We start from the raw sequence: 228954 nt of genomic DNA, 5'->3' as shown, positions 1-228954 counted from the left end.
AACAACGGCGAAGTACTGTAGGCCGCGACGCCGATCAAATCGTGATCGCGATGATCGACAAACTGGGTCAGCAATCGGCGGGCCGCCGCCGCCTTCGATTCTTCGCCGCTCCCCCCGTTGAGATGCCCGACGTCGGGTGCCTTACCGGCGAACGTGTTGTCCATGCTATTGCTGCGATCCAGCAACAACACGATGTGGGCGCCGTGGCCGATGCGCTCCACCTGCTGCTCCTTGCGATACGGCCCAGCCAAACCCAACACCAGCGCCGCGATCGTCAACGCGCCGAGCAGACGGAGCAGCGCGTCCACCACATTCGAGAACGGATCGGCCGGCAGCAAGTCCAGCGCCGGATGTTCGCCGGCACGCATGCCCAAACGCCACAGCGGCAACGCGCATAGTACTAAACCGGCCAGCGGCCAGACCTGTTCGACAGCCAAATTCATCGGGCGCCCCGTTCGATATCTCGACACTGGCCGCAGAGTCGGCGTAAGCGCTCGATCGCGTCGTCGGTCGCGGCCGTCTGGTCGGCAAAGAAAAATCGGTTGGAATAGTCGAAGAACCAGCTCAACTCGGCTTGCAACGGCCGGTAATGCGGGTGGGCTCCGAAAAAATCCTCCAGTCGGTGCCCGAATAGCGGTCCGCCGTGCAAGCGATTCAACGCGCCGTGCATGACCGTCAGCGCTTCGGCCATTTGCACGGCCCGCAGGCCGCGCAATTGCCGACCGGCGCGCTTGAATAGGCTACGCCGGGGCAGTCCCGGCAAATAGCCGTATTGCCAAGCCAGCCGCAAGCCAAGCGCCAGCGCCGCCAGACCCGCGACTAGCATATTACGCAGAACATCGGCGCCCGAGATTGGCGCTGGCGGCTGATCGGGACGCAGATACTCGCCGGCTTCATCCTGTCGAGCAATCAACTCGCGTAGCGGCGCCACGGTAAATTGCCAGTCCGGGACTCGCTGTTCGAGGCTTTGCCCGTGCTGACTGAAACGCAACGGGAAACCCGGAATCGTCAGCGCCTTGACCTCCAGCGGCGCATAGAACACCTGATATTCCAAATTCACCCGGTATTCGTCGTCGCCCAACGGCTCGACTTCCGCTTGGCGCAGATGCAACCATCGGTTCATTGGTCCGGGCTTGGGCAGGCTGTCCGCGTGCAATACCACGCCGGAGCGGATCTGCACGGTGATCCGCATCGGAATCGTATCGCCGATTTGGTAGCCGAAAGGCCGCGGCGTCTCCACCCGCCATGCGCTGACCGGCCGGATCGGCGCGGCGGAGCATGCCGCCAATAATCCGGCGAACAAGCTCAATACCCCGGCACGAATCCAGTAAACGACGGCTCCCCGACGTTCGGCAAGCGCCGACACCGGCGAACAAGGCCGACCTTCTTGGCGGCATAGGTTACTCGGCCCGCGCATCATGCCGCCCGTGCTAGAAAGTACTGGTTGAATTGCTCGGCCCGATACCCTTGTTCAATAAACATCGGCTCGTGACCGAAGGCCCGGAACGCGTGCTGCAGTTGCCGACGGCGTTGCTGATAGGCGGTTTCGATACGACGTTTCAATGCCGGCCGCATCCATACGCGGCGGCGACGCCCGGTTTCCAGATCTTGCCAGACCAACAAGCCCCAGTCCGGCATGGTCAGATATTCCTGTTCGTCCCAGAGCAGCAAGGGCACCAATTCGTGACGGCCCAGACTCGCCAGCAACGCGGGCAAGCGAACCAGCGGCCAATGGCCGTCGCCGATCAAAAACACCAGGGAACGTCGAGCCGGCAGATAGGCTCGCGCCCGCCACAAGCCATCGCACCCCGGCTTTAACTTAAGTCGAGACAATGCCTCAAACCAACGTTCCACGCCGCCGAGGTCTATCGATCCGGGCGGTTGAAACACCAATGGCCTGTCGGCGGCGCCGAACCCGGCGAAGCCCACCCGATCTCCCGCGGCATGGGCGGATTCGACGATCGCCTGCAATATCTCGACGATCGTTCGGCGTTTATCGCGTCGGCCGACGAAAGTCATCGAGGCCGACAAGTCGGCCAGCACCATGACTTCGACCCGGCTATGCTCCTGATGCGCCTTAACCCGGTACTGGCCGAACGGGTCTAGCAGACTGGCGCGCAGGTCTATCCGTCGGGGGTCCGGCCTCGCGATCAGGGCTTCGTGCCGCTTGAACAATTGTCCGTTGCCGACCATCTGCCCAGGGTGCGCTCCGGGATAGACTTGAAGAGCCGGACCCGACAAGCGGTATTGGAAAGGTTCGATATTGATCGCCATGAAACTCGATGCAGCTAGCGGTGGACTTGGATCGGCATGAAGGAAGGAACGGCTCCGCCGGCAGCTATTGCGACACGATGACCTGAACCACCAAACCGGTGACCAGGCAGTAACCGGGCAGCGAATATTTCAGCGGCGCGTTGACCAGCAGTTCGACGACGCCGGAGTAACCGCGCTCATTACGGCTATAAATAGCCTCGCCGACCAGCCACAATAGGGAATCCAGAATTAACAGCGCCACAATCGTAAAAAATCCGACATCGCTGAATAAGAACGACTTGCTGGCGAGCAGCGAAATTCGCTCGTTAGTATCGACAAAATTCGCGGTCAAGATGCCGATCATCAATGCCCCTTCGTCGAAGGCCACCAAAAAAAGGTATAGGTAAAGCGGCGCATCCGCGCCGAAAACCCGGCCAATCCGGGAAAACGTAGCGCCAGATACAGCACCGGCACACTGAGGCAGAACAGCAGAACGCCAATCACCGACAACAAAATCCAGAATTTGAAACCGACCGCGTCATTCAACGCGCTGGTGTAGTAGGCCGCGTAGGGAATATCGGAATAAGCATCCAGGGCGCTGGCGATAAACGAGCTGATGATGCCGACGCCCGACCAAGTCAAATAAGTTTCCAATAAATGGCCGAGTCCGGCGTGCGGAATCATGGCGCGTAACAAAGTTTTCCAGTTCATGGGACTCAAGGTGCTGCGATGTGATTGAGGATTTCGCCGACCAAGGCCGGCAACAGCTCGTCGTGACGGTAGTCGTAGATCGGATTCAAGAACAAGCGGTGACTCATCGTCGGCGCGAACACCGCCTGGATATCCTCGGGCCACAAGCTGTCGCGCTGTTCCAGCCAAGCCCGGACCTTAGCGGCGCGGATCAGATAACTCATGCCGCGCGGACTGACACCGGCGTGCAGCAAACGCTCCATCTCGACATCGCTCAAACTAATCCCGTACGCCTTGGGATCGCCGCTGGCCTTGGCCAGATCCAGCGCGTATTTGCGTAGGGCCGGACTGGTTTGAACGCGTTGTTGAATCGCCTCGCCCAGCGCGTTCAGGTTTTGATAGCCGATGCCGGACTCCGCCATGCCGGCGATTAAGGCGTCTACATCGTGAAAGCGCGGATCGAACATCAATTCGTCCAATACCGCATCGTCGCCGGGCGCGGCGATGTTGATTTCCATCAGGAACCGGTCGCGCGCCGCCGCCGGCAACTCGAAGGTTTCTTCGCGCTCCACCCGGTTGCGATCGGCGAATACCAACATGTGCGGCATCCGGTATTCGCGGTTGAACGCGCCAACCGCGCGCTCGGCCATGACCCGCAACAGCAGCGAATGCACTTGCGGCCGAGCCCGATTGATTTCGTTGAAGAAAAACACCGATAACTGCTCGCCTTGCTTGAGCAGCGGACCGGGATCCACGCAAGGCCGGCCATCCTGGTTCAGGTAGGTGTAGTAAATCAAATCGGCGGGCATCAAATCGATGGTGCCTTCGATGCGCTGATAGCGACCGCCCAGTCCCTGCGCGACGGTACGCAGTAGCGTGGTCTTGCCGACGCCGACTTGACCTTCCAGCAGCACGTGACCGCGAGCGAATACCGCGATCAGGAGATTGCGCACCGCCGTCCGCTGGCCGACGACAATCCGGTTTATCTGGTTTTCCAGCGCCAGCGCATCGTCGCGCCGGCTAGCTAGCGTATGTTCGGTGATCATGTTTAGCTTGGCCCGTTACGGGCATTTAGGCAAAAAAACTCCGGGCGGTGCCCGGAGCCGTGAGCTTCAGTCTTATCTTGGGCCAAACGCACGGCCTACCCTTGCCGCAAGTCCAGCGGTCCAAGCCTATTCCGTTAGACTGGTCTCTAGGGTTGCCGCCTTCCCTGGCGGCGTCCTAAGGGCCTGGTGACGACGCCCGCGCGAACACCTCGGTGTTCGCCGCCTGCCTTGGTCGAAAAACCACTGGCGATCCGTTCGCGGTCGCCAAGCGGCTTTTAACCGTCTCGCTCGGGCTTATTGACCTTCGACGTCGTAGACGAACTTGCCGGTTTTGGCCAGAATTTCGCTGCGTTTGGCGTTGCGGGCCTCCATTTCCTTGATCGATTGACTTTGCTTGTTCAGTTCGTTGACATCGTGTTTCGGGTCGTATTTGCTACCGGCCACTTGCGCGGGATAACCCGGTTTCGGTTCCCAGCAGTTACCGGCTTCCTTACATTTGGTACCGTCATAGGCCTGGGCGGACGCCGCCAGAGTCAGAGCCAATGTTGCGCTGCTTAAGGTCAAAAAGTGTTTCATGTTGATCTCCTGATAAGTATTTGGAATTCCGGGCGCGCCAACGTCGCGACGTAGTCAATCCGGAGTGAAGCGACCTTATTTCAACCAGTCCGCCTTTTTCGGGTCGCCTTTGTAGATGTGGCGTATGAAAGCCATGATGTGCAACATTTCGTCCGTGCTGAATGTAACGTACTGAGGCCCCATCATGCCGTTGGCGCCGCCGAACAGCACCTCGAACAAACCCACGTCGGTGGCGTTGCGCGGATAGGTCCAATAGTCGTCGGCCAGTCCCGGCCCCAGCTTACCTTCCGCCTCGTGCCCGTGGCAGCCGGAACAACCGGTCATGTATAGGCTTTCGCCCTTCTTGATAGCCTCCGCGTCGCCGTTGTACGGGTTTTTACCGGTTTGCATGAATTGCTTGAACTTGTCGGTATTGCCGCCCTTCTTGGCAAAACTCAGATCCAGAGTTTCGCCGGTCAAGGCATGGCGCAGAGTGATGTCGGCCCGTGCCGTCGAGACGGCGGCAAACGCCAACATCGCGGCCGCGCCGCTCAAAAAGGTTTTGTATTTCATTTGTCGATGATTCCTGTTAGTTCATGGACAAGGCGGTCTCGGGTTCGTCCAGTAGCGGAATACCTTCCGCTTCCAGCAGTTCGCCGATCTCGTCTTGCTTGTCTCTTACAATTTTGTTCAATTGCTCCAACAACGCGACTTCGCCCTTACGCACGCCGATCGAGGTACTGTAATGGAAACCGACTTTTTCACCGTCGGCTCGCTTGTTGTCGTCCGGTATCACCGTCATCGTCAACGGGGTATTGGACGCTTTAACGTAACGCGCCGCGGCGGGCCCCCATAACACGGCGATTTCCGCTTTGCCGGTAGCCACTTCATTCACCAGCTTGTCGTTGTCGTACTTGACGTACTGATTGCGCTTGGATTTGAACCCGACCAGCTCTTGCTGATAGCTGAACATGTCGTTGTAACGGCCTATCGCCCTGAGCATGGTTTCCGCCGGCGTACCGGGCGCGAATGCGATGCGCTTGGCGGTTTTCAACGCCGGGCTGTCCCAGTTCCGCAGGTCCAAATGATCTTGCTCGCGGGTAATGAAGACATAGCCGGACCGGTAATACGGCAGCGTGGTCAGCAAACGCGGATCGCCGTGATCGACACCCATCACCACGTCGCACAAGCCTTTGTCGACGAAGTCGCGGATGAAGTAACGCGGATCGGTCCAAGTCACCGCTTCCAGCTTGCGACCCAGTTGCTCCGCAACGTATTGCGCCAGTTTGTTTTCGAAGCCTTCGCCGGCTTTGTTGGCGTAGGGCATTTCGTTTTCCGCCGTGCAGACTTTCAAGGCCGGTTGTTCGGCTTGGGCGCAGGCAGACCCAATACCCAGCGCCAACGCGGTAAAAATATGTATCGCTTTTTTCATGGTTTGGATTTCAGCGTAGGGTGGGCATGCAATGCCCACCGATTCGGTCGACCAAAGGTGGGCACGATGTGCCCACCCTACGATTTACAGCGAGAACACCATCACGCCGCCGCCCATTTGGGTGTAGTGCGCCAATTCCTTGAACGCACCCACCGCGCCGAGACCGGCGGTTGGGTCGGCCAGGTCGAATACCAAGCCGACGCCTGGCCAGCCGCCGACACCGTAATAAATCGCAACATATTGTTTGTTGTTGTGTTTATAGGTAATCGGGTGACCGATGACGCCGGAAGGCAGTTTGAACTTCCACAGTTCCTCGCCGGTTTTGGAATGGCGCGCCTTGATGTAGCCGTCCAAGGTGCCGTAGAACACCAAGTCGCCGGCCGTCGCGGTGGTGCCGCCCCAAACCGCGAATTTCTCCTGAACTTCCCACTCCATTTTACCGGTGACCGAGTTCATCGCCTTAACTTGTCCCAAAGTGCCTTTCGGACCCGGGTACATGTTCAAAGTCGCACCGACGAAGAACTGACCCGCGCGGTAAGGCAGCATGAACGGTTCCCAGTCCATGCAGATGTGGTTGGTACCCATGAAGAACAATTGCTTGTTCGGATCGTAGGATTCGATGCCCTGGTTGTGGTAACCCATCGCCGACGGACAGATGCCGGTGGCTTGGTGGTCCATGTGTGTCGAATATTCCGGGTCGCGGATCGGCAAGCCGGTTTGCAAATCGACTTTTTTCACCCAGTTGACGGTGTCGTCGATTTTGAAGGCATTGATCAAATCGCCATTTTCACGATCCAGGGTGTAAACCAGACCGTTCCGGTCGGGGTGAGTCAGCAATTTGCGTTTTTTGCCGTTGACCACTTGCTCGGACAAGCCCATGTAGTTGACGCCGGCATAGTCCCACTCGTCGTGCGGCGTTTTTTGGTAGCCGAACTTGGCTTCGCCGGTGTTAACGTCGCGCCCCCAGATGGTCATCGTCCATTTATTATCGCCGGGCCGCATGGTTTCGTTCCACGGCGCGGGGTTACCGGAACCGTAGTACAGCATCTCCAGGTCGCTATCGTAAGCGTACCAACCCCAGTTGGTGCCGCCGCCGATTTTCCAGGCGTCGCCTTCCCAGGTTTTTTGTCCCAAGCCAAACTGACCGTAATGCGGATTGGCGTTATTAAAGTCTCTCGCGAGTTTCAAGTCTTCGTCGGGACCGGTCGCGTAAACCCGCCACGCCTGCTTGCCATCCTTGATGTTGTAGGCCGTGGCATAACCGCGCACGCCCAACTCGGCTCCGGCGGAACCGACGATGACTTTGTCCTTGACGACGAACGGCGCCATGGTCAGAGTCGAACCCATCGCGATGTCGGAATTTTCCATTTTCCACAAAACTTCGCCGGTCTTGGCGTTCAGCGCGACGATGTGACCGTCCAACTGATTCAGAAAGATCGTAGCGGGGTAATCCTTGCCCGCCGGTGCATATGCCAGCCCGCGATTGACGACGTCGCAGCAAGCCACGGCGCGAGCGGCGGGATTTTGCTTAGGCTTGAATTGCCAAAAAATCTTGTCGGGATTGTTCAAATCCAGCGCAAACACGTTATTCGGATACGGCGTATGCACGTACATGATGCCGTCGACGACCAAGGGACCACCTTCATGACCGTTCAGTACGCCGGTCGAAAACGACCACGCAACTTTCAAATTCTTGACGTTATTGGCATTGATGTCGATCAACTCGCTGAAATGCGTGGAACTGTAGTCCTTGGTCTGCATCACCCAGTTGGTGTTTTGCTTGGACAATTGTTCAAGTTCCTTATTCGCCTGTGCCGATTGCGACACGGCCAGCGCGGCGCTCGTCAATAGAGCCGATGTCGTGACCTGCTTGGCAAATCGTGAAATTTGCATGAATCCTCCTGTGTTGTTTATGTGGGGTGCATGGCCCGACAGATCAGGTTTAAGGGAGCCTTAGGTTAAAAAGCCGATGCGCCGACGACAGTCCCCACCGAAACCGAACGGGGGTGCGCTCGACTTAGGCTTGATCCGGGAACCCGCGGCGAAACCATCGCCTTTTCACATCAGCCGTCTCGATCAAGTCGCACACGAAGACTTAAGACCGGCCGTGCCATGCTGCCGCAAATGGTAAAGAAAGCCCCCTTGCGGCGTTACGGAAGAATCCATGAAGAAACGGGGAAAATGACAAGAAAATTGTCGAGAAATATTCCCGTACAGCCACGCGACACCGCGATCAGAACAGGAAAAGCTCCCATAGTCCGAATCGACGAAAACGGGCATCATGACCACGTGCGGCATCGAAGCCGCTATGCAAACCCGGATCCGACGCACCAACGCCGCCGGCAATCCAACCCACTTTTTCCGGCTGAACTCAGTGAATCGTAAAATCAATGTCTTGCTGGTAGACGACCACGCGGTCGTCAGAACCGGTTATAAAACCTACCTAGGTCTATCTGAACGCATCGGCGAAATTTACGAGGCGGACCGTGGCGAAACCGCCTGCCAACTCTATTCCAAGCAGACGCCGGACGTGGTGGTCATGGATTTGTCGATGCCCGGATTGGGCGGCTTCGAGTCGATACGCCGCCTGTTGAGCCGACACCCGCAGTGCCGCATCCTGGTGTTCAGCATCCACAACGAACTGGTTTACGTGACCAGGGCGATCAAAGCCGGCGCGAAAGGTTACATCACTAAAAACAACGAGCCCGACACCTTGGTGACGGCGGTGTGCACGATCGCCGAGGGCGGTACCTATGTCGATCCGGATATCGCCCAGCAGCTGGCGATCAATATGGCCGTGGACCAGGATGAAGAGACCAAGATCAAGGCCTTGTCGCCGCGCGAATTCGACATTTTCTGCCTGTTGGCGAACGGCTTGACGTCGCGGGAGGCCGCCGAAAAACTCTGCCTGAGTTACAAAACCGTTTGCAACCACGCGACCGCGATCAAGGACAAACTGGGCGTAAAAAATATGGCGGAACTGACCTTGCTGGCCAGCCGGCAAGGCATCGTCAAACCGGCGTCGGACATCAATACGGCTGTCGTCTGAGGGCGGGTATCGTTAACGCCCCCTCTCCGCGCGGAAGAGGTTTCTGTTTTGATTTTTACGACAGCCTCCAGAGGCGAAGTGACCTCGCACTCGCCCCATCCTCGAATCCCAGCTAAAAACCGTCCCGACACGGACTCGGCGAACCTAGCTAGCGCCCGGCTGACTACGGCCAAAAAAACCGAAATTCACCGCGAATACTTAATATAATGTCGGGTCTTCACCTCACCAACAGGATAAAAAAATGGCTGATAATCTGATTGCACCCTCCATACTTTCCGCCGACTTCGCGCGTTTGGGCGAGGAAGTCGTCAACGTGTTGAATGCCGGCGCGGATATTGTGCATTTCGATGTGATGGACAACCATTTTGTACCGAATCTGACGATAGGCCCCTTGGTTTGCGACGCGTTGCGCAAGCACGGCGTGACCGCGCCGATCGACGTGCATTTGATGATTGAACCGGTCGATCGCATCATTCCCGACTTCGCCAAGGCCGGCGCCAGTTACATCACCTTCCACCCGGAAGCCTCGCGCCACATCGACCGCAGCCTGCAAATGATCCGCGACCACGGCTGCAAATCCGGCCTGGTCTTCAACCCGGCCACGCCGCTGTCCTTCCTCGACCACGTCCTGGACAAATGCGACATGATTTTGCTGATGTCGGTCAACCCCGGCTTCGGCGGCCAGTCTTTCCTGCCTTCCGCGCTGCCTAAATTGCGCCAGGTCAGAAAAATCATCGACGACAGCGGTTTGGACATCCGCCTGGAAATCGACGGCGGCGTCAACACCGCCAATATCCGCGAGATTAAGGAAGCGGGCGCCGACACCTTCGTCGCCGGTTCGGCGATCTTCGGCAAGCCCGATTACAAAGCCGTCATCGCTGAAATGCGCGCCGAATTGGCGAAAGCCCAGTAAACCGTCTCTCCGGCGAAAGGACCGAGCCCGCAACGCTTACCCAGTCCGATTCGCTTCAGTCTGTCGCCGGCTATATGGCCGGCGACAGCTTCTTCGCTTGGCCGGCTCCTCTGCCCGGCTCAATGCGTGCCTGGCTCTAAGTTCACACCGCGTAATTCGTGACTTTCCCAACACCACGCGAGATCGCAGTGCTATTGAAAATCCGCCAGCCATCCCCAGACTCTTGGAAACTTTATGCCGATCCGGCAGTCAGTTGCGACACCGGCCGCGGGGCCGGCTTATTTTAACGTCAGGGAGCCATTCCTATGAATCCACAAGAACGCGATCAACTTACCCAGTTTTTGAAACCCTTGAGCGAATTCAAATTGACCGCCAAGGACGCCGAAGCCGAAGCGCTGATCGCCCAGGCAGTCGCGCGACAGCCGGATGCCGCCTACCTGCTGGTCCAACGCGCGATGTTGCAAGACCAAGCCCTAAACGCCGCGAAAGCACAAATCGCCGAGCTTCAAAACCAATTACAGAACACGCCGCAACGCGGCGGATTTTTGCAAAACGACCCGTGGGCGCAACCGTCGGGCGCGGGCGTTCCGGGTGCCGGCAGCTACCAGCCCCCTAGAACGGCGGCAATGCCGTCGCAAGCGAGCGGTTTCGGCGGCGGTTCCAGTTTTCTCGGCAACATCGCCACCACGGCGGCTGGGGTCGTGGCGGGATCGTTTTTGTTTCAAGGTATCGAAAGCCTGTTGGGACACCACGGCGGCGGATCTGCCTGGGGAAATCACAACGGCGCCAACGAATTGATGCCGGAACAAACCGTCATCAACAACTATTACGGCGACGACGCAATCCAGACCGCCCAAGCGGACGATAATCGCAACGACTATTTGGTCGGCGACGATAGCGGCTATGACGCCGATGCCGTCGATGACAGCGATTCCGACTGGATTTAACCAGCACAGAGACCTTTCTTCGCGCGCCCGCCGATTCGTCGGGTGCGCCTCACCGCCCCATCACCAACAATCCGTTACCGATCGCGTCCGCAAACCGGCGCAGTCAGGTCTATTGCTGCCCCCTCCGTCACCGAAATACCCGCAACTCCGGCCATTTCCATACTTGCCGGGTACTAACTTTCGGCGACATTCGCACACCAATGTAAACGCGTTGCTCTAAACCCTCGAATCCTGCAAACGCAAAGTCTTTTAAGCCCCTTTTACGATATCACCCAAAAATTCCGCTTGACTCGAATTTGAGAATCATTATCATTTGTAACCGACAGTGTTCTCTCGTCCTGTCACGCCGCACCTGCACAACTTGAACACGTTAAACAGCGTGCGGCGTTTTTGATCATTTCCAAAGTTAGCGGAGGCATCATGTTCGACGATCAACTATCCAGCCCGGCCCACGGCCGTGAATTGACGCAGCTACACACGATGACCTGCTTGCTAATGACCCAATTCATCAACGGCCGGCATTGCCCGAAACTAGCGCACCGCATCGTCAGCCAGCTGGCGCTGCTGTTAAGCCATCCGCAATTGGACCATACCGCCGCCAGTCGCGATATGTATTTACAGCTGCACGACCACTGGCAGCGCGTGACGGGCTTATTGCTTGATCGGCGGGACGGCGGCCTGCCGCGATACCAGTAAATTCGTCGCGACCCATTCCGGAAGAAACCTATGACTGAAACCAACACCAACCCAACGGCAAAAACCGCCGGCGCCAATGCCGAGGCCTTGCGCAACCGACCGCGACTGAACAGTCGCGCGCTGTTCGGCGCCCAAACCGAGATCGTCATTGAGCACCAAGGCGAAGAATACCGACTGCGCATTACCAGCAACGGCAAACTGATTTTGACCAAATAGCGCGTTCCATCCACCTCAGCCAGCCACCCTCCGGTAGCCAGCCAATCTTTTCCACCCTTGACGGAGAGGCTGTCATGTTACCGACCCACCGCTTACGTTCGCTATCCTGCCTGGCGCCGATGCGCTTTTTGCCGGCCGAGCGTCCGTATCAATCCGCAGCCATCACCGCACGCACCGCCGAAATCAACGAAAGCGGCTTAGGTTTGGTTTTGGCAATCGGACTGCATCTGACCTGGTTCGGCTTGATGCCGAACAGTGATACCCAACCATCGCCGACGCCGCCGCGCCCCATCATGGTGGAATGGATCAATAGCGCCCAACCGGCATCGGAGCCGCCGCAAGTCCAGCCAAAACCGCCGGTCCCGACACCGGCCAAGGCGGTCGCCAAAACCAAGGCCGCCGCCAAACCGCTCAAGCAACCGCGTCTAATCGCGGCGGCCAACCATGAATCCGCCTCAAGCGTCGCGCCGGAACCCATACCGGAATTGCCGCCCGCCGAATCCGCGCCAAACCCCGCAATCACCCCTTCGGCGCCCGCGTCGACGTCCGCGCCAGCGGAAACCGCCAACGCCTCCGCGCCGTTGAGCCTACCGAACCTGAACGCCGATTATCTAAACAATCCGGCGCCTACCTACCCCCCGCTTCTCGCCAACTGGGCGAACAGGGCAAGGTTCTGATCCGGGTCCTGGTCAACGGCGGCGGCGGTGTGGACCAAGTCACGTTGCGAAAAACCAGCGGCTACGACCGCCTCGACCAAGCCGCGCTGGAAACCGTCAAACAATGGCGTTTCGTACCGGCTCGACGCGGCGAACACACCGTCTCCGCCTGGGTCGTGATACCCGTTTCATTCTCTCTGGAAGGATAAACCATGGAACTCAACCAAAGCCTCAATCACTTTCTGAGCCAAACCGACAGCGTCGGAGCCGGCCTGTTCGGCCTGCTGCTGACGATGTCGGTGGCCAGTTGGTATTTCATCGTCGTGAAAGCGTGGCGCGCGGTGCGCGTGCGGCGCCAAGCCGACGACTTTCTGCGCCGCTTCTGGAACGCGGACACCTTATCCGAGGTCGCGAGCCAGGTGCGAGGCCGCGATCCATTCAGCAACCTAACCCGGCATGCGCTGGCGGCCAGTCAGCACCACGCCCGCCACGGCCACGGTTTGCAGCAAGCCGGCTCGGCGAGCGACTTCCTGACCCGAGCGATGCGCCGCGCCATCGACGAAGAAACCGCCCAATTGGAATGGGGCCTGACCGCGCTTGCCTCGATCGCCAGCACCGCGCCTTTCGTCGGCCTGTTCGGCACGGTGTGGGGGGTTTATCGCGCGCTGGTCGGTATCGGTCAAGGCGGGCTGGCAACCTTGGACCAGATCGCCGGACCGGTCGGCGAGGCGCTGATCATGACCGGCCTGGGTTTGGCGGTCGCGATTCCGGCGGTACTGGCCTATAACGACTGCGTGCGCGGCAATCGCCTGTTGCTGTCGCGCCTGGACGGCTTCGCCCATGATCTGTTTGCCTTCCTGACCACCGGCAGCGCGCTGAATCCGGGCCAGATCCCCACTCAGCCCATCGGCGCGGAACTGGCTTACGTCGGCGGAGAACACTAATGGCTTTCGGCGGCTTCGACAAACAGGGCGCCGGCGGCCACACCGTGTCGGAAATCAACATGATCCCCTTGATCGACGTGATGCTGGTGCTGCTGGTGATTTTCATGATCACCGCGCCGATGATGACGCACGCGGTGAAAATCGACCTGCCCAAGGCCAGCAGCATTCCGCAACGGCCCGAGCAACCGCCGATCGCGCTGTCCATCGACGCGGACGGCGGGATATTCTGGAATCGAGACGCGATCGACCGCGACGAATGTCGGCGACGCCTGACGGAAATCGCCCAGTCGCCCGAACAGCCGGAACTGCATGTGCGCGCCGACCAAAACGTGCCGTACCGTTTCGTTGCCGAGACCTTGGCCGATGCCGCCAAGGCCGGCGTCACCCGAATCGGTTTCGTCTCCGAGCCGGAAAAACCTTAACCCGCGCGGCCGGACCGCGATCCGGCCAACCCGCCACCCAGCCTTCGACCGCCAGGTAGCCGAATACTCGAGGACAACGCTAGTCTCACGGAGCACGCATGCGAATTCCGATGTTATCGGTACCGCTCCCGGCGCGGAACCCGAGCACTGATGGCAAGGCTGCCGCGAACCGCCGTTTGAACAGCGCGGCGGTCGTGACTGCGACGGATGCCGACCAGGATAGGTCGGCCGACAAGGATGTCACCCTTCCGTTTGCCGCCAAGCCATCGAACGGCCCGACGACGCCATGGCGTCTCCGGCTGATAGAGAAAGTACCGATTTATTAATGCTACCTTGTCAGATTCTCGGTAGTGCTCGTCATTTCGGCAGGGATTGCCGAAATCCAGACCCCACGGACGGATCGAAGCTTGCCATCCATGGCACTGGATGTCCGCTTCCCGGCGGGCATGACGGCATTGCTTAAATCTGACAAAGTAGAATTAACCCGGCCCTTATAAACACCGTTCGCCCCGAGCCTGTCGAAGAGCACGCCAGCCTGGGCTTAGCCGAACCCAGCCCGAACGGAAATACCCGTGATAGATGGGACCGCTTTATAAATCGGATTGGCCGACCGGCCAACTCGGCGAACGACAAGGCCCAAACGGCCTGTCGACATTATTTGACCTTAAACCCCGTCAGCCCCCTAGCCAGCGTGCCAGGCAGCCAGCGATTCCGACTGCTTGCGACAACACATGGTTGACATACACGAATTTTCGACGATACCCGGCGTCCGACGCCGCTATCCGAAGCCGCTGCCCAAGCGGGATGCGCGGCATTGCCGGCTGTGCCTGATGCTGTGGCTGCTGGCCGGCCCGACACACGCCGAAGAGCCTTCCACGGACGCGGCGGAAGACCTCGAGCTACCGACAGTCACGGTCAAATCCGCCGCGGAAGTCAAAAAGACCGCCTCAGCCGGTACCCAATCGACGATAGAAGCGGCGACCATAGAGCAACGCATGGTCCGCGACATCAAGGATCTGATTCGCTACGAACCCGGCGTCAATGTCGGCAGCGATCCGCAACGTTTCGGCTCGACCGGCTTCACGATACGCGGACTAAGCGGCAACCGGGTATTGATGCAGATCGACGGCGTGCGCCTGCCGGATAGTTTCAGCATCGGCTCGTTCGCCAATTCAACCCGCAACGCGGTGGACATGGACGCGCTGAAAGCGGTCGAGATCGTACGCGGCAGCGGCCCGGCGGCCTATGGCGGCGACGCGCTGGGCGGCACCGTCAATTTCGTCACCAAGGACCCGCGAGACTATTTGAATGTATTCGGCAAAACCAGCTATACCGGCCTGAAATTGCATTACAACACCACCGATAACCAATTCAGCCAAACCGGCACCGCCGCCGGCGCGCTGGGCGGCTGGGAGGGATTGGCGGTGTTCACCCACAGCCACGGCAACGAAACCGACAACCAAGGCGGCATCGACAGCCGCGATGCGCGGCGAACCCTGCCCAGCCCGCAAGACAATCAGGGTTACAACCTGCTGGCTAAATTGCTGTACCGCTTCAACGACGACAACGTGCTGCGGATCAGCGGCGAATGGCTGAACAAAGTCTCGGAGTTCGACGCGTTGTACGGCCAGAATCTGGACATCAGCAACCGCTTCGTCAACCGGATGTTGACCGACGACGACCAATCGCGTTGGCGACTGGCACTGGACCACACGCTGAAAGCCGTGCAAACGCCGCTGTTCGACCAAGTCTTCTGGCAGTTTTACACGCAACGCTCGGCCACCCGCCAGGTCACTTTTCAGGACCGGACCTCCAATGCCAACGGCCACGTATTGGTCGAGCGCATCTTCGATTTCGATAACCAGGACTTCGGCGGCCAACTGCGACTGGACAAGCATTTCCAGTTCGCCGTCGGCGAGCACGACCTGCAATACGGCGGCCAGATCAGCAAAAACAGCGTGGCCCAGCAGCGCGACGGCACCCTGACCTGCCTTACCGGCAAACCGCGTCCGCCGCGCCAGGGCGGCGTCACCCCGGAGTGCGGCAACGGCAAGGGTACCGTCACCCATACGATACTGCCCGACGAATTTCCGGTGCGCGACTTTCCGCTCAGCACCGTTACCAAGGCCGGCGCTTACCTGCAGGACACGATAGGCCTATTCGACCGGCGCGTCGAACTGATCCCCGGCGGCCGTTGGGAATACTACCGGCTATTGCCGCAAAGCGATTACCTGTTCGAAAAAGCTTCGGCCCAAGCCGTCGCGGAAGGCGCGGCCCCCATCGTACCGACCATTAAGGACGCCGAAGCCTTTCTACCCAAATTCGGCGCGCTGCTGCATTTGAACGCCACCTTCACGCTGCACGGCCAATATAGCCACGGCTTCCGGGGTCCCAACTTCAGCGACAGCAATCTGGGCTTTACCAATGCTACCTTCGGCTACACCACGATACCCAACAGCGCCTTGACTCCGGAAACCAGCGTCGGCGCCGAAGTCGGCTTGCGCGGCCAGGGCGGCGCCGGCCAATTCGACGCGACCTTGTTCCGCAACGACTACGAGGACTTCATGTACGACGCGACCATCTGCGATCAAGGCAGCGGCTGCCAATACCTGACCTTTCAAACCGTCAACAGCCCCGATCCGATCCGCATGCAAGGCGTCGAATTCAAGAGCCAAGTATTTCTGGATTGGTTTTGGCCCGAACTGTCCGGCGCCAGCCTGCTGCTGAGTGGCTCCTACACCGAAGGTACCAATCTGCGTAGCGGCCGGAGCGATGATGTCGCGTTGCGTAAGATCAGTCCTATCAAGGGCGTGGTCGGCCTGCGTTACGATCGAGCCGCCGGCGATTGGGGCGGCGAACTGATCCTGACCCTGGTCGGCCCCAAGCAGGCGGCCACCGCGCCGGCCGACGCCAGCTATTTGACCAGCGGCTACGGCGTCGTCGATTTCAACGCCTATTACCGGATCAATCCGCACGTCAGCCTAAACCTCGGTGTGTTCAACGTCTTCGACAGCCGTTACATCGATTGGGAAGACGTGGACACCCAGGAAAGCAATCCGCACCGGAATTTGGGTCCGTTCGCCAATGCCGACATCCGCGACCGCTATTCCCGGCCCGGCCGCAACCTCGGCGTCACGCTGAAAATCGCTTACTGAAGAGAACCACGATGAATCATAGCCACCGGGCCAACGGCCCGAAAAAACAACTGGAAGCCTTGTTCGACGAACTGTTGCACCACGACGGCTTCGGCGAATTGCGCGTGGAAATGCGCCTGCTCAAGCGCGGCCAGAAGGAAGTCATCATTCATTGCGGCAAGCAATACCGCTATGTCGTGGATTTCCAGTCCCGCTACCGGCCGCCGACGGAACTCGCCGCGCCGCCGCGCGAGCGGGCTGGCCTGGACGAAACCTCATGAGTTTTTCCCATCCGCCACCGCCGATGGCGTCAGCCATCGTGGATCGCCGGCTCGGGGCCGAAGCGGCGGATCGTATATTCGGCAATACCCGCGCACCGTCTTCCTGGCGAAGAGCTGCGTTCACATTCATTCAAAGGACATTACCCATGAAACACTTGCATCAATCGACCCTGATCGCCAGCCTGCTGGCCGTTTCCGGCATCGCCAACGCCGATTACACCAACAATCCCGATCCCTACGCGGCCGGCTACGGCTTCGACACCCCGAGCGAAGCCGCTTGGGGCGGTTGGGATCGCGGCGACACCGGCACGCTCTACGCGGAATGGGACACCTTCGTCGACAGTTCCTACCCCGGCACTCGCACCGCCGCGCCGGACGTCGGCAGCGCCGGCACCAGCAATGCCAATCTGGCCTGGAACAGCGGCACCTTCGTGGCAGGCTCGGGCAATCTGTACAGCTTCAGCGTCGTCGAAAACTTCGTCGCCTCGCTGAGCGGCAGTACTTCCGGCGCCACCCGCGCGGTGCTGCAATTCGAAACCTGGGGCGTCGAAGCCAATTACTCCAGCATTCTGCTCAACGGCGAGGCGCCGACCTATACCGCGCAGACCTACTACGATCCGGCCTACGACAGCTCGTTCGGCGCGGTCGCGCTGGTGCAGTATCTGGCCTTTTGGGATCTGCCGACCGCGGCGGCCAGCTATCAATTCACGTTCGGCAGCGCCGAACCCAGCCTGAGCCTGGGCCAAGTGGCAATCGACATCGGTCCGCTGACAACCTCGGGCGGACCGATTTCCAACGTGCCGTTGCCGGCGGCGGTTTGGATGTTCGGTACCGGTCTGATGTCGCTGCTCTACGCGAACCGCCGTAACTCCCTGGCCGCTTGATGCGACCGCCGCCTTGCGCGAGCCCCCGCCGCGCAAGGCGGCCCCTTCCTCGACCTGTAGGAGAATCGCTATGCTAAACACTCAATTGACCCAAGCCACCGCGCCGGACACCTTAAAAGCCGCATGGCGCGAATTGCTAAGTTGCCGGCCGCACCTGCGGATACGCGACGCGGCCGCCACGCTGGGCGTCAGCGAAGCGGAACTGTTGGCCACGGGCTGCGGCGACAACGTCATCCGGCTGCAAACCGGCGACTGGCCGGCGCTGCTGAGCGGCGTCGCCGCACTGGGACCGGTGATGGCGCTGACCCGCAACGCCGCCGCCGTCCACGAAAAAACCGGCGAATACGCTCGGCCGCAAGTCCACGGCCGGCTGGCGATCGTCGCCGGCCGCCGCATCGACCTGTGTCTGGCGCTAAGCGACTGGTATTGCGCTTACGCGGTCAGCGAAACGTCGACCGACGGCCCGCGCCGCAGTCTGCAATTCTTCGGTGCCGACGGCGAAGCCGTCCACAAGATATATCTATTATCCCAACCCTTAAAGACCGTTCGCCCCCAGCCTGTCGAAGGACGAACGACCTCGGGCTTAGACGAACCGAGCCCGAACGGAATGCCCTCGAGCAATCGGACCGGGGTCATAAACCAAGGCGCGAATATCGAAGCCTATTGGGATTTAGTCGAGCGCTTTCGCGCCGCCGATCAGTCGGCACGGCTGGAACTGCCCGCCACCGCGCCCGGCGCGCCGTGGCTAAACCCGCAGCCGGAGTTGCCGGCCCAATGGCAGCGCTGGACCGCATTGTGGCGCCACGCCGAAACCCGGCAAGCGGCCGCGTGCCTGCCGGCCGGGCTGTTTCGGGATTTCGTCGGTCAACTGGCGCAAGCCTTGCTGCCTATCCACATCCTGACCGCCAGCCGCGCCGCGTTGCAAGTCCATGCCGGCCCGGTGCAAAACCTGCGGATTACCGGTCCCTGGTTCAACATCCTCGATCCCCAGTTCAATCTGCATTTAAACGAGACCGCCATCGATCACTTGGCGATCGCCGAACTAGCCTTCCGCCACCAACGCTTTAGCGGCCTGCTGCTGCGCGACGGCGCCGGCCGAACCGTCGCGGCGCTATGCGGCGAATTCGACGAAGACGCCGGCGAGAGTCCGCCGTGGCGCGACTTCCTGGCGGCACTACAGCGCTCGGCATCCCCAAGACCAACCCAGGTCTAGCCCGACCACTTTGTCATTTTTTCCCGGAGAACTTTTATCATGAACCACCCAAACATCGATCTCGACCAAGTCCGCGCCGCCTGTCAAGCCCTGCCGCAAAGTTTCGACTCGGTGCTGATGGCGACCGTCGGCGCCGCCGGCGAACCGGAAGCCAGTTACGCCGCCTACGTGCGCCACGACGGCGACTACTACATCTACGTCAGCGAACTATCCGCCCATACCCGAAACCTGCTCGACAACGGCAAGGTCTGTCTGCTGTTCGTCGAAGACGAAACCAAGGCCGCGCACTTGTTCGCCCGCCAGCGCGTGACCTACCACTGCGCCGCCGCCGAAATCGACCGCGATACCGCATCCTTCGAATACCTGATGAGTCTGTTCGAGGAAAAATTCGGCGCCTTCATCCGCCAATTGCGAAAAATGCAGGACTTTCATTTGTTCCGGATACGGCCGCAACGCGGCAGTTTCGTGCAAGGTTTCGCCAAGGCGTTCGCGATCGAAGGCGACGACTTGGCGCAAATCCGCCACGTCAACGACGTCGGCCACCAGACCCGCGAACCGGCCGAAGCGCCGGCATAGGCGGAGCGACTTTAGCCGCGAGCGAGGCAGCCTATCAATCCTGCCATTAAATACCGTTCGTCCTGAGCCTGTCGAAGGGCGAACTACCTCGAGCTTCGACGAGCCCAGCCCGAACGGAGCACCAGGGATAAATAGGGCCTAATGAATGAATCAAACGAAAAACCCAACATGAAACAGACTACATCCCTATTGATCCGGCCTAGTGAAGTTTTAATATCCGTTCGCCTTGAGCCTGTCGAAAGGCGGCTTGTACTTCTACCAAATCAGCACGAACGGTTCACACAGTTAAGGGCCGGATCAATAAGCCATAAACTTGCGCGAGCCGCCTGCGCGGCCCTCTTTTGGCTAACCGCCGCCGCGCCGGCCGACGCCACCGTGCCGAGCCGCATCGTCTCGGTCGGCGGCGCGTTGACCGAAATCGTCTACGCCCTAGACGGCGCCGAGCACCTGGTCGGCGTCGACAGCACCAGTCTGATCCCGGCTGCCGCCCAGGCGCTGCCGCAAGTCGGCTACATGCGCACGCTGTCGGCCGAAGGCGTGCTGTCGCTGCGCCCGGACCTGCTGCTGGCCAGCGCCCACGCCGGCCCGCCGGCGGTGCTGGAGCAATTGCGCGCGGCCGGCGTGCAAATTCAAACGCTAGCCGAGGACTATTCCGCCGCCGGCATCGCCGCCAAAATCGGCGCGATCGCCGCCTTGCTGGAACAGCCCGAACGCGGCCGGGAACTGGCCTATCAAGTGCAAGCCGACTTCGATCGACTGGCGCAATGGCGCGCGCAAAGCCGTGAACACCCCAAAGTGCTGTTTTTGATGGCGGTGGCTCACGGCGCGCCGCTGGCTTCGGGACTCGGCACCGCCGCCGACGCGGTGTTAACACTGGCCGGCGCCGCCAACGCCGCCGGCGAACTGCAAGGCAACAAACCCATCAGTACCGAAGCAATGGTCGCCGCCGCGCCGGACGTGATTTTGTTGACCGACGTCGCCGCCAACGCCATCGGCGGCCTGGAAGCGTTCTACCGGCAACCCGGCATCGCCCACACCCCAGCCGGCCGGCAACGTAAAGTCTTTATCGTCGATACCCTGGCCTTGCTCGGCTTTGGCTTACACAGCGGTCAGGCGGTGCTGGAACTGGCCAAACGGCTGCACGGCGAACCGGCAGTTGCCGCCGACGCGGGTGCCGGCCGATGACCGTCCATGCCGTGATGGCGACGGCGGGACCGCGTCTTCGGCTAAAACCGACCTTGAGCCGCGCCGGCCTGTGCTGGCTGCTGGCATTGCTGCTGGCCGTCGCCGCCTTGGCCTCGCTGGGCAGCGGCGCGGTCGCGATCTCGGCCGGCCAGGCCGCCGCCATCGTCGCCGACCGCGTCGGTATCGCCCTGCCCTGGCCGTTCGGCACCGACCAGCAAGCGGTGCTGCTGGCGATCCGCGCGCCGCGCCTGGTGTTGGGTTTGCTGGTCGGCGGCGCCTTGGCCGCATCCGGCGCGGCGATGCAGGGCTTGTTCCGCAATCCGCTGGCCGATCCGGCCTTGATCGGCGTTTCCAGCGGCGCGGCGCTGGCCGCGGTGGCGGTCATCGTGTTGCGCGACAGCCTGTTCGGCTCCGTGGCCGGCGCATTCGGCGCCTATTTATTGCCGGTCGCGGCCATCGCCGGCGGTTTTGGGGTCAGTTGGCTGGTGTACCGGCTGGCCGACAGCGGCGATCGGCTGGACGTAGCATCGCTGTTGCTGTCCGGCATCGCCATCAACGCGCTGGCCGGCTCGGCCACCGGCTTGCTGGTCTATCTGGCCGACGACGACCAGTTGCGCAGCTTGACCTTCTGGAGCCTGGGCAGCCTGAACGGCGCCGGTTGGGACGGCGTTGCCATCGGCGCGCCGTTTTTACTGGCCAATCTGCTGCTGTTGCCGTGGCTGGCCGATGCCTTGAACGCCTTGCTGCTCGGCGAAGCCGAAGCCGGCCACCTGGGCTTTCCGGTCGAACGCATCAAAACCGGCGTGGTGGCCTTGGTCGCGCTCGGCGTCGGCGCGGCGGTGGCCTTGTCCGGCGTGATCGGCTTCATCGGTCTGGTGGTGCCGCATCTATTGCGGCTGGCCCTAGGGCCGGACCACCGCTGGCTATTGCCCGCGTCGGCGCTGCTCGGCGCCTTATTGTTGATCTGCGCCGACTACCTGGCCCGCAGTTTGGCGGCGCCGGCCGAAATCCCGATCGGCATCGTCACCGGCCTGCTCGGCAGTCCGTTTTTTCTGTGGCTGCTGTTCCGGCAAAAACTGATGGGCCATTGACATGTTGCAAGCCATCGACCTGAGCCTGCGCGCCGGCGCGAAAACCTTGCTGGACGGCGTGACGCTGGAGCTGCGCCCCGGCGAAGTGCTGGCCGTGGCTGGCCCGAACGGCGCCGGCAAATCCAGCCTGTTGCGGGCCATCAGCGGCGAGCTAGCACCGTTCGCCGGCCAAGTGACGATGAACGGCCGGCCGCTGGCGGAATGGCCGCCGCAACAGGCGGCCTTGCTGCGCGGCGTGTTGCCGCAAAGCGCCGGGCTGGCATTCCGCTTCACGGCGCGCGACGTGGCCTTGATGGGCCGCAGCCCGCAACGCAAAACCCACAGCGCCGCGCGAAACCGGGCCATCGCCGAACACGCGCTGGCGATGGCCGATACCGGCCATCTGGCCGAGCGCATCTACACCACGCTGTCCGGCGGCGAGCGCCAACGGGTGCAACTGGCGCGGGTGTTGGCGCAAATCTGGGAGCCGCAAGACCCGCTGCACCGCTATTTGTTGCTGGACGAACCCACCTCGGCGCTGGACCTGGCCCACCAACACGCGGTGCTGGCCATCGCCCGCCGCTTCGCCGATGAACAACAGGCCGGCGTTCTGGCGGTCTTACACGACCTGAATCTGGCGGCGCTGTACGCCGACCGCATCGCCCTGCTGCACCAAGGCCGGCTGGCCGCCATCGGCACGCCAGCGCAAACCCTGAACAGCGAGCTGATCCGGCAAGTATTCGCTTACCCGGTCAGCATCAGCCGTCATCCGCAAAACCCGGACGCGCCGTTGGTGATTCCGCGGCGGCAAGTAGCACCAGGCGTTCAGGAGCAATGAGTGATTAACCGGGCCTTCAAATACCGTTCGCCCTGAGCCTGTCGAAGGGCACACCGCCTGGGCTTAGCCGAGCTCAGCTTAAACGGAATAACCGTGATCAATAGGACCGGAGCCACGTAGCAGGCACTCGATTACCCGGAATACCCGGTTTAACGTGTTCGGAGAAATGCGTTAACAAAAGCCGCCAAGGAAGGCGGCACCTTACAATTCAATCCTGCGGATTTATCCGGCATGGCAATGGTGTTATTGGGAGTAAAATCGAATAAACTGGCAGCGAACACTAGCCCGGCTGCAATCGGTCGATCCAGTGGTTCAATGACGCCGATCGCCACGTTACCGGTGATGCGTTTTGAATGCCGAATGGGATACAGACAGGAAAATTTCATGTTGACCCATCAGTTATTGAAAAAGTAAGGATTAGCTTGGTGATATACGGAAACTGTTTAATTGCTAGTTATGTTTAATTAAGGGAAAACATGTCTTATCAAGTAGACGAAAATGGTGTTCCAATTTTCAATAGGGAGGACATCGAAAGAAAAGCAGAGGAAGTTCTTTATTATGTCACACCAGGAACTATAGAGAAGTCATCCGTCACGCCGCTTGGTGAAATCACATCGAAATTCAAAGATGAATTCAAGGTTGCCTTTGTATTCGATGCAGACTTGGGATTCACTGCTAAAGGAAATAAAATTTTAGGAAAATTCGTTACGAAGCCCAGAGCCATATTTGTGGATAAATCTATGGAGTACAATGAACCGCGGTGGTTGTTTACGTTGGCGCACGAATTGGGACATTTGGTATTGCACCGTAAAGTCGATGTTACGCTTGGGAAAGAACAATATTCCGTATTTTCAGACACGGTGGAACAAATAAAAGCATCGTTATTAGCCCCAAGAACACCGCATCAATGGCTGGAGTGGCAGGCTAACTCCTTCGCTTCATCATTACTGATGCCCCGTGTTCGTTTTATTAAGGCGTTTCAAAATGCACTCCAAAACAACCCTGGAAGCAGGAAAAAACCGTTTATCTATCTTGACAATCAACCTGACAATATTCGCCTTCTAAAGGAAGTGAAAGCATCACTTGCCGAGATATTTCAAACATCTTCAACTTCATTGGAAATAAGGATGAAAGAACTTAACATGCTTATCGATGCACGGCCGAACAATATCAAACATGCTATTGAGTTCTTGCGTGAAGAATAAACACCCCCAGCGGGTCAATTTGACCAGCAAAAGCTACGCTCCTTTCGTCGCCACACTTTTGCCGGTAAGTTACCCTTATCGTTAGATTTTACTATGAACCATCACGTGCTATTTTTGAGAACTTTGCAAGACATTGAAGAACGGTCGAAATCCCTCGATCCTTACGCAATTCTTGGCATATCCGCTCTTCTCCGAAAGCTCTTCCTCGAAAAGCACGCGCTGGTAGATTCAGTCAACCAGCAATATCGAGAAAAACTTAAGCCCTGTAGGGTGAGCACCGGGTTTTGTGCCCACGCGGATTTGAATGGTGGGCAATTTTGCCCACCCTACCTCTATACGCTGACGGTAGGTTTGCTAACCGCACCGTTCGGGAAACGACGTACTTGCCTCCGTGCGGTTCGTTACCTCACCGCATGCTAAGACCTGCGCAAAAGCGTGCAGCCCCTCACTTTTACGTTAGGCGCCGAATGAAACACGGCCCCGCGTGGATCATCTTTGAGGAGTCCTATCAGACCCCTCAACGACTTGTCTCAATCTTATCTCCCCGAAAGACCGTGCGTGATGTTGCCGCGTACGTCGAACAGCTTTATATTGACAGATCGAGTTCTCTGAGCGAGCGACTGAAATACAAGAAGTCTCGCAAATCCGCTGCTTATAAGCCGATGATAGAAGGCTCTGTCGTACATTGTGGCCATGAGCCGCATCTGGTTGCCATTTATGCTTACCAAACTAACATAAAGAACAACACGCTCGAATTCACCTATCGAATCATTATCAAGAGAGCGGAACATTCCAAGGGCGTGGTGTTTGAAGAAAGGAGCCAGTCGATTGAAGTCCTGTAGGGTGGGCACGGTTTTTGTGCCCACGCGGTTTAATGCGTGGGCAATTTTGCCCACCCTACCTCTGTTCGCAACATCCGCTGGCGTCGATACCGGTGAGCTTGCAAACCACAACGTTCGGGAAACCGTGTACTTTATTCCTTGCGGTTCGTTACCTCACCGCACGCTACGGCCTAACCACTGAGTTACTCAAAAAATAAGTATTTAGCTTGGTGACATACGGAAAATGTTTAATGACTAGTTATGCATAAATACATGGAAAACCGAATCCCAAAGAGCGGATATATAGGAAGGTTTTCAATTCGTAATGTTCCAATTTTTATCCATTGGACATTCCCGGTCGGAGGAGTATTTTTTGCTTTCTTTCTAGGAAATCCTACTTTAATTCGAGCTTTGCCATTAGTCGCTGCTTATACAATCTTGATCATTTTCCATGAACTTGGTCATGCCATAGCAGCAAAGATGTACTCTTCTAAAGTACACTGCATTCTCGTTACAGGCGCTGGCGGATGGTGTATTGCCGAGAAACCTAAGTCATTTTCGGCCTGTTTGTTGTTTTATGCTGGAGGAGTTATTGCCCAATTATTACTGCTTTTAGCAACTACGCTTTATATTGTGACGTTTGGGAGTCCTGAATCTAAGGTTCTTGGGCCATTTGTATTTGTATTTACATTGGTGAACGCCGTTTTAATTATTATAAATCTGATCCCTGCAGGGAAAAGTGACGGTATGCGGCTTGTTGCTGCGTTTAGGGAAAGGATTAATCCATAATCAGTTAAGGGCGAGTCCTGTAGGGTGAACAGGGTGTTTATGCCCACGCGGATTTTAATGGCGGGCAATTTTGCCCACCCTAACTCTGTTCGCGATATCTATTGGCGTAGATGCCGGTAAGCTTGCTTACCGCACCGTAAGCGAAACGGCGTACTTTATTCCCTGCGGTTCGTTACCTCACCGCACGCTACGGCCTTAACCCATCCGAGCAGGTAGATCCTGTCGTTGTAAGAAGCAATGGGCAAGTAATTGGGCGAGACGGAATTTCAATTGAAGTTTCTATTGCTGAAAACTATGAACAAGCTCATTTTCCATTGAGCGAATATGAAAACTGGGCTACTTGGAATTCGCCAAAATGAAATATCTCAATCTTAGAAATGAGCTTATTTTTTATTTAAAAGGTCTAAGTGACGCCGAATATCAACGGTCTTGTTGGATAAATCATGATTACCAATGTGGTATCGAGTATGATGAATTTGATTTAGCTGTACATTTTTTGTTTGACGATACCACACTTTCTTCTGAGTCTGAGAGTTGGATCGGACTGTGCTTAAAGAATAAAGAAGAGGCTTTCAAAGTTAAGAGAGTATGTGATGCAATTGAAGTTATTTTCGAAAAGTATGGAACCCTATTGAGCGATAGAGAATACGTTGCGCTGCCCGAATGGGAAATAGTTTTAAGTGCGGCGATGGATGCTCACAAATGTTTGGTCGATTCCGTTTAACAGGCTTTTGAAGCTTGGTAAGGCACGGGTTTTGTGTCCACGCGGATTTGAACGGTGGACAATTTTGCCCTACCTCTGCTCACGACTTCCGCTGGTGCAGATACCGGGGAGCTTGCGAACCGCACGGAATCGTCTCCGTTTTCTCGAGGACCCCATCCTTAGAGCTAACCGACTCGACCACTGTCCAGTCAGGCTCGGTCGGGCAAAGCCACCTTGCCCATGCGCCTCCGCCGATAGCCGGCTAGCTTGCCGCCATCGTCGAATACCGCCCCAGACGCCCGGAGTGCGGCGCCACGGGCTACCCGGTACGCGCTGACCGCTGAATTTTCCGCGCGGTAGCGCGAGTAAACCTTACGATGGGGTGCCTAAACCGCACGGTGGACGCCGGCGATGGCGCGGTCGGCCGACTCGACCGTGCGTTCTGACGCCTGGAATGCGCGGTCCAACCAAGCGAGCGTACGGTGGACTCGATTTACCGTGCGGTGGGCTGATTTTCCGGCGCGGTGGAACCGAAATACGGCACGAATTTTCCGGCCGGCAGTAGCATGCGTTGGAATAACCGCGCCGCGATTGCCAACGATGGCCGCGAACGCGGCTTGGCCGGCAGCGCCGATACCGGAATCGGTCCGGACCTTGTAGCCTCTAGGTATATCCGCTGGCCGGTCGGCGCGGAGCTGCGACAATTGGTCTCACCCCAGTGATCCGCAAGCTGATCTACAATCTACTAAGACTTAGCTTATTCGCTAGTCTAAATCCCCTCTTCTTATCATCACTTCTCCGCTATTGACCAGCCTCCGCGCTAACGGTCAATCCCGGCGCTGTCCTTTTTTAAGGAGTCTTACCATGGCTAAATCCGATTATTTACCCCGCTCCGATGGCGAGCTGCTGCTTTGGCATGATCGTTTTAAAGACAATCTGATCGCATTAAAGGAAAAATTGGGCTTGTCCGATGACGATATTGCGGTGATCGTCAACGATAACGAGGCTTTGCACAGCAAAATTGCCGCTTCCAACATCAGCGCGGCGGCAGCTCAGCATGCCAATGCGGAGAAAACCGCGGCCTGTATTCAGTCGGGCGGTCATACCCGGATTTTGGCTAGGCGCATTAAAACGCTGAGCAACTATACCCAGGCCATCGGCAATCTGCTGGGCATCATCGGCAGCGAGTCCTCTCAGGATTTATCCGAGGCCAAACCGGTATTGAAAGCGATCGATCAAACCGGCGGGGTTGTGGAATTTAGTTTTTTGAAGGGCGGCAGCGACGGCATCAATTTGTACTGCCAGCGCGATAACGACGCGGAGTTCATGTTTCTGGCGCGGGAAACCCAGACTCACTTTATCGATAACCGCGCTCTGTTGGTACCGGGCAAGCCGGAATTGCGTCGCTATACGGCGGTGTATGTGCAAAAAGACCATGAAGTCGGCCAGTTCAGCGACGAATTGGTGGTCAATTGCGCGCCGTGACCGAAGCGATCGCGTTTGTGTGGCGCTACCCTGGCGCGGGTGAGCCGTGCATGCCGCGTCGGGGCCGGTTGGCTTAACGGGTTTGGCGGACTAATCGCCGCGCCTAAATTAAGTTTATCGGGGCTGACGACAATGACTCGTTTCGCCCCGCCGCCAATCCTAGCGAATCAACATGGAGTAAGGCCTTCACGCTCGCCGATAAGCGGATATCCGCCGCCAGGGACGGCAAACTCCCTCTCTGCGGCGCCTGGATGTCGGCTTTCGCAGCCATACCCATAACAAAAAAACCAGCGAAAAATTTTTGAAAGCCGCCGCCTCGGGTTTGGCGGCGGCGTTGGCTGAACGGCTGCTTTAGTTCAACGGCGGTATGGTCGCCGCGAAATCCCTAATCCAGCCAGTGCCGAAGCAAACAACCAGAAGGCCGCGGGTATCGGTACGGTATTGACGGTGATCGAAGCGTTTGCCGTTAACACATTGCCGTTGGACAGCGTGTCGGTGTCGGGATCGAATGCGGGATTGAACGGGCTGCGGGCGAATAAGTCGTAGGTCAGTACGATCTGGCCGTAGGTAGTCCCTTGAGCGGCATCGTCGGCAATTTTAAAGCGGCCTAATCCGGTTTGGTTGCTGTCATCGAACGATTGTCCCCAGGCCGTACTGGCGCCAAAGCCCGGCCCTACGACGAAGAAATTATCGGGTGCGCTGATAAAGTCGGTAAAGGTACCCGGCGAGCTTGAGGATTGAAATTCCGCGCCGGTCACGACCAGAAAGTTTTGGGTATTGGTCAGTAGGAAACCCCAGCCCACGGTATCGCCTCGGTAACCTGCGATTGCGCCATTGGCGGGCTCCAATTGGAATGCGGTCGAGGCCTGGGTGCTTGGCAGTATGAATAACAAGCCGGCTAACAAGAATATGCGTTTCATCATCAGAATATCTCCGAATTAACAATTAGCGGAATTGATTGGTCAAGGTTTTAGATCCGGATACTTCGCCGTCGTTACTACTAAACGGAATGCTGACTTTAAATCTGGCGACGTTAGGGCAACCGTTGAAGTTGATGCTGGCCGTACCGCTCACCTGCGCGCCGGCCGGAATATTGCCAACGCCCAATGGGAAACTGGCTGGCGTGGTCACGGTTGGAGTACAAGCCGCGCCGGCGACTTGAGTGAGATTCAATGCGTCGATTTGGGCGTTTTCCGCCGGACAACGGCTATTGTTGCCGAGCGAAATCGTCCAGATACGGGCGCTTTGCGTGCCGGACTTTTTGCTGATGTTGGCCGATAGTTCGGGTAGCTCGCCTACTTGGCAATCCACCGGATTTTCGATGAATCGGTCGGAAAAATCGGTTTTGGCGTAATCGTAGGCAACCACATTGTCGACGATGTACTTGTCATAAGAGTTGCCGTCCGATTCCGCGCTACTACCCACAATAAAACCCGCGGCGGGAATGGCCGCCGGGTTCCATGATGAGGAACTGGAACTGATCAGTTGTCCGTCGCGGTAAACTCTCAATCTATCGCTACTACCGTCTATGCCATTGACATTCCAGGCAATCGCGGCGTGGAACGGCGTGCCGATTTGCGCGACAAACTGTTTGGGTTCGTTTGGGGTCAATATTCCAGCCGAGCCTATGCCGCCGAAAATACCCTTGCCGGTAACGCCGTCGCCCCAGTAGAGAAAAAAGTATCCGTTTGTCCTGAATAGGGGTGACCAAGCAATCCGAAAACGCCGTAGTTGTAGGGCTGCGGCTGGGTGACCTTGGGGATGATCCACATCGAGATCGCGCCGCGTTGCGCGAGATTTCGCATAATTTGGCCTGGGAACTCAACCCAGTTCCAAAGGCCTTTACGAACGTAGCCGTTGCCGAATTTGCCCGGCTCGTAAGCGTAATTGCCGCCCATTAGGGCGCCATCCGGTCCTACTTCGCTATTGGTCACCTCGGCGTTACTCCCCAGTTTGTTCCATAACACCACATTACCGGTTTCGGCTATGCCGATGGTTGGGGTCGATAAACCCGGCACGATCAGCAGGCAAGCGACCGCAAGGCTTGGTTTGTGTTTGATCTTATTCATAAGAGCCTCCTTGATGGAGTAATGAAATGCGATTTGCCCAAACCCGTTGATACTGTCGGCCAGTCCGGGTGGACAGGAGAAATTTAGACTTGTTGTAAAAAACCAGGATGAAGTCAGACGCCTTTGCCGGCAACCCGCCGAAAAAAGCCAAAATGAGCGTCAAAAATTACTGCATTAAATATAGGGTAATTTAGCCCCATTGACCAGCGTTTTTATTCAGTGGCTGGAAAACCGGCTACGTGTGCTGGTTAATTGTATTTTGCCGGGTTGAAATTACGTCCTTACAGTGGCCGGGCGATAGCAAAATCAGCCGGCAACTTCATATTGCCGATCGGCTTTCAGCCGACTCCGGGCGGACATTGAATTTCGAAACGGCGGGCTTTGTGATGTTGCGGACAGCGCAAGCGGCAGGGAAGAAGGTTTCGCGGGCATTGTCGCTGTAACAGCACCTGCATTTGCTTGAAGTATTCTGGACAATAAGAAACCCGCTAAGCCAGACAGCTTGCGGGTTTTTGGACTTCGTTGCACTTGCGTGCATTAATCTGTGGTACGAGGGTCGGAACCTTAATATTCTTAAATAATTGATTTATATGTAATGATTTTTCAACACTTCAAATAAGGACACACTCAAGGACACAGCTCAATCTCCTGTCGGTTGCTTTTCGACAGAAAACAATCAAATCTCGATCGCGAAATTTGCCCTGATTTATCGCCTTCCCGATCCAGAAACCTTGATCTCTCGAATTCCTGAAATCTGCCAATTTGTGCCATTGAAATGCTTGCCATATTCAGACGCCACGCGGCTTACAGACTTTCGGTGGCGGATCGACGCAAATCCATGGAAAAAACATTTCGGCACTTAAAGCCATAAATATCAATTATTTAAGAAAAATCACCGGTTTTTTCGGTGTGCCGTTTGGCCTGTTGAAATGGCGCAAACCGTAAATGATCGGCACTTTGTGAATTTTGCAAACCGGTAAAGTTGGTCCGCTTTGGTGTCTGAATCCCGCGACTTTCCTGGCTTTCCGGCAATTTATCCCGGTTTAATCCCTTCAAAACGAAATTCGCGTGCAATTTTTTGTGCAAAAACCGCGCAGGTGAGGAGGAGTGAATTTTGGGTAGTGCGGCGGCTTTGCGAAGACTATACCGGTACCGAGCAAGCCGCCATCAGATCCAGGTCGCGAACTCAAGACGTCGACACGTTACGCCACTTGGGAAAGCCCTCGAGCTGGGTGGTTGGTGGATGAACTGGACATAGGGTTGAGCAACACCGCATCCTTCAGATGATCCGGCGCCAAGTGGGCGTAGCGCATCGTCATGCTGATGTCGGCATGGCCCAGGATTTTTTGCAGGCTCAAGACGTTGCCGCCATTCATCACGAAATGGCTGGCGAACGAATGCCGCAGAATATGGGTAGCCTGTCCGCGCGGGAATGCCAGCTCGCTACGCTTGGCCGCGCGTCGGAACCGGCCCTTCAATTCAAGGGCGTAGGCCGCATACAGTGCATCGACGCGGGACGGGCAACGTGAGGCTGAAAGAAAAAAATCGGTATTTAGCCATTAGTAGACTATCAAAATACCTTGATAAATATACAAACACCTTGATAATCTAACCCGCATGAAAAAACTGAGCTTTATCGGTTCCAGCCTGGACGACCTTAAAAACTTTCCCGCCGAAGCTCGCCGCGATGCGGGTTTTGAGCTGGATGCCGTACAGCGTGGCGTCATGCCATCCGACTTTAAGCCGTTGCTGTCCGTCGGCCCCGGCGCGTACGAGATTCGCATTCATGTGCTGGGCGAGTGGCGGGTAGTCTATGTCGCCAAGTTCGATAACGCGGTGTACGTACTGCATGCTTTTCATAAGAAAACACAAAAAACGCGGCGCGAAGATATTGAGCTGGCCGCTCGTCGTTATAAACAACTGGGGAATATCGATGGATAAAGAACCTGTAATTGAATCATGCGGCAATGTGTTTGCCGACTTGGGCTTTTCGCCGGAAGAGGCCACCTTGCTGGCAATGCGCGCCGAGTTGATGGCACGGTTGCGCGAAACCATCACTGAACGCGGCTGGACGCAAATTCAGGCCGCCGAGCATTTAGGTATTGGGCAATCGCGCGTGTCCGATCTGGTACGCGGCAAGCGCGATAAATTCAGTCTGGACATGCTGGTAACGCTGGCTACCCGAGCCGGCAGACGGGTTGAATTGACGGCGGCATAACATGCCGCATCGAGTAGCGAGAGCGGCTTGAGTTTAACCCGCTTGCTGTATGGCGCGTTCGGCGTTGGCTGTATTCAGTGATTTTTTGCTTGCGCGGCGTATAGTTTTAAACCTCGCCCATTCATCCGGAACGCTCATATGACTGTCTATTGCTCCAACTGCCAACAAAAAGCCCGCATCACGTCCCGCAACAATCTGAACGACGAAAAAACCGTCGCCGATTTGCACTGCCAGTACCTCAATGTCAAGGAATGCGGGGCGACGTTCGTCACCATGCTAGGCTTTAAGCACTACCTCAACCCGCCGGCTCAGTCCACGCTGCAATTGGCGGCCAACTTGTTGAATACTCTCACCAAGGCCGAACGCGCTGCGCTGTTGCAAGGCATGCCACCCGGCTGATCGCCAAACTGGCTTCCACTTCATTGCATTGATTTTCCGCGCGCGTTGTCTTATCGATCGCTTCGGCTGTTGATGATGGCTTTGACAATGCCCAGGATCGGAACGCCGACCAAGGCTATGGATACCGAAGGATGCGCGCCAAAATAGGCGGTGATGGATGCCGCCACAACGGCTGACAAGGCAATGACAAATCCCAGCCATTGGCCGCGTCGGTTGTCCTGGCGTATGGCCTCGAATTTAGCGAGTTCGTACTTGATGGTTTCGGCTTCTCTGGCCAGGCGAGCAGCTTGCTCGGTTTCGGCCATTTTAAGGATGCGTTCGGCGCCGTTTTCTATGGTTGCATCGAATTGTTGAAGCGCGTCGGGTGGCGGTAATGGGCCGCTTCAGCCGACCGATACTTGGGTGTCTGTGTGGAGGTTATGTGCGACGGGCTTTTTCTTGCGCGGATTTTTCACGTTGGATTGCCTTTTTGAAGTCGCCGCCGATTCTCAACCAGTCCCCACGCATATTGTCGAGATCATGTTTTTTTTCGGATATGGACAGGGGAAGCTCCGGATAACGAGCATCTGAGTAAAGCATACCGGCAGCGCTCAATCCGCTAAGCAATCCCTTAAAGGTGGATTTATTCATAATTTGCCGTTTGTCCGATAACATTCAATAGGGTTCAACGCAATTCATTCTATAACAGAACGACCGACATTCCCAATCTGGCTTTAAGCCTGGCGCGGGAACTGAATCACCTGCGCGCCGTTTTTGAGGGCGTCCAGGTAATCGGCCCAGGCCTGCATCATCCGTCGACGTTCGTCGAGATATTGCGCGCGGTTGTAGGCGGCGCGGACTTGGTCCTTGGGCATGTGGCACAGTTGCCGCTCGATCGCGTCCGGCGACCAGCCTTGTTCGTTGAGCAAGGTGGACGCGGTGGTTCTGAAACCGTGGGCGCTCATTTCGTCGCGTTCGTAGCCCAGGGTCTTTAACGCGGTACGAATGGTGCCGTCGGACATTGGCCGACCGTCGCCCCTACTGGACGGGAAGACATAGCGGCCGACACCGGTTAACGGCTTGATGGCCTCCAATATCTCAATCACTTGCGCCGATAACGGGACGATGTGCTGGGTTTCAGTTTTGGTGACGAAGTAGCGCCATTCTTTGGCGGCCATGTCGATGTCTTTCCATTCCATTTGCCGGATTTCGCCGGGGCGCTGAAATAGGTAGGGCGAAAGCCTTAAGGCGCATTGCACGATAAAGGTGCCTTGGTATTGGCCAATGTCGCGCAGCAGCTGTCCGACTTGCTTTGGCTCGGTGACGGCCGCGTTGTGTTTGACCTTTTGCGCCGGAATTTGGGCGCCGACGGCTTGGGCGGGATCGTAGCCGGTAAAGCCGTGAGCAATGGCGTAGGCAAAGGCAGCGCTGATGTTGGCGCGGACCCGATGGGCGGTTTCCAGTTGTTTTTTGATAATCAGCGGCCGGATCACCGCAAAGATGTCTGGCGACTTCACGTCGCCAATCGGTATTTGGCCGATTTCCGGAAACACGTAGAGTTCGAAGCGGCGGTTTTTCTTGTGATGCGTGAGGTCGCGCACGGTATGGGCCGTGGATTCCAACCACTGCCTGGTAATGTCTTCGAAGCTGTTGGCGATGGGCAAGCCGGCGGTCACGCGGCTTTTATTTTCTGCGGCTTGGGTTGCTTCCGCCCGCGCTTGTTTTCTGGTCTCGCTTGGATCGGTGCCATTGGCAAGGCTATTGCGTGCGTCTTCGGCTTTGCGCCTGGCGTTTTCTAAGGTGGTATCCGGATACACGCCAAATGAAAGTTTCTTCCGCTTGCCCTCGAAGGAATAGATGAACTTCCAGATCTTGGTGCCGTTTTTGCCGACCACCAGATAGAGGCCTCCACCGTCATTGATAAAGTATTCTTTATCACGCGCCTTTGCCGCCCTGTAGACCGTGTCTTTATTGAGGTGAAGCGCCATAGTGTGTCCTCGGTTGTGTCCTCGCCGAGCGCCATTATAGGTAAGGACACACTTTTGCTCGCATGCCCCTGCATTTCGTTGCACTTCTTTGCACAATAAAAAACCCGCTAAGCCAGACAGCTTGCGGGTTTTTGACTTCGTTGCACTTGCGTGCATAAATCTGTGGTACCGAGGGTCGGAATCGAACCGACACTCCCGAAGGAACCGGATTTTGAATCCGGCGCGTCTACCAGTTTCACCACCCCGGCACAGAAGCAACCATTATACTGCAATTTTATTACCGCGCAACCTCTTTTTAATTGCGAGGTTTAGAGTTTTCATTTTCGCCTCGCCCTACTTAGAGCGCGGTGCGTCCTTGTCGCATTGAAAACCCTAGCGTGTCCTTAAGCTTCCAGCATCACCGCCGCTTTAAGTTTTTTCATCGCGTTTTGTTCGAGCTGACGTATCCGCTCGGCGGAGACCTGATAGCGCTCGGCCAGCTCATGCAAGGTGGCTTTTTGTTCCACCAGCCAGCGGCTGGCGAGAATATCGCGGCTGCGCTCGTCCAGTCCCGCCATTGCGTCCAGCAATAGCTCTTCCTTACGGTGTTCCCAATCGCTGGTCTCCAACAGTAAGGCCGGATCGGCGCCCTGCTGCTCCAGATAGGCAATCGGCGCCGGCGAGTTGTCGCTATCGTCGTCGCTGGGCTCCAATCCCACGTCTCTCCCGTCCAGACGGCGTTCCATCTCGTAAACGGTTTTGACGTCGACATCCAGATTTTCGGCAATCGCCTCGGCATCGTCGCGGCTCAGGTAGCTCAGGTCTTTCTTCAGCTTCCGCAAATTGAAGAACAATTTACGTTGCGCCTTGGTGGTAGCCACCTTAACGATACGCCAGTTTTTGATCACGTATTCGTGTATTTCCGCTTTGATCCAATGCACCGCGAACGACACCAGCCGCACGCCCAAATCCGGATCGAAACGTTTGACCGCTTTCATCAAACCGATATTGCCTTCCTGAACGATGTCCGCCATCGGCAAGCCGTAACCGGCGTAACCGCGCGCAACGTGGGCGACAAAACGTAAATTGGACATAACCAGTTCCTTGGCGGCTTCCAGATCGCCGAGGTCGCGATAACGGACCGCCAACGCATATTCGTGCTCGGCGCTCAATTTGGGCATCCGGGCAATCACGCTTAAATAATTATCGAATGTCCCGACCGACAAGTTGATCGGCAAAGCCAAAGAGTTATTCATAACAGCCTAGACTCCGTTGATGGTTTATGTGTTGACAGAATTCTAGCACTCGAATACAGAGAGTGCTAATAATTTGATAAAAATCTTCTCAGTCAAAAAGTTAGCAGCATTTTCGGCGAATATTCGCCGCGTCCGGACCGGTTCGGCCACTTTGCGAGTACCGTTTAAACTCGTTAAAATGGCCAACAGTGTTCAACCCCGCGAAATTTGCGGCTTTATCCAATTTCCCGTTTCCTACTCCATGTCAGCGACCGATAGCCCCGTTTCTTCGAATTTCATCCGCCACATCATCGCCGAGGATTTGGCCGCCGCTAAAAACAACGGCAGGGTCGCCACCCGCTTCCCGCCCGAGCCCAATGGCTATCTGCATATCGGCCACGCCAAATCGATCTGCTTGAACTTTACGCTAGCCGCCGAAAACAACGGCACCTGCAATCTGCGTTTCGACGATACCAATCCGGAAAAGGAAAGCGTCGAATATATGGAATCGATCGAGCGCGACGTGGCTTGGCTGGGCTTCCAATGGGCCGGCAAATACCACGCTTCCGATTATTTCGAGACCTTGTACGACTATGCGGTGCAATTGATTATGCAAGGTCAGGCTTACGTGGACAGTTCCACGCCGGAACAAATGCGTTTGGATCGCGGCACGCTGACCGAACCCGGTAAGCCTAGCCCGGACCGCGACCGCCCTATCGAAGAAAACCTGGACCTGTTCCAACGCATGCGCGCCGGCGAGTTCGCCGACGGCCAATACGTGCTGCGTGCCAAAATCGACATGGCTTCGCCCAACATTAATATGCGCGACCCGGCGATTTACCGCATCCGCCGTGCTCATCACCACCGCACCGGCGACGCCTGGTGCATCTATCCGATGTACGACTACACCCACTGTTTGTCGGATATGCTGGAGGGCATCACCCACTCGATCTGCACGCTGGAGTTCGAAGACCACCGCCCGCTCTACGACTGGGTCTTGGACGAACTAAAAACGCCGTGCCACCCGCAGCAAATCGAGTTCGCCCGCCTGCAACTGGAATACACCATCGTCAGCAAGCGCAAACTACTGCAACTGGTCACCGAAAAACACGTCACCGGCTGGGACGACCCGCGCATGCCGACCATCTCCGGCCTGCGCCGCGCCGGCGTACCGCCGGAAGCGATCCGCGATTTCTGCGAGCGCATCGGCGTGACCAAGAAAAACTCCTGGATAGAAATGAGCTTTCTGGAGACCTGCATCCGCGACAACCTCAACGACAACGCGTTACGGGCGATGGCGGTCTTGCGGCCGTTGCGCGTCGTCATCACTAACTGGGAAGACGGCAAGAGCGAGACTTACCAAATCGCCAACCACCCGCAAAAACCGGAAATGGGCAGCCGCGAAGTGGCGTTCGGCAAAGTGATATTGATCGAACAAGACGACTTCATGGAAAACCCGCCGAAAGACTTCAAACGTCTGGTGCCCGGCGGCGAAGTGCGCTTGCGCGGTTCTTACGTGATCAAATGCGAGGAAGTCATTAAAGACGCCGCCGGCAATGTCGTCGAACTGCGTTGCAGCTACGACCCGGCCACGCTGGGCAAGAACCCGGAAGGCCGCAAGGTCAAGGGCGTGATTCACTGGGTCTCCGAGCAACACGCGCTGCCGGCGGAAATCCGCCTCTACGACCGCCTGTTCAGCCACCCTAACCCGGACACCCTGGACAACTTCCTGGACGGCATCAACCCCGACTCGCTGGAAGTCTTGACAGACGCCCGCGTCGAAGCCAGCCTCGCCAACGCCACGCCCGATACCCGCTACCAATTCGAACGCACCGGCTATTTCTGCGCCGACAGCGTCGATAGCCAACCGGGGAAATTAGTGTTTAACCGGACGGTGACGTTGAGGGATAGTTGGGGGAAGTAATTTGAATTTGGCCTATGAGTAGGTAGGGTGGAAAAGCGCAACGCCTTCCGCCATTTGACTTTTCGATCTGTGGTGCATGACGCTATCGCTTATGCACCCTACGGTCCTAGCCGAAGTGGTGCGGAATGCCACCCTAACATAACGGTCAACATGACGCTCCGCGATAAAGCCGCGCAGCGTCGGTTTCCACTACGTTACGCTCCGGTACCAATAACTTTCAGCGTCTGGCCGCCACATGACTCCTCGAATTCATCCTACCCACGCTAAAACCTCACTGAAGGCTATGCTGTCGATTCTTGCGGTTTCGGTAGTGCCCTTTGCATACTCATTTTATGCCGCATATCAGCTGAACGACGACTCGCTGGAGACAATAAGCATTGCCGTGCTAATGATGATGTGGATTTTTGTGATGCTGATCGGAGCGCTACGTATGTACGTCGCCAAGTGCCCGACTTGCAACCGATGGATGCACCGGCGCACTAAACAGCTTAGCGCGCCTGAGACCATTCACTTCACCTGCGAAAAATGCCGCATCGACTGGGATTCGACAATCGCGAAGAGCGATTAGCCCGCCACTGGTGTCCGGCACATCCGCGTATAGACCGCAACGCCGATTCGCCGATTGCAAAACCCGGCAATCCCATCAACAATAAGGAATATCTTTAGCCTAAGGATCAGGAGTGCCCCATGTCCGTACCGATGCCCAAATCGAACCACTTGACGCCGGAAGATTATCTGGAAATGGAATTGTCCAGCCCTGTCAAACACGAATATCTGGCCGGCGAGGTGTTCGCGATGACCGGCACCAGCGACAGCCATAACCTCATCGCCGGCAACCTCTACATGCTGTTTCGGGAGCACTTGCGCGGCACGCCGTGCCGAGTGTTCATGTCCGACGTCAAATTGAAGGTCGCCGCGGCGGACGCGTTTTTTACCCCGATCTGATGGTCACTTGCGAGACCGCGCCGGATAGCCATTTCCGCGAACAGCCGAAACTGGTCGTCGAAGTCCTGTCGGATTCCACCGCCAAATTCGACCGCGAGGACAAGCGCCAGCTATACCAGTCACTGGACAGCCTGCAAGAATATGTACTGGTCGCGCAAAGCTGCATGGACGTGCGCGTTTACCGGCGTACCGACGACGGTTGGGACATGAACATATACACCGACGGCGCCACAATCCCGCTAGCATCGGTTGAACTGAATATCCCCATCGACAGCATTTACGAAGCGGCTTGGGATTGACCCGCCGCTCCTGGAACCGAAATGACCCTGAACGCTGAACTAATACAACATTTGCAACAAACCACCGGCCGAACGCTGCAAAATCCGCGCATCGCCAGCGTCGGCGGCGGCGACATCAATGCCGCTTACCGCTTGCGAGCCGACGGGGTGGATTGGTTCGTCAAGCTGAACCGGGCGTCGCTGGCGGACATGTTCGCCGCCGAGGCCGCCGGATTGCGCGAACTGCGCGAATCCGACACGGTCGAGGTACCGGAGCCGATTTGCCACGGCCGTTTCGCCGACCAATCCTATCTGGTGTTGCACTTTGTCGAGCTTGGCCCGCTGCATTCGACCGCCGCCGGCCGCTTCGGCGAAGCGCTGGCGGCTTTACATCGGATACGCCAGCCCTGGTTCGGCTGGCATCGCGACAATACGATAGGCTCCACGCCGCAATTCAACCGGCGCGCCGACGACTGGGTCGAATTTTGGCGCGACCGGCGCTTGGGCGAACAATTGCGCATCGCCGCCGAGAACGGCCATGGCGGCCCGTTGCAAAGCTTGGGCGAACGCTTGCGGGAGCGCGTCGGCGAGTTTTTCAGCGATTACCGCCCCCACCCTTCGCTGTTGCACGGCGATTTATGGGGCGGCAACGCCGGCTGCGACGCGCAAGGCCAACCGCTGATGTACGATCCGGCGTGTTATTACGGCGACCGCGAAGCGGACATCGCGATGACCGAATTGTTCGGCGGTTTCAGCCGCGATTTCTACGCGGCCTACCAACGAGAATATCCGCTGGACAGCGGCTACAAAACCCGCGTCACGCTCTACAACCTGTACCACATCCTCAACCATCTGAATTTATTCGGCGGCGGCTATCAGAGCCAGGCCAAGCGTATGATGGAACAGCTCCTGGCGGAATTGGGTTAAACGCCGTCGATGTCCCGCTCCGTTCGCCGTTCCGACTCTTTTGCCCCTACCCTCAATCGCGGCTAACGCTTCACCTGCAGCTCCCCACGATGCCTAGCTGAATTCGCCGGCCTCCGCCGCGACTTGCAATAGCTTGGCGAAGGCTGCGCTATCCAAACAGTTGCCGAAAAAGTAGCCCTGCACTTCGTCGCACTCCAGTTCGCGCAAAAACGCCGCCTGTTCGGCGGTTTCGACGCCTTCGGCCAATACCGTCATCTTCAGACTTTGACCCAGGGCGAGAATGGCGCGGGTAATGGCGACGTCGTTGCTGTCTTGCGGAATGTCCATCACAAACGAGCGATCGATTTTCAGTTTGGCGACCGGCAGTCGCTTCAAGTATCCCAACGACGAATGCCCGGTACCGAAGTCGTCGATCGCCAAGGTCACGCCCAACGCGCGCAATTCTTCCAGCACGCCGACATTGGACTCCGCTTGACGCATGATATAGGTCTCGGTGATTTCCAGTTCCAGACAGCTCGCGGGCAAGCCGGTCGAGGCCAGGGTCCGGCTGACCATCGCCAGTATATTGCCGCGCTCGATTTGCACGCCGGACAAATTCACCGCGACGCGAGGCAGATTCAAGCCGGAATCCAACCAACTCTTCATTTGCCGGCAAGCCATCAGCAGCACCCATTCGCCGATCGGTACGATCAAACCGCAATCCTCGGCGATAGGAATGAATTTGTCGGGCGGGATCATGCCCAATTCGCGATGAAACCAACGCAGCAACACTTCCGCGCCGGCCAGACGGCCGTCGCCGACCCGGTATTGCGGCTGGTAATACAATGTCAGCTCGCCGCGCGCCACGGCTTCGCGCAACTCGCCTTCGAGATGCAGCCGTTCGTTGGCGCGGGCGGTGAGATGGGCTTCGTAAAACTGGAAATTGCCCCTGCCCTGTTCCTTGGCCCGGTACATCGCCAAATCGGCATGTTTGATCAGCGTGGTCGCATCGTTGCCGTCGCCGGGAAAGCGACTGATGCCTATCGAGGTGCCGATGTCCAGGCGATGGCCGGCGACGTTAAACGGCAGGGTCAGCGCGCCGAGAATTTTGGCGGCGATCCGTTCGATGTCCGGTTGGTGGCGAGTGTCTTCAAGCAGAACGATAAATTCGTCGCCGCCCAGACGGGCCACGGTATCGATTTCCCGCAAACTGTCCCTGAGACGCTGCGCCACCGCGCGCAACAGCTCGTCGCCGACCGGATGACCCAAGGTATCGTTGACGTGCTTGAAACGATCCAAATCCAGGAACAAGACCGCCAAGCCCTGGCCGTCGCGCTGCGCGCGCCGCAACGCGTGTTCGCAGCGCTCGTTCAGCAATTGGCGATTAGGCAGACCGGTCAACACGTCGTAATAGGCCAAGCGGTGAATGTGCTCGGCGTTGCGCTTTTGTTCGCTAAGATCGTAAAACACGCCGATGTAATGCAGCAAGCGGCCGTCCATCGCTCGCACCACCGAGATGCTCTGCCACAGAGGAACCACGCCGCCGTCGCGGCGGCGATCCCAAATCTCGCCTTGCCATTTGCCGTCGCGTTCCAGAGTGCGCCACAAATTCCGGTAAAAATGCGCGTCCTGATTACCGGATTTCAACAGTCTGGCTTTGTGGCCCAGCACCTCGGGCGGCGCGTAACCCAGGATTTCCGAAAACGCCCGATTCACCTTGATGATGCGGGTCTTCGCATCGGTAATCATGATGCCGTTCAAGCTGTTGTCGAACACGCTGGCCGCCAGTTCCTGCTCCGACTCGGCATCGCGCTGGGCCGTAATGTCCTGCACCGTGCCGAACGAGCGTAGCGGCCGGCCGTCGCTGTCGTAATGCGTGACGCAACGCTCGTGTACCCATTTGATTCGATCGCCGGCCAGCAACAAACGGTGATCGATCGCGAACGCGCACGGCGAGTTCAGCGACTCGGCGTAGGCCTGATCGACGGCGGCCCTGTCGTCCGGATGCACCAAGGCCAGAAACGCTTGATAGTTGGCCGGCGCCCGCGCCGCGTCCAACTCGAATATCCGGCAAACTTCCTCGGACCAAATCAAGCGGTCCGCCGCTAAATCCAGCTCCCAATGGCCCAACTGCGCGATATGTTGGGCTTCCTTCAACAGGCTTTCGCTACGCCGCAAACGGTTTTGCTGATTCTTCAACGCACTGATGTCGGTGGCGCAAATCACCGCGCCTTCTTCCTTACCCTGCGGGCTGTGCAGTAGGCTTGCTTCCATCCAATAATCGTGGAACGCGCCGCTCGAATCGGCCAGACGGTGCTCGGCCGCGTAACCGTCGGCCCGACGCAGGGTTTCGAACAACGGCGAATACACCGGCCACGGCAATTCCGGCAATTGGTCCATCAAGGTTTGCAATTCGTCGGGAAACAGCCATTCGTCCAAAACGCGACCCTCGATCGCCGCCGCTTGCTCGCCCATCGCTTCGGCACAACGCCGATTGATCTGGCTTATTCTGCCGTCCGGACCCAGCACGATCACAAGCGCGCCGGTGGTGTCCATCACCCGCTGCGTAAAATTGGTTTGGTTGAGTTGCCGTAGATTCGCCGCCCTTAGCGCGCTGCTTTGCGTCTCCAACGCCCGAATCATCGCGTCGGTTTGCTCGGCGCCCTTCACCATTTGCTGTTCCAACGCGGAATTCGCCAGCCGCAACGCGGCCAGCTCCAACCTTAGCCACTCCAATTCGGCTTGCAGGGCCTGGTCAGTCATCGCCGGCTCCAATGTAACTACGGATCAGCGCCACGGCCGGCGCCACGGCGGCCGCGACCGGCGAGGATAAACCCGGCCGAAAGGCCGACACGTCGGCGGATTCGACCGCGACGATACGGACGCGCGGCGGCGGCTCGGGCATCGCTTGCAAGGCTTGCAACAAATAGCCGACCCCGCCGCCGTGCCCGACCGGCGCGGCTTCGGCCAGCACATCGCCGGCCGTCAATTCCCGCAAGCGGCCCGGCTCGGCACCCGGCGCCAGGCTATCGACGATGATGGCCTCGCCGCAGTCCCGAAACAACATCAACGCGTTCAAACCCGAGGTGCCGGCGTCGAACGCCCGCCAACCGTCCGGCAGCGGAGTTTCGCTTAGCCGCGTATACACCGCCGCGCCGAAGCCGTCGTCGCCGTGCAGCGGATTGCCGAAACAAACGATATGCGGCATCAACGTCACCGTCACGGCAGGAAACGCCAGCGTTTGCCGGTTTCCAGCATATGCACGGTACAGACCAGGCAAGGGTCGTGAGAACGGATCACGTGGCCGATTTCAACCGGATCGTCGGGGTCGGCCACGCTCAGCCCCACCAGACTTTGCTCCCAGTGGCCGGGAAGCCCGGCGCTGTCGCGCGGCGAGGCGTTCCAGGCGGTCGGCGTGACGATCTGGTATTTTTCGATCACGCCGCCGCGTATCCGCAGCCAATGTCCCAGCGCCCCGCGCGCCGCCATGATCAGGCCGTAGCCTTCACCGTCGATTTCGGCATGCTTGGCCGGATTGGCGATATGCGGCTCGCCGAGATGTTCGGCCAATTCGTGCAAATGCCGTTCGGCCTGCGCCAATTCGTAAGCGATGCGGCGAACCCTGGCAAATTGCCGCAACCAGGCGTTGCCGCCTTCGGTCGCGTAAAGATCTGCGATTAAGGCGTCGCCGCCGATCAGCAATTCGGCCAACGGGCCGGTTTGCACGACCTTGTCGGCGTAGCGCGGCGCTTTCGCCCAGGTGTAACGATCGCTGCCGGGTTGATAATCCGGAATCGTCTCGCCCTGCCAGGGATGGCGGCCGCCCGAATACGGCCGGAACCAGGAATGGCGGACGTGCTCGCTAATCAACGCTTGGTCGAGTTCGGCAATACGCCCGGTATCGCCGTCGTAGAATCCGCCCGGCACCAATCGAGCGCTGTGCGGCGCGTCCCAACGCAGTGGATCGCACCAAGCGCCGAAACTAATCATGTGCGGCGTACCGGCCGCCATCCGCTGTAAACCCAAGTCGCGCGCGCAGCGGCTCATCAAGCCCAACGCGCTGGCGGCATGCGCCGGCCGCTCCAGCCACGCGAAATAGTTGGCGGCGCTATCCAACGCGAGCCATTCGTCCAGCGGCGCGCCGATCACGATGCGCTCGTACCATTCGCGCAGCTCGGCGAAGATCGTCCGGCAGGCCAGCAGCCGGCGGGCATCGGCCGGCGAAGTGACGCCGCCGGGCACCATATACGATGAATGCGGCCATTGCCCGCCGAAATGGGCGACGACTTCGACCACTCTTCGGGTAATCGCCAAAGTTTCCCGGTGCACGCGCCCGGAAAACGGCGCGAACTCGGCATCGGCCGCCGCGAACCACGGCCGGTCGCGGTAGCGGGCGTTGCGGAAATCCGGCGCGAAAAACAGGAAGGTTTGCCGCAAATCGTTTTGGATGCCTTCCGCGATCAGGCAAACGTTACGAATTCGGGTGGCATTGGCCGGCACCGGCACGCGCCAGGCGTGCTCCAAGGCCAGCACCGCCGCGTACAAATGCGCGGTGCCGCAAATCCCGCACACCCTGGGCGTCAGAACCAACGCGTCGCACGGACTGCGTCCGACCAGAATTTGCTCGAAACCGCGATACAGAGTGCCGACCGTACGCGCTTCCACGACAACGCCGTCTTCCAGACTCAGCGCCAGTTCCAGGTCGCCCTCGACCCGGTTCAAATTGACATTTAGCTCGACCCGCGCCATCAGACGTCCATATCCTTGCCCTCGACCCGCGCCGGCGCGGCCGCCCTAGCCAGATTCTTGTAAGCCATGTAACGCGCCCGTTCCACGCCCATCGGCAATCGCACCGGGATGTCGCCGATTTTTTCCGTGCTGAACAAATCGACTTCACGCGGAAAATCCGGCGAAGTGCAGCCGAAACACGGCACCCCGGCGCGGGTCTTGCTGTTTACGCCGTTCCACAAGTCGCTGTTGCACACCGCTTGCGTCATCGGTCCCTGGCAACCCAGATTAAAAAACAGACACGCCTTGCCGCCGAATTCGGTATCTTCGATGTCGTATTCGTGGTACTCGTTGCGGGTGCAACCTTGGTGCACGACAGTATTGAAGAAGGCGAGCGGCCGATTCAGCTCGTCCAGCGGCAAGGGCATGCCGGCCGCCAGCCAGGCCAGGGTTTGCGTCATGGTATGCGGATGGGCCGGACAGCCGGCCAGATTGACCACCGGCCAGCCGCGCCGCGAGCGCCATTCCGCCGGCAGCAAACCGCTCGGCAGGTCGCGGTCGAATTGCAAGCCGATGCAGTCGCTGGGATTCGGCGCGGCGGCATGCACGCCGCCGAACGCCGCGCAAGTCCCCATCGCCACCACGACGCCGGCGCGCTGGGCCAGCTCGCGGACAATCTCCATCCGTGCCCGCCCGCGATAACTGTCGTACAAGCCGGTGCCGCGCGGCGCGGTGACAATGCTGCCTTCGACGCAAAGTATATCCAGCGTCCGCTCTCCGGCGCCTATGGCTTCGATCAGGCGGTCGTGCTCGCGCATCGACGCGCTGGATAAGGACGGATGCCAGAGCAGCTCGACGCCGTGCGTCGCGAACAGTTGCTCGATGCTGGGCGATTGGGCACTGAGTATCGCCAGCGATTCGCCGCCGCATGCGCCGGTTTGTAACCAAAATAACGTCGCCACCACCACTCCCGAATACCGTTTGGGAGGCATTGTATTGAAATTGGCTCAGATCGGCCAATTTCGAGCAAACGGCTGATACATCGCCCGCGCGTCGCTGTCCCGCCGATACCGATTCAAGCGCCGCTCCGGCCGCGCCCGCGACTAAGCGTAATAAGACTGCTTCTAGGCGAGCATGGATTAACGCAGCCTACCCTGTCCCGCGCAAACTCGGACCAGCCGCCGGCGACCATCTTGACCGCTAGCGCCGAGTGGCGTCGTATTGCTGACCGTCGTCGGTCACCGCGCTACCGCGCGTCGGCGGCACCATCACGCTGACCGCGCCCTGACAGGACAAACCGGCGTAGCTGGCGGTAAAAGCCACCCGATAGGCCCGGCCGTTGCCGGTGAAAGCCTGGTTTTTCGGCTGCTGGCCTTGGCGCTCCGCCCGCAACTGCAGTATATCGAGCGCCAGCGGCTTTTTCGCGCTGCGCTTGGTGCGGGTGATTTTGGCGTCCGGACTGGTTTTGTCTTTCAGCGCCGGGTTTTTCAACGGTTCGTCCTGGCTTACCGCATCGATACGCAAATCGTAATTCGGTTTGGCGGTATCAATACCGGGACCGGTGATACCCTGAATCAGCACTTTTTGCATCGCGCCGTTCGGCGACCATAAGTAGGTTTTGCTGGGCCGGGCTTGCGAGCAATCCAGCAAACCGTCGTCGTTGTTGACGACCACATCAACCGTCGCTTCGGCCGAGGCCGGGCTAGCCGCATCGTCGGTCACGGTCAGTTTGAAACTCAGAGTTTCCGAGCCGCTGGCCAGCCAGGGCGCGGTGAAGCTGGCCGTAGCGCTTTGCGGGTTATGCAAGCTGACGGCGGTACCGCCGGTCTGCTCCCATTGATAACTCAAACCGTCGCCGTCGGCATCGCTGGCGCTGCCGGCCAAGGTCACCAAACCGGCTTCGGCCACCGACTGGTCGGCGCCGGCATCGACGCTGGGCGCGCGATTGCTTGGCGGCGGATTGTTATTGCCGGCGTTGACAGTGATCGTCACGGTATCCGGATCGCTTTGCAGACTACCGTCGCTGACGGTCAACCCGAACACCAGCGTGCCGGCCGTGGCCGGCGCGGTAAAACTGGGCCGTTGCGCGGTGGCGCTGGACAGCGTCACCGTCTCGCCGGATAGCTGCGTCCATTGATACGCGGCGATCGCGTCGCTGTCCGGATCGCTGCTGGCGCTGCCGTCCAGTTGCACGGTGGCGCCGGTATCGACGGCCGCATCCGCGCCGGCCTCGGCCGTCGGCGCGTGATTGACGCTGGGCACGCCGGCCGCGATCACCACGGTCGGCACCGATTCTATCGTCTCGCCGCCGGTCAGATTGGGCAGACTGCGCACCTTGACCGCCGCCAGTACCGTCGGCGCGCCGACATCTGCACCGCCGCCGCGTATCGCCGCGACCAGTTTGTCTACAGTCAAGGCATTGGGCAGGCTACCGTCGTTCTGAAACTGAATATGGCCGACTTCGCCGACCGCCAAGCGGGCACCGACACTGCTCGGCGTCTCCGAACGCGGGAAACCCAATTCGCTGGTAAAGGTAAAACCGTCCACGGTGGCCACGTCTTCCTGCGGTTCCCAACGATCGGACTGGGCGCTGTCGTCGCCGAATTGTTCGACCACGATGCCGGGCAATTCGGGCGCGGTGTAGTCGAAGGCCAGCAACAGTCCCGAGATATAGCTGGTGGCGCCGACGCCCGGCACCAGATTGGACGCGACGTTGGTCAGGCGCAAATCGACGGCCGGCAAGCCGTTCGTGTCGATCACGTCCTCGAAATGGGCGGTGGCGACGGTCTGGCCGGTACCAGCGGCCGGCGTCAGCCGGTAATTGAATACGAGGTCCAATGTGGCCGCATCGGCCGCGCCGCCAATCAATGTCGCGGCGATGCAAAGCGCCGATAATGGTTTGTTCATGGCGTCTCCGCGCAAAGCTTAAAATTTCAACCGCACGCCGACCCAGCCGCCGCACGGCGCGCCAGGTCCCAGAAAGCGCGGGTTGCTATAGTTTTGAAAGCCCGGCAACTCGTTGGCTTCCCCCAACATGCCGAAGGATTCGTAATCGGTATCGAACACGTTTTCCATGATCAGGAAGGTCGCCAGATTCGGCGTCCACTGATAATTGGCGTGCAGATTCATGACGAAATAGGGATCGGTCGAACCCAGGAAATTGCCTTCGTCGCCGCGCAGAAACTGCCCGGAATTGAACAGGCCGTCGCCGCCGACCGTCAGCGCCGTCGTGACCGGCACGGTCAAACCCAGTTTCAAACTGTGCTGCGGAATACCGGGAATCCGATCGCCTTTTTCCACCGGAATCACCGCGCTGTATTCGCCGTTGGCGCCGAAGGTTTCGATCCGGGCCGGATGGGTGGGACTGCTGACGAAGAAGTTGTTCTGGAAAGTGGCGTCAACGAAGCTGTAGCGCAAATACCAACGCCAATCTTCCCGGAATACGCCGGATAAACCCGCTTCCATGCCGACCCGGCGGGTATCGCCGACGTTCGAGAAAAACCCGACATTAGACGTCGCGCCGCCGGTGGATTGAAAAATGATGTCGTTTTTGTTGATGGTATGAAAAAACCCGACGTTCCAGCCCGTGTCCTTATCGAGCTGGCCGCGAAATCCGGCCTCGAAGCTTTCGGCGACGACCTGCTGCAAATGCGGATCGGCCAAAAAGGCGTTGGGCAGCCGGCATTCGGCGTTGGGATCGGAACAGGCCAGTTCGACGATGGTCGGCGCTCGCGCCGATTCGCTGTAACCGCCGTAAACGCCCAGTTTGTCGTTGACTTTCCAGGTCAAACCGGCTGACGGGTTGAAACGGCTGTAAGCGTGGTTGTCGTTCAATTCCGGACTGTTGCCCAAGCTGTCCAGCAAACGGATCACGGTATCGTTAAAGCGACCGCCGAAGCTCAAGGTCACGCGGTCGGTCAAGTCCAGCGCATCGTTGAAAAACGCCGACCAAGTCGTGGTCCCGCCTTTCAGGCCGGTGGCGTCGTCCGGAATGAAAATGCCGGAGCGGCTGGTACTGCGGTCTCCCAACAAACGGACGATTTCCACCTGCGAGCCATAGTTGACGACACCCCGGTTGTAACCGAAACCGGTAATCAACTGATTGTTCAAACCGAACAATTTATGCTGAAACGTGGCTTGACCGGTGGCACCGAAGCTTTTTTGCTTGCGAGTGCTGATGTTATTGATCGCGTTCAAAGGCTGGTCCGGATTGTCGTAACCGACCGGATTGCCGTTCTGGTCGCGGACTATCCATTGCGACAGGATGTCGGAACCGGCCATGCCGGCGATGTCGTCGGGACAGTCGCCCGGCTCGGCGCGTTCGCGGGAAATCCCCTGGCTGGCCAGGAAGGACCAAAAGCTATCGCCGCTGTAACCGTCGCTGCCAGGAAACAGCGGATAGGCCGGCAAGCCGTCGAGATTGCGGTCGTACAGCGCGCCGGCTTCGGAACAATCGATGTAGGCGGTATCGTCGCCGTTGAAGGATCGCGTCACCGTATCGCGGTAAAAGGCGTTACCGGCCAGTTGCACCTTATCGTTGAGCCAATGCGTGCCTTCCAACGTGAAAAATTTCATGTCGTTTTCGGTGCGGTCGGGCGAGGTAAATATCGCCGAGCGGTTGTCGCGCAACAATTCGGTGGGGACCGCGCCGTTGCCGATCAAGTCGCTGTTGCCGTACAAGGCGCTGAAATCCAGCGACGATTTGTCCGAACGCCAGCCCAGCGAACCGTAGACGTTGATGGCCTCGGACGGCGAGGAATCCCGCCAGCCGTCTTCGGCGAAGCGCCGCACATTCACGAAATAGCCCAGACTGCCGTCGTTGCCGCCGCTTTCGGCCGACACCACGTTGCGGCCCCAGGCGCCGCCGTAAGCCTCCAATTCGTGGCCCGGCGAATTGAAACCGTTCTTGGTTTGCAGCGATACCGCGCCGCCCAAGGTATTCAAGCCGAACAAGGGATTGGCGCCGCTGAACACGTTCATGCTCTTGATCATCGATTCCGGCAGCATGTCCCAGTTGACGGTATCGCCGAACGGATCGTTATAGCGCACGCCATTCACATACACGCTCATCCCCATCGGTAAACCCAGCAACGGCGACGCGGTGAAGCCCCGAAAATTCAGGTCCGGTTGCAGCGGATTGTTTTGCGCGGCATTCAACGTCACACTGCCGGTGGTACGGTTCATGAACGAGGTCAGGTCGTTGGCTTCCGAGCGGTCTAAGTCCCGGTCGGTGGCGGTTTGCACGTTGGCGGGAATTTTGTCCTTGTCCAGGCCGACGCCGTGTACCGGCGTCACGTCGACGACTTCGACCGCTTCCAGGGTATCGTGACCGGCCGTCTCGGATTCGGCGGCTTCGGCGCCGAACGCGGCGCACAGAAAGGCAAAGGCCACCGGCTTGGCGGACTGCTGTAATGGCTTCATGAACTTGATAAACATGGGGGGCTGCGACCGATAGGGCCGCAACCCGGTTGAACCGACGCGCCGACCGGGCGCGCGACTAGCTTTCAGCGCGACCGACGTTTGCCGAGCAAACCGATGCCGGCCAGCGCCGATAAAAATAACGGCAGCGCGGCGGGCAACGGGACCGGCGCCATCGCCAGCACGTTCAAACGATTCTGCGCCGGATTGCCGCCGGTGGCCGAGTTACCCCAGAAGCCGCTGCCGGCAACGCCGCGCAAGGCCGGATCGGCGTTGCCGGTGCCGCGCAATTTGATCCAGCCCAGCGCGTCCACTTGCTCCGGGTGCAAGGCGTTTTCGACGGCGTTGGCCGGATTCAGTAAATTCGCCACGCTGATGCCGGAAAAGCCGGCGCTGTTGTAAAGGTCTATCGTACTGCTGGTGCCGGCCAACAAGGTCTCGGCGCTGAAGTTGTACTCTTGTTCGAAGGCCGGATCGCCGGCCGCCGCGCCCCAACCGTCGGTGGCGCCGTCTTCCTGCCATTCGATGCCGCCGCTCAAGCCGCCGGAAGTGACCGGCGCCAGATTGACGCCACTGACATAGCTCCAATGCTGGTTATTGAATTCGTAACCGTTGTCGGTGGAGGTGCCGGGAAAATTGAGTTCGAACGAAGAGATCCACACCTTGGTACCGGCGACGCCGCTGGAAAATTGCGCCAGGTCGCCGGCGGTCAATTGCACCCGCACGCCACCGTAGCCCTCGCCGTTCAAGCCCAGATCGGCCAAATCGGTCACGGTAATGCTCGCGACGTTAGCGACGCCACTGCTGCCGTACAGATTGGTGGCGATGTAATTAAAGTTCAGGGTGGTGGTCGCTGCGGACGCGGCGGACAGGTTCAAAAGGGTTGCGCCAACCACCAGCCAGGATTTCGTTGAAAGTTTCATCGTTATTATTGTTTGAATTGAAATGGAAAAAACAGCCAAGCATTAGCGGCCGCGCCGCCTCCCGGCGGGAGCAGAGCCTGGAGTCGGCGCGGCGCTAACAACGGTTTAAGCGCGGCGGCGCCGCAACACCCCGAAGCCGGCCAAGGCCGAGGCGAATAACGGCAACGCGCCGGGGACCGGCACCGGCGCGGCGGTCGGCTCGACCGCGCCAACCACCAAGGTCGCGACCGACTCGATATTTTCGCCGCCGGTAATCGCACCCAGGCTACGGACTTTGACGGCCGCCATGATGTCCGGAATAGAAGCGTCTGCCGAGTCGCCGCGCAAGGCTTCGACCAACGAAGCGACGGTCAAGTCGCCTTGCTCGAGTCCGGTATCCCACCAAAACTGGATATGCGCGCTATCGCCGACCCGCAAACTGGCCAAGCTGGTCGAGGAAGACGGATTCGAGGTGCCTTTGGGAAAACCCAATTCGCTGGTAAAGGTAAAGCCGTCGACGGTCGCAACGTCTTCTTGCGGCTCCCAGCGGTCGGATTGGGCGTTGTCGTCATCGAATTGCTCGATAATGATGTTGGGCAATTCTTCGTCGGCAAAATCGAAAGCCAGCAACAAACCGGAGATATAGCTGGTGGAGCCAACGCCGGGTACCTGATCCGACGCGACGTTGGTCAGGGTCAAGTCGATGCCTTTAAATCCGGTGCTGGTAATGACGTCTTCGAAATGAGCCGTGGCGATCGTGGTGCCCAGCGCGCCCGCGCCCGGCGTCATGCGGTAGCTGAAATCCAGATCCAGCGTGGCCGCCGCCGCGCCTTGGCTCAAGGCCAGACCGATACCCAGAGCCAGCGAATTGACGGAACGGCTTAACGATTTTGGGAGGTAACTCATGTTGCGTCCTTTTTCCGAGATTAAGAAAGAATTTTTCTCGGCTATTCTCGGGAAGCGGCGCGAAATGGCTTAGGGAATTTTTCCCGGTATTAGACTGAATGTTTCCCGATGTTAAATTTGGTTAACGATTAACCAGTTAGCCGGCAAAAAGCCTGCTACGCGGCCGGATCGATCGCCGCCCTCATTGACGCCGATGAAAACCACGGCGTACGGATTCACGCGGAGCCTTCAAAATCGGCGCTTGCCCGAGTTTTCAAAGGTCGCTAACGAACAATAAATTGAAGCCCGGTTTGTGGGAACACTCCGGCGTGACCGATAATAGAATCCAGCTGGAAGCCGAGAAAGCCGGGTATCGTTGCCGCTCCACCCGGTCCACCTCCGTGGTTTTCCGGCGGCGTAAGCCTCGCCGATTGCTACCACACTCGCGATCGCGCCGGGCGCTTTTTAAGTCTTTCCGGCGGCGGCCGGCACTACGAGGACACAGCATGTACTACTCCAATATGTACGAATTCGGCGTACACAACACAACTGTCGGCGTCACCGGGTTTGTCACCTGCATCGGCGTCGTGTTCGTAACCAACCAACAGCTATACGCCATCCACATTCCTCAAACGCCGGCAAGATATGCCGACGCACACCGCGAATTTGGGATGTTCATCGCCCGTACCGAGGGACCTAGAATTCAGGGCGACATCCTGGTGTTCTGTAACAGTCCGCAGCGGGCGAACGTCGTCAATGAATTGCGGCCTTTAATCGGCGCCCTGAATGTCAATACCAGCACGCTCTACCGGCTGAATGGCCCCGGACTCAATAACGCGGCAAACGCCGCCGCGGTCCAGGTGGACCGGGTAGTTGCGGGCGTGGCCGGCTTTGGCGTGAGCGTGAAGTACGAAGTCAATAACAACATCGCCTGGGTTGCCGGGGGTACCGCGCCGAGCGGCCGATATGCGCCAGGCGGACTGGGTGGCGGCGTCGTCCCGAATGCACCGGTCAATTGGGTCAATGTCACCGCGCAGAATTGCCAAATATCCAACCCCTGGTGATTTTGCCCATCCCCAAGCGCCGAACTTGGGGATGCCTCGCCGGCAAGCTCCGCCCCTGCAAAGCCTGGGAACCGGTGGAATCGTCGGCACACTTGAGTCTGGCGCCAGCGGCGGTCTATATTAATAATTAATACATCGACACCTTATCGGGAGCGAGATCATGGCTGGAAATACTTCCGTCACTTTAGGCGACCACTTTGATAACTTCGTGCAGGAAAAATACAGCAAGGCCGTTCGCGCCGGTTTGCGTAAACTGGAAGAAGAGGAACTTAAGCTGCAAACATTGAGAGCCAAGCTACAAGCCGGCGAAGACAGCCTGTTGCAGGAGGATTTCGACCAAGAGCAATTTCTGGCCTCGATGCGAAAAAAACATAGCCAATGAAGCCCAGCTATCGTATTAGGCTGAACGCGACGGTCGGCATGTTCGGCGATTTGCAGGAGATTGAAGGTTTGGAAATGCGGGCGCTTGGAATAGATGATGAGTTGGAGTGAGCTATCGACCCGACGGTCGATCTGGTTCCCAAACTGCAGCTGGGGAACAAGCGGAAAATCTGACCATGAAACCGGAATGGGTTGAACTCGTCTAATGAAAGATTTTTAAGTACTGCTGATGTTTGGTATATTTCATTTAAGTATCTATTTCTTAGAAGGAAAATATGAGCCGCTTGAAATCTACGTTAACTGCATAATAATGAAAAGAAGATACCAGCAGTTTAACAACAAGCGCGTAATCAAAGAGCTAACTGTTTCCGAACGCCAACAATGCAAAGAGCTTGCGAAACAAGTGAAATACGTCGGCAATCCGGAACATAAACAAAACCCCGGCGACTTTGTACTTACACCGCCTAGCGGAGCGCGTCCGGGGAAATCTCTGTGCGATGCGGTCAATATATTTTCCAAGCGTATAGCCCAATCGTTATTGAAATTGGGCTTGCAAAAAGGACTGGTCAGCGAGCGTTATCACGGCGACTGGCCGCAAAATATCTGGTCAGTTACAGAAAAGGGCGAAGCATTGGAAGCGCAACTCGATAACAAAGAACAAGGCACTTATCACGGCTACCCTATGCCGGAATCCGACCCAATGGCAAACGAAGTGATTAAACGATGGAAGCTGTCTAATGGCTGAACTTAAATTTAACTTCGACTGGGCGGCTGCCGGACATGATGTCCCGGAACTCGCCAATACTATGGCTGAATTGGCTTTGCATGTCGGCAATGTCAACCTGACCAGAAACGACAACATTTGGGCCAAATCGGTACGCGATTCGGTTTTAGTATCTGCTTACCCTTTGGCAATGTGGCTAGCCTCGTCATGGTGGCGGCTCAATTTCGAACCTTTACCCGCCCATGGAAAACCGCCCTCTGTTGATTGGCGAATGGCACACGAAATCGGTGCCGCCAACCACGGCTTCGTATGGCCAAAAGCCGTATTTGCATCGGATAGCGAGGTCATACAAATTTGGGCCGAACCGTCCTGCGCTACGATTCAACAATCCGTCAAATACTTGAACAAGTTAGATGCCCACGCTTCTGTCAAATTGGCTGATTTTCAGCGTAGTGTAACTGGGTTTGTCGAGTCCGTTATAAGTCGCCTGGAAGCCGTCGATTGCAAGAACAGTCACTTGTATAACCTCTGGCAGTTAATTCAAGAAGAAATTGCCGATCCTCAGAGTGCCGACTACCGAAAGCTGGAAGCCGAATTAGGCTACGATCCGGACGAATGCCCTGACGCAATAATGGCGCATGCTCAAAAACTTGAGCAACGCATGGGAGCAGAAGCGCTAACCGAATTGGCGCCGGTATATGGCAGAACAGCCGGCACCGAACCTCTGAAAGCCATTGACGAGATAATCGAAGGTCCCGGACTAACCGGAAAGCCGGAAATGCCGCAGTTGGCCGAATCTGAATCCTCGACCGGGCTTCCGTGGCAACGAGCCATAGCCGCCGCAAGAAAATTGCGCCAATGTTTAAGTAACGAAGAAGCTGCCATCGACAACAAACAGCTTTACGGCTTGCTGGGCCTAACGGAAGACAACGTCGAAGGTTGGGTGCCTCTAACACGTAGTAGTGCCACTGTTGCAATACCTACAAACGGCGAGCACTTCAAGTTTGTACCACGAAAAAAACATCCTCAAGCAAAACGTTTTGAATTGGCACGCCTATTAGGCGATTTCGTTTTGACAAGCAACGCCAATCACCATTGGCTTACAAGCACCGATTTATCCACGTCGAGGCAAAAATATCAACGCGCATTCGCCGCCGAATTTCTTTGTCCGATAGATGCGCTGAAAGGTTTCTTGGACGGAGATTATTCGGAATCCGCAATTGAAGAAGCCGCTGAGCATTTCCGTGTAAGCCAAGCAACGGTCGACAGTTTGTTAAAGAATAACGGCCTTGTCTACTCCATGTTGGCCGGATATACGGACACCGCCTTACCTTATCGCTTAGGCGCTTAAATTCCGTAATGGTGGGCACGGATGTTTGTGCTCACGCAAAATATGGTTCGGAACTGGTGATAGTGTCGACTCCCAAGCCGGAGCTTGGAAATCCCAACTCTCAGAAGCGCGAGTTTCCGTTCCAACTAACTCTCCTTAGCCCATGACCCGCAGCCGCTACCGAGTCCGGCAAAATCCAAGCCCGCACTTCCTGACTGCGACGATCAACCAGTGGCTGCCGCTGTTTACTCGCCCTGCGACGGTAAATATCGTGCTGGGTTCCTGACGAACTTTACCGTACGACAGCGGGTTTCAGCTTTACGGTTACGTGATCCTGGAAAGTCACCTGCTCCTGATCGCCGCGTCGGCGGATTTGAGCCGGGACATGCAACGGTTTAATTCTTATTGGTCGGATTCTCGGTAGTGCTCGTCATTTCGGCAGGGATTGCCGAAATCCGGACTCCACGGACGGATCGAAGCTTGCCAGCCATGGCATCGGATGCCCGCTTCCCGGCGGGCATGACGGCGTTGCTTAAGGGTAAAGGCTCACCGCCAAGCAAATCATCGGTCATTTACAGCAACGCGGTTCGGCGCGGGTGCTGGAATTATTGGGATTGCCGAAGCGGCCGCGTAAGACTGCAAGCAAGCATCAGGCCCGGAACGATTGCCACGATCCGACTAGCGATCCCGGTTGTCCTGACATAACGCATCGATCCCGGCGCCATCGCCCAGCCGCCGGCCGAGGCTGTTTTTGCAGTTCGCGGACAGCGGCGAGAAATCGCAGCGCAAGTCTTCTCTGACTGAAACCGCGTCGCCTTCTCCGACCTCAATCAGCGCCAGCGGCGCGTAGTGGTGCTCGACGCCGGCCGGCCGCTTGGACAACGCGAGGCGATTGCCCTGGCCGTCGTCTTGGTGGGGCCATTCGATGTCGCCGGTGGCGGTGCGCGCCGGTATCAGCCAGTAATCGCCGCCTCGCAATTCGCCATTAATCGTGAAACGTACTTCGATGCCAGCCTCGACCGGCAGCCATTCGCCAGGCTTAATCGCCAGACCGTCGGCATCGCCCTGCTGGTCCCAGCGCCGCAACAGCGGGTGCCGGTCGGCCCGATACACCAGCGGATTGGTACCGGCCAAGGTGACGATCTTATTGACTCGATCGATCGCCGTCACCTGACATAGCGGAGAAACCGCGTTTAGCAACACGCTGTCGTCGTCCTGCAATTCCAACCAATCCTTTTCGGTTAAGGTCAACTTATCGTCGCGGCCTAGATGTTCCAGCGTTAAGGTCAAAGTTGCGGCCGCGGTATCGGCGACGAGATTGGTCACCGGAAAAGCGACCGCGGCGTTTTCCCGCGACCATTTGAAGGTCGCCGGGCTTTCGCCGCCGCCTGGGTTGTGAATCTCGATCCGATACAACTGATTTTCCTGGCCGCGATAGCGGGCGTCCGGCTGTTGGCAACAAGCATCGGTCGGCGCGTCCGCCGGTTTGACTTGCGCGGCCAGACAGGCTTGACTGACGATCAACCGACTATCCAAGGCCTCCCGCCAGTCGCGGCCATCCGACAGCTCCAAGGTTTTGACCTGCCACACCAATTGCGAGCGGCTGGCGGTATCGGCGCCGTTCAGGGCTTTTTCGCGGATGTCGTCGTCTTCCAGATAACTGATATGCCGTTCCCAAACGTCCAGATACGCCAAATAGCGGCCCGATGTTAACGGACCGGTTTTTTCGTCCAGGCGATAGTTGGGCTGGCTCAGATAGGTCAGCTGAGCCGGGTTTTCGCATAGCAGTCCATCCACGTAATAGCGGCCCGGACCGATATTGAAGTCGCCGGCCTTGGGTTTGGGCTTGGTAAAAATCTCGAAACCGAATGCCGCCGCCGGCCCGCCGTAGGGACCGATCAAATCGGCGGCCAGCGTCTGCAAATAGTGCAACAGGATCGCGCTTTGCTCGTTCCAGTCGGCATCGAGTTGCACCCGGCCTTGTTGCATCAATACCCGCAGGAATTGCTTGTCCGGGGTAAACGTCATTCTCGAAAAATCGCCTTTCATATCGTTGTCCTCAATTATGCGGCGGCTTAGCTCGCCAAAATGATGTCGGCATCGGTGCCTGCCGGCGTGTATTCCTGGAGCCGCGTCCGTAAGTTGGCCAGACGTTGCGGTTGAAACAAATCGTGAAACGCGCCCATTTCCGATTCGTCCTCGGCACCGCGCACGATTTCCGCCGCGCAATCGCAGGCCAATTGCGCATAGGCCGGCGTCCCGTAACGGCTGCAGGTGAAGTGCGGCACGACTCGCCGTTGTTCGAGCCGTTTGGCGTCGCCGCTCAACTCGGCGGTCGCCAAGTCCGGCTGGCAGTGGTAACGGCGCGGCGTCCGCGAGGTCGGCGGGGCGTAACAAAAGCGCATGCAGCCCAATTGCCGCCGGGCCACGCAGACCGTGCCCATGAAAATACTGTCCTCCGCTAAAACCAGCGCATGCACGTTGACGCAACCGAACACGGTGGTGCGAACCACGGTCGCGTTGGCATGGGCAAAGCCGGCACCCGGTGCGCCGATAGCTTCGCTTTCCGGGCCATCGCCGTCCCAGCCGGTGGCATCGACGATACTGTCGCTGATGTGCAGTGCCAACGGCTCGGCATTGACTTCGTCGTTGCCGATCTGTATCGAGCCGACGATGCTGTGTTCTATGCGTATACAAACCAGGCTGTTGATCACGGTCAGGCTGGGTTCCGCCGGCCGGCAAGGTTCGCAGGCGCAATCCAGCGACCAGCCCGGCACCAGCGTGCAATGGCGGATCACCAAACTACCCAGCGGGCCTTCGACCAGCACGCCGCGTCCGGCAATCAGCAAACCGTCCAATACAAGATGGCTGTCGGCGCCGCCGCGGATGCTAAAGCTGTCGGGCTGGTCGGTCTGCCAATCCAGCAAGCGGATGATGGGCCGGCTGGCGTCGGCGGCGCGAATCTGCAGGACGTGGCCGGGCGCCAGTTCCAGATTGATCGGCAGCACGTAGACGCCGCTGTCGGCAATCTCGACCACGGCGCGGGCCGGCTGTAGCCCGGCGGCTTGGCCGGATTGCCAGGGCAGCAGGGCTTTTTGCAACTCGTCCTGCCCACACACCCGGATCAACTGGCTGGCGTCGGCCTGGCGCAGTTCGCGCGGATATTCGCCGCCGCCCAGCGGCGCGCTGAAGCCGTAGTAATACGACACCCAAACTTTTTGGGTAACTGCTTACTCGGAAACGCCAGCCGGCCACGTTCGGTATCGATGGCCAATTGGCCCTTGGCCGGCACGAAGCGCCAATCGCTCAGATCGGCGCTGACCAGCAAATCCCTGGGCAAGGGCTGCGGCGTGTCTTTTTCGGCCAACCCGGCGCCCAGATCGCAAAGCTGCGGCCTTCGCCGTAATCGAGCGGCGCGGCGGCGGTTTGGGTATGAAACAAGCGGCAGCGGATAGGCACCGGCAACCCGGTTTCTTCGGCTATCGTATCGGCAACATCCGGTTGGGGCCGGTGATAGAGCGGACTGTCGTTGCCCAGCGCGCTAAACGTATAACAATGTGGCGCCACCTCTTCGACGCAGCACGCCGAAGTCTTGCTGACCGAGTAGGCTTGAATTCGCCAGACGAACAAGCCCACCGCCGCCGGATTGTAACGTCCCGGCGAGTGACTTGAATGGATGCGCCGCACGTCCACGCCATGGGCAATGGCGTCGAACGGACCGTTCAATAAGGCCAAGGTCGCGCCTTGCCGGACATCGACGCTACGGCCCTGCGCCAGCCGCTGGTAATTCAGATGCTGAGTGCGGCTGAGCAGCGGTAAAAACTCCACGGCGCGCGCAGGCCAGCCGGCCACGTCGGCGGCCAGACTTTCCAGCAAAGCCAGGCTGCCCTTGCGGCGCCGATAGCGCAGGGTGTTGGCGATTTCCCGGCGCGGCGTCAAGGCCCGGTTCAGCAGCCGGCCTTGCGGCGTCGCGGCATCGCCGGGCCGGCCGGCCTCGGCGACCGGCCGGTAGCCGATCAAATCGCCCAAGTACGGCACCACCCAGTCGTCGCAGGTTTCGATGAACCAGTTTTCGTAGAGTTGGGCGATGTCGGCCTCCAGCAGATCGGCCTGTTCGGTTATCACTCGCAACAACGCCCTAAGCGGTTCGCCCTGTTCGGCATCGCGAATGCGGTGTATCGCCGGCAGTAATTCGTAGAGTCTATCGAGTGTCGCGTTCATGCCAGCCTCACAATATCGGATTCAAGCTCAGGGTTTCCGGAATCTCGGTCGCCAACACCGCGATTTGCGCGGGCCGAATCGCGCCGTTTTCATATTTGGCCAGATTCACGGCCAAATGCTGGGCCGGTTGGGTTTGCGCGGCGATGGCTTGCACCGCCTCGGCGATTTCGGCGGGGGTTTGCAAACGCCGACCCGCCGCCGCGTCGGGAATTTTTCCGGCACGCCGCCGAAGGCGTCCACATCGACATACACCACCCCGGACACACCTTGCATCGCACTAATGATTTCCGACAAACAAACGCCCTGCCCTAATTCGCGACGCTCGAAACCAAAGGTTTCCAGCAAGGCGACGCGCAGGGCCGGCTCGACATTTTCCCAGCGGGAATCGGGCGCTATGCGAACCCTGGCGCTGACGACGATCAACAACAATTCCCGCACCGCCAGTTGCAGAGGCTGAAACGGATCGCCATAGTCGTGCAGCGCTTGCCGCAAGTTCAAAAACAAGTCGGAAGTCTCGTCGATGGGAATGTCTTCGGCGCCGGCCACCGTGACGTGAACGATTTGGCGGCGACCGTCGGACAACTCGACCGCGTAAGCCTTGCCGATGCCGGCGTAGGTCCGGGAAAAATCCTGGTAATCGCGTACCGACACCAACCGGTCCAACGCCGCCAGGGTCAGCGGCGCATTGATCCTGGCTTGGTCGCGGCTTTCCGGATTGGCGCCGCCAGAGGCCCGCAATGGATTGATCACATCCCGGACGCCCAACGGCCGGATCAGCAACAGGTTGATTTGCTCGGCCTTGACATTGCCATCCTTGCCGATGCCGCTACGGTAAACCGCTTGAATATTTTCGACCCCGCTCGGCAAGCGCGCACCGTGCACACCGTCGCCGAAAATCACGGAGGTTTTGCCGTCATCGTCGGTTTGCGTTACAAAAGCGCGGCCAGTCGCGCTCAGACCGTTTAAAGCCTCGGCTTCCCGCCACTGCACGCCATTGACCGACACCGCCAGCGTGCTATCTATGCCGGCCGGATTGTTGGCGGCGACGAAGGTCAACGGCGATTGCTTTAACGTAAACCGTTGCAGGGCCTGGGCGCCGTTGCCGCTGCCCAGCACTTCCTTGCGGGTCTCGCCGTGGCTGGCCTTGACCACGTTGGCGTAGATCTTCACCGTGTCGCGTTTGAAGCAATAGGCCAGCGGTTTGGCTAGCTTGACGAAACTGTGGATGCGGTCGCCGGGCAAGCTGTACTCCAGTTTATCGACGCCGCCGTCTCGGCCGGCCAAACTGTAATAGGTCTGCCGATACAAATCCTGGCACACCGAAGACAGCATCGCCAATTCGCTGAAACGCACCCCGGAAGTACCCGGCAGATCGGCGCGCTCGCCGCTGACGATGACCCAGCGACCGGCTTGCAAATCCTCGTGGTAGCGGTCCAACTCCAGCAACTCGCTATCGCCGCCGCACACCGGCGTGCTGATCGGCTCCTCGGCCAGGGCCAGGGCTTCGCTTTGAATGTGAACCGTCGTGGTACGCACCGTGGCGAACGGCTCCGGGTTGTTGCCGGTCGGTTCGCCGATCCAGGCCTTATCGCTCGGCAGACTGACGGCCAGACTTTTGCCGCTCAGCCCGTAGGCGGCCAGCGAGCGGTGTTGCAGGGTGTCCTTATCCAGGCGCACCACGATCTCGCTGCCGTTGGCTTTGGCAATGACGATCCAGCCGCCGGTGGTCAATGGATAATCGGCGTCCAGATATAGCGTGGTCGGCTGGTGGAATACCGCGCCGGTAACCGAACCGGTATTAGACGTGGTTGGCGAGTTATACGGGTTAGCTATTTGCCATTCTCGTAGCGTGTAATTACCGTTCGCGAAATCCGTCTGCCGCAACTGCGCGTTATGCCCGAACGGCGATGCCTTGCCGCGCAGCGCATACACCGTCACCGGCCCATCCAGCGTGATCCGGGTATTGGCGGTCGCGGCGGCCAGATGCGTGCGTAAGGCCGGACTGAAGCGCTTGGCGATGGCGTTGTTGGCGTCGGCCACCGCATTCAAGCCCTGGGTCGCGTAGCGAGCAGCGACATCGACCGTTAACAGTCGGGTACGAAAGCGAAGTTCGCCGCCGTTTCCGCCGGTATCCCCGCTGCCCGCGCCGCCGCCGGCACTGGGATCCAATAGCGGTTCGGCAAAGAACTGACCGGCCAAATCGCGCGTCAAGGCCGCCTGGTTGCGCGGCTGAAGCGACGGAGACTGCGTCAAGCCGGCGATGATTTGCCGGTAATCCTGCAAGCCTTCCAGGGAAATACGCAGATAACTGAGTCCGGTCACGCTAATGCCGTCCACCGACTTGACCGCATAGGCCAATTGCCTGCCGTCCCGGCTTAACACGATTTGGCGACCTTCGGCGGCGATCTGCAGCAACCAGGCGCCGCCGTCGGCCAGCGAATACAGCGTCAAGCCGTCCGTCTCTGCTTCGTCTATATCCACGCCAAAATGAAAATCGAAAAAACCCGGCTGGCCGCTGCCGTCGTCGAGCAACAAAAAGGTATATTGATCGTTCAGTACGTCTTGCCAATTTAAGACGGCGGCTATCGGCATCACGCCAATCTGCAAACGCACCAGGGTGCGGTCGTGCTCGGGTTCCGGCAACACTTCGCCGACCCGTAGCAGCGCTGGCTCGTTGCCGCCTACCTGGATCAGCAGCGGATCGTCGACGTTCAGCTTGGTACTGATGCCTTTCAGATAAACGCGCGGACCGCCGGGATCGAAGAACATCGACAGCGGCGTTTGCGGGCGGCTCAGGCGCGGTTTCAGCGTATTCCAGGCGGCGCGCGCCTCCAGGTCGTCGCTGGTTTCAAAGGTTTGCGGCAACTCGCCGGGCGCCGGCAGACTTTGTACTTTCGCGCCTTTGCCGATCAGGCTGGGACCTTCGAATTTATCGTCCAAACCGTAGGCCAAAAACACGCTGGCCGCGACGCCTGGCCGAGGCTGATAGCCGATCAGACGGGCCAGTTCCAGCACCGAGCGGCGCTCGGTGGCGGTGCGCAAATAGCCTTCGTTGGCGATGCGTTCCTGGTAAAAGCTCAACACTTCGGCGAGGCTAGCCCAGCCCTGCAGCAGCGCGATCGAAAAGTCGTCGGGCTGGCGGCTGGTGAAGGCCTGTAAGGGATAACGGCCCGCTTCGCCCGGCTCGGCCAGATTCAGCGTGGACAGCCGCGCCAGCGCCGATTCCAGAAATCCGTGGTAATCGCCGATCCGGTAACGCAAGGCCGGCAAGCCGGGCCGATTTTCGATGGCCGCAGGCACCGTGATTTCGACGCCCGCGCAACAACCGCAAGATGAGATGGTGTTCATCGTCCGCCCTCCATATTCAGCGTCAATAAGCCGCGTTCCGGAAAACCTTTATCGTTATCCAGACGGGCAATTTCCAGCGGCGCCAGCGCCAACACGCCGGTGGTGATTGCATCGTCGGCGGCTTCGAACAAGCGCCGCAATTCGCTGACTTCGACGCCGGCGACGCCGGCCACCGCTTGTGCCGCCGCGACGATGCGACTCAAATACACGCCATCGCCGAAACTCAGATTGTCCGGATGAAAAAAGCCGCGCCGGCCGTCGGCCAAAACGCGGTTGCTGAACAAGGTTTGCAGGCTCGCTTTAATCTGGCTTTGCAAAAAGCCGGGCCGAACGCAGACTTTCAAGATCAAGGCCAGCGGCACTTGCAGCGCGGCAACCACTTCCAGGTCGTGGCCGATGCGCCGGTAGCGCCGCAAATGCCGGTCGATGCGGCACAGCAAGCTTCGGCAGTCGGCTCTGGCCGCGTAGGCATCGACCACCACCAATATCCGGTAGCCGCTGCCGGTCCAGCGCAGCGTCGCGGCGGCTTTTTGTACCTCGGCGGCGAAATCGCGCATTACAATTTGCGCGTAATCGTCGCAAGTGACGGCGCGTTGCAACACTTGCCGAAACGCGTGCGGCGCCAATAAGCGCGCCTGAGCCACCGGCTCCGCCGCGATCCCGCCCTGGGCCGGCAAGGGATTGCGGGCCAATATCGTCGCGCCGCTGGGTAAGCGGTCGCGGAACACGATGCGTTTGATCGTTTCGGCACCGACCAAACCGGCCGGGCCGTTACCTGTCCGGTAGCGGGCCGCGAAACGGGTACCGGGCTTGGGCATCCGACCCTGTTGGCCGTCGCCGAAGCGCAGCCAGGCAACCGCATCGTCATCAATTTCGACAGTAAAGTGCCGGTCACCGGCGTTGCTGTTCAACAAATCGGCTTGCGCAGACCATACCTCCGGCGTATCGCAAGCGCCGAGATCGGTTTCGGTCAATGCCAGCCAAGGCAATGCCAGGCGTACATCCTGATCCGCTAAACCGCTGGCCGCGACAATTAGCGGTTGTACGCCGCACGGATCGGGCTGACGGCAGGCCGGCAGCGGCTGGACGTGGGTCAATTCGGGCTTGCTCAAACGTGGCCTGTAACGCAGCGGCAACGTCGTCGGTTCGCGCACCCCGCAATCGTCGCAATCCGGCCACTGCCAACTGCCGGGCACCACTTCCAGCGTTTCGGTCACCGTTTCGCCGTGATCGACCAGCACCACATTACCGCGCGCCACGCTGACGCCGGTCAGCGGCGAACAATCTTCGTCCTTGACCGCCGACAAACACAGTGCAAACGGCAACGCATCGGCCCGGCTCCAGCGAATATCAACGATGAAGCGCCCGGTCAACGGATCGACGCCCTCCTCGACCGCAATCAGCCGCACCGGGTGGCGGTGCTTGGGATCGGCATCGGCGCGGTTGCCGGTGTGCGGCCCCAACACTTCCTCGAAAATCAACACGTCGCAGACTTGCAAACGCAATTGCCGGCTTTCGATACCGGGGTCCAGCAAGGTCGCCGAGGTTGCGCCCTTGAGCAGACAGCATTTAGCATCGCCCCAGGTATAAAAATCGATGGCATTGTGCGCCGCGTACCAATTCAGCGTTTGCTGGGCCGGCACCAGCAAGGGCTCGTAGACCAGATAGGGTTGCGGCAAGGTTCGCGGCAAATCCTCGGCCTTGAGCAAAGCCGTGTCGTCGCCGGAATCGAACGCGGTGATAAAAAACACATCGGCGCTTTCGACGGCCAAATTTTGCGAGATCTCCAGACACACCCAGGCCCTGGCGTTGCAACCCTCATGCAAGCGGTAGTCGACTAAGCGGGCGTGGCGCCGGACCGAAATCCGCCGCCGCGCGGTGTCCAGATACGCTTCGGTGGCGACCGCATCCTGGTAATAACTGAGATGGTCGCCGACGTAAGCCAGCAATTCGACTAGCGTCACGCCCAAATCCGGGACGTGGCGTTCCCGCCAATCCGGCAGTACCAGCGCCAAGCGGTCGTAAATCAATTGCCGGAAGCTGGCGTAATCCTTGGCCAGATAATTGATTTCCGGCAATTCCGCCGCCGGCGCCGCACAATCCTGCGCCGGCTTGCAGTCGATTTCGCCGCCGCAAGCGACCTTGAAATTGAATTCCAGACTAGCGTAACGTGGATCGAAGCCGGCCATACTGCGCTCGGTAGGCCGGCCTTGTTCGTCCAAAGCCACCGCGTGCAAGCGATAGTTGGAAAAATCGCCGTAACGGTCCAGTCCCACCAGCATGTAATCGTCGCGCTCCGGGTCTTCGTCGCGAACGATTTCGACCGACACTACCCGGATGCCGGTAATCCGCTCGCCGCCGACGATGCGCAGATTCGCGGCGTCGAGGTGATCGGGGGCCTTGCGCAGAAAAAACACCGTCAAGCTCAGTTGATCGTCGCCCACTTCCAAGTAATCGAAGCCGTTCAAACTCTCGCTGGCCCGGACTAGCGCTCGGCGACTGTCCTCGCGGCACAGCAATGCCGACGCGTTCATGTCGGACTCCTGAGGAATTCCGCGCTACGGACCTCGCCGCTGCGCTTGACCCGGTATTGCACCTGTACCCGCAAGGTCGAGTCCTGACTGGTCACTTCCAGGCCTAGCACATCCAGCACGTCGCCCAGCCAGCGCTGCAAGCCGGCCTGAATCGTGAATTGCAAGGTCGCGGCCAATTCGGCGCTATTCGGCGCGAAAATCAGTTGTAGCAAGCCGCTGCCGAAATCAGGCCGGTTGACGCGTTCGCCGTTGTTGGTGAACAGAAATTGTTCGATCATGTCGCGGATATGCTCGTCGTAAGCGGTGACGGCGGTACGCCCGCGCTGGTCGAAATGCAAAGGAAAATCGACGGCTATCATGGCATCCTCACAGCGCGCTGACGCGGGTTTGGGTTAATAAAATCAAAAGCGGCGTCGCGGTCGGCGCGCATATCGCCTGACTGCTTTGCACCACCAGCGGTTGGCCGTTGGACGTAACACGGGTGGTCCCCATCAGCCATTGCCCGGTCACGCAGGGGCCGTTGGCGGCGGGCGGCGGCGGCAACGCACAGCCGGCCACGATATAGGGCGCCGTCATCAGCACGGTCGGCTGGCCGCTGACCGTGACGCGCGGGTTGGGCACGGTCGGCGTCGCCTGACCGCCGTGAGCGCACAACACCTGCGCGCCGACATGCACTAAGAAGCCGGCCATCTCAAGTCACCACCAGCGCCAGTTTGTTGATCATCACCGCCGGCCCCAGCATTTCCAGGCTGGCGCCCTTGCCGTTGCTGATGAAAATGCCCGCATCGTTGACCACAATGTAAGCGCCAGTGGTGCTGCGTAAGATCACCCCGCCGGTGGTCGGAATCGGCGGCATCACCGGCGGCGGCGGCGCCGGCGGCAAATCGCTGACGATGATGCCTTGCTGCAACAAGGACTGAATCACGATATTGGGATCGGCGGGATTGCCGGCCAGCGCCGCCAACGGAATATCGGTTTGCAAACCCCAGCGGCAGCCGACCCAAATCGGTTTATCCAAATCGCCATGCTCGAACTCTATCCATACCCCGGCGCCTATCGGCGGCACCATGTACACGCCCATCGGCGGTCCGGTCGGTCCGGCCAGCGGCACGCAGGGTTCGGCGAATGTGGTCGGAATCAACGAATTGACGTCCGGCACCAGCGCCTGAATCCGGCCACGCTGCTCCGGATCGACGTTATTGACCACGGTGCCGCGATATTTGCCCCAATATTTGTTTTCTTCGTTCATACCGGCAGCCTCGGCGTGTTGGAAATCAGCCCGTCGCGCGACAGCGTGAAGTTTTGTTTGTATTCGCCGTGTTTCAGGTTATGCGTGACGCTATCGACGTAATACAAACCGTCGTAAGCCAGGCCGGCGCCGCGCACCCCCACCACCATCCTGGCCCGCAAGGTCCGGCCGTAGCGCAGCACATCCAGCGAACCGCTGCCGGTGATCGCGTTCGCCGAGCCCTTCAGCATTTGCCCGACCATCAGATTGACCACCCCCGGCGGATCTTCGCCGGCAACTTCCTTGGCGAACCTGACCTTGGCCGGCGGCGTCGGCCGCGCGCCCAATGGCGGTTGAAAGATACTGATATTGGGGATGGGCACCGGAATCGGAATTTTGTGGGTGATCGGGTCCATTACCGTGACGATCAGTACTTCCTTGGCCAGACCGTTCAAGGAAAAACTCAGGCTATCGACATTGCTGTGCGCGTCCATGTTGATGGTCAGCGCCGGCTGCGGAATCGGCAAACGGATGTTGGGGCCAAAATATGCCAGATTCTGGCCCGGCAACGGCCCGGATTCGACGTAAAACACGTAGCCGTTGCGCGCCGCCAATTTCTTGATATGCGCCAGATCGGTGGAGTCCTGGGATTTGTAGCCCTTGGTGGGCGACATGAAATTCAAAAACAACGGCGGCGTCACCAGCGGAATCACGCCGAAGGCGGCGTACGGCGCCAGTATCGTCAGCATTTGCAAGGTGTCGTCCATGCCCGGAAACGGCCGTTTCAGTTCGACGATGTCCATCAGCACGCTCAAATCCTCGCCGGTAATGGTCAGCTTGGCCTGACCCGGCTCGCTGCTCGGCGACATTTCCTGGCGGGTGACGATGCCGTCTATCAGCACGTTGGGGATGCCGTTCAGCGTGACGATGACCATCACCCGCGTCGTGATCGGATCGAAATAGCCCGCCGGCAACAGCGTGGTGGTCAGCAAGGAGCGGGAGCCGACCGCAAACACCAGTTGAAACCCGCTACGTTCGCCGCCGCTATTGACCTGGACGCTGGACAAGGCCTCGATCACCGCCGTCGGCGCCGGTATCGGCACCGCCGGGCCGATCAGCAAGGTCAGATTGATGCCGTTAAGCATTACCCGGTCCCGGTATGCCTTCCGGCAAGGTGATCCGCAGTTTGCGACCGGCCTGCTCCAACTCGCGCGGTTGCAAGGCGCGGTTGGCGTCGCACAGCCGCCAGAACTGTTCCGGGTCACCCAGATAGCGGGCGGTAATGTTATCCAGCCGCTCGTTCTGACTGACCGTATGTTCCTGCAGCAGTTCGAAGCGCTCCGGCGCCGGCACGAAGCGGCGGCGCAGATAGGCAATCTTACGACCGTCGGCGCTTTCCAGAATCGCGGTCGGGATGCCGTAATAACGGCTGCCGGGCGGAAACGGGCCGGCAGTGCCGCCGGGTTGCAGGAGTTGTTGCAAAGCCAGATTCGGATCGGTCATCGTCGTCTCCTAAATACCGCTGATGCCCAGCGCCGCAAACGCGCCGCCGGCAAATTTTTGCGCCAACCGCTCCTTGTTTTGCAGGTAACTGATAAACAGGCTGCCGCCCTTGTGATCGAAGCCGATGTCGTTGACGCTCAACACCCGCAGGCCCAGACTGAGTTTGGCGCGAATCGGATTCAAGGCCGCGTCGAAGGCTTCCTCGGTAATGCTGAATTCGGTCAGCCGTACCGGCACGATGCGCTGCTTGCTCCAGATGAACAGCATCAACGCCGCCTCGGCCGGCGCGATTTCCAGGGTGCCGGCGCGGGCCAGGCTGTTGGCGGATTGCAATTGAGCGCTACTCGGATAAACGATCAATTCCAGCGCGGCCAATTGCGGATGCAAGCCCACTTGAGTCGCCAAGCCGTCGGCGATTTCCAATTGCTCGGCGGCATCGATTTCGGCGTCCAGCTTGATGGTTTCCACCGGCGGACCTTTCAGGCGCAGCGCTTCGGAACGGTCGCCGCTATCGGCGCCGATGCCTTGCACTTGCAAGGAGCGGGTAATCGTGTCCGGGTTGTACTGCAAGGCGATGATGCGCCGCACCGCGCCGCTGCCGGGATCGATCAGCACCACCCCACCCTTGATCAGTTTCGGAGAGCCGGGGAAACCGCTCATGAGAAAGCTCCTGGCGGTGGCGTCGCGCCAATCGGTATGACCGACGCATCAGCTGTTTTCAGGAAGTTAGGATTAAGTGCTTCGACAGGTTCGGGATTAACGGCATTAGCTTGATTCGGTTCGCGGAGAGTTTGTCGAACCATGAGCGGAATCAGCTTGTTCAGAACATCCTTAAGATCATCGCCGAAATCTTTTAACTTGGAGGTGGCTGAGCGCATCGTTATTTCTCGTTAAATGTTGCGTTACTCAATAGTGGGTCGGCTAGACGCTAGCATTTCGCCGCAGTTCGTGGTCATCGCGGAAAGTTGCTCTGGAGGAAAGCGAATACGTGCGGACGCAAGCGTTGCAAGCCATCCGGGTCAACCATGTATAAAGCGTAGGATTCGGCAAAGTGTTCCTGCCAACTGGTATCCGAATAGTGCGTGATTCCTGGGCCGCCATCCTGCTGTGCGGCTTGCCGGAAAGCCACGTTGTCCGCGCCTTCCACAATCGTCAAGTCGTTGCTGCCGGGTTGCGCTTGCCATTGCGAACCCGACAAGGAGCGAGCCGCGTCGCGCGTTCGTTGAGCTGCGGTTATTTGCGCATGTATTTGATTCCAGCGTGCTTGCATCGAGGCGGGAATTGAGTAGCGATTGGAACCCGGCTGAGTTTCGTAACGGCGAAAGGCGTTGCGTTGCGCGTTAACCGCTTGATTCACGGGATCGATGACTTGCGACAATATCCTTAAATCGAGTGCGTGCCCCAACTCGTGCAATACGTCTTGCCGCGCGACGTTCGCCAACCCTTGTCCGGGAACGCCGGTCCGGGTCAGCGACGCGGTAAAGGCACAGTCGAACAAAGTGATGACGCGGGTTCCGGATTGATGTTCGCCGCACCATTCGGGATGGGTCTGGTGTACGGTGCCGCGATTGAAGGTATAACCGGCAAGCAGATTTAAGGTGGTGTCGGGCACTTGCTCCAACGCGGCCAGCACTTCCTGAAACTGCGGGTCGCTCCAACCTGCACCACGGCGAAAACTGTAGCGGTCGAAACGTTGTTGCGCTCTCTTGGCCTGATCCGGATGCAGGGTTTCCATGCCTATGCCGCCTAAATGTTCGACCAATATTTCACCGTTGGCCGCGCCGCCTTGTACTTGACGTCTGACATAGGTAAAGCGAAAGACCGAATAACCGCCCCCGACATTTTCCAAGTGGAGGGCCAGCGTCAGCATCGAATTCGGTTCGAGCGGCGGCGGGCCGCTGGTCCAGCTGGCGGGATTTGTCAACGTGCCGGCGATATTTTCCAAGCCCCTACGCAGCACTTGCATAACGCCGCTGGAGAAGCGCACGGCTACGTTCGCCGGTAGCGGGATCATCGTCGCCCGTGGCTGAAAATAGGCGTCCAGATTAGACAAAGTGACGCTCAGCGTAATCACGCGCAGTTGTTGACGCTCCGCTTCCGGAAGCGCGTTAGTGAGTTCCGCGCCCGTGGGGTCGGCTCTGCCGCGCGGCCAAGCCACCTCGTCTATCGCGCCGACGAGCTGCTGGTACAAATCCTGTTCGGTTCTGCGTAGCAAGGAAGCGGCTTTCGTAATCAACGACGCGACAGCCGCCTGATAGGCTCCGACAAGAAGGCTTGCTAACGCGGCATCGTTATTTAGCATCTGCTGAATAATCCGCAGATTACTGGTATATGCCGTTCGCCAACCTTGTAAAATCGTTGCCAGCCGCGTCTGATCGATTCGCGTTACATCTCGATAAAAATCCGCAGCCTCCCGCAAAAAGCGTATGGCACCCTCGACGAACTCGCGCTGTTCCGCCGGAGTCGCTGGCCGCGCCGCCGGCATCAATAAACCGCCGTATTTGATTTGGGCGTCCGACGGACCCACTTGATGTCCGTATTCGTCCTCACCGCTCGGAGGAAATCCGTTTTCGCGGCGGAATCGCTCTATCAGCGGGCTATGTATCGGATCATCATCACCCACGGCCTTTTTACGCAACCCTCTCGATTCACCACGTTGCTGAACTACGTGAGCCAGTTCGTGAGCCAGCAAATGGCGACCTTCACGCGTCTCGGGCCGGAACTGGTTGTCGCCGAACACGACGTCGCGACCGACCGTATAGGCTTTGGCTTGAATCTCGCGCGCCGATTGTTCGGCCGCGCCGCCGATATGGATGCGCACCCGAGAAAAATCCTGTCCGAAACGCGCCTCCATATCCTGCTGCAATGGAGCATCCAACGGCCTACCCGAACTCGCCAGCACCTGATCGACGCTATCCGGCACCGCTTCCGCGGCGGCCGAACCGTTGCCGCTTACGCGTTGAATGCTGGGCGTGGCCGACTTGAGCGGCGGGTTTGACGAATTTGTTAGCACTTGTTCGGCGACGCGATCTGCTTCCATTTCCAGGGGATCATCGCTGGCGCCGATACGAAGTTTTTTCTGCAAGGCCGGACGTTCGTCCTGCTCTTCTTCGCTGAGAATTCTCAATTTGAATTGATCGCCAAACAACGAAGGCCTTTCCTTACCCGGCGACCAATTGGGCTGCGTCAGCTGTAAACCGTTTTTCGGTTGCGGTGCCGCCAGCCACGGATATTTTTTAGAGTCTCTGAAATATCCGGACCGCCACGATACTTCAGCGCGGCCTGTCTGAGTGCCTGATCTTCCGCCCTTTGCCTTACGTCTTCCGGGGAACCGGGCGTAAAACGCATATTGGCGCGGAACTTGGCCTGATCCGCCGCCATTTTGGCAGTCTCCGCCCGATACTTGTCGGCCGCGCTGAGCGGTGTTTTCCCAGCGTCGTTTTTGGCCGCTTGCTCGCGGTAGCTAAAGGTAATCATCGCATCGGTCGGCTTATCCACCGGGCCTTTGTAGGTCAGCTTCACACTCAAGCCGGGCGTGATAATGTCCAACGGGATTTCGGGTATCTGAACCGGCAAGGCCTTGTGGTTCGCCGCCAGTGCCGCCACGGTTATTACGGCGGCTTCGCCGGTGTAAATTCTGCCCGGCCAAGTCGCGAGGATATCCTTGCCGAGTTGGGTGGCGCCTTTCACCAAGGCATCTTGTTTCAGCTTCTCGACGAGGGTTTTGCCGAGCGGGGTTTGTAAAAACGCTTCGCCGAGTTTTTCCAGGCCTTCCTGATATTTTTCCGCGTCGGTTTTTTCCTTGGGCGCTTCCTGGCGGCGAATGGTCTCGGCACCGGCGGCGGATAACGTCGGTAACGCGCTATGGCTAGCCAATACCTGATCGGCAACTCGATCGGCCTCGCGTTCCATCGGATCGTTGCTGGCGCCAATCGCTAATTGACGTTGTATCGGCTTATTCTTGCACGAGCAGGCCGCGCATTCCCCGCCAGCGGGCGTGTGATTGCCGCATGCGCATCGGCGCTGCAATAGGCCGGCGGCGGGTCGAGTTTGCGTGGCTAACGCCACTTTATTGCCGGACGCGGCCGGCGTTTTGGTTAGGCTAGACATCGCCAGCCCTCATTTCGTCGATCACCGGTTGATATTCGCTGGTGACCGGCGTGAAGCCACCCTTAGCAGGCTGACTGTACAGCGAATAGTAATAATCGGCGGCAATATCGGCCTGTTGCTCGCGATTGAATTCGCGGAAGTGTTTGCCGAGCATATTCGGCGACGGGTTGGTGGCCGGCCGCCACAACGCGTCCGGACCTTTGTAATCGTAGCCTGCGGTAGCCTGGGCATGGACCGCTTCGCCCAGATATTGCGATCCCACGCGTTCGTATTGGAAGACATGGGTCAGCTCGTGCGTCAGCCAGTGCATGTCGCTACTGCCCGGACTGGCGCTAATCTTTTGATTGAAATTGATGGTGTGGAAAGTCGTCACGCCCATCCCGCCGCCGCCCTTGAACAAGGCGCCGATGGCGGAGATCAGCGAATATTCGTCTATCCGTACTTGCCAGTACGCGATGTTGTCCTGAAAAGTTTTTTGCGCCTCGCTTTTCTCGGTCGAATTCAGCGTGCGGGTGTTGAATTTGATGATTTGAAACAGCAAGTCCCAAACTTCGCCGATGCCGGCGATGTCCACCAATTTGCCGATCAAGCGGCCGATCCAGGCCGCGCCGGACAGGATGCCGTCCAGAAACCAATTGCCAAGGCCCTTGAAATCCAGGTGCCAGGCCAGTTTCAAGCCGTCCCACAACCAACCGGCCGCGCCGGCGATACCGCTGCCCAAATGCTTGATCAGCCGCCAAACCCGGCTCGGGAAATTAACGACTTGCCGCCAGGCCAAGGCCGCTCCCGCCTTCAACACATTCCAACCCCAACCGGCGAAGGCTTTGATACCACCCCAAACCTTGCCCGCCACCCACTTGGTACCGTCCCACACCTTGCCGGCGGCTTTTTTGATGCCGCGCCACGCCGCGCCCGCGCCTTTTTGATCCCACCCCAAACCGCGCCGGCGCCCTTCTTGATGCCGCCCCAAACCGCGCTGGCACCTTTTTTAATTCCGCTCCACAATTTGCCGAAAAATCCGCCTTGCACCCGCGGCTCGCTGGTTTCGCGCACCCGAATCGGCGCCAGCGGCGCCCGCGCCAAACCGGTTTGCTGCTGCAAGACGTGAGTCAGTTCGTGCGCCAACAGCCAGCGCCCGCCGGCACTTGCGGGTTGATATTGGCCGGCGCCGAACACCACGTCGCGGCCCACGGTAAACGCGCGAGCGCTGACCGAGTCGGCCAACTTGCCGGCGTCGACGCCGGTGTGAACCCTAACCTGACTCAGATCGTGGCCCAGACGCGGCTCGAATAAGCGTCTGACCGGGCTTGCCAATGGTTGGCCGTCGCCGCGTAAGGCCTGGATGCGCGATTCCTGACGCGGCGAAACGCTGGGCGTCTGGCCGGCTTGCGGACTGGTCCGCATTGGCTCCGTTTCACCGGCTTGATCCGCGTCGTCAGACTCGGCTTGCTCGCCGCCACTGGGCTGCTGCTCGCCCTGCAGATCGTCGCTTTCCAGCAATAGCAACGCCACTTGGGCCGGATCGCCCTCCTCGGCCGGTTTCTCTGCACTTTCCGGAGCGGCGGTTTCGGCTTGCGGCGCCGTTTCGGGTTCGGCGGCGTGCCCGTCCATGTTATCGCTGGCCGGTTGCGGAGCCCGTCTCAAGGTATTGTCATCCTGACCGACCGACGTCAGCGCTCGATCACGACCGCCGCCAGTCACCTTATCGGCAACCGCATCGGCCTCGCGCTCAAACACATCGCCGGGCTGGCCTAACACCAGCTTGGCCTGCCAGCTGCCGGGCCGGGCCGGGCTGAGCGGAATCGCGCCAAATTCATGTGCGCCGCGTTCGCTATTGGCCGGCAAACTGGCCGGCTGCTCGGAAAATTTGCCGCGCTCGGGTTTAATGGATCCGACCAATGGCGTTGCGGAAAGCGGCGGACGTTCTACCGACCGGGATTTATTCATGGCCTAGGCCTCGGTAAACCGTTTGCGCGATCTGCTCGCCCAAATGCGTCGGCTGCTGTCCAACCAATTGCAAGCCGGACAACTGCAAGCGCGGCACCGCCACGCCGTTACTCCATTGGCCGGCTAAGCCGCCCTCGCTCAGCAAGCGGGTCAGTTCCGCCGTCAAACCGGCTTGCAGTTCGCCGCGACTATGACCGGCCAGATCGACGCCGTCCAGCACCAGCCGTTCGATATGCAATTGAATGTTCACGGCGCGCTTCCAACCACGCCCAACAGCCGAAACTCGGCTTCGTTGACCGGCTTATCCAGCTTGCGGAATTCGGCGCGTAGCGCTTCGAAAATCAACGCCATCGTCACCTGCCGGGCATCGCTGGCGGCCGCCAGAAATGCCGCGTTCAAGGCTACGTTGTGGATGCTGCCGCCGGTCAGATTGAAACGGGCCAAATGCTGGTAATCCAGCTGGGCTAGCGGGGTTTGCGGCGGGAACACCTTACGCCACATGTCGGCGCGCTCGGCGGCGCCGGGAAACGGAAAATTGACGATAAAGCGCAAGCGTCGCATGAAAGCCTGATCCAGGGCGCTTTTCATATTGGTGGCCAGAATCGCCAGGCCGCGATAGGCTTCCATGCGTTGCAGCAAGTAATTGATTTCGATATTGGCATAGCGGTCGTGGCTATCCTTGACTTCGCTACGCTTGCCGAACAAGGCGTCGGCTTCGTCGAAGAACAAAATCGCGCCGCCGTCTTCGGCGGCATCGAACAAGCGCCGCAGGTTTTTTTCGGTTTCGCCGATGTATTTGCTGACCACCGCCGACAAGTCGATCCGGTACAGATTCAGTTGCAAGGCGTTGGCAATCACTTCCGCCGCCATGGTCTTGCCGGTGCCGCTTTCGCCGGCGAATAACACGCTCAGCCCCAGACCGCGATTCATTTTATCGACGAAGCCCCAGTCGTTGTAGACCAGGCCGCGCCGCTCGATTTGGCCGGCGATCTGGTTTAACAGCGCCAACGGTTCCTTGGGTAATACGATGTCCGACCAGACCGCTTTGACGTCGATGCGCCGCGCCAATTGATCCAGCTTGGGGCTGGTTTTGCGCAAGCAGGCTTGCCAGAGCCGGTCGCGGCGTTCGCCAGCCGCCGGCTCGCCGGCCACCGAATCGGCAATTTCGCGGATGCTAGGCAATTCCAGGCTGAACTGGCCGGCTAGTTGCGCGGCCAATACGGCGGCATCGTCGCCGAGCGCCTCCCGCCAGGCGTGTTGCTGTTCCTCGGCATCGGGCTTGGCGATTTCGACAATCAAGCCGTCGAATTCCGGTTGCGGGTCGCGGACACCCAAAATCAATACGCCGTTGCAGGCGCCCAGCAAACGTCTCAGTAACGCGGCATGGGTATGCTCGTCGGCATAGCCGGCGTCCAGATACAAAGCCACCGGTAGCAACAAGCGCTCTCGTTCCCACAACCGCAACAAGTTTTCCAGGTCGGCAGTCTGAGTCGGCAGACTCTCCAAACTCATCGCCATCCCGCTGAGTCCCAGTTCCGCCAAGGCCAGCCTGATCACTTCCGTTTTCGCAAGGGCCGACGGGCCGGCCAATTGCACCAACACGCGCTGACTAAGGCCGTTGGCCCGGCTTTGCAAGTAAGCGGCAATCTCCGCGACGACCCGCCGTTGCGACGGCGCCAGCGCGGCGGCATCGCTGGCACCGAGCAGCGGAGCCATGTATGGCAACAAGCGGTCGTCGATATTGTGTTTGGGCTCGACCAGAAAATTGACGATGCGCTCGTCGGCCCGCAACGCGCTGGTGGTCAGCGGCTCGGCGCCCGGTTGGTTGATTTCCAGCAAACGCCAGTAACGCAGAGGCCGGTCGGCGGACAAGGCCTGCCAGTTGGGTTGTTCGAACAGACGCAGCGCCAACGCGAAGGTCGGATACGGTTTATGCGAGTGATCCTGGGCCTTGGCGCACAGCGCGGCGGTTTTGCCGTCCAGCTCGATCGCCGCGCACAGCAGCAAAATCTGTTGTTCGAAGCGGTCCAAACCCAGTTGCCGGCTCAGTATAATCAAGGCCGGCGGCGGATCGGCACTTTCGGCGGCCGCCAGTTTTTTACCGAGCGCGCGGATCGCGGTTTCGGCGTCGTCGGAGCCTTGCTCCGTTTCAGGCTCCCGGCATTTGAACCAACCGCGCTTGACCGCCGGCGCGGCCGAGGTCAGTTGGCCGATTTGCCGCTCCAAAAGTTGGTGCAACCAGGCGATCGCGTCGGCCAGATAATCGTTATTGGCTTGCAGCCAGCGTTGATGCTCGTTCATACGATGGTCACCCGTTGGCTGTCGGCGAAGGCATAGCGCGGCGGATGATCCAAAAACGCGAACGGCAAACTGTCGACACCGTCGACGCGGATATAAACCGGTTGCAAACTAAGCGGCGCGGCATTTTCGATGACAAACACCAACGGATCGGTCGGATTGATGCGCGCTTGCGCGGCGACTTCGCGGTCGCCCAACAGCAGTTGCGGCGCTTGGTCGGTCAAGACTTGCGGCGTCGCGGTAATCGTCAACGTGGCGTCGCCGGCCGCGCGGGCCACCGGATTGGCCGGCAAGATGCCATCGACGCGTATCGCCAACGGCAGACTCAAGCGGTTGGTGATGCGTTCCGTGCCGTCGCGGCTGACGATGGCGGCGACTTCGTAAAGGCCTGCCGCCCAGTCGGTTTGCGCCGCCGCATCGTCGGGCAAGGTAAAGCGTAGACTGGTGGCGTCGCGGTCCGCTTCCGGGATCGCCACGTCTCGAATGCCCAGGCGCGGATGCAAAAAGCGCAGCGTCACGCTGTCGCCTTGCAAGTCCTGCCCGCTCAAGGTCAAAACCAGGCCCGGCCAGGCATTGGGTAAGGACGGCAGTGGCACGTCGCGGTTGGCCGCGAAGCCGATCCGGATCGCCTCCAGGCGGGGAAACCGGCCCAGCAGCGTCTCGACACCACGGTCGTCCTGGCCACGTTGCAACACCGGCGGCGCCGGATTTACCGCGTCGTCCGATTCGATCAGCACGACGCTGGCGCGGTAGGCAATAGACAAGGCGTAGGGCGTTTGGAAGAACACCGACCATAACTTGGACAATTCGTCGAGGTTCAACGGCAGCGGCATCAATCTGACCAATTCCGGCGCCTGGTCCAGGTTGGAGTCGTTCAGCGGGGCATGACTGAGCGCGGCATTGTGGACGGCTTGGCGGGTCAAGATCGGATGCGCATGCAGGTCGCGGGCCACCGCGCCCAGCATGCGCTGCGCTTCGAAGGCGGTTTCGTCGCCGTAAAACGCCAATAAATAATGTAAATCCAGGGCGATTTGCGGGCGCTGGCTAATCCGTCCGCTAGGATCGCGGGTCGGTAGATCGGCGTTACGCAAAGCCGGATTCGGCGTGACCTGATACAAACACAGTTGCACCCAGCGCAAGGCATTGGCCGGCGGCGCGGTTTGCGGCCTGCCAAGCACCACTTCGGCGCCGCTGACGGCCTGTTGCGCGGCATTTTGAATCAGCGTCGCCAACGCAGCCGTTACCGTGGCGACAGCCAGTGAATTGCTCATCGCCGGCCTCCGTCGCGCTGCTTCAGATAATCGTCCAGACTCATCGTCGCCTGAGCCGGGCGCGGCTTGGCGGCGGATTTTTCGCTGGTTTGGGTAGCGCGGATTTCGATGCGGCCTATCGTAACCTGTATCGTCGGCATTGGCGTGGGCTCCGGCCGGACATCGGCGGGTTGCCGCGCAGCGGCGTCCTTGAAACCGGTCAATGCCGGGACGATGGGTTTAAGCTCGGCCACGAGCGGATTCATCGGCTTAAGCGGTTCGGATTCTGGTTGGTGTTGCCGGCTGGCGGCCGCGATGACCGGTGTTGCATCCGGATCGAGCACACGCTCGCGCTCGGTCAGCATCGTGACGCGCTCCTCGATTCGAGTCATCTCCCGCTCGACCGCCGGCGCGGCCGCGTTGGTGCCGCTATTGGTCGGTGTCCGAGGCTCGACCGGTATTTCGCGGCGGCTGGACAAGGGCGGGATTGCCGGCGGAACGGGCGTCAACAACGGTTGCGCCGCTGGCTGTTCGGCAGGCGTTTGCGCCTGCCAGGAGAAGGGTGGATCGAGATTTGGCGCCCCTTGTCCGACTGCGTCATCCCGCCCGACTGCGGTGTTTGGGATCGTGGGTATAGGTTCGCGGATAGCCGGCCCCAGGGTCGGGCTGGGCGGCAACGGTTCGGTCGACGGATCGAACGGGTCCGCCGCGAACGGTTCGCTTGAATCCGCCTCGAAACGCCCCGGCAAACGCGGCGGCAAGGCTTCTATTCGATGCAGCGTCAGCGCGGCAAGTTGTCCCAGAAAACCGTTCATTGCCGCACCCGTTCCAGATAGCATTGCCTGCGCAACGGACTCATCGCCAGGATGTCCGCTTCGCTCCACCCGTAAGCGCGGGCCAGCAAATGCACGTCGTTGAATAAGCGTTGCGCCCAGGCCTGAATTTCCCGCCACAGAAATCCGGCAATATCGAAAGTCGCCAGCCAGACATGCCGGCAACTCGGGCAATTTAAATCCAGGCGGATGTCGGCTTGCGGATCGGCGGCGGCCAGTAAAGCTTCAGCCGAAGCGATCAAGGCTTCCGGGACGGTTTCCGGGGCAACCGGCTCGCCACTCACTAACACTTCAACGCAGCAGCGGGCGAACAAAGTCCGTCGGGCGGCATCGACGTCAGCCAATGTTTGAATATGCAATAAATCGCGGCTATCCGGTAAACGCAATTGGATGCGGAAACCGTCTTGCACCAGCAGCAACGGCGCCTCGGCCGGCGGCGGCAATTGCAGATCGGCGACATTCAAATTCAGTTCCAGCGTCTCCGCGCAGTTAGGGCAGGCCGCCAAGCTGGCCATTCGCGGGCCGAACAAGCGTTCGCGTAGCGCCAACAGCCGGCCGTTGCGTTGCCCGAGCGGCAGGCTTCTCAACGTGGTTTCGCTGAGTTCGGTATCCAACATGACCAGCAATGTCAGTGCGCGTTCAGTATCGGTCTGCAGCAGACAGCGCTCCCAGGCGGCCAGCAAGGTCGAGGCGATACCCGCGCTCATGGCTATTGCGGCTCGGTAAAGGTTTCCTCGGCCGGCTCGGCAACTTCGTAATCGCGTTCCCAGCCTTCGTTTTCCAGCTTGATGTGCTGGATCGCCACGGCGTTGGCGTTGGCATCCAAATCCGGCAGGGCCTGAAATTCGGACACCCAGCAGCGAAACAATTTGTAAGCCACCGCGAGCTGGCCAGCCTCGTTGTAGAGTTCGATGATGATGTCCTTGCGAAAGTCTTTTAACGACACTTCCGCGCCCAGCCCGGAACCGAAATTCCACACCTTGTTGGCCCATTGCTCGAATTCCTTGTCGTGGGTGACGCCGCGCTCCAGGCTGATGGCCTCGTATTCGGTGCGGCCCGGCGATTTGCGGCTGCTGCTGGGGTCGCCGCCCTCGCGGTGCTTGACGACTTCGGTGGTGCGTTTGAGCGCACCGACCTTGCTGACGCCGGCGACGTATTTGCCGTCCCATTTGACCCGGAATTTGAAATTTTTATAGGGATCGAACCGTTGTGCGTTGACGCTGAACTGAGCCATGGCGGATTCTCCTTAGACTTCGATTTGACCAGCCATCTGCTGGAGTTTGATGACCACAAATTCGGCAGGTTTTAACGGCGCGAAGCCAACCACGATATTGACGATGCCGGAGTTGATGTCGGTTTGCGTCGTGGTTTCCCGATCGCACTTGACGAAGTAGGCCTCTCTGGGGGTACTGCCCTGAAAAGCGCCCTGACGAAACAGGTTGTGCATGAAGGCGCCGACGTTCAAACGAATCTGCGCCCACAGCGGCTCGTCGTTGGGCTCGAACACCACCCATTGCGTGCCGCGATACAGGCTTTCCTCGATGAACAACGCGGTGCGGCGCACCGGCAGGTATTTCCATTCGTCGGCCAACTGGTCGGCACCGCGCAAGGTACGCGCGCCCCAGACCACCCGGCCGTTGACCGGAAACGCCCTCAAACAATTGATGCCCAACGGGTTGAGCATGCCGTTTTCGGCGTCATTCAAATTTACTTGCAAACCTTGAATCCCGCTCAGCGAGGCATCCAGCCCGGCCGGCGCCTTCCAGACGCCGCGCGCGGTGTCGGTGCGCGCCATGATGCCGGCAATCATGCCGCTGGGCGCGAACACGTCGAGCTGGCCTTCGCGCAAGGGATCGCTTTGAATCACACGCGGAAAGTACAGCGCTGCGTTACGAGCTTCGACACCGGACAGACCCAAGCCGCTCAATCCGTCGCGAGCCGTTGCAGCGGCGGTATCCTTATTCGCGCCCCAGGCCGCCGGCGGATCGACGATCAGCACGGCGCGCCGGTCGGCGCAGTATTTCATCGCCTTTTGATAGACTTCCTTCAAGGTGTCGCCCTCGCGGGTGTCGGGCGGGATGCACAGCAAATTGAACAAATCGGCCTTGTCCAGCGCGTACAGGCCGGTTTTGTTGTTTTTGTCGCCGACCACGTCGGCTTCGGCGGTCAACAACGCGCTATCGCCGCCGCCGGTAAATTTTTTAAAGCTGGCCGGCGTGGCCGCCGGATCGGCCGGATCTTCGGCGGCGGTCGAGTCGGTGGGCCGGCCGGCCACCAGATCGGCGCTGCCGTCGGCTTTCTTCTGCACGCGGATCAAATTGGATTCCGCGGCTAACACTCGATCCAGGCGGCGGGCGCCAGCGCCGACAGTGACAGCCAAATTCAGGAAGCGTTCGACGCGGCCCTTGCCGGGTTCTTCGTACACCGTCATATTGAATAAATCGGCCTGCGCAATGCCGTAACGGCCGGCGACTTCGGCGGTAATGCCCTTGGCGTCTATCGTGTAAGTGAGCTTGTCGCCGCGCAAACCGACGCTGGCGGCTTCCAGTTTCAGATCTGCGTTTTTCGAGGCCGTGGCGTTTTTCGCCAGCCTGACGATCAAGGCCTGTTGGCCGCCGTTCAGATAAAAGTCGCGTACCGCATAGGACAGCGGAAAATCCGGCGACAAATCGCCAAACACCCGGATGAAATCGCCGAAGCTGTTGACGGTGATCGGCTCGTCGGTCGGTCCGCGCAAGGCCCGGCCAAGAAACGCGGTAATCGAGGTGGCGACGCCGGTAATCGTGCGAACGCCGCTGGGGACCTCTTCGATGTAAACGCCGGGATAAGAAAGTGCTACAGGCATGACGTGCTCCTTTAAAACGCTACTGGAACCGGATTACCACCCCGTGGATGCTTAATCTAGTGCGATGATGCGGCGCGGGCGTAACTAGGCGGCCGCTGACCGAAAGCTGGTGTCGGAGCCGCCCGAGCCGGGCGGTTTTTGTTGAACATCATGTTGAGCGTATTTCCGGCAACAAACAATGACGCATTTGTGCCAGTACAAATGTACTGCATCGCTTCTATTGTCGTCTCCGCCTGTAAAGGCGATTGCCAAAAATAGCCTACTAGCAGCAGCGCTTGACGCCGCTCCATTTACGGCGCGTTTCGGCGGCGAAGAAAGCCTTGCGGCTCAGCGGCGCGGATTCGCTATCGGCATGGTGGGTTTGCCAGTGTTGCAAGTAGCGGCGGTAGGCGGTTTCGCCGTTCAGCGCTTCCCAGATTCGCCGGAGCATGCCGGCCGAGGTGGTTCGTGCCATCCTCAGTCTTCGTCGGCCGGCGGCGCGAATTTCACGCACTCGAACATCAAGTCGTCCAGATCGTGTTCGGCATGCCGCTCGCTGTCGTACTGCAAGCCGCATTCCTGATGCTCGTCGCGTAAATGCTTGATCATGCCGTGTATCGACACCGGCACTTTCGATTCGGGCAGCACGATGGAAATCCGCAGCTCGGCTTCCTCGACAGTTTGAGCCAACGGTTCTTTCAAACGGATTTTGATGCCGCTGTAACTCATGTCCACGACTAAGCCGTCGATGACGATTTCACCGCCGGGCGGCGGCGGGTCGATGATGATGTGCGCCGCCAATCCCTCGGGGCAAAACCGCCGATGACTGCGTTTTTCAATTTCCATGCATAAGCTCCCGCGAATAATTTCGAGAGTATAGGCAGAAATTCCGGCGCCGTTAAGTGTTATCGGCCGGCATCCGCCGCCGGACAGGCGTCGTCCGCCATCCAATAACGACGATGCCGGCAACGTTCGCCGTGGATCGCGACCGGCATCTCGGCGGTGTCGACGATGATCGCGCCTTGTTCGGCGGTATTCGCCCAATTTGCGCCCATCCGGCGATAGCGTTCCAGTACTTGCGGATGCGGAAAGCCGAAGCGGTTCGAATACCCGGCCGGAATCAGCACCCAAGCGGGCGCGACTTGTTCCAGAAACGTCAGCGTCGAAGAGGTCTTGCTACCATGATGCGGCGCGACCAAAAAGGTGCTGGCCAGTTGATCGCCGTATAGCTCCACCAAGCGGCGTTCGCCGGACTGCTCGATGTCGGCGGTCAATAGCAGGCTGGCGCTGGCGGTGCGGACTTGCAACACGCAGGAATTGTCGTTATCGCCCGTCTGGCGCGGGTCGGACGGCGCCAACATCCGGAATTCGACGCCATCCCAATTCCAAGTCTGGCCGGCCCGGCAATATCGGCCTTCCGGCCGCTCGGCCCAGGCCGGCACGCTGCTGAATACTTGGTCCGCCGCGACCTCGGCCAGCACCGATTCCGCGCCGCCGCTGTGGTCGATATCGTCGTGACTGACGATCAAGCCGTCCAGCCGGCGTATACCCCGCGAACGCAAATAAGGCAAAATCACCGAGTCGCCCATGTCGGAGTCTTCGGAATAACGCGCGCCGGTGTCGAACAGCAAGCGATGCTCGGCGGTTTCGACGACCGCCGCCAACCCTTGGCCGACATCCAACAGCGCCAGCCGGACCTCGCCGGGCGGCGGTCTGGCCACATCCGCGACCAACACCGGCAACAACAGCCAGACGCCCAAATAACGGCCGGGAAATCCGCGCGGTGCCAGCAACAGGACGCTGCCGATGCCGGCCGCCAATAAGGCCGGCCAAGCCGGTTCCGGTAAAGTCGCGTTAGACAGCGGCAATTCCGCCAGAGCTTGCAAGGTCCACCATAGGCTTTGCAGTATCCAATCCGCCAGTTGCAACAAAAATTGCGCGAACATTGGCCAAACGAACAGCAAGGCCACAGCAGCCAAGGCCAACGGCACCACGACGATGCCGATCGCCGGCACCGCCAGCCAGTTGGCCAGCGGCGAAATCAGCGATACTTGTTGAAAAAACAGGATCAGCAGCGGCGCCAACCCGGCCGCGGTCGCCCATTGCGCCAACGCCGCCTCGCGCCAATAGCCCGGCCGGCCGAGCCGGCCGGCGGAAACGTAAATCAACAGTCCGACCGCCGCGAACGACAACCAAAAGCCGACCGCTTGCACCGCCAGCGGATCGACGATCAACACCGCCAGCAAGGCCAGCAACAGGATGCGCCAGGCCCCGACGTGACGCTGCCAACTCAAGGCCGCGAACGCCACGGCCAGCATCACGACCGCACGCAGCGTCGGAACCGAATAGCCGGCCAATCCGGCATAAAAAGCCGCCGCCAGCCAGGCCGTCAGCGCGGCCACCCGTTGCGGCGACCAACGCGGATTGCCGGTCCAGGCCCAGGCTCGCCGTACGACGAGAAATACCAAGCCCGCCACCAAACTGATGTGCGACCCGGAAATCACGATCAAATGCACGGTGCCGGTTTTACGAAACACCTGCCACTGCGCCTGACCGATGCCATCCTGGCTGCCTATCGTCAGCGCCTTGATCAAACCGAGGTTGGAGCCGCCGGGCAAGGCCTGATCCAACCTTGCCGAAATACTTTGTCTGGCGCGCGCCAAGACTGCTCCCACGCGCCCATCGTCGGCCAAGCGCGACGGCGCCGGCTCGTCGCGCACATAGCCGGTGGCACCGATGCGATTGGCAAACAACCAAGCTTCGTAATCGAAACCGCCCGGATTCAAGCGGCCGTGCGGCTGTCGCAACTTGACGGTCAAACGCCAGCTCTGCCCCGCCGCCACATCCGCCGTGGTTCGATACCAGTTCAATCGCAGTTTGCTTGGAAAATCGCCGGCCGGACGGGTGACCGCGAAGTCGAAGCCGATACGGTTGTCCATGTGCTTGGGCATGCCGGCGATGTAACCTTCGACTTCGACCGCTTGATTCTGCAAATCCTCGGGCAATTGCTGCGCCAACCGCCAGGCCCCGAAACCGGCCGCCCACAGCGCGCCGGCCAATAGCGCGGCCAAGCCGATCTGACGGCGACACGCGCACAGTAAGAATATAGCCGTCAGCGCCGGCCATTCCCAGCCCTGCGGCAGCCGCTGCCATTGTTGCACCCAAACGATGCCGGCCAGCGCCGCCAATACCGCAGCCGCCATCGGCTACGCCCACGCATTCGCGGTAGCGGTGCAAGGTCTCGTCACGCTAGGCCCGATCGTCCGCCGGCAGTCCCGGCAACTCGATCAAGGGTCTGACTTCGACCGTGCCCTTGCGCGCCATCGGGATACGCGCGGCGATGGCGATCGCCTGATCCAGATCGGCGGTCTCCACCAAGTAGTAGCCGCCCAGTTGCTCGCGGGTTTCGGCAAACGGGCCGTCGGTCACCAAACACTGCCCGTCGCGCACCCGCACGCTGGTCGCCAACGCGGTGGGTTGCAGCGGACTGGCCGCCAGATATTGGCCGCGCTCGGCCAAATCGCGCGCCAATTGCAAGGACTCCCGGTAACAGGCCTGACGATCGTCCTCGGCCAGCGTCTGCTCGGCAAAATAGATCAATAGCAAGTATTTCATAAGGTCTCCAAATAACAAGGCTCCGCCTTTCCGGGGGCTCACCGCAAAACCATGAGTTCGAAAGATAACGGACGGCGCGTTGCCTGACGATGGCTGCGTCCCGCCGGCGCCGTCCGGCATTCTCGCCAAACCATAAAAACCCTCGAATACCGTGGATTTAACGCAAGCCCAACGCGGTTAAGGTTTGACTATCCTCGGCGACCGGCCGGACTTCGACGCAACCGAAGCGCGCGCCGGGAATTCCGGCGGCGATCCTGATCGCCTCGTTGAAATCGGTGGCTTCGATTAAATAATAGCCGCCCAGTTGCTCCTTGGTTTCGGCAAACGGTCCATCCGTCGTGGTCACTTTGGCGTCGCGGACCCGCACCGTTACCGCCGCGCTGGCCGGCAACAATCGGTTGCAAGCCAAGTAATGGCCGCTGGCGCGAATGGCTTCGGTAAACTCGGCATACTCTTCAAAATGGCGGTCGGCGGCGGTCGGCTCCATGTCCTCCATGACCTTTTCGGCACAAATCAGGCAAAGGTATTTCATCGGTTTCTCCCTGCGTTGGGTTTCGGATGTTGGCTAGTCGATTGGCGACAGCCCGATTCGACATCGCCGCCAAAAATTTTCAGCCCGCCAATTCGGCTAACCGGCGCTGTAAAAACCGGCGCTCGGGCTCCTGTTTGGCTAGATCAAGCGCGCGCCGGTAGGCGGCAACCGCGTCGGCGGCGTCCCCCAGGCGCCGGTATAAATCGCCGCGGGCGGCGTGGATTAAATGGTAGTCCGCCAATTCGCCGCGCGCCAAGATGGCGTCGATCACGGCCAAGCCGGCGGCCGGGCCGTCGCGCATCGCCAACGCGACGGCGAAATTCAATTCGACCACCGGCGACGGCTGCACCCGCAGCAACAGCACGTACAACGCGACGATTTGCGGCCAATCGGTGGCTTCCGCGTGCTCGGCTTCGGCGTGCAACGCGGCGATCGCCGCTTGCAGAGCGTAGGCGCCGGGCCGTCCACCGCGCAAGGCAGCCTCCACCCAACGTCGGCCTTCGGCAATTTGCTCCCGATGCCACAGCGAGCGGTCCTGATCGGCCAGTAATATCAGCTCCCCGTCGGCCGAGGTTCTGGACATGCGCCGCGCCTCGTGCAACAGCATCAGCGCCAACAGGCCGAATACTTCCGGCTCCGGCAACAGCTCAGCCAGTAGCCGACCCAAGCGCAAGGCTTCGCCGGCCAAGTCTGGCCGGGTCAGGCTGGCACCCGACGACGCCGAATAACCTTCGTTGAAGACCAGATAGACCACCCGCAACACCGAGGCCAAACGATCCGGCAACTCTTCGGCGGGCGGCACCCGATACGGAATCTTGGCCTCGCGAATCTTGGCCTTGGCGCGAACGATCCGTTGCGCCAATGTCGGCACCGGCGTCAAGAATGCCGCCGCGATCGCTTCGGTCGTCAAACCGCAAACTTCCCGCAAAGTCAGGGCCAGATGCGCTTCCGGCGCCAATGCCGGATGGCAGCAGGTAAAAATCAGCTTCAAACTGTCGTCCGGCCAATCTTCGGTATCGTCCGGCGTGACCTCCCCCAGCGGATCGGCCAACGCTTCGACATCCTCCCTTTGCTCGAAGCGGGATTGCCTGCGCAACCGGTCTATGGCCTTGAATCGACCGGCCGACACCAACCAAGCCTTGGGATTGGCCGGCACGCCATCGCCGGGCCATTGTTCCAACGCGGCGCGAAACGCATCGTGCAAGGCTTCCTCGGCGAGGTCGAAGTCGCCGAGCAGCCGGATCAAGGTCGCCAAAATACGGCGCGATTCGTCGCGGTATAAGGTCTGTACCGCGCGGTGTACGGCAGTGTCGTTCATCGAGAGTCCGTTAAAAAACCAATTCGAGAGCGGAAGTCGCTTCAAGCGCTCAAAACCGGGCCTAAGCGCCAAGGCTTCCGCGGCGCGGCTGATATCCAACACAAGCGACCGCGCTTGAAATGAGCGCATGCCCGGAACGCGGTCTTGGTCTCGCCTGCATATTACCTCTGGCACCCGAGTCTAGCTAAAAATTCGCGGCAAGGGTCGGACTGGCCCCGGTCCGGCGATTCCGGCAGAATAGCGGGTTAACTTTCTTGCTCTCGTCGCCATGTCCGAATTGCAATACCCGATCATCGTTCGTCCCCGTTTCCGATTCGCCGCGCGCCGGATTTGGGTCAACTGCCACGTCTGGCTGGCGCTGACGGCCGGACTACTGTTCGCGCTGCTGGGCCTGACCGGCAGTCTCAGCGTATATCGAGAGGAACTCGAAGGCCTACTGAACCCGCAACTGCGCGTCACGGTAGCCGAAGGCGCGGAAGTACTGCCTATCGATAAACTGTACGCCATGCTACGCGCCGCCGAACCCAATCGCCACGGGGCCTGGACCCTGGAAATGCCGCGCGCGGCGGATGGTCCGATCACCGCTCGGTTCGAAAAACCTAAGGAAAGTTACGAGCAATTCTACGCTCCGCTGATGGTCTCGCTGGACCCTTACACCGGCCAAGTTCTGGACCGACGCTTCTGGGGACAAACCCTGACCACCTGGATCATGGACTTGCACACCCATCTGCGCTTGGCCGCCACCGGTCGCACTGTTGTCGCGTGGCTGGGCGGCCTGCTGATGCTGTCGATCATCAGTGGCTTGGGTTTATGGTGGCCTGGCCGCGACCGACTCGGCGAGGTATTCCGATTGCGCCACGCCAGTCTGGTCAAGCTGGCCTTCGATTTACACCGCTGGCTGGGACTGATCAGCGCCTGCGGCTTGCTGATACTGGCGTTTACCGGTTTTCACCTCGCCTACCCTCGTCTGCTGGAAACCATTACCGCCGCCGACGGCATGGGCCACGGCGACGACGGTCCGGCGGTACGCAGCACCGGTGTTCCGAACAACAGGCCGGTTAACTTAGCCGAAGCCGTGCTGGTGGCGCGCGGACCGTTTCCAAAATCCGAAGTGCGGCGGGTGACGACCCCGGTCGGCGAACTAGGCACCTACCGGATCAATCTGCGCCAGCGCGACGAAATCAACCAACATCATCCGTTCACGACGGTCTGGGTAGACCGTTGGAGCGGGCAGATCCGCGACGTGCGCAACCCGCACCGGTTCTCGGCGGGCCAGCGTTTCACGACTTGGCTGTGGCCGCTGCATACCGGGGAAGCTTTCGGCGCGACCGGCCGGTTTCTATGGTTCCTGACCGGCCTGACGCCCGCCCTGCTCTACATCAGCGGTCTATTGCATTGGTCGTACCGGCGCGGCTGGTTGGCGGACCGCGCGATCGATTGGCCGGGTTTGGCCGAACGCGGCGGAAACGCCTGCCGCGCCGGCGCCAGCCGTATGCGCGGCTGGCTGGCGAACTGCTTACTACCGATGTTACGCGACTTCAGCGCCAAATGGCGACGCTGACCGGGGGTGTCGGGCCGCCACGGAACCCAATGCCGCCGCCATCCGGAACGCCTCGATGGCGGTTAATGAAACAAGGTTGCCGCCAGCTCCCGAACCGCCGGCGCCTGCTCGCCCAAGCGCCGATACACATCGGCCTGCCGTTCGGCACTAATACCGATCTCGCTCAAGCCGCTCAGCGGCGGCCATTCCTCGTCCTTGCCGGCCCGGCAAGCCATGCGGGCGGCGGCGTGTACCGTTTGGGCCGACTGCCAGTGACAGCCGCGATATTCGGGCTCGCCGTGTTGGGCGATAGTCGCGACCAATTCCGGAGCCAATCCCCAATGCTCGGCCAAATAGCCGCCTACTTCGCAATAATCGCAATCCAAGGCTTGCCGCAGCAATCGACTCAATGCGATTTCCGGATGGCGCCGCTTATATTCCAACACGGCTTGGGTTTGCTCGGGCATCGTATCGGCCAGGCATAAGATACCGATGTTGTGCAAAATCCCCGCTGTTCTGACGGTTTGCGCCAGCCGGCCGCCGAGCGGTTCTGCCAATTGCGCGGCCGCCTGGCCGGTCAACATGCCACTCACCCAATAGCGGCGCAGATCGAATTCCCGACATTTGCCGGGATAAAACGGCTTCATTACCGCCAAGCCGATACCGACCGCCCTGACCACATTCATGCCCAATTTCAGACAACAGCGCTCTATCGAGGTCACCGCTTCGCCGTGACCGTTGGCCCAAGCGGAGTTCGCCAAGGCCAGCAGACGGGCACAGATCGTCGGATGGTATGCCAATACCTTGGCCAGCGCCGGGTAGTCCAAATCGTCGTCGACCAAGGCCCTCAACAAATGATGAACATCATGCGGCAACACCAACACCCTTTCCAAGCCGCTCCGCCACAGCGGCGGCGCATCAGTGACCATCGCCGGGCACTCCAGAAGCCAACCGGTTTTCCGCCTGTTCCAGCCGAAAGTCCTTCTCGAACAACGCCGGCAAGTCGTTGGCCGGCAACGGCTGGCTGAAATAAAACCCCTGGATGATCTGGCAACCCAAACCGCTCATCACCATGGCTTGTTCGATGGTTTCGACCCCTTCCGCGACCATTTTGAACGCCATCGCGTTGGCCATGCCGATGATGGTGCCCAACAAAATTGGGGTTTGCGGATTGCTCAGTACATCCTGAACGAACACCCGATCGATCTTCAAACAATCGACCGGCATATGCTTGAGCGACGCCAGCGACGAGTAGCCGGTGCCGAAATCGTCGATGGCAATCTTGCAGTTCATCGCCTTCAATTGACGGAAAATCGCCATATCCGCTTCGGTTTGCATCACGCTTTCGGTGACTTCCAGCGTCAGCGCTTCGGCCGGCAAATCCGAGGCTTTCAACGCGGCATTCAGAATCTCCAGCAATTGCGGATCGCGAAACTGGCTGGCCGAGACGTTGACCGCGACGGTGAGCGGTGTCAAGCCCAGATCGTGCCAAGCCTTGAGCTGGCGGCACGCCGCGCCGATCACCCAACCACCGAGTTTATGAATCAAACCCAGCGTTTCCGATAGCCCGATAAATTCGGCCGGCCCGAGCAAGCCGCGGTGCGGATGTCGCCAGCGCAACAAGGCTTCGACCCCGATCATCCGGCCGGTCACCATACTAACCTGAGGTTGGTAATACAATTCAAACTCCTCGTTTTCCAGCGCTTCCCGCAGCATTTGTTCGTCTTGCAGGCGTTTGATCGCCAACCCGGTCATTTCCGGCCGGTAATAGGCGTAGCGCTGTTTACCTGCGCTTTTCGCGGAATACATCGCCGTGTCGGCGGCCTTCATCAAATCGTGCTCGTTGTCGCCGTCCTTGGGATAGATGGCTATACCGATACTGACGCGCGGATTTAAGTGATGGCTACCCAGGATCAGCGGCAAATTGATTTCCTCTAGGCAGCGTTCGGCAATCTCCATCGCTTGAAACTCGTCGGTAATATGGTTGGCGATCACGCAAAATTCGTCGCCCCCAAGGCGAGCGACAAAATCCTCATCGCGCATCACCCGCTGGATACGCTGCGCGATCGCCGTCAAAAACTGGTCGCCGACGTTGTGACCGAAGCTGTCGTTAACGTATTTGAATTCGTCCAAATCCAGAAACAGAAACGCAAACTGTTGTTGGCTGCGCTGGGCGGCCTTGATGGTTTGCTGGATACGTTTTTGATAATGCACGCGGCTCGCCAAACCGGTCAAGGCGTCGAAATAAGCCAATTGGTGAATCAGTTGCTCGGAAGCCTTCTGCTTACTGATGTCCTGCACGGTGCCTGTAACGTAGGCATTCGGTCCGCCCTCGACCAACGCGGTATGCTGGCGCACCGTGATCGGCTCTTCCAAATCGACGCGTAAGCGGTATTCGATGTCGTCGACCACTTCGCCAACCGCCGCCGCATCGATCAGCGCCCTCACCGTCGGCCGTTTATCGGTCTCGATCAAATCGATGTAGCGATCGAGATTGCCCTGAAAATAGTCGGGCTCCAATCGGCACAACTCGGCGAGATAAGAGGAGGTCCCGAACCGCCGCAGCCTGGGTTCCCAAGTCCAGTAACCCAAGCCGGCGACGCGTTGCGCGGCGGACAGTTGCTGTTTGTTATGCCTCAGCTCGGCTGTCGTCCGGCTGGCTCGCAACAAAAATTTGATGTGATGTATCAGCACCACGTGATTGATCGGTTTAACGATGAAATCGGCGGCGCCGGCTCTGAACGCACGATTGATCGATTCGATGTCGTCCAAGCCGGTGGACATAATGATCGGGACGCCGGCCATCGCCGGCACGGCATGCATGGCCAGACAAGTTCCGAAACCGTCGATGCCCGGCATGATGGCATCCAGTATCACCAAATCGGGCGTTTCCCGGTCCAACCATGCCAAAGCCGCCTCGCCGCTATCGGCCTCGGCCACTCGATAGCCGGCGGTCCGCAGTTTGGCGCCGGTCACCATCCGAAAACCCGGATCGTCGTCCACCAACAAGATGCGAGCGACCTCGCCGTCCGTCGCTACGTCGGCAAAATCCGACTCCGACGACCGAGCTTCGCCGACCGATTCCGCTCCCAGCGCCAGCCTTAAACTGTCTATCGCCGCAGTCCAACACTCGGTAACCGTCCCCGCCAACGCCAGCAGATCGGCGGCATCCGACTGTCGGGCCGCGCGCTCCAACGCGGCGCAAGCGGCCACCAGCTCGGCCGCGCCGATGTTGGCGCTCGCCGACTTCAAGCTGTGCGCGGTATCCGCGAGTGCATCGAAATCCCGAGCCTCGGCAATCGGCGTAAGCCGTTCGGCCAATTTGGGCGTGGTGTCCAAATAAACTCGCGCTACTTTGCTCGATAAATCGTTACCGTCGGGGTCGGTCAAGCCTTGCAGCGCGCTCAAATCGATAACCGCCGGCGAATTTACCGACCTAGTCGCGGCGGCGGTCTCTGGCGGCATCCGCGCCTCGCCAAGCCAAGCGGCCAGCGCGGCGCGCAATTGATCGCGGCGGAACGGTTTGCTGAGGTAGGCGTCCATGCCGGCGGCCTGACATTGTTCGGGCACGCCTTTTTGGACGTCGGCGGTTAACGCTACGATCGGCGTACGTGCGCGTCCCGCCGTGCTTTCTTCGGCGCGAATCGCGACAGCCGCCGCAAAACCGTCCATCACCGGCATATGGCAATCCATCAAAATCAGGTCGTAACGTTTGTCGCGCGCGGCCGTGACCGCCGCCGCGCCGTCGGCGACGACATCGGCAGCGCAGCCCATGCCCACCAAGAAACTTTTGACGACTTCCTGATTGACCGGATTATCTTCCGCCACCAGCACCGTGCCGGACAGTTTTTCGGCCTCCGCTGCGGCAGACGGCATGGCCGCGACAGGTTTGTTGGCCAGAATTTCCAACAGACACTGGTGCAACTTACGTTGAAATACCGGCTTGTTCAAATAAAAGCTGATGCCGTAATCCTGAAGTTTGTCGGCTTGCAACGATATGCTTTCCGAGCTGAGCATCACCAACGCGGGTTTGACAATTCGAGTGTCGTTTTGAATCGTTTTCGCCAAACTTAAACCATCCATGATCGGCAAATGCCAATCCAGCAACACAATCCGGAAAGCCTGATGGGGATTGGCCGAGACATCGGTCAACAGCTTCAAGGCTCTGGGTCCGCTATCGACGGTCGTGACGTTGGCGCCCCACAGCGTCAATTGGTCCAACAAAATCTCCCGATTGGTCGGATTGTCGTCGACCACCAAAATGTTGACGCCGGACAGTTCATGGCTTTCGGCGCGATCGATGCCGGACTGTATCCCCAAACCCAAGCGCAACGAAAAATAAAATCGGGACCCGCGCTCGACCCGGCTGTCCACGGCCAACTTGCCGCCCATTAATTCCACCAGTTGCTTGGATATCGTCAAGCCCAAACCCGTACCGCCGTAACGACGGGTGATGCTGCCGTCGGATTGGGTGAAGCTGTCGAAGATTTTGGCCTGGCGGTCGTCCGGGATACCGATCCCGGTATCGACAACCTCGAACAACAATTCGATCGTATCGGTTCCGGCGACCTCCGCCAGCGTCGAGACTTTCAGTTGCACCTCGCCGCGCTCGGTAAATTTGATCGCATTGCCCAGCAAGTTGATCAGGACTTGGCGCAAGCGCTCGGCATCGGCCTGAATCACGTAGTTAAAATCGTGCGGAATGTTCAGGATCAACTCGATGCCCTTGCGATGCGCCGGTTCGGCCAACAATTCCAGGGTATCTTCCAACAAGCGCCGCAAATCGAACTCCTGAACGATCAATTGCATCTTACCGGCTTCGATTTTGGAAAAATCCAATATGTTATTGATGATACCGAGTAGCGAGTTGGCCGAACGGTAAGCGGTTTCCGCGAATCGGACTTGCCTGGCGTCCAGTCCGGAAGACTGCAACAGTTCCATCATCCCCAACACGCCGTTCATCGGCGTGCGGATCTCGTGACTCATCGTCGCCAGAAATTGCGACTTGGCTAGACTCGCCTGCTCCGCCAGTTCCTTGGCGGCGACGGTTTCAACCACGGTTCGTTCCAGTTCCTCGTTTTTTTCGGCGAGCTGGGCGGTGCGCTCGGCGACCTGACGTTCCAATTCATTCCGGTGCCGTTCCAGACGCTGGTCGCGTACCTGAATTTCGCTCAGCATCGCGTTGTACACCTCGGCTAAATCGCCGAATTCATCGGTACTGGTTTTTTCTATGCGATGGTAAAAGGCTTTTTCGCTGCCCACCGATTTCATCGCTTGCATCAAATTCAATAACGGCGCCAAGAAAATATGTTGCAGCTTGGACGTCAGCATGGCGATCCACAACATCGTGAACACCACGATCAGCCCAATAATCAAATAAAAACTTTTCAATATGGCGTAAAACCCGCTCTGATCGTCCACCAGATGCAATACGCCTATCATGTCGCCGTCCAAATAAATTGGCCTGACAAAATGCAGATTATTCTCCGCGTCGTATTCGACGACATATTTTCCGCCAACATCGGCGACACTAAAATAATGAAACAGACTGTCGTACCACTCGGAAAAAAGCGTCATCAACATTTTGAACGGATGAACGGATTTATCGGCGGGTCCGGCTTCTCGCAAAACCGCGTAAGCCTGGTCGAAATTCCAATGGCTGGCTGGATTTTTCTCGGAGTGATAATCGGCAAATAATTTTCCGCTTCGATTATATAACTCGGCATTTAGAATACTGTCGCGGGTTTTCAAGCTCTTGAGCATTTCGTTGGCGGTCACGGGATCGTCGAACACCAAGGACGCGGAAATATTCGAAGCGACAATATTGGCGATTAATACCAATTGCTGTTCCGTCTCAATTTTTCTGGCGAAATATTCGTTAATTACGATGACCGATGTCGCTAAAAATAAGGTCATCATAGCGATCGCCGTCAAGATCGACACTAATTTCAGTTTGATCGGCGCATTGTTAAACCATTTGAACATGCTGTCGCCCTGTTTAATTTTCGCCGACTATCTTCGCCAAGCGCAGCAGATTGGAGCTGATCGCCAGTCCGGCGGCCTTGACGGCGTGATTATTGACGTACAATTGTATTTTACCGTCGACGTTCAGCATCGCCACCATTCCGCCGGCATTGACGAAATCCAGGCTTTCTCCAATCGTCAGAATCCGCCTGTTTTGAATATCCAAAAATACTTGAGAAAGTAGACTGTTGGAAATCTCGCTAATAAACAAAATATGACACTGGTTTAGATTCCTCAATTTCTCGGAGTTTAACGTCTTAATCGCTTTATTGCCGACCGCTTTACCGTTTATGGAATCGAAAGATTGCAATAACACATTATCGCCAACCAGGCAGACTTTCAATTGATTGTCGGAATCCGTGAAGGCCTGATCGGGCCATTGCGTAAAACGAGCGAAATTCAATGTCAATGCCGCCAACACCGCATATTGTTCGAACGCAACCGGCTCCCCGGACGCGATACGCAGATAGCCCAGCATCACGGCGATTGCACAAGTTCTAGTGATATTCGACATATCGCGCTTAAAATCGGCGTCCAAAAATCGGTTTAAAATATTCAAACGCGGGGATATTGGCCACGTGACGCATTTTAAAAACTCCAACTGATTTTGCCGTACATACCGCGATCGATCAGCGTCGGGACCACCAAATTCTCCTGTACATATTCCAAATGACTGCTCGTTAACAAGTTTTGTCCGACCAGCGAGACTTCCAATCCGGCCGCCGGCCGCCAAGCCAACCGGGCGTCCATGGTCACGTAGTCGCGAATATAGCGGTCGCCGCCGGACGTCGCGGAGGCATTGGTATCGACGTAGCGAAACCAGACATCGAAGTCCAGCTCCGGGATAACGTTGATTGCGCTACGCAGATTGACCCGCTGTTGCGGGCTCACACCGATCACCGCCGTTGCCGCCGACGGCAATTCGGTTTTCAACACACTGTAATTGGCGTCCCAGCGCCACCAATCCAACATTTGCCAGACCATCGCCAGCTCGACGCCGTAAGTCTTGGCTTTTATATTGTTGCTGAACAGCAAGGGTTGGACTACGACGCCGCGCAACGGATCGAAATAAGGCGTGCCTTGCACGGCATCGCGTAAATGGGCGTAGTCGTTATAAAACGCCGTCACATCCACCGACAACGACTTAATCATCGTCGTTCGGTAGCCAATCTCGTAGGCGAGTACATCCTCGCTAAGCTGATTTCGGTTACCTTGCAGCGTCAAGTCCACCGGCACGAAGAAAGGTGCGGTCGGCGGTGCCACGGTAGTCGTCAAGCGCATATTCGCTTCGCCCCGAGAGGGCGTACGCACCGCTCGCGACATGGCCGCCCAAAACCGATGATTCAAGTCGGGCGCCCACATCAGGCGCGCGGTCGGCTGACCTTCGAAGCCGGTGAAATCATTGTGCTCGAATTTGCAACCCAGCGTAAACCATAGGGTTTGATCGATCAGCTCCATCTCGTCCTGGACGAAAGCGCTATAGAGTTGATTTTTTCGGTGGGCCGGCGACATATTGAAAATTACGCTGGAACCGAGCCTGTCGGCGGTGAGTTGATAACCCAAGCCCCAAATCAATTCATGCTTGTCGAAGACGTTGAGGCGGTGCTCGAAATCCAAATCCAGCGTATCGCGGCCTTCGGACATCCAACTTTCGTTACGCCGGTAGTAATCGTAAAACAACTGCAACGACAGATCGGACTGGGTGGAGAACGTGTGCTGCCAGCGGCCCAAGACGTTACCGCCGTAGGCTTCGGCCTTGTCGCGCCCCAGGTCGCCATAGGGAGGAACGACACTGGGCACCAGCAGGGTTTGATTCAGATGGCTGTGATAGAGATCGCCCTGCAATTTAAAATCGTCGGCCAGCGTCAGGCGGGAATCGATACGAAACCCGCCCTGGACTCGGTCCCAATCGTCGCCGGCGCCATTGCCGCGCGCATCGGTGTTTTGGTCGCGCTTGAAGCCCTTGACGAAGACTCGACCGGTGGTGTTCTCGCCCAACGCCGCGCCGTAACGAAACGCACCGAAACCCTGCTCCTCGGTACCGCCGCCCGCCGCAACCAAACCGCCCTGGGTTTTAGAACTGTGCTTGGTGATGACGTTGATCACGCCGTTGACCGCGTTCGCCCCCCACAGAGTCGCGCCGGGTCCGCGTATCACTTCGATACGCTCGACATCCTCCATCATCACATCCTGATTTTCCCAGTAGGTACCGGAAAACAGCCGGCTGTAGGTGTTGCGGCCGTCGATCAATACCAACAGCTTATTGGCAAAGCGGGCGTTAAAGCCGCGCGCGCTGACCGCCCATTTGTTCGCATCGATCCGCGCCACGTCCAGACCCGGCGCCATCCGCAAAGCCTCCGGTATGCTGGTGGCGCCGGACCGTTTAATGTCTTCGTTGCTGATCACGAAAATCGCGGCGGCGGCATCGTTCAGCGCTTGAGCTTTTTTCGACACCGATGTCACTTCGACATTGAGCAGATCCTCGACATTCAATTCCAGCGCATCTTTACCTTCTGTTGCGGCTTCAACCGCCAGCCCCCCTGCCAACAGAAAACCGGCGATTATTTTTCTCATAGCCATTACTTTACCAGCGAGATTGACAAATGCTTGGTCCGTCCACGTCCGCAAAAACTTAGAAAATCCCTAACAACATAGCAAGCATAGTGAAAAAAATGCGAATTAGTTAGCGCTTACAGGCCGGTTTGAGACTGGATGCCTTGATCCGCAGCGATGCGGTGTGCGTCGGTTGGGGGTACCTTGTTGCGGATCAATTCAAACGATGTACAGCGGCGCGTTGGAGAACAGTACGAGAAAGAATGCGGCCTCATCGACGGCCGCTCGGTCGGAAAACGGGAGACCCAGGAAAACCTCTTAGACCAACCTTTTGTCCGTTGGCGAGAAGTTCTGTTATGTCGATAAGCCGGTTGGAAGCCTCTTCAAGCGGTTGTTTTACCCGAATCGGCGTGAATCGCTCCCGACGGCGGCCGGGAGCGACAGCCCGTCAAACTAGGAAATTCAATTGTTGCACGCTACCCGCTTGGCCCTGCTCGGTTAAATAGAAACCGCTGCTGGCAACTTCGGCGCGCGACTGATTGTTGTCGTCCTTCAGTTGGAACGGCGTGGTCAGATGCCCCAGGTAAATCGCCCCGACATTCTTCGCCCCCAAGGCCAGCAATTGCTGACTGCCGTCGGCGTTGCGCTGCCAGATTCTGAGCTTTTGATAGATAGCATCGGCGGCATCGATAAACTGGTTACCGTCCTGATCGTAATTAGCCAATTCGGCGAAGCCGTTGCCGGTCAACGCGCCGAACAATTCGGAACCGTCGTTGACGCTGCCGTCGTTGTTTTTGTCAAGCGCCAACAATCCGCTGCCGGATTTAAGCCCGGCAATCTGATCCGGCGTGCCATCGGCGTCGATATCGAATTGGAACGACGTGTTGCTCAGCTCAGCGGCCGTGCCGTCGAAGTTAATGACCAAGGGGTCTTTTTTTGCGCGTCGCCGACCTGTATCGTGTTGCTGACTTCCGCGTAAAAGCTCCGACTCATGTTTAGGGACAGCGAAAAACTCAGGGATCGGCCATCCTGGGTGTTAATCGTACCCTCGGCACTGAACGAAGTGGTTTCGCTTTCGAAATAACTCAGCGTCTGTTGATAAGTCAGACCGCCGTTATCCGCTTGCGCGGCCGGCGCGGGTTGTTGATCTTGGTAGGTCGGCTGGTCGGTACCGGCGGTCAATTGGTCGGGACTAAAGGTTTTCAGATCGCGGCCGGTGATTTCCTTGACCATGCGCCGGATGATTTGCATCATCAAACTGTCTTTCGACTCGACCGGTGTCTCGGTATCCAGCGCCTTGGTCGCGCTAGCCTGTTTGGCTTGTTTAGCTTGACCGGCTCGGCTGAGACTTAAGCGATCGTCGGCCGGCCAGCGCGCTTCGTCCGAGCGTCGGTCCGGATGGCGGATGTTCAACACTTCCCGGCGATTGCTGACTTGCTGCTGCTGATGCCGGCCTTGCATTTTGATGGCGGAGTTGTCAATGATCATAAAGCCCCCTACTTCAAAAATGGTGTGATCCAGTTATCGGCGGGCCGGCCTATATGTTTAATTTATCCTCGATTTTTTGTTTGAAGTTCAGAAAGTGCACGGTTTGCAATCGATCCGGCGTTTCGGCGCCCATTGCTTGACAGGGCACCTCGATCTCGGTGATGTGGAAGGGATAATTCTCGCTGGCCTTCCTGTAGCCGAGTATGTGCTGACGAACCGCGCCATAGCCGCTCGGATCGTCGAGCGGAAACCAGCGCTCGTTGCAATACACGCCCAACCGGCTAGGCGTCTCGCCGGCGATGCGCACGCTCAGTTCCATCGCGCTGGCTTTTAATTTGGGCTGGGCCGGATGGCACGAAATCACGCCGGCCGAGTTACGGTATATCTCGTAGTATTTCAGGAGTGGGACCTGGGGTAAGCGATCCTGGGCAATCAAGGTCGAGAAAAATACCGAATAATGAGCCAGTACGTGCTCCGCGCCGGCGTTGGCATGCTGACGCAAATACAGCGCCCCGTGCTCGTCGACGATATAAACGCCAACATGCTTGCTGGTGACGTGGTAGAACAATTGGACCGTATCCGGCTGATTATATTGATAGAGGAACGGGATATAGGTCTGCTCAAGTACGTAATCGTCGAAAAACACCGGCGCGTAGCCGCCATGCGGCTTGGCCAACTCTTGTAACAGCTGCGGCTGAGTGTCCAGCAAGTAATAACTCAAACGCTCGCCGCTCATAGCAAACATCGCGTACCCACCCCCGGCCGCCGTGACGTAACGCTGGTAGGGCGCGACCGGCCGATCGGCGATGGCCGTCAGTCTGGCGAAAAGCGCTTCGAGGCGGCCGACGATACTGCGGCCGCGCACCGGGGTATAGCACAATACCTGCAGTTGATCGGCCGCCGGCGGTTTGACGCCGTCGTTGAATAACTCGGTCAAGCAGCTGAAGACGCCCTCCAAGCCGCTGTAACGGTGTAAGGTTGCCTCGCCCCACACGCTGATCGACAAGCGTTGCATCCCCAGCACGAAACACAAACGGTTGTCGCCGTAACTGAGCGGATCGGCGCGTTCGCTCATCACCAGCTGTTTGGCATGGCCGCTATCGACCGGCAACTTTTCCCGCCAATTGACCAGCAGCAAGGTGGCTTGCACGCGGTTCGGGCGGTTATAGATCGCCAGATCAGCTTCCCGGCTCAACAAGTGACGGGTCAGAAACTGGTTTAACTCATTGAGCAACTGTTGAGCTTCGCCGCCGGCTTGCGCACTACCGCTCTCCAATACGTGCAGGTTGATGCTCTTTTTATACAGCCCGTTGATCACGGCCCAGCACAGCAATTCAAGCAGACTGTCGCCCTGTTTGATCGCCCGACCCAGCGCTAATTGCTTGGCGGACGGCCGTTCGGTAAACAAATACCAGACGGGTGCGTCGGAACCCGCCGTGACTTCCGCCGCAACCAGCAAATCCGGTTTGTTCTGCACCGCCTGGCGGGTGGACAGCACTTCGATCTTGTCGGGACGCAAATCCAACTCGACTTTCAACTTACGGCCGACCAATTTCAAATCTTGATTTTCGCGCTGCGCCTGATCCAAGGGCATACCGACGAATTGCAGAATCATTTTTAGGCATTGCTGCAACTGCTGACGGATCACCGCGTGCTCGGCGCCGGCCTTGGCGATATCCCAAAAACGCACGGTCGCCAAGTTGTCCAGCAAATCGTCGGGCCACTGCCATTGCTCGGCCACCTCCCGCAAGAAGTCCTGCTGCATCTGGCGCGCTCGGTTTTCGATCGGCGCAGCGCCGGTGCCGACGATTTTGAGGTAAAAACATTCGCGGGCCAATTCCAGGCGCCGTCCGCCGTCGATGCCGCGCAGATAGGCGTCGACCTTGCTATAGATCATCAGATAGGGATCGAGGCTATCGACGCTAAACTCGCCTTGATAAATCGCGCGCTTCATAGCCAGACACAACCACTGCGGCGTCGGAAATTCGCTGGCGTAACTTTCCATCAAAAACAGTTTCAACAGCGATTTGTGCGGGGAAGTCAGGGACTTGAAGATATGCCACAGCGTCGCGCTGGCGAACTCCGCGACCGGCACTTGATGCATGCCGCCGAAATCGATCACCTCAGGCTCGGAGACGAAACGGTTTTCGAGCAAATGCTTTACATATTGCGGATATTGATGATCCTGTTCCGGCGGCACCAGCCACCACAGCGGAATTCGGCCGGCAATATAAATAGATGTACGATAGAACTCTTCCAGCAGCAGATAGTGTTGAGTTTCCCCGCTGCTTTCCTTCGAAATCGGGGTATTTTCGCCGCGCGCGAATTGGCCGGCGTCCATCAGAAAAAAGTGGGTTTCCAGCTTTAGCGAAGCTGCCCACTTTTCGATGTCGCGGGCCTTTTGTTCCAATTCGGCCAGTTGGTCGGCCGCCAAACCCGGCGCGTGGCACAACCAGATATCGATGTCGCTGTCCCTGGAAAAGGCCATGCTGCCGACGCTGCCCATCAGATAGATCGCATCGATCGGATGTTGGCGCAAGGCCTTGCGCTTGAACGCAAAGCCCTTGCTGAACTGCTTCGCCGCATCCAATGTTTGCTTGGACGGCGCGTAGTCGGGAATCCCGGCCGGCGTATCCAGCGCGATGAAACCGGGCAACAAGGGGTGATTTTGATGAAACAACAACGGCAACAATTTCAAAAACTCTTGTTGCCGCGGCTGCAGCAAACTCTGCACCCGTTGCAAGCGCTGCTGATTGAAATGCTTGAAACGTTGGACGACGGCTTGCAAATCCTTGCGGCTGATGTCTTCGCCGGGAGCGCCCAATTGAATAGCGGGAAGTCGATTGATCACGGATGCCGAACTCGCTGAGTTTGCCGTCTAGTATAGAGTCTTCAGGCCAGATGCGCTTCCAGTCTAACGAATTCGCCGCCGCCGTCCCGGTAACAAGTAAAACGGGTCAATCCGGCGTGCGGTACCGAAATCGCGAAGCCGCGCTCCACCGGCAAACCCAGCAAAACGCTGAACAAGCAGCGAATCACGCCGGCATGGCAAACCGCCAACACCCGCTGACCGGCGTGGTCGTCGATCACGCGCCGCCATCCCGCACCGACCCGCACCGCGAAATCGGCATAGGCTTCGCCGCCGGGTGGCGGGCAGGCGTGCGGGCGTTCGCAAAATGCCGCCCAGCGCGCGGGGTCGGACTCTTGAATTTCGGTGGCGGACCGTCCCTCCCATGCGCCGAAATCGATCTCCCGCCACTCCTGCAAAGTATGAAACGGCAAGGCTCGACGGGCGGCATAGACTTCGCCGAACCCCCGACACCGTAGTAACGGCGAACTGACCACGCTTTCCCAATCGCCGCTAGCGCAGCGCGCTTCCATGGCTTGCCAACCAAGCGCGGTCAATTCGTCGTCGCGACTACCCCGGTAGACCGCGCCGCCGCAAGCCTCGCCGTGCCGGAGTAAATCGACGGTGGTGATCTCGACGGTCAACGCTCGCTTCCTCGCAAAAATTCGAGATTCTACCCTAAGCGGTCAACCTTAACTTCGCCAGCCAGCTTGTCGTATACACATCATTAAGCGCTGTCGATTGTCGATTTTGTCGTAATCTCGACAAGCTCATCGGTATTTCCCACGGGAACTTCAAGGTAATCTCGCCAAAAATCGACCGGCATGGATGTTGCGTAAGCTCTGCGGGCTTCAACCGGCCGGCCGCAGCGCCGCCGGAAAAAACAATAACCGCGAATTCGAGCCGGGACGGCCGAATCCGCCGATCCGCGCGCGGATCGCGTATGGCAACGCCAGGAGTGTCCATGATCGAAACCTTTTACGATGTGATGCGCCGGCAGGGCATCACCCGCCGCAGCTTCTTGAAGTTTTGCAGCCTGACCGCCGCCTCGCTGGGTTTGAGTCCGGCGTTCGCGCCGAAAATCGCCCACGCGATGGAAACCAAACCGCGGATTCCGGTGTTGTGGCTGCACGGTCTGGAATGCACCTGTTGTTCGGAATCCTTCATCCGTTCCGGCCACCCGCTGGCGAAAGACGTGATCCTGTCCATGCTATCGCTGGACTATGACGACACCATCATGGCGGCCGCCGGTCATAACGCCGAAGCCATCATTGATGAAATCGTCGAAAAATACAAAGGCAACTACATCCTGGCCGTCGAAGGCAATCCGCCGCTGGCCGAGGACGGCATGTATTGCATCATCGGCGGCAAACCGTTTGTTGAGCAACTCAAATACGCCGCCGAGAGTTGCAAGGCCATTATTTCCTGGGGCTCCTGCGCTTCGTGGGGTTGCGTGCAGGCCGCCAAACCCAATCCGACCCGCGCCACGCCGGTGCATAAAGTACCGGGTCTGGCCAACAAACCGATTATCAAAGTGCCCGGCTGCCCGCCGATCGCCGAAGTGATGACCGCCGTGGTGGCCTATCTGTTGACTTTCGACAAACTGCCGACGCTGGATAAACAAGGCCGGCCGCAAATGTTTTATAGCCAGCGCATCCACGACAAATGCTACCGCCGGCCGCATTTCGACGCCGGCCAGTTCGTCGAGCAATGGGACGACGAAGCCGCCCGCCAAGGCCATTGTCTGTACAAAATGGGCTGCAAGGGGCCGACTACTTACAACGCCTGCTCGACCGTAAAATGGAACGAAGGTACCTCATTCCCGATCCAGTCCGGCCACGGCTGTATCGGCTGCTCGGAAGACGGTTTCTGGGATAAAGGCAGTTTCTACGACCGCCTGACCGGCATCAACCAGTTCGGCATCGAAGCCAATGCCGATGTGGTCGGCGGCACCGCCGCCGGGATCGTCACCGCCGGCGTCGCCGCTCATGCCGGTCTGACTGCCTTGAACCGCGCCAAACAAGCCGATAAACAACCCGGAGCCGAATAATCATGACCGTCACTGCTACCCCCAACGGTTTTCATTTGAACGACGCCGGCCGCCGCGTGGTGGTCGATCCGGTCACGCGGATCGAAGGCCACATGCGCTGCGAAGTCAATATCGACGAGGAAAACATTATTCGCAACGCGGTGTCCAGCGGCACCATGTGGCGCGGCCTGGAAGTGATTTTAAAAGGCCGCGATCCGCGCGACGCCTGGGCCTTCGTGCAACGCATCTGCGGCGTCTGCACCGGCACCCACGCCTTGACCTCGGTGCGCGCGGTCGAGGACGCGTTGAAAATCAAGATTCCGGAAAACGCCAACTCAATCCGCAACATCATGCAACTGAGTTTGCAGGCGCACGACCACTTGGTGCATTTCTATCATTTGCACGCGCTGGATTGGGTCAACCCGGTCAACGCGCTGAAAGCCGATCCGGTCGCGACGTCCGCGTTGCAACAACAAATTTCGCCGAGCAATCCCAAGTCCTCGCCCGGCTATTTCCGTGACACCCAAAACCGTCTGAAAAAATTCGTCGAATCCGGCCAGCTCGGTCCGTTCAAAAACGGTTACTGGAGCAATCCGGCCTATTTGCTGCCGCCGGAAGCCGATTTGCTGGCGGTCACCCACTATCTGGAAGCGCTGGATTTTCAAAAAGACATCATGAAAATCCGCACGATATTCGGCGGAAAGGACCCGCATCCGAACTGGCTGGTCGGCGGCGTACCGTGCGCGATCAACATCGACGGCGTCGGCGCGGTCGGCGCGGTCAACATGGAACGTTTGAACCTGATTTCGTCGATCATCGACAGAACCATCACCTTCATCGACCAAATCTACATCCCGGATTTACTGGCAATCGCCCAGTTTTACAAAGGCTGGTTGTACGGCGGCGGCATTTCCGGCCAAAGCCTGCTGTCCTACGGCGATATCCCGGATAAAGCCAACGACTATTCGGCGGCCAATCTGCTGATGCCGCGCGGCGCGATCATCAACGGCGATCTGAGCAAGGTCCACGAAGTCGATCTGACCGACCCGAAACAGATTCAGGAGTTCGTACCACACTCCTGGTACAAATACCCGGACGAAGCCGCCGGCCTGCACCCCTGGGACGGCATCACCGATCCCAATTACAAGCTCGGCTCGAATACCAAGGGCGATCGCACCCATATTAAAGAATTGGACGAATCGGCCAAATACTCGTGGATCAAAGCGCCGCGCTGGCGCGGCCACGCGATGGAAGTCGGCCCGTTGGCCCGCTATGTGATCGGCTACGCCCAGGGCAATAAGGAAATCACCGAACAAATCAATTTCGTATTGAAAACGCTGGACGTGCCGGTCAGCGCGTTGTTCTCGACGCTGGGCCGCACCGCCGCGCGCGGTCTGGAAGCCCAGTGGGCGGCCGGCAAGATGCGTTACTTCATGGACAAACTGATCGCCAACGTCAAGGCCGGCGATTTGGCGACCGCCAACGTCGAGCGCTGGGATCCGGACACCTGGCCAAGCAGCGTCAAAGGCGTGGGTTTCACCGAAGCCCCGCGCGGCGCGCTGGGCCATTGGCTGAAAATCGAAGACACCAAGATCGCCAACTACCAATGCGTGGTGCCAACCACTTGGAACGGTTCGCCGCGCGACGAGCACGGCAATATCGGCGCCTTCGAGGCTTCGCTGATGAACACCAAGGTCGAGCGCCCGGAAGAGCCGGTCGAGATCTTGCGGACGCTGCACAGCTTCGATCCTTGCTTGGCTTGTTCGACTCATGTGATGAGTCCGGATGGACAGGAACTAACCCAAGTGAAGGTGCGTTGATTAAACAATGTAGGGCGGATCAACGCAGCGTCATCCGCCGTCATCAAATGCCGCAGTTCAGGAGAACACAATGAACAAATTTTTGGCCTCCGCCGCCTTATTATTGACTTTCAGCCAGGCCGAAGCTCACAGCCATCCCGGCATCGACAGCCTGAGCCATAGCCTGGAACACTTAATTCTGTCCTATCGACACTGGCTGCCCTATTTGGCGGCCGCTGGCTCGTTGAGCTTGGTCGCGATCGCGGCCGTCAAACGCTGGACCAACAGCCGCCGGAGCTCGAAATGAGCGCGCCGTCGGCTCCGGTTTACGTCTACGAATTACCGGTTCGCCTGTGGCATTCGGTGAATGCCTTGGCCATCGTGGTGTTGGTGATTAGCGGATATCTAATCGCCTCGCCGTTGACATCGCCGGCCGGCGAAGCCTCCGAGCATTTTTTGATGGGTTATATCCGCTTCGCGCATTTCGCCGCCGGCTACGTGCTGGCGATAGGCATTGCCGGCCGGGCTTACTGGGCCTATGCCGGTAACGAGCATGCTCGGCAAATCTTTCTGCCGCCGCTGCTGAAAGCGCATTTTTGGGACGGCGTGTGGTGTGAAATCCGCTGGTATTGCTTTCTGGAAAAGCAGCCGCGCCATTATGTTGGTCACAATCCGCTGGCTATCCTGGCGATGCATTTTGCTTTCGTTTGGGGCTCCTTGTTCATGATCGTCACCGGATTCGCGTTGTACGGCGAAGGCGAAGGTCAAGGCAGTTGGCAATACGCGCTGTTCAGCAGTTGGCTGCTGCCCTTGTTCGGCGACAGTCAGACCGTGCATACCTGGCATCATTTGGTGATGTGGCTCATCGTTTGTTTCGTGGTCATTCACGTCTACGTGGCGGTACGCGAGGAAAAATTGTCCGGCCAAAGCATGCTTTCGACGATAGTCACCGGCTGGCGCGTTTTCAAGGACGACAAACCCATCGACGACGCCCATTGAACATGACCGCTACGCCGCGAATTCTGTTGCTGGGCATCGGCAACCTACTGTGGGCCGACGAAGGTTTCGGCGTTCGCGTCGTCGAACATCTGCGGAAGTACTACCAATTTCCCGAGCAGGTCACGGTGCTGGACGGCGGCACCCAGGGCGTGTATTTGGTGGACTACGTGCAAAACGCCGACGTGCTGGTGATGTTCGACGCGGTCGACTACGGCCTGCCGCCGGCCACCTTGAAAATTGTCGAAGATGCGGACGTCCCCAACTTTCTCGGCGCCAAGAAAATGAGCCTACACCAGACCGGCTTTCAAGAAGTATTGGCCATGGCCCAGATGTTGGGCGACTATCCGGAACGTCTGTTGCTGATCGGCGTGCAGCCGGAAGAGCTGGAGGACTACGGCGGCAGTTTGCGGCCGAGTGTGAAGGCGCGAATCCAGCCGGCGATCGAGGTTGCCCTTGCCTACCTGGCCGAGTTCGGCGTGGTCGCCGATCGCGCCGACGCGCCCAAGGACTTGACCGATCCCATTCTGGACATCCAGCGCTACGAACAAGAGCGCCCGTCGCCCGAACAAGCCTACCGACTCGGCGACGAACGTATCGTGTTGTCGAATGCCTTCGAAGTGCGGCCGCCGCAAGCGTCCGAGCAACCGAGTTTACAAGTCGATGTCGACTATCGGGGGAAATACGGATGTGTATAGGCATTCCGATGCAGATCGTCGAATCGCGCGGCGAGACGGCGATCTGCGCTTATCGCGGTCAGCATAGTCAAATCGATATGATGCTGGTCGGCGAACAAGCGGCCGGCACTTGGTTGCTGGTATTTCTGGACACCGCCCGCGAAGTGCTCACGCCCGAACGCGCCGCGCAAATCAACGACGCGCTGGAAGCGATGCGACTGGCGATGGCCGGTCAAACCGATTTCGACCATTTGTTCGCGGACCTGGTCGACCGCGAACCCGAACTGCCGGAGTTTTTACGAACATGAGTACGCCCTTGCTGGAACAGCTGCAAACCCGCCACGGCCTGCCGCTGTTGGATGCGGAGAGTTACGACTTATTCGTGCACGGTCATGACACAGTTGTGTTGTTCTTTGCCAACGATCCGCAGATGTTTCCGGAAAGTCATGACGTGGCAGTGATTTTGCCGGAACTGTTAAAAGCCTTTGCCGATCGTTTGCACGGTGCGCTGATCGACAAATCCATCGAGCGCGAATTGCAAGCCAGATTTCGGTTTACCAGTTGGCCTTCCCTGGTATTTTTGCGCGGTGGCGAATATTTGGGCGTCATTACCGGGATTAAGGATTGGGCGGAATACGGGCAGGAATTTTCCAGGATTTTGACAAGTGAAGCGGGGCAACCGCCGCAGTTTGATCTTGGGACGGTTTGCGGTGCCGGACACGCTTAGTTCTCGATAGCGCCGGGGTTGGAAATCGTATCCTTTGTTTGAACAGGATATCCGGAATTTAAAGTGAAATCCCAGCCTGGATCAAGGCGACCAACTTGAGGATTTGCAAGCCATCGTGATACGCCTGATGCGTCGTTGCAAACCGGAATGTGCTCGGTGATGATTGTCCGAATCAAAATAACCAAAATTGAGGCACGGACCTCGCGGACGGGATCGTTAGCTTGCCGGTAAACCGGCTCCTATCCAACTCTCGTGCCTGTTACCGATCACTAGTCCCGGCCACTTTCCTAACCACCATCCCTTTACCTCCGGTGAAGCCGTCAGGGCCTCCGGAACCGCCGCGATACTGTCCCAAATCAGTTCCACGAGTTGCATTCGTTCCTGCGCCGGTAATTCGAGAATATCGGAAATGCAAATATAGCTCATACGAAACTGCACCTTGGTCTGGAACTCGCGACTATTAGAATACAGTTAAGGAACCTATGATTAATTCAGATTTTCAAGATAAATTTACGCATAAGCAATTGATTTAATTCTATATTAAATCTTAGGATACGAATTAATCAGAGGTTCCTTAAGTTTCATATATCACTAATACCGATGGAATTTGATTTACTGCATTCCTTAATCATTTCACCATCTTGGACTGCATATCCACACTCGAAGACGGTAAGTTCATATTCGTAGCAGGTCCCTTTATTCCCAGACCAAACCAATTCGGACGGATAAGACTTTTCTATCAAACGGGCGCCACAGTGGGGGCAAAGAAAGTCACTCAGTGACTTTCGTGCCTGCTGCACTTTCTCAGAGAGATTTGCCGCCTCTGCACGGACCTGATTCAGTTCCATTTCCTTTGCCTTGACTTGTTCCTGGCTAGCAGATTTATCGTGCTGAAGCCGCTCTAATTCCTGTTCTAAAAGCTTAATCCGATTGGCAAGATTTTGTGCCAATACATCAGGCGACTGAGACCTCGCGTCTACAAGTTGATCCTTGAGAGAATTAATCTGTTCTTTAAGATTTTGGATCGTTGCATCTTTTTGTTCAACCAAAACCCTATACAAAACAAATAACGCAATTACGTAAGTAATAATTGAACCAATCTGCGTCATGAATATAGTTTCTATTGTTATCAATCCCCGCCACCCTTCCTAACCATCATCCCCTTGCTAGGGTTGTAGCCCAAAATCGCCGCGCCGATGAACAACAAAAAAGCGGCGGCGGTGAAGACCAGCGCCAGTTGGTTGAACTGCTCGTACAGCGCGAAGCGGATCAGTTCGACGGCTTGCGAGAACGGGTTGTACTCGGCCAGGGTCGCCAGTAACGGACTGGATTCCTTGATCTTCCACAATGGATACAACGCGGTGGACATGAAGAACAGCGGGAAAATCACGAAATTCATCACCCCGGCGAAGTTTTCCAATTGCTTGATGAACGACGACAGCAGCAAGCCCAACGCGCCCAGCATCATGCCGGCCAACACCAGCGCCGGCAGTATCCACAAATAGCCCGGCAGCGGCGCCTGGATGTCGTACAGCCAGGCGATGCCGAGGAAGGCGTAGCATTGCAACACGCCGACCGCGGTACCGGCGATCAATTTGCTGCACAGTAAAAACCAGCGCGGCAGCGGGCAGACCATCAACATGCGCATGCTGCCCATTTCCCGGTCGTAAACCATCGACAACGAGCTTTGCATGCCGTTGAACAGCAAGATCATGCCCAGCAGGCCGGGGGTGATGTAGACCTCGTACAAAATATAGGTTTCGTAAGGCGGGCTGATCGCGATGCCCAGCGCGGCGCGGAAGCCGGCGGCGAATACGAACAACCACACCAAGGGTCGTACCAGCGCCGAGACGAAACGCTCGCGCTGATGCAGAAAACGCAGCAGTTCGCGGCCGACGATGCCGGCGGTGGCCCGCCAGTAATGCACTATTCTCATGCCGTCCCTCCTTTATCGGATTGGGTAAGCTTCTGAAACACCTGACCGGGATCGGCCCAGCCGGTGTTTTTCAATATCTCGGCAAGCCTGCCATTGGCCTTGATCTGGCCTTTGTGCAAGACCACCAAGCTGTCGTCGGCATCGATTTCGTCGATCAAGTGCGTCGCCCACAACACCGCCAGATTTTGCTGTTTGACCAAGTCGTGCACATGTTTGACGATGGCCTGCCGGCTGGGCACGTCCAGGCCGACGGTCGGTTCGTCCAGCAACAGCAAGCTGGGTTTGTGCAACAAGGCGCGGGCAATCTCGACCCGGCGCTTGTGGCCGCCGTTCAGTTGCCTAACCTTTTCGCCGCGCCGTTCATACATAGCCAAACGCTCCAGCTCTTCCTGGATCCGTTTGTCGGCCTGTTTTTTACCGATGCCGTGCAGCGCGGCGTGATAGCGCAGGTTTTGGGTCACCGACAAATCCGGGTCCAGCGTAGTCTGTTGAAACACCACGCCCAATTTGGCCAGCGCTTGCAGGCTTTGCTGCTTGACGTCGAAACCGCACAGCGCGATACGCCCTTCCCTGGCATCGTAAAGCCGGGTGATCAACGCGAACAGCGTACTTTTGCCGGCGCCGTTGGGTCCGAGCAAAATCGTGCATTCGCCCGGCTCAACCTGAAACGCCACGTTATCCAGCGCCTTCTTGGCGCCGTAGGCAAAGCTCAGGCCTTCGATGTGCAGCGCGGCGGTCATGGTTTAACCGCCACGCCCCAGGGATAACGCCCCACCGCGATCGACTTGGTCACCTTATGGTTCTCCAAATCAATGATCGAGATGTCGTTACTGACGCCGTTGGTGGTGTACAAACGCTTTTGATCCGGCGAAAAGGCTAGATTCCAGACCCGCTGGCCGACCAGCAGATACTTCTCCACTTTGTAATTTTGGGCGTCGATCACAGCGACCCGGTTGGCTGGGCCCATCGCCACATAGCCGTAGCGGCGCTGCTTGTCGATGGCGATACCGACCGGTTGCACCAAATCGCTACTCAAGCCCGGCACCTCCAATTTAATGTTCTGGGCAATCTGCTTGGTCGCGGTATCGATGATGGTCAGCGTGCCGGCCATTTCCGAGGTCGCCCACAGTTGCTGGCTGTCGTCGGTGAACGTTACCGCGCGAGGCCTGGCATCCACCAAGGTGTTGTCCTGGATTTGCCGGTTGGCGGTATCGATCCAGTGCAGCATGTTGGTGGTTTCCGAGGCGCTGATCGTCCATTGGTTGTTCGGACTGACCGCGATACCCTCCGGCTCGACGCCGACCTTGATCTTGGCCACCGCCTTCTTGCCGGCGATGTCGATGACGGTGACTTCGGCGTCGTCCTCGTTGGACACATACATCAGCTTATCGTCCGGACTCAGCGCGAAGGTTTCCGGGTCTTCGCCGGACGGCAATTTGCCGATTTCCTTCAAGGTAGTGCTGTCCAGCATCCGGATCGTGTTGTCGTCGCTGGTAGCGACGAACAAGGTCTTGGCGTCGTGGCTGATCGCGATACCGCGCGGCCGTTGGCCGACCTTGACGGTTTTCAACAACTTGCCTTCGGCCGGATCGACAACGGCGATGGCATTGTCCTTTTCCAGCGTGACGAACACGGTTTCCGCCTGGACGTTGGCGACGAACAGCGCGGCAAATGCCGCGCCGGCGAATTTAATCGATGGCATCGGTAATTCCTTGAAATCAGCTTGAAGAATCTGGCGGCGGTATCGGGCATCGGGCGCGCAACGTCGAACCAACGCCGGCCAGCCACCTCGCGGCTGGGAAGTTTAACCCGAAGCCGTCGGGATTACATCCCGAGAACAACAAAGCGCCTTGGCATGTAAGCGAGTCAACGGTGGACAACTTGATGACGCGACCCACGGCTGTTCCGGCTTAGCGATTTCGGTTGACCGGGCGGCGGGCACAAAAAACCGGCGAGCCGACGACGCTAGCAAGTACAATATTCGCAAGCCGCCGCTCGCCGCCGCTTTATCCTAACCGACCGGCGCCTGCCGGCATCAGCCACTGTCCCGACGCTCCCGTGAAACGCTTCCTGCTCCAACTTCTGTATATCTGGAAACAAAAACTGAAAATCTATTTCCTGGCCGGCTGGATCGGCGCGGGCATGGGCATCTTTTTGTTGGCGCCCAGTTACGATTACATCAGTTCGCGAGAGCGTAACGCCGATCCGCTGTCGTCGATCGAATTCGTGCTGGGCCAGTTCGGCGAAGTGATGACCGGCCAGATCAATCAGAACAACCTGATACTGTTCTACGCCGAAATCGGCGCGATCCTGGGGCTGTTGTCGCTGGGCTTCTATCAAATGCTACATAGACGGCTGGTGGACCTGGACGCATTGAAAGCCGAGCTAGAGAAGGATTTGCCGACCATCATCCGCCAGGGCGAAGGGCCGTTGCTGGAGTTTAAGTCTTCGCTGCGCTGGGACTTGCAGGAACAGCGGGTCAATAAAGCGTTGGAAGGCGTGATTCTGAAAACCCTGGCGGGTTTCTTCAACAGCGCGGTCGGCGGTACCTTGCTGATCGGCGTGGCCGACAATGGCGAGATTCTCGGTTTGGCCGAGGACTTCCAGACCTTGAAAAAGCCGGATCAAGACGGATTCGAGCAAACCCTGATGACGGCGGTCTCGACCAATCTGGGCGCCGACCTGTGTCCGTTGATCCATGTGCTGTTTCATAAACTGGCCGACCGCGACGTGTGCCGGGTCATCGTCTCGCCGGCCAGCCGCCCGGTGTTTTTAACCCAAGCCGGTACGCCGAAATTGTTCGTCCGCACCGGCGGCGCCACCCGCGACCTTAACATACAGGAAGCCTTGGAATACGTTGCCGGACGCTGGAAAAGTCAGCGCTGACACTGTGTCGAATCGCGGCTAAAGCCGCTCCCACAAAGCTAAAACCGCCGCGCGCCATTTCCGCGCCGGCCGAGTTACACTATCCGGCCAAATACGTTCTAAGATCCAGCCATGCCACAACCGCCCTCTTTCGTTTCCTGGTTCCGCCAATCGTCGCCCTACATTCACGCCCACCGGCGCCGCACCTTCGTGATTTTCTTCGGCGGCAATGCGGTCGGCGAACCGGAATTCGACAATCTGATCCACGATTTTGCCTTGCTGCGCAGCTTGGGCGTGCGGCTGGTGTTGGTGCACGGCATCCGCCAGCAGATCGACGAACGGCTGGCCGAACGCGGCGATACGCCGAAGTTTCATCACCATCTGCGCATCACCGACGCGACCACCTTGCAGTACGTCAAGCAAGCCGCCGGGTTGGTGCGGGTCGAAATCGAAGCCTTGCTGTCGATGGGCGTGTCCGGCTCGCCGATGGCCGGCGCCAAGATTCGGGTCGCGTCGGGCAACTTCGTCACCGCTCGTCCGCTCGGGGTGTTGGACGGCATCGATTATTGCTATACCGGCAAGGTGCGGCGCATCGACAGCGAGGCGATTCACCAGCAGCTCGATCAACACAATGTCGTGCTGATTTCGCCGATCGGTTATTCACCCAGCGGCGAGGTGTTCAATTTATCCGCCGAGGAGGTAGCCACCGAGGTCGCCATCGCCTTGCAAGCCGATAAATTGATTCTGTTGACCGAACAAGACTGTTTGTCGCCGGACGAACAACGGCCGCTGCCGCAACTGACGACGGCGCAGGCCGAGGAATTATTGGAAACCACGCCGGATTTCCCGCCGCCGCTAACCCGCTCTCTACGCGCGGCGGTGCAAAGCTGCCGGCAAGGCGTGCAGCGGGCGCATTTGATCAACCGCCACGTCGATGGCGCCTTGCTGCTGGAGTTGTTTACCCGCGACGGCGTCGGCACCCTGGTCAGTTCGACCGCTTTCGAAACCATTCGGCCGGCGGCGCTGGACGACATTGCCGGCATCATGGAACTGATCAAACCGTTGGAAGCGGAAGGCGTGCTGGTCAAGCGCTCCAGGGAGAAACTGGAAATGCAGATCGGCGATTACGTCGTCATCGAGCGCGACCGCCTGATCATCGGTTGCACCGCCTTCCACGCGATGGAAGACGGCAACAGCGCCGAAATCGCCTGTCTGGCGGTACACCCGGACTATCGGCGCGGCGCGCGCGGCAACAGCCTACTGGAGTATTTGTTCGCCAAGGCCAAGACCGAAGCCGTCAAACGCTTATTCGTGCGCAGTACCCAAACCGTGCATTGGTTCGTCGAACGCGGCTTTCACCCCTGCGAACTCGGCGATCTGCCGGAAACGATGCGCGACGGCTACAACTACCAGCGCAATTCCAAGTTGCTGGTCAAGGACATCGTATAATCGGACCTTTATCCGGATTAAGATTTAGGGAAATGGCATGCTGGACAAACAAGCGTTTTTGAATGTCGTCGATCTGACACCGTTGGTCTCGATCGATTTGGTGATCCGTTCGGAAACGAACGCGATCTTGATGGGCGAACGTCTGAACGAGCCGGCGGCCGGCTATTGGTTCGTGCCCGGCGGCCGGATTTTCAAAAACGAAACCTTGGAACAGGCCTTCCGACGAATTACGCGGGCCGAACTCGGTATCGAGCTGGAGATTGAGCAAGGTCAATTGCTCGGCGGCTTCACGCATCTGTACGACACCAATTTCGCCAAGGCCCCCGGCATCGGCACGCATTACGTGGTGTTGGCCTACCAATTGCGGCTGCCGCTATCGCTGGCACAACTGCCTAACGCGCAACACTCGGGCTACCGCTGGCTGGGCGAACACGACGACTTGAGGCGGGTTCACGCCAACAGCCTGGCCTATTTCCCTTACTTGCGCTAAATGAGCACCGCCAAAGTCCTGCAACTGACCGACCTGCATCTGCGCGCCGCGGCCGGTGGGACGATGGTGGGCGTCGATACCGAATTTTATTTCCGGGAAACCTTGAATCGGGCCCTGATCGCGCACGGGCCGTTCGACTTGATCCTGCTGACCGGCGATCTGACCCAAGACCCTTGCCCCGACAGTTACCGGCGCCTGGCCGGCATCCTCGCCGCCAGCGACACGCCTTGCCTGTGCCTGCCCGGCAACCACGACGATCCGAATTTGATGCGGCTATGGCTGGCGGGCGGCAGTGTCGATTGCGGGAGGAGGATAGCCTTGCCGGGCTGGCAGATCGTCGCGCTGAATAGTCGAAAACCCGACAGTCCGGCCGGCTTTCTGAGTGAATCGGAACTGGCTGAAGCCGCCGAGCTGTTGACGGCCAATCCGGAACCGGCGTTATTGGCGGTCCACCACCACACATTGCCCTGCGGCAGTCCCTGGATGGACCGAATGAAAATCGAGAACGGCGACGCGTTAATCGAATTGACCGCCGGCTTCCGACAAATCAAGGCGGTGACCTGCGGTCACGTACACCAGCTATTCGAAGCGGATCGCGCGGGGGTGAGATGGTTGGGGATGCCGGCGACTTGTTTTCAATTCAAACCAGGCGCCGATAAGTTGGAACTAGACCCGCTGCCGCCGGGTTATCGGGTGTTCGAGCTGAGCGACAACGGCGAATTTTGGTCAGATTGCCATCGGCTAGACATCGAGCAACCGGAACTGGAATTGCAGGCCGATTATTAGCCTGCCAGCAAACGGCCGGATAAATAGCCTTCGGCATTGATGCCGACATCGTTGGCCACCAGCAACGCGCCCAACTCGTCCAAGGCCCGCCGATAGACTCGGCGCTTGAAATACACCACATCCTTCATCGGGTACCAATACTCGACCCATTTCCAGTTATCGAATTCTTGCTTGTGGCCGCAATCGAAACGCACCAAGGACTCGTCGCTCATCAATTTCAGGATGAACCAAATCTGCTTTTGGCCTATGCACAACGGTGTCGAGTTTTTGCGGACATAGCGATCCGGCAGCCTGTAACGCAACCAGTAGCGGGTTCGCCCCAACAAATGCACATGTTCGGCGCGCAAGCCGGTTTCCTCCCACAACTCCCGATACATCGCGGTTTCCGGATCTTCGTTGCCGTCGATGCCTCCTTGCGGAAACTGCCAGGAATTGGCTCCCTTGCGCTTAGCCCAGAACACGCGACCCTCGTCATTGCAAAGGATAATCCCGACATTCGGCCGGTATCCTTTCGAGTCTATCATGTCAAAAAACCTGTATGATTTGCCGCCCGGTTACCGATGGTGAAATGCTAAAATCGGCAACCAGCGATCATGAATTAATGTCGCAATTGTTCCATAAATAGGCAGCCGACGCTACCGGCGGCCGTTTTTTTCTTTATCAAGACGGGAAGGCCGTGAGCTTAGCGATATTCGATCTGGACAACACGCTGATCGCCGACGACAGCGATTTCTTGTGGGGACAATTTTTGGTGGACGCCGGCATCGTCGACAAGGACCACTACGAACAAGCCAACCAGAAATTCTACGAAGACTACCAGCACGGCACCCTGGACATCGTCGAGTTTTTGCATTTCTCGCTGGCGCCGCTGGCCTGCCACGAACCGGCCCAGCTCTACCGCTGGCGGGAAGAATTCGTCGAAACGCTGATCAAGCCGATTATGTTGGATGCCGCCCACGCCCTGGTGGAACGGCACCGCGCCGCAGGCGATACCTTGCTGGTAATTACCGCGACCAACCGCTTCGTGACCGAGCCTATCGTCAAGCTCTACGGTATCGACAATCTTTTGGCGACGACGCCGGAAATGAAGGACGGCCGCTATACCGGCCGCTTTAACGGTACGCCGTGTTTCCAGCAAGGCAAGGTCACGTTATTACAACAATGGCTGGCCGAATCCGGCGAATCGATGCTCGGCAGCCACTTTTACAGCGACTCCCACAACGATTTACCGCTGTTGAATCTGGTGGAGCGGCCGGTGGCGGTCGATCCCGACCCCAAGTTGCGGCTGACCGCCGAGCAAGCCCATTGGCCCATCATCAGCTTGCGCTAGGCGGCACGCGCGGAACCGCGCCGAACCGACAGCGTAATATTGAATCGCTGTTATTTTTTCTGTATAAAGAACACCTGTTTATCAACATCCTTGATGATTTTCAGCGGGATATGCCCGGCTTGATCGATATACACGCCGAAATCCAGATGAGCAGCCGGATCGGTAGCAATCACCTTGACGACCGCGCCACTGTCGATTTCCATAATCGCTTTCTTCAGCCTCAACAGCGGTAACGGGCATTGCAATCCGCTGGCATCGACTTCCAGATCAAATTTAATCATAACTCACGCGACTCGCTCGCCGTTTAATTAATAATTACCATAATATCCCACACCACACCGCGAAAATCGAGCCATGGAGTACTTCCCGCTATTTTTAAACCTGAAGAATCAACCTTGTCTGGTGGTCGGCGCCGGCAGCGTCGCGGCCCGAAAAATCGAGCTGCTGCACAAGGCTGGCGCTCGAATCACGGTGGTTGCCGTCGAAATTAGCGCGGATGTCATTGGCATCGGTGATCTCGAATTGCACCAAAAGCCCTTTGCCGCCGCCGACGTGGACGGCGCGCGTCTGGTGATTTCGGCAACCAACGACCGCAGGACCAACGAAGTGGTCGCCAAGGCAGCCAACGCACGCGGAATTCCGGTCAACGTGGTCGACAATCCGGATTTGTGCAGCTTCATTTTCCCGGCTATCGTCGACCGCTCGCCGCTAACGATAGCGATCTCGTCCGGCGGCGTTTCGCCGGTGTTGGCGCGCTTGCTGCGCGCCAAGGTCGAAACCGCCATTCCCGCTGCCTACGGCCGACTGGCGACCTTCGCCGAACGTTTTCGACAAACGGTCAAACAACATTTGCCGGACACCAACCGCCGTCGGATATTTTGGGAAAGTGTCTTGCAAGGCCCCATCGCCGAATTAGTGTTTGCCGACCGGATCGACGAAGCCGAATCCCGCCTCAACGAAAGCTTGGCCGCCGATTCTACCCAGTCTCCGCGCGGCGAAGTCTATTTGATCGGCGCCGGCCCCGGCGACCCGGACTTATTGACCTTCCGCGCTCTGCGGTTGATGCAACAGGCCGACGTGGTCGTTTACGACCGACTGGTCTCGGCCGAGATTCTGGAAATGGCCCGCCGCGACGCCGACAAAATCTATGTCGGCAAACAGCGTAACAATCACAGTTTGCCACAGGAAGACATCAACGCCTTGCTCGCGCAACTGGCGTTACAAGGCAAGCGGGTGGCCCGCTTGAAAGGCGGCGATCCGTTTATCTTCGGACGCGGCGGCGAGGAGATCGAAACCCTGATGCAACAAGGCATCCAGTTCCAAGTGGTTCCGGGTATCACAGCCGCCGCTGGCTGTGCCAGTTATGCAGGCATTCCGCTGACCCACCGCGATCACGCCCAGTCGTGCACCTTCGTCACCGGCCACCTTAAGGACGGTAACATCAATCTGAACTGGCGCCAGCTTGCCACACCAAATCAAACCATCGTCATCTACATGGGCTTGGTTGGCCTGGATGTGATTTGCCGTTCGCTGATAGAACACGGCTGCCCGCCGGATCATCCGATCGCCATCGTCCAACAAGGCACCACCCGTCATCAACGGGTATTGACCGGCACGTTGAGCGATATGCCCGCGCGAGTAGAAGCCGCCGAATTCAAAGCTCCGACGCTGATTATCGTCGGCAGCGTCGTCACATTGCGGGAAAAATTGCAATGGTTCCACCCCGCAGCGACGCGGGATGCGTGAAAAAATCCCGAATTCAGCGGAAATTAAGTTTTCGTTGGAAGAATCGCCGCGCAAGCCGACTCGGAGCGGCTTTCGCGGTGAAAATTGATTGAATTTTCCGGCGAAACTCCCTATCCTTTACCGGCTTGATTTCCCAGGAGCTGTATTGCCAATGCAGTTCTTTTTTTAATCACAACGAGAGAACACAATGAAAAAATCATTCGTTTTTACCGTAGGTGCGGCATTAATCGCTCTGAGCGGTCAAGTAGCGGCTAACGAACAAGAAGAAATCGGTGCAAAAATCTACGAGCGCGCTTTTGGCCGTGGTTGCGGCGCTTGCCACGACATCTCATCCAACCCACAACTGAAAGAACTGATCAAAGCCGGCAAACTGCCTAAAGATCAATTCACGAAAGTGGTAAAAGAAGGCAAAAACGGCATGCCCAAAGCAACTGCGGCGATTATGGAAGTTGGCCCAGTCAAAAAAGCAGGTTACACCGAAGATCAAGCCATCGACGCGATCTACGCCTATCTGAGCAAATAAGCTCAAGCTCCAAGGCGAAAAAAGCCGCCTCTCCGTTAGGAAGGCGGCTTTTTTGTGTGCCGAGTTTATTGCCTAGTCAGTTTTAGGCTCGCGTTCAGTCCCGACTCAAATAATGACGAGCACTCTGCCGATACGACGGCAAACGCCGACGGCCGCGTAACCAAACGCCAGCCACCGCCGCGATCATCAAGCCACAGGATACGAAGGTCAGATAGACCAAATCCTTGATGTCTTCCAGCTCTTGAACCAATACCTGATTGACGACAAGCGCTTCGCCGGGCTTGGCCGACGCAGCGTCGCCCGCGCCGGAATACGAGGCCAGAATTTTTACGTCACCCTTCAGATCGCGTATCGTATCCAAGGAATCGGCAACGCTCCCGCGCTTGATGTTATCTTCCAACGAGCGCAGTTTGCTCTCGATCGAACCGCTGACCAAGCCGAAAAGCTGGCCTTTCAACGCGCTGATTTCGGCCGATAAAGCCGGGTTTTGGGTGGCATAGGCCATCGACACGGCTTGGTTTTTCTGAATTTCGTTCAGCAGATTTTGTCTGGGCAACAAAACAAAACCCAATAAAAAAACCGCTGCCGTCAATGCCGTCACCAGCATTAACAGAAAGCGGTTTGCCTTGATTAGCGCCTGATCCCGGTGAGCACCAGGCAAGTAGACAATAGCGTGCTTGTCGGTATTGGCATCATCCGGATTAATCTCAGGCATATCGCTCATTATTGTTCTAGTGTGCTAATCGGGAAGCTTAGTACCGACCGGGCAAACTTCGCCGTCAGCCTATCCCGACATTATACAAGCTTCGCTAAAAATGTCCTGCATTAAACCGGTTGCACTCAACGCGCCTTTTTCGCCGCGATTCGCATCCGCAATGCATTCAACTTGATAAAGCCTTCGGCGTCTTTTTGGTTGTAAGCGCCGCCGTCTTCTTCGAAGGTGGCAATGTTTTCGTCGAACAGACTGTCGGTGTCCGACGCACGGCCGACCACGATGACGTTACCTTTATAGAGCTTCACGCGTACCTTGCCGTTGACGCGGACTTGCGAGGTGTCGATCATCGTTTGCAGCATCGCCCGCTCGGGACTCCACCAATAGCCGTTGTAAATCAACGACGCATATCGCGGCATCAGTTCGTCCTTTAAATGCGCCACTTCCCGGTCCAAGGTCAGCGACTCGATCGCCCGGTGGGCTTTTAACATCACGGTGCCGGCCGGGGTCTCGTAACAGCCGCGCGATTTCATGCCGACGTAACGGTTCTCGACGATGTCCAAGCGGCCTATGCCATTGGCGCCGGCGATTTGATTCAATTTTTCCATCACCTGATGCGGGGTGTGCGGAACGTCGTCGATGGCCACGATATCGCCCTGTTTATAGGTTAGCTCGACATACGTCGCCTGATCCGGGGCACTTTCCGGCGACACGGTCCAGCGCCACATATCTTCTTCCGGCTCGGTCCACGGATTTTCCAGAATGCGGCCTTCGTAGGAAATATGCAGCGAGTTGGCATCCATCGAGTAAGGCGAGGTTTTACCCTTTTTCATTTCAACAGAGATCCCGTGGCTCTCGGCATAGGCCAACAGTTTTTGACGGGAGTTCAAATCCCATTCCCGCCACGGCGCGATGATTTTGATGTCCGGGCGCAGTGCGTACGCACCCAATTCGAAACGAACCTGATCGTTGCCCTTGCCGGTCGCGCCGTGAGAAATCGTATCCGCGCCGGTTTCGTTGGCGATTTCGATCAAACGCTTGGCAATCAGCGGCCGGGCAATCGAGGTGCCGAGCAAATACTCGCCCTCGTAAATCGTGTTGGCGCGGAACATTGGGAATACGAAGTCACGGGCGAATTCCTCGCGCAAATCGTCGATGTAGATTTCCTTAATGCCGGCCGCTTGCGCTTTCGCCCGCGCCGGCTCCAACTCCTCGCCTTGGCCGATGTCGGCGGTGAACGTGACGACCTCGCATTGATAAACGTCTTGCAACCATCTCAGGATGACCGAGGTATCCAAGCCGCCCGAATAGGCCAACACCACTTTTTTAACTTCCGACATTGCGTTCTTACCTGTGCCCATTGAAAAATGGCCGGATTATACCAAAAATCGGCCGGCCGCCGATTCGGCCAGACCGGCGACCAACAACTCGACCAGCCGTTCGGTCGCACCCTGATTGGCTTGCACGAAGTCTCGAGCCCGCTGAGCCATCGCGCGACCGGAAGCTGTGTCGCGAGATAAGGCCAACACCGCAGCCCCAAGCGCCTCGGCGTCGGCGCATTGGCGTGCGGCGCCTACCGCCAACATTCGCTCGGCGATTTCCTGGAAATTGAACATCCACGGGCCGAACAGCACCGGCGTGCCGATCGCGGCGGGCTCCAACACGTTATGACCGCCAACCTCGACCAGACTGCCGCCGACGAAGGCCGCATCGGCGGCCGCGTACAATAATTTCAATTCGCCCATGCTATCGCCGATGTAAACGTCGGTTTCGGTCCGGCACGCCAGTCCGGAACTGCGCATCAAGACCCGCAGGCCTTGCGTTTCGCACAGTTTTTGGACCAAGCCGAAGCGTTCCGGGTGGCGCGGCACGATCGTTAACAATAGCGCCGGCATTGCCGCTTTCAGGCGCCGATACTGCGCCAACAGCAGTTCTTCCTCGCCGGTATGCGTGCTGGCGGCTATCCAGATCCACCGTCCGGCGAATGCCGACGCTTTCAAGGCGTTACCCGCCGCCAGGGTGCTAGGGTCGACGGCCACATCGAATTTCACGTTGCCGACCACCCGAACTTGGCTTGATCGGGCTCCGATTTCTATGAAGCGTTCGCCATCCTCGGCGGTTTGCACCGCGATCGTATCGATACAGGCCAACACCGGCCGAATCAGGCTGGGAATTTTCAGATAGGCGCGCGCCGACCGCGCCGACAAGCGGGCATTGACGACAAACAACGGTACCTCGCGAGCACGACACTCGGCAAACAGATTGGGCCATAGCTCCTTCTCCATGAATACCGCCAGACTCGGCCGGAACCGCTGGAAGAACCGCGCGACGACCCAGGGTAAGTCGTAGGGCAAATACACGTGCTCGACGCGATCGCCCAATACGGCGACCACCCGAGCTGAACCGGTCGGCGTCGTCGTCGTCACCAAAATCGGCAGTTGGGGAAACTGGCTCAACAAACGCTGGATCAGCGGAAACGCCGCTTCGGCCTCGCCGACCGAGACGGCATGAAACCAGATTCCGCCGCCACGGACCGGTCCACGATAAATTCCCAAGCGTTCCCGCCAGCGCAGCCGATAAGCGGGCGCCTTGATTCCCCGCCAATACAGGCGCAGCAAAATCGCCGGCAACAATAAACCGAATAAACACGTATAGATACGACGCATATTTAGGACTGGGGTTGGCTAAGGGTTGCCACGAAAGTCACCGGAGCAGTCACACAATCCGATGTCGGAACGCGGTCAATCGCGGCTAAAGCCGCTCCCACGCCACTGACTTTCATTTGCCGGGGCGATGCAGCGGTTTCATGATCGTCAGGTAAACCACTCGTTTCCCGACTTTTGCGGCGAGGTGCGGTCCAGTTCGCCGAGAAGTTGCGCGGGCTTGCGCCGAACACGCGCGACGCAAGCCGTCGCCGAATCGGCGTGAGCGGCAAAGCGAGGGTTAACTCGTCGGCCAGCGTCATTCGGCAAACTCGTACACCTTGTATTTGTCGACCAAGGGGCGCAATTGCTGTTGCGCGACAGCCTGGTAGTCAGGGTTTTTCAAGAAGGCTTCCAATGCATTGGGATCGGCGAAAGTCGCCGAAACCGCCACGTCGTACCCCTTATCCAGCGCGGTGCTGGCCCGCTCGCGGCGAACTTCCAGCGGCGTTCCTAGCCGATAACTCAGTACGCCGGGGAGATTCTCCAATGGCCGGCTCAGCTCGATATATTGACGGCGCGCCGCCGGATCGCCCGCCTGCTTCAACCACACCAGCGCGACGTGATGAACCGAACCGCCGCTCGGGGCAATTGGGTCCGGCGTCAACACGTGACAAGCACCGAGCACCAGCGGCAATAAGCAATACACTCTAGTCATCGATTTCTCAAAGTTCGGGGCGATCCGCCCAAGGTTTGTCATAACCTGCGGTCTTGAACACCGTTGTTTTAACAATCGCCGAAAAATATCGGGCAAGCGCGCGGACGGCGACGTAAGGCCTCTGCCGCAACGCATAGCGCGCTACTACATTGACTTGAAATCCCCGTCGCAACGAAATCGGTACGGTCGTCTGGATCTACCCGACGATGGTAGCGGGCCGAACACCGTAGCGTCAAGCCATGCCGCCCCGGCCTCGCCAACGGCCCGCTCAAACGTGACACGGAGCGCCGACGCATCCAGTTTGCGCGAGTTTTCCGCTGTATCGGCGCCCGAGAATTTTTCCGGCACCCGACGACAAGTCTCGAACGAGGGTTATACTAACTCGCGGCATAAGCACCGCTTGCTCGCCGCTTCCACCATTAAAAATAACGATCAGGGATAACGATGAAAAAAATCTTCCGATTACCCAACGAGAGATCGAGTACAGCACCCAAATCACCATCACCTCGGCCACCGACACCGCCGGCCGGATCGGTTACATCAACCACGATTTTATTAAAATCAGCGGCTTTAGCGGTAGCGAACTACTCGGGGAAAGCCACAACATCGTCCGCCACCCCGACATGCCGCCGGCGGCGTTCGCCGATTTATGGCAAACCATCAAAAGCGGTAAGCCGTGGATGGGCATCGTCAAGAATCGCTGTAAAAACGGCGACCACTACTGGGTAGACGCCTTCGTGACGCCGCGTTTCGACCAAGGTAAGATCATCGGCTACGAATCGGTGCGCGTTAAACCCGATCCCTCGACCGTAGCCCGCGCCAGGGAAATCTACGAAAAAATGAATGCCGGCAAGACCGGTTCGGCCGGCCTTGGCCGACTCACTCTGACAGCGAAGCTGACGATGAGCTACGGCCTGCCCCAGACCGCGCTAGCCGGCATCCTGTACCTTAACGGCCTGGTTAGCCCCGGCGTCGCGGCCGGTCTGGCGGCATCCGCGCTGGCCGTCGGCTACGCCGCCGCCGCTTTGCTTTTGCAACCGTTGAGCGCCGCCGCCGCCGAAGCGCGCAAAGTCATCGACAACCCGCTAACCCAACGCATCTACACCGCCGACGATGGTGAAATCGGTCAACTGCTGTTAGCGATCAAATTGCTGAAAGCCAAATCCCGAACCATCATCCGCCGTTTGATTCAAGCCACGGAACCCTTGGCCGGCAAGGCCGATTCCACCCATCGCGCGGTTAGGCAAGTCAGCACCGCGATGGACCAGCAACTGCGGGAAATCGAACAAATTGCCTCGGCGATCCATCAAATGAGTGCCACGGTTAGCGAAGTAGCCCGTAGCGCCGCCAATGCCGCCGATGCCGCCAACAATGTCAGCCAAAAATCCCAGGCTTCGGTTGCGCGGGTCAACGACACGATAGGCATGATGGAAAGTCTGGCCGGCGCGGTCAATCAAGCCGAAGCGGTGATTCAGGTGCTCTCGACCCATAGCCAGAATATCGGCGGCGTGCTGGACGTGATTCAAGGCATCGCCGAACAAACCAATTTGTTGGCGCTGAACGCCGCGATCGAAGCCGCCCGAGCCGGCGATCAGGGCCGCGGTTTCGCGGTGGTCGCCGACGAAGTACGCACCTTGGCCGGCCGCACTCAAAAATCGACCGAACAAATTCATCGAATGATCAACGATCTGCGCGGCGGCACCGAAAACGCCGTCGCCGAAATGGCCAGGGTTCGAGAAATGGCGGCCGCCGGCTCCGAGCATGGCAAAAACTCCACTAGCCTGCTCCACGAAACGCTGCAATCGGTCGGCTACATCAACGAAATGATCGTGCAGATCGCCAGCGCGGCCGAGCAACAGCACGTGGTCTCCGAGGGCATCGCTCGAACCGTCGAAGCCATCGGCAATTTGTCTCGGCAAACCAGCGAACATGCGACTCAAGCCAGCGAAGCGGCCGGTAGCGTTTCGGAATCCAGCCGCGAACTGGATTTGATGGTCGAACAATTCGACGACCAGCAACACTAAGCCAGCCGCGCTTGCCGGATGAAAATCTCGCGTTCAGTGGTCCTGCTTCCATTTGATGTTGCAGCCGACACTGGGAATTTGCCGGGCCTCGACCGGAAGGCCATTCAACATCGCGTCCAGCGCGGCCCGCAAATCCGCGCCGGTCACCGGCTCACCGTTTTTCGGCGTCGCCGCGTCCAGCCGGCCGCGATAAACGCAGGCCAAATCAGCGTCGAACAGATAAATGTCCGGCGTGCAAGCCGCTTGATATGCCTTGGCGACTTGCTGGGTCTCGTCGTACAAATAGGCCGCGAACGGGTAGCCCCAGGCCGCCATCAGCTCGCGCATCTTGTCGGGCGCATCGTCCGGATAGGCGACAACGTCGTTGGAACTGATCGCCAGCGTCGCGACGCCCCGGCTCGCGTAGTCGCCGGCAATCGCGATCAATTGGGCTTTGACGTACAGCACGTAGGGGCAATGATTGCAGATAAACAGAATCAACGTGCCTTGCTTACCGCGCAGGTCTTGCAAGCGATACGTCTTGCCGGTCACGGTATCCGGCAATTCGAAATCGGGCGCTATCGTGCCCAGCGGCATCATCGTGGATTGGGTGGTGGCCATCGCATGTCCTCTCGGTTACAAAATCCGAGACATTATAAGTTAAGCGCCGCGACTCGCTGCCGAAACGGATGATCGGATAGGCCATGAACGCCCACTCGAACCACCTTCCGCAACCGGACGCCTACGTACTGACAGAGAAACTCGGCGAAAGCTTGCAAGCTTCGGTCTACAAGGGTTACCACAAACACGTGCCCGAGTATCCGCTGGTCATCAAGTACCTGAAGTTGCTGTCGAGTTGGGAAGATCAATCCCGGCATTTGCGGCAAAAAATCGAACGTCTGAAGGTGTTGCACGACCCGCGCGTCAGCACGCCGCTGGCGCTGGAATCCGACGAGGGCGAACAATTCATCGTCCAACCGTGGTTCGCCGGCCAAACCTTGAGCGACTGGGTGCAATCTCAAGGATCGCCGGGTCTCGACAGTTTTTTCGCGCTGGCCTGTCCGCTCGCCGACATCCTGCAAACCGTTCACGACTGCGGCATTACTCACGGCGGCGTCAAGCCGCACAACATTCTGGTGCATGCGGGTACGCTGGGCTTGCGGCTGACCGATTTCATCACGCCGCTGGATATCCGCGATGTCAGTCATTTCATCTACGATCCGCAATTCGTTCGCCATACCTTGGCCTACACGTCGCCGGAACAAACCGGCCGCATCAACTACCGGGTCGATTTCGCCACCGATTTGTATTCGCTGGGGATCGTATTCTACGAATTGCTCGGCGGCCGGCCGCCGTTCGTCTCCGAAGACCCGTTGGAACTGATCCATTCCCATCTGGCGGAGGAAGCCGAGTATCTGCACGAACTCGACCCGAGCATACCGGAAACGCTGAGCGAGATCGTCGCCAAACTGACGGTCAAGCAACCGGAAAAACGTTACCAAAGCGCCGCCGGACTGCTGGCGGACCTCAGGCGTTGTCAGAGCGAATACGGCCGGGACGGCGCGGTGTCTAATTTCGCGATCGGCCGCCACGACCGTAGCCGCCGGGTGATATTCATCTCGAAAATGGTCGGACGGCAAACCGAATCCGAAACCATTCAACGCGAATACGACGAGGTGATGCGCGGTCGGTTTCGATCGGTACTGATTTCCGGCCTGTCGGGTATCGGCAAAACCCGGCTGATTCAGGAACTGCAAAAACCCTTGGTAAAGAATCGCGGCTACTTCACGTCCGGAAAGTTCGATCAATACCAGAAAAACATTCCCTACAGTTCGCTGATCCAGGCCTTGCGCAACCTGATCCGCACCTTCCTGACCGAGAGCGACGCTCAGGTACGACAGTGGCGGGCCAGGATTTTAGAAGCGGTCGAACACCAAGGCGGCGTCATCGCCGAGGTGGTGCCGGAACTGAACTTCATCATCGGAGCGCAACCCGAGCCGCCGGCGTTACCGCCGGTCGAGGCGCGCCAACGCTTTAACAATCTGTTCGACCGATTTTTAGCCTGTCTGGCCAGCGAGGACAATCCGCTGGTGCTTTTCATTGACGACCTGCAATGGTGCGACAGCGCGACTTTCGATTTTTTACAAAACCTGTTTGCCAACCATCGCGATCACCCATTTCTATTGTTGCTCGGCGCCTATCGGCACAACGAAGTCGACGCCGGCCACCCATTGACGAAATTGATCCGCCGGGTCGGCGAAGCCGAAGGCCCGCTGACCGAAATTCGCCTCGGCGCGTTGAGCGAGCCGGACTGCCACGATATGGTGGCCTACATTCTGGATTCGTCTCTGGAAGCCACCGCCCTTCTCGCTCGATTCATCGCCGGACTGACCGAGGGCAACCCGCTGTTCGTCAGTGAAAGTCTGGCCTGGCTATACAATGAAGGCCTACTCGGCATCGACGCCGATCGGCATTGGCTGTGGGACATGCAACGCATCCGCGACACGCGGATGCCCGCCAACGTGGTCGAGCTATTCAGCGCCAAGGTCCGCAAGCTGCCCGAGCGGACCTTGCGTATCCTCGATTATTGCGCCTGCCTGGGAAATCGTTTCAGTGCCGACGAAATCGCCAAGGTATTGGAATTGCGCATCGAACCCTTGTTCGAGGACCTGAAGCCGGTACTGAGTCTTGGATTAATGCTGGAAAACAAATCCGATCTGCAATTCGTCCACGACCGGGTACAAGAAGCGGTACTGCGTCAGGTCGATCCGGCCGCGCGCCGGGCGATACATTGGCGCATCGGTCAGCGCCTGCTCGGTACAACCCCGGTCGGCACCGGACTGGCGCACATGGATCATTTGTTCACCATCGCCGCACACTTAAACCAGGGCAAACCCAGTTCGCCCGACGACCGCACCCGCTATTGGCTGGCGGAAATCAATTTTCACGCCGGCAATAAAGCGCTGGATGCGCTGGCTGGCGAAGCCGCCAACGAGTTCTTCGAAATGGCCCATCGTTATTTGCCGGGCGACTGCTGGACGCAGACCTACGAGTTGACCTTCCGAATTTACCAACGGCTGGCCAAAACCGACTTGATGCGGGGTCGTTACGATAGTTCGGAAGCCTTGCTCAACCAATTGATCGAACACGCGGTCAGCGATTTGGATAAGGCGGAAGCCCTGGCCGAACAGACTACCTCGCTATCCTCGTTCGGCAATTTTCAACAGGCGATTGCGACCGCCAACCGCGGCCTGGCGTATTTCGGCAAATCGCTGCCCGCCGATGCCGAGGACGCTCGCCGGCAAATGGAAAGTTTGACGGCCGACATCGAAGCTCAAGGCGACGTCTGGAGCAAAATCGCCGCGATGCCGTTTACCCGGGAGCGCCGCAATAAAATCGAACTGGCCTTTTACGCCGAATTGATTCCGGATTTGTATATGTGCGGACTGGTGCCGCAACTCTACCTATCGGCCGCGCTCTCCACCCAGCATTGTTTGGGCGGCGGTATGGACGAGTCGGTGATCTACTCGTTTTCGATCATGGGATTGAATCTGGGCGAGCAAGGTCGCTTCGAGCAAGCCTTCCGTTACGAAGATCTGGCGCGCGACCTGTGCGCCAAATATCCGAACACCTTCGGCGCCACCCGCGGCATGAACGGCATCGTCTGGTGCAATATGCACAGCCGTTCGCACCCGGCCGACATCGTCGAGTACGCTCATCAAGCCATACAATGCGGTCGCAATTGCGGAGACTTGTACAACGCCGGGCTATCCTACGGTCCGCTGATGTGGAACTTGCAGGCCCAAGGCAAGAATCTGCGCTGGATAGAGGAAGCCGCCGAGGAATGCCTGCAATTCTCCCGCAAGAATCAACTGGCGTTCTCGGTCGGCTTGGCGGAAGCCGTTCTGGCGGGGTGGATCGCGCCGATGAAAGGCGGCAAGCCGATTGATATGACCGCCACGCTGGCGGATTGGAACACCCATCGTTACGTCGCGGCCTCCGGCAGCTATTATGCGTTGCTCGGCTTCGCCCGTTATTTTCTCGGGGATTATGCCGGCGCGGCACAAGCCTTGGACCAAGTGGAGCGCCACTTACACGGCTTGACCGATAACGTGCTGAAACGCTTGTGGTATGTCTACCGACTGTTGAACCGTTTACGGCAAGCCGACGCGCCGCCCTGGTCGGAACTGGAAACCGAAATCGCGCCGGTATTGGAACAGTTGGAAACTTGGGCCGGTCTGGGGCCGCTGTTGCAACCCTATCTGAGTTTTGCCAAGGCCGAAATTGCCCGGTTTCGCGGCGATGTCCGCGAGGCACGCAATCGGTATCTGGATGCCGCCGCCGACTGCTTCCGCCAGCAATACGGGCTGTTGGCCGGCCATGTCTACGAAGCATTGGCCGATTTGATCGCCGAACATGACTTGGGCGATGCCGAACTCTATTACGGCGAGGCTCGCCGTCACTACCGGCTGTGCCGGGCCGATCTTAAAAACCAACAACTACAGGAGCGGCACCGCTACGTTCCCCCGGAAACGGGCGCCAGGATTGTCAAATCCGAATCGCCGAATTCAAAACTCCCTAACCTGGATATCGGCTACTTGATGAAATCCGCGCTGGCGCTATCCGCCGAGATCGATTTACCGCTATTAATGCGCAAAATCATGACCGTCGTGCTCGAAAGCTCCGGCGCGCAGCACGGTTATCTGTTGATTCGCCAGCAGGACGAATGGGTAGTCGCCGCGGAGCAACATGTCGGTAAGAAGCGCGCGCCGCGCCAGGGGTACGCGCCCTTACACAAAGTGCGCGGCATCTGCCGGGCCGTCGTCAATTACGTGACTCGCACTCACGAAAAAGTCGTGTTGCGCGACGCCGGCAGCGAAGGCGAGTTTCAAACCGCGCCGGAGGTCGTCGCGCTGGGCTTGCGCTCCGTGTTGTGCTTGCCGGTCGTCAAACAAAACGAACTCGGCGCGGTGCTGTATCTGGAGAACCGCTTGGCCGACGGTGTGTTCACGTCGGAAAAAATCGCGATGACCGAATTACTGACCGCGCAAGCCGCCATCTCACTGGAAAACGCCCGACTGGTCGAGCAAACTCGCCATGCCTACCACCAATTGCAAGATAATCAGGACCATATGCTGCAAATGGAAAAACTGTCGGCGCTCGGCACCCTGGTCGGCGGCGTGGCCCACGAAATCAATAATCCGTTGATGGGCGTGATGAACTTCGTCGAATACGTGGCGGAACGTTGCGAAGACGCCAAGTCCCGCGAAGTGCTCGGGCAAGCTTTGCAACAAATTCAGCGGATCAAGGCCATCGTTTCCAACATGCTGATTTTCTTGCACAACCGTTCGGCGCAAACCGGGAGTTGCTCGCTTGCTGAAGTGTTGCAGCAAACGCTAATGCTGCTCGAAGGCGAACTGCGCAAATTCGCGATCGCGGTGCATGTCGACTCGCCGGCCGACCTTCCGCCGATCGCTTGCACCGCCGAAACGCTACAGCAAATTTTGGTGAATTTGTTGATCAATGCGCGCGACGCACTCGCCGGCAGCGAGCATCCGCGCATCGATATCCAAGCGCGTAGCGCGGAAAAGATGTTAGAGTTGACGATAACCGATAACGGCTCCGGTATCGCCGACGAAGTGCAAATCCGAATGTTCGACCCCTTTTTACGACCAAGCCGCCGGGCCAGGGCACCGGCCTCGGCTTGTCGGTAACGCGGCGGCTGATCCAGGACATCGGAGGCACTATCAGCGTCGAGAGCCGCTCTGGTGAAGGCTGTTGCATGCGGTTAAAATTTCCTCACTTTTAACGCGGGACTAGCGATGGTGAACAATATTTTAGTAATAGACGACGACCCTGCGGTACGGGGCGCCTTCAAATTGATCCTGGAAGACGAAGGCTACAACGTACGCGAGGCCGAATGCGGAGAAGACGGTATCGCGATGGCGCAAAGCCTGCGCCCGGACTTAATCTTTCTGGACTTGCGGATGCCCGGCATCGACGGCGTGGAAACGCTACGGCGCCTGAAGGGTATGGACGACAGTTTGAACGTCTATCTGGTGACCGCTTTCGCCACCGAATTCATGGATCAGCTCAAGGCCGCCCACGACGAGGGTCTGCAATTCGAATTGGCCAGCAAACCGCTGTCGGCCTCGCAAATCAAGAACATCGCCCAGGTGGTCCGGATCGCCAAGGATCACGAAGCCCGCCGAGCCAACCACCATAAGCTGGTATTGACGCTGTACGTCGTGTCGCTGAATGCGGAAACCCGCCGCTTGGTCGAACAAATCAGCGCGGTGCTGACCGGTATCTACGAACCCGGCCATTGGGTGTTCGATGTCGTCGAAGTGCTAGGAATGCCGGAAAAAGCGCTGGAACAGGAGGTCTTCGCGACGCCGATGCTGGTCCGCGATTTGCCGAAACCGGTGTTGAAGTTGCTCGGCGACCTGTCGCGCATGTCGTCGGTGATGGCCGCGATTACTACCCAGACTCAAAGTACCGGCGCGCAAACCGTCATCGTCTAAAACCGCTTTTACCGGACCCCATGCCGCAAACCCTTAGCCAGCTCAACCTGATCCTGGACACCATCACCGACGGCGTGCTGGTCGTCGATCCGTCGGGCAAGGTCATCTACGCCAATCAGGCCGCCGAATCATTATTGGAACGGGGCGAGTTGGCCGGCCAGATGCTGGCGATTCCGGTCGCCGACAGTCATTTACATTTTCAGGACATTAATTTGATTAGGCCCAGCGGCCTGGCTTGGGCGGAAATGCGCTCTACGCCGCTAACCTGGGAAGGCAAACCCGGCTTCGTCATCGGCTTGCGCGACATTACCGCTCGCAAACAAGCCGAAATTGCGCTGCAAGAGAGCGAGTTGCTGTTCCACACTTTGGCCAAGGTCGCGCCGGTCGGGATTTTCCGTACCGATCGGATCGGCGCCTTCGACTATGTGAATACTCGCTGGTGCGAAATTTCCGGCCTGTCCTTCAGCCATTCCCACGGCGACGCCTGGATCGACGGCCTACACGACGAAGACCGCGCCGAGGTCGCCGCCGCCTGGCGAGAATGCGTCAGCCTGGCCGAACCGTTCTACCGACAATTCCGCTTCCAACTCGGCGACGGCGAATCGCGTTGGGTGGTTTGCCGAGCCGAGCCGGAGCTTACCGATTCCGGCGACTTGTGCGGCTACGTCGGAACCGTCACCGATATTTCCGAAATCAAGGCTAACGAAGACCGGCTAAGCCAAGCCGCCGCCGTGTTCGAAAGTACTCGGGAAGGCGTGATGATTACCAACGCCGACAAGCAGATTCAGCTGGTCAACAAGGCTTTCAGCGACATTACCGGTTTCTCGCCGGAGCAGGTGATCGGCAAGACCCCGAAAATCATCGCCTCCGGCCACCACAACGTCGATTTTTATCGCGACATGTGGGCAACGCTGGCCAACACCGATCATTGGCAAGGCGAAATCTGGAATCGCCGTAAGAACGGCGAAGTGTTTCCCGAGTTGTTGAGCATCAGCGCGGTGCGCGACGGCCAAGGCGATGTCACCAATTACGTAGGCGTGTTCGCGGATATTTCCAAACTGAAAGCATCCGAAAAGGAACTGGAATTTCTGGCCCACCACGATCCGCTGACCCAACTGCCTAATAGGATGCTATTCCTATCCCGGTTGCGTCACAGTATCGACCAAACCCGCCGCCGGCGCGGCGTGATGGCGGTATTGATGCTGGATCTTGACCGCTTCAAGGACGTCAACGACAGTTTCGGCCACCTGGCGGGTGACGATCTGTTGCAGTTGGTCGCGCAAAGGCTCACCGCCCGTTTGCGCAACAGCGATACGATATGCCGGCTGGGCGGCGACGAGTTCGTCGTGTTGCTGGAGGAAATCCCGCAACCGGAAGCGGCCGCCCAAGTAGCCTCGCAAATTATCGCGGCGCTAAGCCAAATCTGGCGCCTGAGCAGCGGTCACGAAGTCAGAATCGGCGTCAGTGTCGGCATCGCCCTGTTTCCCGAACACGGTCAGACCCCGGACGAACTGATTCAACAGGCCGATACGGCTTTGTATCAAGCCAAAAACGACGGTCGCAACTGTTTCAAATATTTCTCGGAAGATCTGACCCGCGCGGCCCGCGAACGGATGGACCTGGAAATCCGCCTACGCCTCGCCATCGAGCGCCGCGAGTTGCGCGTGTATTTTCAACCGCAAATCGACATCGCCAGCGGCCATTTGGTCGGCGCGGAAGCCCTGCTGCGTTGGGAAACCGATACCGGAGAAATTATCTCACCGTCGCGTTTCATACCGATCGCCGAGGAAACCGGATTGATCGTGCCCATCGGCAACTGGGTGTTGCAAGAGGTTTGCCGACAAGGCCGGCGCTGGCTGAACCGGGGGCTGGCGCCGATAAAGTTGGCGGTGAATTTATCGTCTCAACAATTTCTGCATAGCGACATCGGCGAAGCGATAGGCAACATTCTGCGGGAGACCGGATTTCCGCCGGAACATCTGGAGTTGGAGCTGACCGAGAGCGTGCTGATGAAACGGGAGCGGGAAGCCATCGAGATCTTGCACCAGTTGCATGAACTAGGGCTGGGCTTGTCCATCGACGATTTCGGCACCGGCTATTCGTCGCTGGCCTATCTGAAACTGTTTCCGCTGGACGTCATTAAGATCGACAAGAGTTTTATCGAGGACATTCCGGACCACGCCGATGATATGGAAATTACCGCAACCATCATCGCGATGGCAAAGACGCTAAAAATGCGGGTCATCGCGGAAGGCGTCGAAACTGCGGAGCAATTGAATTTTTTGCGCAGCCGCGATTGCGATCAGTATCAGGGCTATCTGACCAGCCGACCGCTACCTATCGCCGAATTCGAAAAATTCAGACGCGACTATCGCCCCCGTCCGGTCGAGCCCACCTGTATCGATTAGAACCGCTATTCCCCGGTCCGACTTGCTTATATCTAACCGCAAAACCGCCGCGAGATCATCGGCGGCGGTTTTGCGGGACACTTAAATACAGCTTAAACGCGCCGACGCAGATACGTCGCAAGACCGGCGATGGCGCTGCCGAACATCCAAACCGCGCCGGGTACGGGTACCGGCGAAGTACCGCATTCCTCGTCGACGCTACTCACGCACACGTTCAACGAACCGGTATTGTCACCGAAAATATCGTCGTTCAGCCCAAATTGCACATAGGTCGCGCCAACCGGCAATTCGAAGCTGATGCCGTATACAAAGCCCTGACCGCTATCCAATTTAATCACGCTGCCCACGCTCAACAATTGCACGATATTGCCGCCGTCGTCGGTCAATGCACCGACCAGGGATTGCAAGAACAGACCGTAGGGCGCCGGATCGTCCGGATCCTGATTTTTCCCCCATTCGCTTTCGTAATAATAGCTAGGTAACACCTGGCCGCTGGAGCCCAACTCGTCGTCCTTGAATACGCTGCCTACATGGCCGTTATTATTAACGTTCGGCACATCGCCGAACGCGTTGGTTAGACCGTCAAGGTAGGTAATGTAAATTGAATCGCCCGCGCCGATGCCGATATCGGCCAGCTTCAACCGGGCCGGAGGCGTGTAATCCGGAATCGCATCGCTACCGTCCGCGCCGAGACCGTAAGCGTAATCGCCGTTCAAGCCGCCAAGTTCCCAATTCCAAGGACCGGCTGTGCCGGCAACGTTAACGATTTGATGTGCCGCATCCGCGGTCAGCGACATCAAGCCTAGCGTCGCCCCCAATATTGCTTTGTGTATTCCGCCAAACTTAAATTGCATAAAAATCTCCGAATATCCCATCAATGAAACCGTCCGCCACTGCGACCAAGTTTTGTTAAGCAGAAAATACGCCAACTATTTTTTGAAAATAATTTCAATACTTTAATATCCAAACCACATCGCCTTACCTGACACTGTAAAAACCGCCGACACTTTACGGCAACACTTGTGGTATCGTCGGCGCCCACTATCGACCAACGACCTTTCCCGCCACCGTACAGCCGCATGAGCCAATCCGCCAGTCTTCCGCTATTGTGGACCGAGGCCTTCGCGCTTGAACTTCAGACCTTTTTCACCAATCGCTTGAAATGTCCGGAGGCGGCAGCCGATCTGACGCACGAAACCTATTTGCGCCTGCACCAGAGCATGACTCGGGCACCGGCGGACAATGCCAGGGCGCTGGCATTTAGAATAGCCGTGAATCTGGCAATCGACTACCAGCGCCGGTTGAATGTTCGAAATCAGCATCTCGCCGACTCCGACAGCGATACCTATGCCGATACCGTAGCCGACCCGGCTGGTAACGAGCCTTCGAAGATCTTGATTTCGAGAGAACGTTACGCCGCGCTACAAGCCGCGCTGGCGGAGCTACCCGCCGATTGCCGCACCGCCTTTCTGTTAAACCGGGTCGAGGACTTAAGTTACCTGGAAATTGCTCAGCGGATGGGCATTTCGCGCAGCAAGGTCGGCCGCCTGCTGGAACAAGCCCTAGCCCACTGCACGCGGAAACTGGAACCATGACCACCGTACCGCAAGCCGCGCCTGGCCCCGATTCCGACGGTTTAACCGCCGCCAAGCAACAAGCCGTCCATTGGCTGATCCGCTTGAATGCCGGCGATTTGAGCGAGCAGGAAACACAGGCTTTCGCCGATTGGTTATCTCAGGATTACCGACACTCGGAAGCGCTCGCCGCCGTCGAACAAGTCTTTCAAGATATGACGACGGTAGCCACGCTGGAAACTCGCGCCGCACCGGCACTATCGATCCCCCGTGACGCCCCCGGCGCCGAGCTCGTCGCGCTTGGCCCGCGCCGGCTCGGCGGCTGGTCAAACACCATATTTGCGGTAAATCGTTTGGCGATCGCGGCGACCCTACTGCTGGCGGTATCGGCTGTCTCACCGCTAGGCAGCCGTTGGCTGGACAGCTGTCGTAGCGACTATCGCACCGCGACCGGCGAACAGCGCGAGATCGAACTGGTCGACGGCAGTCGACTGCTGATGAACACAGACACCGCTGTTTCGGTCGACGCCGACGCCACGGTCAGACGACTCAAACTGTATCGCGGTCAAGCCCGTTTCTGGGTTGCCGCCGATCGAAACCGGCCCTTCGAAGTGCAAGCCGGCGATCTTACCGTCCGCGCCTTAGGCACGATCTTCGAGGTCTACCTCAGCCAAAGCGGCGAGACGCGCATCCTCGTGCAGGAACACGCGGTGGCGGTGAGCGCTGGTGCCAGCGACCGCCGCGAAGTGGGCGAAGGCCAACAACTCGACTATCGGCCCGGCCAAGCGCTGGCCGCCGCTGAACCGGCCGATCTCGATCAAGCCACGGCCTGGCAGCAGGGGCAACTAACCATCAACGACCGGCCTTTAGCCGAGCTGATTGCGGATTTGGAACGCTACCGCTCCGGACGCATTCTGCTCGCCGGTGCCGACTTAGCAAAATTGCGCGTAACCGGCGTATTTCCGTTACGCGAGCCGGATCGGATTTTATCCGCCGTTCGCACCATTCTTCATTTACGGCAAACCGACTTGGGACCTTGGCTGACGATCCTGCACCGCTGATGGTTCCGCCGAAGTTTCAATGGTAGCGCGCAACCAGCCGCCATCGCCAAGCGTCGCTGAATACCGGCGTAACCACTGATCGATGCGTTCACATCCGCTAGAGCCAACTTTTTTGAGACGATTTTTTTAGTCGTGCGTTTTGTATAAGGAGATTCAACACCACGACTGGAGAGAACGTGACCGCAAATCGCCCGAAACGCCGCCGAAACCACAACGTCATGCAGAAATGCGCCACGGCGTTGCTAGCCGCTTTTGTCGGAGGCTCGTATAGCATCGACTCCGCGCACGCCGAAGCGCCGCCACGCGCTTACCGGATACCCGCTCAATCGTTAAACAACGCGCTGATGAAATTCGCCAGCGAATCCAGCCTGACAATCCTGTTTACCGCCGACCAAGTCCGCGGCCTGAACAGCGAAGCGATCGAAGGCCAAATGACGCCGCAACAGGCTTTGGAACGTCTATTGCGCGGCAGTGGCTACCGCTTCCGCTTCATCGACCAAAACACGGTGACGTTGGATAAAACCGCCGAGACACCCACCACCCCAACCCCCGACACGTTGCCGCCGGTTTCTATAGTCGGGAAAGCGGTCTACGACGCGACGGCCCCATTCAACCCAGACTACAAGTTGCCGAATGCGTCGACGGCCACCAAAACCGATACGCCAATCATGGAAACGCCGTTTTCGGTACAAGTAGTATCCAAACAAGTGCTGCAGGATCGCCAAGCGGTGCGCCTGGAAAAAGCGCTGGAATACGTCAGCGGGGTGGTTCAAGGCGGATTCAACCAGCAGACTTCGGACGGTTTCATGGTTCGCGGCTTTCAAACCACCAATTATTATCGGGATGGCACGTTGATGCCGATCAGCTTTGCTCTGGCCTCCACCAAACGCGAAACCGCCAATCTAGAAAGCGTCGAGGTTCTTAAAGGCCCCGGCTCGCTACTTTATGGTAGAGCGGAGCCGGGCGGCGTGATTAATATCGTCACCAAACAACCGCTATCCACCCCTTATTATTCGGTACAACAACAATTTGGCTCGTATGCGTTTTATCGGACAACGGTCGATGCCACCGGACCGCTATCCAGCGACGATAGCTTGCTATATCGAGCGAATTTATCGTACGAGAACTCCGGATCGAATCGGGACTTTGTCAATACCGATAAAGTCTTTTTCGCACCGGTCTTAAAATGGAATATCGGTCCAAGAACCCAAGCATCGTTCGAACTCGAATACCAACACTTCAACACGATTCAAGATATTGGCATTCCGCCTATAGGCAATCGGCCCGCACAAGTCGCCAGGAATCGGAATCTAGCCGAACCCTTCAACAGCCAATGGAACGGCGACAGTCTATTGCTGGGCGTCAATTGGTCGCACGAATTCAACGACCGCTGGAAAATCGTCAATAAATTCCTGACCCAGCGCGTCGACATCGACAACGCCTACACTAGCTTCGCGACCTTCGAGCCGGTATTGTCGGACGGCAACTTCAATCTCAAAACCATTAGTTTTCCGAAGCAGCGCAACGAAAACTATTTCACCACCGTGAATCTGCTCGGCAAAATCGAACATGCCCAGCTAACGCACGACGTATTGTTCGGTTTCGACTATATGAACGTCCGGTACATGGCCAACATCAATAATTCCTCGGCATTGTGGCCCAACAATCTGTTTAACCCGGTGTATCAAACGTCGACGCCGGGATTCGATCCGGCGGCACAGTTTACCTATTCGCAAACTCAATCCTGGTATGGCCTATATTTTCAGGACCAGATTACGTTGCCGCACGGCTGGCACTTGATGGGCGGCTTGCGTTACGACAACGCCAACTTGCGCGACAACGTCTCGGGTTTGGATTCGCCGGGCGAAGACCGCGTCAATCCACGCGGTGGGGTTTTATGGCAACCCATGCCCTGGCTGTCTTTGTACGGCAGCTACACCGAGAATTTCGGGGTATCCAATAGCTCGTTCAATGCCGACGGCCATAATTTGCCGCCGCAAACCGCACAACAGTGGGAGACCGGCGTAAAAACCGAATTGCTCGACGGCAAATTGCGCTCCACCCTGTCCTACTTCGACCTGAAACAGCAAAATTTGCCGACGTCCATTCCCGGAAGCTTTTACTACCGCGCGTTAGGAGGCGCGGAAACCCGCGGCATCGAATTCGACAGTACCGGTGAAATCCTGCCCGGTTGGAACCTGATCGCGTCTTATACCTATATGCCGTTCGCGAAAATCACCAAGGATGTCGATAGCGACGGCAATATCGGCAATCAGGGCCACCGTTTGTTCGCTGCCCCGGAACACGTTGGCAGCGTTTGGAACACCTACGAGTTTCAACAGGGCCAATTGCAAGGATTCAAATTAGGCGCGGGCCTGGTGGCCGTGGATCAAAGACAAGGCAACCCGGAGAATACCTATCAAGTACCCGGCTACGTTACTCTGAATCTGATGACCGGCTACCAAACCAGAATTGGCGGATCAAAAGTCACCGCGCAATTGAACGCCGACAATATACTGAATAAAACGTACTTCGTCGGCACCAACAGCGCCAATCAAATCCAATTCGGTGCGCCACTCAGCCTAATGGGGTCGGTCCGCGTCGACTTTTAAAGATTCTGGACGTCGTTCGGACTCGCGTTGGCGTTTAATCGGGGAGCCGAGTTGGTCCCTAACGGCAACCGGAAACTTCAACGAACGCTGCCGCCTAGTCGTCCGGCGGCGTTCGGCGTTTTACCGAGACTTGGACGGATATTTTAGACATGCGGCGCCGGACGCTGCTTACAACCACGGGGTCGATACGGATCGATTTTACAATCGGCGACAACATCCGGACTTAGAGCTAGCTGGCGGTGGTGCGGTAAAACATCTATGGGCGAAACGCCCCCCGCCGGAACTAGGCTCGAACGAAAAGATTTGCTGCTCCAAACACAATCGCAACCCTAAAACACCCCCGAATATAGGCCCGCATCCGCTTTTGGCGAGGATTTTCGTAGGGGCTCCCAGCCCTTCCGACAACGAGCGGCATACCCGAAAAGCGGGGCAGGCTCTCCCTGCCGCTCCCCTGCTGACTCGATACATCCATGTATCTCGCCTCCGGGTGCTACGCATGCAAATCGGCCATCCTGCCGATTTGTCTCACCAAAAGCTGCGATGCTCGGGGCGGAATAACGGGAATACGTCAACCCAGCGGTTATTGTGTGTAGCAAAGGTTTTTTGGTAGGCTGGGTTGGGATGCTAGTGTAAACCCAGTTTTAGCCTATATTGCTGGGTATCGCTTTGCTCTATCCAGCCCACGAACTGCCGCAAACGTTTTGGAGTGTTTGATGTATCGAATAGTGTTGCTGTCATTTTTTTTGCTTCCCGGTTGTCAAACGAATGTCAGACCAGGCTCCGCTTGCCAATCCATAATTGAAATTGCCGATGCCGGAAAAATCCAATCTGCGGTGTTACAGGATGACCTTTCCTTGCGTGAATCATTTCCGGCAATACTCAAAACATCACTTTATGCCGTTAAAGCAGATCTTAATGGCGACGGCTTTGAAGAGATATTTGGAGCAATTCCAATTAATTCGGCAAGTGGATTGATTACCGGAACCAACTCTGATTATGGATTTGCGCTGATAAATCCGAATCAAGGGAAAGTAGATGAGATAAAAACCAGTATTGCTCAAGATTTAATCAACCCGATTACATACGATCATTATGACAAACGAGTGATTGAAGTTGCTGGTAAGCCTTTTATCTTAGTGTTAAACGCAACGCGCTCACGCAAAACTTATATTACACAAGATAATTCGCCACGAGCTATTTGGCGGGTAACGCGTGATTTCCAACTGGCTGTGGAATGTGAAATTGCGCAATTTAAAGATGAAAACGGAAAAGAACATCATCGTGTTCTGAAAGATGACGAACGCATTCTTCGGGAAGCCAAAGAAATGCGAACCCCTGATAGTAATCCGTGGTATTTGATTAGTCGATTGCCCGGACTCACTGCTTTTGAAGCGGTGCTTGCCGCTGGTTGGGATATAAATTCATCTGGGAATAGCCGAACAACTCCGTTATGGGTGGCTATTTATGAAAAGCGATTAGATTTGGTCAAAGCGCTCTTGTTAGCGGGTGCTTTGCCAAATGTCTATCCGGAAGAGCCGGAAAAGGGGTTTGAATACCGATCGGTGACTCCTATTGAATATGCAATCACTTCTTCTGAAGATTCCTACGACTTGGCGAAGGTCCTCATCGAAACCGTGGGTAGTAAAAACGTAAAGGCTCAAAATGGTGACAGTGCATTATCTGAAGCAATTCTTTATGAAAGACCTGACATTATCGAGCTTTTATTTAATAACGGCGCAGAAGTCGACGACCAGTCTGTACATCATTGGTTGGAAACTGCCGAAAATGATTCGGCGGAGAAGGTGCTGCAGCTTTTGCTGGCGCATGGATTGGACTTAAACAAGAGTTACAGTTTTAAATTCCCTGTTTCCGGTATCAAACGGATTAATGAAAATACGTTGTCTGTAGGCCCTAACATTACATTTGCCGAAAAGCAATTGACCCCGCTTGAGTTTGCGAGATATATGGGTAATAAGCCAGCCGAGAAATTACTTATTCAGTCTGGAGCCAGATAATAAGTCATCCCTGGATGATCGGGGATACATCTTGTGTTCACCTGATTTACCTTTGAATTTCAGAACAGTTTTCTCCTCATTCCCACGCGCCGCGTGGGGATGCAGACTAACCGCGCTGCGGTCAGGTTAAAACCAATCCCGATAAATCGGCAATAAGCCCTCCATGCCGACATAGCTGCGCGCACTGAAATAGCGCCAATGTTCCGGCAAATCGACATAACCGCGTTTGACCGGGTTGAGATGAATGTAATCCAGTTTATGCCGTAAGACTTCGGGATTATCGATCAACTGCGGATGGCTGCCTTCTTCCCACAATTGATAGTCCCGGTCGGTTTTATGTGCTTTGCGAAACCATTTGAGTTGGGCCAATAGCCGCTCGGCTTTGATTTCGTGTAAATAGTCGATCAATTGGCGGGCGGTGTAGGATTTGAAGTGGGCGATTTGATGGGCTAGATCGTCGGCTTGTATTAGCAGATGCATGTGATTTTCCAGTATCACAAAACCATAAATTCGCCAGCCGTTCCGTAGTTGGCGATAATGCAAGGCATCCAATACGATTTGCACGGTGGCCGGCCGGGTGAACATGGGTATCCAGTTGAGCACGGTGCAGGTTATGAAGTGCGGATATTGAGACTGGAAATACGGTAGCGGCTGCGGCCCATCAGTGTTACCTGGTCGGATTCCTCATACCTATCTTACCGCCGGCGCGGTTAATCTGCATTCCCACGCGGCGCATGGGAACGAGAAAGGGCGAATAGCATAGGTGGGTGCGTTATTTTAACTCGCAGGATAAGTTAATCCTGAATACGCAGGAAGTCAGCGAGGTGCCGAACGTAGTTTGTGCGTCGGCGGAAGACATCGCCGACAACCATCAGCGCTTGCAGGAAACTTTGCAGGTGTATTTGTGAGCGAAGGTTTCTTCGCTGGCGCTTACGGCGGCGATGCCTCGCGCTTGCCGGCGGAAGCCAAGCTGGAGTGCAAGATTTGCTGGCATGTCTATGACGCGGCCGAAGGCGACGCCGTCTGGCAGGTGCCGCCCGGCACGGCCTTTGCCAATTTGCCTGAGCATTGGAGTTGCCCGCGATGCGGCGCGCCGAAGCAGGAATTTTTGCTTTTGGACGAACCCGTCTAAGCCGCAGATCCGGCCGATCTCCGCGAGATCTTGGACTTCGACGATTTGAGCGCTCGATTCGCGCGCCGGATCGGCTTTGGTTAAACTCGAAGGCATCCATTTCCAAACCTGGACTTGCCGCCGCGCGTTCGATGTATACAGACCTACACTGCCACTCCGCTCGGCCGGAAGCCGAACTTAGCCTGATCAATTTCGACTTGGCCTCGCCAAACGCCAACGACGTCGACGCCGCCATCGAAGCGGCCGGGCGAAGCCATATCAGCGCCGGACTGCATCCGTGGTACTTGGCCGAGCCTACTCTGACGCCAGCCTTCGACGCCTTGGAGCGTTTGTCGCCCTATCTGGCCGCGGTCGGCGAATGCGGTTTGGATCGATGCGCCGCTACGCCTTACGAACTACAACGGCGGACTTTCATCCGTCAGATCGAATGCGCCGAACGCTGGGAAAAACCGTTGATCGTGCATTGCGTGCGCGCTTACGGCGATTTGCTGGTGCTGCGGCAAACGTTAAAACCCAAGCAAGTTTGGATCGTGCATGGCTTTACCGGCAAGCCGGGCTTGGCCGAGCAACTCGTCGGCGCCGGCTGCTATTTGAGTTTCGGCAAGGCCTTGCTGAACCCGCGCGCCTCGGCCAGAGACAGTTGGCGTACTACGCCGCTGGATCGGGTGTTCCTGGAAACCGACGCGGCCGACATCTCGATTGCGACAATCCATGCCGAAGCGGCTACAATTCGCGGCCTTGATTTAACCGCGCTGCAACGCCAACTCGTTGCCAATTTCGATAGAGTGTTTCGATGACCGACTTAAGCTGGCTGTCCCGTACCGAATTGCTGATCGGCAAGCCCAAACTCGACAAGCTGCAACAATCTCACGTGTTGGTGGTCGGCATGGGCGGGGTCGGCTCCTATGCGGCGGAATTCATCTGCCGGGCCGGCGTCGGCAAAATGACCATCGTCGACGGCGACGTCGTCGAAGCCAGCAACCGCAATCGGCAACTGCCGGCACTGGCGACCACCCACGGCCAGCCCAAGGCCGACGTGATGGGCGCCCGGCTGCTGGCGATCAATCCCGACCTCGATCTGACCATTAAATACGAATTCATCACGCCGGATACCGCCGCCACGCTGCTGGACGAATGCCACTACGACTACATCGTCGACGCGATCGACAGTTTGACGCCGAAAATTCATCTGATCCGAGCGGCCAAGGCGCGCAAGCTGAAAATCGTCTGTTCGATGGGCGCCGGCGGCAAACTCGATCCTACCCACTTGAAAGTCGTCGACATATCCAAGACTTACAACTGCCCGTTCGCCCAGTTCATTCGAATACGCTTGCGCAAGCACGGCATTCATCGCGGCGTAAAAGTGGTATTTTCGCCGGAAGTGGTGAACAAGGATTCATTGATGTTCACCGACGGCAGCAATTACAAGAAATCGGCCTACGGCACGATTTCCTATCTGCCAGCGGCTTTCGGCGGGGTTTGCGCGTCGGTGGTGATCCGCAATTTGATCCACGACCCGGCCCATCACTGACGCGAACCAACCGGAGCCACCATGTCAAAATCCACACCCAGTAACGGCCCACGCCAGATCAATCTGGTAAACAGCAAACGGCTGCAAGCCTTGCGCTCGGGATCGACAGCCGCGGAATCCGGTCCATCGAACCGGAACGGCTCAACTCCGCCGCTTGCTGGCCCGGATGCCGCCAGCGAGCGCTTGCAACTGGAAGTCAGCCGCTGTCTGGCCGAGATCCTGCGACAACTGCCGCCCGGCAAGCAGCGCAGCCTGTTCAAAATCCGTTACGGTGTCTATCCCGAGCAGCTGGAAAGTCTAGCACCCAACGAAGCGGCGCGGATTTTGGGCTTGCCCGTCGGCCAACGACGTTAACCACATCCCGGTTAGTCCGCCGCGTCGTCATCCGGTTGTTCGCGGCGCGCGAACTCGGCACGGCGGGCACGGCCCTCCGGACTATCATCGCGCCGGGACTGAAACTCGTCCATTAACGTCGATCCGCACACGCAATTTCTGAACACCGCGACGACCGCCTGATCGTCGTCGTCCAACATTTCCCGCAATCCGGTGTTACCGGCCGGTAAATCGACGGTTTGCGCCAGAAAGTCCTCGGCGCTGTTATAGACGCGCCCGCAAGTGCGGCAACTGCGCGGAAACGAGGCTTGGGCGGCGCGTAGCCTTTCGAATCGGTGATCGGTCATCGCGAAAACTCCAAAAGCGCGGCCGGCTGGCCGAATCGAAAACCGGTGTGAAGCCAAACCGGCAACTGGCTTATAATGCTCGGCCAGGCGAGATAAGGACAGCAATTTGTCGAATCCGCGCAGTATAAACCCAAGCAACGGCAACCGATCACCCGGCCCGGCCTTTCCGGAACGCACCCGATTCATGTACACGATAGAACCCAACCAGGATTATCGCGACCAAAGCCTGCGCCAACACGGCGAGCTGTCGGCCTCGCAATTGCAAGCCGATGCCGCCCGGCATTACGACGACTGCTACCGCGACTACCTATTCGCTTGGTGCAATCGCGACAACCTGGCCTTGCATTACGGCTATTGGAACAGCCACGCGCGTTACGACCAACATCAGGCCTTGTTAAACAAGAATCGGGTTTTATATGAAGCCGGCGGCCTGAACGCCAACCACCGGGTGTTGGATGCCGGCTGCGGCATCGGCGGCAGCAGCATCTGGATGGCGAAAAACCAAGGCAATCGGGTAACCGGTATCACGATCAGCGCCAAGCAGGCCGAGTACGCCCGCCAACACGCCAAACGCCACGGCGTGGCCGATTTGGTGGACTTCCAGGTAGCGGATTTCTGCGCGACGCCGTTCGCGGACGCCAGTTTCGACGCGGTATGGGCGCTGGAGAGCTCGTGTCATGCGCTGAATAAAGGCGATTTTTTGCGGGAAGCCTGGCGGGTCTTAAAGCCCGGCGGCCGCTTGATCGTTTGCGACGGCTTTTTATTGCAGCGCGAATTCGACGAAGCCCAGTGGCAAGCCGTCGTGACTTGCTTGAACGGCTGGGCCGTGCCCAACCTATGCTCCCGCGATGAAATTACCGAATTGGCCGGCCGCGAGGGCTTTCAAAACGTGGTTTGCCACGACATCACCGCGCAGACCGAACCGTCGGTAGAGCACATGTACAAAGTCGCCAAACGCCTGCAACCACTTCAGAAAGTCAGTCAATGGTTGGGCCTGCGCAGCAAGGCGCAAACCGCGAACTATTTGGTCGGACTGGCGCAGTATCGACTGTTTCACGACAAACTCACCGAGTACTGTATTATTACCGCCCAAAAAGCCTGATCGAGAAATCAATGCCGTTTTCGCGCCCGTTATTTCTGTTCAACCTGCTGCCGGTTTGCCTATTGGCCGGCTGCGCGACCGTTCCCGCCGGCAGTCTTCACGACAATTTCGCCGATTACGCCGAGTCGGTGTTTCGCCATCAAAACGCGTTGATCAGCCGCTTAATGATGCTGAACGACAACGACGAGCTGAGCGACACCGACCTGCTGGATAAAGCCGAAGAGCGCATGCACGACGCCTGCCACTGGCTGAACGAATACGCTGAACGGGAGAGCGACGGCGACAGTATGAGCTGGCGCTTCAAAGCCAAGGTTCAGGACAGCATAGAACCTTGCGACCGCCGCATTCAAGAACTGGAAACCCTGCTGGGTCAATACGACAAACCTTAAGTCACGACTTCCACCGAACCGGGAAGTACCAACATCGCCAGTCAATTCCGGATTACGCGGCGGCACCTACCGCTCGACACGACGCCCGTGAGGGGGGCGAAGGCCTTACCCAAGAATCCATGACACCCAACGTAGGTTTCGAACGCCGCCCAGCGGTACTACCCTGACCGGCTTTGGAAAGAATTAATCCAACCAGGCTTCGCTGCCGCCCACGAATAAGCGATACGCCGGATTGGCGGTTTCCTCCCGATAAGCCAAACCCAACACGTCCAAACAATGTTGAAACGGTCCACACTGATTGTCGGCCAATTGCAGACCGATCAAAACCTTGCCGAACGCCGCGCCGTGATTGCGGTAATGGAACAGGCTGATATTCCACTGGCTGCCCAGGGCCATCAAAAACTTTAGCAAGGCACCGGGACGTTCCGGAAATTGCAAGCTATAAACCCGCTCGCGCAGCTCGCGGGGCGCGTGTCCGCCAACCATGTAGCGAATATGGTCCTTGGCCAGTTCGTTGCCGGTCATATCGGTGACCGGAAATCCGTCGTCGCGCAATTGCGCGATCAGTTGCTGGCGATCGGTTTCCGCGCCGCTGCTGCTGATCCCGACGAAGACCTGGGCCAGACGGCTGTCGAAATAGCGGTAATTGAATTCGGTGATCGAGCGCTTGCCGAGCATTTTGCAAAACTTCAGAAAGCTGCCCGGTACTTCCGGTATCGTCACCGCCAATAAAATTTCCCGGTGCTCGCCGACCTGGGTGCGCTCGGCGACATAGCGCAAACGGTCGAAATTGATATTGGCGCCACTGTCGATCGCGATCAGGGTTTGCTGCGTCAAACCGTTCTGTTCGGCGTATTTTTTCAAACCGGCTACCGCCAGCGCGCCGGCCGGTTCGGCGACCGAACGGGTATCGTCGAAGATGTCCTTGATCGCCGAACAAATTTCGTCGGTGCTGACGGTCATCACTTGATCGACCGATTGCTTGGCGATTCGAAACGGCTCGGCGCCGATTTGCCTAACCGCCACGCCATCGGCAAACAATCCGACCTGATCCAAGACCACCCGCTCGCCGGCGATCAAGGCCTGATTCAGGCAGTCGGCGTCGTCGGGCTCGACCGCGATCACCTTGATATCCGGCCGCACGAATTTGACGTAGGCGGCGATCCCGGCCACCAATCCGCCGCCGCCGACCGGCACGAATATCGCGTGAATGTCGGCATTGTGTTGGCGCAGAATTTCCATCGCCACGGTGCCTTGGCCGGCGATCACGTCCGGATCATCGTAGGGATGAATGAAGATCATGCCCTTCTCGGCCACCAATTCCATCGCATGCGCATAGGCTTCGTCGTAGGAATCGCCGTGCAACACAATCTTGGCGCCGCGCGCCTTCACCGATTTGATTTTGATTTCCGGGGTGGTCCTGGGCATCACGATCAAAGCCTTGATGCCCAGTTTTTTGGCGGCCAGCGCCACACCTTGCGCATGGTTGCCGGCCGAGGCGGCAATCACGCCATGTTGAATCTGCTCGGCGGTCAGCGACGCGATTTTGTTATAGGCTCCGCGCAGCTTGAACGAGAACACCGGCTGCAAGTCTTCCCGCTTTAAATAAACCTTGTTATTGATCCGTTCCGACAAAGTCGGCGCAAAGTCCAACGGTGTCTCCTCGGCCACGTCGTAGACTTTTGCCCGCAATATTTTTTCGATGTAATTGTGCATTGAATTCCTCGGCATGAACCGGTCGGCATGCCCCGTTTCCGACCGGTTGGTCGGCGTAAAAACAGCTGAGAGATCGGCGTTAATCGGTTATTATCCCATACAATGACGGGTCGAACGCCGAGTCAGATTTATAAGAGCATACTCATCAGGATTTCCTACCATGACGCAAGACGAATTAAAAAAACAAGTCGCCCAAGCCGCTTTGCAATACTTGAAAAACGTGCCCATCATCGGCATGGGCACCGGTTCGACGGTAACTCATCTGATTAACCTATTGGCCGACTGCGACTTCAAAAACGACATCGAAGGTGCAGTGTCCAGTTCCGGCAAAACCACGGAGCATTTACGCTCAATCGGCATTCCAGTCCTTGAACTGAACCAAACCGGCGACCTGGAAGTGTATGTGGACGGCGCCGACGAAGTGACTCCGCATAAAAAAATGTTGAAAGGCGGCGGAGGCGCGCTGACCCGCGAAAAAATCATTGCCGGCGCCAGCAAGAAATTCGTCTGCATCGTCGACGAAACCAAATGCGTGGACATCCTGGGTAAATTCCCGCTGCCGGTCGAAGTGCTACCGCTATCGCGCAGCTTCGTCGCCCGTCAATTGGTGAAAATGGGCGGTCAACCCGAGCTGCGGATGAACAAAGAGACCGGGGCCAGTTACATCACCGACAACGGCTGCGAGATTCTCGACGTCTACAATCTGAATATCGTCGACCCCGTCGAAATGGAAAAAGCCATCAATAATATTCCGGGCGTCATCACCAACGGCCTGTTCGCGTTGCGCGACGCCGACGTGGTGCTGGTTGGCAAAGGCAGCGAAGTCATCAGCTACTAAGCTCCACCCACCGCGCTCTACCGGCGGACCCAATGTCAACGGTGTCCGCCATTGCTTACCGTTACCCTATCGCCACAAACCGTCATTCAGGAAACACCCCATGTCCGACATCGAAATCGCCCAACAGGCGAAAATGCGCCCGATCATTGAGCTCGCCGGCGAGAAATTCGGCATACCCGCCGAACATTTGGACCCCTACGGCCATTTCAAGGCCAAGCTGTCGCTGGAATACCTGAATTCCCTGCATGATAAGAAAGACGGCAAACTGATCCTGGTCACCGCCATCAGCCCCACCCCGGCCGGCGAGGGCAAAACCACCACCACGGTGGGTTTGGGCGATGCCTTGAATCGAATCGGCAAGAAAACCATCATCTGCTTGCGCGAACCCTCGCTTGGCCCCTGTTTCGGCGTCAAGGGCGGCGCGGCCGGCGGCGGCTATGCGCAAGTAGTGCCGATGGAAGACATCAATCTGCATTTCACCGGCGATTTTCACGCGATCGGCGTCGCCCATAATCTGCTGTCGGCCTTGATCGACAATCACATCAACCACGGCAACCCGCTCGACATCGACCCGCGCCGCATCCAATGGAAGCGCGTCGTCGACATGAACGACAGAGCCTTGCGCAAGATCGTGATCGGCATGGGCGGCGTGGCCAACGGCTATTTGCGCGAGGATGGCTTCGACATCGTCGTGGCGTCGGAAGTGATGGCGATTTTGTGCCTGGCCACCAGTCGCGCCGATTTGAAGGAGCGCCTGGGCCGCATCGTCATCGGCTATAAATCCGACAAAGTCACGCCGGTTTACGCCCGCGACCTGAAGGCCCACGGCGCGATGGCGGCGGTACTGAAAGACGCGATCAAACCGAATCTGGTGCAAACCCTGGAGAACAATCTGGCCATCATCCACGGCGGCCCGTTCGCCAACATCGCTCACGGCTGCAACACCGTCACCGCCACCAAAACCGCGTTGAAACTGGCCGATTACGCGGTCACCGAGGCCGGTTTCGGAGCGGATCTTGGCGCTGAGAAATTCATCGACATCAAATGCCGCATGGCCGGCTTGACGCCGTCGGCCGTGGTTTTAGTCGCGACGGTACGGGCGCTGAAATTTCACGGCGGCGTGACCAAGGACGAGTTGAATCAGGAAAATCTGGCCGCGCTGGAAAAAGGCTTCGCCAATCTGGAACGCCATCTCAGCAACATCCAAAATCATTACGGCTTGCCGTGTGTGGTCAGCATCAACCATTTTACCTTTGACACCGATGCCGAAATCCAATTGCTGAAAAGCAAGTGCGAGGCCTTGGGCGCGAAATGCGTGATTGCCAAACATTGGGCGCATGGCGGCGCCGGCGCGGAAGAGCTGGCAAACGCCGTGTTGGATATTGTCGACCACCGCGAACCGGAATTCAGCTTCGTTTACGACAGCGAGTTGCCGCTGTGGAACAAGATCGAAGCCATTGCCACCAAGCTCTACGGCGCCGCCAACGTCTCGGCCAGTCCAAAAGTGATGAGCGAAATCAAGGCCCTGCAAGCCAGTTACGGCCATTTTCCGATCTGCATGGCCAAAACCCAAATGTCGTTTTCGACCAACCCCAACAGCAAGGGGGCACCGTCGGGACACACGGTCGAAATCAGCGAAGTGCGGCTGGCCAACGGCGCCGGTTTCATCGTCGCCATCGCCGGCGACATGATGACCATGCCCGGCTTGCCGAAAGTGCCGGCCGCGGAGCGCATCGACATCAGCGACGACGGTGTCATCAGCGGTTTATTTTAACGCTGAGCGTCAGCGAAAGGGCTTGGGCTGGCGGCTTCGGTTCCAAGCTCCGAGTCATTTGCCACCATCGCCGCTTGTTTGGCGTTCTGCTATGCTTAATCGACCATTTTGATAGCGACGACACGTCAGCGGTAGGTTTGCGCTAACGGTGTTTTCGTTATCGATGCGTTGAAGGCGCCAAACGGAGGCACTGGCATGGCAACATTCATTTGGCAGGACCGATATTCGATAGGCGACGCGACAGTGGACGACCAGCATCGGCAAGTGTTCGAGCTGGCCGAACAGGTTCTGGGCGCTAGCGACCGCGACGAACTGATTCATTTGTTCATTCGTTTTTTCCGGCACATCCGCGAACACTTCCATTGCGAGGAAGCGCTGATGAAGCGCCTCGATTACCCCGGCTACCAAGCCCATTTCGCCGCGCACGATCAAATGCTGGACGAACTCATCCACCTCAGCAGCGAAGTGCGCGGCGACCGTTGGAATCGTTCGGAAATCACCCGCTTTGTCAACGACTGGATATTGGTACACATCGTTGAAGTCGACCGCTTGCTGGGCGACTTCCTAGCCGACATGGCGGCGTCAACCACGCCGAGCCAAGCCGATCTCAGACTCCATTCGCACTGAGCCAGCCCTATGCCTCACGCGGCCGGAGACACTAGTGTCGATGCTCGGTTAAGCCGAGTCAGTCCCGGTCTGCAACCAACTCGCGCAGCTGCGACAACTCTTCCAAAGACAAGACTCGCCCGATCGCCAACAAAATGATGAAGGCGTCGTCTACTCGCGCCATCGCCTGAATGAAATCAGTGCGGATATCGGTACCGAAATCCGGCGCCGGTTGGATATTGGCCGGCGGTATCTCCAAAATCTCCCGTACTTCATCGACCAGCATTCCGATTAATTGACTGGTTTCAGCCACTTGCACGGCCACCAACACAATACAGCTCAGCTTGCTGATTTGGGTGGGCTTATGGCGTAATCGGGCCGCCAGATCGATAACCGGCACCACGTTACCGCGCAGATTGATCACGCCGTGTATGTAATCCGGCGTCAACGGCACCCGAGTCACGTTGACGATTTCGATGATTTCCTTGATATCCAAAATGCTGACGCCAAAGGTCTCGTCACCCACTAGAAAGGTCAAATATTGGCCGACCTGCTCCGGCACGGCCAACGAATTTCCCAACTCGCTCCGCATTAAATTCGTCATGGCCGGCTCCGCCTAAAAGCGTTCGAAGTCTTGATCGTTAAAATCCAGACTGTTGTCCGCCGAAGCAGGCGCCACGACTGGTTTGATGCTATAGGGCTTGGCAACGTTACGCGCCGGCCCGCGCATCGAAGAAGCGCCGCGACCGTTCGACGCGGCCCCGCGCCGGCCTTCGTTCACCTTGAAAAATGCCACGGCCTGCTGGAGTTGCACGGCCTGACCGTTCAGCTCTTCGGCGGTCGCCGCCAATTCCTCGGCGCTGGCGGCATTCTGCTGAGTGGCTTTATCCAATTGCCGCATGGCGTCGTTGATTTGATTGATGCCGCTGGATTGCTCCACCGACGCGGCGCTGATTTCTTGAACCAGGTCGGAGGTTTTTGCAATATTAGGCACCAGGGCGTTGATCAAGGCCCCGGCTTTTTCGGCGATCGCGACGCTACTGCTGGCGAGTTCGTTGATTTCCCCGGCCGTGACCCGGCTGCTCTCGGCCAATTTCCGCACTTCCGCCGCCACTACCGCAAAGCCCTTGCCGTGCTCGCCGGCCGAGGCGGCTTCTATCGCGGCATTCAGCGACAACAGATTGGTTTTATAGGCAATGTCTTCAATCAGGCCGATCTTTTTCGCGATATTCTTCATCGCCGCGACGGTCTCGTTGACCGCCGCTCCGCCCTCGCGAGCGTCGTTCGCGGATCGGACCGCCATTTGCTCGGTAACGTGGGCATTTTCGGTATTTTGTTGAACCGAGGCGTTGAGCTCCTCAATCGACGATGTGGTTTCCTCAACGCTGGCCGCCTGTTCGGTGGCCGCCTGACTCAACGACTGAGCGGTGATACTGACCTGTTCCGACGCATTGTTGAGATTGTCCGAATTGAACCTAACCTGCTGAACCACCCGCCCCAACTGGTCGCGCATGTCTCGCAAAGCCTGAGCCAATTGGCCGATTTCGTCCTTGCCTTCGACTTCCAGATCGGCGCTGAGATCGCCATCCGCCAAAGCCTTTGCAAAACCGACGCCGGTCACGATGGGTCGGGTGATTAAATTGGCTAAAAAGATGGCGATCAACACCCCCAGGATCAACGATACCGCGATCGTCACCAAGATGATTTTATTGGCTTCCGAAACCAAGCTGTCGGCATCCTGCCGCGCGATGTCCAGTTGCGCGAAGCCCGATTCCTCGGCGGTCTGGGCTTGCTGGATAACGTCGTCGCCGGCGTCGAGCATTTCCTTGCGCATCAGCTTCATTTGCTCGTCGTTGTCTATCCAGGTTTGCGCGGCCTGATGGTAATCGTGCGCCGCCGTTCTGGCATCGGCGATAATCCGCTTGCCTTCTTCCGTCCCGGCAATCTTTTCCAGATCGTCATAAATGCCGATCAACTCGGGCAACCAAACCTGCATTTTTTTCCAGGCCGCGCGATCCTTCAGATTCAACTCCTCCTTTTCGGCGCGCATGATCTCCAAGGCCTTGATGTAGGCTTGGGTCGCGCCAACATAGCGCTGCACGAATTGATCGAGTTCCGCCGCGTTGGCGCCTTTGTCCTTGGCCTCTTGATAGCGGGCGACTTGGCGTTTCAAATAAGCATCGGCGGCTTTCGCAACCGCATTGCCTTTTTCCACCATGGTTTCGGCGGCTTCCTTATTGGCGGTGTACCCGGCCAACACAGCCTGAAACTTCTCGCCAAATTTAGCGGCGCCGCTTCTGGCTATTTTCGATTGGCTCAGCAGTTCATTATTGCCGTACTGTTTGGCCACCTGATCGATTTTGTCCAGGTAAACCGACAGCTTCTTTAAACTTTCGAGTAACTGTTGGGCGTCTTCCTGCTTTTGGGAGAGCCGGTACGAACGTTGCGCCACTAAGGCTTCCAATGCCATGCGTTCCACGCCGGTGGCGTATTCGACGGCTTTTCCGTTGTTGTCGGTGATGCCGAACAGCGCCCCGGACACTTCGCCGATGTAAACGCGCGCCAGCAAGCCGAATCCGACGGTAATCGCCACCAACAGCATGGCACCCGTCAATATTTTAGTTTTTATTCTGAGATCGTTGATGTTCATCGATAGACCCTGTTTGGCAAAGGAAAAAGTGATTTACTGTCACGCGCTGGATGCGGTTAATCGGGATGGGCGGCGCGTCATGGCGGCCTGGACCAGGCCGGGAACATCCAAAATCAAGGCCACGGTACCGTCGCCGAGTACCGTGGCGCCAGTAATACCGGTCAACTTTTCGAACACCTTGCCCAGCGGCTTGATGACGGTTTGGTGCTCGCCATGCAATTCGTCGACGACGAAACCGGCCTTGCCGCGACCGGATTTCACCACCACCATGCTTTCCCGGCGTCCCTCGCCGGTTTCGGTTCTGGGTTGCTGGAAATATTCGCTCAAGCGCAGGTAAGGCAACACCTGACCGCGCAGATTGATATAGTGCTCGACCTCGTCGATGTTGCATTCCTTATCACCCATCTCCAGACATTCGTCGACCAGATTGAGCGGAATGATGTAACGCTCGCGGTCGCAGCCAACCATGAATCCGTCGATGATCGCCAGCGTCAGCGGCAGCTCGATCCTGATCGTCGTGCCTTGGCCTTCGACGCTGTCGATCGCGACGCTACCGCGTAGCGCTTCGATGTTTTTCTTGACCACATCCATGCCGACGCCGCGCCCGGACAGGCTGGTCGCTTGTTCCTTGGTGCTGAGACCGGCCGCGAAAATCAGACCGTAAATTTCCTGGCGACTCAAACTATGATCGGCCTTGATCAAACCGGCGGCAATCGCCTTGGCGACAATTTTGTCGGCATTCAAGCCGGCGCCGTCATCGGAAACCTGAATGACAATGTGGCCGGACTGATGAAACGCGTTCAGATGCACGCTACCCTGGGCCGGCTTGCCGGCCGCCAAGCGCTGCTCCGGGGGTTCGATGCCGTGATCGAGCGCGTTTCTGACCAAATGCGTCAGCGGGTCGTTGATCTTTTCGACCATGGCTTTATCCAATTCGGTTTCGCCGCCGCTGATATAAAGCTCGATATCCTTGCGCAACTCCTTGCCAACATCCCGGACCACGCGCCGAAACCGCGAAAAAGTTTCGCCGATCTGCACCATCCTCAGCTCCAACGCGGTATCGCGTATCGATCCGACCAACGCGTTCATGCCGGCCGCGACATCTCCGGCATCGCCGAGACCATGGCGCTCGACGATTAAATTCATCGCCGCGCTGGAGATCACCAATTCGCCGACTAGATCGATCAGATGGCCCAGTTTGCCGGCATCGACGCGGATGTAATTGGCTTCGGCGGCCAACTTTTGCTTGGTCTGCTCCTGTTTCAGCAAGGCATGCTCGACGATGGGTTGCTGTACCACCTGTCTTTCCACCAGGATTTCACCAATCGGCTTGCCGGCTCCGGCGCATCGGGCGGCATCCTGTTCTCGCAACGCGGAGTCGATTTCGCCGCGCGTCAGGGCGCCGATTTCGACCAACATATCGCCGAGCTTTTGCCACTGCGACGGCTCCAAATTGTCCAATAACCCCAAGTAGTCGCTGAGCTTGGCCTTCGGCGGCAAAATTTTGATGTCGCAGTCGTCGACGATAAATTCGAAAACCGATTCGATGGTTTGCTTGTTCGCCTCGCTTTGCAAAGCGATCTTGAAATGCAGATAACAGCTTTCGGGGTCCATCGAATCGCCGGCCGGCATCGTCGGCGCCAGCGTCAATATCTGGCGAATCTCGCCCAGCGTGGTCAAATAGCGAATGAACGACAAGGGGTCCATGCCGTTGCGAAACGCATTCTCGCCGAATGCCAACGAAATGAGCCAGTGGTCGTCCGCTGAAATCGGTCCGCCGGCTTCACTGGTCAATACCGAAGCTTCCGGCGCCGGGCTAACCGCACCTTCGCACCGTCCGCCCAAACGGCCGATCAGCAAGCGCCCGCGTGCCACCAAATCCTCCGGCAACGCCGTTTCCGGCGCCGCCAGACAATGTTCAACCAGCTGGGCAACATGATCCTTGCTGTCCAACAACACGGAAATCAATTCGGCGTCGATCGGCCGCTCGCCCTGGCGGACGCCGTCAAGCACCGTTTCCGCTTCGTGCGTGAAAGCAACGATCGGATCGAATCCGAACAGCCCCGACGAACCCTTGATGGTATGCATGGCTCGAAACAAGCGGTTCACGATTTCGGCATCGCCAGGCGCCGACTCCAGCGCCAGCAACGCGTCTTCCATGTCGTTCAGCAACTCGCCGGCTTCCTGAGCAAAAATGTTTAATGCGGCATCGAAATCGCTCATGATTCATTCCCACTTGCGGTTAACACCATCGGATCGCCGAAATGCTCGCCCAGGTTCAACAATTCGAAGACATCGACGACGGCCTGACTATGGCCGATCAGCCGCATTGCGACATCCCGGCGCGCGCACTCTTGTTTCATGTACATCAACAACTGCACGCCGGCGCCGTCGAACTCGCGAACGGCGGATAGATCGATCTGCAATTCGCTGGCGACATCCAGATAGGCCGCCAATTGCCCGCGCGCATCGCGGACTTGATAGATCGTCAACTCAGCCTGCGCGGCGAGCTCCACTCGGCCGCCATCCACCGTTATTTCCCGGATGCTCACGAAACGCCCCTCACTACCGACCGGAACCGGCCACAAAGTTATCGTAATCGCCGAAGCCGCCGACGATTTTGTCTTGGATCAGAAAAACGTGATATCGCCGTCGTCCGCCGGCCCGGCACTCTCGACAGCCGCGCCTGAAGTATGATTGATCAGCTCTTCCGGCATCGTATAGCTTAGCTCCATCCTGGAAAGAATTTGCGCGACATCAAGGCTGCCGGCATGCCAGTCGCTACTGTCGTGACGGGTTTCGACCGCATTTTGCAGGCCTTCGAGATTGTGCTCGACATGGCTGAGCATTTGGCTGACCCGATCTTGAAATTGGAAAGCGATAAGTACCGAGAAAATCTCGTCGCGAATTTGGGCGCTATGACCTCGCAACAGATTGCCTTCGCTCTTGGAAGCATCCAGCGCGCGCTGCAAGTCGTCCAGCGCGGAACGTATCGACTGTTCCGCGTCGCGGATGGTTCTGTCGTCATTGCTGCCGGAAGCTTCCGACAATTTCAACGTCGACTCCATCGCCCGATTGATATCGCCGATGGCCTGACTGATTTTTTCGCCGGTTGACGACGAAAATCCGGCCAGCTTTCGGACTTCGTCGGCAACCACGGCGAATCCGCGCCCATTTTCGCCGGCGCGGGCAGCCTCGATCGCCGCGTTCAGCGCCAACAAATTAATTTGCTCGGCCACTTTGCGGACCTCCTTGGCCATCGAGTCCAACTGGCGGGTGTGCGACGACAATTTTCGAACTTCGTCGACGACGGTATGCTCGACTTCCTGAATTTGGCCCAAGGCCGCCAGCACAGCCGATAGCGCGCCGCGGCTCTCGTTGAATAGCGAATCCACGCTACGTCCGCCTGAGTTTTGGCCGGTGCCGGCAATCAACTGTTCCAGGTTGCCCGCCATCGCCGCGAAGCGATCGGTCAACACGGTGATTTCCCGTTCGGTGTGGGTGCGGGAGGTCTGAACTTGCCTCAGTACTATCGGCACGACTTGCAGGAACAAGCGTTCCAATTCGCCGACGTAAATCTTTAAATCGTTGACTTTATCGTCTTCGTCGCCTTGCCAGAATTGCGCGCAACGCTGAACCCGCTCGCGCAAGCGCACCGCCAAATATTGGCCGACCACAAACCCGCCGAGAACCAGACCGGCGGCCAGCGCCCACGAAAGTGGACTAAAATTCCCGAGTAGGACGACGGCCGAGCTGCTGAGCACGCTCAAACCGATCGGCAATAGACGGAAACTGGTGGCATCGGAAAGTTCGGCTGTCGATAGACCGGCTGGGGTTGGCATAGTGGTTCCGGAATTGAATAAAATGACTACGATTGATCTTAGTGGGTTTTATGGCATCATTCAACTTAACGGCGGCCCGTTATTCGGTTTGTGGAGGACCCAGTTATCAGCATTTCGCCCATCACGCCGGAAGAGTTCGAGCGGTTTCGCCGCTTGCTGCAAGAACACGCCGGCATCGCGCTACTCCCGGAAAAACGCGTCATGGTCGCCAGCCGCTTGGCTAAACGTCTGAACTTTTACGGCCTCGACAACTACGGCGCCTATTTCCGCCTAGCGACCGATCCCGAACACCCGGACGAGTTCCAGATACTGGTCAACGCGTTGACCACCAACGAAACCTATTTTTTCCGGGAACCCAGCCATTTCGAGTTCCTGCGCGACAAGATGCTCCCCGCCTGGCCGACTCAGCCGCTCAAAATCTGGAGCGCGGCTTGCTCCAGCGGCGAGGAGGCGTATTCGCTGGCGATGGTGCTGGCCGACAAAGGCCGCAATCGAGCCTGGGAAGTCCTGGGTTCCGACCTCAGTACCAGAGTACTGGAGGTCGCCAGAGCCGGCATATATCCACTGGACAGAATCGAACAATTGGAGCGCCGTCTGATGGAAAAATATTGCCTGAAGGGCGTCCGCAGCCAAGCCGGCCATTTCCGGGTCAACGCCGAGCTGCGCGAACGCGTCAAATTCGAGCAAATCAACCTGACCCAGCCCTTGCCCGGCCATCTCGGTAAATTCGACGCGATCTTTCTGCGCAACGTGTTGATCTATTTCGATCCGGATACCAAAAAACGCGTCGTCGAAAATCTGTTGCCCGCGCTGCAACCGCACGGCTACTTCGTCGTCAGCCACTCGGAAAGCCTGCACTCGGTCACGCAACGCCTGCAAACCGTCGTACCCTCGATCTACCGACTGTCATGAGAGCCACCCCTTACCGCAATACCCAACGCATAATCATCGATCCGGGGGAGCATTACGTATCCCGCAAGCCGGAAGTGATATCGACGCTGCTGGGCTCTTGCGTCGCGGTCTGCCTTTACGATTCGGTCAACGGCGTGTTCGGGATGAACCATTTTCTGCTGGCTTACAAACAACAAGCGGCAAATACGCCTATTATTCAGTCCGATTACGGCCGCTATGGCATTTATTCGATGGAATTGTTGATCAACGACATGATGAAAAAAGGCGCCGACCGCTCGCAACTGAAAGCCAAATGTTTCGGCGGCGGCAACGTTCTGAAACTTCGCGAAGACAGTTGGAATCGGCCGACGGTCGGCGACGTCAACGTTCAATTCGTTCGCGAATTTTTAAAAAACGAAAACATACCGATCGTCAGCGCCTGCCTGGGCGGCGACTACGGTCGCAACGTGCATTTCATGGGCAGCGATTTTTCGGTGTATATCAAAAAAATCGGCCACGGCCTGGAGCTGGCGGTGGTTCAGGACGAACGTCGGTTCTGGAAAAAAACCTTGGACGAAACCAAACGCACTACCGGCGACATCGATTTCTGGTAGCCACCCTCGGCAGGACGATTACTATGACGGACATCAAAATCTTCATCGTGGACGACTCGGCGGTCGTCAGACAGGTATTAACCGCGCTACTGGCCGACATTCCCGGTTTCAAGGTCATCGGTTCGGCGCCGGACCCGATCTTCGCGCAAGCCAAGATGGAAAAAGATTGGCCGGACGTGATCGTGTTGGATATCGAAATGCCGAGGATGGACGGCATCACCTTTCTACGCAAACTGATGAGCGAACGGCCGACGCCGGTGGTCATTTGCTCGACGTTGACCGCGCGCGGCGCCGAAGTGACGATGCAGGCCATGAGTGCCGGCGCGGTCGATATCATTACCAAGCCTACCGTCAACTTGAAGGGCTTTTTGCAGGAAGCCCAAAGCCAGGTTGCCGACGCAATCCGCGGCGCCGCCCGTGCCCGCGTCAAAAAGACCGCACCGGCCGGCCCGAAAGCCACGTTGACCGTCAACCCGAAATTGAACGCCGACTCGGTGATCGCGCCCTCGACCGCGACGACGATAGGCGAAACCACCGACCGGGTCGTGGCGATCGGCACTTCGACCGGCGGCACTCAGGCCCTGGAATACGTATTGACCCGACTGCCGCGCACCACGCCGGGCATCGTCGTCGTGCAACACATGCCCGAAGCCTTTACCGCCGCGTTCGCCAAGCGCCTGGATAGTTTGTGTCAAATCAACGTCAAGGAAGCCGAGCAAGACGACCGGGTTATTCCTGGCTTGGCGCTGATCGCGCCGGGCGGCAAGCATATGTTGCTGAGGCGTAGCGGCGCCCAATATCGGGTGGAAATCAAGGACGGCCCGTTGGTCAGTCGGCATCGGCCGTCGGTCGACGTGCTATTCCGCTCGGCGGCCCAGGCGGCCGGCCGAAACGCGTTGGGCATCATCATGACCGGCATGGGCGACGACGGCGCCCACGGGATGAAGGAATTGCACGACACCGGCGCCTTGACCGTCGCACAGGACGAGGCCAGTTGCGTGGTCTACGGCATGCCCAAGGAAGCCGTGAAACTGGGGGCAACCGACGGCGAACTGCCGCTATCGGCGATACCGGAGTTAATCATCCATTCGCCGACTCGCGCCAAGTTCCTGAAAGGCTGAGGCGCCAAGACATTAAGCAACTTGCAGCGCGCGGCACCGCCAGCCGTAATAGGCGATGTACAGATAGCACAGCAGTGGGACGATAAACGCATGTTGTATCCCCCAGCGATCCGCCAACGCGCCTTGCAACACCGGTAAAATCGCGCCGCCGACAATCGCGGCGCAGAGTATCCCGGAGCCTTGCCCGGTATGTTTGCCCAAGCCGGTCAAGGCCAGCGAAAATATGGTCGGAAACATGATGGAGTTAAACAAGCCGACCGCTAAGATCGTCCACATCGCCCAGCCGCCGCCGATCAACATCGTCGCGGCCACCAAACCCGCCGCGCTCAAGGCGTTGAACGCCAGCACGCCGCCGGGCGCCAATGAACGCATCGCCGCCGCGCCGACGAAGCGGCCGACCATCGCCCCGCCCCAATAAAACGACACATAGCGACCGGCTTCGGCTTCGGTGAAGCCGCCGATGTCCGGCTGGCTCAGAAAACTCACCAAGAAGCTGCCGATAGACACTTCGCCGCCGACGTAAACAAAAATCGCCAGCGCACCCAGCACCAGATGTGGGTAACACCAGGCGCTGGCCCGGCTGTCGCCGCCTACGCCATCGGCTGACGACGCTTCGGCTCCGACGGCCGGCAGTTTCAGCAGCGCAAACACGACCGCCAGTAAAAACAGCACCGTCGCCAACAGCAAATACGGATGCTGTACCGCCGCCGCTTCGACGGCCTGATTGGCCGCCAAGTCCTCCGCGCTCAAACCTTGAATCTGCTCGGCGCTTTTCACCGCCGTCGCCAATATCAACCAGGACCCGAAAAACGGCGCCAGCGTGGTGCCCAGCGAATTGAAGGCCTGAGTCAAGGTCAAGCGACTCGATGCGGTTTCCGGTGGCCCAAGCACCGTGACGTAAGGGTTGGCGGCGACCTGCAACAAGGTAATTCCTGAAGCCAACACGAAAAACGCGGTCAAAAACAGTGGATACAGGCGCAGCCAGGCCGCCGGATAAAACAACAGACAACCGCAGCCCGCCACAGCCAAGCCGATAACGATACCGCGTTGGTAACCGAGCTTTTCGACCAACAGGCCGCTCGGCACCGACATCACGAAGTAGGCCGCGAAAAAGCAAAACTGAATCAGCATCGCCTGGAAGTAGTTCAACGTGAACACCGCCTTCAAATGCGGAATCAGAATGTCGTTCAGGCAGGTGATGAAACCCCAGATGAAAAACAGCGAAGTCAGGATCGTCAGCGAACCCAGATGCGGGTTGGCGGCTTTCGGCGCGTCGGTCATGGCACTCTCCGCTTAATTCGGCAAGACACTGAACGGCACGGATTCGTCACCGACCATCACCTTGAAATCGCCCGGTTCGACGACACGCCGCATATTCAATCCGATGAAGGACATGGCCTGAGCGGTCAACGTAAAATGCAAGGTCTTTTGCTCGCCGGGCTGCAACTCGACTTTCTCGAAGGCTTTTAGCTGCTTGACCGGGCGCGATACCGAAGCCGCTATGTCGTTCAAGTAAACCAGCACGGTTTCCTTGCCGGTCCGCGTGCCGGTATTTTTAACCCTGACGCTAACTTCCACGCTGTCGCCGGCTTTGATTTGCGCCGGTTTCACCAACAATCCACTGGTTTCGAAATGGGTGTAACTCAAGCCGTGGCCGAACGGATACAAGGGCCGATATTGATTGGTCTCGTAAGCTTCGATGGGTTTATGGTCGTAGGGCGTGATGTCGTTGACCACGCGCGGGTAGGAAATCGGCAGTTTGCCGCTCGGGTTGACATCGCCGAACAAAATGTCGGCCAGCGCCGCGCCGCCTTCCATACCGGGCAAAAAGCCCAATACCACCGCCCTCGCCTTGTCGGCGATTTCGGTGATGATGCGCGGCCGGCCGCCGAAAGTCACCAACACCACCGGCTTGCCGATTTCGAAGATCGCCCTAGCCAACTGCAGTTGCACCGGGTCCAGCGCCAACGAGTCAATATTACCCTCGGTTTCGGTATAGGTTTTTTCGCCCAGCGCCAACACCACCACGTCGTGTTTGCGGGCTTCGTTAACCGCCTGTTCAATGTTGATTTCATCGCTGAAACGCTGACCGCCGACAAAGGTGACTTGGCCGCTGGTTTTACGCTGAATCGCCTGCAACAACGTCGGATACTGTTTCGGATACAGTTCCTCGGATGCGCCTTGCCAGGTAATCGTCCAACCGCCGTTCATCACACTGAGCAGATTGGCGGTCGGACCGGTCACCAAAATACTGGCTGTTTTGGACAGCGGCAGCATGCGGTTGTCGTTTTTCGCCAAGACAATGGCTTCCCGCGCCGCTTGTCGATTGACCTCAACCGCCTCGGCGGTTGCGAAATAGCCGGCCACCGGCAACGCCGGCTCGGTACGCTCGAACAGACCGGTTTGGAATTTGACGCGCAGAATGCGCGCCACCGCCTCGTCGATACGGCTGACCGGCACTTCGCCGCTTTTGGCTAAATCCAGCAATAAATCGTAAAAGCTGAAATTGAACGGCACCATGCTCATATCCACGCCGGCCATCACCGCCATCTTCACCGCCTCGCGCGGGCTGGCCGCCAGTTTGTCGCGGGTGTGCAGACGGATGATGTCTTCCCAGTCCGACACCGTGAAGCCTTTGAAACCCAGTTCGCCGCGCAGGATCTCGGTCAGATAATGATAATTGGCGTGGCCGGGTATGCCATCGACTTCGGCCGAGTTAATCATCACGCTCGGCGCGCCGGCCAATACGCCGGCTTCGAATCCGGGTAAAAACCATTCGCGCAAGGCCCGTTCGCCGATCCAGGCCGGCGTGCGATCCTTGCCGTTCAACGGATAGCTGTAGCCGACGTAATGCTTTAGACAGGTCGGCGCCTTGTCGGCGGCGGCCATATCCTCGCCCTGGTGGCCTTTAATGAACGCGCCGCCCAAGGTTTGCGCCAGATGCACGTCCTCGCCGTAGGTTTCCCACAAGCGCGGCCACAGCGGCTGTCGGCCAATGTCCATCACCGGCGAGAAATTCCAGTCCAAACCGGAAGCTTTGACCTCGCGGGCGACGATTTCGCCTTCCTTGAACGACAATTCGGGATTGAAGGTCGCCGCCATGCTGATCGCCTGCGGAAACAAGACCGAGTTTTGGGTATAGGTGGCGCCGTGGATCGCGTCGATGCCGTAAATCACCGGAATTTTCAAGCGCGACCGCGCGGCGGTGTCCCGAATGCGTTGGGTGATGTTCCGCCATTTTTCGATAGGCTGGGCACGGTTGTTCGGCGTGGTCGGCGTATTCAGAATCGAACCGACGTGATGATTAAAGATGGCGTCGTCCAATTTGGCTTGATCGACCGGATTCTCGGCATCCTGACCATTGGCGACCGACACCACGCTGAAGTCGATCTGGGTCATTTGGCCGACTTTTTCTTCCAACGTCATTTGCGCCAATAGCGCTTGCACTCGCTCTTCCACGGGACTTGGGTTGGGTTCAGCGCTCAAGACGGACTCCGACAAAACGAATAAGGAAAGGGACACTAAAACGGCTTTGATATTCAAGGTTTTGGTAAAGGTAACGGGATAAACCGGCCGGCCGGCGAACATACCGGCCGCGACGCGACCGGAAAAACGGACGACATTAAATCATCTGCCCGCCTGCGTCTCAAGGCATCGCCGGACTTTTCCGGTCGGTTCGGAAGGTATAATCGCTCATTTAACCACGAACACAATCCGCCGATGACAACGAACGCCCAACGCTTGGATGTACTTTGCATAGGTCACGCCAGTTACGACCTGGTATTCGCGATTTCGCACCATCCCGGTCCCGACGAAAAGACCGTCGCCGACGACTTGCTTGGCTGCGGCGGCGGACCGGCCGCCAACGCGGCGGTGGCGGTCGCCCGATTGGGCGCTAGCGCCGGCTTCTGCGGCTATTTGGGCAACGACGTCTACGGCGACAGCCACTTGCGGGAATTGCTGGCGACCGGGGTCGGTACGCAATGGGTGGTGCGCGGCGATTCGCCGACGCCGCTATCGGCGGTACTGGTCAAGCCCAACGGCCAACGGGCCCTCATCAATTACAAAGGCGGGACCGAAGCCTTGCCGGCCGAGCGATTAAGCTTCACCGGCCGGGAAGCCAAAGTCCTGCTTTGCGACGGTCACGAACCGGGACTCTCGCTGACCGCGCTGGCGGCGGCGGACGACAAGACCGGCAGCGTGCTGGACGGCGGCTCGCTGCACGCCGGCACCTTGGCCTTGCTGGACAAAGTCGATTACGCGATTTGCTCGGAAAAAATGGCCGTGCAATATGCCGGCGACGAACAGGCGGCGCTCGTCAAATTCGCCGAACTGGCGCCTGTTGCCGTCATCACGCTCGGCGCGCGCGGTTTGATCTGGCGGCGCGGCACGGAAACCGGCGCGTTGGAAGCGCCGCCGGTGCTGGCGGTGGACAGCACCGGCGCCGGCGATGCGTTTCACGGCGCCTTCGCCGCCGGTCTGGCCGCCGGCCTGGAATGGCAAACCCTGTTGCGCTACGCCAGCGCGGCAGGCGCCTTGTGCTGCACACGCTTGGGCGCCAGACCCGGCCTGCCGACGCTCGAACAACAGCTCGCGCTGCTCGCGCAATGGCGTCAGTAAACCAATACCGCCAAAATCGGCTCCCTCTGGACTCTATTGCGTGAATCCAAGGGAGCAAAAGCCGCCGCCGGCCGGGCGATAGGCGTGTATCCGCTGGATAACGACGCGGAAGCACAAGCAATTTACGCCAGTCATAAGCTTGAGCAACAGACTGAAACCAAGCAAATCGGTTTCAACTAAAGGCAATCCGCCGGTAGACTACGATTCCAGGTTTGGCGGATTTGGCAAAGGTTATCAGGCAAATCGATGTTTACCGTTACGGGCATGACGGAGCAAGTCGACATTCAGCTCTCGAGGATGATCAGTGAAACCTGTGTTTGACCCGCAATCGCGACTCGGCGGCCAACTTGGGTCCATCCGAATCGTCTCTTGCCTCTCGCGTCACTTGCCGAAATAGTCCAGCAGAAATTCGACGAAGGCGGTGAGTTTGGCCGGATAAAATCGGCGTTGCAAATAGGTGGCGTAGACCGCCAGCGCTGGGCGCTGGTAATCCTTGAGAATTTCGACCAACTCGCCATTTTGCAAATGCGGCGCGGCCGACAGGCGCGGCGCCCGCACGATGCCCATGCCCAACGCGGCGGCTTGGCAGAGCGCCCGGCCGTTGTTGGAGGCCAGCAACCAATCCACTTTAATCCGCTGCAATTCGCCGGCGACGTTAAACAACCAATAATCGCCGTGCGGTGTATCGACGTAATGCAGGCAGCGGTGGTCGCTCAAATCCTCTATATGTTGCGGCGTGCCTTGTTCGGTCAAATAGGCGGGAGACGCATAGGTGCATAGTTCGGTTTCTGCGATCTTGCGCGCCACTACGCCGGGGTCCAGGGTATCGGTGACCAACAGCGAAATGTCGAAATTGCCGATGCGCAAATTAGGCGGTTTGTTGTCCAAGGTCATCAATATCTTGATTTCCGGATAGGTCAGCAAAAAGCGTTCGATGACCGGTACCATGTACATGCCGCCGAAATCGATCGGCGCACTGACCTTGATGTGGCCCTTGATACGCTCGCCCATCTGACCGGTAGCGGCTTCCAAATCGGCCAAGTCCTCCAGCAACTGCCGGCTGCGATGGTAGTAAGCCTCGCCGGCACTGGTCAAACTCAAGCTACGCGTGGTGCGGTTCAACAGAACCACGCCTAACGACGCTTCGAGCTGGGCCATATATTTGCTGACCATCATCGTCGAGCACTTCAATTCTCGAGCAACCGCCGAGAAGGTGCCGAGCTCGACGATCCGGCAAAACACCCGCATGTTGTTAAACTTATCCATGGCACCTATTTATAAACCTGTGGTTTAAGATTTATAAACCAATTCGCCTCTTTAAACCAGAGAGCAAGGTCGATAGAATGCGCCCCGGAGATAGTCGTTACATCGTCTGGTTTTGCTGTCTTAAACCAGACGTCTTTTCCACCCCACCCCACCGAGGTAATTATGAGCAAAATTCTTAACGAAGTACTCCTAGCCAATCGCGGCTATGTCGCCGAATTCAACAAAGGCGATCTGGCGATGCCGCCCGCCCGCCAATTCGCCATTCTGACCTGCATGGACGCCCGCCTAGACCCTGCCAAATACGCCGGTCTGTCCGAGGGCGACGCCCACGTCATCCGTAACGCCGGCGGCCGCGCCAGCGACGACGCAATTCGCTCGCTAGTGATTTCTTATAAATTGCTGGGCACGAAAGAGTGGTTTGTGATTCACCATACCGATTGCGGCATGGAAACCTTCACCAACGAAATCATGAGCGATTTGCTGGCCAGCAGCCTGGAAACCGCCAGCGTCGACGCGTCCGGCTGGCACGATCACGGCGCGGGTCCAGGTTCCACCGACGGCAAATTCATCAATTGGCTGACCATTAAGAATCAAGCGGACAGCGTGTTGGAAGACGTCAAGCGCATCAAGGCCCATCCATTGGTTCCGGGTAACATTCCGGTGTATGGATACGTTTACGACGTCAAAACCGGCAGCCTGATCGAGGTTCCGGAGGCCACCGCGGCCGGCGCCGCCAGTTAAAGCGCCCGCCACGCGGAAAAATGCCGGCTCGTGCGTCACACCAGCCGGTTTTCAAGCATTTCCTTACTTCGAAAGCCGTCGATCGCGGCTGAAGCCGCTACAAGCATTTTTTTCGTTCTCCAGACCGAAAACCATTTGACGATCATTGGTGCAAGGCGACCGAGCGACTAAAGCTACGGCCATCTCAGTCGCCAATCCGGCCGGCTCAGTCGCGGCCTTTCCCGCGATAAGCGACCCAGCCCAGCAGAACGGAACCGAACATCCAAAACGCCGCCGGTAGCGGTACCGGCGCGACGTAGCCGGCCAAATCGGCGGCCGAAGCCTTGTAGGCGTGCAGCACGCCCGGCAGCAGGCTGTATTCGTCGGTCAGACTGGCGGCACTACCATTTGAAGTCCACGCACAACCGCTGGTTTCGCCCAGCGGGCATTGAATCGAGCCGGCATAAGGATCGGTATCGCTAAACCGAAAGTACACGTCGAATTGCTGGCCGCTACCGTTTTGGGTGACGCTGTAGTCGTTGTCGGTGCCGGCCAACATTAGATAACTGCCGTCGGCCAATTTAGGTCCTATTGCCAGTCCTTCCCATTTCTCCGGCGACTTATTGCCCAACGCCGCCAGCGTGTTGGCGTCCAGGTCGATAATTTGCGCGGACTTGCTCACTTTGGTATAGCTCGCACCGGAGTCCAGATCGATGTTGCTGACATCGGTCGCCCCGGCCAGATCGATCTTATAGACTTCCTTATCGGCGGTCGCCAAGTCGGCGCCGACGCCGACGCCGCGATTGTTGCGCTCCAACACGAAAAACTCGTGGTCGTTGATCGCCACCAACGCCGATACGCCCTGGCCTTGGCCGGAACGCTTCATTTCGTAGGCATACTGCGCCACGGCGGCGCCGGTTTCGGTATCGAACTTGACAATGCGGTTAATTTTGCCGCTACCGGCCCCTTCATCCAGCATCGCGCTTTGCAGGATCGCGTAGGCGTATTTGCCGTCCGGACTGATCGCCAAGCCTTCGAAACCGCGGTTGGTGCGCTTGCCGGCATCGTTACCGGTGTCGGCCGCGTAATTGGCCGTACCGCTGACGCTGTTACGCGGCACCAGATTCGCCGGCGTCGCATAAGTTTTCACCACGGCGCCGGTGTTGCGGTCGATTTCGTACAAGGACGGACCGTATTCGTCGGACACCAGCAAATTACCGCTGCGCGGATTGACCACCACACCTTCCGGATCGAAGGCGTTACCCAAGGTTCCGGTCGGATTGGGGGCAATGCCGTTCAGGGCCGCGCCGGACTTGGAAAACTTCAGCGTTTGCAGCAGCGTGAAATTGGAAATCGCGCCGGTTTGGCTATCGATGTCCAAACTGAAGCGTTGCACGCGGGTCTCGTAATTCAACGAACCGCCGCCGGGACCGCGGTCGGACAAGCCCCACCACTCGTTACGGTTGGGATCGTAATAAATGTCGGAGAAAAAGCCGACCCGGCCGTCGTTGACCGACGTGCCGAAACTGTCGCCGGTCGCGCCGGAAATGGTCAATCCGTTGACGAAAACCGGTGTCGCTATAGCCGCATTGGCCAACAGCATCCCGGAGCAAAACAGGGTGGATGTTAAACGCATGAAGGATGTCTCGAATCATGGGATGGAAAAGCCCCGATTCTATCCAGCGTTTATGACAGCAACGTTGCAAAAAACCGTCGCTCGGCTTTAGTGGTCGGCCGTCCGGCCGGCGGCGTTTGTTCAAGCCTTTTTAACGAATTCCGACTTCAAACCCATCGCGCCGATACCGTCGATCTTGCAGTCGATATCGTGGTCTCCGTCCACCAAACGGATGTTCCTAACTTTGGTCCCGACCTTGACGACAGCCGACGAACCCTTGACTTTCAGATCCTTAATCACGGTCACGCTGTCGCCGTCCTGAAGCACGTTGCCGTAGGCATCGGTCACGACCTTGGCCGCTTCGCCGGCGTCGGTGTTGGCTTGCTTCGCCCATTCGTGTCCGCACTCGGGACAAACATAACTTTCGCCGTCTTCGTAGGTGAACTCCGATTGGCATTGGGGACAGTTGGGCAGTTGAGTCATATCGAGCTCCAGGCTTGGTTGTAAAAAACCTGCCAATTTACAGCGCAACCGGCGGAAAAGTCAAAGCGCTTGGACGCGACCACCCGGTAAAAATCAGCTGCTGCGAGGGATTTGTATGACTTGGCCGGCACGCAGATTGCCGTCGTTCATTGCGTTGGCATCGCGGATCGCCCGCATCGAAACGCCGTATTGTTGGGCGATTTCCGATAAAGTCTCACCGCGCCCGATCACGTGTTGGTTGGCCGACGGCGCCGCGACCACAACGGTTTCGCTAACTGCCGACGGCGTCGGCTCCGTTTTGACGGCCGCCACCGGCTCGGTTTTTTCGATCGCGGCCAGACGGCTGCCGCCGCCGGCTTTATACAACTGCGCCATCAGCGTGCCGGCCGGCGCGTATTGCCGGAAATGCGCCATGATGCCGCCGAACACTGCCGAGGCCATCTGTTGCTGATAGCCGGCGCTGTTCAGTCGGCGCTCTTCGTCCGGGTTGGAAATAAACGCCGTTTCCACCAAAATCGACGGAATCGGCGACTTCAACACAACGAAACCGGCTTTTTGGACGTTGCTGCGATGTAAATGTCCCACCGACTTGACGTTTTTCAGAACCTTGTTGCCGATGTGCAGGCTGGCATCCTTGGCCGCCTTTTGCGAGAGATCCATCAATACCGAAGCCAAGGCCTCATCGCGACCGTCGCCGCCCCCAACTTTATCCGCCGCGTTTTCGCTGTCCGCCAAAAACCGGGCCACCGCGCTGGACGCACCGTTATTCGACAGGGTATAGACCGAAGCGCCATGGGCGGACGGATCGTCGAACGCATCGGCATGAATGGACACGAACAAATCCGCCTTGGCGTCTTGGGCGATGCGCACCCGCTCGCGTAGCTTGACGAAATAGTCGCCGTTCCGAATCATCACGGCTTTCATGCCCGGTTGGCGATTGATGGAAGCCGCCAATCGTTTGGCGATAGCCAGTACCACGTCTTTTTCTTGCGTGCCGTTGTTACCCTGAGCGCCTACGTCCTTACCGCCGTGACCGGCGTCGATGGCGACGACAATGTCCCGGCCCTTGGCCTTAAGGGCGGATTTCAATACCGCCGGCTTTAACTCCGGCTTCGCAACCGGCTCTTGGGCAAGCGCGGCTTTTTCCAACTTAGCGACTTCCGGCTTAACCAGCGGTTTCAGTGCCGCTACCGGCTCGTCCTTGGGCGTTAATTGAATTTGCAAGGCGTTACCGGACAGCGCGGCCTTGGCATCGGCGTCGCTTTTGAGTTCGACGACGACTCGCACATCGTTGCCGTTGTGCATGCCGCTACGGACATTCAGAAACAAGGGATGATCGGCGGGCGGCTGCGCGGGTGGCGCGGCGAATTTGGCGTCGACGAAATCGACGACCAAACGGCTAGGACTTTTCAACACGAATGCGTGGTGTTTGACCGGACCCGGCAACGCGAACGACACTTGCGACGCGGCTCCGTACTGGATACCGGCCAGTTCGGCCTGAGCCGCCAAAACGGCATGAGCGGCGGTAGACAAGACCACCGCCCAGAAAATTCGAGACATTCGCTGCATAGCCGTTAGCCCAAAAGTGACAATTCCGTTGAGATTATAGCAATAGGTCTTTGTTTTTCCAGTGTAGTTTTATCGAATTTTCCCAATCGCCACGTAAGTGATTGATTTGAACCACACGATGCTCGCCAACGTAATTCAGGGTCAATTCCAGGTCGGCCGCCGGCAGTTGTCCCATCCCCATCTCCGGCCATTCGATACAACACCAAGCCCGCTCGCCCAGATAGTCGGCCATCCCTATCCATTCCAATTCCTCGGGATCTTTCAGCCGATACAAATCAAAATGAAACAAGGCGCGGCCGTTTAAGCGGTATTCCTCGACCAAACTGAAAGTCGGACTTTTGACGGTTCCGCCATAGCCGGCCGCGCGCAACGCGCCGCGGATCAGCGTGGTTTTGCCCGCCCCCAGATCGCCGTTCAAAAACATCAGGCATTTGTCCGGCATTGCTTGCCACAACGCCGCGCCGAAGGCCTCGGTTTCCGAAGCGTCGGTCAATTCGATTTCGATCAATTGAGTAACTCTCTGATTTCCGCTGGCAAATCGCCGGCCAACAAGCCGCGCTCGCCGTGACGCAAGGCCAGGCGGTCGGCGGCTTCGCCGTGTACGTAAACACCCAGTCTGGCCGCTTCCGGCGCCGACCAGCCCTGCGCCAGTAATCCTCCCAACAGTCCGGCGAGGACATCGCCCATGCCGCCGCTAGCCATGCCGGGATTGCCGGTGGACGACACGTAGATGCGCTCGCCATCGCCAACCAGACTACCCGCGCCTTTCAGTACGCAAACACCGCCGTAGCGCTGTTGCAAGCTCACTAACGCCGCAAACCGGTCGGCACCGACTTGGGCGGTCGTCGAACCCAACAAACGAGCGGCTTCGCCGGGATGTGGGGTTAAAATCCAATGATCGCGGCGTTCGGATCTCGACGCCAACAGGTTCAAGGCATCGGCATCCACCACGCAGGGCTTGCCGGACGCCAGTACCGCCGCGAACATCGTCCGTGCCCAGGCGTCTTGCCCCAAACCCGGACCAACAACGACGACGCTGGCCTTGTCCAACAGACTTGCCAAATCTGCGGAGGATTCGACGCCGTGGCACATCAATTCCGGCCGGCCAAGATTCAGGACGGCGCTATGCACGGCTCGCGTCGCGATGCTGACTAAGCCGGCACCAGTGCGTAACGCGGCTTCGCCGGCCAATCGAATCGCGCCGCTATAACCCAGATTGCCGCCAACCGCCAATACATGGCCGCAGTGGCCTTTATGCGCGACGCGCGGGCGAGGCGGCGGCGGAATTTTGGTCAGTCGGTAAATCGAACCGGCAGCCGCCAACACCTCGTCGGGCAAGGCCAGGCTATCGCACACGACTTCGCCGCAATAGTCGGCCGCAAAACCGGTCAACAAGCCGCGTTTCAGCCCGATAAAGGTCACGGTCAAATCGGCGGCCACCGCACAGCCCAAGACATTGCCGGTATCCGCGTCCAATCCGGACGGTACATCGAGAGCGACTACCGGCGCGGCGGATGCGTTGATCGCGGCGATTGCCGACGCGTAAGGCTCGGATACCGGCCGGCTCAAGCCGATGCCGAGTAGTGCGTCGACGACCACGCTGTCGCCGGGCAGACTGTCGCCCAACGCTTCGACCCGGCCGCCGGCCTGAAAATAACGCTCGGCGGCGTCGGCGGCATCCACCGGCAAACCGGCCGGATTGCTTAACGCATAAACATCGACGCGATAACCGGCCAGCAAGGCCAAGCGCGCCACGACATAGCCGTCGCCGGCATTATTGCCGGCACCGCAAAACACCGTCAGGCGCCTACGTTCCGGCCAGTGGCGCCGGATTTGTTCGAACGCGGCCGCCCCAGCCCTGGCCATCATGACCGCACCGGCGATGCCGTGTTCGGCCATCGCTCGCCGTTCGGCTTCGCGGATTTCGGCAACACTGTAGAGTTGGTCGGCTGAGGGCATGGGCTTGTGTAAAATGACGCAGTAAACCCATTATATTTTCCTGCCCGCCATGCCCCCAAGTCATTTCGTCGCCACCGAGGAATTCGTTGCCAACATTCGGGCCTGGGCCCTGGACTTGGGCTTTCAACAACTCGGCATCAGCGATACCGATCTGACCAGCGCCGAAGGCCACTTGCAGCGTTGGCTGGCGAACGGGATGCACGGCGAGATGCACTATATGGCGGCGCATGGCCTTAAACGCAGCCGGCCGGCCGACTTGCAGCCGGGCACGCTCAGCATCATTTCGGCGCGGATGGATTATCTACCGGAGCATCGGAGCAGCATGGCCGAGCGGCTGAACGATCCGGCCGCTGCCTTCGTGTCGCGCTACGCCCTGGGCCGCGATTATCATAAACTGTTACGTAGCCGTCTGCAAAAACTGGCCGACAAAATCGCCGCCGAGATCGGCCGATTCGGCTACCGGGTGTTCGTCGACAGCGCACCGGTACTGGAAAAAGCCATCGCCGAGAAAGCCGGGCTGGGCTGGATAGGCAAGCACAGTAATTTAATCAACCGCCGAGCCGGCTCCTGGTTTTTCCTCGGCGAAATCTATACCGATCTGGCCCTGCCGGCCGACACGCCGGTCGCTTCGCATTGCGGCAGTTGCCGAGCCTGCCTGGACATCTGCCCGACCCAAGCCATCGTCGCGCCTTACCGAGTCGATGCCCGGCGTTGCGTGTCTTATTTGACGATCGAATTGCACGGCAGCATTCCCGAGGAACTGCGACCGCTGCTCGGCAACCGGATTTACGGCTGCGACGACTGCCAATTGATTTGCCCGTGGAATCGCTACGCCACACTCAGCGGAGAAGCGGACTTTCGCCCTCGCCACCGCTTGGACCGCGCCACGCTGATCGAACTATTCGGCTGGAGCGAAACCGAATTCCTGCAACGCACCGAAGGCTCGGCGATCCGCCGCATCGGCCACGCGCGCTGGCTACGCAATATCGCCGTCGCGCTCGGGAATGCCAGGCCAGACGCGGCGATTCGCGCGGCGTTGGCCGGCCGGCTGGACCACGATTCAGAGCTGGTCAGGGAACACGTGGTTTGGGCGTTGCGGCGGCAGACCACGGAAGCCGAAACTTGAGCCACGGCTGAAACTTGCGGTAAAGTACCTGCCTATCCTTTCCGGAGGCCAGCATGTCGATTCCGGCCCTCGCCAACACTCAATTCCCCGACTATTCCGGTCCGGCGAAGAGCGGTTCCGCCGCCGCGCGGCAAGACTCGACCAAAACCCAGCAAACCGGGGCCAGCGCCCAGCTCAGCGACGAACAACTCGCACAAGTTCAAAAGCTGAAAACCCGCGACCGGGAAGTCCGCGCGCACGAGCAAGCCCATCTGAGTGCCGCCGGCGGCCTGGCAACCGGCGGCGCCCACTTTCAGTACGTCACCGGCCCGGACGGGGTGCGCTACGCGACCGGCGGCGACGTCGGCATCGACACGTCGGAAGTCAGCGGCAATCCGCAAGCCACGTTGGCCAAGGCCGATACGATACGCCGAGCCGCCTTGGCGCCAGCCCAACCGTCAGGCCAGGACTTGAGCGTGGCCGGGCAAGCCAGCGCGATGGCGGCCAAAGCGCGCGCCGAATTGCTAAAAAGCCAACAAGCGCCAAACTCCGGCCAGCACCTGAACGTGCGGGCCTGATCAGCTTGCGCCGAACTCGACCGCAAAACCGCCGTTCGGATCGATCCTGACCACCCTGGCCATCTGCACCGGCGCGTCGTCGAACTCGGTGGTCTGGACTTCGACGACCGCCCCCATCGGCGGGATCAATTCCACCGGACAGAACAAATACAACCCGGTTTCGGAGAAATCCCGCATATCGAGGATTTGCGTCTCGGTCGAAACCGGAACCGTCACCCGGATCTTAGCCCGGTGTTTCAGACGCGGATGTCTGCGCTTGTTATCTACCACGAATACTCCCGACTCTCTCCAAGTTCCAATGCGCGCAGCCGGTCCTCAAACCAGCAAATAAAGCCCTAATCCTACCATGACCAGTCCGCTGAGCAATTTGAGCCAACGTCCTTCGCGTTCCCGCAGCCGCCGCTGACTCAGCGTCCAGACGCCGACGGCCAGCACAATCACGTCGTCCAGCATATAGGCGGCATTATAGAGCAGCAAATAACCGTAATATTCGGCCCCTTGCAACTGGCGCAGCGTCAGTATCCGGGTATACAAAGCCGGAAAACCGGAAGTACACATGAACTCGACGACCTGAACCAGCACAGCCAACACCACGGCGCCGACGATGGCACCGAACAAGTTGTCGGCTTGTAGGATGGCCCGCATCCGCGCGTATATGCCCGGCTTGGCGGACGCCGGAATCGATAGCGAAAAACCGCGTCCGAACGCCCAAAAGTCTTTCAGATGGATGGCGCCGGCCACTATCGCGATGGCCGCGATCGCCCACTGCGAGCCGCGCGACCAACCGATCAGCAAAAACAGATTCAGCCACGCCGCCATGAACGCGAAATAGGCGATGCCCTCCACGACCACGAAGGTGCCGGCCACCGCTAGCATCCGCATCCGCTGTTGCATCGGCGCCAGCATCGAGAGCATTAAGAGTAGCACCCACATCGAACACGGATTGAAACCGTCCAGCAAGCCCATTGCCAGCGTAAACAGCGGTAACCCGACCTGATCTAAATCAATCCGCCGGCCCAGGAACGTGAAGCCGAAACGTTCCGGCTGCGAGTCGGGTACCACCGCAGACGTTTCGCAACTTGTCTCGGGGACGACGCTGCAACTGCCGGCGTCGCCGGTCACGATATCGGCCCGCTGCGAGCCCCGCAATGCCGCGCGGATCTGCTCGTCGCTGAGACCGCCCGCGCTATACCCGATAATCCAGCGCCCTCCGACGTAAAACGCCGGTAGGCGCAAACCCGCCATCTCGGCGCCGGCTAGCGACCGCATCCGCGCGGCGGCGTCGGCTTCCCGACTGACGTTATGCACATCGATACGCAAAGTGGGTTGCTCGGCATGCAAACGGTCCAAAAACGCTTCGGCTTGCAGACAATGTTCGCAGCCGTCGCGCACGAACGCTTCGATGTCGGCCGCGTCCGCCGCGCGGAGTCCGGTCTGCATGATCAGCGCGAGTATGCCGCACAGCAGCCAGGGGCCGCATGGTCGGAAAACACTCATGTTGACCCGGAACAACCGTCCGATTGAACTCATCCGTCCCCCTTGCGTCTACCGCCGGTCGGCCGCGTTAGTCGCGACCGAGATAAAATTATTGGATAATACGCCGTTATTGCCAACGACCCGCCTCCACCGCGGTGGAGCCACACCGCAACACGCCTTAGAGCGGCAGACTCCCAACGACACTGAATGGCCAAACGACCCAACAGATACCGAAAACTCACCGTTAGACGCAAAAAAACGCCCTCGAAATCCAACTGGTTGATACGCGGCGCAATCACCGTGGCGCTGGCCGCGTTGGCGGCCCTGGCAATTTATACCTTCTACCTGGATTATACCGTTCGCCAACAATTCGAAGGCAAGCGCTGGTCGATTCCGGCCCGGGTCTACGCCAGTCCGGTCGAGCTTTACAATGGCTACGAGATGTCCGCTAAAAGCTTCGAGGACTTGCTGCAACAACTGCATTACCGGATGGACCCGCAACTGGCCGCCGAAGGCTCCTACGTGGTCAAGGGCAGTCAAATATCGCTAAAATCCCGTGCCTTCAATTTCGGCGACACACCTCAGGAGAGCCGAAAAATCAACGTCGGCTTCGCCGGCGGCGGCGTTGCTAACATAGCCGACGCCGCGACCGGCGAAAGCGTCGCCATCTTGCGGATGGACCCGGTGCAGATCGGCAGTTTTTACCCGACCCGCAAGGAAGACCGCATTCTGATCAAACTGGACGAAGCGCCGCCTACACTGGTGCAAGGCTTGCTGTCCACCGAGGACCGCGACTTTTATCATCATTTCGGCATCTCGCCCAAGGGCATCGCCCGGGCGATGTGGAACAATCTGAAGGCCGGCGGCATGGTGCAAGGCGGCAGCACGATCACCCAGCAATTGGTGAAAAACTTCTTCCTGCACCCCAAACGCACTCTACGGCGCAAGCTCAAGGAAGTGCTGATGTCGCTGATTCTGGAATACCGCTACAGCAAGGACGAGATACTGGAAGCCTACTTGAACGAAATCTTCCTGGGCCAGGACGGTTCCAGCGCGGTACACGGCTTCGGTCTGGCCAGCGAGTTTTATTTCGGCCAATCGTTGAAAACGTTGAATCTGCCGCAGGTCGCTACGCTGGTCGCGCTGGTGCGCGGACCGTCCGAATACGACCCGCGCCGCAATCCGGACCACACTCTGGATCGACGCAATCTGGTGCTGGACTCGATGCTCGCCGAAGGCTATATCGACGAACAACAGGCCAGCGAAGCCAAAAAGCAGCCGTTGGGCGTGGCCAAGGTGATACACCGCTCGGCCAACCGTTTTCCGGATTTCATCGACTTGGTCAAGCGCCAACTTAGACAGGAATACAAGGAAGAGGATCTGACCTCGGAAGGCTTGCGCATTGTAACGACGCTGGACACGCGCACGCAGGACACCTTGGAGCAAACGCTGGCGAACAAACTGAAACACCTGGAGAAAAGCCCGAAAAGCGACGACTTGCAAAGCGCCGCCATCGTCACCCGCCGCGACAACGGCGAGATCGTTGCGTTGGTCGGCGGTCGCGACAGCGCGGTCACGACCGGCTTTAACCGGGCGCTGGACGCGGTCCGGCCGATCGGCTCGTTGATCAAACCGGTGGTATATCTAACCGCGCTGGAACACCCCGACCGCTACACGATCGCCACGCCGATCAGCGATACCGCGATCGCGTTGGACGACGGCAGCGGCAAAACCTGGTCGCCGGATAACTACGACAATCGCGAGCACGGCGTGGTACCGCTGCATACCGCGCTGACCCATTCCTACAATCTGGCGACGGTGCGGATCGGCATGGACATCGGGTTGGGCAAAATCGCCAACACCCTGAAGGCGATGGGCGTGTCGCGGCCGGTGAATCTATATCCGTCCTTCCTGCTCGGCGCCCAAGCCCTGACGCCGTTCGAAGTCACCCAACTTTACCAGACCCTGGCCGGCGACGGCTTCGCGACGCCGCTACGCTCGATTCGGGCCGTTAATGCCGCCGACGGCAAGGCGTTGCAAAGCTATCCGTTCACGGTCCATCAGGCCGTCGATCCCGCCGCCGCCTTCATCACCAACACGATACTGCAGGAAGTGATGTATGCCGGCACCGGCCACTCGGCCTACAGCTACATGCCGCAAAGCATGGCGCTGGCCGGCAAGACCGGCACCACCAATCAGTTGCGGGATAGCTGGTTCGCCGGTTTCAGCGGCGATTTGTTGTCGGTGGTTTGGGTGGGCCGCGACGACAACAAGCCGACCGGCCTGACCGGCGGCAGCGGCGCGCTGCAAATCTGGGCCGATCTGATGCGGCAGGTCTCGAAAAAGCCGGTCAGTCTGATCCGGCCGGACAATGTCGAAATGAAGTGGATCGATCCATCCACCGGCTTGCTCAGTACCGAGGACTGCCCCGGCGCCAAATTACTGCCCTTTATCGACGGCTCCGGCCCCAGCCAATTTTCCGAATGCGGCGGCGGCGGCGAAACCGACGGCAACTGGCTTAACAACCTCAATCCTTTTTAACCGATGAAAATTCTTAGCTTCGTTTTTTGCCTGATATGCGCCACCCCATTGCACGCGGAGGAAACGCCGATCGCCCGATTGAAAACTTTTTTGGCCGGCTCGAGCGCGCTGGCCGCCGACTTCCGCCAAGTGACCCTGGACAAGAGCGGCAAACCGGCACAAACCAGTAGCGGCAAGTTTTATCTGAGCCGCCCCGGCAAATTCCGCTGGAATTATCAAAAACCCTTCGTCCAGGAAATCGTATCCAATGGCGGCAAGGTCTGGTTTTACGATGCGGATTTGGAGCAGGTCACGGTCAAGCAATTGGACGATTCGCTGGGTTCGACGCCGGCCTTGCTGTTGACCGGTCAAATCGACATCGAAGAGAAATTCACGTTGCGAGAGCAAGGCGAGGACGAAGGCATGAATTGGGTGAAATTGTCGCCCAAGAACGAGGAAAGCGGCTTCAAATACATCCTGATCGGCCTGGAGCGCGACCAGTTGGGCGGCATGGAATTGAGCGATAATTTCGGCCAATTGACGCGTATCTATTTTTCCAACATCCAAATCAATCCCAAGCTGGAAGAAGCCTTGTTTAACTTCAAAGCGCCCAAGGGCGCCGACGTGTTCGAAAACTAAGCGGCCGGAACCGGCAAGATTTTGCCGGCCTTGCCGTTAGGCGGCCAATTCCACCCGGTTACGGCCGCGTTGTTTGGCCGCGTACATTGCTTTGTCGGCGCGCTTGACCAGCGATTCCGCGCTGTCGTCGCCTTGCAGCGTGGCAACGCCCAAACTGGCGGTCAAATTCAACACATCCATGCCGTAAGCCAGGGTATGCGACTCGATGTCGGCGCGCAGACGCTCGGCGATAATCCCGGCGCCGTCGATGTCGGTGTCGGCCAATAAAATCACGAACTCTTCGCCGCCGAAGCGGTAAACCGCATCGCTGCCGCGCACGCTGTCGCGTAACCAGGCGGCCACCGATGCCAAGGCCAAATCGCCGCAAGCATGGCCGTATTGGTCGTTGATATTCTTAAAATGATCGATATCGACGAAGACCAAGGACAAATGCTGGCCGTGGCGTACCGCCCGCTTGACCTCGCGTTGCAAGCTATCGTTAAAGGCCGCGCGATTGTTGGTTTTGGTCAACGGATCGGTATACGCCATCCGCAAGGCTTGTTGAAACAGCGTGGCATTGCGTAACGGATAAATCAGACAGCACAACAGGCTTTCCAGCATTTTCAGCTCTTCGCGGCCGAAGCGTTGGGTACGGGTCAGCTTCAGTTCGCCCAGCTCCTGCTCCTCGACTTTCAAGACATAAGAGCATGAGTGGCGGGCCATCACCCCGCGCTGATAGTGCATGTTGAACAGCGGATGGTTGTATTCGACGCCGTTGTGCGGGATCGTAGCTTGAATCTTGTTGCAGAAAATACCGATCAGTTCGTCGAACTCCAGCGTAGTTTGCAAGGCACTGCTGATGTCGTAATGATGAAGATTGACCGCCGTCGAGGCTTCGAAGGTTTTGTTGCTGACGACGGCTAATTCGGCGGATTGTTCTTTCATGACGGTCCCCAGTGATCGAGTTGGCGTTCAAGCCATCGAAAGCCAGGACCGTGCCAGCTTGTTTTAAGCGTTTTTTTCAATTGGTTAATAAATTAAACGCCGATTCGAAGCGGCAAGGCGGCAAATTTCCGCCGGATTCCCGGCGCCGCTCAAAACAGACCCAATTGAACCTGAGCCACTTCCGACATCATTTCCCTGGACCAAGGCGGATCCAAGACCACTTCGACGTCCACGCTATCGACGCCGGGCAAACCGCGGATACACTTCTCGACGTCGCCTTGAATCACCGGACCCATGCCGCAACCCGGCGCGGTCAACGTCATCCGTATCCGGACGTCGTGACCACCGTTGGCGTTGGCCGTCACGTCGCAACCGTAGACCAAGCCCAAATCGACGATATTCACCGGAATTTCCGGATCGTAGACGGTTTTCATCACTTCCCAGCAATTGCGCTCGACCGCCTGTGCATCGGTTTCCGACACCAGGGTCTGCAAATGCTGAGGCTCCTTGCCGAGCGCGTCGGCGTCGACGCCGGCGATCCGCACCATGTGGCCGTAATCGGTGAAAACCGTATAGTTACTGCCCAAGGACTGGTGGATCGTGACTTCCTGACCCTTGCGCAACATGCCGTGATGGCCGTCGGGAATCGTGACGATGTTGACGTCACGGTTTAAAAACACCACTTCTCTGTCTGCCATAGCTCGTTTCAACGGTTGAATGTCTGGGCGTCAATAATTTGACCGGTGACGCCGAGGCTGGCGTCGCTGAATAAATAAACGTAGGCCGGCTGCAAACTGGCGGGCGCCGGCAGCGCCGCCTTGTCTTCGGCCGGATAGGCCTTACGCCGCAACGGACTGTCGACCGGCCCCGGCACCAAGGTGTTGACCCGAATTTTGCCGGCGGATTCCAACTCAGCCGCCAATATCGCAGCGAAACCTTCCAATGCGATTTTAGAAACGCCGTAAGCGCCGGAATAGGCCTGGCCCTTGCGAGCCGAGGAGTCCGATGTAAACACAATCGCGGCATGCTCGGCCGCCAGCAATACCGGCAGCAAAACCCGGCAGAGTAAAAACGCCGCGTTCAGATTGACGTTCAACGCATGCCCCCAATCCTTGGTTTTGTAATTGGCGATCGGGCTGAACGCGCTGAATTCCACCGCCGAATGCAATACGCCGTGCAATGCGCCGAAGCGCTCGGCGATGGCGTCGGCCATTTCCTGATATTGAGCTTCGGTGGCGCCAGCCAAATCGAAAGGGTACATCGTCGGTTCCGGACCGCCGGCCGCGACGATCGCGTCGTAGGTCTTTTCCAATTTAGGGATGCTGTTGTCCAGCAAAATCAGGCTGGCGCCCTGCCCGGCCAGAGCCAGCGCGGCCGCGCTCCCTAAACCGCCGCCGGCGCCGGTAATTAAAATAACTCGATCGTTCAATGACATAGACTGGTTTGGATCCATTGCGTCAGTTGACGGGGATGTTCGATCATCGCGTCCGCCCCCCAAGTGTCCGGCTGGTCGTCGCTGTTCAAATAGCCGTACAAGGCCGCGAGAGTTTTCATGCGGGCGTTTTTGCCGGCGGCAATGTCGTGCGGCGCATCGCCAATGTAAACGCAGCGCTCCGGCGTTACGCCGGCCAACCGGCAAGCTTCGAACATCGGCTCCGGATGCGGCTTGCTAAACGCGGTGGTGTCGCCGCTGACCGCGCAAGCCACGCGCGTATCCAGCGCCAGCGCTCGCAACAACGGCGACGTAAATCGCTGCTTTTTGTTGGTCACGACCCCCCACTTCAAACCGGAGGTTTCGATGGCGTCCAGGCAATCGACGATGCCGTCGAAAAAGCGACTGTGTTCGGCAATATTGGCCTGATAGGCGTCCAACATGTCGCTCAACATCGTTTGCGCCGTGGCTTCGTCCACCGTAACCGCTTGCCGAATCATCGCCATGGCGCCCCGCGAAATCGCCGGCTTCACCGTCGCCGGATCAATTTCGGCAAAACCGTGCGCCGCCAGGGTTCGATTTAGACAGGCGATCAGGTCCGGCGCGGTATCGACCAGCGTCCCGTCCAAATCGAACAAGACGCACTCGAGTTTGAAGTCGGTCATGCGGTCTATTCCGGACGCGCGAATGCGGCAATGTAATTGACGTCGATATCGCGGCCCAGGCTGAAGCGCTTGGCGAACGGGTTATATTCGATGCCGGTCATTGCCTCCAATTCCAAACCGCCGGCCCGCGCCATCCGATCCAATTCGGCCGGTTTGATAAAGGTCTTATATTCGTGAGTGCCCTTCGGCACCATTTTCAGCAGATGCTCGGCGGCGACGATCGCCAGCAGCCAAGCCTTCGGCACCCGGTTCAAGGTCGAAAAAAACACCAGACCGCCCGGTTTGACCAGCGTCGCGCACGCCTTAACCACCGAAGCCGGATCGGGAACGTGCTCCAGCATTTCCATACAGGTCACCACATCGAAGCCACCCGGTTCCTCGGCCGCCAATTGTTCGGCGCTGACTTTACGGTAATTGACCGACACGCCGGTTTCCAGGCTGTGCAGATCGGCGATATCCAGCAAATCTTCGCTCAGATCGATACCCAAGGCATCGGCGCCCTGCCCGGCCAAACCTTCGGTCAGAATGCCGCCGCCGCAACCGACGTCAACCACCCGCTTGCCGGCCAAATCGACTTGCCGGCCGATGAACGCCAAGCGAAGCGGATTAACGGCGTGCAAGGTATGCAATTCGCCGTTCGGGTCCCACCAGCGCTCCGCTTGAGCGCCGAACTTATGAATTTCGTGAGGATGTACGTTGTCTGCTGCCGTCATGATCTACCGCGCGCTGTGTAAGTTGGCGATAGTTTACTTTAACACTAGGTTATTCGTCATGCGGCAACTGCAAGCATTCGGTTCGCCGCGACCCGCATCGTCGAATGGCGTTGAAATCGGCCGTCCAAGCACCCAAGATTGTCAGCGTTACTCGAGACGGGCAATTCTCCCCAACTTCCGCCGGATTTGGCTAGACTAAGCCTTCCACTCACCCAGAAGCGGCGTATGCGGGAAGAAAGCAAGACAGAAGACCACAAGCTGGACATCCAGCGCATTATCCAGTGGCTGGACAACGACGGCGTGTTGTCGAAAGCAGACTTGGAAAAATGCCGCCAATACGCGGCCGCCAAAATTAACCTCAACAAGCATCCGTTGAAAATTTTGAGCGAATGCGAATTGGCCGACCGCAGTCAACTCGGCAAGCTGCTGACTCAGGAAGACCTCACCCAATGGCTGGCCAAAAAACTTGCCCTGCCCTACTACTATTTCGACCCGCTGAAAATCGACGTACCCAGCGTTACCGCGATCTTCAGCAAGGCCTATGCGGTCAATTACAACATCCTGCCGATCAAGATCAACGACGAGGAAATTGTCGTCGCCACCGCCGAGCCCTTCATCCGCGCCTGGCAACTGGATCTGGCCAAGATGCACCACGGCAAGATTCGCTGCGTGTTCGCCAATCCCGACGAAATCAAGCGCTATCTGGACGAGTTTTACAACTTTTCGCAATCGCTGAAAGGCGCGCAAACCCAAAACGAAGGGCGCGGCGGCGGCCAGAACTTCGAGCAATTGGTCGAACTCAGCAAAATGGCGGACCTGGACGCCAACAACCAGCACGTCGTCAATCTGGTCAATTGGCTGCTGCAATACGCTTTCGACCAACGCGCCAGCGACATCCACATCGAGCCACGCCGCCAGCAAGGCAACGTGCGCTTTCGGATCGACGGCATCCTGCACCACGTCTACCAGTTGCCGATGCCGATCATGAACGCGGTGTTGAGCCGGCTGAAAATCCTGGGACGGATGAACATCGCCGAAAAGCGTTTGCCGCAAGACGGCCGCATCAAAACCCAAATGAATGCCAAGGAAATCGAATTGCGGCTATCGACAATGCCGACCGCGTTCGGCGAAAAACTGGTGATGCGGATATTCGACCCGGAAGTGCTGCTGCGCGATTACGAACAACTCGGCTTTAACAAGCAGGAATTGGCGATCTGGAATCGGATGACCGGCCAGACCCACGGCATCATCCTGGTGACCGGGCCGACCGGTTCCGGCAAGACCACGACGCTGTATTCGACGCTGAAACGGCTGGCGACGCCGGAAATCAATCTGTGCACCGTCGAAGACCCGATCGAGCAAATCGAACCGGTCTTCAACCAGATGCAGGTGCAGGCCAATATCGGCCTGGACTTCGCCAGCGGCATCCGCACCCTGCTGCGCCAGGACCCCGACATCATCATGGTCGGCGAAATCCGCGACTTGGAAACCGCCGAAATGGCGGTGCAAGCCTCGCTGACCGGCCATCTGGTCATCTCGACGCTGCACACCAATAACGCCCCGGCCGCCGTCACCCGCTTGCTGAATTTGGGCGTGCCCGGCTACCTGATTCAGCAAACCGTATTGGGGGTGATGGCGCAACGTTTGATTCGGGTCTTATGCAAGCATTGCAAAACGCCGGTCGCCGTCGACGACGCCCAATGGCAAGCCCTGGTCGCGCCGTTCCGAGTGGCCCCACCCAAGCAAATCCACCGCGCCACCGGCTGCAAGGAATGCCGCAACACCGGCTTCGCCGGCCGGATAGGCATCTACGAAATCTTCGAGAACAGCCAGACTTTGGAAAAACTGATCGTCGAAGGTTGCGACACGGCCTTGCTGCAAAAACAAGCCATCAAGGAAGGCATGCGCCCGCTCCGCCTCAGCGGCGCCGAAAAAGTCGCGGCCGGCATCACGACCATCGAAGAAGTCCTCCGAGTCGCGCCGGAGCGGATTGAATTTTAGCGGTCGGCGGAATCGCGGGGCAAAGTCTAGGCGCGGCTGAACCAGTGACGATGACATGTTCGATCATCGCATCCGAAGAATTATCCGTAGAGGAATAACACCGTTCTAGAAGTTGTGAATTGCAGAAATCGACCCTTTTCGGCCAATCGTCCTATTGAATTGAATGACTAGAATCTAGTCCAAACCAGCCACAGGTTATTGACCGATTTAGGCAGTTGCTAGTCTGCAACTGTAATTCGATTAATTTAGATTTCTATTTAAGTTTTTTAGCAAAACTTTATTGGTTTCATTGTTCATTGGACTACTAAGTATTTCGGTGATATATGACCTAATTAACGATTTTGATTGGTTATCCAATGAAAACCAGATTTGCTGTAAAAAGTTGCAACTATTTTCGGCTTTTGTTTGGTCTTCACCTGCCAGCATTTGCAGATTTTTTACAACATCTAAAGCATAAATATAAGTATTGATTTGCTGGGAACTGGCAGATGCTTCATTTGACATGTTTATTATTTGATCAGTAACAATAGCAAGTTGTATTTCAGCTATAAGAATTGGAAGTTTCTTTGAGCATTCTAATGCTTGTATTAAATTATCGATTTTAGACAATAATCTTGTTTTTAACCAAAGATAGACCGCAACAGCCAGTTGAGTAATCATAACAAAGAAGCTTAAAAAACCGATCATGGTTGTGGTTAAAGAACCAGCATCCGACTGTTTTCGCCAAGTTTTCAGCTCTTCATCCTTATACGATTTCAGGTCTTTATATGTATCCTCCGATTTCTTTTGTGCTTCTTCAGTTTGAAGAATACGTTTGTCCAAGGCTTCAATCATTTGTCTTTCAGTAGACTGAGAACTCTGACCACCAGCTAATATAGGTTGCTTTTTATCGTCACTATTGCGAGATGTGTTTAGTTTTTGATTGGATTTTACTGGATCAGAAACTACAACTTGTGGCGCACTCAAAAACAATATTATAAAAATAATTTCCCTCATAAAGATTTTGTCCAGTATATTATATTTTTCTCTGCCTCAACCTTGCCTCCGTCCTTATCAATTTTACTAAGCCAAACAGTATGATCGCCATTATTATTTTGTGACTCAATAATATTTCTATAGTGCGAGTTGAAATATAACTTACTAAGCGAAGTCAGCATCAATACTTTATGTTGCCTCCATAAGTCCTGTTGTGGCGAATCTCCGTCAGCATTGCGTATATAGTTACGCAGTACCCGCTCGCCAGTATCGTGACCTTTATTCGTGGTTATAAGTGGCATATCAAGATCTGAGAGGTCTTCTGTCTCAATTAAAACATCTAGCACAAAACCGGCAACTAGTTCGGGTGTGCTTGAATAGCGATTTACGGCATCGCCAAATTGCTTCAAGTTATTGCAAATAACCAACTCGAATTTGGTTTTTAATATCTCTTCAACTTTTTGATTAAGTTCCGGCTTGTCTTCCAGCCAGATAATAATTTTCTTGCTCATTGACGGCTCCTGATAATAGTAATGGAAAAACTTGCTTCAGCAGGTTTCTGTAAATCCTGGGTTTGAGCAAACTCACAGCGCCAATTGAGAATTTTTTCGCAAATCAAACGCACCGAGCACAAACCATAGCCCCAACCTTCAGTGTTACCACGCGATAATCCACCTCGTTTGCCCGGTGCGAATGGCCACGAACCCGTTAAAGATTCATCAAATTTGGAACGATTGATAACAGTTAGCCTGTGATGGTTTGCTTCAATCTCAATAGCAGAATTTTGTAAAGCATATTTGCTAGCATTATCTAGTAGATTTCTCAAAATACGTGACAGGGCTTCTTGATTGGTCTTCCAGACAACATCGTCACTAATCATTCGGTCGGTATAAATACCCTTGTCTTTAATAACTTCTTTATAACCTTTTAGTTCATTATCTATTATTTCCGACATCGATATTAATTCGGTTTTATTATCGTTATAAGCCAACCCTAAAAAAGCGTAGATATTGGCATTGGATAAATTATCCAGTTTATTATGTAGATTTTTATGCTGTTTTCTGGCATGAGCATAATCCTGTCGCATCTCGTGCGCTGTCGCTTCCAAGTGTTTAAGCTTATCCGCAACTTCAATCGGAATTTGGACTGTATATGCAGCCATTTCAGATAAAACATGACGAACATATTGTAATTTCTTATCGAGATTTTCGACTTTTCCCATTATAAAAGCTACATCTTCTTTAGTTTCATGTAGCATTATATTGCGAATGATTGATTCTTCGTCTTTAATAAAACCAATCTGTTCCAAAGCTATAACAATCTGGCTATTAGCCAAATGAATGGTATGTAACCAATCCTGACTGAAATTGGAAAAGCGATCATTATGCAGACTGACAAAACCAATTACTTCATAGCATTTTTCATCAGTTTTTTCATTTTCAATATGGCGTATCAAAGGAAATGCCATTACTTCTTGAAAACCGCGCTCAATGAAAAGAATTTGTCTTTTACCAGTGGGATCTGAAGTTATCCAGTCATCGTATAAAGAGATTACCCCCTGTTTAGCCTGTCTATCATCGTAAAAAGTAGTTCCCTCACGGTTAAAAAAACGCCCCACTTTAAACAAACCTGAAGTATTAATAATCAGTTTGCCATTTCTAATACGGATACCGCGCTCATCATAATCAGCTGAGAATGATTGTAAAAAATGCTTGCTTGCGTCAGATTGGAGAGCTGTTCTCTTGTTTGAAAACAGGAAACTAATATTGCCATCGATGTCTTTTATAGAATCACAAAATATACTTTGATCCGAACTTCCACTGAGTACAAATCGGTCTCGACGCTGCTCCGACTTTAACCAGATGTTGGCGGTACGGCTTAAAAAATCTGGCATAACTCCTGGCAAACCTGATCAAAAAAACTGGTGTAAATAGCATTGCCGCCAAAAACTTCCTGGTCGGAAAAGCGATGTTTTAAAACGGCAGCACTAATTTTGGATAACGAATGCAATAACTGTTGACGATAAAAATATGGAGCCAATACGCTGGCGACTTGTTGTATCCGTAAACGAAGAGACCAGCGGAAATGATGTGGCTGGGATCCTTTAATCTCAATAGCACCCATCAATCGCTGCTCCATGTGTAAAGGCATAACCATGATGGATTTTGGGCGACGGTATTGAGGATAACTTTTTGCCGCCGGTTTTGATGCGTCTATATTCGGTTCGTACAAAAATCGGTTTTGTTGGATGCTTTGGTAACAATAGGATAATTCGCCTGCTTTCTCTTTGAACTCTCTTCGAATTTTATCCATAGCGTCCTGACGTCGTTGCAACGAGGACATAACTCCTGCGTCGTCTGATTCATCAGCCACAATGCGCAAATAACATTGGCTGTCCCCATAGTCTTTTTGATATAAGCTGACACCAACGTCAGCACGAGTAAGTTCTCTTAATAATCGGCAAGCATATTTTCCGCTTTCACCCAGAAAATTAATGTTTGTTTGAGTGGACACGAACTTCTTCGAACTAAAGTGACGTTGCAACCAATCGCTGAGTAATTCTACGCGCCAACTTTGCGTAGCTAGACGGTTCATTCGTGATGAAAATAGTGTATTGACGTATTTAACACCTAGGCTTCTATTTTTGAATTTGCTAACGATTTCCACATTGCTTGTTTTTAACCAGAGATTTTCTTCCAATGGTTTTTCCCTGAGTTCATCGCATTCAAGCCCATTATCTAAAATACAATAACCATCATCTTTGTAACTAGGATTATCTATAATATGGATTCCAATATCAGAATAATTTACTTTAGCAAAATAACCTTTTATCGCGCTGTTTTCTTCGCTAGCAAATGCTGAATAAATGCCAAGTAAGAAATCATCATCCCTGTGAAGATGATTTAATGATTTCTCGAAAAATGGTTGCATTTCAGCCAGAAAACATACCCATGTCCCCAGTAAAGAAATATCCCTAAAAGCCAAGTCATAAAGTATTAATTTTTCTACTTCAATTTTTCCAATATAACGCCATGCTCGACGAAAAATATCAATATAACTATCGCGATGGAGTTTTTCTATATTGCATCGACGTAATAAGACAGCAACCAGGTTTTCTGTCTCCGGACACTCGGCAACGTTTAAAGCAAATGCTGATAAGTAAGCCAAAAAGCAATATTTGAAATATATCCCTTGTCGCACGTAAAACAAATATTGATTATGGATATGTTCACCGTCGAAAAATGGCGGTGTCACTCCGATTACCGAAGGATGCTTATTGTTAATATAGAAAAATTGAATGGACCATTTTGGCAGACCAACCGCTTTTTTTAAGATCCCCACGGCACCAGGGAATTCAAGCTGTAGCTTAATATCGTCCCGCTTTTGGTAAAACCAGCAAATCACCAGTACTTGCCAAAGCGGTTCCATTCGCGTCAGATCATGATATATAGGAGGATTGCTAATTTTTGTTCGCCACAAGATTGCCTGAATGAATGGCATTAAAAACAAAAGGAGCTTTATGGCGGTTTGGCCCCGAATGTCTTCAATAATGGCAAAATCCTTATGTTGACTCAGCGTATAAAACTCTTCAGAAAACTCGGCTTCCAAAGTACCCAGTTTGTCATAAGTTGGTGGCGTACTGGAGAATTTAATTTTGCTATCAATTCGCTGTTCAATATACTGAAATAACTTGCTTGAAATCTCTGTTAATTTATTTGAAAAACTTTCAAATAAATTTGGGGTTAAGAATTCTTCAATATCCTGCTTCAGATTTTTTTTATTATCTTCACCTGCATACAAGGCTTGAATGTTTTTATTGTTCCTCATGTTATATACATCTTTCGGCAACGAATACAAAGTAGTCATTTCCATAGTGCTAATCGGGATGTTAGCGGTATTCGAGGTTGAATCCATCAGCACTTGCAGAAAATAATTTGCCCGAATGCTTTCCGATGAATTAATATCTTTAGTTTGAGACAATAAGAAACTATCTAATTCTATTTTCGTTCGCTCACTCATTAAATCTCCTTATATTTATCAATATCTGAGGCAGTTTCTATCCGCTACACCGAATTATTATCAACTATTTTCCGAGACTGTCATGGCCGCGAGACTCACAGCTAATGTCCCCTCCGAAATTCCCGGGGCGGTTCATGCCAATATTCGCAGTATCAAGGAATCACTGGCCCATAGCAATTCCTACGTGACGATGACCTACCCTCATTCGCTGCCGAATCTAACAATCAAGGAAGGGAAAAGTCGTTTGATTTTTAGTTACTCATGTGATTGGCGACAATAAAGCGGTTTGCAGTCATTTGAGCAACGGGTGCCCTGCGTCTGCAAATGGCCGCCTGCGGCCGTACGGCGTACTCGCCGCGCATTAGCAATCCGTAAAAACCCCGCCGGAAACCCAGAGCCGGAACATCTTAAGCCGTCACCGATAACCAGCAATAAGTTCAATTGACCATCCGCGAACTTACCGAATATCTCCCAACTTGGGGCCATACGCGCCATTCTTAAAACTCAGTATGAAAGTCGTTGGACACGGTCAGGACATCACTGTGTCGGAACAACATCAATCGCGGCTGAAGCCGCTCCCACTCCGATCTTTTTTCATTCTCCGAGGCAAAATCGCGTTGATGAACGCTAGGTAAATCCAGTGAAATGGCCCGTTTGTTCTGATCAATCGCGGTGCGACGGTTAAAACGGGGATTGGCTGTCGCGCTGTTATGGCTGCCGAAATGCAGCGACGACCGTGGATCGACGCTTGCCGTTTATTGCACTGGATACCCTCTTCCCGGTTGGCATGACGGCTTTGTTTGAATCTGTATAAGCAGAATCACTCCCGCCAGAAATCGTAAAAATTAAACCATTGTCGCGGGGCGGCCAGACAATGGTGTTGCAAACGCTCGGCGTAGCGGCGGACGGCGGCATGGATGACCGCGTCGCGGTTGGCGCGGGTCCAGGTCAAGCCGTCGCTGAACGGCTCGAAAATGATCCGGTGCCGGCCGGCCTGTTTGATGCAGAACAAGCCGTACACCGGACACCGCAACAAGCCGGCCAGCACGAACGGACCCTGCGGCAACGGCACCGGCGCGCCGAGAAAGTCAGCCCAGGCTATCCGGCCGCCGCCCACCGGCGTTCGGTCTGCGGCGATGACCACCAACTCGCCCTGCTCGATTTTTTCGGCCAAGCGCATCGCCACGCCGGCGTCGATCTCGGTGACTTGCAGCAAGTTCAGCGCGCTAGCCGGATTGTAGCGCGCCAACAAACGGTTGAAGCGCTCGGCATGCTTGGTGTGTACCAGCACGTTAATCTTGACGTTCGGATCGCGCCGGGCCATGACCCGGCACACTTCGGGATTGCCCAGATGGCAGGCCAACAGCAACGCGCCGCGCCCCCGCCCCAAATCCGCCAGCAGCCGTTCCCGGCCCTCGAATTCGACGGCATCCGCCGGCAAGGCATCGGCCCAGGCCGCCATTTTGTCGATAATGGCATTGGCGAAGGCGATGAAATGCCGCCAACTCCGCCAGTTCAAATGCTCCGGCCGCTCGCCGTTAAATACCGCCAAACGCCGCCAAAATTCGCGACTGGCCTGTCTGGCGCTAGGATGGCTTAGCCAGTAATAACTGACCACCGGATATAAGAACGCCTGCAACAACGGCCGGCCGCCGTAACGGAACACGCCGAACAGCAAGCGCATGCCCCAAACGCAGGTCGATTCGCCGATTTGCGCCCAATGGCCGGCGGCCTTCATCGCAAACGCCTGAGCAACAAAACCGGCAGTCTGAGCAGCATCCCGAAGAACAGCCGGGCGTGCGTCGCGGAAATCAACGCGTTATCGCGGAACAGCCGAAAGTGCGACACGCCGTCTTCCGGATAACGCACCGCCGTCGGCAGATTGAGCGCGGCGACGCCTTGCCAATGCAGCCGGACCACGATATCGATGTCGAAGGCCATGCCGCTAGCCACGCGTTGCCCCGCCAGCAGGCGTTCGACCGCCGCCAGCGGATACAAGCGAAACCCGCACATGCCGTCGGCGATGGCATCCGACCAGGTGTTGATACGAATCCAGAAGTTGGTGATGCGCCGGCCGTGTACCCGGCTCCGCGGCGCGTCGGCGCCGTAGCGCGGCGCACCGAGTATCATCGCGTCCGGGTAAAGACGGGCCAGAGCCAGAAACGCTGGAATATCGGCGGCGTCGTGCTGGCCGTCGGCGTCGATTTGCAAAGCGTGACTGAAGCCGCGCGCGCTGGCCTGACGAAAACCGTCAATGACCGCCGCGCCCTTGCCGCCGTTGGCCGGCCGTTCCAGCAAGCTCAACCAATCGCCTTGCGCGGCGGCCAGCTCGCGTAACACTTGTCCGCAGGCCGGCGAGCTGCCGTCGTTGACCAATAGGCAGGACAATCCGTGCGGCTTGAGCCGCGCCAACAAGGCCGGCAGCGCCCGCTCGTGGTTGTAAACCGGAATCACGATGCAGACCTTGATCGTCATGATTCGGCGTAGAGCAAGCGGCCGGAGCTATAGACCCGGTCGGCGTCGCGAAACTCGAAGCCCAACCGGCCGGCAGCAGCCCGCCAAGTCAAATTCAACTGAAGTTCGCTATCGGGCCGTATCGGCTGCACGAATTTGATCGCTTCCAAACTCCGAAACGGCACGACGAAACCGAACAACAACCGGCCGTAATACTCGACCCAAGCCAACTGCACCACGCCGGGCAAGATCGCGAACCGGGGAAAATGGTCGGCGAAGTAACGCAAATCGGCCGGGATCTTCAGCGTCAACTCGGCGCCGTCGCCCGACCAGCGCACTTGGCGCGGCAACGGCAAGCGATCGTCGCTGACCAACCAGCGCCGCAATGCCGGCACATCCGGCTTGCCCGCCGAGGTTTCCGGCAGCCTCGAAAAAAACAGCCAGCGCCTCGGTAACAGCACCGCCTCGAAATGCCGCAGCAGACCTTCTCGCAGCTCGGCTATCAGAGCCTTGCGGCCGTCGCCGAGCAGTAAGCGATGGCCGGTCGCGGACAACACCCCGGCCACCGCGACGGCATCGCGCCGGCCGCTGATCGGCAAGGCCACGGCTTCGGCCAGCCAGCCGCCGGCCAATAAGCACTGCTCCAATTCGGTTAACGACAAACGCTTTTCCTCGATCTTGACGATGCGGTCGCGCCGGCCCATCAGCTCGAAACATCCGTCGGCCCGCCATGCCAGCGCATCATCCAGCGGATAGGGCTCGGCATCCGGTAAATAGGGCGAACTCAACTCGCCGTCGGGACTTAGAGTCAGCCCGGCGAACAAGCGCCAGCCGTTGTCGGGAAAGCGGCGCCAAGCGATGCCGCCGGTTTCGCTACTACCGTAAATTTCCAGCGCGGCCAGGCCGGTTTGCCGCGCCAGGCACTCGGCGGCGGCGGCCGCCAGCGGACCGCCGGAACTGAAGACGGCTGGGAAACCGGCAATCTTGGCCCAAGGAGATTCGGCATCCAGGCGCTTCAGATGGGCCGGGCTGGCAATCCAGCAAACGCGCTCCGGCAAGCCGGCCGCATCCAACGCGGTTTCGCTGATAAAACCGCGACCGGCCGCCAACGGCCACAACACCCGAAACAACAAACCGTAAATGTGTTGATGACCGACGGTGCCCGCTACCCGGCAGGCGCCGAGCAAGCCGCCCCACTGGGCTTCCAGGCCGGCGACTTCGCGCCAAAGTTGGCGTTGGCTTTTAAAAATGGGCTTGGCGACGCCGGTCGAACCGGAGGTAAACAAGGCGAGGTCCGGCGGTTGGCGATCAGTCCCGCTCGCCCAGGCCCGCCAAGCGGTCCAGGGTCGGCTAAAACAGGCCGGCTCGGGCGCTTGGGCGTCGGTTGCGCCACTCGCTTCAGTGGAGATGGCTTTGAAATCCGGCCCGCTCAAGCCTTGCGCCGGCCAATCGCCGAGCAAGCGGCAGTCTTCGCTTTCCAGCAAGGCGCCGGTATCGGGCCGGTTATTCGCCGCCAGCCAGACCTGCTTGCCGGCCTGCCATAACGCAAACAACAACACCGCGAACGGATAGGCATCCTGGCAATACAAGCCGTAACGCGGATGGGAATCGGCGGCAAAACGCTCGGCCCAGGCCGCGACGGCCAGCCGGAAATCGCCGCGCGTGTAGCATAGACCGCGATGCCAAGCCACCGGCCGGCCGTCGTCGGCGCTATCGAAAGCCCGAGCCACGCGCTAACCTCGCCAAGCGGCGCGGCGCCGGACACCGTATTCGCCGAGCAACAGCAGCCCCATCAACAGATAGGCGATCAGTCCGTTGTACAAGCTCCACACCTCAAAGCTGGCATACAGCGCGGTGACCAGCGCGGCCGTGCCGTTCAGCACGAAAAAGCCGCACCACAACACGGTCACCCGGCGAGTGTAAATCACGCCGGCGGCCGGTAAATCCGGGGTTTGCAACCGGGCCAGCCGCTCGATCAGGCTGGGCGGGCGCAGCAGGCTGACGCCGAAGATTGCCAGCATCGCGGCGTTGACCGCGAACGGGTAGAAACGCAGGGTCAATACCTGATTGCTCCAGACCGCGAACGCCGCGAAGGCCAAGCCGGCCCAAGCCGCCTGACGCATCCAGCGCTGGCCGGCCAAGGCCAGGCGCGCGGCCAGCAATCCGGCCAACGCCGCCGCGATCCAGCGCGGTTCCAGATAGCGTAGGCCGAAATACACCGCCGCCGGATACAACAGCATCAACAGGCCGACCGCCGCATTGAACCAGCGCGGCATGCTACTCTTGCAGCAAACGATGGACGGCCTCGACCACGTCGCCAATGCTGCGAGCGGTTTTGAAGTCTTCCGGTTTGACCATCTTGCCGGTAACTTCCTTCAGACGCACGATCATGTCCACCGCGTCTATGCTGTCGAAATCCAGATCTTCGTAGAGTTTGGCTTCCGGAACGATGGCCGCCGCGTCGATTTCGAACATTTCGACCATGATGTCGCGGATCGCCGCCAAGATGTCTTCGCGAGTTTGCATCATGCCGCGCTCCCGGCCGTCGCCAAAAAGCGCGCCAGCGACGCCACCGACGCGAATATCGCCGCGACGTCGTGCTGCTCGGCATCGATCTTGACGCCGTAGCGTTTGCGGATCGCCACGCCCAACTCCAGCGCATCGATGGAGTCCAATCCCAGGCCGCCGTCGAACAACGGCGCCTCGCTATCGATGTCGGCGACATCGACATCCTCCAAGGCCAGCGTGTCGATAATCAGGCGTTTTAATTCAGTTTCCATCGTGTTCATCGTTCATTCGTCGTTCGCTAAAGTAGTCTTGCAAGGTTTCGGTCAGCCGCCGCACCGCGATCGAACGCGGCTCGATCGCTCGAAAGGCGTCGATATCGATGGCGTCGCCGACCTGCATTGTAAGCGCAAAGCGCCGCGCCGGGATGCGATACCACGGCTCGGCCTTGGTCAGCGTGCTGGGACGGCAGCGTAGCACCACCGGCGTGACGAGGCAGTCGGCCTGCAAGGCCAGCGCCGCCGCGCCGCGCTGAAACCGGTAGGCTCGGCCCGGTACCGAACGGGTGCCTTCCGGAAACACGATCAGACAGCCGCCTTCGCGCAGACGTTCGGCGCAGGCGTCCAACATCGCTTGCGAATCGGCGTTGCTGATGTAGCCGGCGTGCAATATCGGTCCGCGCATCGCCGGATTGCGCCATAGACTAGCCTTGACGATGCAACTGGCGTGTTGAATGCGGCTCAGCAGAAATACCACGTCGACCAGCGTCGGGTGATTGGCGACGATCAACTGGCCGGGCCGGTTCAATTTCTCCAGGCCGTCGATCCGGTAAGTCATCACGCCCAGCCGATGCATCAGACCGATGAAGGTGTAAAAGCTCAGGTGCACCGCGTATTGGGCGCGGCGCTGCTTGGCGGCCGGCAAACCGGGCCGCAACGCCAATACCGGCAACACCAGCCACCACAACAGCATGCCGCCGACGCCGAACACCGCGAAACTTACGGCGGTGGCGAACAGCCGCCAAGCGTAGTCCAAACCGCGAATCAGCGCTTTTGCCATAACCAGCCCTGGCCGTTGTTGCCCAAACGGAGTTCGGCGCGGGTATCGAAAAGAAATTCGACCAAGGCCGGCAATTGCAGCGGCTGCTCGCCGTCGCCGCGCGGCTCGGCCAGCCGCTCAAAACGGCAGACCAGGCCTGCCCCGCCGCGCGCCAAACGCAGGGCCAAGGCCGCGCCGGGCGCCGACAGCCGATAGCCGGTAGTCGGATAAAAGTCCGGCAGCGCTTCATCGTAAAACACCAGCAAAACTTCTTGATGACCTTCGCCGAGCAGCCCCAAGGCTTCGATAAAGCCCGGCCCCACGCCGCCCGCGCCGGGCGCCAAGGCCACCGTTTCCAGCCGGTGGGCGTAAACCATCGAATACAGGCCGGCGATGGCATTGTGTACCGACAAGCTAAATCCGGCCGGCGACAAGTCCTCGCCGGCTTGCAGGGTTTGCAGCAAGGCCAGCGAATCGGCAATTTGGCCGTGGCTGGAGCTGAATACCGCCGGCAAGGCCTCGCCGGGCGCGATGCAGCCGTCGATCGCCCGAAACGCGCGGCGGGCCAGCGGGCTCAAGCGTCGTAACAAACTTTTCGGAACCTGGCGCGGTGCCGGGCCGTCGGCCGGGTTTAAATCCGCGTGCCAGCCGCGAATCGTAAAATCGAGTGCCATGGCGTCGCTTAAACCGCCGAACGCCGCCGCCACTCCGTGTCGGCCAATCGGTATAAAACATGCCGCCGCAACGGGCTGTTTGCCGGCAGTAGCGGGTGATCGAATTCGCGGTCGCGGCGCATGCCCAAGCGCCGCATCACCGCTTCCGAGCGAGCGTTCCCCAGTGCGGTGAACGAGACGATTTCCGGCAGACTCAGGGTTTCGAATCCAAAAGCCAACGCGGCCCGCGCCGCCTCGCTGGCGTAGCCCTGCCGCCAATGGCGGTAGGCCAGGCGCCAGCCGACTTCGACGCAAGGCGCGAAGTCGTGGCGGGTGGAGGGTTCGTGCAATCCCACGTAGCCGATGAACTCGCCGGAGCCGGTCAATTCCACCGCCCAAAATCCCCAGCCGCGCTCGGCGATCAAGGCTTGCAAGCGCTCGGCCAACGCATCGCTGGCGGCCCGGTCCAGGGCTTGCGGCAGATGCGCCATCACGCGGGCATCGGCATTGATCGCTGCGAACGTCGGCCGGTCGGCGTCCCGCCACTGCCGCAGTATCAAGCGGGCAGTGGCGAGAGTGTGGACTTCGGTCATCTCCGCCCCCGTTCGGTTCCGATCGGGCGCACCGCGGTCACTCCTGCTTGTCGTTGATCAAGTCGTAAGTGATGTCAGGGTTCAAGCCGATAGGCCAGTAAATGATCGCGAACGGCGGCCAAAAGATCGAAACCACCCGGAACTTGGCGCGGAGTTTACCTTCCTTCAGCACCTTGCCGTTTTTCTCCAATTTGTACGGAATGCCGCCGCCGGGCGGCATGCCGGCCGCGGTCCAGAAATACGGTTTGGTGGTAACTTCGCCGTTCGCACTGATTTGCACCGGCTCCGGCCGTTTGTACAAATACAGTTGCGAGCCATCCGGCACTTTGAAGTGACCGGTCGTCGAACAGCCGGCCAATATCATCAGGGCCGCGAACCACAGGATTAATCGTTTCATGTCGTCTCCTATTAAAGTTAAGACCAGCGTTTGAAAATCAGCGAGGTATTGATGCCGCCAAACGCAAAGTTGTTGCTCATCACGTACTCGCAAGTCAACAAGCGAATACTGCCCTGAATATAGTCGAGTTCCGCGCAAGCCGGATCGACGGTTTCCAGATTGGCGGTAGCGTGAAACCAACCCTCGCGCATCATCATGATCGCGGCCCAGGCTTCCAACACGCCGCAGGCACCCAAGGTATGTCCGGTAAAGCTCTTTAAGGCACTGACCGGCATCCGCGCGCCGAACACCGCGCGGGTGGCGTGACTCTCGGCGATGTCGCCGTATTCGGTGGCGGTGCCGTGGGCGCTGACATAGCCGATCGCCGCCGGCTCCAACCCGGCGTCGCTCAGCGCCAGCCGCATCGTGGTTTGCATGCTGGCGCTGTCCGGTTGGGTCACATGCAGACCGTCGGAATTGGTGCCGTAGCCGACCACTTCCGCGTAAATTCGCGCGCCGCGCGCTTGGGCGTGTTCCAGATCTTCCAGGATGAAGGTGCCGGCCCCCTCGCCTATCACCAAGCCGTCGCGGTCGCGGTCGAAGGGGCGCGGTGTTTGCTCGGGATGGTCGTTGCGCAAGCTGGTCGCGAACAAGGTATCGAACACGGCCGCTTCGGAAGCCGACAGCTCGTCGGCGCCGCCGGCCACCATCACTTGCTGCCGGCCGAATTTGATCGCCTCGTAGGCATAGCCTATGCCCTGACTGCCCGAGGTACAGGCGCTGGACGTGGTGTAAACCCGGCCGTTGATCCCAAAATACAGGCCGATATTGACCGGCGCGGTATGCGCCATCATCCGGATATACGACGTGGCGTTCAGGCCGTCGGTGGCGCGGTTGATCAGCATGTTGCCGAAGTCGGCGATCGCATCGTAACTGCCGGCGCAACTGCCGTAGGCGATGCCGGTTTGACCGCTGTCCAGACAGGGGTGAAACAACAAGCCGGCGTCCTTCAACGCCCATTCGGTGGCAAGCGTCGCCATCAAGGCCACTCGGCCCATCGACCGGGTTTGCTTACGGGTATAGTGCGCCGGCCGCTCGAACTCGACCGGCCCGGCCAGGCGGGTGTTCAGTCCGTTATAAATATCCCACTCCGGCATGGTCCGAATGCCGGTGCGATCAGCCTGTAAATGTTCGGCGATGGTTTCCCAATCGTTGCCGATCGGAGATAGTCCGGCCATGCCAGTCACGACGACGCGTTTCAACACAGGCCTCCGTTGACCGAAATCACTTGCCGAGTGATGTAAGCCGCATCCTTGGACAATAAAAACGCGACCGTCGCGGCGACTTCCTCCGGTCGACCGACCCGGCGGGCCGGAATCAAGCCCTTGATTTCGTCGAGCGGCAGTTCGTCCAGCATGTCGGTGGCGATCAGACCCGGCGCCACGCAATTGACGGTAATCTCGCGCTTGGCCAACTCCAGCGCCAAGGCCTTGGTCGCGCCGATGATGCCGGCCTTGGCGGCGCTGTAATTGACCTGGCCGCGATTGCCCATCAGGCCGGACACCGACGACAGCGTGACGATGCGGCCGGGTTTACGACGCCGCACCATCGGCATCACCAGCGGTTGCAAGACGTTGTAAAAGGCGTCGAGATTGGTGTGGATGACGCTGTCCCATTCCTCGCCGGTCAGGGCCGGAAAAGCGTTATCGGCGGCGATGCCGGCGTTGCAAACCACGCCGTAATAGGCGCCGTGACTATCGATGTCGGCGTTCAATACCGCCGCGCATTCAGCCCGGTCGGCGACGTCGAATTGCAGGATGCGGGACTGCCGGCCGAGTTCGGCAATCTGGGCCGCCACGACTTCGGCGTCGTGGCGTCGGCTGCGGCAATGCAGGACCAAATCGTAACCCAGACCGGCCAAGTAAAGGGCAATAGCTCGGCCTATGCCCCGACTGGAGCCGGTCACTAACACGGTATCATTCATGCAAATCGTCAGGTTGGAAAACGTTGAGGGTGGCGGAAATGTCGATATTGTCGCCGCGAATCCGGCATTCGAAAACTCCCAATTGACCTTCTTGCAGAATTTTCGCGGCTTCGACCGTCAGACGAGCGCCGACCGGCAGATAATCGACATTGCCGAGATAGCGCCGGGTACCCAGCAAAAAGCCCAGCCGGATCGGCTCGCCGGCCTGCTTGGCTTTCAGTCCGGCATAAACGCCGATGGTTTGCGCCATGTATTCGATGCCGGCCCACGCCGGCACCTGCTCGGCGTCGCCGAACAGCAAACCGTCGCCGCGCACCGTTAACTCGGTGGCAACCCCGGCCTCATCGAAATGCAACAGCCGGTCCAACAGCACCATCGCGCCGGTATGCGGCAACAGCTCGGCGATCGGCGTATCGAACCCGATCATGCCCGCGCCACGACTATAGAGACGTTGCTGCCGCCGAACGCAAACGAATTGCTCTGACACACCCCGACCGGCCGGCCCAGCGTTTGCCCGGGCCGTACCCAGTTCAGCCGGGGCAAGGCCGGATCATCGTCGGCGTCGTTGACGTTGGGAATCAGCGCGCCGGCTGGGTTGGCATCGGTCAGCAACAACCAACAAAATCCCAATTCCAGCGCCGCCGCCGTGCCTAGCGTATGACCGGTCATGCCCTTGCTGGAGCCGACCGGCACTCGACCGCCGAACACTTCATGCACGGCCCGGCTTTCCATCGCGTCGTTCAACGGGGTCGCGGTACCGTGCAGGTTGACGTAATCGACTTGCGCCGTATCTAGGCGAGCTTGCTCCAGCGCCTGCCGCATCGCGGCGGCGACCGCGACGCCGACCGGGTCGGGCGCGGAAAAATGATGGGCGTCGCTAGTCGCCGCCGCGCCGAGCAAAGCCACCGGCCCCGGCACTCGGCTCATCACGAATAGCGCAGCCGCTTCGCCCAAATTGATACCGTCGCGCCCGGCGCCAAACGGCCGGCACAATCCCTTGCTGACCGATTCCAGCGCCGCGAAACCGTTGACCGTCAAACCGCACAGGCTATCGGCCCCGCCGACCAGCACCGCGTCGCACAAGTCCAGATCCAGCAAACGCCGGGCCGACAATATCGCCTTGCCGCTGGACGAACAGGCGGTCGATACCGTGTAACGCGGCCCGCCCAAGCCCAAATAGCCCGCCAAGAAATCGGCGCCGGCCCCCATTTGCTGTTGCTTGTAATGGAAACCGGCCGGAATCGCGCCGGTCTCGGCCAGCGCTTGCAAAGCCAGTTCGCTGTTGCGCACGCCGGACGTGCTGGTGCCCAGAACGACACCGATCCGGTCGGCACCGTAACGCGCGGTCATTTCGAACAGCGTGTTTTCGAGCTGACGGGCGGCCGCCAACAGCAGCCGATTGTTGCGGCAGCGATACGCGGCCCAAGCGTCCGGCAATTCGGGCAATTCGGCCCCGACCCGGCCCAGATACAGCGGCCGGCCCGGCGTGAACTCGTCGCTGGCCACCAAGCCGGAGCGGTCGCCTCGCTGCAACGCCCCGAGTATCTCGCTCCGCTGGTGGCCCAGCGCGCACAGCAGTGCCGCATCGTTGAAGTAAAACCTCATCGGCCCAGCACTATTTCACCGCCACCAGATTCAGCAGCGTCGGTTCGGGACGGGTTGGGAGCGACCAGCCGAACCATTCCAGCGCGCCGGCATCCGGCCTACTCCACCACAAATACGGCGTCGAAATCCGCTCGGCATCGACGCGAAAACCGGTGTCGCGAATCAAGCGCAAATATTGGTCGGCGGTCTTTTGCACCGCCATCGGGTGGCGAAACAGCAAGCGTATCGGCAGCGAATGGATGAAACGCTTGCAAGACTCGGCAAATAACAGCAAACCGCCGGGCTTTAACACCCGGTAAAACTCCCGCATCGCCTCCGGATGCCGAACAATATGATGAAAACTCTGATGGCAAAACACGATATCGAAGCCGGCGTCCGGATACGGCAGGCGCTCGGCGTTACCCAGGCTGACCGTCACCGGACAAGCGCAACGGCCGGCCTGACCTTGGGCATCGGCCAACAGTGCGGCGTCGATTTCGATCGCGGCAATGCGGCTGGGCGCGAACGCCTCCGCCAGCAACGCAAACGAATTTCCCCGGCCGCAGCCCACGTCCAATATCGTCGGTGCCGCCGGCGCGGCGGGCATCAAACGCCGCAAATCGGCGATCGCCACCCGCAACACCCGCTTGCGCCAGGTTTCGGTGTTCAAAAACCAAATGCCGAAGGCGCTTTCCTTGATCCAGCAGGTTTGGGAGAGAGTCATGTCAGCAACGCTATGATCGGGCGATTGGGAAACCAGCGGAAAATGTAGTCATCGCACCGCGAATTCCGGTTTTTAGACCCGCCCTAGGTCTTGCCGGGCGAGCCAGAGGCGGATAAGTCGAAATTGACCGCGCGACACGGTTAAACAGCGGCGCATTATAAGCGGATAGGACCGATTCCGGCACGCCGGCGGCGGCTTAGATTTTCGCCAGCAACATCACCGTCGACCGGGCTTGAGCGCGATAAACGAACTCGCCCACCGCGACCGCCGCCTCGGCACCGACGCAATCGTCCGGCGACGCCAGCGCGGTATCGATCACCCGCGCCCATTGCAGCGGGGCGTTTTGATAACTCCGCGGCAATTCGAAAGCCAGGCTTTCCCAGTAGCTGTTGAAAATAAAATAAATCAGATATGGCCGCTGCAGCTTGGCGATCAGAATCGCCAGGCCGTGCGAATCCCGTCCCCAATCGGGTTGATGCAACTTGACGCCGTGGTACTCGATATACAGCTGTTGGAAAAACAGATTCAACGTGGCTTGCGACTCCTTCCAGGTATACAGCAAGCCGCGCAACTCGATCAGTAGTTTGACGAAACGGTGGATGTCGGCATGTTTGTCCCGCAAGGACCAATCCAACCAGCTCAGCTCGTTATCCTGGCAATAGGCATTGTTGTTACCCCACTGGCTGCGGCAGACTTCGTCGCCCATCGTCAGCATCGGCGTGCCGGCGGAAAGCAAGGTCAAGGCCAGGAAATTCTTGATCTGGCGCTTGCGCAGCCGGTTGATGTCCGCGGCATCGGTTGGTCCCTCGGCGCCGCAATTCCAGCTGAGATTGTTGTCGCAACCGTCGCGATTGCCTTCCCGATTAGCTTCGTTGTGCTTGACGTTGTACGACACCAAATCGTAGAGCGTAAAACCGTCGTGGCAGGTCACGAAGTTGACGCTGGTTTCGGGTTCGCGCCGTTCGGCGGCAAAAATATCGGGACTGGCGAACAGACGATTGGGCAATTTGGCGACACTACCCGGCGCGGCCCGCCAGAAATCGCGGATGTCGTCGCGAAACTGGCCGTTCCACTCCTTCCAGAAGTCGCCGATGAAACAGCCAACTTGGTACAAGCCGGCCGCATCCCAGGCTTCGGCGATCAATTTGCTGCCGGACAACACCGGATCGGTTTCGATGTCCCATAAAATCGGCGGATTCGGAAACGGCCGGCCTTCTTCGTCGCGCGACAAAATCGACGCCAAATCGAAGCGAAAACCGTCCACGTGCATTTCGGTAACCCAATAGCGCAAACTATCCAAAATCAAGCGCCGCACCACCGAATGGTTGGCCTTCAGGGTGTTGCCGGTACCGGCGTAGTTGGTGTAGGCGCCGTTTTGCGGATCGAGGATGTAGTAGACGTCGTTGGCCAGGCCCTTGAAACAAAACATCGGCCCGCGCTGATCGCCCTCGGCGGTATGGTTGAACACCACGTCCAGGATCACTTCGATACCGGCGCGGTGCAGGGCTTTCACCATGTCGCGAAACTCGGCGATCGCGGCCAGCGGCGCCGAATCCGAGCTGTAACCGCAATGCGGCGCGAAAAACGAGACCGGCGAATAGCCCCAATAATTGCTCAGACCCGGCGGCGCGTCTTGCGGATCGAATTGAAACACCGGCAGCAACTCGACGGCTGTGACGCCCAAATCCTTCAAATACGGAATTTTCTCGATCACGCCGGCATAGGTGCCGCGCTTGTTCGCCGCGACGCCGGAACTGGCGTGCTGGGTGAAACCGCGCACGTGCATTTCGTAAATCACGCTACCGCGAAACGGTTTACGCAGCGGCGCGTCGCCTTCCCAGTTGTAGCCCCGGTAATCGACCACGACGCTTTTCATCGCCACCCCCAATTGACGCCTGGCCGGCACGCGGCCTGGCGATCGTAATTCGGCCCGGCCGCGACGCCGCGCGCGTAAGGATCGAGCAGCAGTTTTTCCGGATCGAAACGCAGGCCGCGCTCGGGATTGTTGGGCCCGTTCACCCGGTAGCCGTACAACTGGCCGGCTTGAATGTCGGGTGCGTAGATGTGCCAGTAGTGGAAGGTCCGGTGGCGTAGCGGGTCCAGCGGCACGATGCGGCTGGGTATATCGTCGTCCGCCGCGTCGAACAGCAGCAGCTCGACCGAGGTAGCATTCTTGGCGTACACGCTGAAGTTGGCGCCCCCCGGACGCAAGGTTGAACCCAGCGGATAGGAACTGCCCGTGTTGACTTTGCCGTTCATGTCGCTAAAACTCCCGGTTACGTGGGATTCCCGAACCAAGATCCCTGACCGAAAGTTTAGGAGAATATCTAGAAACTGGACGAAACCTAGGGTTTTGCCGTTGCCGATCGGGTGGCCGCCAAAACGCGCAGAATCGCCAAGGGAGGTATCGCGGCTTCGGTTTGGTCATAGGGGATGACGACGCAGACCAGACAAGGTGTGCGCTCCGTTAGCCGCTGGATCGAAATTGGTCGCGGACAGATTGCCGTCCCGATAGGCTTAGCACGAATTGATCGGCGCCCCTCCCGGACCCGAAAAGCCTTCAACGCCTGATGCAACTGAATACCGAAAACTTCGGATTGGCCGCCACTAACCGACAGTTGCCGAATAACTTGCCCAAACTCAGCTGATAATTCAAATGACGGTTACCGATCACCCGCAATTCGCCGCCACTACGCAAGACCCTTTGGGCGTGGGTAAACATCGACCAAGCGATCTGGTCGCCAACCGTATGTTGTTGATGAAAGGGCGGATTGCAAACGACGCAATCGGCGCTTTCGGCCGGAAACTCTGTCAGGCCGTCACCGGCGACAAATTCGGCGTCGCGGCTATCCGCGAATGCCGTTTGGAAATTTTCCCGCGCCGACGCCAAGGCCATGAACGATTCGTCGACGAATACCAAACGGCCGGCCGGATAGCGCCGGGCCAGCATCACGCCGACGATGCCGTTTCCGCAACCCAGGTCGATCAAATCGCGGTAGCCGGTCCGATCCGGCAGGTGCTGCAACAAAAAGCGGGTGCCGATGTCCAGCGAATCGCGCGAAAACACATTGGCATGGTTGGTGACGATCAACTCGTCGTCTTCCAAGCGGTAACGGGTCGGATAGGGATTGGCCGGCAGTTCCAAGTCGGAATTGACTTGCACGAACAATAAGCGGGCTTTTTTGACCGCCAGCGACGGCGTGCAAGGGCCGAGCAAGCGTTCGAGTAACTTCCAGGCGGTGGGCGGCAGATTCTTGACCATGCCGGCCGCGATCACGCGAGCGCCGGGGGCCAATCGCGGTTTCAAGCCGTGTAGTTGGTGTTCCAGCAAAGCCAGCGTTTTCGGAATTTTGATCAGCAGGCAATCGATACCGGGGATAGGCAATCCGAGGCTGTCCAGCAATGCGACGTTTGCCACGTCTAGGCCGTTGCGGCGCAAATTGTCGCGGGTGGCTTGTTGCGACAGCCAGGAATCGGATATCGCGGTCGGCTGGTACGCGTGCAGCGCGACGGCCAAGGCGCCGAAACCGTCGTTTAAAATGGCGATCCTCGCGCGGTCGGAAAGCCCGATTTCCGCAAGATGAGTCAACAGATATTCGTCGGCCGCATCCCACGCTCTGAGCGTTTCCTGGCGCCGGTGTGGCAGGCGCGCCAGTTGAAAACGCCCCTGGGGCACTATCATCTCTTGTTCCATGTTCGGTTGACGGCTTCCGCCTAGAGCTTGGCGGCTAGGTCACCGCTCCCAATGGTTTCAGTAGCGACAATTTGCCACGCGGCAATATGCCACATTTTCGACCGCACTTTAGTTCAGTAGACTAAACGCGACTCTTGTATGCGCCCCAGACGGGGAATGAGAGTTATACCCCACCTCTCTATGCGGTCAGCCTCAAACATCCGGGTCCTGACCGCTTTTTTTGCCGCTGGATCAATGCGCCTCGCCAAAACCGCCGGCAAATAAGCGATAAAAATTCTCGGTGGACTGCCGGGCGACCGTCTCGACGTCGACGCCGCGCAATTCGGCGATGTGCTCGGCGACATACCGCACATATAACGGATAATTGGGCTTGCCGCGATGCGGTACCGGCGCCAGATACGGCGAATCGGTTTCGATCAAGTAGCGGTCGGCCGGAATTCGCCGGGCGACATCCTTGATCGCTTCGGCGTTCTTGAAGGTCACGATCCCGGAAAACGAAATATAAAAATTCAGTTCCAAGGCTTTTTCGGCATAATCCCAGTCCTCGGTAAAACAATGGATGATACCGCCGACCGTATCGGCGCCTTCTTCCCTGAGCACCTGCAACGCATCCTGGCCGGCTTCGCGGGTATGAATAATCAGCGGCTTATTCAGCTGCTTGGCGACGGCGATGTGGTTACGAAAGCGGCGAAATTGCCAACCCAGATCGCCTTGGCTGCGAAAATAATCCAGTCCGGTTTCGCCGATGGCGATTACCTTGGCGTCGCTCCCCAGTTCCAGCAAATCCTCGACGCCGGGTTCGCGGCCGTCGGTCACGTTTGGATGTACGCCGACCGATAGCGAAATGTCGGGGTAAGGCTCGATCAAGCGCCGCATGGCGGGATAGGCCTCCAGATCGATGCCTATGCACAGCATGCGGCTGATTTGCTGGGCGCGAGCGGCGCCGACGAAACCGGCAAAATCGCCGCCGTAGGGCTGCAAGTCGATCCGGTCGAGGTGGCAATGGGAGTCTATGAACATCGGATGGTTTACGAAAATCAAGGCCGGCGGACATGCCGACAATACTACATGGTATGGGTGGAGCGGTCGGATTCCAGCGCGCCGGCCAGATAGGTTTCGATTTTATTGCGGGCCATGCCGCCGTCCTGGTCGCTAAATTGCACGCCGATGCCGGCGGCCCGATAACCCTCGGCGCCGTTCGGGGTTTTCCAGATGATCTTGCCGGCGATCGGCAATCGCTCGGTTTCATCCATCAAATTCAGCAGCATGAACACTTCTTCGCCCATTTCGTATTCGCGCTTGGTCGGAATGAACAATCCGCCGTTTTTGACGAAAGGCATATAGGCGGCATACAAGGCATTCTTGTCCTTGATCGACAGCGAGAGTATGCCTTGCCGGGGTGACGGAGTTTCTGCCATGGCTTAATTCGGATTGAGTTGCGACCAACGGATCAGGAGTTGCTCGACCAGTAATTGCCGGTTCATTTGGGTCGCCAATTGCGATTTGGCGAGCAACAAGGCGTCGTAAAAACGGTACAAGCCTTGCAATTCTAGCCGCTTGGACAGGGCTTGCAAGGCATTTTTCATGTCGGGATCGGCTGCGTCGGCCGGCTCCGCCACATGAGCGCAGCGAATGATGTCCGCCACCCATTGCGCCATCCAGGTCAAGGCCACCGCTAATTCCACCGGCTCGCCCTTCTGCCACTGTTCGGCAACCGCCAACGGATTGCCCTGCCCCCTAACTATCGCCAGCCAGTCCTGGAAATAGCGCTGGCGATATTCGGCGATGTTGCGTTGTGCATATTCGCCGGCCAGTAGCGGAGCACCGCGCGCCAACTCCAATATCGGTTCGGCGTCGGTCAATATGCCTTGTCCGGCTAGCCATTCCAAGGCCAGCGCCTTGGGCGGCAATGGACAATACAGCTTTTGACAACGACTGCGTATCGTTGCCGGTAGCCGGCCAGGTTGCTCAGTCAGCAACAGCAAACAAGTCCTTTCGGTCGGTTCTTCCAGACACTTAAGAAAGGCGTTGGCCGATGCGGTGTTGAGCAGTTCGGCCGGGCTCAAAATCACCACCCGGTAGGTGCGGTCGTATTGCGGCTTCAGCGCGAGCTTGGCGATCAAGTGGCGGATTTTGTCGATACCGATCGCCTTGCCGGGTTCGTCGGGTTCGACGCTCAAATAGTCGGGATGCGTGCCGGCCGCCACCAACAGGCAAGCATGACAGCGCCCGCAGGCTGAAGCGTCGCCCGCCGGCGTTTCGCACAACAACGCCCGCGCGTAGTAGTCCAGCAAATGCCGCCGGCCGATGCCGGCCGGACCGGAAACCAGCAAGGCCTGCGGCACCCGCCCTTGGGCAAGGTAGGCTTGCAAGGTTTGCCAAGCCGGCTGCTGCCAGGGGTAAAGCGTTGTCATCGCCGCTCCAACAACGCCGCCAATTCGTCGGCCAAACTACCTTGCACGTCCTCCAGCGGCCGCCCGGCATCGACGACCCGGTAGCGTTCCGGATATTGCGCGGCCCTGGATAGATAGCACTGGCGAACGCGCTCGAAAAACTCGCCACGCTCGGCTTCGAAGCGGTCGGCCGCGCCGCGCCGTCCGACCCGCCCCATACCAATTTCGACCGGCGCATCCAACAACAAGGTCAGGTCGGGGCGCAGGTCGCCCTGCACGCAATGCTCCAACCATTCGATCGTCGCGACGTCCAGTCGGCGTCCGCCGCCCTGATAAGCGTAAGTCGCATCGGTGAAACGGTCGCATAGCACCCATTTCCCGGATTCCAAGGCCGGTAAGATCACTTGGCGGATATGCTGAGCCCGCGCCGCGAATACCAGCAACAGTTCAGCCTGCTCGGACAAGGGTTCGTCGGCTTTTTCCAGCAGAATCGCTCGGATCTTCTCGGCAATCCCGGTGCCGCCCGGTTCGCGAGTCACCACCGAAACGATGCCGCGCATCTCCAGCCAAGCCTTAACAAATTGTAAATTGGTGGACTTACCGACGCCTTCGCCGCCTTCCAAGGTGATGAAACAACCGCGACTCATCGTTGGTAACGCTCCACATACTTTTCGTGCTCGGCCAAGGTGGACGAAAACGCGTGACGGCCGTTGCCGCGCGCGACGAAATACAGCGCATCGCCGTGGTCGGGATGCAGCGCGGCGACGATAGCCTCCTTGCCCGGCAATGCGATCGGCGTCGGCGGCAAGCCTTCGATGATGTAGGTGTTATATGGCGTGGGCTCGCGTAAATCCTTGTGGCGAATATCGCCGTGATAACTGTCGCCCATCCCGTAAATCACGGTCGGATCGGTTTGCAGCAGCATACCTTTTTTCAGGCGCCGGGCGAATACGCCGGCGATTTGTCGACGCTCTTCGGCCGCTCCGGTTTCCTTTTCGACGATCGACGCCAAGATCAAGGCTTGGTAGGGGGTTTCCAGCGGCACGTTTTGATCGCGCTTGGACCACTCCTCGGCCAACACTTTTTGCATCCGGTCGTGTGCGCGTTTCAGCAGTTCGATATCGGCCGTGTATTTTTCAAAGTAATAAGTATCCGGAAAAAACAAGCCCTCCGGATGGGGTTTGTCCGAGCCGATGCCCTTCATCAACTCGGTCAACTCGGCGTCGCTGAGCGTATGCGCCAAATAAGGATTGGTTTTGACGGCTTGAAACAGTTGTTTGAACGACCAACCTTCCGGAAAAGTGATGGAATATTGGCGGGTGCGACCTTCTGTCAGCTGTTGCAAAATGTCGGCCGCGCTGGCGCCCTTGGCCAAGACGTACTCGCCGCGCTTGAGGCCGCGATCCAAGTGTTTTCGATAGGCGAACAGCTTGAACCAGAAGCGGTTGATTTGCACGCGGTGGGCCAGCAGTGTCGAAATCACGCTGTCCAAGGTATCGCCGCGGCGGATTTCGATGACGGTTTCGCTGGCCACCACCGGTTTTTTCTCGATCAGATGATAGTGCATCCCGGCCCAGATCGAGATCAGTCCCGCCAGCATCAGCAGCGTGAACGCGGCAATGCTGTGACCCATGACATGCTTGGCCATCACGACAACTCCCGTTGTTTGGCTAGCCGATAGGCCGCGCATATACGTTGAGTCACCGGCCCGACCGGGAAATCTTGCCCGGCCAAGCGCCGCACCGGCCAAATCCCGATCACCGAGTTGGTCACGAACACTTCGTCGGCCGCCAATACCTGATCCACGGTGATCGCCGCTTCCACCGACGGCAAGCCTTCGGCGGCCGCGAACGCCAAACTCCATTCGCGAACGATGCCGGCCACGCCGCAATCGGTCAAAGCAGGCGTCAGCAAAACGCCGTTCTCGACGATAAACAGATTACTCATCGTGCCTTCCACGACGTAATTCTGGACATCCAGCATCAAACCTTCCTGGCAGCTGTCGTCCGACCACTCTGCGCGGGCAAGTACTTGCTCCAAACGATTCAAATGCTTGATGCCGGCCAGCGTGGCATTGCTGGACAAGCGTTGCCGACAAAAATCGGCGACGATGCCGTCGGTTTGGTAATGCGCGGGGTAATCGGGATAGGGATGCAGGCTGAACAGCCGAGTAGGCTGGATAACGTCCGGTTGCCGGTAGCCTCGCCCGCCGCAACCGCGAGTAACGATCAGCTTAAGCACCGCGGCTTCCTGCCGGCGGCGAAAGTCAAGGCTTCCGATTCTAGCAATTCGGCGTCCGGCGCGGGAATCATCAAACGCCGGCAGCCCGACGCCAGACGTCTAAGATGCCGATCGAGAAATAAAGGCCGGCCTTGCCGGACTTCCAGCGTTTCGAACAGGCCGTCGCCGTATTGCAAGCCGCGATCGGCCGGATCGATGCAATGCGCGGGTTCGCCGTTCAGCAGAAACATCGCCGGTCACTGCCGCGGCCCGCAAAAATTATGCGTAGCGTTTGAACACCAGAGAACCGTTGGTGCCGCCGAATCCAAACGAATTGGAGATCGCGACGTCGATTTTCATGTTTCTGGCGATGTTGGGAACATAATCCAGATCGCATTCCGGATCGGGATTTTCCAGGTTGATCGTCGGCGGCGCGATCTGGTTGCAAATCGCCAGCGAGGTCAGTACGGCCTCGATGCCGCCGGCCGCCCCCAGCAAATGGCCTATCATCGACTTGGTCGAACTCACCGCGACCTTGTAAGCGTACTCGCCCAACGCGGCTTTCATCGCATGGGTTTCTCCGATGTCGCCCGCCGGGGTCGAGGTGCCGTGCGCGTTGATGTAATCGATATCTTCCGGATTCAACTTGGCGTCGCGCATGGCGTTACGCATGCAGCGAGCCGCGCCCTCGCCGCCCTCGGACGGCGACGTGATGTGATAAGCGTCGCCGCTCATGCCGTAACCGACCAACTCGGCGTAAATCTTGGCGCCGCGCGCCTTGGCGTGCTCCAACTCTTCCAACACGATCACACCGGCACCGTCGCTCAATACAAAGCCGTCGCGATCGCGATCCCAAGGCCGGCTGGCCCGTTGCGGATCGTCGTTACGGCGAGACAAGGCCTTGGCGGCGGCAAAACCGCCCATCGCGGTCGGCGATGTCGTGCAGCGCTCGGCACCGCCGGCGACCATCACGTCCGCATCGCCATATTTGATCAAGCGAGCGGCGTCGCCGATATTGTGCGTGCCGGTCGAGCAGGCGGTGACGATCGCGAAATTCGGGCCTTTCAAACCGTATTTGATCGACAAATTGCCGGAGATCATGTTGATGATGTTGCCGGGCACGAAGAACGGCGAGATCCGCCGCGGGCCGGCCGCCGTGTAGGTGGCGTAGCACTCTTCGATACCGGTAATCCCACCGATGCCGGCGCCGATCGCGACGCCGATACGCTCGGCATTCTGTTCGGTGACGACGATACCGGAGTCTTCGAAAGCCTGACAACCTGCCGCGATGCCGTAGTGCACGAAACCATCCATGCGTTTGGCGTCTTTCTCGGCGATGTAGTCGCCGATATTGAAGTTTCTGATCACACCGCCGAAGGTGGTCGCAAAGGGCGAAATATCAAAGGAATCGATCGGACTAATGCCGCTCTTGCCATTGACGATACCGTCCCAAGTATCGGCAACATTGTTGGCTAAAGGCGTGACGGCGCCCAAGCCCGTAATAACAACTCGACGTGTGCTCACAGAAAACTACCGGTAAAAAAGAAGACAACCAGGAAGAGAGGGAGGAACCGGCTAGTGGATGGAAACGCCATCCACTAACTGACTTGAATCGACTTATTGCAAGTTGGCGTTGATGTAATCGATAGCCAATTGGACGGTGGTGATTTTTTCGGCTTCTTCGTCCGGAATTTCGCACTCGAATTCTTCTTCCAGAGCCATGACAAGTTCAACTGTGTCTAAAGAATCAGCGCCAAGATCGTCAACAAAAGACGCATCGTTTGCGATTTCTTCCTTTACGCCTAATTGTTCCGCGACAATCTTTTTTACTCGTTCTTCGATATTACTCATATATTTTTCCTCGAACAATGCAAATGCCTGATTGCAAGCACTTACCTTATCTTTAGTGTTGTATTAATTGAATTTGCAATCTCGTCACCGGCCGGGCCTAACGACTTAGCGGATTATACTTGATGTTCAAAAATTTTCACAACATTAGCCCAACCCGCTATGACTGAGGCTTGGCGCTCAAATTCCTGACGATTTCCTCGAGCGGCACCAGATTGAGCTTGATTCTGAACAGGATTTCCCTATCCTCCAACACGCCGTAACACTCGTAAGTCCGCAGCAGAATATCGGTGTGGTTCAGCGTATTGTCCTTGGATTCGGGCAGTTGCTTGACCAGAATATGCAGCTTGTCGTTGTTCTTCAAACGCTGTACCAAGCAGCGATCGACCGAGATGTCGTGCGAGGTGTACACCATCGGATTCGCCTTGAAATCGTGGTGTTCCAGCTGGGCCTTTTCCAGCAAGGCCCCCGAGGTCAAACAGCAGGGAAACACCTCCGGATAACTGGCGATGTGCGCCAGTTCGTCGAAATACGCCGATTGTTCCGCCAACGATCCCGACAGGAAATTCTTGACGTTACCGTTATGCATCCACTTCCGTTTCAGGAAGAAGTCGGTGCCGGGTACGATGCTGTCGTCCGCCAGCGCATTCAGGTCCGGCAAGCCGCTCAGATCGGTATTGGCCAGGAACAACGGGGTTTTGGTTTCCTTCTTGTAACCCAGCAAGATCGTCTTGCCTTGCGATTTGATCGCCACCCGGTTGGTCAAGGTCAATTCCGGAATCGTCGCGATCAGGGTTTTTTTGATGTCCAGCGTCATTTCCTGCCGAGGCCGCAAGGCGTTGACGAAGGTGATCTGGTAATTACTGAAGCGTAGGCCGCGATCCGCGATGATCTTGTCCTCCTGATGCGCTTCGCGGTACAAGCGCATCTGGTATTCGATCAGGGTATTCAACTGAAAACCCAGCACGATAGGCCCTTTGAACGGGTTATGCGTAATCTGCAGCCACTTATGCTTATCGTGAAACAAATTGAAGTCGTCCGACGCGTTGCGGGCAACTTCAATATGGATTTGTTCGAACTGAAAGGTTTGCTCTGTCATCAAAATAACCGGTTGTTTTAAGCGTAACTAACCGCATTTTAGGCCGAATACGCGCCGATCGCGAACCGAGGCGCTCGCTGCTCAGTTTCCCGACCCAAGCGCGCCAGTAGCGCGACAGGAAAAAATTTTGTAGGCTTGACGGAACGCCGGCCCGCTTTTTAGCCGACCCACGATCAAACCAACCGGGAATCTCAATGAACCTCGATCTGCGCACGATGATGGTGATGATAGCCGTGCTCAGTTTTCTGTTCTCGATACTGCTCGCGGTCGCCAGCCTGCACGCCCGCGGCGTGCAAGGACTCCGGCATTGGGCCTTGGCAAGCTTTTGTATCAGTCTGGGCTCGTCCATCGCCTTGCCCAATCTACACGCCGGCCAGGGCTGGCCCGTGGTCGCCGGCGCGGCATTGCTGGCGGCGGGATCGACGACCCAATTGGCCGGCATTCAAGCCTTCAAGGGAGAACCCTGCCACATTCGCTGGATGATCGCCGTCGTGGTAGCGGTCGGATTTTTCAGTTATTGGTTCAGTCTGGTACACATCAATATTCAATTTCGAGCCATCGCCAATTCGCTGGTGTTCGGGGCGATCAATTTCACCTGCGCCCGCGCCTTGCTGATCAGACTGCCCACGCCCGAACGCACCGCCCACTGGTTGACCGGAGCCTCTTTCGCGGTGCTAAGTCTGATCTACGCCTCTCGAGCGATCGCGATTTACTCGGCGCCGCCGGGTACCTACACCCTGTTCAGCCCGATGCTAATCAACCCGGTCATGTTCTTGGCGGGCAGCGTCATCCAATTGTTTCTGACCTTCGGCTTTATCTTGATGGTCAATTACCGGATGGCTTCCCAACTGGAAAATCTGGCCACTACCGATGCGCTGACCGGCGCGTGGAACCGGCGCAGTCTGGAGTTGGAGTTGCAGCGCATGCTGGCGCGCAGCCAACGCCGTCAGGAGCCGATGTCGGTGGTGATGCTGGACGTCGATCACTTCAAGCTGATTAACGACAGCCACGGCCATCGGGCCGGCGACGAAGTCCTGCGTCAGCTGACGGCTAGAGCACGGCTGGAAATCCGCCGCGACGACTATCTGGCCCGCTACGGCGGCGAGGAATTTTGCCTGCTGCTACCCGGCACCACCGAACTGGATGCCCACCAATTGGCCGAACGTTTGCGCCGCATCCAAGCCGAGCAAACGGTCGATTGGCGCGGAACGCCGATCAACAGCTCGATCAGCATCGGCATCGCCAGTTCCGAACACACCGGCCTTAACGGCGATGCGCTGCTGGAAGCCGCCGACGCCGCGCTATACCGTGCCAAACAAACCGGCCGCAACCGCGCGGAAACATTTTCGCAATTCCGGATCAGCCCGGCATGACCGAGATAGTGCTGTGTACTCTGAACGCTCGCTACATTCATTCGGCCTTCGGTTTGCGCTACCTGTACGCCAATATGGCCGAACTGCGCGAAAGTACCCAAATCGCCGAATTCGGCCTGCAGCAACGGCCGGCGGAAATCGCCGAGCGCTTGCTCGACCGCCGGCCTAGAATTATCGGCTTTGGCGTTTACATCTGGAACGTCGCGGAAATCGGCGCGATACTGGCCATCCTCAAGCAAGTCGCGCCGGACATCACCATCGTGCTAGGTGGGCCGGAAGTCAGCCATCCACCGGATTTGCCGGCTTGCGCCGAACTGGCCGATTACATCGTCACCGGTCCCGGCGAACGGAGTTTTCCGGCACTGTGCCGTCAATTGTTGGCCGGCGTAAGGCCCGAGCCACGCATCGTCGCCGGACCGGCGCCGGCGCTCGCCGAATTGGCCTCACCCTACCCGTACTACAGCGATAGCGATTTGCGCCAACACCTCACTTACGTGGAAGCCTCGCGCGGCTGCCCGTTTAAATGCGAGTTCTGCCTCTCGGCGCTCGACGTCACCGCCAAGCCGTTTCCGCTCGCGGCGTTTTTAAGCGAATTGGACGCGCTATACCAACGCGGCGGCCGCCATTTCAAATTCATCGACCGGACCTTCAACCTGCGTATCGACAACAGCGTGGCAATACTGGAATTTTTTCTGGATCGGCTCGGCGACGGCCTGCAAGTGCATTTCGAAGTCATTCCCGATCACTTGCCGGAACGCCTGCGCGAAGCGATTCGCCGTTTTCCGCCCGGCGTGCTGCAATTCGAAGTCGGCGTGCAAAGCTTCGACCCGGACGTACAACAACGGATCAGCCGCCGCCAGGACAACGCCGCGACCGCCACTAACCTGAGCTGGTTGCGCGAACACACCCACGTCCACATTCACGCCGATCTGATCTTCGGCTTGCCGGGCGACACCCTCGCCAATTTCGGCGCCAGCTTCGACCGCCTCTACGCGCTCGGGCCACAGGAAATTCAGGTCGGCATTTTAAAGCGCCTGCGCGGCGCGCCGATCAACCGTCACGACGACGCCTACCGAATGCGTTACGATCCCAATCCGCCATATCCGGTGCTCGCCACCCGCGATATCGGTTTCAGCGAGATTCAACGCATGCAGCGATTTGCCCGATACTGGGATATGATCGGTAATTCAGGCCGCTTTACGACCAGCCTACCCCTCCTGTGCGGCGATCGGCCGTTCGAACGGTTTTTAGACTTTAGCGACGCGCTGTACGCCGGCGCCGGCAGCACTTGGCAAATCGCGTTGAAACGCCTGTACGAGTTAAGCTATGGCATCATGACCGAGCGCTTGCGGATACCGGCCGCTCCGGCGGCGGCGGCCTTGGCGGCCGACTACCGGCGGAGCGGCGAAAAAGGCCGGCCGGCGTTCGAAGCCGGCGCCTCGCCAGCGCCGGCCAAACGTCCGCAAACCGGCAAACGACAACGCCAAGCAATATGCGATTGACCCATGAAGACCCGGCGCCGCGAATGCCGCGTCGACACCCGACCTCCTCCGACTACGCAAAGGAAACCCGATGACTCCACTGAGCGAATACTTCGATTACCGGCAAGATGCCAACGGCCAAACCTATATCGCCGCGAAAATTCGCGGCATCGCCCTACTCCGGCTGCCGGCCACCAATAAAGGCACCGCTTTCACGATCGAAGAGCGTATCGAGCTGGGCGTGGACGGCTTGTTGCCGCCCCGAGTAACCGATCTTAACCGCCAATTGGACCGCCTCTACGCCAACTATCTGAAACAGCCCAGCGACCTGGCCAAGTACCAATTTCTCCGCGCCACCCAGGAACGTTCCGAAGTCTTGTTTTACGCGCTGTTGGAGCGCCATTTGGAAGAGATGGTCCCCATCGTTTACACGCCGACAATCGGTCAGGCCGTCCAACAATTCAGCTCGATGTACACCACCGCGCGCGGCCTGACGTTTTCGGTGGAAAACATCGACCGGGCCGGAGCCATCCTCGACAACTACCCCTGGCACGACATCCGGATGATGGTGGTGACCGACTCGTCGGCCATTTTGGGCATCGGCGACCAAGGCATGGGCGGTCTGGCGATCTCGATCGGCAAATTGGCGCTGTATACCGCCGGCGGCGGCCTGTGCCCCTTCCAAACGCTGCCGGTCAACCTCGACGTCGGCACCAACCGCGACGATTTGCTGGCCGATCCGTTTTATCTGGGCGTGCCGCAAAAACGCCTGACCGGCCCCGCCTACTTCGAGATCGTCGATAAATTCGTCGCGGCGGTCCAAGCCAAATGGCCCAAAGCCATCATTCAATGGGAAGATTTCGCCAAAAACGTCGCGTTCGACGTGCTGGAGCGCTACCGCGACCGGATTCCGTGCTTCAACGACGACATTCAAGGGACCGGTGCGGTGGCGCTGGCGGGTTTGCTGTCGGCTTGCCGACTGAAAGGCGAAGCCTTGACCGATCAAACCGTCGTGGTGGCCGGCGCCGGCGCCGGCGGTATCGGCGTGGCGGCCGCGATCAAAAGCGGCATGATTCGCGCCGGTCTGACGCCGGACGCCGCGCAAGCCCGGATTTTCGTCATCGACGCGCACGGTCTGGTCGTCAAAGGCCGCACCAGCGATGCCTACAAATCGCCGTTGGCGCAAGATCCGGATATTTACCGCGACTGGGGCGTTGCCGCCGGCCAAGTACCCAGTTTGCAAGAGGTCATCGCCCACGCCAAACCCAGCGTGCTATTGGGTTTATCCGGCGTCGCGGGCCTATTCAGCCGGGAAATCGTTACCGATCTGGCCGGTTTCCATGCGCAGCCGATCATTTTCCCGCTATCCAACCCAACCGACAATTGCGAAGCCAATCCGCAAGATTTGCTGAATTGGAGCGAGGGGCGGGCCATCGTCGCCACAGGCAGTCCGTTTCCCGACGCCAGTTACGGCGGGCGGCAATATCCGGTGGGTCAGGGTAACAACGCCTTCATTTTTCCGGGCTTGGGCCTGGCGGCGACCTTGGCCGAATGCAGCCGCATCAGCGACGAAATGGTCCAGGAAGCCGCCTATGCACTAGCGGACTACACCGCCGAACATTGGCTGGACGCCGGCCTGATCTACCCGCCGGTCGCCGATCTGAAAAAGGTTTGCCAATCGGTCGCCAAACGCGTCTTGGCCCAAGCCCTGCGGGACGGCTCCGCCAGCCGCACCGATTTGAACGACACCGACTTGGCCGCGTATATCGAATCGGCCTCGTGGCGAGCGGAACAGCTGCCCTTCAAATACGAACCGGCTTAAACCCGCTGAGTCGCGCTATTTTCCGTCCAAGCGATGCCATCTCGGCCGAACCGAGAACGGCCCGAGTATTCAACGGACCGCTCTCGGTTGGAACGGAACAAACCAGCGGCATCGGTAGCCGACTGTCTCGTCGGCGCGGCTTATTGCCGATGCCGACCGCCCGACGCCACACCAAAATCGGCGAAACTGCTCGTGCTATTCTCGCCACTGTTCGGCGCTCAACGGCAGCTCGTTCAACTCGGCCCGCGCCTCGCGCCAGGCCGGATAATATTCGTTCAAGATCGCGACAAACCGTTCGTTATGGCTTGGCTCCAACAGATGCACCATTTCGTGTACCAGCACATACTCCAAAAGATGCCTGGGCTTCTTGACCAATTCGGTATTCAAGCGAATATGTCCGGCTTTGGGGTTGCAGCTGCCCCATTTGGTTTTCATCCGCTGCAAAAAATACTGCTTAACCGTTACGCCCAGCTTGGCTTGCCATTTAGCAATCAACGGCGGGATGGCCTGATGCAGCAACACCTTATGCCATTCGTGCAGCAACTCGGCGCGTTTTTCCAGAGACGTATCTGGCGGCAAGTACATGGAAATCCGCCGGTGATCGACATTCACAAACGGCTTGCCGCCGCGTGCCATGATCGTCAGCAAATGCCGTCGCCCCCAAAGATAGTGGGTCTCTCGCTCGACAAACTGCCTGGGCGTCTCTCTGGCCTGATTGCGAAGTTTGGCCTGTTGATCGCGTATCCACCCCAACTTTGAAATCGCGTAAGCCCTGGCCACTTCCAAACGGGTTTCCAGCGGCGCGGCCAAGGTAACGCGGCCTTCCGGCGGATGCACAGACAAATGCACGTTCTTGATCGCCTTTCGAGTCACCTCGATAACAATCTCACCCAGTTCGATGGTTTCAGTCATCAGTAGCCCGGCTGATTCTTGATGATCTCGAATAGTGCCAGCGTAGCATTCGGGTTCTTGTTCAGCATTGGGTACAAGAAATTCTGAACGACACGCTCCTTGGTTTCATCACCTTTCCAGCCCGCCGGCGCTTGCTCCCTCATGGCATGATCAATTTTTAGGGCCAGTTGCGCACGCTCATCGCTATAGTCGGCCTTGGGTTCATGCGCCTGTGGCGTCGGTGAGGCTTCCGGCATCAGGTCTGCCAGATTGTTGTAAACGACGATGGCCTCGTGCTTGCCATGCAAAATCGCCGGAATGCCGGCCTCGGGTTGTTTGGCCGCCAAGCGTTTGACCAACTCTTCGGCCTTGCGCAAAAACGCCTCATAAGCGGCCGTATCCGCTCGGCTTTGCTTAATCAGATCGTCGAGCAGCTTGGACATCCGCGCGTAGAACCTAGGGTCGGTGAGCTGGTCGCGGATAATGGTCTTGCGGACGTTGTTGACGATCCCCTCGGCGATAGCGTTCTTCGACAGCTTGCCTTTCTGGTTCAGTTTCTTGGCAATGGCGTCGTGGATACCGGTCTCGATGATCAGCTCGGTCAGCGACATTTCACCCAGTTCCCCTAATGCCTCCGCCGGGTCGGCCTGGATGTATGTGTTGATGAGGTGGCGCATGTCAGCCTCGTAAGGCTTGATGTCCAGCTCTTCACCCGAGTGTTTCTTGATGGCGGCGCGAATCTCGGCGTAGAACTCCACTGCCTTTTTCAATGCCTCGGCCTCGGCCTCGGAATAACCCGCCTCGATCAGTTCCTGGGCGATGTCGGCGTAGGCACGGGCAAATATCGCTACCGCCTTGTAGAAGGTCACCCGCAATGCTTCGGTTTCGGTTAGCGCCTCGGGATTAGCGGCATCGCCGCAGAAATAATGCAAGTACTGCTCGACTTCACGCGGCGGCAGTACCGGTTCGCACAGGTAGTGCAGTGCTTGACGGGCATCGTCCAGTTGCTTCTTGCCTTCTTCCAGCCAGTTTTTCAGGCGCACGTTGTTATCGCCGCCGTTGCCCTGGTCGATGTCCAGTTCGTCGGAACTGTACACCGCGATGGCTTGTTGCACGTCGCCAAAGAGCTTCTTGAAGTCGACGATGTGGCCGTAGTCCTTGTCGTCGCCATCCAGCCGATTGGTGCGGCAGATCGCCTGGAATAGGTTGTGGTCGCGCAGTTCGTTGTCGAGATAGATGTAGCTGCAGCTGGGTGCATCGAAGCCGGTCAGCAGCTTGCTAACCACGATCAGCAATTTAAGATTGGCCGGCTCGTCGATGAAGCGGCGCTTCATCTCCGTTTCGTATTTCTCGGTCGTCGGAAAATCCTTCAATACCAACTGACTATAGGTATCAAACTTATAGCGTTCATCGCTGTTGGCGGGTTCTTTCGAGATGGCATTGGCATTCGGTTCGTACGAGGTAATGATGCCGCAGTAGGGGCCAAAGTGGGTATTTCCGAACAGCCTGAAATAATGACAGGCATCGTAGATGGAGGCGGCCACCAGAATAGCGGTGCCGCGGTCGTTGTTCAAACGCGGTTTGAGGGCGAAATCGGAGATGATTTCAGCGACCACCTCGCGTTTACGACCCTCGGCGCTCATCAACTCTTCCATCGTCGCCCAGCGTTTACGCAACGCCGCCTTCTGAAAGTTGTTGAGGTTTTGGGTTTTCCGCTCGAACCACTCGTCGATTTTCTTCTGCGAGGTCAGCCGTTCGGGCACGTCGCGGGCCTCGTATTTCAAATCCAACACCACTTTGTCGGTCACCGCCTGATGGAACTTGTAGGTATGGATATAGGTGCCGAACACGTCTCGCGTCATCTGCTTGTCCTTGCGCAGCAGCGGCGTGCCGGTAAAACCGATGAAGATCGCGCTCTCCAGCCAGCGCTTCATCTGCTTGTTCATGTCGCCGCCTTGGGTGCGGTGGCATTCGTCGACGAACACGTAGAATCGGCCGAGTATTCTTGGAAGTCCTCGGTCTTCAAGAACTTCGGTTATTCCGTCATAGAGATCATCTTCACGCTTGCGTTTTTTTCGAGTAGGGAACTTATGTATCAAAGCACACATGACTCTGGGATTGGTTGCAGCCAATTTAGCAACCAATTCGTTCCGTGAAGTAATACGCGGCGACGCCGAGTTTTCGCCAATCACCCCGGCATTGCGCATGACGCCGACAATCTGCTTGTCCAGCTCGTCGCGGTCGGTGACCACCAAAATCCGCGCCTCGGGATCATGCTCCAGCAACCACTTGGCGATCAGCACCATCAAAATGCTCTTGCCGCTACCCTGGGTATGCCAGATGACTCCGCCCTCCCGCTTGGCAACGCGTTCCTGCGCGGCCTTCACGCCGAAAAACTGGTGCTGGCGCGGCACTTTTTTCTGGCCGGCGTCGAAGATGATGAAGTTGCGAAGCAAATCCAGCAGCCGAGCCTTGCCGCACAACTGCGCCAGAGGTCGATCCAGCAATGCGCCGATGGCTGTCGTAGGGGCGGGTTTCAAACCCGCCCCTACCAAACCGTCCCCTTCATCCTTCCACTCCACGAAGAACTGCTCCGGCGTGCCGGTAGTGCCGTAACGCAGCCCTTGCGCATCGCTGCCGGCCAACACCAGTTGCACCGTGCTGAAAAAACCTTGGTTGAAAATAGCTTCCTGATTGGTGATCAGCTGGCGTATGCCATCCGCCACATCCACCGAACTGCGCTTTAACTCGATCACCGCGATGGCGATGCCGTTGATATACAGCACAATGTCCGGCCGCCGCTCAAAGCCGCCTTTCAGCGTCACTTCCTCGGCCAGCGCAAAATCGTTACGCGCCGGATTGTCCCAATCGATCAAATGCACGGTTTCATGGGACACACCGGCGGCAATTTGCACCGGCACGCCGTAACGCAATAACTGATAGGTGCGAAGATTGGCCTGATACAGCGTGATGCCGGTGGTTTCGGCGGCAATCTCCAGTTTCTGCAAGGCAGCGCCGATGTGGGCGGCGGAATAGCCACGTGCCGTCAGGTTGTCGCGCAATAGCTTAGTTTCAATGAGGCGGTTGTTGTCCCGCTTGCTCCAGTCGCCAAGATAGCGGTAGCCCAAGCTATCCGGCCGTGTCGGGTCGGCAAACAAGGCGACGACTCGGTTCTGGGTGTTACGTTCCGAACGGCTGTGTTGTTCCCTCATGAATTAAGCTCCTATTGCCTGTCGGTTTGTGGTTGTAATTTCGCCAGCGTTTTTTCGACAACGGTTATAAAAATCGGACTTGGTATTTTCACCAGCGTTTTAGCCGGCGTTTTCACCCGCACTTTCAGCAACCGACTGCACTGGCAGTAGGCTCGATGCATCATCACCAATCAGCGCCGGTTTGCCGTCTTTCCAGACCACGGCATACTGACCCAGGCGGCGTTTGCGTTCTAACGCTTCACCAACCGCTGCCGTCAGGCAATCCAGAAGTTGTTTTTCTTTGGCGGGAATCGTGTTCATCGTTGGGCCTCGCAAACGCTTAAACTAAAAAATCTATTATGCTGAGGCTAAGTCGCGCCACAAATCCTGCCAGCTCGGATTGGCTTGCTCAATCAGCCGTTTTTTAGCGGCTCGCGACCAATTCTTTAACTGCTTTTCCCGCAATATGGCACTCTCCATCCTGTCCTGCACCTCATACCAAACCAGCAGGTGCGCTCCATAGCGTTTGGTGAAGCCTTCGGCCATATCGGTTTTATGCTGGTAAACACGCCCAATCAAATTCGAAGTCACGCCAATGTAAAGCGTCCCGTTTCGTTGACTGGCCATTATATAAACACAGGGTTGTTTATCCATTTTTGCATGATTTTCAGTTTGACCTGCTGACTTTAATCCCGCCAAAAACAGCGCCGACAAACTTTAACGCAAATACCGCAATAATTGCAGCGTCACCCCGGCAGGGATTGCCGGGGTCTAGAAGCCACGGAGGGTTTTGGCGTTTACCTCCCTGTAATCTGGGTTCCGGCAATCCCTGCCGGAACGACGGGTGGCGTGGTCATAGCGGCCTGGTCTGGCCGGTCAACAGTTCCTGCATCATGCCCTGTTTGAGGGCGCGGGTTTTGTCGCGGCGGGCAGACGGCTGCGTTAAACTTCAGTACCGTAAAGTGGCTCGCGGCGCCGTCACCCCGGCAGGGATTGCCGGGGTCCAGAAGCCACGGAGGGTTTTGGCGTTTTACCTCCCTGTAATCTGGGTTCCGGCAATCCCTGCCGGAACGACGGGTAGCGCGGTCATAGCAGCCTGGTCTGGCCGGTCAACAGTTCCTGCATCATGCCCTGTTTGAGGGCGCGGGTTTTGTCGCGGCGGGCAGACGGCTGCGTTAAACTTCAGTACCGTAAAGTGGCTCGCGGCGGCGTCACCCCGGCAGGGATTGCCGGGGTCCGGAAGCCACGGAGGGTTTTGGCGTTTACCTCCCTGTAATCTGGGTTCCGGCAATCCCTGCCGGAACGACGGGTGGCGTGGTCATAGCAACCTCGTCTTGCCGGTCAGCAGTTCTTGCATCATGCCCTGTTTGAGGGCGCGGGTTTTGTCGCGGCGGGCTAAGCACCGGTATACTCAAATGCCGGTAAGTGGCAATTTACACCGTCACCCCGGCAGGGAATGCCGGGGTCCAGAGCCCATGGAGGGTTTTGGCGTTTACCTCCCTGTAATCTGGGTTCCGGCAATCCCTGCCGGAACGACGGGTGGCGTGGTCATAGCAGCCTCGTCCTGCCGGTCAGCAATTCCTGCATCATGCCCTGTTTGAGGGCGCGGGTTTTGTCAAGGCGGGCGGACGGCTGCGTTAAACTTCAGTACCGTAAAGTGGCTCGCGGCGCCGTCACCCCGGCAGGGATTGCCGGGGTCCAGAAGCCATGGCGGGTTTTGGCGTTTACCTCCCTGTAATCTGGGTTCCGGCAATCCCTGCCGGAACGACGGGTGGCGTGGTCATAGCGGCCTGGTCTGGCCGGTCAACAGTTCCTGCATCATGCCCTGTTTGAGGGCGCGGGTTTTTTCGCGGCGGGCTAAGCACCGGTATACTCAAATGCCGGTAAGTGGCAATTTACACCGTCACCCCGGCAGGGATTGCCGGGGTCCAGAAGCCACGGAGGGTTTTGGCGTTTACCTCCCTGTAATCTGGGTTCCGGCAATCCCTGCCGGAACGACGGGTGGCGTGGTCATAGCAGCCTCGTCTTGCCGGTCAGCAATTCCTGCATCATGCCCTGTTTCAAGGCGCGGGTTTTGTCGCGGCGGGCTTGCAGTGCGGCGATTTCGGCGTCCATGTCGGAGAGGACGGTGGCGATGGCGGCTTGTTCTTTATAATCAGGTGAGAAAATTGGAAAGTCACTTACCTGCTGTAAAGATAAATTCGCTTGAGCACCTTGAACGCTTATACCCTCGACATGTTGTTTTATTTCAGAAAAAAGCAATACAAAAAAAGTGAAGAGCAAATTCAAATCCGAATTCGGTTTAAGTCTAACAATTGCCAATGCTTGGTTTGTGTTTGCCGGTAGAACGCACGAAGGTACTATACAAACACGACCCAGAGCGCCAGCGATTGAAAATAATAAATCACCAGCTTTTAACCTAGAACGACTAAGCAGCTTATCGGTTTCCTCATCGATAAAGTCGAGTTTGTCTTGGATGATTATGCCGTTTGCGCTTATAGCCTCGATCTTAATAAAAGTTACACCTGAATTCGTAAATTCTTTACCCAAAGATGAAGGGGTTGTTCCTTTGGTAACCAATTCTGCCTGATCACCTAAACGTTTAAACTCCCACTCTCCACTAAACCCCGGCAAGCGGGTTTGGCCGGTGAGGAGTTGTTGCATGGCGGCCTGTTTGAGGTCGCGTTTCTTGGCGATCAGCCGCTCCAACCCGTCCAGCAGCGCATCCACATCGCTCAACGCTTCGGCGATGGCGCGTTGTTCTGGTAAAGGTGGAAATGCCACTTCGATCTTTTGGACAGTTGGCAAACTCATACCGGCTTTTGCACCTGTGTCAGTCGAAGCGCGAAAGAGCCGTTGTGGCTTTTCCGATGCCAAGAAATAGCTGACAAACTTGCCGCATGTTTTCGCCTGATCGAAACGGACGAGAGCAATATGCTGGTTAATGTAAGCCGGTATCGGAACCCTAGGATCGACATAACTAATAATGCCAATGTCAGCGGTGATCGAAATCAAAACATCATGCTCTTGAAGCTGAGTGCGAATACCTTCGCTTGATTCTACTGGAAGATTAACGAACTTCGGATTTTCCAAGTCTAGGAGCCTGTCGGACTTAACTTACCGGCACTTCTGTTGTCATCCAGCTCAGCGAAGACGGCGGTCGAAGGAAGGATTTGCCACTGGTTAGGCGAGCGTTTTGGCGTTGGATTCCGATAACGCCAATCGAGCCTTTTGCTGGCCAATCGTTTCGACCATTAGACGACCCTCGCCAAGATATGCATCCGTTTCAAGTTGAAGGCCATGGCCACCAGTTTCCACTCACCGGTGACCGCATCCAGACCGCGTAAGGAGAATTGGCGAAAGCCGAGTACCTGTTTGATGATCCCGAACACGGGTTCCACCGTGCATTTGCGCTTGGCATAACGGGCTTTGCCTTCGCGGGTTTTCAAGTACCAAGCCATCTTTTCCAGCGGATCGTCGCCAGTCGGTTCCGGCGCATCCGGGGCTAAACGTTCCGCCAACGGCCGATGATGACTGTCACGGCCCATGGCGATTAAAGGTTCGATCCGGTTTCGTTCGCAAGCCTGGACGTTGGCGGCACTGAAGTAGCCGGTGTCCGCCAGTAGGGCTTCGGCTTGGCCCAAGGCGTCGGGCAGTTTTTTCAGTTCGGCCAGCATCGGCTCAACTTGTTGTTTGTCGTTGGTCTGCTGCGTGACCGTGGTGGCCACGATCAGCATCGTATCGACATCGACGGCGGCCTGACTGTTGTAGCCTTGCACAAAGCCTTCGTGACTCGGCAGGATGCGCGATTCCTCGTCGGTCAGGTTGATTTGATCGTCGGGCTTGGGGCCGGCTACCGGCGCCTTGGGTTCCGGGCCTCGCGGCTTTTGGCCAGCTTGCCGCTGGGCTTCCCGGCGGGACACCTTGTCCTCGTATGCCTGTTCGGCTTGCGCGTCGCGCGGTTTGGCCCGCTCGGCGATCTTGGCTTTCGCTTCACGCAAGGCTTTCAGCCGGTCTTCCCGCCGCGCCAATTCGTCCGGCAGATCAAGGCCGTCCCGGTCGTCCACCGCGTCGGTTTCGTCGGCCTTTTGCAGTAAGGCCTGAACTTCGTCTCGTAGCTGTGCTTCGAGCTTTTCGATATGGCTGTGGGACAAGGCCTTGTGCTTGGAGGCATTCGCTTTGAGCTTGGTGCCGTCCAACGCGATTTGCCCCAGCTTCACCAACTTCATCGCTTGCGCCAGACTCAGCACTTGGACGAACAGGTCTTCCAACTCGACCAGGAACGTCTTGCGGAAGTGAGCCAGGGTATCGTGATCGGGATGGGTATCACCAGACAAGAAACGAAACGCCACCGAATCGTAGGTGGCTCGTTCGATCTTCCGGCTGGAAAACACGCCGGTGGCGTACCCATAGACCAGCAGTGCCAATAATATCGCCGGATGGTGCGCCGCCGAACCCCGACCTTGATAGCGGCTCGTCAACCGGCTTAAATCCAACTGCTCGATGACTTCGACGACAAAACGCGCCAAGTGATCCTCCGGCAACCATTCGTCCACCGAGGGGGTAATAGATAGATTTGATGGCGGTTGACAGGAATGAATCGACTCATCAAGGGCTCTCCCGGTTGCTGGTTCTTTCTATACCACCTATTTTATCTAACCAAGTTACCGAATGGACTATTGGCTTTTAAGTCCGACAGGCTCCTAGGTAGATGGAATCACGCGACATATTCGTGATACGTACGAAGAGCGAACCTCGGTCTGAATAGAATGCGGCCCACCCACGAGAACCACTCGTCACAAATGGCTTCAAATCGCTAAGGGACTTTGCATCCCAATCCTCCGGGATAACCCCCACCTCCGTCATCTTGTACCCCGGCCTAAGCAAAGCCGCCTTACCAGCCTGCAAGCGATAAGCCGCGCTGGCCTCGTTGACCGCCTCGGCATGGTTTGTTGGTTGACTACTCATGGGTTTGCATTTTCCACGGCATCGGCGAACCGTTGAACATTGGACAGACGGTTGATTTCCATGCCATACGTTCCATTCTTCCGGTTACTGGAGGTTCACGAAAGGATTAATGACGGTCAAGCGGTCTTCGATCACCTGACCGTGTTGCAGGTCTTCGGAATAAAGCTGTCGACAATCGGCTTCCAAGGCGCTGGCGACAATCAAGCTATCCCAATAGGAAAAACCATATTTCAGTTTGAGCCGATGGGCGAAACGTATCGTGGTGACTTGGATGGTCTGGATAGCTGCAATCGAAATGATGACCTCGATATTGTCTTGAATCAGCCTGTCGTTGACTTTCTTTTTCAGCATCACGCTGTAGTACTCATTGAGCACTTGGGTACTGCCTACCAATGCCGGCAAGGTCTCGATCAATTCCAAGGCAATAGCGCATTTTTCATGACTGTGCTGAAAATGCGCATACACCCAGATGTTGGTATCGATAAAGCTGTTAACGCGCATACAAATCGTCTCTGGCGAGCAGTTCGATATCCTCGACTGCGAAGCGATGGGCGTAGGCTGTTCTGCGCTCTGCGGCTTGCTGGCTGCCGGCGTCGCTATCTTTAAGCACGATGATGGTGAATTTTTCGCCGGTGGCAATGGGCAGGTCGGCTAATGAAACACCATGTGAGCTATCCATCACCAGTTCTTTTGTTAATACGACTTGCATGGCATTGTCCTCGATAAGGTTTTCAATTTTGGCTTGAATACGTCTTGGTCGGTGATTTGGCGTGCGTAGCGAGCACAAACCAAAGTGTGCTGGATTTTGAGGCATTCGACCGGATATGACCAACGCAATTGGTCGGACAGTGTCTGACTTATTGTGCCGTTGGGAGGATTCATTTCCATGTGATGCCCATCCTGGTGAGATGTCGCTCGACTTTGCTCGCCAGTTTGCTTACCTCGTCTTCCAACTGCGGCAGTGGCGCGGCATAGCGTTCGGCCAGTTGGCGGATGCGACGGGTCAGCGTCTGCGAAACCCGGTCCAGTTCGCCCTGTACGGCGGTGGACAGATGCGCCATCCACTTGTCGTCGATCACCAGCGTTTTGATTTCGGCTTCGCTCAACGTCGGGTATTTTTCATAAGTCTTTTGGTCGAGCGCGGCTTCGGCTTCCCTGATTTGTTTTTTCAACACGCCGATCTGGTTGCCAAATTCCAGCCATTGTTTCAACACTTTTAACTCTTCGGCACCATCCGAATCCTTACCAATTTCCTTGATCCGGTCTTTAACGGCGGCGACATTGATGTTGTCGTATCCGGAAAAGATGGCGTCTTCGCCGCCGTGTTCTTCTTCCAGCTCGGCTAGGCTGGCGGTGGCGGCTTCCAGTTCCGCCTGTTTGGCCTCGATGGCGGCCTGTTCGTCGGCAAAATAGCGGGCGACGATATACGGCTTGGGAATCAAGTCGCAGACCCAGCCCTTGTCTCTGCTTTTGCCTTTCTTGTCGGTTTCGATGATGCGGGTCGGTTGGGCGACCCAGCCGTCGGCGGAGATCAGGTAGCAATCGTCCTGCATGGTTTCGGCCCAGTAGTCCATCAGGCGCTGGTAGATGTCGTAGGCATCCAGCAGCGGCGCAGGCTTGAAGGTATTCAACAAGTCTTCGGCGATGGTTTCGATCAATGCTTTGGGATGGCCGTCTTTGCCAAAGCCGGTGAGCAATGGCGTGGTGGCGTCTCGCCAGCCTTGAAAGCGTTCAGTCGCTTGGGCGTTGAAGGCGGTGAATTCGGCATGGCCGAAGATGGCGGGTTTGACCTCAGCCAGCGGCAGCGTCAGTTGCGCATAACCGGGGCGCAGCACGGCGAACAAGCTGGCGCGCACACCGGGCAACACTTGCCAGTAATCGGCTAGTGCATCCAGGTCGCGTTCGGGGATGCCGCCATTGAGGTGACCATCGATGTCCTGAATGTCTTCCGGCTCAGTGCTGTCGATGTAGCGAGGCAGATTCAGGTTGAAGTCGTTTTTCGGATCGGCGATTTCGTCGAGCGGCACCATCCGGGCATAGCGCGGTACGTTGGCTTGCTTGCCGAAGGTGTCGACGATTTTGTGGATGTCCTGCTCGCGCAGGCGGTTCTTGTTGCCGTCCTTGATATAGCCCTTGCTGGCGTCGATCATGAACACGCCTTTGCGGGCGGTGGCGTTTTCTTTATCGATGACCAAAATGCAGGCCGGGATGCCGGTGCCGTAAAACAGGTTGGCCGGCAGACCGATGATGCCTTTCAAATAACCCGAGCGCACTAACTGTTGGCGGATCACCGCTTCGGCATTGCCGCGAAACAATACGCCGTGCGGCAGAATGCAGGCGGCTTTGCCATTGGCTTTCAGGCTGCGGATGATGTGCAGCAAATAGGCGTAGTCGCCTTGTTTGGCCGGCGGCTCGCCCCAAACAAAGCGCTGGTAAGCATCGTCGCCCGGCGTCAGGCCGGTGCTCCAGGTCTTGTCGGAAAACGGCGGATTGGCTACCACGTAATCGTAAGTGCGCAGGTTTTCGCCATCCTTGAACTTGGGCGCGGCCAGCGTGTTACCTGAGAGGATGGTGGCGGTCGGGAAGTCGTGCAGGATCATGTTCATCCGCGCCAAACCGGCAGTGGTGACGTCTTTTTCCTGGCCTTCGAGGGTAATATGTTTGCCGGCTTCGGCGGCGACTTTTAGCAGCAAGGAGCCGGAGCCGCAAGTCGGGTCGTAAGCCATCGTCGAGCCTTTGGCGTTTTCCGGCGAGATGCCGATCACTTTGGCGATGACCCGGCTGACTTCCGACGGCGTATAAAACTGGCCTTTGCTCTTGCCGCTTTCGGTGGCGAAGTGGCGCATCAGGTACTCATAGGCGTCGCCGAGAATGTCGTCGTGTTCGGCGCGGTTTTTGGAGAAATC

Annotated in this window: 220 protein-coding genes, 1 tRNA gene and 4 pseudogenes (2 of these 225 cut by a window edge); 82 read left to right on the top strand and 143 right to left on the bottom strand. The window is 57.8% G+C overall.

The features are described from left to right. From ACP4CD_RS03210 to ACP4CD_RS03165, 10 genes are all read right to left on the bottom strand, one after another. Positions 1–443 carry the 5' end (the start) of a vWA domain-containing protein gene (locus ACP4CD_RS03210; RefSeq protein WP_426993484.1) on the bottom strand. Its footprint begins 559 nt before the window's first position, so 443 of the gene's 1002 nt are visible here — the first part of the coding sequence; its start codon is at positions 441–443; its stop codon lies beyond the left edge, outside the window. Beyond that, on the bottom strand, positions 440–1417 hold the full coding sequence (locus tag ACP4CD_RS03205) for a nonribosomal peptide synthetase MxaA (protein WP_426993482.1): 978 nt from the start codon (positions 1415–1417) through the stop codon (positions 440–442). The genes ACP4CD_RS03210 and ACP4CD_RS03205 overlap by 4 nt, the downstream gene beginning before the upstream one ends. Beyond that, entirely contained in the window at positions 1417–2274 is an 858-nt protein-coding gene (locus ACP4CD_RS03200; RefSeq protein WP_426993480.1) for a DUF58 domain-containing protein, read from the bottom strand. The genes ACP4CD_RS03205 and ACP4CD_RS03200 overlap by 1 nt, the downstream gene beginning before the upstream one ends. Before the next feature lie 64 nt (positions 2275–2338). Continuing rightward, positions 2339–2617, bottom strand: a complete 279-nt coding sequence (locus tag ACP4CD_RS03195; protein ID WP_426993479.1) for a hypothetical protein — start codon at positions 2615–2617, stop codon at positions 2339–2341. Continuing rightward, a complete protein-coding gene (locus ACP4CD_RS03190) occupies positions 2617–2964 on the bottom strand; it encodes a hypothetical protein (RefSeq protein ID WP_426993477.1) in 348 nt (115 codons plus the stop codon). The genes ACP4CD_RS03195 and ACP4CD_RS03190 overlap by 1 nt, the downstream gene beginning before the upstream one ends. Before the next feature lie 5 nt (positions 2965–2969). Next, positions 2970–3989: an AAA family ATPase gene (locus tag ACP4CD_RS03185; RefSeq protein ID WP_426993475.1), complete on the bottom strand. Its 1020-nt coding sequence runs from the start codon at positions 3987–3989 to the stop codon at positions 2970–2972. Positions 3990–4283: 294 nt separating this feature from the next. Beyond that, the gene (locus ACP4CD_RS03180) at positions 4284–4565 is read right to left on the bottom strand and encodes a methanol dehydrogenase [cytochrome c] subunit (protein ID WP_064030109.1); all 282 of its coding nucleotides are present in this window, start codon (positions 4563–4565) and stop codon (positions 4284–4286) included. A gap of 75 nt (positions 4566–4640) precedes the next feature. Next, positions 4641–5117 (bottom strand): cytochrome c(L), periplasmic, encoded by a 477-nt coding sequence (gene moxG / locus ACP4CD_RS03175; RefSeq protein WP_426993473.1) that lies wholly within the window; start codon positions 5115–5117, stop codon positions 4641–4643. A 16-nt stretch (positions 5118–5133) separates the two neighbouring features. Then, positions 5134–5976 carry a methanol oxidation system protein MoxJ gene (moxJ, locus tag ACP4CD_RS03170; RefSeq protein WP_426993472.1) on the bottom strand — a complete coding sequence of 281 codons (843 nt, stop codon included), beginning with the start codon at positions 5974–5976 and terminating at the stop codon, positions 5134–5136. An 84-nt stretch (positions 5977–6060) separates the two neighbouring features. Further along, positions 6061–7869: a methanol/ethanol family PQQ-dependent dehydrogenase gene (locus ACP4CD_RS03165; RefSeq protein ID WP_064030101.1), complete on the bottom strand. Its 1809-nt coding sequence runs from the start codon at positions 7867–7869 to the stop codon at positions 6061–6063. Positions 7870–8350: 481 nt separating this feature from the next. On the opposite strand from ACP4CD_RS03165, the gene ACP4CD_RS03160 reads away from it, so the two are divergent. The 17 genes from ACP4CD_RS03160 to ACP4CD_RS03080 all read left to right on the top strand — a co-directional run bounded on the left by ACP4CD_RS03160 (position 8351) and on the right by ACP4CD_RS03080 (position 23000). Further along, complete coding sequence (locus tag ACP4CD_RS03160; protein WP_064030099.1) at positions 8351–9025, top strand: response regulator; 675 nt, start codon at positions 8351–8353, stop codon at positions 9023–9025. Between the two features lie 241 nt (positions 9026–9266). Beyond that, positions 9267–9938 carry a ribulose-phosphate 3-epimerase gene (gene rpe / locus ACP4CD_RS03155; protein WP_071158193.1) on the top strand — a complete coding sequence of 224 codons (672 nt, stop codon included), beginning with the start codon at positions 9267–9269 and terminating at the stop codon, positions 9936–9938. A gap of 305 nt (positions 9939–10243) precedes the next feature. Beyond that, a complete protein-coding gene (locus ACP4CD_RS03150; RefSeq protein ID WP_426993469.1) occupies positions 10244–10885 on the top strand; it encodes a DUF2076 domain-containing protein in 642 nt (213 codons plus the stop codon). 420 nt (positions 10886–11305) lie between these two features. Continuing rightward, entirely contained in the window at positions 11306–11581 is a 276-nt protein-coding gene (locus ACP4CD_RS03145; protein WP_064030092.1) for a hypothetical protein, read from the top strand. Between the two features lie 30 nt (positions 11582–11611). Further along, positions 11612–11797, top strand: coding sequence for a hemin uptake protein HemP (gene hemP, locus ACP4CD_RS03140; RefSeq protein WP_064030090.1), 186 nt, complete (start codon positions 11612–11614; stop codon positions 11795–11797). Between the two features lie 74 nt (positions 11798–11871). Next, positions 11872–12474, top strand: a complete 603-nt coding sequence (locus ACP4CD_RS03135; protein WP_426993468.1) for an energy transducer TonB — start codon at positions 11872–11874, stop codon at positions 12472–12474. Next, positions 12450–12662: an energy transducer TonB gene (locus ACP4CD_RS03130; RefSeq protein WP_426994652.1), complete on the top strand. Its 213-nt coding sequence runs from the start codon at positions 12450–12452 to the stop codon at positions 12660–12662. Before ACP4CD_RS03135 ends, ACP4CD_RS03130 begins: the two co-directional genes overlap by 25 nt. A 3-nt stretch (positions 12663–12665) precedes the next feature. Then, positions 12666–13397, top strand: a complete 732-nt coding sequence (locus ACP4CD_RS03125; protein WP_426993466.1) for a MotA/TolQ/ExbB proton channel family protein — start codon at positions 12666–12668, stop codon at positions 13395–13397. After that, complete coding sequence (locus ACP4CD_RS03120; RefSeq protein WP_064030084.1) at positions 13397–13819, top strand: ExbD/TolR family protein; 423 nt, start codon at positions 13397–13399, stop codon at positions 13817–13819. Before ACP4CD_RS03125 ends, ACP4CD_RS03120 begins: the two co-directional genes overlap by 1 nt. 731 nt (positions 13820–14550) lie before the next feature. After that, positions 14551–16974 carry a TonB-dependent hemoglobin/transferrin/lactoferrin family receptor gene (locus ACP4CD_RS03115; RefSeq protein ID WP_426993464.1) on the top strand — a complete coding sequence of 808 codons (2424 nt, stop codon included), beginning with the start codon at positions 14551–14553 and terminating at the stop codon, positions 16972–16974. An 11-nt stretch (positions 16975–16985) separates the two neighbouring features. Continuing rightward, positions 16986–17234 (top strand): hypothetical protein, encoded by a 249-nt coding sequence (locus ACP4CD_RS03110; protein ID WP_064030080.1) that lies wholly within the window; start codon positions 16986–16988, stop codon positions 17232–17234. Positions 17235–17380: 146 nt separating this feature from the next. After that, entirely contained in the window at positions 17381–18118 is a 738-nt protein-coding gene (locus ACP4CD_RS03105; protein ID WP_168029336.1) for a VPLPA-CTERM sorting domain-containing protein, read from the top strand. Between the two features lie 70 nt (positions 18119–18188). After that, the gene (locus ACP4CD_RS03100) at positions 18189–19331 is read left to right on the top strand and encodes a ChuX/HutX family heme-like substrate-binding protein (protein ID WP_426993462.1); all 1143 of its coding nucleotides are present in this window, start codon (positions 18189–18191) and stop codon (positions 19329–19331) included. A 39-nt stretch (positions 19332–19370) separates the two neighbouring features. Then, positions 19371–19907, top strand: coding sequence for a HugZ family protein (locus tag ACP4CD_RS03095; protein ID WP_082885592.1), 537 nt, complete (start codon positions 19371–19373; stop codon positions 19905–19907). A gap of 375 nt (positions 19908–20282) precedes the next feature. Then, a complete protein-coding gene (locus ACP4CD_RS03090; RefSeq protein ID WP_426993460.1) occupies positions 20283–21092 on the top strand; it encodes a heme/hemin ABC transporter substrate-binding protein in 810 nt (269 codons plus the stop codon). Then, entirely contained in the window at positions 21089–22183 is a 1095-nt protein-coding gene (locus tag ACP4CD_RS03085; RefSeq protein ID WP_426993458.1) for a FecCD family ABC transporter permease, read from the top strand. Before ACP4CD_RS03090 ends, ACP4CD_RS03085 begins: the two co-directional genes overlap by 4 nt. Position 22184: 1 nt before the next feature. After that, the gene (locus ACP4CD_RS03080) at positions 22185–23000 is read left to right on the top strand and encodes a heme ABC transporter ATP-binding protein (protein WP_426993457.1); all 816 of its coding nucleotides are present in this window, start codon (positions 22185–22187) and stop codon (positions 22998–23000) included. A 149-nt stretch (positions 23001–23149) separates the two neighbouring features. Here ACP4CD_RS03080 and ACP4CD_RS03075 read toward each other — a convergent pair whose 3' ends face one another. Further along, positions 23150–23386, bottom strand: a complete 237-nt coding sequence (locus ACP4CD_RS03075) for a hypothetical protein (RefSeq protein WP_426993455.1) — start codon at positions 23384–23386, stop codon at positions 23150–23152. Between the two features lie 90 nt (positions 23387–23476). Here ACP4CD_RS03075 and ACP4CD_RS03070 point away from each other — a divergent pair, with 90 nt between their 5' ends. The 6 genes from ACP4CD_RS03070 to ACP4CD_RS03045 all read left to right on the top strand — a co-directional run bounded on the left by ACP4CD_RS03070 (position 23477) and on the right by ACP4CD_RS03045 (position 28003). After that, entirely contained in the window at positions 23477–24205 is a 729-nt protein-coding gene (locus ACP4CD_RS03070) for an ImmA/IrrE family metallo-endopeptidase (RefSeq protein WP_426993454.1), read from the top strand. Between the two features lie 467 nt (positions 24206–24672). After that, positions 24673–25047 carry a hypothetical protein gene (locus ACP4CD_RS03065; RefSeq protein WP_313730070.1) on the top strand — a complete coding sequence of 125 codons (375 nt, stop codon included), beginning with the start codon at positions 24673–24675 and terminating at the stop codon, positions 25045–25047. Between the two features lie 252 nt (positions 25048–25299). Further along, positions 25300–25815, top strand: a complete 516-nt coding sequence (locus ACP4CD_RS03060) for a hypothetical protein (RefSeq protein WP_426993452.1) — start codon at positions 25300–25302, stop codon at positions 25813–25815. Positions 25816–26170: 355 nt separating this feature from the next. Continuing rightward, positions 26171–26539, top strand: coding sequence for an SCO4402 family protein (locus tag ACP4CD_RS03055; RefSeq protein ID WP_426993450.1), 369 nt, complete (start codon positions 26171–26173; stop codon positions 26537–26539). 503 nt (positions 26540–27042) lie between these two features. Next, positions 27043–27240, top strand: a complete 198-nt coding sequence (locus ACP4CD_RS03050) for a hypothetical protein (RefSeq protein ID WP_426993449.1) — start codon at positions 27043–27045, stop codon at positions 27238–27240. Between the two features lie 142 nt (positions 27241–27382). Then, entirely contained in the window at positions 27383–28003 is a 621-nt protein-coding gene (locus tag ACP4CD_RS03045; protein WP_064030057.1) for a hypothetical protein, read from the top strand. Positions 28004–28359: 356 nt separating this feature from the next. Here the strand turns inward: ACP4CD_RS03045 and ACP4CD_RS03040 are convergent, their stop codons facing one another. The 4 genes from ACP4CD_RS03040 to ACP4CD_RS03025 form a co-directional block, all read right to left on the bottom strand. Continuing rightward, a complete protein-coding gene (locus tag ACP4CD_RS03040) occupies positions 28360–28926 on the bottom strand; it encodes a VPLPA-CTERM sorting domain-containing protein (RefSeq protein WP_281020579.1) in 567 nt (188 codons plus the stop codon). A gap of 22 nt (positions 28927–28948) precedes the next feature. Further along, positions 28949–29614 (bottom strand): hypothetical protein, encoded by a 666-nt coding sequence (locus tag ACP4CD_RS03035; protein WP_426993448.1) that lies wholly within the window; start codon positions 29612–29614, stop codon positions 28949–28951. A 14-nt stretch (positions 29615–29628) separates the two neighbouring features. Next, positions 29629–30072 carry a hypothetical protein gene (locus tag ACP4CD_RS03030; RefSeq protein ID WP_426993446.1) on the bottom strand — a complete coding sequence of 148 codons (444 nt, stop codon included), beginning with the start codon at positions 30070–30072 and terminating at the stop codon, positions 29629–29631. A gap of 1202 nt (positions 30073–31274) precedes the next feature. Continuing rightward, on the bottom strand, positions 31275–31550 hold the full coding sequence (locus tag ACP4CD_RS03025; RefSeq protein ID WP_071158160.1) for a tyrosine-type recombinase/integrase: 276 nt from the start codon (positions 31548–31550) through the stop codon (positions 31275–31277). Between the two features lie 139 nt (positions 31551–31689). Between ACP4CD_RS03025 and ACP4CD_RS03020 the strand changes: the two genes are divergently transcribed. From ACP4CD_RS03020 to ACP4CD_RS03010, 3 genes are all read left to right on the top strand, one after another. Next, complete coding sequence (locus ACP4CD_RS03020; RefSeq protein ID WP_168029364.1) at positions 31690–32013, top strand: type II toxin-antitoxin system RelE/ParE family toxin; 324 nt, start codon at positions 31690–31692, stop codon at positions 32011–32013. Further along, positions 32006–32290 (top strand): helix-turn-helix domain-containing protein, encoded by a 285-nt coding sequence (locus tag ACP4CD_RS03015; protein WP_071158158.1) that lies wholly within the window; start codon positions 32006–32008, stop codon positions 32288–32290. The genes ACP4CD_RS03020 and ACP4CD_RS03015 overlap by 8 nt, the downstream gene beginning before the upstream one ends. 138 nt (positions 32291–32428) lie before the next feature. Next, positions 32429–32689 carry an ogr/Delta-like zinc finger family protein gene (locus tag ACP4CD_RS03010; protein WP_071158156.1) on the top strand — a complete coding sequence of 87 codons (261 nt, stop codon included), beginning with the start codon at positions 32429–32431 and terminating at the stop codon, positions 32687–32689. 50 nt (positions 32690–32739) lie between these two features. Here ACP4CD_RS03010 and ACP4CD_RS03005 read toward each other — a convergent pair. From ACP4CD_RS03005 to rpoH, 5 genes and pseudogenes are all read right to left on the bottom strand, one after another. Beyond that, positions 32740–33048: pseudogene (locus ACP4CD_RS03005) on the bottom strand (DUF2335 domain-containing protein); the annotation flags it as partial. A gap of 58 nt (positions 33049–33106) precedes the next feature. Further along, the gene (locus ACP4CD_RS03000; protein ID WP_281020581.1) at positions 33107–33319 is read right to left on the bottom strand and encodes a hypothetical protein; all 213 of its coding nucleotides are present in this window, start codon (positions 33317–33319) and stop codon (positions 33107–33109) included. An 83-nt stretch (positions 33320–33402) separates the two neighbouring features. Continuing rightward, positions 33403–34656 (bottom strand): tyrosine-type recombinase/integrase, encoded by a 1254-nt coding sequence (locus ACP4CD_RS02995; RefSeq protein ID WP_426993443.1) that lies wholly within the window; start codon positions 34654–34656, stop codon positions 33403–33405. Positions 34657–34819: 163 nt separating this feature from the next. Next, positions 34820–34904 (bottom strand) — tRNA-Leu (locus tag ACP4CD_RS02990). Positions 34905–35039: 135 nt separating this feature from the next. Beyond that, on the bottom strand, positions 35040–35891 hold the full coding sequence (gene rpoH, locus ACP4CD_RS02985) for an RNA polymerase sigma factor RpoH (protein ID WP_064030049.1): 852 nt from the start codon (positions 35889–35891) through the stop codon (positions 35040–35042). A gap of 241 nt (positions 35892–36132) precedes the next feature. Here rpoH and ACP4CD_RS02980 point away from each other — a divergent pair, with 241 nt between their 5' ends. The 4 genes and pseudogenes from ACP4CD_RS02980 to ACP4CD_RS02965 all read left to right on the top strand — a co-directional run bounded on the left by ACP4CD_RS02980 (position 36133) and on the right by ACP4CD_RS02965 (position 39944). Beyond that, a complete protein-coding gene (locus tag ACP4CD_RS02980; RefSeq protein ID WP_426993441.1) occupies positions 36133–37794 on the top strand; it encodes a glutamine--tRNA ligase/YqeY domain fusion protein in 1662 nt (553 codons plus the stop codon). 283 nt (positions 37795–38077) lie between these two features. Then, positions 38078–38362 (top strand): hypothetical protein, encoded by a 285-nt coding sequence (locus ACP4CD_RS02975; RefSeq protein WP_426993439.1) that lies wholly within the window; start codon positions 38078–38080, stop codon positions 38360–38362. A 119-nt stretch (positions 38363–38481) separates the two neighbouring features. Further along, a pseudogene (locus tag ACP4CD_RS02970) lies at positions 38482–39038 on the top strand (Uma2 family endonuclease). Positions 39039–39059: 21 nt separating this feature from the next. Further along, positions 39060–39944, top strand: a complete 885-nt coding sequence (locus tag ACP4CD_RS02965; protein ID WP_426993437.1) for a fructosamine kinase family protein — start codon at positions 39060–39062, stop codon at positions 39942–39944. A 93-nt stretch (positions 39945–40037) separates the two neighbouring features. Here ACP4CD_RS02965 and ACP4CD_RS02960 read toward each other — a convergent pair whose 3' ends face one another. From ACP4CD_RS02960 to ACP4CD_RS02925, 8 genes are all read right to left on the bottom strand, one after another. Further along, the gene (locus ACP4CD_RS02960) at positions 40038–42686 is read right to left on the bottom strand and encodes a sensor domain-containing protein (RefSeq protein ID WP_426993435.1); all 2649 of its coding nucleotides are present in this window, start codon (positions 42684–42686) and stop codon (positions 40038–40040) included. Beyond that, positions 42679–43131 (bottom strand): hydrogenase maturation protease, encoded by a 453-nt coding sequence (locus tag ACP4CD_RS02955; protein ID WP_426993433.1) that lies wholly within the window; start codon positions 43129–43131, stop codon positions 42679–42681. The genes ACP4CD_RS02960 and ACP4CD_RS02955 overlap by 8 nt, the downstream gene beginning before the upstream one ends. A gap of 11 nt (positions 43132–43142) precedes the next feature. Next, positions 43143–44672, bottom strand: a complete 1530-nt coding sequence (locus ACP4CD_RS02950) for a nickel-dependent hydrogenase large subunit (protein WP_426993431.1) — start codon at positions 44670–44672, stop codon at positions 43143–43145. Continuing rightward, a complete protein-coding gene (locus ACP4CD_RS02945; protein WP_071158435.1) occupies positions 44672–45613 on the bottom strand; it encodes an NADH:ubiquinone oxidoreductase in 942 nt (313 codons plus the stop codon). Before ACP4CD_RS02945 ends, ACP4CD_RS02950 begins: the two co-directional genes overlap by 1 nt. Before the next feature lie 238 nt (positions 45614–45851). Next, positions 45852–47558 (bottom strand): PKD domain-containing protein, encoded by a 1707-nt coding sequence (locus ACP4CD_RS02940; RefSeq protein WP_426993429.1) that lies wholly within the window; start codon positions 47556–47558, stop codon positions 45852–45854. 18 nt (positions 47559–47576) lie between these two features. Further along, a complete protein-coding gene (locus ACP4CD_RS02935) occupies positions 47577–50087 on the bottom strand; it encodes a TonB-dependent receptor (protein ID WP_426993427.1) in 2511 nt (836 codons plus the stop codon). Positions 50088–50155: 68 nt separating this feature from the next. After that, positions 50156–50992, bottom strand: a complete 837-nt coding sequence (locus ACP4CD_RS02930) for a VPLPA-CTERM sorting domain-containing protein (protein WP_426993425.1) — start codon at positions 50990–50992, stop codon at positions 50156–50158. Positions 50993–51097: 105 nt separating this feature from the next. Continuing rightward, positions 51098–51877: a VPLPA-CTERM sorting domain-containing protein gene (locus tag ACP4CD_RS02925; RefSeq protein ID WP_426993423.1), complete on the bottom strand. Its 780-nt coding sequence runs from the start codon at positions 51875–51877 to the stop codon at positions 51098–51100. Positions 51878–52362: 485 nt separating this feature from the next. On the opposite strand from ACP4CD_RS02925, the gene ACP4CD_RS02920 reads away from it, so the two are divergent. The 4 genes from ACP4CD_RS02920 (at position 52363) to ACP4CD_RS02905 (ending at position 55376) form a co-directional block, all read left to right on the top strand. Next, positions 52363–52920, top strand: a complete 558-nt coding sequence (locus tag ACP4CD_RS02920) for a hypothetical protein (RefSeq protein ID WP_071158132.1) — start codon at positions 52363–52365, stop codon at positions 52918–52920. A 160-nt stretch (positions 52921–53080) separates the two neighbouring features. After that, positions 53081–53302: a type II toxin-antitoxin system ParD family antitoxin gene (locus tag ACP4CD_RS02915; RefSeq protein ID WP_426993421.1), complete on the top strand. Its 222-nt coding sequence runs from the start codon at positions 53081–53083 to the stop codon at positions 53300–53302. A gap of 228 nt (positions 53303–53530) precedes the next feature. Continuing rightward, on the top strand, positions 53531–54046 hold the full coding sequence (locus ACP4CD_RS02910) for a hypothetical protein (protein ID WP_426993420.1): 516 nt from the start codon (positions 53531–53533) through the stop codon (positions 54044–54046). Continuing rightward, positions 54039–55376: an ImmA/IrrE family metallo-endopeptidase gene (locus tag ACP4CD_RS02905; RefSeq protein ID WP_071158128.1), complete on the top strand. Its 1338-nt coding sequence runs from the start codon at positions 54039–54041 to the stop codon at positions 55374–55376. Before ACP4CD_RS02910 ends, ACP4CD_RS02905 begins: the two co-directional genes overlap by 8 nt. Before the next feature lie 657 nt (positions 55377–56033). Here ACP4CD_RS02905 and ACP4CD_RS02900 read toward each other — a convergent pair. The 29 genes from ACP4CD_RS02900 to ACP4CD_RS02760 all read right to left on the bottom strand — a co-directional run bounded on the left by ACP4CD_RS02900 (position 56034) and on the right by ACP4CD_RS02760 (position 86916). Then, a complete protein-coding gene (locus tag ACP4CD_RS02900; RefSeq protein WP_426993418.1) occupies positions 56034–57404 on the bottom strand; it encodes a DUF6519 domain-containing protein in 1371 nt (456 codons plus the stop codon). 26 nt (positions 57405–57430) lie between these two features. Next, positions 57431–58564: a hypothetical protein gene (locus ACP4CD_RS02895; protein ID WP_426993417.1), complete on the bottom strand. Its 1134-nt coding sequence runs from the start codon at positions 58562–58564 to the stop codon at positions 57431–57433. A 97-nt stretch (positions 58565–58661) separates the two neighbouring features. Next, a complete protein-coding gene (locus ACP4CD_RS02890; protein WP_426993416.1) occupies positions 58662–59576 on the bottom strand; it encodes a hypothetical protein in 915 nt (304 codons plus the stop codon). A 105-nt stretch (positions 59577–59681) separates the two neighbouring features. Then, the gene (locus tag ACP4CD_RS02885) at positions 59682–62924 is read right to left on the bottom strand and encodes a putative baseplate assembly protein (protein ID WP_426993414.1); all 3243 of its coding nucleotides are present in this window, start codon (positions 62922–62924) and stop codon (positions 59682–59684) included. Beyond that, complete coding sequence (locus tag ACP4CD_RS02880) at positions 62921–65458, bottom strand: putative baseplate assembly protein (protein WP_426993413.1); 2538 nt, start codon at positions 65456–65458, stop codon at positions 62921–62923. Before ACP4CD_RS02880 ends, ACP4CD_RS02885 begins: the two co-directional genes overlap by 4 nt. Continuing rightward, entirely contained in the window at positions 65455–65817 is a 363-nt protein-coding gene (locus tag ACP4CD_RS02875; protein ID WP_426993411.1) for a GPW/gp25 family protein, read from the bottom strand. The genes ACP4CD_RS02880 and ACP4CD_RS02875 overlap by 4 nt, the downstream gene beginning before the upstream one ends. 7 nt (positions 65818–65824) lie before the next feature. Then, positions 65825–66148 (bottom strand): hypothetical protein, encoded by a 324-nt coding sequence (locus ACP4CD_RS02870; RefSeq protein ID WP_313730035.1) that lies wholly within the window; start codon positions 66146–66148, stop codon positions 65825–65827. A 1-nt stretch (position 66149) separates the two neighbouring features. Further along, positions 66150–66707: a phage baseplate assembly protein V gene (locus ACP4CD_RS02865; protein ID WP_168029401.1), complete on the bottom strand. Its 558-nt coding sequence runs from the start codon at positions 66705–66707 to the stop codon at positions 66150–66152. Next, a complete protein-coding gene (locus ACP4CD_RS02860) occupies positions 66704–67831 on the bottom strand; it encodes a hypothetical protein (RefSeq protein ID WP_426993409.1) in 1128 nt (375 codons plus the stop codon). Before ACP4CD_RS02860 ends, ACP4CD_RS02865 begins: the two co-directional genes overlap by 4 nt. Beyond that, entirely contained in the window at positions 67824–68189 is a 366-nt protein-coding gene (locus tag ACP4CD_RS02855; RefSeq protein ID WP_426993408.1) for a LysM domain-containing protein, read from the bottom strand. The genes ACP4CD_RS02860 and ACP4CD_RS02855 overlap by 8 nt, the downstream gene beginning before the upstream one ends. 9 nt (positions 68190–68198) lie before the next feature. Then, a complete protein-coding gene (locus tag ACP4CD_RS02850; RefSeq protein WP_426993406.1) occupies positions 68199–68849 on the bottom strand; it encodes a hypothetical protein in 651 nt (216 codons plus the stop codon). Then, positions 68846–69067, bottom strand: coding sequence for a hypothetical protein (locus ACP4CD_RS02845; protein WP_064027793.1), 222 nt, complete (start codon positions 69065–69067; stop codon positions 68846–68848). Before ACP4CD_RS02845 ends, ACP4CD_RS02850 begins: the two co-directional genes overlap by 4 nt. 74 nt (positions 69068–69141) lie before the next feature. Further along, positions 69142–71316: a DUF4157 domain-containing protein gene (locus tag ACP4CD_RS02840; RefSeq protein ID WP_426993404.1), complete on the bottom strand. Its 2175-nt coding sequence runs from the start codon at positions 71314–71316 to the stop codon at positions 69142–69144. 59 nt (positions 71317–71375) lie between these two features. Beyond that, positions 71376–72299 carry a hypothetical protein gene (locus ACP4CD_RS02835; RefSeq protein WP_426993402.1) on the bottom strand — a complete coding sequence of 308 codons (924 nt, stop codon included), beginning with the start codon at positions 72297–72299 and terminating at the stop codon, positions 71376–71378. Continuing rightward, a complete protein-coding gene (locus tag ACP4CD_RS02830; RefSeq protein WP_426993401.1) occupies positions 72292–73152 on the bottom strand; it encodes a hypothetical protein in 861 nt (286 codons plus the stop codon). Before ACP4CD_RS02830 ends, ACP4CD_RS02835 begins: the two co-directional genes overlap by 8 nt. Further along, positions 73092–74246 carry a DUF4157 domain-containing protein gene (locus ACP4CD_RS02825; RefSeq protein ID WP_426993399.1) on the bottom strand — a complete coding sequence of 385 codons (1155 nt, stop codon included), beginning with the start codon at positions 74244–74246 and terminating at the stop codon, positions 73092–73094. The genes ACP4CD_RS02830 and ACP4CD_RS02825 overlap by 61 nt, the downstream gene beginning before the upstream one ends. Beyond that, complete coding sequence (locus ACP4CD_RS02820) at positions 74239–74496, bottom strand: hypothetical protein (RefSeq protein WP_426993398.1); 258 nt, start codon at positions 74494–74496, stop codon at positions 74239–74241. The genes ACP4CD_RS02825 and ACP4CD_RS02820 overlap by 8 nt, the downstream gene beginning before the upstream one ends. Then, positions 74493–76547, bottom strand: a complete 2055-nt coding sequence (locus ACP4CD_RS02815; RefSeq protein ID WP_426993397.1) for an ATP-binding protein — start codon at positions 76545–76547, stop codon at positions 74493–74495. The genes ACP4CD_RS02820 and ACP4CD_RS02815 overlap by 4 nt, the downstream gene beginning before the upstream one ends. Then, complete coding sequence (locus ACP4CD_RS02810; RefSeq protein WP_426993395.1) at positions 76544–77815, bottom strand: DUF4255 domain-containing protein; 1272 nt, start codon at positions 77813–77815, stop codon at positions 76544–76546. The genes ACP4CD_RS02815 and ACP4CD_RS02810 overlap by 4 nt, the downstream gene beginning before the upstream one ends. Continuing rightward, positions 77812–78609 (bottom strand): hypothetical protein, encoded by a 798-nt coding sequence (locus ACP4CD_RS02805; protein WP_426993393.1) that lies wholly within the window; start codon positions 78607–78609, stop codon positions 77812–77814. The genes ACP4CD_RS02810 and ACP4CD_RS02805 overlap by 4 nt, the downstream gene beginning before the upstream one ends. After that, on the bottom strand, positions 78606–79334 hold the full coding sequence (locus tag ACP4CD_RS02800; RefSeq protein ID WP_426993392.1) for a hypothetical protein: 729 nt from the start codon (positions 79332–79334) through the stop codon (positions 78606–78608). The genes ACP4CD_RS02805 and ACP4CD_RS02800 overlap by 4 nt, the downstream gene beginning before the upstream one ends. A 2-nt stretch (positions 79335–79336) precedes the next feature. Beyond that, a complete protein-coding gene (locus tag ACP4CD_RS02795; RefSeq protein WP_426993390.1) occupies positions 79337–79861 on the bottom strand; it encodes a phage tail protein in 525 nt (174 codons plus the stop codon). 12 nt (positions 79862–79873) lie between these two features. Continuing rightward, the gene (locus tag ACP4CD_RS02790; RefSeq protein WP_426993388.1) at positions 79874–81472 is read right to left on the bottom strand and encodes a phage tail sheath family protein; all 1599 of its coding nucleotides are present in this window, start codon (positions 81470–81472) and stop codon (positions 79874–79876) included. 262 nt (positions 81473–81734) lie between these two features. Then, complete coding sequence (locus ACP4CD_RS02785; RefSeq protein ID WP_168029427.1) at positions 81735–81926, bottom strand: YbdD/YjiX family protein; 192 nt, start codon at positions 81924–81926, stop codon at positions 81735–81737. 2 nt (positions 81927–81928) lie between these two features. Next, a complete protein-coding gene (locus ACP4CD_RS02780) occupies positions 81929–82297 on the bottom strand; it encodes a PilZ domain-containing protein (protein ID WP_426993386.1) in 369 nt (122 codons plus the stop codon). Between the two features lie 59 nt (positions 82298–82356). Further along, positions 82357–84654 (bottom strand): DNA internalization-related competence protein ComEC/Rec2, encoded by a 2298-nt coding sequence (locus ACP4CD_RS02775; protein ID WP_426993383.1) that lies wholly within the window; start codon positions 84652–84654, stop codon positions 82357–82359. Between the two features lie 46 nt (positions 84655–84700). Then, positions 84701–85066, bottom strand: coding sequence for a YciI family protein (locus ACP4CD_RS02770; protein WP_426993381.1), 366 nt, complete (start codon positions 85064–85066; stop codon positions 84701–84703). Positions 85067–85223: 157 nt separating this feature from the next. Beyond that, positions 85224–85598, bottom strand: coding sequence for a YciI family protein (locus ACP4CD_RS02765; RefSeq protein WP_071158085.1), 375 nt, complete (start codon positions 85596–85598; stop codon positions 85224–85226). A 79-nt stretch (positions 85599–85677) separates the two neighbouring features. Then, the gene (locus ACP4CD_RS02760) at positions 85678–86916 is read right to left on the bottom strand and encodes an RNA polymerase sigma factor (RefSeq protein WP_426993379.1); all 1239 of its coding nucleotides are present in this window, start codon (positions 86914–86916) and stop codon (positions 85678–85680) included. Between the two features lie 268 nt (positions 86917–87184). On the opposite strand from ACP4CD_RS02760, the gene ACP4CD_RS02755 reads away from it, so the two are divergent. Then, complete coding sequence (locus tag ACP4CD_RS02755) at positions 87185–88477, top strand: PepSY-associated TM helix domain-containing protein (RefSeq protein ID WP_426993377.1); 1293 nt, start codon at positions 87185–87187, stop codon at positions 88475–88477. Positions 88478–88539: 62 nt separating this feature from the next. Here the strand turns inward: ACP4CD_RS02755 and ACP4CD_RS02750 are convergent, their stop codons facing one another. The 8 genes from ACP4CD_RS02750 to ACP4CD_RS02715 form a co-directional block, all read right to left on the bottom strand. Then, positions 88540–89385: an HDOD domain-containing protein gene (locus ACP4CD_RS02750; RefSeq protein ID WP_426993376.1), complete on the bottom strand. Its 846-nt coding sequence runs from the start codon at positions 89383–89385 to the stop codon at positions 88540–88542. Beyond that, positions 89375–94441, bottom strand: coding sequence for an EAL domain-containing protein (locus ACP4CD_RS02745; protein ID WP_426993375.1), 5067 nt, complete (start codon positions 94439–94441; stop codon positions 89375–89377). The genes ACP4CD_RS02750 and ACP4CD_RS02745 overlap by 11 nt, the downstream gene beginning before the upstream one ends. A gap of 13 nt (positions 94442–94454) precedes the next feature. After that, positions 94455–94994, bottom strand: coding sequence for a YfiR family protein (locus ACP4CD_RS02740; RefSeq protein WP_139306230.1), 540 nt, complete (start codon positions 94992–94994; stop codon positions 94455–94457). A 74-nt stretch (positions 94995–95068) separates the two neighbouring features. Beyond that, positions 95069–97054: a TonB-dependent receptor plug domain-containing protein gene (locus ACP4CD_RS02735; RefSeq protein WP_426993373.1), complete on the bottom strand. Its 1986-nt coding sequence runs from the start codon at positions 97052–97054 to the stop codon at positions 95069–95071. A gap of 427 nt (positions 97055–97481) precedes the next feature. Further along, positions 97482–97958 (bottom strand): hypothetical protein, encoded by a 477-nt coding sequence (locus ACP4CD_RS02730; protein WP_426993372.1) that lies wholly within the window; start codon positions 97956–97958, stop codon positions 97482–97484. Next, a complete protein-coding gene (locus ACP4CD_RS02725; RefSeq protein ID WP_426993370.1) occupies positions 97922–98521 on the bottom strand; it encodes a hypothetical protein in 600 nt (199 codons plus the stop codon). The genes ACP4CD_RS02730 and ACP4CD_RS02725 overlap by 37 nt, the downstream gene beginning before the upstream one ends. A gap of 49 nt (positions 98522–98570) precedes the next feature. Then, on the bottom strand, positions 98571–101372 hold the full coding sequence (locus tag ACP4CD_RS02720; RefSeq protein ID WP_426993369.1) for a class I adenylate cyclase: 2802 nt from the start codon (positions 101370–101372) through the stop codon (positions 98571–98573). Positions 101373–101413: 41 nt separating this feature from the next. Beyond that, positions 101414–102013, bottom strand: coding sequence for a histidine phosphatase family protein (locus tag ACP4CD_RS02715; RefSeq protein WP_426993368.1), 600 nt, complete (start codon positions 102011–102013; stop codon positions 101414–101416). Positions 102014–102333: 320 nt separating this feature from the next. Between ACP4CD_RS02715 and ACP4CD_RS02710 the strand changes: the two genes are divergently transcribed. From ACP4CD_RS02710 to ACP4CD_RS02680, 7 genes are all read left to right on the top strand, one after another. Next, positions 102334–103419: a hydrogenase small subunit gene (locus ACP4CD_RS02710; protein ID WP_269454754.1), complete on the top strand. Its 1086-nt coding sequence runs from the start codon at positions 102334–102336 to the stop codon at positions 103417–103419. A 2-nt stretch (positions 103420–103421) separates the two neighbouring features. Beyond that, the gene (locus tag ACP4CD_RS02705; RefSeq protein WP_064027838.1) at positions 103422–105218 is read left to right on the top strand and encodes a nickel-dependent hydrogenase large subunit; all 1797 of its coding nucleotides are present in this window, start codon (positions 103422–103424) and stop codon (positions 105216–105218) included. 70 nt (positions 105219–105288) lie between these two features. Next, positions 105289–105504, top strand: coding sequence for a hypothetical protein (locus ACP4CD_RS02700; RefSeq protein WP_426993366.1), 216 nt, complete (start codon positions 105289–105291; stop codon positions 105502–105504). Beyond that, a complete protein-coding gene (gene cybH / locus ACP4CD_RS02695) occupies positions 105501–106196 on the top strand; it encodes a Ni/Fe-hydrogenase, b-type cytochrome subunit (RefSeq protein ID WP_426993364.1) in 696 nt (231 codons plus the stop codon). Before ACP4CD_RS02700 ends, cybH begins: the two co-directional genes overlap by 4 nt. A gap of 2 nt (positions 106197–106198) precedes the next feature. Then, positions 106199–106891 carry a HyaD/HybD family hydrogenase maturation endopeptidase gene (locus ACP4CD_RS02690; protein ID WP_426993362.1) on the top strand — a complete coding sequence of 231 codons (693 nt, stop codon included), beginning with the start codon at positions 106199–106201 and terminating at the stop codon, positions 106889–106891. Then, a complete protein-coding gene (locus ACP4CD_RS02685) occupies positions 106882–107178 on the top strand; it encodes a HypC/HybG/HupF family hydrogenase formation chaperone (RefSeq protein ID WP_071158060.1) in 297 nt (98 codons plus the stop codon). Before ACP4CD_RS02690 ends, ACP4CD_RS02685 begins: the two co-directional genes overlap by 10 nt. Next, positions 107175–107597, top strand: a complete 423-nt coding sequence (locus ACP4CD_RS02680) for a hydrogenase (RefSeq protein ID WP_071158058.1) — start codon at positions 107175–107177, stop codon at positions 107595–107597. The genes ACP4CD_RS02685 and ACP4CD_RS02680 overlap by 4 nt, the downstream gene beginning before the upstream one ends. A gap of 216 nt (positions 107598–107813) precedes the next feature. Here the strand turns inward: ACP4CD_RS02680 and ACP4CD_RS02675 are convergent, their stop codons facing one another. The 5 genes from ACP4CD_RS02675 to ACP4CD_RS02655 form a co-directional block, all read right to left on the bottom strand. Beyond that, positions 107814–108023 (bottom strand): addiction module protein, encoded by a 210-nt coding sequence (locus ACP4CD_RS02675; protein ID WP_426993360.1) that lies wholly within the window; start codon positions 108021–108023, stop codon positions 107814–107816. Between the two features lie 155 nt (positions 108024–108178). Next, positions 108179–108706 (bottom strand): hypothetical protein, encoded by a 528-nt coding sequence (locus ACP4CD_RS02670; protein ID WP_426993358.1) that lies wholly within the window; start codon positions 108704–108706, stop codon positions 108179–108181. A 20-nt stretch (positions 108707–108726) separates the two neighbouring features. Further along, on the bottom strand, positions 108727–109533 hold the full coding sequence (locus ACP4CD_RS02665; RefSeq protein ID WP_071158054.1) for an ABC transporter permease: 807 nt from the start codon (positions 109531–109533) through the stop codon (positions 108727–108729). Next, complete coding sequence (locus ACP4CD_RS02660) at positions 109530–110273, bottom strand: ABC transporter ATP-binding protein (protein WP_426993356.1); 744 nt, start codon at positions 110271–110273, stop codon at positions 109530–109532. Before ACP4CD_RS02660 ends, ACP4CD_RS02665 begins: the two co-directional genes overlap by 4 nt. Beyond that, entirely contained in the window at positions 110270–111235 is a 966-nt protein-coding gene (locus ACP4CD_RS02655) for a PQQ-dependent catabolism-associated beta-propeller protein (protein WP_426993354.1), read from the bottom strand. Before ACP4CD_RS02655 ends, ACP4CD_RS02660 begins: the two co-directional genes overlap by 4 nt. Positions 111236–111591: 356 nt before the next feature. Here ACP4CD_RS02655 and ACP4CD_RS02650 point away from each other — a divergent pair, with 356 nt between their 5' ends. The 4 genes from ACP4CD_RS02650 to ACP4CD_RS02635 all read left to right on the top strand — a co-directional run bounded on the left by ACP4CD_RS02650 (position 111592) and on the right by ACP4CD_RS02635 (position 115123). Next, positions 111592–112419, top strand: a complete 828-nt coding sequence (locus tag ACP4CD_RS02650) for an AlbA family DNA-binding domain-containing protein (protein WP_064027913.1) — start codon at positions 111592–111594, stop codon at positions 112417–112419. Positions 112420–112530: 111 nt separating this feature from the next. Then, positions 112531–113847 carry an amino-acid N-acetyltransferase gene (argA, locus tag ACP4CD_RS02645; RefSeq protein WP_426993352.1) on the top strand — a complete coding sequence of 439 codons (1317 nt, stop codon included), beginning with the start codon at positions 112531–112533 and terminating at the stop codon, positions 113845–113847. A 37-nt stretch (positions 113848–113884) separates the two neighbouring features. Further along, the gene (locus tag ACP4CD_RS02640; protein WP_426993350.1) at positions 113885–114337 is read left to right on the top strand and encodes a GDP-mannose mannosyl hydrolase; all 453 of its coding nucleotides are present in this window, start codon (positions 113885–113887) and stop codon (positions 114335–114337) included. Beyond that, positions 114338–115123, top strand: a complete 786-nt coding sequence (locus ACP4CD_RS02635) for a metallophosphoesterase (protein ID WP_426993349.1) — start codon at positions 114338–114340, stop codon at positions 115121–115123. On the opposite strand, the gene ACP4CD_RS02630 is transcribed toward ACP4CD_RS02635, so the two are convergent. Beyond that, complete coding sequence (locus tag ACP4CD_RS02630; protein ID WP_064027864.1) at positions 115120–115647, bottom strand: RNA pyrophosphohydrolase; 528 nt, start codon at positions 115645–115647, stop codon at positions 115120–115122. The genes ACP4CD_RS02635 and ACP4CD_RS02630 overlap by 4 nt on opposite strands. A 152-nt stretch (positions 115648–115799) precedes the next feature. On the opposite strand from ACP4CD_RS02630, the gene ACP4CD_RS02625 reads away from it, so the two are divergent. After that, positions 115800–116453: an HAD family hydrolase gene (locus tag ACP4CD_RS02625; RefSeq protein WP_071158046.1), complete on the top strand. Its 654-nt coding sequence runs from the start codon at positions 115800–115802 to the stop codon at positions 116451–116453. A gap of 50 nt (positions 116454–116503) precedes the next feature. Here ACP4CD_RS02625 and ACP4CD_RS02620 read toward each other — a convergent pair whose 3' ends face one another. Next, positions 116504–116734 (bottom strand): sulfurtransferase TusA family protein, encoded by a 231-nt coding sequence (locus tag ACP4CD_RS02620; protein WP_426993347.1) that lies wholly within the window; start codon positions 116732–116734, stop codon positions 116504–116506. A gap of 73 nt (positions 116735–116807) precedes the next feature. Here ACP4CD_RS02620 and cysG point away from each other — a divergent pair, with 73 nt between their 5' ends. Beyond that, a complete protein-coding gene (cysG, locus tag ACP4CD_RS02615) occupies positions 116808–118199 on the top strand; it encodes a siroheme synthase CysG (protein WP_426993345.1) in 1392 nt (463 codons plus the stop codon). Between the two features lie 187 nt (positions 118200–118386). Continuing rightward, entirely contained in the window at positions 118387–118722 is a 336-nt protein-coding gene (locus ACP4CD_RS02610; RefSeq protein ID WP_064027872.1) for a c-type cytochrome, read from the top strand. A gap of 94 nt (positions 118723–118816) precedes the next feature. Here the strand turns inward: ACP4CD_RS02610 and ACP4CD_RS02605 are convergent, their stop codons facing one another. The 5 genes from ACP4CD_RS02605 to ACP4CD_RS02585 all read right to left on the bottom strand — a co-directional run bounded on the left by ACP4CD_RS02605 (position 118817) and on the right by ACP4CD_RS02585 (position 122794). Then, entirely contained in the window at positions 118817–119446 is a 630-nt protein-coding gene (locus ACP4CD_RS02605) for a hypothetical protein (RefSeq protein WP_426993344.1), read from the bottom strand. Between the two features lie 116 nt (positions 119447–119562). Beyond that, positions 119563–120774, bottom strand: coding sequence for an argininosuccinate synthase (locus tag ACP4CD_RS02600; RefSeq protein WP_426993343.1), 1212 nt, complete (start codon positions 120772–120774; stop codon positions 119563–119565). A gap of 36 nt (positions 120775–120810) precedes the next feature. Continuing rightward, positions 120811–122100 carry a lipid IV(A) 3-deoxy-D-manno-octulosonic acid transferase gene (gene waaA, locus ACP4CD_RS02595; RefSeq protein WP_426993342.1) on the bottom strand — a complete coding sequence of 430 codons (1290 nt, stop codon included), beginning with the start codon at positions 122098–122100 and terminating at the stop codon, positions 120811–120813. Between the two features lie 2 nt (positions 122101–122102). Then, positions 122103–122399, bottom strand: coding sequence for a hypothetical protein (locus tag ACP4CD_RS02590; protein WP_426993340.1), 297 nt, complete (start codon positions 122397–122399; stop codon positions 122103–122105). Continuing rightward, positions 122396–122794 (bottom strand): Dabb family protein, encoded by a 399-nt coding sequence (locus ACP4CD_RS02585; protein WP_426993338.1) that lies wholly within the window; start codon positions 122792–122794, stop codon positions 122396–122398. Before ACP4CD_RS02585 ends, ACP4CD_RS02590 begins: the two co-directional genes overlap by 4 nt. Before the next feature lie 389 nt (positions 122795–123183). Here ACP4CD_RS02585 and ACP4CD_RS02580 point away from each other — a divergent pair, with 389 nt between their 5' ends. Then, a complete protein-coding gene (locus ACP4CD_RS02580) occupies positions 123184–124818 on the top strand; it encodes a methyl-accepting chemotaxis protein (protein WP_426994651.1) in 1635 nt (544 codons plus the stop codon). 33 nt (positions 124819–124851) lie between these two features. Here ACP4CD_RS02580 and ACP4CD_RS02575 read toward each other — a convergent pair whose 3' ends face one another. Then, on the bottom strand, positions 124852–125418 hold the full coding sequence (locus ACP4CD_RS02575; protein ID WP_426993337.1) for a thioredoxin family protein: 567 nt from the start codon (positions 125416–125418) through the stop codon (positions 124852–124854). 83 nt (positions 125419–125501) lie between these two features. Between ACP4CD_RS02575 and ACP4CD_RS02570 the strand changes: the two genes are divergently transcribed. From ACP4CD_RS02570 to ACP4CD_RS02555, 4 genes are read left to right on the top strand one after another with little or no spacing between them, the layout of a single operon-like run. Next, positions 125502–130511 carry an AAA family ATPase gene (locus tag ACP4CD_RS02570; protein WP_426993336.1) on the top strand — a complete coding sequence of 1670 codons (5010 nt, stop codon included), beginning with the start codon at positions 125502–125504 and terminating at the stop codon, positions 130509–130511. Next, a complete protein-coding gene (locus ACP4CD_RS02565) occupies positions 130502–130606 on the top strand; it encodes a hypothetical protein (RefSeq protein WP_426993334.1) in 105 nt (34 codons plus the stop codon). The genes ACP4CD_RS02570 and ACP4CD_RS02565 overlap by 10 nt, the downstream gene beginning before the upstream one ends. Positions 130607–130619: 13 nt before the next feature. Next, positions 130620–131321, top strand: coding sequence for a response regulator (locus ACP4CD_RS02560; protein WP_064027889.1), 702 nt, complete (start codon positions 130620–130622; stop codon positions 131319–131321). Positions 131322–131341: 20 nt separating this feature from the next. Then, positions 131342–133729, top strand: a complete 2388-nt coding sequence (locus ACP4CD_RS02555; RefSeq protein WP_426993332.1) for a sensor domain-containing protein — start codon at positions 131342–131344, stop codon at positions 133727–133729. 92 nt (positions 133730–133821) lie between these two features. Here the strand turns inward: ACP4CD_RS02555 and ACP4CD_RS02550 are convergent, their stop codons facing one another. After that, positions 133822–134583, bottom strand: a complete 762-nt coding sequence (locus tag ACP4CD_RS02550) for a hypothetical protein (RefSeq protein WP_064027893.1) — start codon at positions 134581–134583, stop codon at positions 133822–133824. A 225-nt stretch (positions 134584–134808) separates the two neighbouring features. On the opposite strand from ACP4CD_RS02550, the gene ACP4CD_RS02545 reads away from it, so the two are divergent. The 4 genes from ACP4CD_RS02545 to ACP4CD_RS02530 all read left to right on the top strand — a co-directional run bounded on the left by ACP4CD_RS02545 (position 134809) and on the right by ACP4CD_RS02530 (position 140991). Further along, on the top strand, positions 134809–135324 hold the full coding sequence (locus ACP4CD_RS02545) for an RNA polymerase sigma factor (RefSeq protein ID WP_064027895.1): 516 nt from the start codon (positions 134809–134811) through the stop codon (positions 135322–135324). After that, positions 135321–136364, top strand: a complete 1044-nt coding sequence (locus tag ACP4CD_RS02540) for a FecR family protein (RefSeq protein ID WP_426993329.1) — start codon at positions 135321–135323, stop codon at positions 136362–136364. The genes ACP4CD_RS02545 and ACP4CD_RS02540 overlap by 4 nt, the downstream gene beginning before the upstream one ends. A gap of 176 nt (positions 136365–136540) precedes the next feature. Next, positions 136541–138976, top strand: a complete 2436-nt coding sequence (locus ACP4CD_RS02535; protein ID WP_426993327.1) for a TonB-dependent siderophore receptor — start codon at positions 136541–136543, stop codon at positions 138974–138976. 713 nt (positions 138977–139689) lie between these two features. Further along, positions 139690–140991, top strand: coding sequence for an ankyrin repeat domain-containing protein (locus ACP4CD_RS02530; RefSeq protein WP_426993326.1), 1302 nt, complete (start codon positions 139690–139692; stop codon positions 140989–140991). 126 nt (positions 140992–141117) lie between these two features. Here the strand turns inward: ACP4CD_RS02530 and ACP4CD_RS02525 are convergent. Then, a pseudogene (locus ACP4CD_RS02525) lies at positions 141118–141653 on the bottom strand (REP-associated tyrosine transposase). A gap of 105 nt (positions 141654–141758) precedes the next feature. Between ACP4CD_RS02525 and ACP4CD_RS02520 the strand changes: the two are divergent. The 5 genes from ACP4CD_RS02520 to ACP4CD_RS02500 all read left to right on the top strand — a co-directional run bounded on the left by ACP4CD_RS02520 (position 141759) and on the right by ACP4CD_RS02500 (position 144008). Continuing rightward, entirely contained in the window at positions 141759–141899 is a 141-nt protein-coding gene (locus tag ACP4CD_RS02520) for a hydrogenase expression/formation C-terminal domain-containing protein (protein WP_426993324.1), read from the top strand. Next, positions 141896–142123 carry a rubredoxin gene (locus ACP4CD_RS02515; RefSeq protein ID WP_426993322.1) on the top strand — a complete coding sequence of 76 codons (228 nt, stop codon included), beginning with the start codon at positions 141896–141898 and terminating at the stop codon, positions 142121–142123. Before ACP4CD_RS02520 ends, ACP4CD_RS02515 begins: the two co-directional genes overlap by 4 nt. A gap of 131 nt (positions 142124–142254) precedes the next feature. Beyond that, positions 142255–142920, top strand: coding sequence for a TatD family hydrolase (locus ACP4CD_RS02510; protein ID WP_426993320.1), 666 nt, complete (start codon positions 142255–142257; stop codon positions 142918–142920). Beyond that, entirely contained in the window at positions 142917–143654 is a 738-nt protein-coding gene (locus ACP4CD_RS02505; protein WP_064025644.1) for a tRNA threonylcarbamoyladenosine dehydratase, read from the top strand. Before ACP4CD_RS02510 ends, ACP4CD_RS02505 begins: the two co-directional genes overlap by 4 nt. Positions 143655–143675: 21 nt before the next feature. Continuing rightward, positions 143676–144008 carry a hypothetical protein gene (locus tag ACP4CD_RS02500; RefSeq protein WP_426993318.1) on the top strand — a complete coding sequence of 111 codons (333 nt, stop codon included), beginning with the start codon at positions 143676–143678 and terminating at the stop codon, positions 144006–144008. 11 nt (positions 144009–144019) lie between these two features. On the opposite strand, the gene ACP4CD_RS02495 is transcribed toward ACP4CD_RS02500, so the two are convergent. Beyond that, positions 144020–144334 (bottom strand): hypothetical protein, encoded by a 315-nt coding sequence (locus ACP4CD_RS02495; protein ID WP_426993316.1) that lies wholly within the window; start codon positions 144332–144334, stop codon positions 144020–144022. A 184-nt stretch (positions 144335–144518) separates the two neighbouring features. Between ACP4CD_RS02495 and ACP4CD_RS02490 the strand changes: the two genes are divergently transcribed. Continuing rightward, the gene (locus ACP4CD_RS02490; RefSeq protein WP_426993315.1) at positions 144519–145436 is read left to right on the top strand and encodes an SAM-dependent methyltransferase; all 918 of its coding nucleotides are present in this window, start codon (positions 144519–144521) and stop codon (positions 145434–145436) included. Positions 145437–145447: 11 nt separating this feature from the next. Then, positions 145448–145825: a hypothetical protein gene (locus ACP4CD_RS02485; protein ID WP_064025655.1), complete on the top strand. Its 378-nt coding sequence runs from the start codon at positions 145448–145450 to the stop codon at positions 145823–145825. 183 nt (positions 145826–146008) lie between these two features. On the opposite strand, the gene ilvA is transcribed toward ACP4CD_RS02485, so the two are convergent. Continuing rightward, a complete protein-coding gene (gene ilvA, locus ACP4CD_RS02480) occupies positions 146009–147541 on the bottom strand; it encodes a threonine ammonia-lyase, biosynthetic (protein ID WP_175463702.1) in 1533 nt (510 codons plus the stop codon). A gap of 160 nt (positions 147542–147701) precedes the next feature. Between ilvA and rpiA the strand changes: the two genes are divergently transcribed. The 3 genes from rpiA (at position 147702) to ACP4CD_RS02465 (ending at position 150780) form a co-directional block, all read left to right on the top strand. Beyond that, positions 147702–148379 (top strand): ribose-5-phosphate isomerase RpiA, encoded by a 678-nt coding sequence (gene rpiA / locus ACP4CD_RS02475; RefSeq protein WP_064025659.1) that lies wholly within the window; start codon positions 147702–147704, stop codon positions 148377–148379. Between the two features lie 100 nt (positions 148380–148479). Next, positions 148480–150153: a formate--tetrahydrofolate ligase gene (locus ACP4CD_RS02470; RefSeq protein ID WP_426993312.1), complete on the top strand. Its 1674-nt coding sequence runs from the start codon at positions 148480–148482 to the stop codon at positions 150151–150153. Between the two features lie 195 nt (positions 150154–150348). Next, positions 150349–150780 (top strand): bacteriohemerythrin, encoded by a 432-nt coding sequence (locus tag ACP4CD_RS02465; protein WP_426993310.1) that lies wholly within the window; start codon positions 150349–150351, stop codon positions 150778–150780. A gap of 58 nt (positions 150781–150838) precedes the next feature. Here the strand turns inward: ACP4CD_RS02465 and ACP4CD_RS02460 are convergent, their stop codons facing one another. The 5 genes from ACP4CD_RS02460 to ACP4CD_RS02440 all read right to left on the bottom strand — a co-directional run bounded on the left by ACP4CD_RS02460 (position 150839) and on the right by ACP4CD_RS02440 (position 157251). Beyond that, positions 150839–151363 (bottom strand): chemotaxis protein CheW, encoded by a 525-nt coding sequence (locus ACP4CD_RS02460; protein WP_064025665.1) that lies wholly within the window; start codon positions 151361–151363, stop codon positions 150839–150841. Positions 151364–151375: 12 nt separating this feature from the next. Then, positions 151376–153409 (bottom strand): methyl-accepting chemotaxis protein, encoded by a 2034-nt coding sequence (locus tag ACP4CD_RS02455; protein ID WP_064025667.1) that lies wholly within the window; start codon positions 153407–153409, stop codon positions 151376–151378. Between the two features lie 39 nt (positions 153410–153448). After that, complete coding sequence (locus ACP4CD_RS02450) at positions 153449–155632, bottom strand: chemotaxis protein CheW (protein WP_426993309.1); 2184 nt, start codon at positions 155630–155632, stop codon at positions 153449–153451. Then, a complete protein-coding gene (locus tag ACP4CD_RS02445) occupies positions 155629–155961 on the bottom strand; it encodes an STAS domain-containing protein (RefSeq protein ID WP_082885370.1) in 333 nt (110 codons plus the stop codon). Before ACP4CD_RS02445 ends, ACP4CD_RS02450 begins: the two co-directional genes overlap by 4 nt. Positions 155962–156039: 78 nt before the next feature. Beyond that, positions 156040–157251: a methyl-accepting chemotaxis protein gene (locus tag ACP4CD_RS02440; protein WP_064025672.1), complete on the bottom strand. Its 1212-nt coding sequence runs from the start codon at positions 157249–157251 to the stop codon at positions 156040–156042. A 90-nt stretch (positions 157252–157341) separates the two neighbouring features. On the opposite strand from ACP4CD_RS02440, the gene ACP4CD_RS02435 reads away from it, so the two are divergent. Genes ACP4CD_RS02435 through ACP4CD_RS02425 form a run of 3 tightly spaced genes read left to right on the top strand, consistent with a single transcriptional unit; the run spans position 157342 to position 159877 of the window. Next, entirely contained in the window at positions 157342–158163 is an 822-nt protein-coding gene (locus ACP4CD_RS02435; protein WP_426993306.1) for a CheR family methyltransferase, read from the top strand. After that, on the top strand, positions 158160–158756 hold the full coding sequence (locus ACP4CD_RS02430; protein ID WP_071157996.1) for a chemotaxis protein CheD: 597 nt from the start codon (positions 158160–158162) through the stop codon (positions 158754–158756). The genes ACP4CD_RS02435 and ACP4CD_RS02430 overlap by 4 nt, the downstream gene beginning before the upstream one ends. Before the next feature lie 23 nt (positions 158757–158779). Beyond that, positions 158780–159877 carry a protein-glutamate methylesterase/protein-glutamine glutaminase gene (locus ACP4CD_RS02425; protein WP_064025678.1) on the top strand — a complete coding sequence of 366 codons (1098 nt, stop codon included), beginning with the start codon at positions 158780–158782 and terminating at the stop codon, positions 159875–159877. A gap of 12 nt (positions 159878–159889) precedes the next feature. Here ACP4CD_RS02425 and fucP read toward each other — a convergent pair whose 3' ends face one another. Together fucP and ACP4CD_RS02415 are read right to left on the bottom strand one after the other, a co-directional pair. Next, positions 159890–161158 (bottom strand): L-fucose:H+ symporter permease, encoded by a 1269-nt coding sequence (gene fucP, locus ACP4CD_RS02420; protein WP_426993304.1) that lies wholly within the window; start codon positions 161156–161158, stop codon positions 159890–159892. 12 nt (positions 161159–161170) lie between these two features. After that, entirely contained in the window at positions 161171–163363 is a 2193-nt protein-coding gene (locus ACP4CD_RS02415; protein ID WP_426993302.1) for a glycoside hydrolase family 3 N-terminal domain-containing protein, read from the bottom strand. A 234-nt stretch (positions 163364–163597) separates the two neighbouring features. Here ACP4CD_RS02415 and ACP4CD_RS02410 point away from each other — a divergent pair, with 234 nt between their 5' ends. Further along, positions 163598–164497, top strand: coding sequence for a carbohydrate kinase family protein (locus ACP4CD_RS02410; protein ID WP_426993301.1), 900 nt, complete (start codon positions 163598–163600; stop codon positions 164495–164497). Between the two features lie 36 nt (positions 164498–164533). After that, complete coding sequence (locus ACP4CD_RS02405) at positions 164534–164677, top strand: hypothetical protein (RefSeq protein ID WP_168029532.1); 144 nt, start codon at positions 164534–164536, stop codon at positions 164675–164677. 201 nt (positions 164678–164878) lie between these two features. Here ACP4CD_RS02405 and ACP4CD_RS02400 read toward each other — a convergent pair whose 3' ends face one another. Continuing rightward, positions 164879–165763, bottom strand: coding sequence for a LysR family transcriptional regulator (locus ACP4CD_RS02400; protein ID WP_426993300.1), 885 nt, complete (start codon positions 165761–165763; stop codon positions 164879–164881). A gap of 162 nt (positions 165764–165925) precedes the next feature. On the opposite strand from ACP4CD_RS02400, the gene ACP4CD_RS02395 reads away from it, so the two are divergent. Next, entirely contained in the window at positions 165926–166504 is a 579-nt protein-coding gene (locus ACP4CD_RS02395) for a beta-class carbonic anhydrase (protein ID WP_064025688.1), read from the top strand. A 205-nt stretch (positions 166505–166709) separates the two neighbouring features. Here the strand turns inward: ACP4CD_RS02395 and ACP4CD_RS02390 are convergent, their stop codons facing one another. The 5 genes from ACP4CD_RS02390 to ACP4CD_RS02370 form a co-directional block, all read right to left on the bottom strand. Continuing rightward, a complete protein-coding gene (locus ACP4CD_RS02390) occupies positions 166710–168119 on the bottom strand; it encodes an esterase-like activity of phytase family protein (RefSeq protein ID WP_426993298.1) in 1410 nt (469 codons plus the stop codon). Positions 168120–168239: 120 nt separating this feature from the next. Continuing rightward, the gene (locus tag ACP4CD_RS02385; RefSeq protein WP_168029538.1) at positions 168240–168581 is read right to left on the bottom strand and encodes a zinc ribbon domain-containing protein YjdM; all 342 of its coding nucleotides are present in this window, start codon (positions 168579–168581) and stop codon (positions 168240–168242) included. A 93-nt stretch (positions 168582–168674) separates the two neighbouring features. Beyond that, the gene (locus ACP4CD_RS02380; RefSeq protein WP_426993295.1) at positions 168675–170150 is read right to left on the bottom strand and encodes an N-acetylmuramoyl-L-alanine amidase; all 1476 of its coding nucleotides are present in this window, start codon (positions 170148–170150) and stop codon (positions 168675–168677) included. Positions 170151–170184: 34 nt separating this feature from the next. Then, positions 170185–170658 carry a tRNA (adenosine(37)-N6)-threonylcarbamoyltransferase complex ATPase subunit type 1 TsaE gene (gene tsaE, locus ACP4CD_RS02375; protein WP_426993294.1) on the bottom strand — a complete coding sequence of 158 codons (474 nt, stop codon included), beginning with the start codon at positions 170656–170658 and terminating at the stop codon, positions 170185–170187. Beyond that, a complete protein-coding gene (locus ACP4CD_RS02370; protein WP_426993292.1) occupies positions 170655–172109 on the bottom strand; it encodes an NAD(P)H-hydrate dehydratase in 1455 nt (484 codons plus the stop codon). Before ACP4CD_RS02370 ends, tsaE begins: the two co-directional genes overlap by 4 nt. Positions 172110–172158: 49 nt before the next feature. On the opposite strand from ACP4CD_RS02370, the gene queG reads away from it, so the two are divergent. Both queG and ACP4CD_RS02360 read left to right on the top strand, forming a co-directional pair. After that, positions 172159–173235: a tRNA epoxyqueuosine(34) reductase QueG gene (gene queG, locus ACP4CD_RS02365; RefSeq protein WP_426993291.1), complete on the top strand. Its 1077-nt coding sequence runs from the start codon at positions 172159–172161 to the stop codon at positions 173233–173235. Positions 173236–173288: 53 nt separating this feature from the next. After that, positions 173289–173792, top strand: a complete 504-nt coding sequence (locus ACP4CD_RS02360) for a putative metalloprotease CJM1_0395 family protein (protein ID WP_426993289.1) — start codon at positions 173289–173291, stop codon at positions 173790–173792. On the opposite strand, the gene ACP4CD_RS02355 is transcribed toward ACP4CD_RS02360, so the two are convergent. Together ACP4CD_RS02355 and ACP4CD_RS02350 are read right to left on the bottom strand one after the other, a co-directional pair. Beyond that, entirely contained in the window at positions 173793–174062 is a 270-nt protein-coding gene (locus ACP4CD_RS02355) for a PilZ domain-containing protein (RefSeq protein ID WP_426993287.1), read from the bottom strand. 45 nt (positions 174063–174107) lie between these two features. Further along, positions 174108–175232 (bottom strand): glutaredoxin family protein, encoded by a 1125-nt coding sequence (locus ACP4CD_RS02350; RefSeq protein ID WP_426994650.1) that lies wholly within the window; start codon positions 175230–175232, stop codon positions 174108–174110. A gap of 243 nt (positions 175233–175475) precedes the next feature. Here ACP4CD_RS02350 and mrcB point away from each other — a divergent pair, with 243 nt between their 5' ends. Together mrcB and lolA are read left to right on the top strand one after the other, a co-directional pair. Then, complete coding sequence (mrcB, locus tag ACP4CD_RS02345) at positions 175476–177809, top strand: penicillin-binding protein 1B (RefSeq protein WP_426993285.1); 2334 nt, start codon at positions 175476–175478, stop codon at positions 177807–177809. A 3-nt stretch (positions 177810–177812) separates the two neighbouring features. Beyond that, on the top strand, positions 177813–178427 hold the full coding sequence (gene lolA, locus ACP4CD_RS02340; RefSeq protein ID WP_071157970.1) for an outer membrane lipoprotein chaperone LolA: 615 nt from the start codon (positions 177813–177815) through the stop codon (positions 178425–178427). A 36-nt stretch (positions 178428–178463) separates the two neighbouring features. Here lolA and ACP4CD_RS02335 read toward each other — a convergent pair whose 3' ends face one another. The 5 genes from ACP4CD_RS02335 to ubiG form a co-directional block, all read right to left on the bottom strand. Next, complete coding sequence (locus ACP4CD_RS02335) at positions 178464–179351, bottom strand: GGDEF domain-containing protein (RefSeq protein WP_071157968.1); 888 nt, start codon at positions 179349–179351, stop codon at positions 178464–178466. A gap of 149 nt (positions 179352–179500) precedes the next feature. After that, positions 179501–180049 carry a putative Fe-S cluster assembly protein SufT gene (gene sufT / locus ACP4CD_RS02330; RefSeq protein WP_064027485.1) on the bottom strand — a complete coding sequence of 183 codons (549 nt, stop codon included), beginning with the start codon at positions 180047–180049 and terminating at the stop codon, positions 179501–179503. Positions 180050–180057: 8 nt separating this feature from the next. Next, on the bottom strand, positions 180058–180786 hold the full coding sequence (locus tag ACP4CD_RS02325; RefSeq protein WP_426993283.1) for an SDR family NAD(P)-dependent oxidoreductase: 729 nt from the start codon (positions 180784–180786) through the stop codon (positions 180058–180060). After that, positions 180777–181448, bottom strand: a complete 672-nt coding sequence (locus ACP4CD_RS02320) for an HAD family hydrolase (protein ID WP_426993281.1) — start codon at positions 181446–181448, stop codon at positions 180777–180779. The genes ACP4CD_RS02325 and ACP4CD_RS02320 overlap by 10 nt, the downstream gene beginning before the upstream one ends. A gap of 5 nt (positions 181449–181453) precedes the next feature. Next, positions 181454–182161 carry a bifunctional 2-polyprenyl-6-hydroxyphenol methylase/3-demethylubiquinol 3-O-methyltransferase UbiG gene (gene ubiG / locus ACP4CD_RS02315; protein ID WP_426993279.1) on the bottom strand — a complete coding sequence of 236 codons (708 nt, stop codon included), beginning with the start codon at positions 182159–182161 and terminating at the stop codon, positions 181454–181456. Positions 182162–182386: 225 nt separating this feature from the next. Here ubiG and ACP4CD_RS02310 point away from each other — a divergent pair, with 225 nt between their 5' ends. Beyond that, complete coding sequence (locus ACP4CD_RS02310) at positions 182387–184162, top strand: GspE/PulE family protein (RefSeq protein WP_426993277.1); 1776 nt, start codon at positions 182387–182389, stop codon at positions 184160–184162. Positions 184163–184402: 240 nt separating this feature from the next. On the opposite strand, the gene ACP4CD_RS02305 is transcribed toward ACP4CD_RS02310, so the two are convergent. The 32 genes from ACP4CD_RS02305 to ACP4CD_RS02150 all read right to left on the bottom strand — a co-directional run bounded on the left by ACP4CD_RS02305 (position 184403) and on the right by ACP4CD_RS02150 (position 212322). After that, positions 184403–185158, bottom strand: a complete 756-nt coding sequence (locus ACP4CD_RS02305; protein WP_426993275.1) for a hypothetical protein — start codon at positions 185156–185158, stop codon at positions 184403–184405. After that, positions 185155–185649 carry a hypothetical protein gene (locus ACP4CD_RS02300; protein ID WP_426993274.1) on the bottom strand — a complete coding sequence of 165 codons (495 nt, stop codon included), beginning with the start codon at positions 185647–185649 and terminating at the stop codon, positions 185155–185157. Before ACP4CD_RS02300 ends, ACP4CD_RS02305 begins: the two co-directional genes overlap by 4 nt. Next, positions 185646–187031 (bottom strand): hypothetical protein, encoded by a 1386-nt coding sequence (locus ACP4CD_RS02295; RefSeq protein WP_426993272.1) that lies wholly within the window; start codon positions 187029–187031, stop codon positions 185646–185648. Before ACP4CD_RS02295 ends, ACP4CD_RS02300 begins: the two co-directional genes overlap by 4 nt. Further along, positions 187016–189157 (bottom strand): GAF domain-containing protein, encoded by a 2142-nt coding sequence (locus tag ACP4CD_RS02290; RefSeq protein WP_426993270.1) that lies wholly within the window; start codon positions 189155–189157, stop codon positions 187016–187018. The genes ACP4CD_RS02295 and ACP4CD_RS02290 overlap by 16 nt, the downstream gene beginning before the upstream one ends. A gap of 820 nt (positions 189158–189977) precedes the next feature. Next, positions 189978–190895 (bottom strand): hypothetical protein, encoded by a 918-nt coding sequence (locus tag ACP4CD_RS02285; RefSeq protein ID WP_426993268.1) that lies wholly within the window; start codon positions 190893–190895, stop codon positions 189978–189980. Next, a complete protein-coding gene (locus ACP4CD_RS02280; RefSeq protein ID WP_426993267.1) occupies positions 190892–191632 on the bottom strand; it encodes a glycosyltransferase family 2 protein in 741 nt (246 codons plus the stop codon). Before ACP4CD_RS02280 ends, ACP4CD_RS02285 begins: the two co-directional genes overlap by 4 nt. Beyond that, the gene (locus tag ACP4CD_RS02275; RefSeq protein ID WP_426993265.1) at positions 191629–193341 is read right to left on the bottom strand and encodes an AMP-binding protein; all 1713 of its coding nucleotides are present in this window, start codon (positions 193339–193341) and stop codon (positions 191629–191631) included. The genes ACP4CD_RS02280 and ACP4CD_RS02275 overlap by 4 nt, the downstream gene beginning before the upstream one ends. A 3-nt stretch (positions 193342–193344) precedes the next feature. Further along, on the bottom strand, positions 193345–193887 hold the full coding sequence (locus ACP4CD_RS02270; RefSeq protein WP_426993263.1) for a hypothetical protein: 543 nt from the start codon (positions 193885–193887) through the stop codon (positions 193345–193347). A gap of 1 nt (position 193888) precedes the next feature. After that, entirely contained in the window at positions 193889–194137 is a 249-nt protein-coding gene (locus ACP4CD_RS02265; RefSeq protein WP_064027499.1) for an acyl carrier protein, read from the bottom strand. Beyond that, positions 194137–194391 (bottom strand): phosphopantetheine-binding protein, encoded by a 255-nt coding sequence (locus ACP4CD_RS02260; protein ID WP_083385919.1) that lies wholly within the window; start codon positions 194389–194391, stop codon positions 194137–194139. Before ACP4CD_RS02260 ends, ACP4CD_RS02265 begins: the two co-directional genes overlap by 1 nt. Next, complete coding sequence (locus ACP4CD_RS02255) at positions 194381–195175, bottom strand: lysophospholipid acyltransferase family protein (RefSeq protein ID WP_426993261.1); 795 nt, start codon at positions 195173–195175, stop codon at positions 194381–194383. Before ACP4CD_RS02255 ends, ACP4CD_RS02260 begins: the two co-directional genes overlap by 11 nt. Beyond that, positions 195160–195828 carry a beta-ketoacyl synthase chain length factor gene (locus ACP4CD_RS02250; protein WP_313729943.1) on the bottom strand — a complete coding sequence of 223 codons (669 nt, stop codon included), beginning with the start codon at positions 195826–195828 and terminating at the stop codon, positions 195160–195162. The genes ACP4CD_RS02255 and ACP4CD_RS02250 overlap by 16 nt, the downstream gene beginning before the upstream one ends. Before the next feature lie 8 nt (positions 195829–195836). Further along, positions 195837–196400, bottom strand: coding sequence for a GNAT family N-acetyltransferase (locus ACP4CD_RS02245; protein ID WP_426993259.1), 564 nt, complete (start codon positions 196398–196400; stop codon positions 195837–195839). 37 nt (positions 196401–196437) lie between these two features. Continuing rightward, complete coding sequence (locus ACP4CD_RS02240) at positions 196438–196797, bottom strand: hypothetical protein (RefSeq protein WP_064027453.1); 360 nt, start codon at positions 196795–196797, stop codon at positions 196438–196440. Between the two features lie 17 nt (positions 196798–196814). Further along, positions 196815–198038: a beta-ketoacyl-ACP synthase gene (locus tag ACP4CD_RS02235; RefSeq protein ID WP_426993257.1), complete on the bottom strand. Its 1224-nt coding sequence runs from the start codon at positions 198036–198038 to the stop codon at positions 196815–196817. After that, positions 198035–198760: a 3-oxoacyl-ACP reductase FabG gene (gene fabG, locus ACP4CD_RS02230; protein ID WP_426993255.1), complete on the bottom strand. Its 726-nt coding sequence runs from the start codon at positions 198758–198760 to the stop codon at positions 198035–198037. Before fabG ends, ACP4CD_RS02235 begins: the two co-directional genes overlap by 4 nt. Beyond that, entirely contained in the window at positions 198753–199187 is a 435-nt protein-coding gene (locus ACP4CD_RS02225) for a hotdog family protein (RefSeq protein WP_071157942.1), read from the bottom strand. Before ACP4CD_RS02225 ends, fabG begins: the two co-directional genes overlap by 8 nt. Further along, positions 199184–200365: a beta-ketoacyl-[acyl-carrier-protein] synthase family protein gene (locus tag ACP4CD_RS02220; RefSeq protein ID WP_426993253.1), complete on the bottom strand. Its 1182-nt coding sequence runs from the start codon at positions 200363–200365 to the stop codon at positions 199184–199186. The genes ACP4CD_RS02225 and ACP4CD_RS02220 overlap by 4 nt, the downstream gene beginning before the upstream one ends. A 10-nt stretch (positions 200366–200375) precedes the next feature. Further along, positions 200376–201068, bottom strand: coding sequence for a class I SAM-dependent methyltransferase (locus ACP4CD_RS02215; RefSeq protein WP_064027446.1), 693 nt, complete (start codon positions 201066–201068; stop codon positions 200376–200378). A 196-nt stretch (positions 201069–201264) separates the two neighbouring features. Beyond that, the gene (locus ACP4CD_RS02210) at positions 201265–202944 is read right to left on the bottom strand and encodes a glycogen debranching protein (protein WP_426993251.1); all 1680 of its coding nucleotides are present in this window, start codon (positions 202942–202944) and stop codon (positions 201265–201267) included. Next, positions 202941–203327 carry a hypothetical protein gene (locus tag ACP4CD_RS02205; RefSeq protein ID WP_426993250.1) on the bottom strand — a complete coding sequence of 129 codons (387 nt, stop codon included), beginning with the start codon at positions 203325–203327 and terminating at the stop codon, positions 202941–202943. Before ACP4CD_RS02205 ends, ACP4CD_RS02210 begins: the two co-directional genes overlap by 4 nt. Positions 203328–203628: 301 nt before the next feature. Beyond that, positions 203629–204750 carry a methyltransferase gene (locus ACP4CD_RS02200; RefSeq protein ID WP_426993248.1) on the bottom strand — a complete coding sequence of 374 codons (1122 nt, stop codon included), beginning with the start codon at positions 204748–204750 and terminating at the stop codon, positions 203629–203631. Between the two features lie 243 nt (positions 204751–204993). Continuing rightward, positions 204994–205782 (bottom strand): TatD family hydrolase, encoded by a 789-nt coding sequence (locus tag ACP4CD_RS02195; RefSeq protein WP_071157932.1) that lies wholly within the window; start codon positions 205780–205782, stop codon positions 204994–204996. A gap of 44 nt (positions 205783–205826) precedes the next feature. Then, positions 205827–206180 carry a PilZ domain-containing protein gene (locus ACP4CD_RS02190; protein WP_071157930.1) on the bottom strand — a complete coding sequence of 118 codons (354 nt, stop codon included), beginning with the start codon at positions 206178–206180 and terminating at the stop codon, positions 205827–205829. Positions 206181–206183: 3 nt separating this feature from the next. Next, positions 206184–207176 carry a DNA polymerase III subunit delta' gene (locus ACP4CD_RS02185; protein WP_313729932.1) on the bottom strand — a complete coding sequence of 331 codons (993 nt, stop codon included), beginning with the start codon at positions 207174–207176 and terminating at the stop codon, positions 206184–206186. Next, positions 207173–207802 carry a dTMP kinase gene (tmk, locus tag ACP4CD_RS02180; protein WP_168029575.1) on the bottom strand — a complete coding sequence of 210 codons (630 nt, stop codon included), beginning with the start codon at positions 207800–207802 and terminating at the stop codon, positions 207173–207175. The genes ACP4CD_RS02185 and tmk overlap by 4 nt, the downstream gene beginning before the upstream one ends. After that, the gene (gene mltG, locus ACP4CD_RS02175; protein WP_254786776.1) at positions 207799–208803 is read right to left on the bottom strand and encodes an endolytic transglycosylase MltG; all 1005 of its coding nucleotides are present in this window, start codon (positions 208801–208803) and stop codon (positions 207799–207801) included. The genes tmk and mltG overlap by 4 nt, the downstream gene beginning before the upstream one ends. Continuing rightward, positions 208803–209396, bottom strand: coding sequence for an aminodeoxychorismate lyase (pabC, locus tag ACP4CD_RS02170; protein ID WP_426993245.1), 594 nt, complete (start codon positions 209394–209396; stop codon positions 208803–208805). The genes mltG and pabC overlap by 1 nt, the downstream gene beginning before the upstream one ends. After that, the gene (locus ACP4CD_RS02165) at positions 209384–209626 is read right to left on the bottom strand and encodes an aminotransferase class IV (protein ID WP_426993243.1); all 243 of its coding nucleotides are present in this window, start codon (positions 209624–209626) and stop codon (positions 209384–209386) included. Before ACP4CD_RS02165 ends, pabC begins: the two co-directional genes overlap by 13 nt. 28 nt (positions 209627–209654) lie before the next feature. Beyond that, positions 209655–210899, bottom strand: a complete 1245-nt coding sequence (gene fabF, locus ACP4CD_RS02160; RefSeq protein WP_064027430.1) for a beta-ketoacyl-ACP synthase II — start codon at positions 210897–210899, stop codon at positions 209655–209657. A gap of 93 nt (positions 210900–210992) precedes the next feature. Continuing rightward, positions 210993–211226 (bottom strand): acyl carrier protein, encoded by a 234-nt coding sequence (gene acpP / locus ACP4CD_RS02155; protein WP_013820083.1) that lies wholly within the window; start codon positions 211224–211226, stop codon positions 210993–210995. Between the two features lie 157 nt (positions 211227–211383). After that, the gene (locus ACP4CD_RS02150) at positions 211384–212322 is read right to left on the bottom strand and encodes a hypothetical protein (protein WP_064027428.1); all 939 of its coding nucleotides are present in this window, start codon (positions 212320–212322) and stop codon (positions 211384–211386) included. A 194-nt stretch (positions 212323–212516) separates the two neighbouring features. Here ACP4CD_RS02150 and ACP4CD_RS02145 point away from each other — a divergent pair, with 194 nt between their 5' ends. The 3 genes from ACP4CD_RS02145 to ACP4CD_RS02135 all read left to right on the top strand — a co-directional run bounded on the left by ACP4CD_RS02145 (position 212517) and on the right by ACP4CD_RS02135 (position 216998). Beyond that, positions 212517–213695 carry a GGDEF domain-containing protein gene (locus ACP4CD_RS02145; protein ID WP_071157921.1) on the top strand — a complete coding sequence of 393 codons (1179 nt, stop codon included), beginning with the start codon at positions 212517–212519 and terminating at the stop codon, positions 213693–213695. After that, positions 213692–215197 carry a DUF4080 domain-containing protein gene (locus ACP4CD_RS02140; RefSeq protein WP_426993240.1) on the top strand — a complete coding sequence of 502 codons (1506 nt, stop codon included), beginning with the start codon at positions 213692–213694 and terminating at the stop codon, positions 215195–215197. The genes ACP4CD_RS02145 and ACP4CD_RS02140 overlap by 4 nt, the downstream gene beginning before the upstream one ends. A 70-nt stretch (positions 215198–215267) precedes the next feature. Further along, on the top strand, positions 215268–216998 hold the full coding sequence (locus ACP4CD_RS02135; protein WP_426993239.1) for an NAD-dependent malic enzyme: 1731 nt from the start codon (positions 215268–215270) through the stop codon (positions 216996–216998). A gap of 195 nt (positions 216999–217193) precedes the next feature. Here ACP4CD_RS02135 and ACP4CD_RS02130 read toward each other — a convergent pair whose 3' ends face one another. From ACP4CD_RS02130 to ACP4CD_RS02090, 9 genes and pseudogenes are all read right to left on the bottom strand, one after another. Then, positions 217194–217910: a M48 family metallopeptidase gene (locus ACP4CD_RS02130; protein ID WP_426993237.1), complete on the bottom strand. Its 717-nt coding sequence runs from the start codon at positions 217908–217910 to the stop codon at positions 217194–217196. Further along, positions 217910–221101: a type I restriction endonuclease subunit R gene (locus ACP4CD_RS02125; RefSeq protein ID WP_426993236.1), complete on the bottom strand. Its 3192-nt coding sequence runs from the start codon at positions 221099–221101 to the stop codon at positions 217910–217912. The genes ACP4CD_RS02130 and ACP4CD_RS02125 overlap by 1 nt, the downstream gene beginning before the upstream one ends. Before the next feature lie 99 nt (positions 221102–221200). Next, positions 221201–221401, bottom strand: coding sequence for a hypothetical protein (locus tag ACP4CD_RS02120; RefSeq protein ID WP_071158417.1), 201 nt, complete (start codon positions 221399–221401; stop codon positions 221201–221203). A gap of 36 nt (positions 221402–221437) precedes the next feature. Then, positions 221438–221794 (bottom strand): GIY-YIG nuclease family protein, encoded by a 357-nt coding sequence (locus ACP4CD_RS02115; RefSeq protein ID WP_426993233.1) that lies wholly within the window; start codon positions 221792–221794, stop codon positions 221438–221440. Between the two features lie 1296 nt (positions 221795–223090). Further along, positions 223091–224173: a restriction endonuclease subunit S gene (locus ACP4CD_RS02110; RefSeq protein ID WP_426993232.1), complete on the bottom strand. Its 1083-nt coding sequence runs from the start codon at positions 224171–224173 to the stop codon at positions 223091–223093. Positions 224174–224334: 161 nt separating this feature from the next. Further along, positions 224335–225689, bottom strand: a pseudogene (locus ACP4CD_RS02105) (IS1182 family transposase). Positions 225690–226132: 443 nt separating this feature from the next. After that, on the bottom strand, positions 226133–226549 hold the full coding sequence (locus tag ACP4CD_RS02100) for a PIN domain-containing protein (RefSeq protein WP_426993231.1): 417 nt from the start codon (positions 226547–226549) through the stop codon (positions 226133–226135). Next, on the bottom strand, positions 226539–226757 hold the full coding sequence (locus ACP4CD_RS02095; protein ID WP_313729923.1) for a hypothetical protein: 219 nt from the start codon (positions 226755–226757) through the stop codon (positions 226539–226541). The genes ACP4CD_RS02100 and ACP4CD_RS02095 overlap by 11 nt, the downstream gene beginning before the upstream one ends. Positions 226758–226926: 169 nt before the next feature. Beyond that, positions 226927–228954 carry the 3' portion of an N-6 DNA methylase gene (locus ACP4CD_RS02090; RefSeq protein WP_426993229.1) on the bottom strand. 390 nt of this gene lie beyond the right edge of the window, so only the last 2028 of its 2418 coding nucleotides appear in the window; its start codon lies beyond the right edge, outside the window; its stop codon occupies positions 226927–226929.

It is taken from the genome of Methylomonas stagni (assembly GCF_050154735.1).
Classification (GTDB): Bacteria; Pseudomonadota; Gammaproteobacteria; order Methylococcales; family Methylomonadaceae; genus Methylomonas; species Methylomonas koyamae_A.
This window is presented reverse-complemented; position numbering and strand designations above follow the sequence as displayed.

What these genes read in the sequence shown, in the direction of transcription:
- ACP4CD_RS03205 (WP_426993482.1), bottom strand. Translation starts at nt 1,417, where the DNA reads ATGCGCGGGCCGAGTAACCTATGCCGCCAAGAAGGTCGGCCTTGTTCG.
- ACP4CD_RS03200 (WP_426993480.1), bottom strand. Translation starts at nt 2,274, where the DNA reads ATGGCGATCAATATCGAACCTTTCCAATACCGCTTGTCGGGTCCGGCT.
- ACP4CD_RS03195 (WP_426993479.1), bottom strand. Translation starts at nt 2,617, where the DNA reads ATGATCGGCATCTTGACCGCGAATTTTGTCGATACTAACGAGCGAATT.
- ACP4CD_RS03190 (WP_426993477.1), bottom strand. Translation starts at nt 2,964, where the DNA reads ATGAACTGGAAAACTTTGTTACGCGCCATGATTCCGCACGCCGGACTC.
- ACP4CD_RS03185 (WP_426993475.1), bottom strand. Translation starts at nt 3,989, where the DNA reads ATGATCACCGAACATACGCTAGCTAGCCGGCGCGACGATGCGCTGGCG.
- ACP4CD_RS03180 (WP_064030109.1), bottom strand. Translation starts at nt 4,565, where the DNA reads ATGAAACACTTTTTGACCTTAAGCAGCGCAACATTGGCTCTGACTCTG.
- moxG (WP_426993473.1), bottom strand. Translation starts at nt 5,117, where the DNA reads ATGAAATACAAAACCTTTTTGAGCGGCGCGGCCGCGATGTTGGCGTTT.
- moxJ (WP_426993472.1), bottom strand. Translation starts at nt 5,976, where the DNA reads ATGAAAAAAGCGATACATATTTTTACCGCGTTGGCGCTGGGTATTGGG.
- ACP4CD_RS03165 (WP_064030101.1), bottom strand. Translation starts at nt 7,869, where the DNA reads ATGCAAATTTCACGATTTGCCAAGCAGGTCACGACATCGGCTCTATTG.
- rpe (WP_071158193.1), top strand. Translation starts at nt 9,267, where the DNA reads ATGGCTGATAATCTGATTGCACCCTCCATACTTTCCGCCGACTTCGCG.
- ACP4CD_RS03150 (WP_426993469.1), top strand. Translation starts at nt 10,244, where the DNA reads ATGAATCCACAAGAACGCGATCAACTTACCCAGTTTTTGAAACCCTTG.
- ACP4CD_RS03145 (WP_064030092.1), top strand. Translation starts at nt 11,306, where the DNA reads ATGTTCGACGATCAACTATCCAGCCCGGCCCACGGCCGTGAATTGACG.
- hemP (WP_064030090.1), top strand. Translation starts at nt 11,612, where the DNA reads ATGACTGAAACCAACACCAACCCAACGGCAAAAACCGCCGGCGCCAAT.
- ACP4CD_RS03135 (WP_426993468.1), top strand. Translation starts at nt 11,872, where the DNA reads ATGTTACCGACCCACCGCTTACGTTCGCTATCCTGCCTGGCGCCGATG.
- ACP4CD_RS03125 (WP_426993466.1), top strand. Translation starts at nt 12,666, where the DNA reads ATGGAACTCAACCAAAGCCTCAATCACTTTCTGAGCCAAACCGACAGC.
- ACP4CD_RS03120 (WP_064030084.1), top strand. Translation starts at nt 13,397, where the DNA reads ATGGCTTTCGGCGGCTTCGACAAACAGGGCGCCGGCGGCCACACCGTG.
- ACP4CD_RS03115 (WP_426993464.1), top strand. Translation starts at nt 14,551, where the DNA reads ATGGTTGACATACACGAATTTTCGACGATACCCGGCGTCCGACGCCGC.
- ACP4CD_RS03110 (WP_064030080.1), top strand. Translation starts at nt 16,986, where the DNA reads ATGAATCATAGCCACCGGGCCAACGGCCCGAAAAAACAACTGGAAGCC.
- ACP4CD_RS03105 (WP_168029336.1), top strand. Translation starts at nt 17,381, where the DNA reads ATGAAACACTTGCATCAATCGACCCTGATCGCCAGCCTGCTGGCCGTT.
- ACP4CD_RS03100 (WP_426993462.1), top strand. Translation starts at nt 18,189, where the DNA reads ATGCTAAACACTCAATTGACCCAAGCCACCGCGCCGGACACCTTAAAA.
- ACP4CD_RS03095 (WP_082885592.1), top strand. Translation starts at nt 19,371, where the DNA reads ATGAACCACCCAAACATCGATCTCGACCAAGTCCGCGCCGCCTGTCAA.
- ACP4CD_RS03085 (WP_426993458.1), top strand. Translation starts at nt 21,089, where the DNA reads ATGACCGTCCATGCCGTGATGGCGACGGCGGGACCGCGTCTTCGGCTA.
- ACP4CD_RS03080 (WP_426993457.1), top strand. Translation starts at nt 22,185, where the DNA reads ATGTTGCAAGCCATCGACCTGAGCCTGCGCGCCGGCGCGAAAACCTTG.
- ACP4CD_RS03075 (WP_426993455.1), bottom strand. Translation starts at nt 23,386, where the DNA reads ATGAAATTTTCCTGTCTGTATCCCATTCGGCATTCAAAACGCATCACC.
- ACP4CD_RS03070 (WP_426993454.1), top strand. Translation starts at nt 23,477, where the DNA reads ATGTCTTATCAAGTAGACGAAAATGGTGTTCCAATTTTCAATAGGGAG.
- ACP4CD_RS03065 (WP_313730070.1), top strand. Translation starts at nt 24,673, where the DNA reads ATGAAACACGGCCCCGCGTGGATCATCTTTGAGGAGTCCTATCAGACC.
- ACP4CD_RS03060 (WP_426993452.1), top strand. Translation starts at nt 25,300, where the DNA reads ATGGAAAACCGAATCCCAAAGAGCGGATATATAGGAAGGTTTTCAATT.
- ACP4CD_RS03055 (WP_426993450.1), top strand. Translation starts at nt 26,171, where the DNA reads ATGAAATATCTCAATCTTAGAAATGAGCTTATTTTTTATTTAAAAGGT.
- ACP4CD_RS03045 (WP_064030057.1), top strand. Translation starts at nt 27,383, where the DNA reads ATGGCTAAATCCGATTATTTACCCCGCTCCGATGGCGAGCTGCTGCTT.
- ACP4CD_RS03040 (WP_281020579.1), bottom strand. Translation starts at nt 28,926, where the DNA reads ATGATGAAACGCATATTCTTGTTAGCCGGCTTGTTATTCATACTGCCA.
- ACP4CD_RS03030 (WP_426993446.1), bottom strand. Translation starts at nt 30,072, where the DNA reads ATGAATAAGATCAAACACAAACCAAGCCTTGCGGTCGCTTGCCTGCTG.
- ACP4CD_RS03020 (WP_168029364.1), top strand. Translation starts at nt 31,690, where the DNA reads ATGAAAAAACTGAGCTTTATCGGTTCCAGCCTGGACGACCTTAAAAAC.
- ACP4CD_RS03015 (WP_071158158.1), top strand. Translation starts at nt 32,006, where the DNA reads ATGGATAAAGAACCTGTAATTGAATCATGCGGCAATGTGTTTGCCGAC.
- ACP4CD_RS03010 (WP_071158156.1), top strand. Translation starts at nt 32,429, where the DNA reads ATGACTGTCTATTGCTCCAACTGCCAACAAAAAGCCCGCATCACGTCC.
- ACP4CD_RS03000 (WP_281020581.1), bottom strand. Translation starts at nt 33,319, where the DNA reads ATGAATAAATCCACCTTTAAGGGATTGCTTAGCGGATTGAGCGCTGCC.
- ACP4CD_RS02995 (WP_426993443.1), bottom strand. Translation starts at nt 34,656, where the DNA reads ATGGCGCTTCACCTCAATAAAGACACGGTCTACAGGGCGGCAAAGGCG.
- rpoH (WP_064030049.1), bottom strand. Translation starts at nt 35,891, where the DNA reads ATGAATAACTCTTTGGCTTTGCCGATCAACTTGTCGGTCGGGACATTC.
- ACP4CD_RS02980 (WP_426993441.1), top strand. Translation starts at nt 36,133, where the DNA reads ATGTCAGCGACCGATAGCCCCGTTTCTTCGAATTTCATCCGCCACATC.
- ACP4CD_RS02975 (WP_426993439.1), top strand. Translation starts at nt 38,078, where the DNA reads ATGCTGTCGATTCTTGCGGTTTCGGTAGTGCCCTTTGCATACTCATTT.
- ACP4CD_RS02965 (WP_426993437.1), top strand. Translation starts at nt 39,060, where the DNA reads ATGACCCTGAACGCTGAACTAATACAACATTTGCAACAAACCACCGGC.
- ACP4CD_RS02960 (WP_426993435.1), bottom strand. Translation starts at nt 42,686, where the DNA reads ATGACTGACCAGGCCCTGCAAGCCGAATTGGAGTGGCTAAGGTTGGAG.
- ACP4CD_RS02955 (WP_426993433.1), bottom strand. Translation starts at nt 43,131, where the DNA reads ATGCCGCATATCGTTTGTTTCGGCAATCCGCTGCACGGCGACGACGGC.
- ACP4CD_RS02950 (WP_426993431.1), bottom strand. Translation starts at nt 44,672, where the DNA reads ATGGCGCGGGTCGAGCTAAATGTCAATTTGAACCGGGTCGAGGGCGAC.
- ACP4CD_RS02940 (WP_426993429.1), bottom strand. Translation starts at nt 47,558, where the DNA reads ATGAACAAACCATTATCGGCGCTTTGCATCGCCGCGACATTGATTGGC.
- ACP4CD_RS02935 (WP_426993427.1), bottom strand. Translation starts at nt 50,087, where the DNA reads ATGTTTATCAAGTTCATGAAGCCATTACAGCAGTCCGCCAAGCCGGTG.
- ACP4CD_RS02930 (WP_426993425.1), bottom strand. Translation starts at nt 50,992, where the DNA reads ATGAAACTTTCAACGAAATCCTGGCTGGTGGTTGGCGCAACCCTTTTG.
- ACP4CD_RS02925 (WP_426993423.1), bottom strand. Translation starts at nt 51,877, where the DNA reads ATGAGTTACCTCCCAAAATCGTTAAGCCGTTCCGTCAATTCGCTGGCT.
- ACP4CD_RS02920 (WP_071158132.1), top strand. Translation starts at nt 52,363, where the DNA reads ATGTACTACTCCAATATGTACGAATTCGGCGTACACAACACAACTGTC.
- ACP4CD_RS02915 (WP_426993421.1), top strand. Translation starts at nt 53,081, where the DNA reads ATGGCTGGAAATACTTCCGTCACTTTAGGCGACCACTTTGATAACTTC.
- ACP4CD_RS02910 (WP_426993420.1), top strand. Translation starts at nt 53,531, where the DNA reads ATGTTTGGTATATTTCATTTAAGTATCTATTTCTTAGAAGGAAAATAT.
- ACP4CD_RS02905 (WP_071158128.1), top strand. Translation starts at nt 54,039, where the DNA reads ATGGCTGAACTTAAATTTAACTTCGACTGGGCGGCTGCCGGACATGAT.
- ACP4CD_RS02900 (WP_426993418.1), bottom strand. Translation starts at nt 57,404, where the DNA reads ATGAAAGGCGATTTTTCGAGAATGACGTTTACCCCGGACAAGCAATTC.
- ACP4CD_RS02890 (WP_426993416.1), bottom strand. Translation starts at nt 59,576, where the DNA reads ATGAACGCGACACTCGATAGACTCTACGAATTACTGCCGGCGATACAC.
- ACP4CD_RS02885 (WP_426993414.1), bottom strand. Translation starts at nt 62,924, where the DNA reads ATGAACACCATCTCATCTTGCGGTTGTTGCGCGGGCGTCGAAATCACG.
- ACP4CD_RS02880 (WP_426993413.1), bottom strand. Translation starts at nt 65,458, where the DNA reads ATGAACGCGTCGGCATTGCTGTGCCGCGAGGACAGTCGCCGAGCGCTA.
- ACP4CD_RS02875 (WP_426993411.1), bottom strand. Translation starts at nt 65,817, where the DNA reads ATGATAGCCGTCGATTTTCCTTTGCATTTCGACCAGCGCGGGCGTACC.
- ACP4CD_RS02870 (WP_313730035.1), bottom strand. Translation starts at nt 66,148, where the DNA reads ATGGCCGGCTTCTTAGTGCATGTCGGCGCGCAGGTGTTGTGCGCTCAC.
- ACP4CD_RS02865 (WP_168029401.1), bottom strand. Translation starts at nt 66,707, where the DNA reads ATGAACGAAGAAAACAAATATTGGGGCAAATATCGCGGCACCGTGGTC.
- ACP4CD_RS02860 (WP_426993409.1), bottom strand. Translation starts at nt 67,831, where the DNA reads ATGCTTAACGGCATCAATCTGACCTTGCTGATCGGCCCGGCGGTGCCG.
- ACP4CD_RS02855 (WP_426993408.1), bottom strand. Translation starts at nt 68,189, where the DNA reads ATGACCGATCCGAATCTGGCTTTGCAACAACTCCTGCAACCCGGCGGC.
- ACP4CD_RS02850 (WP_426993406.1), bottom strand. Translation starts at nt 68,849, where the DNA reads ATGAGCGGTTTCCCCGGCTCTCCGAAACTGATCAAGGGTGGGGTGGTG.
- ACP4CD_RS02845 (WP_064027793.1), bottom strand. Translation starts at nt 69,067, where the DNA reads ATGCGCTCAGCCACCTCCAAGTTAAAAGATTTCGGCGATGATCTTAAG.
- ACP4CD_RS02835 (WP_426993402.1), bottom strand. Translation starts at nt 72,299, where the DNA reads ATGTCTAGCCTAACCAAAACGCCGGCCGCGTCCGGCAATAAAGTGGCG.
- ACP4CD_RS02825 (WP_426993399.1), bottom strand. Translation starts at nt 74,246, where the DNA reads ATGAATAAATCCCGGTCGGTAGAACGTCCGCCGCTTTCCGCAACGCCA.
- ACP4CD_RS02815 (WP_426993397.1), bottom strand. Translation starts at nt 76,547, where the DNA reads ATGAACGAGCATCAACGCTGGCTGCAAGCCAATAACGATTATCTGGCC.
- ACP4CD_RS02810 (WP_426993395.1), bottom strand. Translation starts at nt 77,815, where the DNA reads ATGAGCAATTCACTGGCTGTCGCCACGGTAACGGCTGCGTTGGCGACG.
- ACP4CD_RS02805 (WP_426993393.1), bottom strand. Translation starts at nt 78,609, where the DNA reads ATGAACGGTTTTCTGGGACAACTTGCCGCGCTGACGCTGCATCGAATA.
- ACP4CD_RS02800 (WP_426993392.1), bottom strand. Translation starts at nt 79,334, where the DNA reads ATGAGCGCGGGTATCGCCTCGACCTTGCTGGCCGCCTGGGAGCGCTGT.
- ACP4CD_RS02795 (WP_426993390.1), bottom strand. Translation starts at nt 79,861, where the DNA reads ATGGCTCAGTTCAGCGTCAACGCACAACGGTTCGATCCCTATAAAAAT.
- ACP4CD_RS02790 (WP_426993388.1), bottom strand. Translation starts at nt 81,472, where the DNA reads ATGCCTGTAGCACTTTCTTATCCCGGCGTTTACATCGAAGAGGTCCCC.
- ACP4CD_RS02785 (WP_168029427.1), bottom strand. Translation starts at nt 81,926, where the DNA reads ATGGCACGAACCACCTCGGCCGGCATGCTCCGGCGAATCTGGGAAGCG.
- ACP4CD_RS02780 (WP_426993386.1), bottom strand. Translation starts at nt 82,297, where the DNA reads ATGGAAATTGAAAAACGCAGTCATCGGCGGTTTTGCCCCGAGGGATTG.
- ACP4CD_RS02775 (WP_426993383.1), bottom strand. Translation starts at nt 84,654, where the DNA reads ATGGCGGCTGCGGTATTGGCGGCGCTGGCCGGCATCGTTTGGGTGCAA.
- ACP4CD_RS02770 (WP_426993381.1), bottom strand. Translation starts at nt 85,066, where the DNA reads ATGAAATACTTGCTATTGATCTATTTTGCCGAGCAGACGCTGGCCGAG.
- ACP4CD_RS02765 (WP_071158085.1), bottom strand. Translation starts at nt 85,598, where the DNA reads ATGAAATACCTTTGCCTGATTTGTGCCGAAAAGGTCATGGAGGACATG.
- ACP4CD_RS02760 (WP_426993379.1), bottom strand. Translation starts at nt 86,916, where the DNA reads ATGAACGACACTGCCGTACACCGCGCGGTACAGACCTTATACCGCGAC.
- ACP4CD_RS02755 (WP_426993377.1), top strand. Translation starts at nt 87,185, where the DNA reads ATGTCCGAATTGCAATACCCGATCATCGTTCGTCCCCGTTTCCGATTC.
- ACP4CD_RS02750 (WP_426993376.1), bottom strand. Translation starts at nt 89,385, where the DNA reads ATGGTCACTGATGCGCCGCCGCTGTGGCGGAGCGGCTTGGAAAGGGTG.
- ACP4CD_RS02745 (WP_426993375.1), bottom strand. Translation starts at nt 94,441, where the DNA reads ATGTTCAAATGGTTTAACAATGCGCCGATCAAACTGAAATTAGTGTCG.
- ACP4CD_RS02740 (WP_139306230.1), bottom strand. Translation starts at nt 94,994, where the DNA reads ATGTCGAATATCACTAGAACTTGTGCAATCGCCGTGATGCTGGGCTAT.
- ACP4CD_RS02735 (WP_426993373.1), bottom strand. Translation starts at nt 97,054, where the DNA reads ATGAGAAAAATAATCGCCGGTTTTCTGTTGGCAGGGGGGCTGGCGGTT.
- ACP4CD_RS02725 (WP_426993370.1), bottom strand. Translation starts at nt 98,521, where the DNA reads ATGATCATTGACAACTCCGCCATCAAAATGCAAGGCCGGCATCAGCAG.
- ACP4CD_RS02710 (WP_269454754.1), top strand. Translation starts at nt 102,334, where the DNA reads ATGATCGAAACCTTTTACGATGTGATGCGCCGGCAGGGCATCACCCGC.
- ACP4CD_RS02705 (WP_064027838.1), top strand. Translation starts at nt 103,422, where the DNA reads ATGACCGTCACTGCTACCCCCAACGGTTTTCATTTGAACGACGCCGGC.
- ACP4CD_RS02700 (WP_426993366.1), top strand. Translation starts at nt 105,289, where the DNA reads ATGAACAAATTTTTGGCCTCCGCCGCCTTATTATTGACTTTCAGCCAG.
- cybH (WP_426993364.1), top strand. Translation starts at nt 105,501, where the DNA reads ATGAGCGCGCCGTCGGCTCCGGTTTACGTCTACGAATTACCGGTTCGC.
- ACP4CD_RS02690 (WP_426993362.1), top strand. Translation starts at nt 106,199, where the DNA reads ATGACCGCTACGCCGCGAATTCTGTTGCTGGGCATCGGCAACCTACTG.
- ACP4CD_RS02685 (WP_071158060.1), top strand. Translation starts at nt 106,882, where the DNA reads ATGTGTATAGGCATTCCGATGCAGATCGTCGAATCGCGCGGCGAGACG.
- ACP4CD_RS02680 (WP_071158058.1), top strand. Translation starts at nt 107,175, where the DNA reads ATGAGTACGCCCTTGCTGGAACAGCTGCAAACCCGCCACGGCCTGCCG.
- ACP4CD_RS02675 (WP_426993360.1), bottom strand. Translation starts at nt 108,023, where the DNA reads ATGAGCTATATTTGCATTTCCGATATTCTCGAATTACCGGCGCAGGAA.
- ACP4CD_RS02670 (WP_426993358.1), bottom strand. Translation starts at nt 108,706, where the DNA reads ATGACGCAGATTGGTTCAATTATTACTTACGTAATTGCGTTATTTGTT.
- ACP4CD_RS02665 (WP_071158054.1), bottom strand. Translation starts at nt 109,533, where the DNA reads ATGAGAATAGTGCATTACTGGCGGGCCACCGCCGGCATCGTCGGCCGC.
- ACP4CD_RS02660 (WP_426993356.1), bottom strand. Translation starts at nt 110,273, where the DNA reads ATGACCGCCGCGCTGCACATCGAAGGCCTGAGCTTTGCCTACGGCGCC.
- ACP4CD_RS02655 (WP_426993354.1), bottom strand. Translation starts at nt 111,235, where the DNA reads ATGCCATCGATTAAATTCGCCGGCGCGGCATTTGCCGCGCTGTTCGTC.
- argA (WP_426993352.1), top strand. Translation starts at nt 112,531, where the DNA reads ATGCCACAACCGCCCTCTTTCGTTTCCTGGTTCCGCCAATCGTCGCCC.
- ACP4CD_RS02640 (WP_426993350.1), top strand. Translation starts at nt 113,885, where the DNA reads ATGCTGGACAAACAAGCGTTTTTGAATGTCGTCGATCTGACACCGTTG.
- ACP4CD_RS02635 (WP_426993349.1), top strand. Translation starts at nt 114,338, where the DNA reads ATGAGCACCGCCAAAGTCCTGCAACTGACCGACCTGCATCTGCGCGCC.
- ACP4CD_RS02630 (WP_064027864.1), bottom strand. Translation starts at nt 115,647, where the DNA reads ATGATAGACTCGAAAGGATACCGGCCGAATGTCGGGATTATCCTTTGC.
- ACP4CD_RS02620 (WP_426993347.1), bottom strand. Translation starts at nt 116,734, where the DNA reads ATGATTAAATTTGATCTGGAAGTCGATGCCAGCGGATTGCAATGCCCG.
- cysG (WP_426993345.1), top strand. Translation starts at nt 116,808, where the DNA reads ATGGAGTACTTCCCGCTATTTTTAAACCTGAAGAATCAACCTTGTCTG.
- ACP4CD_RS02610 (WP_064027872.1), top strand. Translation starts at nt 118,387, where the DNA reads ATGAAAAAATCATTCGTTTTTACCGTAGGTGCGGCATTAATCGCTCTG.
- ACP4CD_RS02605 (WP_426993344.1), bottom strand. Translation starts at nt 119,446, where the DNA reads ATGAGCGATATGCCTGAGATTAATCCGGATGATGCCAATACCGACAAG.
- ACP4CD_RS02600 (WP_426993343.1), bottom strand. Translation starts at nt 120,774, where the DNA reads ATGTCGGAAGTTAAAAAAGTGGTGTTGGCCTATTCGGGCGGCTTGGAT.
- waaA (WP_426993342.1), bottom strand. Translation starts at nt 122,100, where the DNA reads ATGCGTCGTATCTATACGTGTTTATTCGGTTTATTGTTGCCGGCGATT.
- ACP4CD_RS02590 (WP_426993340.1), bottom strand. Translation starts at nt 122,399, where the DNA reads ATGACGCTGGCCGACGAGTTAACCCTCGCTTTGCCGCTCACGCCGATT.
- ACP4CD_RS02585 (WP_426993338.1), bottom strand. Translation starts at nt 122,794, where the DNA reads ATGACTAGAGTGTATTGCTTATTGCCGCTGGTGCTCGGTGCTTGTCAC.
- ACP4CD_RS02575 (WP_426993337.1), bottom strand. Translation starts at nt 125,418, where the DNA reads ATGGCCACCACCCAATCCACGATGATGCCGCTGGGCACGATAGCGCCC.
- ACP4CD_RS02570 (WP_426993336.1), top strand. Translation starts at nt 125,502, where the DNA reads ATGAACGCCCACTCGAACCACCTTCCGCAACCGGACGCCTACGTACTG.
- ACP4CD_RS02560 (WP_064027889.1), top strand. Translation starts at nt 130,620, where the DNA reads ATGGTGAACAATATTTTAGTAATAGACGACGACCCTGCGGTACGGGGC.
- ACP4CD_RS02555 (WP_426993332.1), top strand. Translation starts at nt 131,342, where the DNA reads ATGCCGCAAACCCTTAGCCAGCTCAACCTGATCCTGGACACCATCACC.
- ACP4CD_RS02550 (WP_064027893.1), bottom strand. Translation starts at nt 134,583, where the DNA reads ATGCAATTTAAGTTTGGCGGAATACACAAAGCAATATTGGGGGCGACG.
- ACP4CD_RS02545 (WP_064027895.1), top strand. Translation starts at nt 134,809, where the DNA reads ATGAGCCAATCCGCCAGTCTTCCGCTATTGTGGACCGAGGCCTTCGCG.
- ACP4CD_RS02540 (WP_426993329.1), top strand. Translation starts at nt 135,321, where the DNA reads ATGACCACCGTACCGCAAGCCGCGCCTGGCCCCGATTCCGACGGTTTA.
- ACP4CD_RS02530 (WP_426993326.1), top strand. Translation starts at nt 139,690, where the DNA reads ATGTATCGAATAGTGTTGCTGTCATTTTTTTTGCTTCCCGGTTGTCAA.
- ACP4CD_RS02510 (WP_426993320.1), top strand. Translation starts at nt 142,255, where the DNA reads ATGTATACAGACCTACACTGCCACTCCGCTCGGCCGGAAGCCGAACTT.
- ACP4CD_RS02505 (WP_064025644.1), top strand. Translation starts at nt 142,917, where the DNA reads ATGACCGACTTAAGCTGGCTGTCCCGTACCGAATTGCTGATCGGCAAG.
- ACP4CD_RS02500 (WP_426993318.1), top strand. Translation starts at nt 143,676, where the DNA reads ATGTCAAAATCCACACCCAGTAACGGCCCACGCCAGATCAATCTGGTA.
- ACP4CD_RS02495 (WP_426993316.1), bottom strand. Translation starts at nt 144,334, where the DNA reads ATGACCGATCACCGATTCGAAAGGCTACGCGCCGCCCAAGCCTCGTTT.
- ACP4CD_RS02490 (WP_426993315.1), top strand. Translation starts at nt 144,519, where the DNA reads ATGTACACGATAGAACCCAACCAGGATTATCGCGACCAAAGCCTGCGC.
- ACP4CD_RS02485 (WP_064025655.1), top strand. Translation starts at nt 145,448, where the DNA reads ATGCCGTTTTCGCGCCCGTTATTTCTGTTCAACCTGCTGCCGGTTTGC.
- ilvA (WP_175463702.1), bottom strand. Translation starts at nt 147,541, where the DNA reads ATGCACAATTACATCGAAAAAATATTGCGGGCAAAAGTCTACGACGTG.
- rpiA (WP_064025659.1), top strand. Translation starts at nt 147,702, where the DNA reads ATGACGCAAGACGAATTAAAAAAACAAGTCGCCCAAGCCGCTTTGCAA.
- ACP4CD_RS02470 (WP_426993312.1), top strand. Translation starts at nt 148,480, where the DNA reads ATGTCCGACATCGAAATCGCCCAACAGGCGAAAATGCGCCCGATCATT.
- ACP4CD_RS02465 (WP_426993310.1), top strand. Translation starts at nt 150,349, where the DNA reads ATGGCAACATTCATTTGGCAGGACCGATATTCGATAGGCGACGCGACA.
- ACP4CD_RS02460 (WP_064025665.1), bottom strand. Translation starts at nt 151,363, where the DNA reads ATGACGAATTTAATGCGGAGCGAGTTGGGAAATTCGTTGGCCGTGCCG.
- ACP4CD_RS02455 (WP_064025667.1), bottom strand. Translation starts at nt 153,409, where the DNA reads ATGAACATCAACGATCTCAGAATAAAAACTAAAATATTGACGGGTGCC.
- ACP4CD_RS02450 (WP_426993309.1), bottom strand. Translation starts at nt 155,632, where the DNA reads ATGAGCGATTTCGATGCCGCATTAAACATTTTTGCTCAGGAAGCCGGC.
- ACP4CD_RS02440 (WP_064025672.1), bottom strand. Translation starts at nt 157,251, where the DNA reads ATGCCAACCCCAGCCGGTCTATCGACAGCCGAACTTTCCGATGCCACC.
- ACP4CD_RS02430 (WP_071157996.1), top strand. Translation starts at nt 158,160, where the DNA reads ATGAGAGCCACCCCTTACCGCAATACCCAACGCATAATCATCGATCCG.
- ACP4CD_RS02425 (WP_064025678.1), top strand. Translation starts at nt 158,780, where the DNA reads ATGACGGACATCAAAATCTTCATCGTGGACGACTCGGCGGTCGTCAGA.
- fucP (WP_426993304.1), bottom strand. Translation starts at nt 161,158, where the DNA reads ATGACCGACGCGCCGAAAGCCGCCAACCCGCATCTGGGTTCGCTGACG.
- ACP4CD_RS02410 (WP_426993301.1), top strand. Translation starts at nt 163,598, where the DNA reads ATGACAACGAACGCCCAACGCTTGGATGTACTTTGCATAGGTCACGCC.
- ACP4CD_RS02400 (WP_426993300.1), bottom strand. Translation starts at nt 165,763, where the DNA reads ATGGATAAGTTTAACAACATGCGGGTGTTTTGCCGGATCGTCGAGCTC.
- ACP4CD_RS02395 (WP_064025688.1), top strand. Translation starts at nt 165,926, where the DNA reads ATGAGCAAAATTCTTAACGAAGTACTCCTAGCCAATCGCGGCTATGTC.
- ACP4CD_RS02390 (WP_426993298.1), bottom strand. Translation starts at nt 168,119, where the DNA reads ATGCGTTTAACATCCACCCTGTTTTGCTCCGGGATGCTGTTGGCCAAT.
- ACP4CD_RS02385 (WP_168029538.1), bottom strand. Translation starts at nt 168,581, where the DNA reads ATGACTCAACTGCCCAACTGTCCCCAATGCCAATCGGAGTTCACCTAC.
- ACP4CD_RS02380 (WP_426993295.1), bottom strand. Translation starts at nt 170,150, where the DNA reads ATGCAGCGAATGTCTCGAATTTTCTGGGCGGTGGTCTTGTCTACCGCC.
- ACP4CD_RS02370 (WP_426993292.1), bottom strand. Translation starts at nt 172,109, where the DNA reads ATGCCCTCAGCCGACCAACTCTACAGTGTTGCCGAAATCCGCGAAGCC.
- queG (WP_426993291.1), top strand. Translation starts at nt 172,159, where the DNA reads ATGCCCCCAAGTCATTTCGTCGCCACCGAGGAATTCGTTGCCAACATT.
- ACP4CD_RS02360 (WP_426993289.1), top strand. Translation starts at nt 173,289, where the DNA reads ATGTCGATTCCGGCCCTCGCCAACACTCAATTCCCCGACTATTCCGGT.
- ACP4CD_RS02350 (WP_426994650.1), bottom strand. Translation starts at nt 175,232, where the DNA reads ATGCAGACCGGACTCCGCGCGGCGGACGCGGCCGACATCGAAGCGTTC.
- mrcB (WP_426993285.1), top strand. Translation starts at nt 175,476, where the DNA reads ATGGCCAAACGACCCAACAGATACCGAAAACTCACCGTTAGACGCAAA.
- lolA (WP_071157970.1), top strand. Translation starts at nt 177,813, where the DNA reads ATGAAAATTCTTAGCTTCGTTTTTTGCCTGATATGCGCCACCCCATTG.
- ACP4CD_RS02335 (WP_071157968.1), bottom strand. Translation starts at nt 179,351, where the DNA reads ATGAAAGAACAATCCGCCGAATTAGCCGTCGTCAGCAACAAAACCTTC.
- sufT (WP_064027485.1), bottom strand. Translation starts at nt 180,049, where the DNA reads ATGGCAGACAGAGAAGTGGTGTTTTTAAACCGTGACGTCAACATCGTC.
- ACP4CD_RS02325 (WP_426993283.1), bottom strand. Translation starts at nt 180,786, where the DNA reads ATGTCATTGAACGATCGAGTTATTTTAATTACCGGCGCCGGCGGCGGT.
- ACP4CD_RS02320 (WP_426993281.1), bottom strand. Translation starts at nt 181,448, where the DNA reads ATGACCGACTTCAAACTCGAGTGCGTCTTGTTCGATTTGGACGGGACG.
- ubiG (WP_426993279.1), bottom strand. Translation starts at nt 182,161, where the DNA reads ATGACGGCAGCAGACAACGTACATCCTCACGAAATTCATAAGTTCGGC.
- ACP4CD_RS02310 (WP_426993277.1), top strand. Translation starts at nt 182,387, where the DNA reads ATGCGGGAAGAAAGCAAGACAGAAGACCACAAGCTGGACATCCAGCGC.
- ACP4CD_RS02305 (WP_426993275.1), bottom strand. Translation starts at nt 185,158, where the DNA reads ATGAGGGAAATTATTTTTATAATATTGTTTTTGAGTGCGCCACAAGTT.
- ACP4CD_RS02300 (WP_426993274.1), bottom strand. Translation starts at nt 185,649, where the DNA reads ATGAGCAAGAAAATTATTATCTGGCTGGAAGACAAGCCGGAACTTAAT.
- ACP4CD_RS02295 (WP_426993272.1), bottom strand. Translation starts at nt 187,031, where the DNA reads ATGCCAGATTTTTTAAGCCGTACCGCCAACATCTGGTTAAAGTCGGAG.
- ACP4CD_RS02290 (WP_426993270.1), bottom strand. Translation starts at nt 189,157, where the DNA reads ATGAGTGAGCGAACGAAAATAGAATTAGATAGTTTCTTATTGTCTCAA.
- ACP4CD_RS02285 (WP_426993268.1), bottom strand. Translation starts at nt 190,895, where the DNA reads ATGAAGGCCGCCGGCCATTGGGCGCAAATCGGCGAATCGACCTGCGTT.
- ACP4CD_RS02280 (WP_426993267.1), bottom strand. Translation starts at nt 191,632, where the DNA reads ATGACGATCAAGGTCTGCATCGTGATTCCGGTTTACAACCACGAGCGG.
- ACP4CD_RS02270 (WP_426993263.1), bottom strand. Translation starts at nt 193,887, where the DNA reads ATGCCGCGCTGGTTCAATGCGGCGGTCGGCCTGTTGATGCTGTTGTAT.
- ACP4CD_RS02265 (WP_064027499.1), bottom strand. Translation starts at nt 194,137, where the DNA reads ATGCAAACTCGCGAAGACATCTTGGCGGCGATCCGCGACATCATGGTC.
- ACP4CD_RS02260 (WP_083385919.1), bottom strand. Translation starts at nt 194,391, where the DNA reads ATGGAAACTGAATTAAAACGCCTGATTATCGACACGCTGGCCTTGGAG.
- ACP4CD_RS02255 (WP_426993261.1), bottom strand. Translation starts at nt 195,175, where the DNA reads ATGGCAAAAGCGCTGATTCGCGGTTTGGACTACGCTTGGCGGCTGTTC.
- ACP4CD_RS02250 (WP_313729943.1), bottom strand. Translation starts at nt 195,828, where the DNA reads ATGGCACTCGATTTTACGATTCGCGGCTGGCACGCGGATTTAAACCCG.
- ACP4CD_RS02245 (WP_426993259.1), bottom strand. Translation starts at nt 196,400, where the DNA reads ATGACCGAAGTCCACACTCTCGCCACTGCCCGCTTGATACTGCGGCAG.
- ACP4CD_RS02240 (WP_064027453.1), bottom strand. Translation starts at nt 196,797, where the DNA reads ATGAAACGATTAATCCTGTGGTTCGCGGCCCTGATGATATTGGCCGGC.
- fabG (WP_426993255.1), bottom strand. Translation starts at nt 198,760, where the DNA reads ATGAATGATACCGTGTTAGTGACCGGCTCCAGTCGGGGCATAGGCCGA.
- ACP4CD_RS02225 (WP_071157942.1), bottom strand. Translation starts at nt 199,187, where the DNA reads ATGATCGGGTTCGATACGCCGATCGCCGAGCTGTTGCCGCATACCGGC.
- ACP4CD_RS02220 (WP_426993253.1), bottom strand. Translation starts at nt 200,365, where the DNA reads ATGAGGTTTTACTTCAACGATGCGGCACTGCTGTGCGCGCTGGGCCAC.
- ACP4CD_RS02215 (WP_064027446.1), bottom strand. Translation starts at nt 201,068, where the DNA reads ATGACTCTCTCCCAAACCTGCTGGATCAAGGAAAGCGCCTTCGGCATT.
- ACP4CD_RS02210 (WP_426993251.1), bottom strand. Translation starts at nt 202,944, where the DNA reads ATGAAAAGCGTCGTGGTCGATTACCGGGGCTACAACTGGGAAGGCGAC.
- ACP4CD_RS02205 (WP_426993250.1), bottom strand. Translation starts at nt 203,327, where the DNA reads ATGAACGGCAAAGTCAACACGGGCAGTTCCTATCCGCTGGGTTCAACC.
- ACP4CD_RS02200 (WP_426993248.1), bottom strand. Translation starts at nt 204,750, where the DNA reads ATGATAGTGCCCCAGGGGCGTTTTCAACTGGCGCGCCTGCCACACCGG.
- ACP4CD_RS02195 (WP_071157932.1), bottom strand. Translation starts at nt 205,782, where the DNA reads ATGTTCATAGACTCCCATTGCCACCTCGACCGGATCGACTTGCAGCCC.
- ACP4CD_RS02190 (WP_071157930.1), bottom strand. Translation starts at nt 206,180, where the DNA reads ATGGCAGAAACTCCGTCACCCCGGCAAGGCATACTCTCGCTGTCGATC.
- ACP4CD_RS02185 (WP_313729932.1), bottom strand. Translation starts at nt 207,176, where the DNA reads ATGACAACGCTTTACCCCTGGCAGCAGCCGGCTTGGCAAACCTTGCAA.
- tmk (WP_168029575.1), bottom strand. Translation starts at nt 207,802, where the DNA reads ATGAGTCGCGGTTGTTTCATCACCTTGGAAGGCGGCGAAGGCGTCGGT.
- mltG (WP_254786776.1), bottom strand. Translation starts at nt 208,803, where the DNA reads ATGGCCAAGCATGTCATGGGTCACAGCATTGCCGCGTTCACGCTGCTG.
- ACP4CD_RS02165 (WP_426993243.1), bottom strand. Translation starts at nt 209,626, where the DNA reads ATGTTTCTGCTGAACGGCGAACCCGCGCATTGCATCGATCCGGCCGAT.
- acpP (WP_013820083.1), bottom strand. Translation starts at nt 211,226, where the DNA reads ATGAGTAATATCGAAGAACGAGTAAAAAAGATTGTCGCGGAACAATTA.
- ACP4CD_RS02150 (WP_064027428.1), bottom strand. Translation starts at nt 212,322, where the DNA reads ATGACAGAGCAAACCTTTCAGTTCGAACAAATCCATATTGAAGTTGCC.
- ACP4CD_RS02145 (WP_071157921.1), top strand. Translation starts at nt 212,517, where the DNA reads ATGAACCTCGATCTGCGCACGATGATGGTGATGATAGCCGTGCTCAGT.
- ACP4CD_RS02140 (WP_426993240.1), top strand. Translation starts at nt 213,692, where the DNA reads ATGACCGAGATAGTGCTGTGTACTCTGAACGCTCGCTACATTCATTCG.
- ACP4CD_RS02135 (WP_426993239.1), top strand. Translation starts at nt 215,268, where the DNA reads ATGACTCCACTGAGCGAATACTTCGATTACCGGCAAGATGCCAACGGC.
- ACP4CD_RS02130 (WP_426993237.1), bottom strand. Translation starts at nt 217,910, where the DNA reads ATGACTGAAACCATCGAACTGGGTGAGATTGTTATCGAGGTGACTCGA.
- ACP4CD_RS02125 (WP_426993236.1), bottom strand. Translation starts at nt 221,101, where the DNA reads ATGAGGGAACAACACAGCCGTTCGGAACGTAACACCCAGAACCGAGTC.
- ACP4CD_RS02120 (WP_071158417.1), bottom strand. Translation starts at nt 221,401, where the DNA reads ATGAACACGATTCCCGCCAAAGAAAAACAACTTCTGGATTGCCTGACG.
- ACP4CD_RS02100 (WP_426993231.1), bottom strand. Translation starts at nt 226,549, where the DNA reads ATGCGCGTTAACAGCTTTATCGATACCAACATCTGGGTGTATGCGCAT.
- ACP4CD_RS02095 (WP_313729923.1), bottom strand. Translation starts at nt 226,757, where the DNA reads ATGCAAGTCGTATTAACAAAAGAACTGGTGATGGATAGCTCACATGGT.